Source organism: Mesorhizobium sp. CA10 (assembly GCF_020165285.1).
Lineage (GTDB): Bacteria > Pseudomonadota > Alphaproteobacteria > Rhizobiales > Rhizobiaceae > Mesorhizobium.
In genome coordinates this window covers 227,192-418,903 of the sequence record NZ_JAIUHV010000005.1, presented here as the reverse complement: position 1 = coordinate 418,903, position 191,712 = coordinate 227,192, and the positions used below count along the sequence as shown (strand labels likewise).

The window sequence follows — 191,712 nt, the reverse complement described above, 5'->3', positions numbered from 1 at the left end:
GAGTAGGGGAGTAGGGGAGTAGAGGAGTAGAGGAGTAAGGCAGTAGGGGAGTAGGGGAGTAGGGCAGTAGGGCAGCTATACGGGTGACAATTTACGGATCAGAAGCCGCAAGAGTGTTCCCACGCTCTCACTACGTATCATCAATTGTTGGGCTGCTTCGCTCGAAGTGATTCCGACGCGCTGCGCGATCAGTAAGTGAGTTTCCAACTCTTTGAGTGACCCTTGGGCAACTCTAAGAAACTGTTGATAGGAAGCCCGGCTTTCTCGTCCATAGCCTTCTGCAATGTTAGCCGGCACGGAAGCGGCTGCCTTGCGTAGCTGAGTTGTCAATCCATAGACCTCTTCTTTCGGCCACGCCCTTGTCGTTTCATAAATCGAAACTGCGAGGTCCATAGCCTGCTGCCAGACGACCAAATCTCTGTACGACTCGATCTTCGCCATCGTCCCCTACTGCCCTACTGCCCTACTCCCCTACTCCCCTACTGCCTTACTCCCCTACTCCCCTAAACATTCAGCAACAAATACTCCCGCTCCCACGGGCTGATCACTTCCATGAAGGTTTCGAACTCGGCCCGCTTGATCGCTGCGTAAGTGGCGGCGAAGGATGTGCCGAGGATAATGCCGAGCTCCTTGTCGGCCTCGAACAAATCGACCGCTTCCAGCAAGCTGCGCGGCAGGTCGATCTCGTCGGCATTGGCCGTGGTCAGAACCGGCGGTTCAGCTTTGATCTTTCTGGTCATGCCGATCAGCCCGCAGGCAAGCGACGCGGCAAGCGCCAGATAAGGGTTAGCGTCGGAAGACGGGATCCGGTTTTCGACGCGCCGCGCTGCCGGATCGGAGCGCGGCACGCGGAAGGCGGTGGTCCGGTTGTCGTAGCCCCATTTGTTGTTGACCGGAGCCGAGGCCTGCTGCGTCAGCCGGCGGTAGGAATTGACGTAGGGCGCGAACATCACCAGCGCGTTCGGCACGTGCTTCTGCATGCCGCCGATGAAATGGAAGAAGGCGTCCGTCTCGGAGCCGTCCTCGGCCGAGAAGATGTTCTTGCCGGTCTTCTTGTCGATGACCGACTGGTGGATGTGCATGGCCGAGCCCGGCTGCCCCTGGATCGGCTTGGCCATGAAGGTGGCGTAGATCTCGTGCTTAAGCGCCGCCTCGCGAATGGTGCGCTTGAACATGAAGACCTGGTCGGCAAGCTCGATCGGGTTGCCGTGTCGCAGATTGATCTCGAGTTGGCCGGCGCCTTCCTCATGGATCAGCGTGTCGATCTCCAGGCCCTGACGTTCCGAGAAATGGTAGATGTCGTCGATCAGTTCGTCGAATTCGTTGACGCCGGCGATCGAATAGCCGGCGCCGCCGCCGATCGGTCGGCCCGAGCGCCCGACCGGCGGCGTCAGCGGATAGTCCGGGTCGGGATTCTTGCGCACCAGATAGAATTCGATCTCGGGAGCCACCACCGGCTTCAGGCCGCGCTCGTCATAGGCGGCAAGCACGCGCTTCAGCACGTTGCGCGGCGTGAACTCGACCGAGCGGCCGTCCTGGTGGACGAGGTCGCAAATCACTGCCGCCGTGGGATCCTCTTCCCAGGGCACAGCCGTCAGCGTTGAGAGATCGGGCAAAAGCTTCAGGTCGCCATCGTCCTCGGGATAATGGAAGCCGTTGCCGTCCTCGGGATAGCCGCCCGAGATCGTCGTCATGAACACGGCCGAAGGCAGCGCCAGCGAGGTGTTGGAGGTGAATTTCTTCGACGGCATCATCTTGCCGCGGGCGACGCCCGCCTGGTCGGGCGTGATGCACTCGATGTCCTCGATGCCGCGCCATTCGAGCCAGGCGCTGGCTTCCTTCCAGTTCTTCACGCCGCGTTCGTTTTTCAGGAATGCAGGCGTGCGGGCGCGTCCCCCCCGGCTTGACGGACGGACTTCCTTTTTTTCAGGCGGCATCATTCACCAGATTGTGTTGCGGATTTCGAACTATAGCCGGGCGCAGCGGGGAAAGGGAAGGGGAGGCGCCGGGCGCACGTCCGTCTTCAGGCTGGCGGCAGGCCGTAACAACGGCTAAACCGGCCGTCCATGAAGAACGGTGTCCGCATATGCCCGCCTCTCATCTGACCACGATAGGTTTCGATGCCGACGACACGTTGTGGCAGAACGAGCAGTTCTTCCGCATGACTGAGAAGCGCTTTGCCGCAATGCTGGCGGAGCACGGAGACCACGACCAAATCGCGGCAGGACTGCTCGAGGCGGAAAGGCGCAATCTCGCCCTCTACGGCTTCGGCATCAAGGGCTTTACCTTGTCGATGATCGAGACAGCGGTCGAGGTCACCGGCGGGGAGGTGCCTGGTTCGATCATCGGCGAGATACTGGCTGCCGGCCGCGAGATGCTCAGCCACCCGATCGAGCCGCTGCCGCACGCACGCGAGACGATCGAGAAGCTGGCGGGTTCCTACCATCTGGTGCTGATCACCAAGGGCGACCTCTTCGATCAGGAGCGCAAGCTTGCGCAATCGGGAATGGGTGACCTCTTCGACGCAGTTGAGATCGTCAGCGACAAGAGCACCGCCACCTATGCCCGCATCTTCAGCCGCCATGGCCGTGGTCCGCAGAACAGCATGATGGTTGGCAATTCCCTCAAGTCCGACGTGATTCCCGCCATCGAGGCCGGCAGTTGGGGCATCCATGTGCCGCACGAATTGACCTGGGCGATCGAACAGGCCGAGGCGCCTGTCGCGGCGCCGCGCTTCCGCCAGATTGCAGATCTTGGCGAGTTGCCGAGCCTTGTCGAGGCTATCGCAAAGGCCGAGTGAACGCTCGAGCCTAGCCGCGCCCAACCAGGCGATCGACCACCGGTTGCAGCCGCTCGGGCGTGATCGGCTTGGCAACCACCGCATCGACCACGCTTGACAGGCCGAGGCTTTCCGGTGTGCCATTCCTGGTTGAAAGCAGGATCACCGCGGGCAGCGGCTTGCCGGAGGCGCGCCGCAGCGCGTCGATGGCCGACATCAGCCGGTCGCAATCCATGTTGTCCGGTCCGCCGTCCAGGATGACGGCGCCGGGCAGTTGACCGGTCAGTGTCTTCTCGGCGATCTCGGGCGGCTCCGAAATCGGCTTCAGTCCCGATTTCTCGACGATTTTCGACACTACAACCCGGTTGATCGACGATTTTCCGACGACGAGCACCTTTGAAAAGTCAGCCGTGATCGCGCCGGTCCGGGCCGCCGACTTCAGGTGCTTTTCGGAGTCGTCACGATTGGCGGGACACATCGGCGGGCTGGGCACTCTGGTTCAATGCAGGGTTGAAACCTGAGGCACAATTGGGTGAGATCGCGGCCGCTGTCAAGCTGAAACGATCGAGGTCGAAAATATAGCAAGAAATTCTGGAATTCAGCGCAAGTCGTACGCCCGGCGACGAAGGCAAATCGAAAAAATGCGGTAGTCTCCCGAGCGTATAGCGCGCGGGAGACTATCGCCGAGACTGTTGACGTTACGTCAAGTGTGACTCTGCTGGGTAACGATCACCGGGATCAAAAGGTCTCCCCAGTTGCCGTCGCCGCCATGGTGCCTGGCCGAACGCACCAGCTCCACCGAGACGCCGGCCTCGACTGCCTTCATGACCGATTGGTTGAGCCTGTGCAGATCGTTGGCGAGCATGCGGATCGTCGCCTGCTGGTCGACGCTCATCGCGCTCGATTGCTCTTCTGCCCTCTCCTTGACGCGGCTTATCGATGCCATTGGTCTTCTCCTCGCTGTAGATGCCCTGCGGGCGTTGCCTCTGGTTGTTATCGTTACTCGGCCGCCGGCCTGAACTGGGCGTGCTCGGTCGATTCATGCATGGCGGTGGTCGAAGACTGGCCGCCGCTGATCGCCATCGACACGGCGTCGAAATAGCCGGTGCCGACCTCGCGCTGGTGCTTGGTCGCGGTATAGCCGCGGGCCTCGGCCGCGAACTCGGCCTCCTGCAGTTCCGAATAGGCGGCCATCTGACGGTCCCTGTAGCCGCGCGCCAGTTCGAACATGCCGAAGTTCAACTGGTGGAAGCCGGCGAGCGTGATGAACTGGAACTTGTAGCCCATCGCGCCGAGCTCCTTCTGGAACTTCGCGATAGTCGCGTCGTCGAGGTTCTTCTTCCAGTTGAAGGACGGCGAGCAATTGTAGGCGAGCAGCTTGCCCGGATGGTGCCTGTGCACGCCCTCGGCGAATTTCCTGGCCTGCGCCAGATCCGGCTTCGAGGTCTCGCACCAGATCAGGTCGGCATGCGGCGCATAGGCCACGGCGCGCGCGATGCAAGGCTCGATGCCGTTCCTGACATTGTAGAAGCCCTCGACCGTTCGGCCGGCGTCGTAGTCGACGAAAGGTCTGTCGCGCTCGTCGATATCGGAGGTCAAAAGCTTCGCCGCCTCTGCGTCCGTGCGCGCCACGACCAGCGTCGGCGTGCCCATCACGTCGGCCGCAAGGCGCGCCGCGTTGAGGTTGCGGATATGCGCCGCGGTCGGGATCAGAACCTTGCCGCCGAGATGGCCGCACTTCTTTTCCGACGCCAGCTGGTCCTCGTAGTGGACGCCCGCGGCGCCGGCCTCGATGAACGCCTTCATGATCTCGAAGGCGTTGAGCGGGCCGCCGAAGCCGGCTTCCGCGTCGGCCACGATCGGCGCGAACCAGGTCTCGACCGACAGCCCCTTGCCCTCGGACGTCTCGATCTGGTCGGCGCGCTGCAAAGTGCGATTGATGCGCTTGACCAGTTCCGGCGCCGCATTGGCCGGGTAAAGCGACTGGTCTGGGTACATCGCCGAGGCGGTGTTGGCATCGGCCGCCACCTGCCAGCCCGAGAGATAGATCGCCTTCAGGCCGGCCCGAACCTGCTGCATGGCCTGGTTGCCCGACATCGCGCCCAGCGCATTGACGAAATCCTCCTCGTGGATGAGCTTCCACAGCCGGTTCGCACCCATCTCGGCCAGCGTCTGGCGAATCTGCACGGAGCCGCGCAACCGCTTCACATCCTCCGGCGAGTAGGGGCGCTCGATGCCGTCGAAACGGCCTTCCGGCGCGGAAGGGACGAGGTTGTAAAAATCGGTCATTGGTCACTCCGGGTCGTTTTAAGAACTGCGTCAGCGCTGCATCGCAAAGGCATATCTTGCGACCTCTGCGTATGACATTCTTTACATTGCAGCGCGAAAGGCACCTAGAAAAACCGCAAGATGCCTCGGCAAATAAAGGAAAAGCTGTGTTGCCATTGACAAGTCAGCTCTGTAAATTTGTCACGATTGTAAAAGCGGCGAAGCGAGCGCTGGACTCGATGTTAATGTAAATTATTGTCAAGGAATGGCAGGGATGGCCGACCAGAAGATCTTCGCCGGGCCGCGGCTGCGCCGGCTGCGCAACGCCAGGAGCCTGACCCAGACGGCGATGGCCGAAGGGCTGGGCATCTCGCCTTCCTATCTCAACCTGATCGAGCGCAACCAGCGGCCGCTGACGGTGCAGCTCATTCTCAAGCTGGCCTCCGTCTACAAGGTCGATCCGCATGAATTGCAGGGAGAGACAAAAGGCTCGATCGCGGCCTTGCGCGAAGCCTTCAGCGATCCGCTTCTTGCCGGCGAACTGCCCGGCGATCAGGAACTGATCGACCTCGCCGAAACAGCGCCGAACGCTTCGGCGGCGATGGTGAAACTCTTTCGCGCCTATCGCGAGCAGGCCGAGCGCCTGTCCGATCTCAACCAGCTTCTGGCGAAGGAGGGCAGGGCAACCGCGCTGTCCGGCACCCGCATGCCTTCCGACGAAGTCCATGACGTGTTTGAGCGCCGGCCGAACCACTTCGCTTCGCTGGAAGAGGAGGCGGAGGCTTTCACATCGGTCCTCGACCCCGGTGATGATCTGTTCGGCGCGCTCAAAGCCTGGCTGAGGCGCGAGCACGGCATCGTCGTCAAGGTGCTGCCGGTCGCCACCATGCCCAACTGGCGCCGCCGCTACGATCGCCATTCGCAGCGTCTCTTCCTGTCCGAGCGGCTGTCGCCTTTCGACCAATTGCGCGAAGTCGCGATGGAGGCGAGCCTCATACGCATGTCGGTAGCCATCGCGGCTGAGATCCAGGCGCTGAAGCTCGGTACCGACGAGGCCCGCCGGCTCGCTCGCTTCGAGCTCGGCCGCTATGCCGCGCATGCGCTGATGATGCCCTATCAGGCTTTCCATGCCGCCGCCGTTCGCGGCCGTTACGACATCGACGTCCTGCGTTCCCGTTTCGGCGTTTCCTTCGAGCAGGCGGCCAATCGACTGACCATGCTGCAGCGGCCGGGCGCGGCGGGCGTGCCGTTCTTCATGCTGGAAGTCGACAATGCCGGCAACCGCTTCCGCAAGGCCGGCAGCCAGGGCTATCCGCAGAGCCGCTTCGGCGGCGGCTGCCCCAAGCTTCCCGTCCATGCGGCGTTCTCGCAGCCCGGCCAGATCCTCGTCGAAGCGGTCGAGATGCCGGACGGCGCCGAATTCCTCTGCATCGCCCGCACGCTGGAAGGTCCGCAGGGCGCCTTCTCCGAACGGCCGCGCCGCACCGCGCTCCTGCTCGGCTGCGATATCGGCTTTCGCGACGATATCGTCTATGGCGCGGCGCTGCCGGCCGCAGCCGCCGGCAAGCCCGGTCAAGGCTTCGCTACGCCGGTAGGCCCCGCCTGCAGGCTTTGCGAGCGCGTCGGCTGCCTGGCGCGCGCCGAGCCGCCGGTGACACGCCCGCTCGGCCTCGACGAGATGGTGACGGGCCTCAGCGCCTTCGATTTTCAAGGATGACATCGGCGGATGTGTCCTAAGTCTCGCCGGGTGCTGGATCACGCCGGGCCGGCGTCTTTGCGCTACGCGATTGAGGCATAATTCTTTCTGGGGCACAGTTCTGTCGCCTAAAACACAAGTCTTGTTGTCCTTGCTGCATCGAACGCAACCCGCTGACAGTCATGTCCATGACCGATACCGCCTCGCCCCGCGCCGCCTTGCCAGCCGTCTCGCCGCGCGAGGAGCGGATCGGCATGCTCCTGGTCTTCCTTTCGGCGCTTATGTGGAGCTTCGGCGGCGCCATCGCCCGTTTCATCCAGGTCGGCGACAGCTGGACCGTGGTGTTCTGGCGTTCGCTGTGGGCCGTGGCCTTTTTGATCGCCTTCATGCTGTGGCGTGACGGCTGGCGCGGCACCCTGAAGCTCTTTCGACACATGGGACTGCCCGGCCTTGGCGTCGCCTTCTGCTTCGCCACCGCTTCGACCAGCTTCGTGGTGGCGCTTGCCTACACCACGGTCGCCAACATCCTCCTGATGCAGGCCGGCGTGCCGCTGCTTGCGGCGCTCCTTGCCTGGCTGCTGTTTCGTGAACGGGTCGCTCCGGCCACCTGGATCGCGATCGCCGCCGTCATCGCCGGCGTCGCCATCATGGTTTCCGAATCCCTGGGCGGCGCCGTCTCGCCGATCGGCGACGGCCTGGCGCTGCTGATCGCGGTGATGTTTTCGCTCGCGACCGTGATCACCCGGCGCTTTGCCCATGTGCGCATGGTGCCGGCCACGTGTCTCGGCGCGTTGCTCGCCGGTGCGTTCGCCGCTTCCCAGGCCTCGGCATTCGCGGTGTCGGGGCGCGACATGGGCTTCCTCTTTGCCTTTGGCGTCATCAACCTTGGCGTCGGCCTCGCCTTTTTCGCCATGGGCGCGCGGCTGGTGCCGGCGGCGATCGCGGCGCTGCTCGGCACCTTCGAGCCGATCCTTGGGCCGATCTGGGTCTGGCTTGTCCATTCCGAAGTGCCGTCGGTGCGCACCATCATCGGCGGCGCGGTCGTCGTCACGGCACTGCTCGTCCACATCGGTCTGGAGTTCAAGCGACAGGCGCGGCCTGCACGTCCCGGCGTAACCGGCCTGCCGTCGCCCAATTGACGTTAATGCATGTCGCCCAAAAGTGCGCAGCGGTTTTGGGAGAGCGACATGCATCAAAACAAAGACTTAAAGCGCTTCGCCTAAATCCCTTTCAGCGTGACGCGCTTTAGGCAGCCTCCCCCATTGACAACCCAGTTGCCGGGCGGGCAGGCTGCGATCACGGCAACAACAACACAGGCGTATCTTGCCAAGTGACTCCGCCGGCCTGCTCGGGACCGGACTGCATCGTCATAGCTCTGCTTACGCCACGGTGAATGCCGTTGACGCCGCCCGGGTGCCTCGCCTGGGAGGGTGGGGCGCCTCGAACCTCGATGCCTTGATCGACCTTGGCGTGGGCAGTTCACGCTTGTCGCTCTCCGGAAAGCTCAATAGTCTGAAACTAACGCCGCGCCGCCATATCGCGACGAGCCGGCGAGGGAACACTCACCAAAGGAGAACACCATGATCCGCAAAGCGCTTTGGCTTTCGGCGACGTCGGCATTTCTGATGCTTTTCACAATAAGCGGCCACGCCGAAGACCGTGTCGTCAACGTCTACAATTGGTCGGACTATATCGATAGCTCGATCATCGACGACTTCACCAAGAAGACCGGCATCAAGGTCGTCTACGACACCTTCGATTCCAACGAGATCCTGGAGACGAAACTGCTTGCCGGCGGCAGCGGTTATGACGTCGTCGTGCCGAGCGCCCATTTCCTGGCGCGTCAGATCCAGGCAGGCGTGTTCCAGAAGCTCGACAAGTCGAAGCTGCCCAACATCTCCAACATGTGGGATGTCGTTTCCGAGCGTACCGCCAAATACGATCCGGGCAACGAATATTCGGTCAACTACATGTGGGGCACAGTCGGCCTCGGCTACAACGTCAAGAAGGTTGAGGCCGCGCTCGGCACCGACAAGATCGACAGCTGGGACGTCTTTTTCAATCCCGACAAGCTGGCCAAGCTGAAGGATTGCGGCGTCTATGTGCTGGACTCTCCCACCGACGTCATTCCGGCGGCGCTGAAATATCTCGGCCTCGACCCCAACAGCACCTCGCCCGATGACATTGCCAAGGCCGAGGAGGCCTTGCTGAAGGTCCGGCCCTATGTCCGCAAGTTCCATTCGTCCGAATACATCAACGCCTTGGCCAATGGCGACATCTGTCTGGCGATCGGCTGGTCGGGCGACGTCTTCCAGGCGCGCAACCGCGCCGAGGAAGCCAAGCAGGGCGTCGAAATTGCCTATTCTGTGCCCAAGGAAGGCGCCCAGATGTGGTTCGACCAGATGGCGATCCCCGCTGACGCCCCGCATGTCGCCGAGGGGCTCGAGTTCATCAACTACATGATGACGCCCGAAGTCATCGCCAAATCGTCGAATTACGTGCTCTACGCCAACGGCAACAAGGCTTCGCAGCAATTCATCGACAAGGCGATCCTGGAGGATCCTGCGGTCTATCCGGACGAAGAGACGATGAAGAAGCTGTACACGGTTGCGCCATACGATCCCAAGACACAGCGCATCATCACGCGCACCTGGACCAAGATCGTCACCGGCCAGTAAGCATAGAGACACGACCCCGGCAGCCAACTGCCGGGGTCGTATTCTTTTGGGGAATTTAAGAAAGTAACGGAGTGGGGACCATGAAATCGCTTGGCAGCATCCGCAGGGATTTCTCGCCTTGGAACGACCCGAACGCCAAGCCTTATATCCAGTTTGACAAGGTGACCAAGAAGTTCGGCGATTTCACTGCCGTCAACAACCTGTCGCTGACCATCTTCGAGCGCGAATTCTTCGCCCTGCTCGGCGCTTCGGGCTGCGGCAAGTCGACCCTACTCAGGATGCTCGCCGGCTTCGAGGAGCCGTCGGCGGGCCGCATCCTCCTCGACGGACAGGATTTGCGCGGCATCCCGCCCTACAAGCGGCCGGTCAACATGATGTTCCAGTCCTATGCGCTGTTCCCGCATATGACGGTGGAAAAGAACATCGCCTTCGGCCTCAAGCAGGAGGGCATGCCTGGACCCGATATCGAAAAGCGCGTGGCCGAGATGCTGAAGCTCGTCAAGCTCGAGCAGTTCGCCAAGCGCAAGCCGCACCAGCTCTCGGGCGGCCAGCGCCAGCGCGTGGCGCTTGCCCGCTCGGTCGCCAAGCGCCCGAAGGTTCTGCTCCTCGACGAGCCGCTCGGCGCTTTGGACAAGAAGCTGCGCGAGGAAACGCAGTTCGAGCTGATGGACCTGCAGCAGGAGCTCGGCCTCACCTTCGTCGTCGTCACCCACGACCAGGAGGAGGCCATGACCATGGCCGACCGCATCGCCATCATGGACAAGGGCGAGGTGATGCAGGTCGCGACGCCTGCCGAGATCTACGAGGCGCCGGCCTCGCGCTTCGTTGCGCATTTCGTCGGCAATGTGAACATGTTCGAAGGCAAGGTTGCTGAACATATGACAAGCACCACGCGCATCACCGGCGCGACAGGAGCGCAGATCGTCGTCGACAATGGCAGCAACGCCGCTGCCGGCTCCGACATCGTCTTCGCGATCCGGCCGGAGAAGATCAAGGTCTCCTCGAAAAAGCCGGCCGATGCCGTCAACGCGCTCGAAGGCGAGGTCTACGACGTCGCCTATCTCGGCGACATGACCGTCTATCATATCAAGCTTGACGACGGCCAGATGGTGCGGGCAAGCGCGTTGAACGCCTCGCGCATCACCGAGGATCCGCTCACCTGGAACGATCGCGCCTGGGTCTCCTTCCGGCCCGATGCCGGCGTCGTGTTGACCAGGTAGGAGGCTGAGATGACGGATATCGCAGCGACCGCCGCCCGATCAACCGAAACCGCAACACTGCCGGCGAGGCTGACAACAGGCTTCGTCAACCGCCTGGTCATCATCGTCCCCTATCTCTGGCTGCTGTTCTTCTTCCTTGTTCCCTTCGTCATCGTGTTCAAGATCTCGCTGTCGCAAACGGCGATTTCAATGCCCCCCTATACTCCGGTGTTCGGCTTCAAGGACGGCGTTTCGGGATTTTTCGCCGCCGTCCGCGAGCTCAACTTCGATAACTACACCTGGCTCACCCAGGACGCGCTCTATTTCAAAGCCTATGTGACGAGCCTGGTCATCGCGGGGATCTCGACGATACTTACCCTGATCGTCGGCTACCCGATCGCTTATGGCATGGCGCGAGCGCCGGCCACGATCCGCCCGACCTTGCTGATGCTGGTGATCCTGCCCTTCTGGACCTCATTCCTGATCCGCGTCTATGCCTGGATCGGCATCCTGAAACCCGAGGGCCTGCTCAATCAGGTTCTGCTCGCCACCGGCCTGATCAGCCAGCCGCTGGTGATCCTCAACACCTACACCGCTATCTTCATCGGCATCGTCTATTCCTACCTGCCCTTCATGGTGCTGCCGCTCTATTCCTCGCTGGAGAAGATGGACTATTCGCTGATCGAGGCGGCGCAGGACCTCGGCTGTCCACCGACCGGCGCCTTCTGGAAGATCACCTTCCCGCTGTCGCTGCCAGGCGTTGTCGCCGGCTGCCTGCTGGTGTTCATCCCGGCCGTCGGCGAGTTCGTCATCCCCGACCTTCTCGGCGGCTCGCAGACGCTGATGATCGGCAAGACGCTCTGGAACGAGTTCTTCTCCAACCGTGATTGGCCGGTCTCGTCGGCGGTGGCCGTCATCCTGCTCCTGGTGCTGACCATTCCGATCATGTTCTTCCAGCAGGCTCAGGCCAAGGCACAGGAGCAGGGCAGATGAACTCGACCTGGAGCCGCTTCAACATCGCCTCGATCGTGCTGGGCTTTGCCTTCCTCTATCTGCCGATCGTGCTTCTGATCGTCTTTTCCTTCAATGAATCCAAGCTCGTCACCGTCTGGGGCGGCTTTTCGACCAAATGGTACGTGTCGCTGTTCCACAATCAGGGCCTGATGGACGCCACCTGGGTGACCGCGCGCGTCGGCGTCATCTCCGCAACCGTCGCCACCGTGCTCGGCACGCTCGCCGCCATCACGCTGACGCGCTACACGCGCTTCAACGGGCGTGTGCTCTTCTCGGGCATGGTCTTCGCGCCGCTGGTCATGCCTGAAGTGATCACCGGCCTTTCGCTGCTCTTGCTCTTCGTCGCCGTCGGGCTCGACCGCGGTTTCGTCACGGTGACGCTCGCCCACATCACCTTCACCATGTGCTTCGTCGCCGTCGTCGTGCAGTCGCGGCTGGTCACGTTCGACCGTTCGCTGGAGGAGGCGGCGATGGATCTCGGCGCGCCGCCGGTGAAGACCTTCTTCCAGATCACCTTGCCGGTCATCCTGCCGGCGATCATCTCCGGCTGGATGCTGGCGTTCACGCTCTCGCTGGACGATCTGGTCATCGCGAGCTTCACCTCGGGTCCCGGCGCCACCACGCTGCCGATGAAGATCTACAGCCAGGTGCGCCTCGGCGTGACGCCCGAGATCAACGCCGCCTGCACCATCCTGATCGCGGTGGTGGCGGTCGGCGTCATCATCGCCTCGATCGCCAACAAACGGCGCGAGATCCAGCGCCAGCTCGACGAGCAGGCCGCGCAGCGCGGTTGAGCGTGACGAGAAGCGGGGACGCTTTGCGTCCCTCGCATTTACTGGCCTGAAACGCCGGGAGCGATCGGCGATATGAACGGCGCGCTCCAGTTGCCGCCGACGAAGAACAGCGGCTGGCTCGGCGGCGCGGGAGCCGGGCTGGCCGCCTGACTGTTGGCCTGCTGGGGCTGCTGCGCGGGCTGTCCGTTGGGCACCACTCCGCCCGAGAGCGCCAGCCCGCGTCCGACATAGGAGGCGATGCCGGACAGCCAGATCTTGTATTTCTGCGAATTGATCTCGGCCTTGTCCAGGCGCGCCACGCCCTTCGAAATGCTTGCTTTGATCTCGGCGCCGTCGATCGGCAGCGATCCATTGGCGACGTCGTCGAGCGCGAAGAAACCGCCTTGCTGGTTGCGCTTGAGGAAGGCCGGCAGGTCGAGCCCGTTGATAGTGCCCGGACCGAACGTCGCCGAGAACGATCCGTCGGCATTCTCAAAGATGGAATTCCAGGCCTTGCCCGGTCCCTTGAGGATGACCGATACGGTCCCGGTGCTGGCCGGCACCAGCCGCGTCATTCCCGCCGCCGTGGCAAAGGCTCCCGTATCCACGTCCGATGCCAGGAGCCGCATCTCGACCTGCGTGCCTTCCGGCTTGCGGTCGAAGCGCAGGCTGCTCTGGATGTTGCCGTTGAAGGCCGACGCGTCGGATATGTCGAAGACGGCAAGACCGTTCTTGACCTGCGCGGTCGCCGCCACGTCGGCGAGCTGGACCGGCCCCGCCATGGCATGCGCCGCCGACAGCCTGAGGTCGAGATTGATGCGGTCGGCGAAACTGGTGTCGATATCGCCGGGGCCGGCCTCGCCGGTCGGCGCGATAGGCGTGAAAGCCGACAGGAAAGATCTGAGATCCAGCGTGTCGAAGGCGAGCGTGCCGGCAATCACCGGGCTCCCCTCGGCGACGGAGAAATCCAGCGCGCCCATGCCCGGGTTGTTGTTGAACGTGACCGTGGTGTTCTCGAATTTCGCGCGCCCCGCCGAGGCGTTCACCTTGCTGGCGATCGAGACCGCGCCGATCGCAGCACCCGGCGCGATGCCTGCCTGCGACCACTCCAGCACGCGCCGCAGCGACGGCGCGGCGAACTTCGCCTGGCCGTCCAGATAGGCGTTGTCGGACATCGAGGCCGTTCCGTCGAAGGAGAATGTCGCGGGCGCGGCCTTGAAGGAGAGGGTGACGGGTGCCGCCCCTCCGCCAAACAGCACCAGCGGTTTCGCCGAGGAGAAATCGAGCTGCATGCTTTCGCCGCGCCAGATTCCGCTCGCGGTCAGCGACGCCTCGCTGTTCATCGCTTCCCAGTTCACCTGGCCGCTCAGGCTGCTCAGGATTTCGATGTCCTTGCCGTCGACCGAAGTCACCACGCGACCATCGCGGAATTCGACGGTGCCGAACGGATCGGATGGCAATTTGCCGAGATCCGGCTTCTGCGGGTTGGCGATGACCACGCCGCGCGCGGTGTCGATCGAGCGCGTGATGCGCCCCCCGGTCGGAAGCGGCGGCAGATAGAAGCCGCTCGTCGTGCGCTGCACCCTGATAGTCGGGCGCACCAGCCTTGCAGTCGAGAAGGCGACGTTGCCCCGCAAGGCCGCCATGGCGGAGAGATCGACTTCCACGCGGTCGGCCTCAACCACGGGCGGCGTTTCGGTCTCGGTCCACTGCGACAGCGTCACGTCGCTGAGGATCGCCCTGAATTTCGGCCACACCTCGATGCGCGGCGAGCCGTCGATCGTGACCCTGAAGCCGCTCCAGGCACTCAATTCCCAGGCGATGCGGTCGCGCACGATGCGGGTCGAGGCAATCAGCGGCAGCGCCGCGACCGCGAGCGCGATGACGAGCACGGCAACGCCGATCGCCCACACCCCGCGCCGGATCAGAGATGATCGCATTTCGCCCCGTATGCCTTCGTTGCCGACAAATCGCCCGACGGGTGTAACCGAGCGCCGACGCTTTTCAAGTCTTTATGGCCTTGCGATGGCATTTGCACAGCGGCCGCCATGGGCCGCCCGAACAAAATCTTGCTCTGCTGCGCCGCAATATGCATAAGCGGTCTGCACGATCCCGATCCGCAATCGCACGCCGTTTCTGGGACGATGGCATGTGCGACGTTGGGCTTAACTGGCTCGAACGCGACGCTTTGGGAGGAGCGATCATGGCCGCCGACACACCTTTGTGGACCCCGACGCAGGAGCGGATCGACGCAGCGCCGATGACCGCGTTCATGAAGGCCGCGGAGGCAAAGACAGCGCGTTCTTTCTCCGGCTATGCCGAACTGCATCGCTGGTCGGTCGACGACCGCGAAGCCTTCTGGGACCTGGTCTGGGATTTCTGCGCGCTTGTCGGCGACAAGGGCGAACGGCGCCTCGTCGACGGCGAGCGGATGCCCGGCGCCTCGTTCTTCCCCGACGCCAGGCTGAATTTCGCCGAGAACCTTTTGCAGAAGACCGGCGCCGGCGAGGCGATCGTCTTTCGCGGCGAGGACAAGGTCGAGCGGCGGCTCTCCTGGAACGAGCTCCACGCGCTGACCTCGCGCCTGCAGCAGCTCTTCCTGTCGCTCGGCGTCAAGGCCGGCGACCGCGTCGCCGCCATGATGCCGAATATGCCCGAGACCATCGCCGCGATGCTGGCGGCAAGCTCGATCGGCGCGGTCTGGTCGTCATGCTCTCCCGATTTCGGCGAGCAGGGCGTGCTCGACCGCTTCGGCCAGATCGAGCCGGTCGTCTTCATCGCGCCGGACGGCTATTGGTACAACGGCAAGGCGATCGAGGTGGCCGACAAGATCCGCGCTGTCGCCGACAAGCTGGCAAGCCTGAGCAAGGTGCTGATCGTCGACTATCTCGGCACCTCGAGCGACGTCGCCGCAACCATCGACAAGGCAGCCGCGCTCGAAGACGCGCTCTCGCCCTTTGCCGCAAAGCCCGTGAGCTTCGAGCGGCTGCCCTTCGCGCATCCGCTCTACATCCTGTTTTCCTCGGGCACGACCGGCATTCCGAAATGCATCGTGCATTCGGCCGGCGGCACGCTGATCCAGCACGTCAAGGAGCACCGGCTGCATGCCGGCCTACTCGACGGCGATCGCCTGTTCTATTTCACCACCTGCGGCTGGATGATGTGGAACTGGCTGGTCTCGGGCCTCGCCTCCGGCGCGACGCTGCTGCTCTATGACGGCTCGCCTTTCTACCCGGACGGCAATGCGCTGTTCGATTTCGCCGATGCCGAGAAGATGACCTATTTCGGCACTTCGGCCAAATTCATCGATTCGGTTCGCAAGGCCGGTCTGAAGCCGATCGCGAGCCACGATCTGTCGAGCGTGCGCACCATCTCCTCCACCGGCTCGCCGCTGTCGCCGGAGGATTTCCGCTTCGTCTATGACGGCATCAAGAAGGACGTGCACCTGGCCTCGATCTCGGGCGGCACCGACATCGTCTCCTGCTTCGTGCTCGGCGTGCCGACCGAGCCGGTCTGGAGCGGGGAGATCCAGGGTCCTGGCCTCGGCCTGGCGGTCGACGTCTGGGACGACGACGGCAAGCCTGTCCGGCAGGAGAAGGGCGAGCTGGTCTGCACCAAGGCCTTCCCGTCGATGCCGATCGGCTTCTGGAACGACCCCGAAGGCATGAAATATCACGCGGCCTATTTCGAGCGTTTCGATAATGTCTGGTGCCATGGCGACTTCGCCGAATGGACGGAACATGGCGGCATGATCATCCACGGCCGCTCCGATGCCACGCTCAATCCGGGCGGGGTCCGGATCGGCACGGCCGAGATCTACAACCAGGTCGAGCAGATGCCGGAAATCCTCGAGGCGCTCTGCATTGGCCAGGATTTCGACAATGATGTCCGTGTCGTGCTGTTCGTGCGGCTCGCCCCCGGCGTGACCCTGGACGAGGATCTGGAAAAGCGCATTCGCGCCAGGATCCGCACCGGCGCCAGCCCGCGCCACGTGCCGGCCAGGATCGTCGCCGTCGCCGACATCCCGCGCACCAAGTCCGGCAAGATCACCGAGCTCGCCGTACGCGACGTGGTCCACGGCCGTGCCGTGAAGAACAAGGAAGCGCTCGCCAATCCCGAGGCGCTGGAGCTGTTCCGCGACCTGCCGCAGCTGGCAAGCTGACCGATGTGGTTAACGAAATCTGTCCGGCGAATTTACCTAGATTTCACGGGTGGTACACATTCGTAAATTTTTTCGCGGCCAGGTAAGGACTTGTTAAGAGACGACGCTGATAGTCGCGTGTAACTTGAGGGAGAAATCCCGTTCCTCGTCCCCTGAGGTTCTGCTCAAGCCGTTGTGACAGCATCCCATTTCTCAAGGCGTCCTCTTGGACGCCTTTTTCTTTGGCCGTCGCTGTCGCGTGCAATGTTATTCGGCGAGCACGCGCGTGGAGGGGAAGCCGACCTCGACTAGGGTTCCTTCGCCTGGCGTCGAGGTGATGGCGAAGCGGGCGCGGTTCGCCTCCACCATGGCCTTGGTGAGGGGCAGGCCGAGGCCGGTGCCGTCGCCGCGTCCGCGCTTCAGCGCATTGATCTGCTTGAACGGTTTCAGCGCCTGCTCGATCTCGGCCTGGGTCATGCCGATGCCGGTGTCGCGCACGCGCATGACGACGTCGCCCGAGGCTTCGTAGGCGGTCGAGACGATCACCTGGCCGCCGGCCTGGGTGTAGCGAATGGCGTTGGACAGGATGTTGAGGGCGATCTGGCGTACGCTTCTCAGATCCGCCACCACTTCCGGCAGCCGCGAGGCGAAGCTGGAGCGGATGATGACCCGTTCGCGATTGGCCTGCGGCTGCATCATCGCCACCGTCTCGGCCAGCGTGTCGTTGAGCGACACCGCCTCGTAATCCATCTCCTGCTGGCCTGCCTCGATCTTGGAGATGTCGAGCAGGTCGTTGACGAGGTCGAGCACATGGTTGCCCGAGCGGTTGATGTCGCGCAGGTAGTCGCGATAGCGGTCGTTGGTGATCGGACCGAATTTCTCGTCTACCATCAGTTCGGAAAAGCCGATGATGGCATTGAGCGGAGTGCGGATCTCGTGGCTGATGCGGGCCAGGAAATCCGTCTTCTGCGAGGAGGCGCGCTCGGCCACTGCGCGTGCCTGCGTCAGGTCTTCCTCGGCCCGCTTCCATTGCGTGATGTCGCGCACGACGGCGCAGAAGCCGCTGTCGTTGGGCAGCCTGCCGATGGTCATGAACAGCGGGATGAAACGCCCCTGCGCCTCGCGGCCGATGACCTCGCGGCCGTCATTCAAGACGCTCGCGACACCCGGCTCCGAAAGCCCGGCCAGATAGTCGCGCGCCGCGCGCTGGCTTTCTATGGCAAACAGCGAGGCAAAGGGCTTGCCCGCGACCTCGTCGCTGTCGAAACCGAACAGCGCTTCCGCCGGCCGGCTGATCGAGCGGATGTTGCCGTCGCGGCCGATCAGCACGACGCCGTCCGTAGCGGTATCGATGATGGTGCGCATCTCCGCAATGCGCGATTTCAGTTCCGGCACGTCCGGCTGCAGCGCCGGCTCGTCATTCGCGGCGGTGAAGTGCGCCGCATCGTCCTCGCCGGAACGCCGCACCACCAGCATCAGCGCCTTGCCGCCGCGCCACGGCACCGAGCGCAGCAGCGCGTCGATCGGGAATTCCAGGCCCTGGCGGGTCCTGAGCTTCAGCGAGTGGTCGCTTTCCTCCGCCGCGGTGTCCTCGGCGTAAGGGTCGGCGAAGAGCGCGCCCAGGCCGCCTGCATCCGCGAGGTCGTCCAGCGCATCATAGCCGGTGAGTTCGAGGAAGGCGTCATTCGCATAATGCAGCATGTCGCCCGAATGGATGAGCAGCGGCACCGGCAGCCTGGCGAGGATGGACGTGTCGGGGGCCTTGACTTCCTCTCCGGTCGAAAACGCGGACGGCACAAAACCGGAAAGTTTAAGCGGCGGCACGTCGAGGCGTCGCCGCGTCGCGGCTGTCGCGTCCAGTTCTTCCGGCTGTTCTTCCGCGGCCTTGGCGGCATCCGCATCGGAGCCTGCCCAGTCCTCATTGTCCTGCGCATCGCGGAAGTCGTCGGCGGTCATGCTGTCGTCGGCCGTCGCATCGGAGGCGGGCTGCCCGGCCGCGACCGGCTGCGCCGCAGGCTCTTCGACGGGCCGCTGCGGCTTCGCGGCAGCAGGTTCGGCGTCCTCCCGGGCGCCCTCTGCTTGCTCGTTCTGGGAAACCGGCGCGACGCCGGCGTCTTCCGTGGGTTTCTCGCCATCGGCAAAGTTGAGCAGCGAGCCGGAAACAGCCGAGGTCTCGGCCAGGCCGGCGTCGTCTACCTCGGCGGCGCCATCGATGCCGTCGAGCCGCGCCAGATCTTCCTGGTCTTCCGCCTCGGTCTCCGCTTCCGCGGCCTTTGCGTCGTCGGCTTCCGAGGTTTCCGGCGCGGACAAGGTCGCGCCCTGGGCGGAATCGTCGTGCTCCGCCGCAACGGGTGGAAGCGGCTGGCTTGCGGCGGCCCTTGTTTCGCTGGCCGCTTCCTTCACCGTTGCCGCGTCCTCGCTGGCAACAGCGGCATCGGGCCGCTTGTCGGCTTCGGGGGCGCGTTCCTCGGCAGGGGCGGAACTGTCCTTGCGCAGCCGCTCGCCGATCTCGCGGAAGGCGCTGCGCTCGAGGATCGACAGGCCCTTGTGATTTGCCGGCGCGTCGCTTCCCGGTTGCTTGTCGTTGGCCGGCTGGCGATGCTCGGCCAGCCTTATCACCTTGTCGGCAAAGCGTCGCTCCGGCTTCGGCACGATGGTCAGCGCCGGCACTTCGCCCCGGAAGGGGTCTTCGGGCCTTGGCTTTTCCAGAGGCGTCTGCTCTGCCGGCTGATCGCCCGACGCGTCGGCCCCGCCGGAGGTGGCCCCGGCAGGAGCGGCATTCGGCACCAGAGCCATGCCAAGCGCTTCCGGATCGACCACGGCGTCGGCGCTGCGCGCGACGCCAAAGCCGCGAAAACCCTCGAAGGCGCGGCTGCGGCCATAGACGGGCAGGGCCGCCAGATCGACGGGGATCTTCAGACCCGTTCCGGCCACCGGCCACAGCACCGAGCGGCCGGACCAGGTATCGCGCCGGTCGAGCAGGCCGGCGATCTCGCCCGAGGCGTCGAGGCCGAAAGTGGCGGCGACATCCTTGAAGCGGCGACCGATCACATCGGCGGCAGGCTGGCCGACGATGTCGGCGAATTCGGGCGACAGCGCGCTGAACCGACCTTCGGCGTCGGTGCGCCAGACGAAGCGCAATGGGGCCGCCGACCGGTCGATGCCGCGCGGCAGGCCCGGCTGGACTGATTTGGTAGTTTCGCGTGCAGCGGCTTCGCCAGCATCTTGGCCTTCAGCTGCGGCGGCACCTTCCGGCTCGTCCTTCGCCGGCGCTGCCGGTTGAGCATGCCCGGCGCCATCGTCGCCGGCATTGAAATACCAATGGTCGTGCTGGCCGGCGCCGGCGGCATCGGCCTGATGGTCTGTCCGGGTAGGCCGCTGGCCGGCCAAGGTCCGGCTCTCCGCGTCGGGCTGTGCGTCGCCGTCGGGAGCCTCTGGCGCCGGCTCGTCCTCTTTGCCAGCCGCCACGGTAGGCACTGGGTTGTCCTGGGCAGGCTGAGACTCGGGCTCGATTGCCGCGCTTTCACCTTGCGGCGGGGCGCTGACCGCCTCTGGCGCCGCAACTCCCTGATCGCCGGTCCGATCGTCTTGGCCGGCGGCCGCCCGATCGTCCTGGCCGCTATCGGAGTCCTCGAGCTGCGCCTCGTCGATCACCACCAGCAGATGCCGCGTATCGGTGAGCCGCGCAAAACCGGCCGGGTAGGCGGTGTCGGTGCCCGGCACGAGGCGTTTGACGATGCGGTCGCCGCTGCTCGCCACATCCGCAACCAGGGCAGCCAACGTCCGCGGCTCGATGCCGAGCGCCGCAAAGCCGTCCGAGGCTGCCTCGACCTCGCCTTTCGCGTCGACAAAGGCAATGAAATGCCCGGCCTCGGTAAAGCCACCGATGGCGCGGCTGGCGATCTCGCCGGCGCTGCGCGAAGTGGTCTGCGCCGCCGGCACCGCCAGCATGATTGCCGCCTCGCCGTCCGGCATCGTCACTGCGCTGGCCAGAAAGCCGACGGCGCGGCTTTCCATGCCGGTGGCCAGCCTCACCGTGACGGCGCGGTCGCTGCCGATGTCGGGAAAACCGCTGGTCGCCATGATCTGCCGGCGGGCGATCAGCGGCAGCCGCGCCGAGGCGCCGATGATGGCCTCGATATCCGGATAGCCGAAGGCCGACGCCCCCGGACCGTTCGCCCAGATTACCTGTTCGAGGTCGACGGCCAAAATGACCAAAGCATCGCCCGCGGCAAAGCGCTGGCGCACCGCGTCGAGCACGGCAACGTCGAGGAAGGAGTAGTTTTCAGGCGGCATGCGCTGGCCAACCCTCCGGAGCGGGCATTTTCAGTTAACGCTTTGTTAATAAAAGCCCGCGGCCCGGAGGTCCACAAGCCTAAGCTTGCATCGGTCGAAATCTCTGGGCTCTTGGTTAACGGCTCTCGTGGCTGACGCAGGGGAAAGATTTTATGGTGCGATGCAGCAAAGATATTGCAATGCACAAAAAAGTCCTTTATATTGCCATCATACATGAACGAGACGGCTTTCTGTCAAAGCCGCTGCCGCGAAAGGTTGGAAAATGTCCAAGACCACTGCCAAATCCGCCGAGACCATCGAAAACGTCGAATTCCCGAGCTTTGATGCTTCCAAGGCCACCGACCAGATCCGCGCCTTCGCCGAGAAGGGCGTCGAGCAGTCGAAGGAAGCCTATGCCAAGCTGAAGACCGGCGCCGAGGAGACCCAGAAGGTTCTGGAGTCGACCTACGAGACCGCCAAGATCGTTTCCAGCGACGTTTCGCTGAAGACCATCGCCGCGCTGCGCGCCAATGCCGAGGCCAGCTTCTCGCACCTCGAAGCCCTGGTCGGCGCGAAGACCCTTTCGGAAGTCGTCGAGCTGCAGACCTCCTTCCTGCGCAAGCGCGTCGAAATGGCCGTTGAGCAGGCCAAGGAGTTCCAGACCGTTGCCACCAAGGCGGTCGAGGACGTCTCCAAGCCGGTCAAGAGCGCCTTCGAGAAGGCGATGAAGGACGTCAAGGCCGCCTGATTTCAGCGCACAACCTTGCGATGCATCAAAACGTCGCATTTCGTCAGACAAATAGTCGTGCGATAGGTTGAGCAATCAGATACCCGGAAATGGAACCTCCTCCCTCCATTCCGGGGTGACCAGCCAGCACCTCCTCCCGCTGGCTCGTAACAGGAAAAGGCCGGCACCTCCTCCCGCCGGCCTTTTCTTTTGCCTTGACGAAAGGCGAATGAGGAAACCAATCGTTTACCTTATCAAGGCCCTTGAATTAGAATCCGATAGCCCGTATTTGACGCATCGCCGAACGACAGAGCGGATCACGGAGAATGAAGCTTTCACCTCGATCCAGCTCAGGCAGGCAGGCCGTTGTAGCTCAGCTGGTTAGAGCGCCGGATTGTGGATCCGGAGGTCGCTGGTTCGATCCCAGCCAACGGTACCATCACTCTCGATGATCTGAACGTGCACCTTGAACCCTTCCATTCCTTCGGCTCCGCGGACCATGGGCAAGCTCTCTTGTCTCTAGGGCGAGATATATTGTCCCATGGACAAGGTGTCTTGCCGGTCGAGGCCGACTCGGCTCGAATGGAGCATGCATCCTTTGCAGGGATGCGGACGTTCATGACGACCAACCGGCTTTGCCGCTAGGGAAAAAAGCAGTATGAGTGAACATGCGATCGAGTTCTTGCGCGGATGGATTGGCGAGAAAGTCCAATGCCAGCATTTGCCGATCAAGATCGACAAGCAGGCCGAGACCCTTGCGAAGGAATGCTGCGCCAAGGCCGCCGAGGCAGGCATTCTGCTGGAGGACATCCAGGAAGAGGTCGGCGACATCCAGGAATTGATCGCGTCGCGCCTCGAGGAAGCCGTTGAAGAGGGCAGCAGCGAAGTCAACCCGGACAAACCGGAATAAACCCCGGCCCGCCACGGGCCGGCGGCGCCGTTTCTCAGCCGAATTTTTCCTCCAGCCATTCCTTCGGCAGCGCCGGCACGAAATTGCCGTCGCGCCCCGTCATATCCGCATTGGCAACCAATGCGTTGAGGATCGCTTCCTCCACGCCTTGCACGACCGCGTCGAAGAACGGGTCGATGTCGACGTCCGGGATGAATTCCGCGCGGGCGATGCGGCCTGAAGGCGCAAGCGCGGCCTCGGCATTGGCGGTCGAGAAGGCGAGAAAAATATCGCCAGAACTGTGATAGCCATAGCCCCCGGTCACGGCAATGCCGAGCGGCACGCGCCGGGCGAGCCGCTTCATCTGATGCGGCAGCAACGGCGCGTCGGTGGCGATGACGGCAATGATGGAACCCTTTTCGGCGCGCGGCGTGCCCTCGCGGATGGCCGGTTGGGCCAATTCCGGGCCGACACGCCGGCCGCGAATGGTGAAATTGTGCCTTTTGCCGAAATTCGCCTGCACGAAGACACCAAGCGTGTAGCGCCGGTCCCGCCATCCGACGATGCGCGAGGCGGTGCCGGATCCGGCCTTGAAGCCGAAGCTTATCATGCCGGTTCCGCCACCGACGCTGCCTTCCTCGATGGCGCCGCCGCTGGCGCTGTCGAGTGCCGTGGTCACATGGTCGACGCTCACATGATGGCCGTTGATGTCGTTGAGGAAGCCGTCATAGGTCTCTGCCGCCACCGGCAGGCCCCAGCCGCTATCGAGCGCAGCCGGCAAGACGCGATGCATCCAGCGCAAGGTGGCATCGCGGGTCACGCCGCAGGAATGCGTGTTGGTGATGGTGACCGGGAAATTGAAGGCGCCGGTTTCCTCGATGATATGCGTTCCGGTCAACTCGCCATTACCGTTCTGGCTGAACACGCCGGCGAACACCGGCGTCGCAAGTTCCCGAACCGGCCTTGGCAGGATCGCGGTCACGCCGGTGCGCACCGGACCGTTTCCGACCTGCAGCGGGCCGTCGCCTGAAATGAGCGTCGTGTAGCCCACCGACACGCCCGGCACGTCGGTGATGGCGTTGAAAAGGCCCGGCGTGCCGTCGAGCGCGATGCCGAACGAGCGCAGGCGCTGCTTGCCCGACGGGGTGCGAAGATGCGGGTCGTGGTTGCTCATTCAGACCTCAGAACAACGAACCCTGATTGCCCGGCTCCTTGGCCTTGGCGGGCGATTTTCCGGCCAGCTTCGGCCGCGCCCCGCCGGAGGTTGCGATGGCCTCGGCAGTGCCGTCCGCGAATTCAAGCTGCAGCGCCGCGCCCGGCGCCAGCTCCGCGACCCCTTTGACGACGGCGCCTTCGGCGTCCTTGACCAGCGCGAAGCCGCGCGCCAGCACGGCCTTGTGAGACAGCGTCGACAAGAGCCGGTCGGCCTGGGTCAGCGCCGCGCGCAGCCGATCGAGACGCCGCGCCAATGCCTGGTCCCGTCTGCGGCCCAGCCCGGTCAGCGTATCGGCCTGCAGCTTCTGCCGCCGGACGATCGGCGCCGGCGACAGGCGCATCGAATTGCGCTGGAAGCGTGCGCGCCGCTCGCGCACGATGGCGAAGAACGCGGCTCGCGCCCGGGCAATATCGCGGCCTGTCAGCGTGCGCGCTTCATTGAGACGCCGCGACAGGGTTGCCGGTGTCAGCCTTTGCCGCTCCAGCGTCGCCCGCTTGCGCTCGATGTTCACCGTCAGCCCTCGGCCGAGGCGGCTGGTCGCATCGTCGAAACGGCGGCGCGGCAGCGCCAGCAACTGGTCGGGCGAGGGGAGCGCGCGCGCCGCGGCGCGCACCGCCTGGCGCTTGCGTTCCAGATGCCGCGAGGCGCAGGCGTTGAGCCGCGCGGCAAGGCTGGCCAGGGTAGCCTCCAGGTCAGCCCTGACCGGCACGGCGATCTCGGCCGCGCCCGTCGGTGTCGGCGCGCGCATGTCGGCGACGAAGTCGATCAGCGTCGTATCGGTCTCGTGCCCGACGGCCGAGATCAGCGGGATGGCGGATGCCGCCACCGCCCGCGCCAGCCCTTCGTCGTTGAAGCCCCAGAGGTCCTCGAGGCTGCCGCCGCCGCGTGCCACGATCAACAGATCGGGTTGGCGGATGGGTCCGTCCCATGTCAGCGCATTGAAGCCGTTGACGGCCGCGGTCACCTCCTTGGCCGTCGTGTCGCCCTGGACCCTCACCGGCCACACCAGCACATGAAGCGGAAACCGGTCCTTGATGCGGTGGATGATGTCGCGGATCACCGAGCCCGTCGGCGAGGTGACGACGCCGATGACCTGAGGCATGAAGGGCAGCCGCCGCTTGCGGCCGGCATCGAACAGGCCCTCGGCCTGCAGCCGGCGCTTGCGCTCTTCGAGCAGCGCCATCAGCGCGCCGGCGCCCGCCGGCTCCAGATTGTCGATGACGATCTGGTAGTTGGATTTGCCGGGGTAGGTGGTCAGCTTGCCGCTGGCGATCACCTCCATGCCTTCCTCTGGGCGGAACTTCAGCCGCGCCATGGTGGTCTTCCAGACAACAGCATCGATCCGCGCGCGGTCGTCCTTCAACGCGAAGTAAGCATGGCCGGACGAATGCGGGCCGCGATAGCCGGAAATCTCGCCACGCACCCGCACATTGCCGAAGGCGTCCTCGACAGTGCGCTTCAGCGCGCCGGAAATCTCGCTCACCGTGTATTCGGTGGCGTTGCTGCGTGATTCGGTTGCTGTTTCACTCATTGCGCGATTGGGGAACGCTTATCGGCCCGCGTCAAGCGCGGCGAAACCGCGCTAATATCATAACGCGATCTTAAGCCCGATTTGCTTTGACAGGCCCAGAAGAGCGGCCGGGGACCTGATGAGCGCACGCCAAAACAGCAGCCCGTTGACCCGTCAGGTCACGCTGACCGTGCTGACGCTCGCCACTTTCGCTTTAGCCATTGTCGTGGGCTTCGGCTTCTACGCGGCCAGCCAGGCCGATGATGCCTCGCTCGTACGACAAAAGATGTTCATCGCCGATGGTTTGAAGGACCAGATTGCGTCTGTTCAGCGGGAGCAGGAAAGCGTTTCGGTCTGGGATGACGCGATCATCAATGTGAGGGCAGGCAACCAGACCTGGATCGAAGAGAATCTCAGTGTCTGGATGTACACCTATTATGGTCACAACCGGGTCTATATTCTCGACGCCGCCAATCATGCGATCCACGCCATGCGCGAGGGCAAGGTGGTCGACGCTTCCGCCTATGGCGAGGACCAGCCCACGCTTCTTCCAATCATCGAAAAACTGCGTCGCATGCTGGCTGGGCCGCCGCAGACCGATGCGTACGGCCAGCCTCCGAAGATGGTGGCCGAGGATCTGGTGTCCCTCGATGGCGCGCCAGCGATCGTCAGCGTCGCGCCGCTCCTGCCGAGCTCGGACAGGATCAGCCAGGCGCAAGGCGCCGAATATCTGCATGTGTCGGTCGAATTCATCAATAACGCGGTGATCGGCAAGATCGCCGGAAAGTACCTGCTTGATGGCGCGCGGCTGGTGCCTTTGTCACAGCCGGCTGGCCCAGCCGCCGTGCCGCTGGTTGATTCGCGCGGCGTCATCCTCGGCTATATCGGCTGGGACCAGCTACGGCCCGGCCTTGCTCTGGTGCGCGAGATCGCTCCTGCCTTGGCGATCGCGCTGCTGTTGGCGGGCGGCATGCTGGTATTCCTGTTGAGCAGGTTGCGTCGGGCCTCGACGGCGCTGCAGACCAGCCAGGACCAGGCGCAATATCTTGCCTTCCACGACACGCTCACCGGCCTCCCCAACCGGGCGCTGTTCGAGGACCGTTTGCGGCGCACGCTGCTGTTCGCCAGCAGGGACAAGACACGCGTCGCGCTGCTTTACCTCGACCTCGACCGCTTCAAGCATATCAACGACACGCTCGGCCATCCGGCCGGTGACGAGCTCGTGCGCCAGACGGCGGCGCGGCTCAAGCATACGATCCGCGAAGTCGATACCGTCGCGCGGCTCGGCGGTGACGAATTCGCCGTCATCCTGCTTGACGTTCCCGACGTCGGAAGCGCCGAGGACATCGCCGAAAGGCTGCTCTTGAAGCTGCGTGAGCCGTTCCGGCTGATCGACGACCAGGTCTTCGTCAGCGCGAGCGTCGGCATCGCGCTGTCGTCTGGATCGGACATCGACGCGGACGAGCTGTTGCGCAAGGCCGACATCGCGCTTTACGAGGCCAAGAAGAACGGTCGTGGCCGTTACGAGCTGTTTGCCGGCGACATGGACGATCTCTTGTTGCGCAAGCGCAAGGTCGAATCGGAACTCCGCAAGGCGCTTGAGGGCGAAGGTGGCATCAAGCTCGCCTATCAGCCGGTTTTCGCGGCCGACGGCCGCGCGATACTGGGGGCTGAAGCGCTGATCCGCTGGGGCCATGAAGTGCACGGCGCTTTGCCGGCGGCGCAATTCATCGCCATCGCCGAAGAGCGCGGCCTCATCGGCGATTTGGGCAAATGGGCGCTGGGCGAAGCCTGCCGCTTTGCCGCCGGGACCGAATTGCCCTGGATCGCGGTCAACATCTCGCCGATGCAGCTGCGTGACATCGGCTTTGCCGGGCAGGTCGCCGATATCCTGAGCGAAACCGGGCTCGATCCCTGTCGCCTGCAGCTTGAGACCACCGAAAGCGTGCTGCTCGAGCACAATGATACGATCGGCACGGTGATTGCCGCGCTGCGCCAATCCGGCATCTGCATCGTGCTCGACGATTTCGGCACCGGCTATTCCTCGCTGAGCTATCTTCGCCGCCAGGCGATCGACAAGTTGAAGATCGACCGCTCCTTCGTGCATCTGCTCGACGAGGACGAAAGCGCGCGCGCAATCGTCAAGACACTGATCGAGCTGGCGCAGGCGCTCAAGGTCGAGGTAACCGCGGAAGGCGTTGAGACCGATGCACAAAAGGCCTTGCTGGTCGGCATGGGCTGCCGCCAGTTGCAGGGCTATCTGCTGTCGCCACCGCTGGAGCCCGGCCAATTGCTTGCGCTGCCGGGTGTTTCACCTGCCGACCGGGAACGTTCCGCCGCTCGCGCCTGACTCTACCAGCCAGGCATGATCTGGTTCGCCTTGACCCGCTTCATCTTGGCGAAGGCGAGGGCGGCGAAGTCGAAGCTTCCCGCCTCCTCGCCGAGCGGCACGGAAATGTTGTCGAGGCTTTCGGCGATGTGGCGGGCCAAAGCGTCGACGATCTCCGGCTGCGAGGTCTGGCCGCGCATGATGCCGATGCGGCAGTCCGGCAACTGGCCGAAGCCGTCGGCCTCGCCGAGCACGCGCATGCCTGGCCGCAGCGCGCATTCCGGCAGCACCGAGACCGCCAGGCCGGAAAGCACGGCCGCGGTGATCACCGTGGCCGAGAAGCTGGAGAACAGCACGCGGTACTCGCGGTTCTGCCGGTCGAGCACGTCGACCGCCGCGCGCCGCCAGATGCAGTTCGGCCGGCCGAACGCCATCGGCAGGGTTTCCTGTTCGTGAGTGGCATGGTTGGCGGACGTCACCCACAAAAGCGGCTCGCGCCGTACCACTTCCGATTGGCCGCGCGTATCGTTATGCGTCACCAGCGCCAGGTCGAGATTGCCGCGCTTGATGTGCTCGACCAGCCCCGGCGTCGGCTCGCAGACGACCGTCAGTTCGACGCGCGGGTTGGAGCGCGAGAAACGCGCCATGATCTCGGGCAGGAAGCGGTCGGCATAATCGTCCGGCGTGCCGATGCGGATCGTGCCTTCCAGCCGCTGGTCGTCGAAGGCGGCCAAAGTCTCGCGGTTGAGATGGATCAGCCGCCGCGCGTAGGCAAGCAGCCTTTCGCCCTCCTCGGTCAGCTTGTTGGTGCGGCCGTCCTTTTCGAACAACGGCTTGCCGATCCGCTCCTCCAGCCGCCGCATCTGCATCGACACTGCCGACTGTGTCCGGTGCACCTCCTCGGCCGCGCGGGTGAAGCTGCCGGTGTCGGCGATCGAGATGAAGGTTTGCAACTGATCGAGGTCGAGCGGCGCTTTCATCGGTCCAACCTATCATTGATGTTGATGCTAGAGATTAAAAACATTCGTTGGATTAATCAATCGCGCGATGGCAAATTGGCATCGTTCACATGAAAGCAGTGCATGTCGCCCAGAAGTCGGTTCCCGGTTCAGGGACGACGACATGCATCACGTCAATGAATGGAGACTGGAACGGCGCTTCTCCCAAGGCGCCGTTTGCCCGGTTTCGTCCGCTCGACTCCTGAAGGAGAGACTGACATGACCACGATTGAACTCGCTTCCGAGACCCCGCGCATCACCACGCGTCCGGCCGTTGCGACGCGCGTGCTCAATGCTCTCGCCAACGCCTATGTCGCCTGGAAAAACCGCCGCGCCTTCTATCGCCTGGGCGACATGTCGGACGCCGAGCTTGCCGATATCGGCCTGACCCGCGCCGACCTTCATGTCGCCGTCGCCGTGCCCTTCGGCCGCGATCCGACAGTGAAGCTGCGCGCCATCGCCAGCGAGCGCGCCGACACGATCGAGGATCTTGCTCGTCAGGTAGCCTGAACGGCCGCATCGCCTGGATTTCCGGTCGCGTTGAACCTTTTCACGGCCACGCGCGACCAAAGCTCCATGCAGGCTCCCACACTCCCTGCCGGTTCCCCGCCGGCCAGCCTGCACACTGCCCGGTTCTCCTCCAGGACCGGGCATCTTTCTTTTTGGCTAGAACTGGTCGATGAATTCAGCCAGCCGTGCACCGGCGAAGACCAGAATGCCGAAACTCAGAAAGCACAGAGCTAATATCCCATAGCCGGCGCGATTGCTTTCATCGACGCTCTTCCATTGCGATGGCAATGGTTTGCCATGCTTCAAGGCGTCGCGGATATCGCTGTACCCGGGGGCATTCCGTGGATTGACGAGGTCGTAACGAAAAAGGGCAAAGGCAGCGCCTATCGTTGTCGCCGCCATTAGGCCTTCAACGATCACTTCGCCCAGGGTCATTTGGATACCCACCGCATTGTGCGACCTACCGCCGGTCCATGTCGCGCTTGAACTGGTCGAAGATCGTCCCGACGCTCTTCTCATATTCGTCGCGCTGCTGGGCACCGGTCTCGAACATCTTGCCGAAGATATCGTCGAACGGGTTTCGCGGCCGGCCGCTCGGATTGGTTTGCGGCTGTTGCGGCGCGCTCTGCTGCGGCTGCGGCGCCGGTTGTCCCCCAGGCATGCCGAAACCGCCGCCGCCCTGGCGCAGCATCTCCTCGAAGATCTTGCCGAGCGGGTTATCGCCATAGGGGCTTTGCGTCTGCTGTGGTTGAGTCTGCTGCGGCTGCTGCGTCGCGCCGCCGCCGAACATGTCCTGCAGCACCTTGCCGAGCGGGTTCTCGCCATAGGGCGCCGGCTGCGGCGCCGGCGCGAGGCCGCCTTGGCGCATCATCTGCTCGATGATCTCGCCGAGCGGATTGCCGCTGCCGCCGAAGCCGGCGGCCTGCATCTGCCCCCCACTCAATTGATTGTTGGTCTGCTTGAACAGCCCGCCCATCATCATCGAAGCCATGGCCGGCAGCATCTGCTGCAGCACCTGCTGGCTCAAGCCCGTCGCCTGCGCGGCTTGGGCTGCCACGGCACGCGACAAATCCTTCGAGCCGAACAGATGGCCGAGAATGCCGTTGCCCTCATCGATGCCTTGCGGCGAAAAGGCCCTGGTAGCATCCTCGAAGTACTTGGCGTGCTGGCCGCTCGCCATCGCCGTCATGAACGCACCCATCCCGTAAGGGTCGGCGGTGTTGCGCTGCAGCCCTTGCGAGAATGCCGGCAGCAGCGCCTGCACCGCGGCCTGCGTCTGCTGCATCGAAAGCCCGTATTGCTGTGCCAGCGCCTGCATGCCGGCGCCGTTCTGGGCCTGGGTGAAAATATCGAACAGGGAAGGCATTTGGGTTCTCCTCCGAGAACATGCTCGTGAGGAGCCTAGTTCGTTTCCATCACCGATTGAAGCGGCTTTCGGTGGCCAACTCCTCGGCGCATGCCGGACGGTTAATACGCATATTCCATGAACACCGGCTCGATCGAGCCGCCCCAGCGCGTGTGGTAGGCCGACAGCATCTCCTCGGCGCTGGTGGTGCCGCGCGCGACCACTTCGTCGAGCGTGTTGAGGAACGACGTCTCGTCATAGCCGTCGCGGTTCTTCTTGGCCCGGTTCTTCAGGCCCATGCGCGAGATGGCGAGCACGTCGCGGGTGACGTCGCGCAAGGTGGCGTTGCGGAACGGCGCGGCAATGCCTTGCTCCGGCACGGCGTTGCGCATCGCCAGCGCTTCTTCATAGGTCCAGCTCGAAGTCAGCGCTTCGGCGGCGTCAAGCGCCTGCTCGTCGTAAAGCAGCCCGACCCAGAAAGCGGGCAGGGCGCAGATGCGCCGCCACGGTCCACCGTCGGCGCCGCGCATTTCGAGGAAACGCTTCAGGCGCACGTCGGGGAACAGGGTCGAGAGATGATTTGCCCAGTCGCCCATCGTCGGCAGGCCGTCAGGGAGTTCATTGCGGGCGGCGCCCGCCATGAACTGTCGGAACGTATAGCGCGTCATGTCGTGATAGTGGCCGTCGCGGATGACGAAATACATCGGCACGTCGAGTGCCCATTCGACATAGTCGGCGAAGCCGAAATCGGGCGAGAAGCAGAATTCGAGCATGCCGGAGCGCTGGTTGTCGGTGTCGCGCCAGATGTCGCCGCGCCAGCTCTGCAGGCCGTTCGGCCTGCTCTCGGTGAACGGCGAGTTGGCAAACAGCGCCGTCGACAGCGGCTGCAGCTTCAGCGACACCTGCATCTTGCGGCGCATGTCGGCTTCGCTCTCGAAGTCGAGATTCACCTGGATCGTGCAGGTGCGGTACATCATGTCGAGGCCCTTGGTGCCGACCTTCGGCATGTAGCGCGTCATGATCTCGTAGCGCGACTTCGGCATTTTCGGCGTATCGGCCAGCGACCATTTCGGGCTGCCGCCGAGGCCGAGGAAGCGGATGCCGAGCGGCTCGGCGATCTCGCGCACCTGCGCCAGATGCGCATTGCCCTCGCGGCAGGTCTGGTGGATCGATTCCAACGGCGCACCGGAAAGCTCGAACTGGCCGCCGGGCTCCAGCGAGATCGCGCCCTGGCCAGTCGGCTCGACCAGGCCGATGATGCGGCCGGCATCCATGATCGGATCCCAGCCGAGTTTTTCGCGCATTCCCTCGAGGATGGCGCGGATGCCGCGCTCGCCGCCATAAGGCACCGGCGCGTTGCCGTCGACATAGAAGGGGAACTTCTCATGCTCGGTGCCGATGCGCCATTTATCGCGCGGCTTGTTGCCGTCGGCCAGATAGCCGACAAGTTCGTCGACGCCTTCGATGAGCTGGGTATCGGTTGTGTCGCGCGCCATTAGAAAGCCCTCCGCAGCCATCAACTGGCCGCCGGGCGCTAGATGGACGAAATGTCAGTAGCCGATCAAGCGAAAAATCCTGAGCCACAGCTCAACTGGATTTGATCTGCATGGCTTACCTTCCCTTCTCCCCCTTGTGGGAGAAGGTGGATCGGCGCGTAGCGCCGAGACGGATGAGGGGTGTTCCAGCGGAGTGAGAGGCGGGTGTCTTCTGGAACACCCCTCATCAGTCGCCTTCGGCGACACCTTGCATAAGGGAAGAATGAAAAATCCTACCAGTCGCCGATCGTCGCCTGGATCACAGCCAATGCCGCCACTGCCGCGGTGTCGGCGCGCAGGATGCGCGGCCCGAGCGGGATGGCGGTGACGAAAGGCAGGGCCCTCAGCATCTTGCGCTCGTCCTCGGAAAATCCGCCCTCAGGTCCGACCAGAAGCGCAAGTTTCTTCTCGTTTACCGCCTGCAGGGCCGGCAGCGGATTATTGGTCGACGCATCCTCGTCGCAGAAGATCAGCCGTCGCTCCTTGTCCCAATTGGCAAGCAGCCGTTCCAGCTTCTCCGCTTCGCGCACCTCAGGCACTGCCAGGATGCCACATTGCTCGGCCGCCTCGACGACATTGGCGCGCAGCCGTTCGATGCCGGGCTTCGCCATCTGCGTGTGCTGGGTGATGACAGGCTGCAGGATGCCTGCGCCCATCTCGACCGCTTTTTGCACAAGGTAATCGAGCCGGCCCTGCTTCAGGGGCGCGAAGCAATAGACGAGGTCCGGCAGCGGCGGCTGCGGCCGCTGCAGTTCCAGCACCTTCAGCCGGACCCCCTTCTTGGACTTCGCGGTGACCGACGCCGACCATTCGCCGTCGCGGCCGTTGAAAAGCAGCACCTCGGCGCCTTCGCCGAGCCGCAGCACATGGGCGAGATAATGGCTCTGCTGCTGTCCGGCGTCGAATTCGAGGCCGGGTCCGAGATCGTCGGGCACGAACAGCCGCTGCATTTTGTAGTTGGCGCGCATGGCCCAAGCAGGTTCCGCAAAAGTGTCTCGCGGTTTTGCGATCAGAACCTTCGAAAAACAAGGGAATCTAAGCAGATATTCGTGGGACATCCCACGATATCTGCTTTGGAATGAGCGAGGCCGGCTGCGGCATCAAATATCGGCGGTCGGATGCCAGACAGGCGCAAAGCCTTGCCGCAGTACCGCAATGGTGGTCGCCGGCGTCAGCAGGCGCAGCGACCCACCGGTGAGGCGATCGAAGGCGATGGGACTCGAATAACCCGCGAACGACCATTTGCGCGCCTTGCCGCCGCGCAGCGCATAAGCAGCGTCGCCCTGCGCTATCACCGTTCCATCCGGCAAGCCGCCAAGCTCCGGCGCGGTCACGAGAGGCGGCCGTCCGCCGGAAGCTAGCCGCTCGTTGTGCAGCCGTTTGTCGACCATCGGCGCGCGCGGTTCTTCAATCCCGAACGCCTTGCCGAAACGGCTGATGAAGTCGGTTGCCCGTTCACGCCGGCAGAAGAAACAGGGCCGATGGCCGGCGGCCAGCGCCGTCACCTCGTCTAGGAAGAATAATTCGGTCCAACCGGCCTTTCCTCCTGGCCTGTTGCGGCCCATCGGCTCGCGCCGCACGTTGCGCAACTGGCAAACGCAGATGATCCAGGCCGGCAAGGCCCAGCGCTTCCTCAGCAGCGTCTTCGTCTCGGGATCGTGGATGATGCCGCGATTGCCGGTGAACAGGCCGCGTTCCGGCACGGCATGGATGGCGCCGAAAGGGTCGACCCGGTTCTGCAGTGGCATAGCTTTCTCTCCGGCACGCATCTTGGCTGAAACACGGGCCGCATGATATCGCTCGCCCCGGCGTTTTCATGTCAGCAGGTTTTCGATGCGGGTTTTGGTCGTCCAGAATTTCGACAATGAGGGCCTTGGTCAGATCGGCGCTGCCCTTGTGGAAGCCGGCGCCGATATCGACCTGCGCAAGCCCTATCGCGGCGATAAGCTGCCCGGCGACGGCACCGGGCACGATGCCATCGTGGTGCTTGGCGGCGCCCAGAACGCGCTCGACGACGAGATCTGTCCCTATTTCCCCGCATTGCTCGACCTGGCACGCGATTTCGCCGACAAGGATCGCTCGGTTCTCGGCATCTGCCTCGGCGGTCAGCTTCTGGCGCGGGCTTTCGGCGGCACCAACCAGATCGGCGGGGCCACCGAGTTCGGCTGGCATAAGGTGTCGCTGACGCCGGCCGCCAAATCGGATCCGGTCATGGCGGCGCTGCCCGAGAAATTCCCGATCTTCGAATGGCATGACGATACGTTCGGCCTGCCGGAAAACGCCGTGCGGCTCGCCGGCAGCGCGGTCGCCGAAAACCAGGCCTTCCGCCTCGGCCGCGCCGTCTATGGCTTCCAGTTCCACTTCGAGGCGGATACGCCGATGGTGCGCGACTGGAGCACCTCCTTCGCCGCTATGATCGCCGAGCGTCATCCCGACTGGAACGATCGTCTCGACGACGAACTGGCCCGCAATGGCGCCGACGCCGATAGCGCCGGTCTGGCGATAGCCCGCGCCTGGGTTGCAACGATCTGAACATCCACCCCGATCGGGCGAAGCGTGGCATAATTGGCACGCCTCAGCGCTTCCGTCTGGGGACAACATTCTTCTTTCTTGGTTTGTGTCCGGCCGCTCTTCTAAGAGGGCGCGCTTTGTATCGTCGATGCAACCGCCATGAACCTTTTGTGTGATCCAGCCGACACACCGGCGAAACAGAATCTGCTTAGAAGCGCGAAATCGTCGAAACATTGACACGCATTTTATCGTTTCAACGCATTGGTAACCGCCTCGTGCCCAGATGCAGAAAGCTTAACCAGAGATGACGTCCGTGAAAGCAGCTCTCCTGTCTTTTGTCATGCTGTCTGCCATCGTGCTTTGCGGCCTGGGCATTTATGCCGCCGACGCAGCGACCAACCACCGCGCCGTCGACGGCTATGGCGTCACCGCCTCGCTGAACTAGGCCCAGTCAAAAATCGCAAGCAGGCCTGCGCCGGGATCGCGCCTAAAACGCTTTCCCCTGCATGGCGAGGATGCGTTTGTCGCCGCCATTGACGGCCAGCGCGCTTAGCGTTCCGGATTTCCAGGCGAGCGTGTCGACATTGACGCGGTTGGCCTTCACCTCGGCTTCCGGGACGGGCGTGTGTCCGTGCACGATCACCTTGGAAAAAAGCCCTGGATGGTCATGGAAGGCGTCACGGATCCAGATCAGGTCCTGCTGGTTCTGACGGTCGAGCGGCACACCCGGTCTTATCCCGGCGTGGCAGAAGAAGAAGTCGCCGAAGGTCGCCGAAAACGTCAGCGATTGCAGGAAATCGATGTGGCTGTGCGGCACCGCTTTCACCAGGGCCATATGTCCCCGGGCGATCGCTTGCGCCTTGCCGTACCAGTGGCCGTCGTGAAGAAGGTCGACGCCATAGGACTGCGCCGTCTGCACGCCGCCGTAATTCATGAACAGGCCGTCCGGCTCTGCCTCGGCTAGGAATTCGAGCATGCCGATGTCGTGGTTGCCGGCGAGCATGATGTTGCGCGGATCGCGCTTGCGCGTCTCGATCAGGAAATCGATGACGCTTCTGGAATCCGGTCCGCGGTCGACATAGTCGCCGAGATGGATGATGCGCCAGTCCGACCCGGGCGCATATTCCAGTTCGCTCTCGATGTGGCGATGCATGGCGGCGAGCAGGTCGTGGCGTCCGTGCACGTCGCCGATCGCGTAAAGCCGCATGCCGTCCGGCCCGCGCGCGTCGAGATAATGGATGCCAGATTCGGTCAAGGCGTACGTCTTTCCCGTGAGGTTCACCACGGGAAACTAGGGCGGATCGGTGAATAAGGCCTAGCGCCGCAACTGGTCCTTGCCCATGTCGGTTACCAAACGCTTACCGCACAGCGCCAGCGTGATGTCCATTTCCTTGCGGATGATTTCGAGCGCCTTGGTGACGCCGTCCTTGCCCATCGCACCGAGGCCGTAGAGGAAGGGTCGGCCGATATAGGTGCCCTTGGCGCCGAGGCAGAGCGCCTTGAGCACGTCCTGGCCGGAGCGGATGCCGCCATCCATATGGACTTCGATCCTGTCGCCGACCGCATCGGCGATTTCTTCCAGCACCGAGATCGAGGACGGTGCGCCGTCGAGCTGCCGTCCGCCGTGATTGGAGACCACGATCGCATCGGCGCCAGTCTCAGCCGCCATCAGCGCGTCCTCCTTGTCGAGGATGCCTTTCAGGATGAGCTTGCCGCCCCAACGGTCCTTGATCCAGGCGACGTCCTTCCACGACAGATGCGGATCGAACTGCTCGTTCGTCCAGGACGACAGCGAAGAGACGTCGCCGACACCCTTGGCGTGGCCGACGATGTTGCGGAAGGTGCGGCGCTTGGTACCCGCGATCCCCAGACACCAGCGCGGCTTCAGCGCAAGGTCGACGATGTTGGCGAGCGTCATCTTGGGTGGTGCCGAGAGACCGTTGCGCACATCCTTGTGGCGCTGGCCCAGGACCTGCAGGTCGAGCGTCAGCACCAGCGCCGAGCATTTCGCCGCCTTGGCCCTGTCGATCAGGTTGAGCACGAAGTCCTTGTCGCGGAGCACATAGAGCTGGAACCAGAACGGCTTTTTGGTCACTGAGGCGACATCTTCGATCGAGCAGATGCTCATGGTGGACAGCGTGAACGGCACGCCGAACGCTTCCGCCGCCTGCGCCGCCAGCATCTCGCCGTCGGCATGCTGCATGCCGGTCAGCCCGGTCGGAGCGAGCGCCACCGGCATCGCCACCTTTTCACCGATCATCGTCGATTCCAGCGAGCGGTTGCTCATGTCGACCAGCACGCGCTGCCGGAACTTTATCTTGCCGAAGTCCTCTTCGTTGGCCCGGTAGGTGCTTTCCGTCCAGGCGCCGGAATCGGCGTAGTCGAAGAACATCTTCGGCACCTTGCGGCGTGCCAGGTCCTTGAGGTCGGCGATGGTGAGGATTTCGCTCATGGTTGTTTCCGCTAAATCAGTGCTTAGGAGCGTTTGCGTGTAGGTTCGATGTCGCCGGCGTCGGAGCGCTGTCTGAGGCGTAGCCTGGATACGCGCTGCCAGTCGCCGCTGCGCTCGGCTTCAGCCATCGAGCGCTCGACATAGGTGATGTGGTCCATCGCAGCCTTGCGCGCCGCGATTGGGTCTGCCGCTTTGATCGCGGCGTGGATCCCCCTGTGCTGCTCGAGCAACGCCTCGCGCGCGCCGGGCACGCCGAACACCAGAAGCCTGTTCTGGAACACGCCTTCCGACAGCAGCCGGTAGCAGGAACGCAGCGTGTGCAAAAGGATGATGTTGTGCGCGCATTCGCAGACGGCATGGTGGAACTCGACGTCGATTTCCGCCTCATCGTCGAAATCGCCGGTCCGGTGCGCCTCGTCCATGCGTGCCATGATGCGGTCGAGCAGGGCGAGGTCCTCCGGCGTGGCGCGGCGCGCCGCGTATTCGGCCGCCACAGCCTCGATCTCGCGCCGGTATTCCAGATAGTCGGTCACCGCCTTGCGGTGCGTGGAAATGAGATCGGTCACCGGCTTGGTGAAGAGCTGGCCGATGACGTCGGCGACATGCGTGCCGCCGCCGGCTTTGGTCGTCAGCAGCCCGCGGCCTTCCAGCGCCTTCAGCGCGTCGCGCAGGATCGGCCGCGACACGTCGAACTGGCGCGCCAGCTCGCGCTCGCCGGGCAACCGGTCGCCGGTGCGCAGCACGCCTTCGAGGATCAGGCTCTCGATCTGCTGCACCACCTCGTCGGCGGTGCGCGAATGCTCGATCCTGGAGAAGATGTCGCTCAACGGAAGGGTGCCTGGGAAGCGGGACGGATGTGGCGCAGATTAAAGCCTCTATCGCCAACTGGTCAAATTATTTATCCAATTCGTCCAGCCCGTCGCATTGCCGGCCGCGTGCTAACCGGCCTGGACGCAGATATTTGCTGTTTACGCGTCCCGCCGATTGCCGCAAGACGGCAGGGTTTGCACGAAGGTCGAAACCAGGGGGACCAACCGTGTCCGACGAGATGTCCAGTCTCGAATTCCAACCGCGCGCCCAAGGCAGCGTGATGGGCTTTCCGGCGCATGAGGGACGGCCCGGCGCGCTGGGCGAGGTCCATGCCCGCCCGCATCCGCTGATCGAGAAACCGCGCGTGCTGGTCCAGCTCTCCTTCATGACCGAGGGCGGCACCGCGGTCGATCATGCCGTGCTGTCGGAACTGTCGCGGCGGCTGGGCATCGCCGCGCCCGAGCGCACTGCCCGCCATCATGCGATGAAATGGGGCAAGGGCACGCTGCGCTGGGAGCGCCATACGGAATTCTCGACCTATCTCTGGGAAGGGCCGCTGGCCGAAAACGGCCGGGGGCAAGAGGATTCGCCCTTCGGCAATGGCTTCTCGCCGCCCGGCACCGTGATTTCCGGCATCCGTCTGGAAATCCGCAAATGGACGCAGGCGAGCGAAAGGCTGATCGCCGGCTTCGACCCGACCAGCCTGTGCTATTCGCTGGTCGAGCGGGGCGCTGCCGCCATCGTCACCGATTTCCGCCAGGACGGCGACGGCCTGACCCGCATGCTGGTGCTCGATCGCGGCCTGACGCCGGCCAGCACCGGCGCCCTGTCGCAGCGGCTGATCGACATCGAGACCTATCGGACGTTGGCCATGCTTGGCCTGCCGATGGCATTGACGCTGTCAGGCCGCGCCCGTCGCATCGAGGACCGCCTGGCGCAGACCACACTGGAAATGAAGGCGGTCGAGACCCGCGACAGCCAGACCTTGCTCGCCGACCTCACCGAACTCGCCGCCGAGCTCGAAGCCGACGCCGCGTCCAGCCTCTATCGCTTCGGCGCCAGCCGCGCCTATGACGGCATCGTCACCGCGAGGCTGGAAGCTCTGGATGAAGAGCCGGTGCAAGGCTACGACACCTGGGCGGGCTTCCTCTTGCGGCGCATGGCGCCCGCCATGCGTACCTGCCGCTCGGTCGAGGAGCGCCAGGCCAACCTGTCGCGAAAACTCACCCGCGCCACGACGCTGCTGCGCACCTGGGTCGATGTCGATGTGGAGAAGCAGAACCGTGACCTGCTGGCCTCGATGAACAACCGCGCCCGGCTGCAACTACGTCTGCAGCAGACCGTCGAAGGCCTGTCGGTCGCCGCCGTGTCCTATTATGTCGTCGGCCTCATCGGCTATGTGGCCAAGGGCGCCTCGGTCTTCGGTCACGCTTTCGCGCCCGAAGTGGTCACCGCGGCCTCCGTGCCGGTCGCCATCCTGCTCGTCTGGTGGGGCGTGCGCCGCGTGCGGAAGATGCATTCCGAGCCGGCAAAGCATCCGGGCGAGTAGCGGACAACCATCTTCATGCGCGGGTCTGTCCGCAGCGGCAGATTGCCGCTGCGGAAGCTTGGCGTCACGCTCGCCGCCGAATGCAAGCAAAGCAGCATTTGCAACAAAACTGTCGGGCTGGTAAAAGATTTTGACCAGTCAAGAGCGGATGAGGCTGCCCGATGTCCGGCTTAGCCATGCCCAAGCCAGATGCCGAAACGATGCGCCGGCGCGCCGAGATCGTCGCCGACATGCGCATCATCGTGCCGGGCGAGGGCGTCGTCGACGCGGCCAATGAAATGCGCGCCTTCGAGAGCGACGGCCTGACCGCCTACCGGCAGCTGCCGCTGGTCGTGGTGTTGCCGCAAACGGTCGCCCAGGTCTCACGCGTGCTGAAATACTGCAACGAGCGCAACATCCGCGTCGTGCCGCGCGGCTCAGGCACCTCGCTGTCCGGCGGCGCACTGCCGCTCGAGGATGCGGTGCTGCTGGTTATGAGCCGCTTCAACCGCATTCTTCAGATCGATTATCCCAATCGCGTTGTCGTGGCCCAACCGGGCGTCACCAATCTCGGCATCACCACCGCCGTCGAGCAGGAGGGCTTTTATTACGCCCCCGATCCATCCTCCCAGATCGCCTGCTCGATCGGCGGCAATGTCGCCGAGAATTCCGGCGGCGTGCACTGCCTGAAATACGGGCTCACCGCCAACAATGTGCTGGCCATCGAGACGGTGCTGATGAACGGCGAGGTGGTGCGCCTCGGCGGCAGCCATCTCGATCAGGAAGGCTATGATCTGCTCGGCGTCATGACCGGTTCCGAGGGCCTGCTCGGCGTCGTCACCGAGGTGACGGTGCGCATCCTGAAGAAGCCGGAGACGGCGCGCGCACTCTTGATCGGCTTCCCGACCAGCGAACAGGGCGGCCAGTGCGTCGCCGACATCATCGGCGCCGGCATCATCCCCGGCGGCATGGAGATGATGGACCGTCCGGCGATCCACGCGGCCGAGGATTTTGTCCAGGCCGGCTATCCGCTCGATGTCGAGGCGCTGCTCATCGTCGAGCTCGACGGGCCGAGTGTCGAGGTCGACCACCTGATCGGCCTCGTCGAGGCGATCGCCTACAGGAACGGCTCGACCACCTGCCGCATCTCGCAATCCGAGCAGGAGCGGCTGACCTTCTGGGCCGGCCGCAAGGCGGCCTTTCCGGCGGTCGGCCGTATCTCGCCGGATTATTACTGCATGGACGGCACCATCCCGCGCAAGGAACTGCCGCGCGTGCTTGCCGGCATGCGTGATCTCTCCGAGAAATACGGCCTCGGCGTCGCCAATGTCTTCCACGCCGGCGACGGCAACCTGCACCCGTTGATCCTCTACGACGCCAACGTGCCGGGCGAGCTGGACAAGGCCGAGAGCTTCGGCGCCGACATCCTGCGCCTTTGCGTCGAGGTCGGCGGCGTCCTGACCGGCGAGCACGGCGTCGGCGTCGAGAAGCGCGACCTGATGCCGGAAATGTTCAACCAGGTCGACCTCGACCAGCAGATGCGGGTGAAGTGCGCGTTTGATCCCAACCACCTGCTCAACCCCGGCAAGGTGTTTCCGCAGCTGCGCCGCTGCGCGGAGCTGGGAAGAATGCATGTGCATCGCGGGCAGGTGGCGTTTCCGGATATTCCGAGGTTTTGATGAAGAGTCAGGATCAAAGTTCCTCGCCCCCGCAAAGCGGGGGAGAGGTGGCTCGGGCGAAGCCCGAGACGGAGAGGGGGGCGGCCCATCAGCCAAGCCGCCGCTCGCCCGAGAAAATTGCCCGCGCCCGCGCGCTTCGTAGCGGCGACAACCATGCGGAAGCGATCCTCTGGAACGAACTGAAGGCAAGAAGGCTAGGCGGATACAAATTCGTTCGCCAGATGCCCATCGGTCCGTATTTCGCGGATTTTGCGTGCAGGAGCGAAAAGCTGATTGTGGAACTGGATGGCAGCCAGCACGCGGACAGTTCGTACGACAGGCGGCGGGATGAATTCATGCGGGGCGAGGGCTTCTCGGTTTTGCGGTTTTGGAGCTTCGATGTCTTGAAGAACAAGAGGAGCGTTTGCGAGACGATCTTTGCGGCGTTGGAAGGACGGCTTGCCGAAGACGTAGTTGCTGCCGACCTCAGGTTTATTTTCGCAGCCAGGAAGACGGGAGATAGCGCTCTATGATGGCCCCCTCTCCGTCTCGGGCTGCGCCCGAGCCACCTCTCCCCCGCGTTGCGGGGGCGAGGAACCCAAGCTTTCCAAGGTCGCAACGTCGGCGGTCGGTGTTTCCTCGCCCCCATGAAATGGGAGAGAGGTGTCCGCGTAGCGGACGGAGAGGGGGCAGCGCTGCCATATGCGATTGCCCTGGCCTCGCTGGGGCGAGGAAAGGCGCCCGCTCATGACCACCTTCACCCCCTCCACTGCCGCCGAAACCCTCTCCACCATCCAATGGGCAGCCGCCGAGGAAACGCCGCTCGAGATCCTCGGCCATGGCTCGAAGCGCGGCATCGGCCGCCCATTACAAACCGAACACACACTCGACTTGTCGCACCTCATCGGCGTAACCCTCTACGAACCGGCCGAGCTCGTGCTGTCGGCCAGGGCCGGCACGCCGCTCGCCGAGATCGAAAAATTGCTTGCCGAAAACGGCCAGCAATTCGCGTTTGAGCCGATGGACTACGGCCCGTTGCTCGGCGGCGAGCCGGGCCAAGGGGACAGGAACGGCACCATCGGCGGCGTGCTGGCTTCGAACCTGTCCGGCCCGCGCCGCCTCAAGGCAGGTGCGGCGCGCGACCACATCCTCGGCGTCGCCGCCGTCTCCGGCCGCGGCGAAGCCTTCAAGTCCGGCGGGCGCGTGGTCAAGAACGTCACCGGCTACGACCTCTCCAAGCTGATGGCGAACAGCTGGGGCACGCTGGCCGTGCTCACCGACGTCACCTTCAAGGTCCTGCCGGCCGCGGAAACGGAAGTGACCTTGGCCATACGCGGCCTGCTCGACGATGCCGCCGTCGCCGCCATGGCGCTGGCGCTCGGCTCCAGCGCCGAGGTTTCGAGCGCCGCGCATCTGCCGGAGCGGATCGCCGCGAGGGTTGCCGGCGGCAAGCATGGCAGCGATGCTGCCACGCTGTTGCGCGTCGAGGGATTTGGCCCGTCGGTCGTCTATCGCATCGAGGCGCTGAAGCGGCTGCTCGGCAAGGCCGGGCCGCTCGAGGAGATCGCCGGCGAGGCCTCGAAGGCGATCTGGCGCGACATCCGCGATTGCCGGCCCTTCGTCGATGGCGGCGCGCGGCCGGTTTGGCGTGTCTCGATGGCCCCGTCCGAGGCGCATCATATGGTGATGGCGCTGCGCATGCAGGCGGCGGCCGACGCCTTCTATGACTGGCAGGGCGGTCTGGTGTGGCTGTCGATGCGCGAGGACGATCCGGAAGCCGGGCTGCTGCGCGGACTGATCCGCCAGCATGGCGGCGGCCATGCGACGTTGGTGCGCGCCGCCGCACCGCATCGCGCGGCGCTGCCGGTGTTCGAGCCGCAGCCGCCGCATCTGGCCGCGCTTTCGGCGCGGCTCAAGGCCGAGTTCGACCCGAAGCAGATTCTCAACCTCGGCCGCATGGCCTAAAGCAATTCCAGGAAAAGTGTGAAACGGTTTTCCGTCCGGAATTGCGTCTAACAGAGACGGCGATATGCAGACCAATTTCTCCGCCGCGCAGCTTGCCGACCCGCATGTCGCGGAATCGGAAAAGATCCTGCGCAAATGCGTGCATTGCGGCTTCTGCACCGCCACCTGCCCGACCTATGTGACGCTGGGCAACGAGCTCGATTCGCCGCGCGGCCGCATCTATCTCATCAAGGACATGCTGGAGAACGGCCGGCCGGCCGACAAGGAGATCGTCACCCATATCGACCGCTGCCTGTCCTGCCTTGCCTGCATGACGACCTGCCCCTCGGGCGTGAACTACATGCATCTGGTCGACCATGCCCGCGCTCATATCCAGGAAACCTACAAGCGCCCGCTGCTCGACCGGCTGACGCGCGCCATGCTAGCCTTCGTGCTGCCTTACCCGAACCGCTTCCGCGCCGCGCTGAAGCTCGCCGGGTTCGGCCGGCCGTTCATCGGCCTGTTCGAGAAACTGCCGGCGCTGAGGCCGGTGGCGGCCATGCTGAAGCTCGCGCCATCGGCGATCCCGCCGGCATCGCCGACGGCGAAGCCGGCCGCGCATGCCGGGAAAGGCACAAGGCGCGGCCGCGTCGCGATCCTCACCGGCTGCGCGCAGTCCGTGCTCGATCCGGCGATCAACGAGGCGACCATCTCTTTGCTGACCAGGCTCGGCGTCGAGGTCGTGGTGCCGCAGGGCGAGGGCTGCTGCGGCGCGCTCGTCCATCACATGGGCCGCGAGCATCAGGCCCTTGCCTCGGCCAGACAGAATGTCGACGCCTGGATGCGCGCCATTGAGCAGGGCGGGCTCGACGCTATTATCATCACCGCGTCCGGCTGCGGCACGACGATCAAGGATTATGGCTTCATGCTCCGCCTCGATTCCGCCTATGCCGAAAAGGCGGCGCGCGTCTCGGCATTGGCCAAAGACATCACCGAATACCTCGCCGCGCTCGACCTTCCCGAGCCGGCGCGCAGGCCGGGCACGGTCGTCGCGTATCACTCCGCATGCTCGATGCAGCATGGCCAGAAGATCACGCGCCAGCCGAAGGAGCTGCTGGCCAAGGCCGGCTTCGTTGTGCGCGAGCCGCGCGAGGGGCATCTGTGCTGCGGCTCGGCCGGCACCTACAACATCCTGCAGCCCGACATTTCGGCTAGATTGCGCGACCGCAAGGTCAAAAACATCGAAGCGACGGGCGCTTCAGTCGTCGCCACCGGCAACATCGGCTGCATCACCCAGATCGCGTCCGCCGCGAAGTTGCCGGTCGTGCACACGATCAAGCTGCTCGACTGGGCCTATGGCGGTTCGAAGCCGGAAGGTGTTTCTGACAGCGGTTTGATCGCTGCCGAATAATTACTCCGCCGCGAGCTGGTCCGGCACGCCATAGGTCGCCCGGTAAAGCGCGCGCTGGCGGTTGAGCGCCACCATGGTGTTGCGCAACAGGATCGCGACCGTGAGCGGGCCGACGCCGCCCGGCACCGGCGTGATCCAGGAAGCCACTTCCTTGACGCTGTCGGTGTCGACGTCGCCGACAATACGGGTTTCGCCGTCGGGCCCGACCTCGGAATTGATGCCGATGTCGATGACGGCGGCACCCGGTTTCACCATGTCGGCCTTGATCAGCCGCGGCTTGCCGACGGCGACGAACAACGCATCGGCGCGCCGCGCATGGGCGGCCAGCGAGCGCGTCATGTGGTGGCACACCGTCACCGTCGCGCCCTCGCTCATCAACAGGAAGGCGATCGGCTTGCCGACGATCTCGGAATGGCCGACAACGACAACTTCCAGCCCCTTGAGTTCGAGGCCGGTCTCCTTGAGCAGTTCGACCGAGGCCGCCGCTGTGCAGGGCGCCAGGTCGAGCTGGTTGTAGACGATGTTGCCGATCGAGGCCGGGTGCATGCCTTCGACGTCCTTCAGCGGATGCACCGCCGCCTGCAGCGTCTTGATCGGGATATGCGCTGGCACCGGCCGCTGGATGATGATGCCGGTGACGCGCGGATCGGCATTGAGGCCGTGGATCGCCGCTTCCAGCTCGCCAGCGGTGATGTCGGCGGAAAAGCGCCGCTCCTCGAAGGAAATGCCGGCAAGGGCTGCCTTGGCGCGCTGGTTGCGCACATAGACATCGACCGCTGCGGTATCGCCGACGGTGATCGAGACCAGCTTCGGCGGGAAACCTTCGGCCGTGGCGATCGCTGCATCGTCGCGCACCGAAGCGATGATGCGCTGGGCAACCGGGCCGCCTTTCAGGTAGCGGCTGTCGTCGGTCCGGGTCATGGCTGGCACCTCTGCCTTCTGAGGCAATTCAAGGAAGGGCGCACTGCCGTCCGGAATTGCGTGACTATCAAGATTTGTGCACTGCAATAGCAGAGGAGCGCCGGGAAATCAGCCCCGGAAACGAAATGCCCTGCTTTCGGGGCGACTTGCCACCTCATGCATGGAAAAAAACAAAAAACGAAAAAGGCAGCGCGGTTTCCCTGCGCTGCCTTTTCGCGACTGGCCGTATCCCCACACGGCCCGTCCCCCGTAAACCCCTTCGCTGGTTAAAGCACATCCCGCAGGATGGCACTATGACTTGGCTGCAACAGCATCAGACAAAAAGTACTGCGCCGTCTAACCAGCTGATTCGCTGCGATTATATCACCTCGACCGTCGTTCCGACATTCACGCGCTCGTAAAGGTCGACGACATCTTCGTTGCGCATGCGGATGCAGCCGGAAGACACCGCGCCGCCGATCGTCCAGGGCTGGTTGGTGCCGTGGATGCGGTATTCGGTGGTGCCGAGATAGAGCGCGCGCGCGCCGAGCGGGTTCTCGATGCCGCCGGCAAGATAGGTCGGCAGGTAGCGGCCCTTGGCCGCCTCGCGCTTGATCATCTCCGCGGGCGGGCGCCAGTCCGGCCAGACCTTCTTGTCGGTGATCTTGTGGGTGCCCGACCATTCGAAGCCGGGCTTGCCGGTGCCGACGCCGTAGCGGCGCGCCTTGCCGTTCTTCTCGATCAGGAAGAGGAAATTCTGGTGCGTATCGATGACGATGGTGCCCGGCTTCGCAGGGCCGTCATAGGCGACTTCCTGCGGCAGGTAGACCGGATTGATCTGCGGCCGCATCACCATGCGCTTGGCCGGCTGCTGCACGGCCGCCGTCTTCTGCCGGTCGGGCTGCGCCTGGAACAGGCGCCTCAGCGACTGCTGCGTTGCCTGCCGCGTCGGGCGCACGATGCCCGGCGCGTGGCCAAGCTGCAGCACCCAAGGCGCCGAAAGATCGGGGCTTACCATCACCGGCGGCACATCGGCATAGCGGTCATTGGCAAGGGAAGTCGTGGCGCCGGCGGCAAGAATGGCCACCGCGCCGAGCAGGGAACAAAACGCTGTCTTCATGGGAACGCACCTTGATCGAACTCATCCGGGGCGGCGAGGGCGCCCTCGGTTTCGCGATCCTTGGCGCGGAGCGGCAAGCAAAACATGAATCGGAATGCGTAAAATGCCGCTTTGTCAGTAAACCTTTTGGTGTGGTTACCGGCCGGTTCAGGAATCTGGTAAAGCCACGGTAAAAGCGGCGCTGAAGCGCATTAACAAATGGATCTGCTGACGATGGCGACTGAAAATGCCGGTATTCTCGATGGCCCCGACGGCAAGGCACGCTGCTTTTGGCACGGCAATTTGCCGGACTATCTTCATTACCACGATCACGAATGGGGCCGGCCAGTGACGGATGATCGCCGGCTGTTCGAAAAGATCTGCCTCGAAGGCTTCCAATCGGGCTTGTCGTGGCTGACCATCCTGCGCAAGCGCGAGAATTTCCGCGAGGCCTTCGCCGGTTTCGACTTCGACAAGGTGGCGGCGTTCACCGACGCGGATGTCGAGCGCCTGCTCGGCAATGCCGGCATCATCCGCCACCGCGGCAAGATCGTTTCGACCATCAACAACGCCAAACGCGCCCGCGAGATGGTCGACGAGTTCGGCTCGCTTGCCGCCTGGTTCTGGAAGTTCGAGCCGGGTCCGGCCGAGCGGCCCGAAATCGTCGACCTGGCGCATCTGCGCGCTAACCCGACGACGGCGGTGTCGGTCAGGATATCGAAGGAATTGAAGAGGCGCGGCTGGAGCTTTGTCGGCCCGACCACGGTCTATGCCTTCATGCAGGCGATGGGCCTGGTCAACGACCATCTCGAAGGCTGCTACTGCCGGGCAGAGGTGGAGAAAGAGCGCAAGAAGCTGAAGCGGCCGAAGTAGGGGTGCTTTCTTCCTTCTCCCCTTGCGGGAGAAGGTGGCCGCGAAGCGGCCGGATGAGGGGTGTTCCAGGGAATGCCAGCGTCTCACTCCGCCGGAAGAGACGGCAAGATTGCCAGCGTCTCACTTCGTTGGAACACCCCTCATCCGTCTCGGCGCTAACGCGCCGATCCACCTTCTCCCACAGGGAGAGAAGGAGAAGAGGCTACTTCTCGAACCTGCCCTTATGGCCGCTGCCGTTGATGTCCCAGACCAGACTGGAGCCGGACACCGTCAGCACCAGTCCGCTGAAGCCGCTGTCGTCGGGCGTATGATGCGTGGAGGCGGAGCTGCGGCCTGCCGGGATGACCTCGACAGTCGAGCCCTTCCGCACCCAGCAGCCTTTGCCGTACTGGTCGTTGGCGCCATAGGCGAGCGCGAATTCAAAGCTGCCGTCTTTCTTCAACAGCAGTTCTGAACCGACCTCCATGACGCCGTTCAGGTAATATGGCCGGCAAGACGGGCATCGCCCGGCTGGCAGGCGTTGGCCGCGCTCGTCGCGCCAACAGCTAGCGCGCCGGCAAGCGCGTACGCGAATTGCAGATGCATGATGATCCCCGATCGTTGAGTGAAAGTCAGACGCTGCCGGCGCCGGCCAGGAACAGTCCGGCAATGATCGCCGCCACCGCCGCGAAGGCCGGATAGATCACCAGCAGGCCAGTCACCAGCGCGTCGCGCACGGTCGGCTTGCGCGCCTCGGCCGCGACCTCGAACGGCCCGGCCGGCTGCTGGGCCGGCTTGAGCATAAAGCCGCCGGCCGGCCGCAGCCTGGCCGATGTGCCGCTCTCGATAATGTCGTTAGCCGTCGTCATGGTCCCCGAACCCTTGTTTTGACGCGCTTTATGGTCGCCGATTGTGTCGGCAGCATGCCGCGCCGACGGCGGAATTGTTTCGTTTTTCGCGTGGTTTGTTTCAGTTTTTCCTTCTTCCCTTGTGGGAGAAGGTGGCGCGAAGCGGCCGGATGAGGGGTGCTCTAGGGAATGCCGACGTCTCGCTCGGCTGGAACACCCCTCATCCGTCTCGGCGCTATCGCGCCGATCCACCTTTTCCCGCAAGGCGAAGGAGAGGCGCTAACCCTTGCCGCTCCAAGCGGCATCGTTTAGGAAACGCGCGCCCATTGACCAGAAAGACCGATCCCATGGCCGACAAATCGGAAAAGACGAAAGCGCGGCTGCCGCGCGGATTTGCCGACCGCAGCGCCGAGGATATTCGTGCCGTCGAGAAGATGATGGCGACCATCCGCTCGGTCTATGAACTCTACGGTTTCGAGCCGGCCGACCAGCCGATGATCGAATACACCGATGCTCTCGGCAAATTCCTGCCCGATCAGGACCGGCCGAACGAAGGCGTGTTCTCCTTCCAGGATGATGACGACCAGTGGCTGTCGCTGCGTTACGACCTGACCGCGCCGACGGCGCGTTTCGTCGCCGAGAATTACGACAGGTTGCCAAAACCCTATCGCAGCTACCGCTCCGGCTGGGTGTTCCGCAACGAGAAGCCTGGTCCCGGCCGCTTCCGCCAGTTCATGCAGTTCGACGCCGACACCATCGGTACGCCGGGCGTCGCCGCCGACGCCGAGATGGCGATGATGATGGCCGATGTCATGGAAGCGCTCGGCATCAAGCGCGGCGAGTATGTCATCCGCGTCAACAACCGCAAAGTGCTGGATGGGGTGCTGGAGGCGATCGGGCTTGGCGGCGACCAGAATGCCGGCCGCCGGCTGACCGTGCTGCGCGCCATCGACAAGCTCGACAAGCTCGGGCCGGAAGGCGTCAGACTCCTGCTTGGTCCCGGCCGTTGGGATGGCGGCAAGGAAGGCGAGGGCGACTTCGCCAAGGGCGCCGGATTGAACGACACGCAAGGTGAGGCGGTTCTTCTGGCAACGGCAAGGAACGGGCAGGCCGCCCAGGATGCAAGCGTCAATGCCAACGCTGTCTATCAGGAAGGCGTCGGCGAACTGGCAACGATCGAGGCGCTGGTTAGAGCCGCTGGCTATGGCGAAGACCGCATTGTGATGGATCGCTCCGTCGTGCGCGGCCTCGAATACTACACCGGCCCGGTCTTCGAGGCCGAGTTGCTGGCCGAGATCCCCAATGACGAAGGCCAAATCGTGCGCTTCGGCTCGGTCGGCGGGGGCGGGCGCTATGACGGGCTGGTCTCGCGCTTCCGCGGCGAGCCGGTGCCGGCGACCGGCTTCTCCATCGGCGTTTCGCGGCTAATGACGGCGCTGAAGAACCTCGGCAAGCTCGACGCCTCCGATGTTATCGCGCCGGTCGTGGTGCTGGTCATGGACAAGGACACCGAAAGCCTCGGCCGCTACCAGAAGATGGTTGCCGACCTGCGCGCCGCCGGCATCCGCTCCGAAATGTATCTCGGCGGCGCCGGCATGAAGGCGCAGCTGAAATATGCCGACCGTCGCGGCAGCCCGGTCGCCATCATCCAGGGTGGCGACGAGCGCGCCAAAGGCGAGGTGCAGATCAAGGACCTGATCGAAGGCGCGCGCCTGTCGGCCGAGATCGCCGACAATGCCGAATGGCGCGCGGCAAGGCCGGCGCAGGTGACGGTGGCGGAGAGCGAACTGGTTGGCGAGGTGAAGAAGATACTCGCGGCGCAGGCTGAGGAGCGGGCGAAGTGACGGGCACTGCGCTGTCCTTTCCTTCTCCCCTTGTGGGAGAAGGTGGATCGGCGCGGAGCGCCGAGACGGATGAGGGGTGTTCCAGGGTACGCCAACGTCTCACTCCGCTGGAGCACCCCTCATCCGTCGCCTTCGGCGACACCTTCCCCCGCAAGGGGGGAAGGGGAGGTGGCGCTTTATGACCACCCGCCCCGCCATCGCCGGCGACATCGTCGAACTATTCGCCACCCGCGAAACCCACGCCGTGGAAGTCGCCGTGCTGCAGCCTGCCGACCCGTTCCTCGACATGGCCGGTGAAGACCTGCGCCGCCGCATCTTCCTGACCGAAAGCGAGACCGGCAAGACGCTGTGCCTGCGGCCCGAATTCACCATTCCGGTCTGCCTCGATCATATCGCCAGCCAGGCTGGCACGCCGCGCCGCTATTCTTATCTCGGCGAAGTGTTCCGCCAGCGCCGCGACGGCGACAACGAGTTCTTCCAGGCCGGCATCGAGGATCTCGGCGACCGCGACACGGCCGCCGCCGATGCCCGCTCGCTGGCCGACGCGCATGCGCTGCTGTCGCTAGTGCTGCCCGGCCGGAAGCTCGCCGTCACGCTCGGCGACCAGACCTTGTTTGAGGCGGTGCTGGCCGCGCTCGGCCTGCCGCGCGGCTGGCGCATGCGCCTGGCGCGCGCCTTCGGCTCGGCGCCGATGCTGGAGGCCGCCCTTGCCGATCTCGCCAATCCGCCGCGCAACAGTCAGCTTTCCGGTCCGGTGGCGCTCCTGGTGCTCGACGGCGATGCGGAAGGCCTTGCCGCGCATATTGCCGACGGCATGGAGGAAGCCGGGCTGTCGGCGTCATCCGGCCGCGCGCCTGCCGACATCGCGCGCCGGCTGATCGAGAAAGCGCAGTTGCGCAGCGTGCGGCTGTCCGACGAGGCGTTCTCGGCGTTGAAAGGCTTTCTCGAGATCGACGTCGCGCTCAGCGACGCGACCGCGGCGCTGGAAAAATTCGCCGCCGATGCCGGCCTGTCGCTGGGACCGGCGCTGGAGAATTTCGCCGCCCGCGCCAAGGCGATCGAGGCGCATGGGCTGTCGGCGGCAGAAATCCGCTATGACGCCGCCTTCGGCCGCCCGCTGGATTACTACACCGGCCTTGTCTTCGAGATCGCGGTCCAGGATGGCGATCGCCCGCTGGTCGGCGGCGGCCGCTACGACCGGCTGCTGACGCTGCTGGGAGCAAAAAAGCCGATTCCAGGGGTCGGCTTCTCGGTTTGGCTCGATCGCATCGAAACCTTGCGGGAGAGCGCCAAATGATCACGCTGGCGATCCCCTCGAAGGGCCGTCTCAAGGAGCAGTCGCTCGAAGTGCTGGCCAGGGCCGGCCTGGCCGTGAGCCTGCCTGAAGACGACCGCAAGTATCGCGCCCGCATCGACGGTCTCGACAATGTCGAGGTGGCCTTCCTGTCCGCGTCCGAGATCGCCGGCGAGATCGGCCAGGGCGCGGTCGATCTCGGCATCACCGGCGAGGACCTTTTGCGCGAGAACCTCGCCGACTGGGAGGCGCGCGCCGAGATCGTCGCGAGCCTCGGCTTCGGACATGCCGATGTCGTGGTGGCGGTGCCGGACATCTGGCTCGACGTCGACAACATGGCCGACCTCGATGACGTCGCCGCCGATTTTCGCCAGCGCCATGGCCGGCGCTTGCGCATCGCCACCAAATACTGGCGGCTGACGCAGCAGTTCTTTTCGCTCAAGCACGGTATTCAGGTCTACCGCATCGTCGAAAGCCTCGGCGCCACCGAAGGCGCGCCGGCGGCGGGGCTGGCCGACGTCATCGTCGACATCACCACCACCGGCTCGACCCTGCGCGCCAACCACCTCAAAGTGCTGGGCGACGGTGTGATCCTGAAGTCGCGGGCCTGTCTGGTTGCTTCGAAGAAGCAGCGCGATGCGGCCGACGAAGCGGTCTTGCGCGACATCGCCGCGAAGATGAGCGTCCTGCCTCCTCCCTGAGCGCCCTCAAGCAGAGGGGGGACCATTGACGGATTTCCACCGTCCCCATCGGCTGATAGGCTGGCTTATCCCGGGAGGAGAACGGCGATGGCGATCAAACTCGACGAGCTCATGAACGCCACCAATCTGCGCAAGACGCGCAACAGCTTCATTGCTCCGGTTGGCGGCAAGGCGCATGTGTCGGGCGACCGCTCGGTGCCTCTGCTCGACAAGACCATTCCGGAATTGTTTTCCGATACGGTGAGCAGATACGCGACGCTCGACGCCGCCGTTTTCGTCGGCCAGGACAAGCGTTTCACCTGGAGCGAGCTGTCGGATGCGGTCGACGCCTTGGCCGCCGGTTTCCTGGCGCTTGGCCTCGAAAAAGGCGACCGCGTCGGCATCTGGTCGCCGAACCGCTGGGAATGGCTGGTGACGCAGTTCGCCACCGCCCGCATCGGCCTGATTCTGGTCAACATCAACCCGGCCTACCGGCTGACCGAGCTCGAATACGCGCTGAACAAAGTCAGCTGCAAGGCATTGGTCACCGCCGCGCAGTTCAAGACCTCCGACTATCTCGGCATGATCGAGACATTGGCGCCGGAGATCGCCAAGGCGGAGCCCGGCAAGCTCAAGGCTAAGAAACTGCCGGCGCTGGAAATAGTCATCCGGATGGGCGACGACAACTCGCCCGGCATGTTCAATTTCGGCGACGTGCTCGCGATGGCCGGTCGCGACGAGCATGACAGCCTCGACCGCATCTCCGAAGGGCTGAAGCCCGGCGAGGCCATCAACATCCAGTTCACCTCAGGCACGACCGGCGCGCCGAAAGGCGCGACGCTGACGCATTCCAACATCGTCAACAACGGCAATTTCGTCACCTCGGCCATAAAACTCACCACCGAAGACCGGCTCTGCATTCCGGTTCCGCTCTATCACTGCTTCGGCATGTCGATGGGCACGATGGGCTGCGTGTCGAAAGGCGCGACAATGGTCTTCCCGGGCGAAGGCTTCGATGCCGGCGTGACGCTGAAAGCGGTGGCGCAGGAGCGCTGCACCGGTCTCTATGGCGTGCCGACCATGTTCGTCGCCATGCTCGACCATGCGGATTTTTCGAGCTTCGATCTCTCCAGCCTGCGCACCGGCATCATGGCCGGCTCGCCTTGCCCGATCGAGGTGATGAAGAAGGTGGTGTCGCTGATGCATATGAGCCAGGTGACCATCGCCTATGGCATGACGGAGACCAGTCCCGTCTCCTTCCAGAGCAGCGTAGACGATCCGCTGGAAAAGCGTGTCTCAACCGTCGGCCGCATCCACCCCCATGTCGAGGTCAAGGCGATCGGCGCCGACGGCGGCACCGTCGCGGTCGGCGAGCCGGGCGAGCTCTGCACGCGCGGCTATTCGGTGATGAAGGGCTATTGGGACGACGCCGAAAAGACCCGTGAGGCGATCGACGTCGACGGCTGGATGCACACAGGCGACCTCGCCACGATCGACGCCGAGGGCTATTGCAACATCGTCGGCCGGGTGAAGGACATGGTCATCCGCGGCGGCGAGAACGTCTACCCTCGCGAGGTCGAGGAATTCCTCTACCGCCATCCGAAAATAAAGGAAGTGCAGGTCTTCGGCATCCCGGACGACAAATATGGCGAGGAGCTCTGCGCTTGGATCGTGCTGAAGCCCGATCAGATCGCCACCGCCGAGGAGATCAAGGCCTTCTGCGCCGGCCAGATCGCGCATTACAAGGTGCCGCGCTACATCCGCTTCCGCGCCGAGCTGCCGATGACGGTGACCGGCAAGCCGCAGAAGTTCCTGATGCGCGAGGCGATGGTGGAGGAGCTCGGGCTGGTGGCGCAGAAGACGGCGTGAAACGGCATCTATGGACAACGAGTTTCCAAATTTCGCGGCGCTGAGAGCCGCCAAAATTGAAAACGTGGATTATCGCATCGTCGTCCGGCGGGGCGCGCGAACCGGAAGTGCCATCGTCATGGCCCCGCATGGCGGTAAGATCGAGCCTCGCACCTCCCTGATCACCGAGACGATAGCAGGGGCCGATCTCGATATGTATTGCTTTGAAGGGCTCATGCCGGAAAGCAACCGGGAGCTGCACATAACGTCCAGGAACTTTGACGAGGCAACCGCGCTCGAACTGTTGCGGACGAAGTCCACCGTCGTCGCTATCCACGGCCGTCAGGATCGCGACGATTTTTCGACAGTCTATCTGGGCGGCAAGGACGCCGCGTTGGTTTCAGAGATAGCCGGGCGTCTGCAGGAGGCCGGTTTCCAGACAAAAAGAGACAATCATCCCTTTCCCGGTATCCAGGATTCGAACATCGTGAATCGCGGGCTGACGGGGAAGGGAGCGCAGCTGGAAGTGCCTTTCTCGCTGCGCCACCGACTGGGCAACGAGCCGGAACTTCTGGAAAAATTCTGTGGGGCGGTTCGCAACGCCATCGAGACATTCGACGCCATGAACGGCGCCCGGTCTCCAATCATGTTTTGAATGCTGCAAGGATGCCCGTGAGAGGTGCTCCCCACGCGCTTTTCCGCTAAGTTCGCGCAAACGCCTGGCATTCGGGGGCTTCGATGACTGGCTACGGGCGATCGGTGATTTCCTACACGATGCCGTTGGCGGCGCTGGCTATGGCTTTCGCGGTCAGGGGCAGCGGCCTTTCGGTCGACGAAGGGTCACTGAACGCCAGGATACTCGTTGGGGTGCTGTCGAGCGCCATCATGTTCACCACCATTTTCGTCGTGCTCGACCACGCCGAGGCAGTCGCCTTGCGCGTGGGCGAGCCCTATGGAACTTTGGTGCTGACATTTGCGGTGACGGCAATCGAAGTATCGATCATCGTCTCCATGATGCTGCATGGAGAAAACAACCCGACGCTGGCGCGCGAGTCCGTTTTCTCGACGGTGATGATCACCTCCACCGGCGTCGTCGGCATCTGTCTCACGCTTGGCGGCTGGCGCTACCGCAAGCAGGCGATCCTGCGGCAAGGCACCAGCGCATACCTATCGGTTCTGATCGCGCTGACCGTGATGACGCTTATTCTTCCGACCTACACCCAGGCCACGGATCCCGGCACGTTCTCGGCGGCTCAGCTTGGTTTCGTAAGCGTTCTCTCTGTGCTGCTCTATGCGAGCTTCGTATTCGCCCAGACCGTCCGGCACCGGGAGGACTTCGTCCAGGGACAGGCGCACGACGCTCCGACGCGAACTGCAACCCAAGGAAGCATTTTGATCAGCACCCTGCTGCTGCTGAGCGGGCTCGTCGGCATTGTCCTGCTCGCCGAGCAGGTCGCCGCGAGCGTGGAGGATGCGCTCGCTGCCTACAAGGTGACCCAGGCCGACAGCATTGTGGGGGCAATGATCGCGGCGCTGGTTTTGATGCCGGAGGCGATCTCGGCGATCCGCGCCTCCTTCAAGAATGAGCTGCAGCGCAGCCTCAACGTCGCGATGGGCTCGGCCTGCGCCACGATCGGCTTGACGATACCGGCAGTCGCCGCCGCTAGCCTGCTGACGGGCAGGGGGTTGACCTTGGGGCTCCCGGCGTCCGATGCCGTGCTTCTGGTGCTGGCGCTTTTCATATGCAGCGTGAGCTTCAGCACCGAAAGAACGACGTTCCTGACCGGCATGGTGCATGTCGTGGTGTTTTTCACCTATGTGTTTCTGATCTTTGTGCCGTGAAGGCTGCTAACCCACACCGGTTGCCGAGCAATCGGCAGGCCGCGGAATTTTCTGATGCACAAGGCGGTGTTCGAGGAATTGGGATTGGTGGCGCAGAAGACGGCGTGAAGGAGCGGAGTTCTCACTTCGTGCCAACGGCGGATGTCGCACGATGGAAACATGCGTCCGCTTCACAACGCAGGAAAAACCGTCGTTATGTTAACGGTCGCAGTTTCTGATTCGTGTGCGACCATTTGCAGAAAGGCATGTTCCTATTTTGTTCCGAATGTTGTATGAGGGATAGATGAGCAATGGGGAAGATCTAGACACAACAGAACCGAAACGGCGCCGAGCCACGAAGGCCGACGCCGTTACGCCCGCCATGGCCAAGCCGAAAGGGAAGAGCCGCCAAACCCATGGTCGCAATTCGAAAGTTTACGTACCTGTCATCTTGAAACTCTTTCAGGATCGTTGGCGGCCGGGCGCGGCAACCGTGGTGTTTTCGCTTGACGATGTTCGCACGGCCGTCGAAGCCGTCCGAGCTGTCTCTAATACTCCCAACGCTATATCCTCCCGCAATCCGGCCGATGTGGTTTATCGTATGCGGTCGCGGACCGTTCTTCCAAAAGAGATTCTCGATAAAGGTTTTCATGTGCTGCGCGCCGTGGGGCGCGGACGCTATCAATTCGAAAAGGCATCGAGCGGGATCATCGACACCCCGATCAACGAACTAACGCCAGCGATCGATCAGACTCCGATGCCGGTACGGCGATTGCTGCCGGAAACCATGGCCGAAATGGACGAACAGGCGCTGCTGTCCGTCGTCGGCTATTGCAATTTGCTCGATCATTTCACAGGCATGAAGATATACCGCCTGCGCTCGCACGTTCGGAAAAGTGTACCTGGCGTGGGGCAAGCCGAACTTGACGCGATTGATGTAGGCATAGCAGCAGGCGAAGATGAAGTCCCCGTCATCTTTCCGATTGAGGCGAAGGCGGTTTCTGATGAACTCAATCGCGTGCAGATTTTCAACATGATCCAGTACGCCGCGCACTATTATCCTGGCCTTAAAGTTCGGCCATTGGCGCTCAAGGTAGACTACCAATCAGCTGTTCATCTTATCGAATTCAATGTTGCGACCCGGCCAGGCGAACTTCGTATCGTCCGATCGGCTAGTTACGCCATCAATACGTCGGAGGCTCAAATCGCCATGATTCGCGCAACCGGTGTACCGAAGCAATGACGACGATGCCGACAGGAATTGAATTGTTCGCTGGATGTGGTGGGCTGTCGACGGGATTTCTCGACGCGGGCCTTCGTGTCGCGGCGGGTTATGAACTCGATACGCGAGCAGTTGACGTATATAACTACAACCACGTGTATCGAGGCAGTCGAGGCTTCGTTGCTGACCTTAACGTTGCGTCCGGGACCGAGCTGCTGAAGCGCGCGGCGATCGAACGCGCCGATTTCATCATCGGCGGCCCACCCTGTCAGCCGTTTTCTATTGCAGGCAAGCGGCAGGGCAAGCGAGACATTCGCGCCGATCTTGTTGGGCACTTCATTCGGATTGTGGATGAACTGAAGCCTTCGGCGTTCATGCTTGAAAACGTGCCGAATCTTGTCGCGATTTCGGGCGGCGAGTTTCTGGACCAAGTGGAGGCTGAACTGCGTGCACTTGGCTATATGGTCGATCACCGTGTCATCTCTGCTGCCGATTACGGTGTGCCGCAAAATCGCAAACGCTTGGTGATTCTTGGCTTAAAGGGGAAGCAACAAGTACGTTTCCCGAGACCTACGCATGGAACGCCTCAGCGACCCTACCGCTCGGCTGCGGAAGCGATTGGCGATTTGCCCGATGCAGGAGAATTCGGCGAAACAGGAATCTTTAATCATGAACCGACAGCGCACTCGACGGACATGATCGAGCGGCTGAGCGTGTTAGAACCGGGCAAGCGCGAGCGCGGCTCGTTCCATGATCGGTTGCACCCGAGCCGCCCGTCCTACACATTGCGCGCAGGGTCGGGGAATTTCAGCCCCCTGAGGCCTGTCCACTACAAATATCACCGCGTCATAACGGTGCGCGAAAGCGCGCGTTTGCAAGGCTTCTCCGATGACTTCTTGTGGCCCGATCGCATCCCACGCTTGCAGCAATATCGCCAAGTCGGGAACGCCGTACCGCCGCCGATGGCGCGTGCTTTCGCCGAATGCTTAGCCGATCAAATGGGCTGGGAACTCGATGCGGCGGCACTTGCCGGCGATCCTTCTAGGCGAGAAGCTGCCAACAAGCTTAGTGACGCGGAACGGAAGGCCCTTCGGACTGCTAGGAAGCGGGGGGCATCTTTGGGCAAAGCGGCCCTGGGGATGCTGAATTTGTGAGATCGTGTGAGGCTCAGGGCTTCGTATAACGTCCGATCGTTTCCGCCAATCGTTGTCGTAACCGCGCTTTGTCCCTCGTCTCGCACTGCCAAACGACTTCGACGCGCCAGCCTGCTGTTGTCAACTCCGCATAGACACGCTCATCGCGCTCACGATTGGCAGCAAATTTTTCACGCCAGTAATCTTGGTGCGTCTTGGGGAGAGAAGCCTTGCTGCATCCCGGATGTCGATGCCAAAAGCAGCCGTGGACGAAGACCGCAAGTCTGTGGCGGGCCAGGACCAAATCCGGCTTTCCGGGGAGATCGCGTTTGTGCAAGCGGAATCTATACCCGAGTGCATGGATTGTTCGGCGAACGATCAACTCCGGCCTTGTGTCCTTTGAATGGACACTCGCCATAATAGCGCTCCGACGCACCGAGTCTACGTGATCGACCATACTCTGTAATCCGGTTAGCAGTTGTTCAATGTAATGTCGCATTTCAGCGATTGCGGCTATTTAGCGGATCTCGACTGAAGTTCTAGTTCGGGTCAAAAAGCTGACCATGACCAACGTGCGACTTCACACCCCCAGCACCGCCCGGTCCAGCCCGCGTATGATCCGCGCCAGCTCCACGCATTCGTCCTGGCGCACCTTGTTCTTCCGCCAGGCCATGCAGATCATGCGCTGCGGCATCGGCTCCTGGAACGGCACGATCTTCAGATCCGGCATGACGCCGGCCGCACTTGCCGCCATTTCCGGCACCAGCGTGACGCCGAGCCCATGCGCCACCATCTGCAGGAGCGTTGTCAGGCTTGTCGCGCCGTAGCTTGCCATCGCCACCGGCCGCACATTGCCGCAGACGGCCAAGGCCTGCTCGCGCAGGCAGTGGCCTTCCTCCAGGAGCATCAGCCGCTCCAGCGCCGGGCTTTCGGGCGGCACCGGCGGTGAGGCGAAGGCCGGATCGCCGGCGGGAACGGCAAGGAAGAAGCGGTCTGGAAAAAGCGCTTCGGTGACGATCGCCGGCTGCTCGAGCGGCAACGCCGCGATGAAGGCGTCGAGCCGGCCGGACGTCGCATGCTCGACCAGGGAGGCGGTCACCGCTTCGCGCAGTTCGAGCTGAAGGGAAGGGTAATGCTTCTTCAACTCCGGCAACACATGCGGCAGGAGATAGGGCGCGACCGTCGGAATGATGCCCAGCCGGAAGCGTCCTTGCATGGTAGGCCGGCCGCGCCGGGCAGTCGTCTCGACGTCACGTATGTCGGCCAGAATGCGCTCGATACGCGGCTGCAGGGCAAGCGCCTCGTCGGTCATGCGCACCGCCTTGCCGCCGCGCTCGAACAACAGGCAGTTCAGCCGCTCTTCCATCTCTGCGATCTGCGCGGAAAGGGCCGGCTGGCTGACGCCGGCAAGCTTCGCCGCGCGGCCGAAATGCAGCGTCTGCGCCAGCGCGTCGAAATATTGCATTTGCCGGACGGTGAGGCCAATCATAAGAAAACCCTATCAAACGAAACAGGAAAGGCAATTTGTCTTTATCGGCAGGCCGGCCTAGTCTGGAATCGTTCCAGGTTGGCGCGGCCAGCGGCTGCCCCCGAAATTTCGGGAAAAATCAACCTCGGCAAAATTCAACCACGGCAAAACCTCGGCAGAATCGGGAGACTAAGATGGACGCGAAAACCGACGACAACAGCGCTGGCAAATGCCCGGTGGCGCATGGATCCGCACGGACCAACCGCGACTGGTGGCCGAACCAGCTCGACCTTTCCGTTCTCCACCAGCAGTCGAACCTCTCGGACCCGATGGATGAAGATTTCGACTACGCCAAGGAGTTCGCAAGCCTCGACCTTGATGCGGTGATCGCAGACCTGCACAAGGTCATGACGGATTCGCAGGACTGGTGGCCAGCGGACTTCGGCCATTACGGCCCGCTCTTCATCCGCATGGCTTGGCACAGCGCCGGCACATATCGCATCGGCGACGGCCGCGGCGGCGCCGGCGCCGGTCAGCAGCGTTTCGCGCCGCTGAACAGCTGGCCGGACAACGCCAATCTCGACAAGGCGCGCCGGCTGCTGTGGCCGGTCAAACAGAAATACGGCCGCAAGATTTCCTGGGCCGACCTTCTGATCCTCACCGGCAACGTCGCGCTGGAATCGATGGGCTTCAAGACCTTCGGCTTCGCCGGCGGCCGCGCCGACGTGTGGGAGCCGGAGCAGGACGTGGACTGGGGCTCCGAAACCAAGTGGCTTGGCGACGAGCGCTATTCGGGCGACCGTGAGCTTCGCGGCCATCTCGGCGCCGTGCAGATGGGCCTCATCTACGTCAACCCGGAAGGCCCGAACGGCAAGCCGGATCCGGTTGCGGCGGCGCGCGACATCCGCGAGACCTTCGGCCGCATGGCGATGAACGACGAGGAAACCGTGGCGCTGATCGCCGGCGGCCACAGCTTCGGCAAGACGCACGGCGCCGGCGACGCCTCGCTGGTGGGCGCCGAGCCGGAGGGCGCCGGCATCGAGGCGCAAGGCCTCGGCTGGTCGAGCAAATATGCCTCCGGCATTGCCGGCGACGCCATCACCTCGGGCCTCGAGGTCACCTGGACGACGACGCCGACCAAATGGAGCAACAATTTCTTCGACAACCTGTTCAATTACGAATGGGAGCTGACGAAGAGCCCGGCCGGCGCGCATCAGTGGACGCCGAAAGGCGGCGCCGGCGCCGGCACCGTTCCGGACGCGCACAATCCCTCCAAGCGTCACGCGCCGGCCATGCTCACCACCGACCTCGCGCTGCGTTTCGATCCGGCCTATGAGAAGATCTCGCGCCGCTTCCACCAGAACCCGGACCAGTTTGCCGACGCCTTCGCCCGCGCCTGGTTCAAACTTACCCACCGCGACATGGGCCCGGTGGTGCGCTATCTCGGTCCGCTCGTGCCGAAGGAAGAGCTGATCTGGCAGGATCCGATCCCGGCCATCGACCACGAGCTGGTGAGCGAGGCCGACATCGCTTCGCTCAAGGCCAAGATCCTGGCCTCCGGCCTGTCGGTCTCCGAGTTGGTCTCGACCGCCTGGGCCTCGGCCTCGACCTTCCGCGGCTCGGACAAGCGCGGCGGCGCCAATGGCGCCCGCATCCGTCTGGCGCCGCAGAAGGACTGGGACGTCAACGAGCCGGCTCAGCTCGCCAAGGTGCTGGCCAAGCTGGAAGCCATCCAGAAGGAGTTCAACACCGCGCAGGTCGGCGGCAAGAAGGTCTCGCTCGCCGATCTCATCGTGCTTGGCGGCGTCGCCGCGGTCGAGAAGGCGGCGAAGGACGGCGGCACCGAGGTGAAAGTACCCTTCACGCCGGGCCGCATGGACGCTTCGCAGGAGCAGACGGACGTCGCCTCCTTCGCCGCGCTGGAGCCGAAGGTAGACGGCTTCCGCAACTATGCCCGCGGCAGGTTGCCGATGTCGGTCGAAGCGATGCTGGTCGACCGCGCCCAGTTGCTGACGCTGACCGCGCCGGAGATGACGGTACTTGTCGGCGGCTTGCGCGTGCTCGGTGCCAATGCCGGCGGTTCCAAGCATGGCGTCTTCACCGACAGGCCTGGCCAGCTCACCAACGACTTCTTCGTCAACCTGCTCTCGATGGCGACCGTCTGGGATCCGGCGGCCGGGTCAGAGCCGGGCTCGGACGAGGTTTACGAAGCGCGCGACCGCAAGACCAAGGAGGTCAAGTGGACCGGCACCCGCGCCGACCTGATCTTCGGCTCGCACGCGCAGCTGCGTGCGCTCTCCGAAGTCTACGCCTCGGCCGACGCCAAGGCCAAGTTCGTCAAGGATTTCGTCAAGGCGTGGACGAAGGTGATGAACGCCGACCGCTTCGACATCGCGAGATAAGGTCGTACCTCCCAAGCAAAAAAGGCGCGGGTCATGCCCGCGCCTTTTACTTTATCGAACTGCGGTCAGTCTTTTTCGAAGACGCCGGCCTTGGCGACGACGCCGGCAATCGCGCCGCCGACCAGCGGCGCGACGATGAACAGCCAGAGCTGGCTGAGCGCAGCGCCGCCCGAAAACAGCGCCGGGCCGATCGAGCGCGCCGGATTGACCGAGGTGCCGGTCACCGGGATCATGGCGAAGTGGATGCCCGCCAGCGTCAGTCCGATGGCCAGGCCGGCAAAGACGGTGGTGTGCTTGGCGTTGGTGACGCCGAGGATCACGGTGACGAAGGTGAAGGTGCCGATCAGCTCCCACAGGAAGGCTGAGCTCATGCCCCATTTCGTTTCGTCCCAGCCATTCGCGCCGAAGCCGCCGGTGTGGCCGCCGACCTGGCCGGAAACGATGATCCACAGCGCCAGCGAGGCGATGATGGCGCCGATGATCTGCGCGATCCAGTAGGGGACGACGTCCTTGGCCGGCATCCGCCCCGCCAGGAACACGCCGAGCGTCACCGCCGGATTGAGATGCGCGCCCGAGATCGGGCCGATCGCATAGGCCGCGGCGATCAGGCCGATGCCGAACGCTAGGCCGATGCCTTCCTGTCCGAGCGGCAGCGCGCCGCCGAAGCCGCCCGTGACCACGGAGGCGGTGCCGATGAACACCAACAAAAACGTGCCGAGAACTTCTGCCAGATAAGTCTTCATTGTCCTCTCCTCATAGGATCCGTCGAAACCGCGTTTCCTGCGTCGCGAATCACTACCGGAAGAGTATTCCTGCCGGAAACACTTGAAAAGCTTGGAGGTTAAGCCGGTTTGCTTTCTTGCAGGCGTCAATCAAAAACATTAGAAGTCTTTCATGTTCTGATCGATTGTTCTTGTTTCCTGACTCGGGCTCCCACCAACGGAAAAATCGTTCGGCCAAATGGGCCGGTCTTGAAACGCCATTTCATCGGCAAACCGAACGGAACTGTTTCAATCCTGGCCGGAAAGGCTTTATGAGCGGGCTGGAACCGATTTGTAACAGCTACGGAAAACGGGATGCGACTGGGCGGAAGGCTGGCGGCGGCCATAGAGGTTCTTGAAGACATCGGCCGGCGCCACCGGCCGGTGGCCGACGCCCTGCGCGACTGGGGCCTGTCGCATCGCTTCGCCGGCGGCGGCGATCGCGCCGCGATCGGCAACATCGTTTATGATGCGCTGCGCCGCAAACGCTCAGCCGGCTGGCTGTTCGGCGAGGACACGCCGCGCGCCATCGGCTTCGGCGCGCTTCTGTTGGAGTGGGGGCAGACGGCGCAGTCGCTCAACGACGCGCTGGACGGCGACAAATTCGCGCCGCCGCTGCTCAGCGCGTCCGAGCTGAAGGCAGCCGCCAGCCGTAGTCTGGCCGACGCGCCCGATGCTGTGCGGGCCGATATCCCGGACTGGTGCGCGCCGTTGCTCGATCAAGCCTATGGCGACGCCTGGGTCGAAGAAGGCGCCGCTCTGGCGCAGCGCCCGCCGCTGGATCTCAGGGTCAACACGCTCCAGGCCGATCGCGCCAAGGTGCTGGCCGAGCTCCAGGGCACTGGTGCCGCGCCAACGGCGATCGCGCCGCACGGCATCCGCATCCCGCCGATCGACGGCGACGGCCGGCATCCGAACGTCCAGGCCGAGCCTGCCTTCCAGAAAGGCTGGTTCGAAGTGCAGGACGAGGGTTCGCAGCTTGCCGCCGCGCTTGCCGGCGCCGCGCCCGGCATGCAGGTGCTCGATTATTGCGCCGGCGCCGGCGGCAAGACGCTGGCGCTGTCGGCCGAGATGGACAATCGGGGCCAGCTCTTCGCCCATGACGCGGAGAAGGTGCGGCTGGCGCCGATCTTCGAGCGCATCCGCCGCTCACACAACCGCAACGTCCAGGTCGTCAGCAAGCCCGCGGAGCTTGCGCCGCTCACCAACCATATGGACATCGTGCTGATCGACGCGCCCTGCACCGGCAGCGGTACCTGGCGGCGGCGGCCCGACGCCAAATGGCGTTTGACGGAAAGGCAGCTCGATGCCCGCAAGGCAGAGCAGCAGGCGATCCTCGACACCGCGCAAGCCTTCGTCAAGCCGGGCGGCCTGCTGGTCTACATCACCTGTTCGGTGTTCGACGCCGAGAACGGCGAGCAGGTCGCCGCGTTCCGCGCACGCCATGAAGGCTTCGCGCCGGTCGATCATCGCCAGCTCTGGGACAGCCGCTTCCCGGACCATGAAGGGGCCGCGCGCATTGCCGATAGCGGCGGCATCTCGCTGTCGCCGGCGCTCAGCGGCACCGATGGGTTCTATCTCCACGCCTTGCGCAGGACTGCTTCTTGAAGACAGCCGGCTTTTGTTGCGCTGCAGCATAAAAGATTGCCTGTCTTGCCTGGCTCTGCAATAAACTTCGCCAGCAATGTGAGGCAAAAGCGCCATGGCGGCAGCCAAGATCGTACCCGCTCCGGATTTCGAGGAACGCGTCAGGGCGTCCTTTGCCCGCCAGGAGGCGATGGCGACGATCGGCGCCGAACTGACGCTGGTGACGCCCGGCATCATCGAGATCGAGATGCCGTATTCCGCCTCGCTGACCCAGCAGCACGGTTTCCTGCATGCCGGCGTCATCTCCACCGCGTTGGACTCCGCCTGCGGTTACGCGGCCTTTTCGCTGATGCCGGAGAATTCGGGCGTGCTGACCATCGAGTTCAAGGTGAACCTGCTCGCGCCGGGCAGGGGCGAGCGGTTCCTGTTCCGCGGCTCCGTGACCAAACCCGGTCGCACCATCATCGTCGCCGACGGCCAGGCCTACGCCTTCGCCGCCGACGGCGAGGCCAAGCTGATCGCCACCATGACCGGCACGATGATGACGGTGGTCGGCCGCGACGGGATAGAGGGGTGAGGAGCGGTCCACGCAGCGGTCGAAAAGCCCCCAAATGGGCTTTTCGAGCGACGAACGCCCGGAGCCATAGTGAAGGGCAGGCGGCGAGAGCACGGTGTCCCTTTCGCGTCGTCGTAGCAAATAGGGGTAAAGCTTCATGACTGTCGAAGTGTCACGCCTGTCGCAAAAATCCGTTCTCTTCGTCATGGCGGCTGAGGCCGAATACGGCCCACACCTGAAAAACCTGTTCACGCCGCTGATGACCGGGGTCGGTCCGGTCGAGGCCGGGGTCAGGCTGGGCGCCGAGCTCGCGGCGTTGAAGGCTGAAGGCGCGCTTCCGGACCTGGTCGTCTCGCTGGGCTCGGCCGGCAGCCGCAGGCTGGAGCAGACCGAGATCTACCAGGCCGTGTCGGTGAGCTATCGCGACATGGATGCTTCGCCGCTCGGCTTCGAGAAGGGCACGACGCCTTTCCTCGAACTGCCGGTGTCGGTGCCGCTGCCCTTCGTCATTCCAGGCATCAAGACCGCCACGCTCTCGACCGGCGGCGCGATCGTCTCCGGCGTTGCCTATGACACCATCGAGGCCGACATGGTCGACATGGAGACCTTTGCCTGCCTGCGTGCCTGCCAGCTGTTCGGTTTGCCGCTGATTGGGCTCCGCGGCATTTCCGACGGCGCGGCCGATCTCAGGCACGTCAACGACTGGACGGAATATCTGCACGTCATCGACGAGAAGCTCGCCGCGGCCGTCGCCCTGCTGGAACAGGCGATCGGCGGCGGCCTGCTTGGTGGCTGACTGCCGGTTGGATCAGGCAGCAAGGCGTTGCGGATCGCCGAAATCGATGCGTGAAATGCGTCCACGGGAGGCGCCTGTCGCATCGATATAGTCGATTGCCCCCGCTGTATGATCGAGTTTCCACGCGCCGGCGGGGCCGTTTTTCCATTCGACCTTGTAGCCGTCGTCAAGCAGCGTCCAGGTCCCGTGAAAGCGCGTGCCATCCGGCAGGAGCATGTGCGCCCGATCGTCGGTTTCATAGTGGATGAAGGCGTTCTTGCCGCCCATGTCGATGACATGCGTGGTTCCGACCATGATAATGGCCAGCGTGTCCCTGTTCAGTATCGTCATTGTTCCTGTCCGCGGGGTTTGCGTTTCTCGAATGGCCTCGACGCCAAGAATATCGTCAAGTATCTTGACTATACGGAGTTCGAACTAAATGGTCAAGGAGCTTGACGAAAAAACTGACGGGTTGCCCAATCACGTCGGTTGGCGGCTGTGGCAGGCGAGCCGTGCCTGGCAGGCGGAATTCGCCGCTGCCATGCGGGCCGCCGGCCACGCTTGGTTCAGCGAAGCGCGCGCCGGCCTGCTTGGACACATCCCGCGCAACGGCACGCGCCAGTCGGCATTGATCGAGCGCGCGGCGACCTCCAAGCAAGCGGTTCAGCAATTGCTCGACGGGCTCGAGGCGGAAGGCGTGCTGGAGCGATTGCCCGATCCACGGGACGGGCGCGGCAAGCTCGTGCGCTATACGCGCAAAGGCCTGGATGCCTTGCGCGACGGCGATCGCATCAAGCTTCAGATCGAACGCAGCTATATCGATCGCATCGGCGAGCAGCGGTTCGCGGCGCTGATGGACGCCTTGCGCTCACTTGACGCCGGGCAGGGCGATGCATCGGGAGAAGCACCAGCATCGAAGTGAACGGCGCGACCGCGCCAACCCATTGCGCCGACTCGTTTCTTTCTCTAAAGGCTCGCCATGACGACGACAGCCAATCATCCCGACACCGTTCTGATTGTCGATTTCGGCAGCCAGTTCACGCAACTCATCGCCCGCCGCATCCGCGAGGCCGGCGTCTTTTCCGAGATCGTGCCGTTCCAATCGGCCGAAGCGGCCTTCAAGCGCATCAAGCCCAAAGCGGTGATCCTGTCGGGCGGCCCGGCCTCGACCACCGATATCGGCAGCCCGCGTGCGCCGCAGATCGTCTTCGACGCCGGCGTGCCGGTGCTCGGCATCTGCTACGGCCAGATGGCGCTCTGCGTGCAGATGGGCGGCGTCGCCGAAAGCTCAAACCACCGCGAATTCGGCCGCGCCTTCGTCGAGATCGAGAAGGAGAGCCCGCTGTTCGAAGGCCTGTGGGCGCCTGGCCAGCGCCACCAGGTGTGGATGAGTCACGGCGACCGGGTCATCGAGTTGCCGCCGGGCTTCAAGGTGCTCGGAAAATCGGAAAGCTCGCCCTTCGCCATCTTCGGCGATATCGAGCGCAAGATGTACGGCATCATGTTCCACCCGGAAGTGGTGCACACGCCGGACGGCGCCAGGCTACTCCGGAACTTCGTCCACAACATCGCCGGCATCGAGGGCGACTGGACGATGCGCGCCTATCGCGAGCACGCGGTCGAGACGATCCGCAAGCAGGTCGGCAAGGGCAAGGTCATCTGCGCGCTTTCGGGCGGCGTCGACTCCTCCGTCGCGGCGCTTCTCATCCACGAGGCGGTCGGCGACCAGCTGACCTGCATCCTCGTCGACCACGGTCTGATGCGCAAGGACGAGGCCAAGGGCGTCGTGGAGATGTTCCGCCAGCATTACAACCTGCCGCTGATCCTGGTGGACGCGTCCGACCGCTTCATTTCGGCGCTGGAAGGCGAGGCCGACCCCGAAAAGAAGCGCAAGACCATCGGCCGGCTGTTCATCGAGGTGTTCGAGGAAGAGGCGAAGAAGCTCGGCGGCGCCGATTTCCTGGCCCAGGGCACGCTGTATCCCGATGTCATCGAAAGCGTCTCCTTCTCCGGCGGTCCGTCGGTGACGATCAAGTCGCACCACAATGTCGGCGGCTTGCCCGAGCGCATGAACATGCAGCTGGTCGAGCCGCTGCGCGAATTGTTCAAGGATGAGGTGAGGGCGCTCGGCAAGGAGCTCGGCCTCCCCGAAAGCTTCATCGGCCGCCATCCCTTCCCCGGCCCAGGTCTTGCCATCCGTTGCCCGGGCGGCATCACGCGCGAAAAACTGGAGATCTTGCGCGAGGCCGACGCCATCTATCTCGACGAGATCCGCAAGGCCGGCCTCTACGACGCCATCTGGCAGGCCTTCGCGGTGCTGCTCCCGGTGCAGACGGTCGGCGTGATGGGCGACGGCCGCACCTATGAATTCGTCTGCGCATTGCGCGCCGTCACCTCGGTCGACGGCATGACGGCCGATTTCTACCACTACGACATGAACTTCCTCGCCGCCGCCGCCACCCGCATCATCAACGAGGTGCGCGGCATCAACCGCGTCGTCTACGACGTGACGTCGAAGCCGCCCGGGACGATCGAGTGGGAGTGAAGGGGATCGCCATGAAGTAGGCATGGGATAGGAGGATGTATAAGCAATTGGAGACCAGCGACAGATAGAAATCGAGCGACGCTGCTCCGCAGGCGGTAGAAGCCCAGGTCGTGTCCTCATCAGCCGACTGGCGGACTGTTGGCCGTGATCGCCAAGGAACCACATTCCTATCGGCCAGTTCACTTTCTTTGGTGAAAGGAGCACGGGCCATGGCATCCATCCGATACATTGTGACAGACGTTGACAGTTCGGTCGCGTTTTATCGCGATAACCTCGAGTTCGAGGTTGACATGCACAACCCTGGCAAGTTCGCAGCGCTCATTCGCGATGATCTCACGCTTTACCTTAGCGCTCCGGGGGCAGGCAGTGGAGGAACTGCTGGCGGCAAACCAGAACCTGGCGGGTGGAACCGATTTATGATCGTCACGGAGGACATAGATGTCGTCGTCGGCCGGTTCAACGATGCAGGCGTCAAATTCAAAGGAGAAATCAGCGAGGCGGGAGCTGGTCGCGCCAGACTTCTGGAAGATCCGTCGGGCAATCTGGTTGAGCTGTTTGAGTTCAAGAAGAAATGAGTGCGCGCAGATCGTCAACAACGACGTTCATGTTCATGCGCTTCGCAAGTCCGAGCGAATGTAGCTAAGGGATCTGCCCGGCTGGCATTGAAGTGCGTGACCGCCTTGATGCCACAGTCGCTGAAACCAAGCAGACAAGCAATCCGAGCCCTCGCGCTGCGCGACCGCTCATAGCGCCACGAGATCCGCTCGCGGCCGGTGATCCTAGAGCAATTCCAGGAAAAGTGTGAGCGGTTTTCCGTTCGGAATTGCGTAAAAAACAAAGAGATAGGGCGTTTCGCCGTTTCCGTGAAACGGTGAAGCGCACTAGCGACCGGCCCATTCGCGCCCGCCCTCAGAATCGGAAGGCGCAGTCGAGGAACATTCTTCTCCCCGCGCTATTCGGGAGAAGTTTCTCGGGACAACGACATGTCGATACTGGGCTGGATTCTCGGCCGGCGCCTGGCAAATCAGGAACAGTCGCAACGCAAGATCGGCGTGTTCGAGGGCGTGCCGGCAATGGGCCTCGATGGGCTGGGTTCGTCGGCCTATGGGCCAGAAGCGGCGCTCACGATCCTGATCCCGCTCGGCGCGGCGGGTCTCGGCTATATCGGTCCGATCATGGGCGCCATAGTCGGTTTGCTCGCGGTCCTTTATCTTTCCTACCGCCAGACCATCGCCGCTTACCCCGGCAATGGCGGCGCTTATATCGTCTCGCGCGAAAATCTTGGCCGCAATGCCAGCCTGCTTGCCGCCGCCGCGCTGATGGTCGACTACGTGCTCAATGTCGCCGTAGGCATCTCTGCCGGCGTCGGCGCGCTGGTGTCGGCGCTGCCTTCGCTGCATGCCTACACGCTTTGGATCTGCCTCGGGATCCTGCTTTTGGTAACCGTCGTCAACCTGCGCGGCACGCTCGATGCCGGCCGGTTGTTTGCCCTGCCGACCTATCTGTTCGTTGCGAGCTTCCTGGCGATCCTGGCGATCGGCGTCTCGAACACGCTTGCCTCCGGCGGTCAGCCGGTGCCGGCAATTCCACCGCCGCCCCTGCAGCAGCCGTCCGAAACGGTAAGCCTGCTCCTCTTGATGCACGCCTTTGCCAGCGGCTGCACGGCGATGACCGGCGTAGAGGCGGTCAGCAACGGCATGACCGCATTCAAGGATCCGCCCGTCAGGCACGGCCGGCGCACGCTGGCGGCGATCTGTCTGACCCTTGGACTGCTCCTCGGCGGCATCGCCTTCCTGTCGGCACGCTACCGCATCGGTGCGATGGATCAGGAGAAGGACGGCTATCAGAGCGTGCTGTCGCAGCTTGCGCATGCCGTCGTTGGCGACGGGGTCTTCTACTATGTCGCCATCGGTAGCCTGCTTTGCGTGCTGGCGCTTTCGGCCAATACAAGCTTCGTCGATTTCCCCCGCCTTTGCCGCATGGTGGCGGAAGACGGATATCTTCCCAAGCCCTTCGCCATGGTTGGCCGCCGGCTCGTTTTCTCCATCGGCATCCTTTACCTCGCCTCGTCGACGGGACTGCTGCTGGTCGTGTTCGGCGGCATCACCGACCATCTGATCCCGCTTTTCGCCATCGGCGCCTTTCTGACCTTCACGCTGTCGCAGACCGGGATGGTGATGCACTGGGTAAGGGCGCTTCGCACAAGCAAAGACACGAGCCGGACGGGCAACCGGATGCATCTGGCGATCAACGCGTTCGGCGGCATAGTCACCGCGCTGGCGCTCATCGTGATCGTCGTCGCCAAATTCAGGGAGGGCGCCTGGATCACGGTGATCGTCATCCCGGTTGTGATCCTCCTGCTGCGGCTGGTGAGGCGCTATTACGACCAGCTCGAGGCAAGTCTGCGCGAGCCCGGGAAAGTCGATTTGAGCAGCACCGAGCCTCCTGTCGTTCTTGTCGTGACCCAGCAATGGAACAGGATGGCGGACAAGGCGCTCAGCTTTGCCTTTCACCTGTCCGAAGATGTCATCGCCGTCCATGTGGCGCGGCTGTCGGGTGAAGAGAGCGACGAAGAGCGCGCAATTCGCGGGAGGTGGTCGCAGGATGTGGAAGCGCCGGCGAGGGCGGCTGGCCTGCGCCCGCCACGCCTGCTTCTCCTCAATGCCGACTACCGGCTGATGTACGAGCCGTTATTGAAGGAGATCAAGGCGCTGCGCGGCGAGTTCGACGGCCGCACCATTGCAGTGCTGCTCCCAGAGGTCGTGCCCCCTAATTGGTGGCAATATATGCTGCATACGCAGCGCGCTCGCCGATTGCACGCCAAACTGCTCGAGTTCGGCGGATCGGACATCGTGATCATTTCCATGCCTTGGTATATCGAGGAACCGAAGATCGAGGCGGCCCGTTGAATGTTGCCGCTCCCTTCGATCACGCCACCTCACCAAAAGTTTGGCCGAGCGATGGAAAACAGGAACGTTCCGATTTCTCAAACATTCTCCCTAGTCTGCACTGCGTAATTCCTACTTGCTGGGGCCGGAACATTGTCATTCAGAGAGCATAATCTGCCGAACCCCAGCACCGAGGAGATCTCCATCGTCAACCTCATTCCTGCCTTGCGGGCTTTTGCGCGAACCTTCTGTCGCGTGCCCGACGATGCCGACGATCTTGTGCAGGAAACGTTGACCAAGGGGCTCTCCAACCTGGACAAATTCGAGCCCGGCACGCGCCTGAAGTCCTGGCTCTTCACAATCATGCGCAACACGCACTACACGCGTGTCAAAGCGGCGGCCAGGGAGGCCCCCGGGCTGCTCGACTGCGCCTCCAGCCGGCCGATTTCGGAACCGTCCCAGGATTGGTCCGTGCAAAGCAGGGAAGTGCATCAAGCCATCCAGAAGCTGCCGTCCCATCAGCGTGAGGTCTTGATGCTGATCGGCGTACTGGGCGTAAGCTACGAAGAAACCGCGCAAATATGCGGTTGCGCTGTCGGCACCGTCAAAAGCCGCCTCAACCGCGCCCGTGCCGGCGTTCTGGAATTCCTCGGAGAAAGCTCGCCGCAAGCGCTGATCGAGCCACGACGTCAACTTTCGGACAACCATTGGGATACAGAGGGCGCGAGGCGCTAAGCCCGGCCAAATCCTACCGGCGCTGGGCTGCCGTCATGACTTTGGCCTCTCTCATCAACGAGGCCCAATTCAGGCCGAGCAGAGAAACAAGTTCAAGCGCTTGCGCTTCGGTGATGCCCGTCTGCGCGACCAGACGCCGAACGAGTTCGTCCACTTCCGGAGTTCTGCCAGCCATCGGGATGATCCCCAATCGGCTACAACGACTAACTTATGTTAAGGTTCCACCGATCACGCGACGGCGGGCGATATCGATGCCTTCCCGACTCCAAGGAATGCCGCATCCTTGCTGGTGACATCTTCAACCGCGCTCACCCGTTATGTCGCCTTTGCGCTTTTCGATCAGAGCGTTCTGCAGTTCGAGTGCAAGCCTTGTCAGCCGGTCAGGGACCTCCTCCCGCTCGATAGCGTTCAGCAGCGATGCGATCTCCTGGTCCAAGCTCTGGATTACCTGGGCGCAAAGGTCGCGCTGACTCCTGTGAGACATGGCATTCTCTTAACAAACAGAGGCCCCTTCAAATCTCACAGAGGCATAGCCGACCGGCCTATGCAAGGCGCTTGCCGCAGGCTGTGGGGTTTCCGGTCCGTTGTCCCCGGATTTTGCGGCAAGAGGTGATCTGGAAACATCAGCTCAATCCTTGGGAAGGCGGTTCGCAGCGTGATCCTGATACTGATCGGATTTGATCCGGTTGCCGTCCAGACCTCGTTGCTCGGTGTGCTGCTTCTTGTCCCGGTTGGACAGCACGTCGTTCTCGCCGACCATGTCCTTTGCAAGCGTCGTCTTGGCTCCGGTTCCGGAACCCTTGCCCTGGCTGCCGCGGCCCATCTGTTTCTTACCGCCGGATGCCATCTGCTTCTCCCTGTTCTGCTGGCCTGGAACTGTTCGGTGACCGAACTGCCGCCGGTGCGTTATGTTCCGCCGTCACGACGGACAAGAAAGACCATGCCGTCCCAACTGCCGAACGGCATTTCGCCGTCGACCACGAGGTCCATGCCGCATGCATGAGAAAGACGGCTGATGTCGCCGGAATCGATGCCCGGCGATGTCCGATAGGAATAGTTGAGGATCGCTGCCATTCCTCCCCGCCGCAGCACGCGCGCGATCTCGATGAAATGCCGCTCGGCAACCCCGGCGAGCACCAGGTAAGGAAAACTGTCCAGGGCCAGCACGCCATCAAAGCTTGCATCGGCGAAATCACCGAGATCAAGGCCTGAGGTCAGGTGAAATTCCACATTGGCAAGGCCGGCGCATCGCCGGCGCGCGATTTCGATCATTCGCGACGAGATATCGATGCCGACGACATATCCTGCGTGGGTGCCGAGCGCATGTTCGAGACGCCCGATGCCGCAGCCGATGTCGAGTATGTGCTTATGGGCACCAACGAAGCCCTGCTGTTCCAGCCATGCTACAATCTCGGCGGTGGTAGTCGACAGCCTGTGCTCGTCGCCAAGCGAGGACAACTGGACGCTGGCCGCGGGAGATATGGCGGCCGCCCGATCGAAGCTGCCGGCCAGCCTTTTGACGGTTATGGCGGTCGGTTCGCTATCCGGCCGGTCATGCGACACGCAGGCAGCCGCTCTGCGGACCTTGTCGAAGGCGTCCGCCTTGCCACGAAGCATCGTGGCGACCTCCTCCAGCCAGCATCGCCGGAGAGCATGGCTTGGACGCATGTCCAGCGCGATATCCGCCAGTTGCGCCGCGCTGGTCGTCTTCTCGGTATAAACGGCCAATCTGGCCAGCGCGTTGTCGACGGAAAGGCCGTCCGTCATGCAATCCTCGAGCAGGCGCCTGGCAATCGCGCCGGGTTGGCTCGCGATGTTCACGGCGAGGCGCTCCTGGTCCAGACCTTCCGCGCCGTCCAGCGGTCCTTCGCGCCCCAGCCATATTTGTAACCTTCCCTGCCGCGCAGGAAATCGAACTCGAGCGCGCCCTCGCTGGCGGCTCCGGTGATGGCATGCCCGATCAGAATCGCGCCGGGGCTTTCGTCGGCATAGGCCGGATCGAAACCGCCAAGATAGGCATAGGCCCGGTCGCGGTGATGAAAACCGTAATAGGCGCCGACGACGGCATCGTCGATCTGGATCGTCAAGCATCGCGCCATGCCGTTATCGGCAAGCCGCGGCAGGGCCTGGCGATGAAATTCCACAGCCGTGTCGGACAGGACGCCACCGCCATGGCCGGTCCAGCGCGCGCCATGCAGTCGGATGAGCCTGTCGAGAAATGTCTGCGGATCGGATTCGCCGCGGCTGACAATGACGGCTCCTCTTCGCCGGGCAGCTCTCTCGGCGCGGCGCAACTGACGCCTCCGTCTCGCGGGAACCGAGCGGGCCAGAGTCCGATCGCCGTCGAGCAACAGCACAGGACAGGCCGCGTGCGCCATCGACCGGCGCTCTTCGGCATTCGGCAGCTCAAGGCTCAGCGATATGGCGTCGGCCGAGAGATCGGGCAGGATCCACTGCGACCATTCCAGCGACAGCGCCGCTTCGGCTATGGCGGCCTCGGTCTCCGCCTCCAGTTCCGGCGCGCACAAAATGTCGAGATAGTCGCTCAGCGAAATTCCGATGGGGAGCAGGCGCTGACCGCCATCATGCCTTTCGATATAGAGCGGCGCCAGTCCGGCGAGTTTGTCTCCGCTCCACACGGCAATTGCCGTGAGATCGCCCGGCGCGAATGTACGCCACCAGGGGATGAGCCAGGCAGGAGACTGGAACGGCGTGGCCGAGATGCTCCGCCCCCAGAGTTGCCACCAGCACGGCTCGAGGTCCTCGAGCGTCCCTGGATCGCGAATGATCTCGGTGCGCAGACCGCCCATCAGGCGATTCCCAGCAAGGTGCGGCGGGTGCCAAGCTTGGCCAGCGCTTCGTAAGCATCCATGTAGGATGTGACCATGCGTTCAAGCGAGAAGCGGCGGCGCGCCTCTGCCCGGCAGGTCTCATGGTCCAGCGCTCCAGAATGGACGATGGCCTTAGCCATCTCCTCGATTTCATTGACCAGAAATCCGGTTCTGCCATGCTGGACGACGTCGGGAAGGGCGCCATTCGGGAAAGCGACGACCGGCGTGCCGCAGGCAAGCGCCTCCATCGCGACAAGCGAGCTTGTTTCGGCGGCAAGGCTGGGGACGACCAGGCAGCGGGCGGCGTTGAGCAGCCGCCGTTTGGCGCGGAACCCCAGCGGCCCGAGGAAACGCCGCTGCCGATCGAGGCGAGGACGGACCTCGTCGGCGAAATAGCGCAAATGGGTCTCATAGGGATAGACCTGGCCGGCGATCGCCAGGGGAGTGCCGGCGCGCTTGGCCGCCTCGATCGCGAGATGGATGCCCTTTTCGGGACAGATGCGGCTGAGCACCAAAGCGAAATTGCGCCGCAACCGGGGCTCGTTCAGCGCATCGATATCGACGCCGTTTGGAATAGGCTTCGCAAGCCTAGACCCTGCCGGCGCCGTCCTGTGCTGCGCCTCTGAGACCGCGTGCAGCCACAGCTCCTCGCGCGCCGGAGCAAGCACTTCGGAAGGATACCAGCCCAGCGGCAGGTGCAACGTCACCAAGGTTGGGCCGTCGGTAGGCAGATAGGCGTCGAAGTCGATACCGTGGAGGTGAACGACGTCGATAGGCCAGCGCGCCCGGGCGGCCGCGATCGCGTCGCGATGCGCCTGCTGGGCCCGGTCCTTCGCCGCCTTGTCGAGCACGCCTGCTTCGGCCGGTGTTTCGACCAGGACGCCGGCCGTCTTTGACCCATGGCAGGCGACGACAACCGACCGGTGGCCTTTCTCAACCAGCGCCCGGTCCAGCGCCGACAGCACCTGCTCGGCGCCGCCGACCGCATCCGGCCCGACAGGCGCGAGGGGGTAGGCGACGTTGAGGACAGTCAGTGTCATCGCCGATCGAGCCGGAATTCACCATGCCGCCGACACGCGCCGCGTTCGTGTCATGTCGTCGCTGATCGCAGGAGCGTAGCGGCGGATCATCGCGGCGCAGAATTCGGCGAATTCCTCGGGCACCTGCGGCGGACTTGTGTGGTGGGGCTGGAGACCGCGATGTTCGGGCGTGAAGCAGAAGGTCACCGTGACGTTGAAGTCGGCGAGCGCTTCCATCTGGCGATCGAACCAGTCCAGCGCGTTCGGCCGGAAGCTGTCCGCCCAAGACAGGCCAGTGCGCAGGTGCGTCACGCCCAGTCGGTGCATCCAGGCTACGGCATCATCCAGCCGATGGTCCTCGAAATGGAACCACTGTACCAAGCCCATTTGCGGGGTGTGGCGCACGAACTCCTCGAGCGCCGGCTTGGGCGTGCCGTCCTCGCGCAGCAGGCCCATGTAGAAGTGCCTGTAATAGGACGAGCCTTCCGCCTCGCGATGGCGCGTCGTCGCCTCCCATGAACGCGGCAGATCATAGAGGCTGTACCACTGCACCTGCGGCGCGATATCGAGCAGCAGCTCGGCAGTGCGGCGCAGGCCCCAGAGCTGGATCTCCTCGGCGCCGAAAGTCGAGACGCCGACTTCGCTGACCCAGATCGGCAGATCGGTGACAGCGGCAATCTCGCCGAGCTTCTGCGGCCACTCATGAATCTGCCAAAGGTTCCAATCGAGCGGGAAGCCATGCACCGCGACGGCGTCGACATGGTCGAGCACGCCGAAATCCTTCATGCGCGTCATGAAGCCGGCATCGATCGGCGAAATACCGCCCAGCACCTTTGTGACGGCCGGGTTTTCCCGGTCGATCGCATCGGCGGCCAGGATTGCCATCGAGGCAAAACGGCTCCAGTCCGGATCGAGCTCGGGATCCCAATGCGATTTGTTGTTGGGCTCGTTCCAGATCATCGCGGCTTCAATCATCGGCCTCTCCTTTCGCGGGATAGACGGCGGCGCCGTCGGCCGGATTGCCGGCCGCACGGCAGAAATAGACCTCGTCCTCGGGGTGGAGCACGATTTCGAAGCCGGCGCTGCGCAGCATCGCTTCGGTGCAGGCGCGGTTTGGAATCCACCAGTTGGTCGGGTCGTCCGCATAGCGATGTTCGATGAAGTGCAGTTTCGGAAATTCAGGTTGATCGAAGAGGTCGCGTGTCCAGAAATGGTAGTTCTGTTCGAGCGGCAGGACGTCCCCGCTGCCCCTCTGCATCGACTGGAAGATCATCAGGTCGCCTGCGACATGCGCGCGGATCAGGTCGAGCGCCAGCAGCGGATGGCGCAGGTGGTAGAGCACACCCATGAACAGCACGATGTCGAAGCGCTCGCCAAGCGCCCCGACGTCGTAGACGGACATTTCCCGGAATTCGATATCGCAGTCGGCGATCTCGGCGGCGAAGCGCGCCTGGGCGAGGTAGGCCTGGTCGAAATCGATGCCGAGCACGCGATCGGCGCCGCGCTTCTTCATCTCGATCGAATAGAAACCGGCGTTGCAGCCGATATCGAGCACGGACATTCCCGAAAGGTCAGCCGGAATGGCATCCGCGAATTTGCGCCATTTGATCAGCGGATAGTTGCCGAGGAAATGATCCGGCGCGGTTTCCACGCCCGCAAGCTCCATATTGTGGAACCACGGTCCCAGTGCGTCGATGCGGCGGCGTATTTCCGTGCTGGAATGCAGCATGGCTAAGCTCCTTCGCCTGGAAGGGTTGGCACCGTTGAGAGATCTTGCGATGCGAGCATCGGCGGGGTCTCATCTTCAACGACATCGTTGCTTTCGAGCAGCCTGAGCGCCGTGCGATATCCATCGAAAGTGCCGACATCGACATAGGCCGTTCCGGCCTTGACGCCGTAAGCCTCGCCTCCGGCTGCGAGATAGGCGTTGATCAGCGTGCCGAAATACTCGTCGAAGCCGTCGCGCTGGCGCCACAATGCCGCGAGCTGGTGGAAGATACGGCCAGGCATCTTGAAGGCGCCCCAGACCCAGTTTGTTGCGGCATCAGCTTGCTTGACCTGGATTCGCTCGACACGTCCGCTCTGATCCAGGACGACGGCGTCGAACAGTTCCGGGCGATCGACCGGAAACATCAGAAAGGACAGCCGGTCGTCGGCCAGCCGGCAGAAGCCGTCCTCGGGGAACCAGATCGTGTCCGGCAGGCCGATCAGGACCGTTTCTTCCGGCGTGACCAGCGGCTCGGCACGGAAGATCGCATCGCACAGTCCGATCGGGGAGGGCTGCGCGACGAAGATTGCTGCGGCGGTGTCATAGCCCGCGGCATAATATTCGAGAATGTCCGACTTGCCGGAACCGATGATGAAGCAGATGCGGTCGACGCCGTTTCGGACCATCCGCCGCACCAGATATTCGCTCACCGCGCAGGGGCGCTCGGTCTGCCCGTCCAGCCGGCTGCCGACCGGCAGCAGCTCCTTGGAAAAACCCAGCGGCTGAATGCGGCTGCCGCGGCCCGCGGCAGGCACGATCCCCAACATCAGACGGCTTCCTCCATTGCTCCACCTGCCATGGACGCGGCGGCGTTCAAGATGCGATCGAGTTCGGCGGCGCGGTGCGCGGACGTGTGCTCGTCGAGGACGCGTTCACGGGCGCGGCGGCCAAGCGTCTCGATTTCGTTGTCCGACAGGCCAAGCGCGGCGACGACATCGCCGGTAGTGTGTGCCAACAGAATCTCGCTGCCGGGCGTGAAGAAGCTGTCGAGGCCGGCCCAATCGTCGGAGATGATCGCGGCGCCGCAGGCGGCTGCCTCGAACAGCCGGCCTGACGGGCACCAGCCCTTGCGCGCCATCGCCTCGCGGGTGACGTTCAGCGTCAGGCGCGAGGAGGAAAAGAAGGCGGGGTGATCCGCCGGCGGCAGGTGCCTGACGAAGAAGATATTGCCGCTCCATGGAAAGTCCGCTGGATATTGTGCGCCGCCGATGATGAAGCGGCGGTTCGGCAGTTGGGCCGCTGGAGCTACGAGCAGTCTTTCCACGGCCGCCTGCCGGTCCTCGGCATAGGTTCCGAGATAGGAGAGATCGCCGGCGAACTCGGACCGCGGCCGGGCCGGCTGGTGCCGGTTGGGGTCGACATGTCCGTATAGCGGCAGGACATGGCGCACGCCGAGAATACCCTTCAGCGCATCGATCGCCGATCCTCCGGTATAGCTCAGGATCAGGTCGAAATCGCGCAGGCCATCCGGCTCGAAATAGGCAGGATAGTCACCTTGCTCGATTCTCGCCAGCGTTACCGGTGTATCGAGATCGTAGAACACCTTCAGCCCGCGGCAGCTCTCGTTGGCGAGCCGCGAGGCCCTCACGGCGTCCGGACAATAAGAGGTGACTATGACCACGTCGGCCTGCCGTATCGCGGCCTCAGCCTCATGGCGGATACTCTCCCAGTCCGGGTAGAGAATGATGTTGCAAGCATCGAGCCGGTCGAGGTCCCTGGCACCGGCGTAATAGGGCGTGTCGCGCTCGAAGAAGCTGATCGACCAGCCAAATGGGGCCAGAGCGCCTATCAGCCCGCGCCAGAGCGTGGCATGGCCGTTGCCCCATGAGGACGTGACGGTGAGACCGAATATGACCATGCGCATCGCCGGCCGCTCCGTCAGGGGAGTTCGTTGAGGCGGATGAGCTTGGAACCCCAGTCGCCATGAACGACTGTGGTGACCGAGGCCGGCGCGATATCGAAGCGGAAGCAGTCGCCGAGCTGCAGGCCGAGAATCGCGCAGACGGCCGCCTTGATGACGTCGGCGTGGCTGATAAGGGCGATGCACTGACCCTGCCCATTCTCGCGCAACGCGTCCATCAGGCCGACGATCCTGTGTTGGACGTCCAGCATCGTCTCGCCGCTCGGCGTGCGGGCGCTCTGGCGCTGGTCGTTCCAAAGCCGCCAGCTTGCGTCGCCGTTCAGTTCTTCGAAGGTCTTGCCGGACCACTCGCCGAAGTCGATCTCATCCAGTTCTTTGCAGATCGCGATCTTCTCGACCTCGCAGGCGATCGCGATCGGCTTCGCGGTCTCCAGCGTGCGTTCGCGCGGACTGCTCAAGATGGCGGCGAGCGGCTCGCGCGCCATGCGGCGCGCGAGATGCAGCGCCTGCGCCTGTCCGGCCTCGCCCAGGCGAACGCCATCGAGCCGCCCGGCCAGGTAGCACCCGACATGATCATGAGCCGCGTGGCGGATGAGAAAGAAAGTCGTGGTCATTCGGCGGCATCGAGCAACGGCTCGTCCCCGCCGGCGATGAAGGCCAATGTGCGCAGGCGCGCCTCGGCGTCGGTGAACTGCTGGGGCGGCGACTTCATGAAGTAGCTGCTGGGGCCTGTGAGCGCGCCGGCAATGCCACGGTCGAGGGCCAGCTTTGCGCAGCGGACGGCGTCTATGACCACGCCCGCGGAATTGGGCGAATCCCAGACCTCCAGCTTGAGCTCGGCATTGAGCGGCACGCCGCCGAAGGTGGTGCCTTCGACCCGTATATAGGCCCATTTGCGGTCAGTCAGCCACGGGACATGGTCACTGGGGCCGACATGGATGTTGCCGGCCTCGAGCGGGACATCGATCTGGCTGGTGACGGATTGCGTCTTGGAAATCTTTTTCGATTCCAACCGCTCGCGCTCAAGCATGTTGAGGAAGTCGGTGTTGCCGCCGAAGTTGAGCTGATAGGTGCGATCGATGCGCACGCCGCGCTCCCGGAAGAGATTGGCGAGCAGCCGGTGCACGATTGTTGCGCCGACCTGGCTCTTGATATCGTCGCCGACGAGGGGAAGACCGCGCTCCTCGAAGCGCTGGCGCCATTCCGGCCGCGAGGCGATGAAGACAGGAATGCAATTGACGAAGGCGCAGCCGGCCTCAAGCGCGCATTCGGCATAGAAGCGCGTCGCCTGTTCGGAGCCGACCGGAAGATAGGATATCAGCACCTCGACCCCGCTCCCCCGCAGCCGGCCGGTTACGTCTGCGACCGGTTCATCCGACTCTTCGATCTCGTCCCGGAGATATTTGCCGATGCCGTCGAGTGTTGGGCCGCGCTCCACACGGACGCCGGTCGGCGCGACATCAGCAAAACGGAAGGTGTTGTTGGGCGCGGTGTAGATCGCTTCCGCCACATCGCGCCCAACCTTGTTTTTCGCGACATCGAAGGCGCAGACGACCTCAATGTCGTCGACATGATAGCCGCCGAGGTCGGCATGCATCAGCCCGGGGATCGGCTCGTTGCCGTTGGCGTGGCGATAGTAGGAGAGACCTTGCACAAGAGATGACGCGCAATTGCCCACGCCAACGATGCCGATGCGAACTTTCTTCGATGTCACGAAACCGCTGCCTCTTTGCTGAAGGTAAGTTCCTCGCGCCGAACCGGGAGCGACCTCGAATGTTCCTTCGCGCCGCGAAAAATTGCTGAGCCGGATCTCGGATCAAAGAGGCGCCGCTTCGCGTTGGCGGCCAGACAGCGGGATAGGAGCCGCATGATCGTCTTCGGCGACCACAAGCGAACGCGCAGCGCACAACAGCTGAGGGAAGCTGCCTTGGCCGCAGCGGCAGCACTCGGCGATCTGCCCGCCGGTATCGAACGTCACGCCGCCGTGGTCGATCTTTTCGTCAGCGCCTCCGAACTTGTGCAAGGCCTTGCCGATGCGGAATTCGACACCAGGGGTGCCGATTGCCATTCGTCGACACAGAAGCTGGGGTCGGAAATTCTCGTCGAGTTGTCGGGGGAAGTGCTGCGATCCTGGCGACAAGGATTTGTCCGGAGCGGAGCGCTCGACCCGTTGCTGCTTGCGAAGCTTGCCACCATCGATTGTAGCAGCGAAATTGTTACCGGCCCGGCCGAAGGCTACGCGCTTTATGCGCTATATCCGGAAACCTATCTGCTTGCGGCGCTGCAGTCGGGTCTCGACGCAAACACCTGCGTCATCGGGATCCGCGGCATCGGTCTCGGCCTCGCGGCGATGGTCGCCGCCGCGCTGCATGCGCCGCCGCCCGTCAGTGTGCGGCCGATCGGGCACCCGTTTAGCCGCCACATATGCGCCGCGCCCGAACTCCTCGGCGGCTGGCGCGACAGACCTCATGCCAAATTTGCCATCGTTGATGAAGGTCCGGGCCTCTCCGGCAGTTCCTTTCATGCTGTCGTTGCCTGGCTGCGCCGGCAGGGCATCGACCAGGAGCGCATTCATCTGTTCCCGAGCCACCGCGGCGGGCCGGGCGTGCAAGCTTCGGCAGACATGCAGGCTATTTGGAGCCACTGCTCGCGCCATGTCGCGGATTTCGAAGCGGCCTTCGATGGATGCGTCGCGCCGAACCTTCGCCACTGGGTGGCGAACCTGCTCGGCAAGGCCGATGTCGAACTCTGCGAGATTTCCGGCGGCGAATGGCGCAAGCATATTTCCACGCCACCGGAGCATTGGCCTCCGGTGTTTGCCGGCTTTGAGCGGCGAAAATTCATGGCACGGGCGGGCACGGAGCGTTGGTTGGTCAAGTTCGCCGGTCTCGGCGGGACCGGCCAGCACAAGCTGCACACGGCGAGGTCGGTGCACAGGGCCGGTTTTGGAACGCAGCCCGCCGGACTCTGCCACGGCTTCCTGATCGAGCGTTGGACAGAGGCGGACAGGCTGGATCGGACAGAGCTGGCCAGGGACCTGCTGGTCGAATGGCTTGGACGCTATCTCGGCTGGCGCGCTGCCGCGTTGCAGACCGAAGAGGCCGGCGCGTTGCTGGAGAGGCTTGCAGACATGGCCGTGCAAAACTGCAGGGAAGCCTTGGGGGAAGGGCCGGCCGAAGCATTAAAGGGTTGGTTCGCCCGCCACTCCTCACATCCCTTCCTGCGGAGGATCGAGATCGACGGACGCCTGCACCCGTGGGAATTTCTGGTTAGGCCGGACGGAACCCTGCTCAAGACGGACGCCGTCGACCATTGCCGCTCGCACGACATTGTCGGCTGTCAGGACATAGCCTGGGACATTGCAGGCGCGACGGTGGAATATGAGCTTTCCGCCGCCGAGCTTTCGCGGCTCATCCAAGGCATTGAGGCACAAATGTCGCGTGCCGTCGATCTTTCTTTGGTGGACTACATGGAGCCCTGCTATCTCGCCTTTCAGCTTGGGCTATGGACGATGGCCGGACAGTCGACACATGGCGATGAGCGGGTAAGGGCCACGCGCGCCGCCGACCGCTACGAAACCGGGCTTTCGCGTTTTATCGAGCGCGCGAGGACCTGATCAGTCCAGCCTGCGCAGCATGTCCGCTTCCTGTTCCAGAATTGTGGCCACTTCCTCGCGCTGCAGATGTGTCATCATGAGGCTGACGCAACATTCGAGATAGGTGATGGAGGCTCGCCGCAGGAACGCGGCGGTTTCGGCGGCCGCCATCTGGTCGATGTCCTTGATTGGTCGCTTCGGCTGCACAGTTCTTCTCCATGACGGTTGTCATGTCCAACCGCAATCCCGGTCGGTTGTTCCGCTACGGCGAAAGAAGCCACCGCCTCAGAGCTGAAGGTTCCGAACTTTTCCGGCCTCAGTCCTGTTGACCGGAGCGATGGGCTCCATCGCGAGGTCGTCGAGGCTCGAGAAAAAGGCTATGGTTTGCAGCAGGCCTTGCCTGAGAGGCACCTTGGGCGACCAGCCGAGAAGCGCCCTTGCGCGGCCTATGTCGGGCCGCCGGCGGCGCGGGTCGTCCTGCGGCAAGGGCAGGAATTTCACGGGCGATTTGGTGCCGGTCAGTTCCCGAACCAGCCTTGCCAGTTCGAGGATCGAAAACTCGCCGGGATTGCCCAGATTGACCGGCTGTCGCGGATTGGGATCGACATCCATAAGGCGCCGCAATCCTTCGATCATGTCGCTGACATAGCAGAATGACCGGGTTTGCCGGCCGTCGCCGAATATCGTCAGCGGCCGTTTCTCGATCGCTTGCATGACCAGGTTGGACACGATGCGGCCGTCGGCCGGGTCCATTCTGGGACCATAGGTGTTGAAGATGCGGGCGATGCGAATATCGGCCATCTCGGCCCGCAGATAATCGAAGCAGAGCGTCTCCGCGGTGCGCTTGCCTTCATCATAACAGGCGCGCGGCCCTGTGCAGTTGACGTGGCCGACATAGTCCTCGCGCTGTGGGTGCTGTTCCGGATCGCCGTAGACTTCGCTGGTCGACGCCTGCAGGAAGCGGGCGCCGTTGCTTGCGGCGAGCTCGAGCAGATTGAGCGTTCCGATCACACAGGTGCGCGTGGTGTGGACCGGATCGGCCTGGTAGCGGGGCGGCGATGCCGCGCAGGCCAAGTTGAAAACGCGGTCGACAGTCTCGCCGAGCTCCAGCGGGACGCAAACGTCCTGCTCGATCAGCCGGAACCGGGCTTGGCCGATCAGCGAGCTGACATTCTCCATTCGGCCGGTAAGAAAGTTGTCGACGCATATGACGCGATACCCTTCGTGAAGCAAGGCCTCGCATAAATGCGAACCGAGGAAACCGGCACCGCCGGCGACAAGCGCCGTCTGTGTCTGCTGAACCCTTCTTGATCGCCGCATCTGCAAAGTCTCCTGTCTGCTATTCATGCTGCACTTTCCACGTTCAGATCGATCGCCGCGCGCGCATGGACAGACTGAGTCAAAGCCTGAACGAATTCACGCGCCCGAGCGCCGCCGGTGTGGCTTGCAAGCACCGCCTCGCGTGCCGAACGGGCCATATCGAGTCTGGCCCGCTCCGATTTGGCTGTGAGGATTTCCTGCACGTCGCCGGCACTGGCTGCGGTCTCGATCGTCGATTCCGGGAAGAAGCTATCGAGACCGGGCCAGCGGTCGCTGATGATCGGTGTGCCGCAGGCAGCGGCCTCGAAGAGCCGCACGCTGGGCGACCATCCTGCCGCGATCATCGACGCGCGCGTAAGGTTCAGCGTGTAACGCTGGCGGCTGTAGAAGGCGGCATGTTCGGTGGGCGGCAGGTGCTCGATCCGCTCGACATTGTCCGGCCAGGCGATATCGGACGGATATTGCGAGCCGGCGACGACGAAGCGGCGCTCCGGCAGGCGGCGCGCCGGCTCCAGCAGTAGCGCTTCGAGGGCGAGCTGCCGGTCGGCGCTGTATGTTCCAAGATAGCCGAGATCCCATTCGATCGCGTCTCTGGTGCGATGGTGTCGCTTTGGATCGACCGAGCAGTAGAGCGGCTCCGTTCGGCGGGCGCCGAACTCCGATCTGAGGCGCTGCAACGTCGGTCCGCCGGTGAAGGAGAAGTAGACGTCGAAATAGGGGATCTGCCTACGGGCAAGGTAATCGCAATCGTCCTCGGCAACCCGCGCCAGCGTCACTGGCGTGTCGATGTCGTAAAAGCAGAACTGTCCAGTGCACAGCGAAGCGAGGTCGTCGATGATGGCCCTGCCTTCCGGCACGAAGGAGCCTATCACCACCGCGTCGGCCCGCTGCAACTCCTGCCCATGATTGCGGGGCAGCTCCGAGACTGTCTGGTAGTAGCGCAAGTCGCAGAAATCGGGGTCGCGCAGGTCCCGGTGATGCGCGTACCAGGGCACGTCGCGTTCGAGGAAGGTGACGCGATGGCCGAGCTCGTTGAGCGCGCGCAGCAGTCCCCGGAAAGTCGTCGCGTGGCCGTTGCCCCAGGATGAGGATAACGAAAGTCCGAGGAAAACGATGTCGAGCGGTTTCGTCATTCCGCGGCCTCCATTGCCCGGCGCTCGAAATGCGCCTTGAAGATGTCGTCCACCAGGCGGGCTCTTAGCGTGTAGGTATGCTCGGCCAGAACGCGCCGCAGCGCTGCGGCGCCGATCGCCTTCGCCCGTTTCGGGGTCAGCGTGCGCACGATCTCGGCGACGTCGGCACCGTCCCGCGCGACCAGGATCTCTTCGCCTGGGGTCAGGAACAACTCGACGCCGAGCCACGCATCGGTGATTAGGCATGCGCCCGCGCCCGCCGCTTCGAAGACACGTGTCGCGGGCGAGAACCCGTTGGCCGCCATGCTGTCGCGGCTGATGTTGAGCACCGCCTTCGGCGTCACGTTGAAGGCGTTGTGATCGCGCGTACCGACATGGCCGAGCCACGAAACGTTCGCCGGCAAGGGCTTGTCGCCCCAGCCGGATCCGCCGAGCAGGAAGCGTTGGCTGCCAAGCACACGGGCCGGATCGAGGAAGAAGGCATCGACGCGCGCCTCGCGGTCGGGCAGCCGGTTGCCGAGGAAAGCCAGGTCGCAGGCAAAGCGCGGATTCGCGGCGACCGGATGATGTGTCTCAGGATCGAGCGCGTTGTAGATCGGCACGCATTCCGCGGCGCCGAGCGCGCGATAGTCCCAAACCACGGGATCGCCGCCGCCATAGGTCAGCACAAGGCCGATCCTCTTCAACGCCTCATGCAGCGGGTGCTCGGCATGATTGCGCAACTCGCTTAGGGTCGCCGGCGCGTCGACGTCCCAAAATACGGTCAGCGCATCCGGGCGAGCGTTGTCGAGAACCGCATGCAGCAGCGCCTCGTCCTCGAAACCGACGCCGCTTGCCTTGACCACGACGTCTGCCTGCGCGGCGCGCGAGGCGACCTGCATCAGCGCATGCGCTGTCGGCTCATAGACGACGACGCTGCACCAGTCCGGCGCCTCGATATCGCGATGCTTCTGGCGATCGTAGACATCGGGCTCATAGAAGACGATGTCATAGCCGCGCTTCGACAACGCCTTGAGCAAGCCCCGGTAATAGGTGGCCGCGCCGTTCCAGTAGGACGACAGAAGGCTCGATCCGTAAAAGGCGATCTTCATGCGACGGCCTCCCTTGCAGGTTTGGTTTCAGCGACCCCGCGATTGCCGCATGCGGCGAGGATGTCGAACAACTCGTCGACGCGGTGCCGGCATGTGTGGCGCGCAAGGATGGTTTCCCGACCGGACGCGGCCAGCGCCTCCGCACGCTGACTGTCGTTCAGCACGTCGCGAAGGTGACCCCGCATCTCGGCGCCGTCCCGGGCGAACAGGAAATCCGTGCCGGCACGGAACAGTCCTTCGACATCCGACCATGGCGCCGAGACCAGCGGAATGCCGCAGGCCATCGCCTCGAACATGCGTATGGTCGGAATGCCGGGCAGGCTCTCCCGATAAGGCCGGCGGGGGATGTGCATGGTGACGCGATGCCGGGCGAAGCTCTTCGGCACGTCGGCATTGGCAATCCAGCCATCATAGCGCAGCCCTGCCTCGGCAAGCGCGGCTCGGGCGTCGGTCGGATAGCGCACGCCGTGCACGGTTCCCGACAGCGCGAGAGCGCTCGCCGGCTCGATCAGGAACTCGGCGATCTCGGCGCTGCGTTCGTCGTCGCCCCAATTGCCGATCCAGACGAGGTCGGAGACGGGCTCGACATCCGGGCACGGCTTGAACAGCCGGTCGTCCGCCGCCTCATGCCAGGTGAAGACCCGTTTGCCCCAGCCGGCGCGAAGATAGCTCTCGCGCAGCACCTCGCCGAAGACCAGCACTCCGTCATAATGCTCGAGCTGAAGTGCCGCTATCGCCTGCGTCGCCGATACGGCGCGGTGATGAGTGTCGTGGAACAGGAGCGTGAAATTGCCATAGGCTCGCGCCTGTCCGATGCGCGCGACAAGATCCTTGTCCGTCCATTCGTGGACAATCACGACATCCGCGCCGGCGAGCCAGGCTTCGTGTGCGAAGCCGGGGCCATAGGTCAGCGCCATCAGCTCCGGGAAATCCTTGCGGAAGCGCTCGACAGCGAAAGGGCCTTGCTCGGCGAGCAGATTCGATCGGCTCCAGCCGTCGGCGGGTTCCAGCGCGACCGCCTCATGTCCGCGCGCGACGAGCTCGCGCATGATGCCGCGCTGGAAATGCGCGTTGCCGTGATTCCAGTCGGAAACGGCGGAGTGGGTGTAAAACAGGAAGCGCATGGTCAAAGCCCTGCCATGGCCGTCGCCGCCCGATCGTAGACCTCTCGCATCCGCGCCGTCTGGGCGCTGAGCGAGAATTTACGCGCCCGTCGGGCGGCGCGCTGACCGAAATGGCGCCGCAAGCTTTCGTCACGTGAGAGCATGGCGATGCAGCCGGCAAGCGCGTGGGGATCGCGCGCGTCGAAGAACGTCGCTGCTCCGTCCCAAATCTCGCGGTAGGTGGCGATGTCCGCCAACACCAGGGGGGTGCCCGCAGAGGCTGCCTCCAGGGCGGCCAGCCCGAAAGGCTCGTAGATGGACGGCGAGACAAACATGCTGGCCCGCGCCATCAATTGCCGAACCTCTGAATGGCTGATCGAGCCGAGCGAGATGCAATTGTCGAAGAACAGGCGCTGTCCGTCCGGGCCTTCCGTTTCGCCTGCGGCGAAAACGGGAGGGCCACACAAGGCAGCCGCGGCATCGAGCGCCAACCCGTTTTTACCCTCATCCCACCAGCGGGCGGCAGCGAGAACGAAGGACTCGCGATGCGCGCCTGCCGGGCCGGGGAGCGCGCCATTGTGGACGACGCTCAAGCCCGCGATCGGGCCGTAGCAGGCTCCGAGCATGGCGGCATGGCTTCGGCTCGGCGCGACAATGGCTTCGGCGCGGTCGAATCCCGCCCGGTTGCGCTCTCGTTGCCAAGCCCAATCACCCTCGGGCATTTGCGCCCGCACTGCGTGCAGCCATGTGACCACGCAGGAATGCGATACCGCGACGATCGGACAAGTCAGTTCGAGACCGGCTGCCTGCGCCGGCGCATTGAGGTGTATGAGATTGATTGCATAGTCCGACGCAAGCTCCTGCAATTCGCTGGGCAACCGGTCGAGATCTTTCGTGTCGCGCGTCATCCAGTCCGGCGGGCATTTCAGCCAAACCAGCGTGGCGAAGGACCGCGCCTCCCGGGCCTGTTCGGGGGAAGGTTCGGGTCCCAGCCCGGCAAGCACGATGCTGTCGCCGCTGGCCGCCAGCTCTCGCGCCAGATCGAGCGAATAGCGCCAGACTCCGCCGACGGCGTCGGTCGTCATCAGAATGCGCCGCGGACGATGGATCAGTGATTGCAGCATGAGGACTCCAACTCAGCCAGCGCATGCGGACGCTGGTCCTGGATGTCGCTGAAGGATCGGAAGGAGGCGAGGTAGTGCTCATGCGCTCGCTCCCAGGCAATATCGTCGGGTTCGCCCCAGAGTTCGCGGTAGCTGGGCGAGCTCGGATAGGGATAGAGCGGCACGGGCTCGTTCGCCCAAACGCCGTGATCGATGAGGTGCTTGCGCCAATGGTCCACCAGCGCCGGGTCGTCCTCGACCACGCCGATCAGATTGGCCTGAACGAAAGGCACATGGCGACGGGCATCGACCAAAAGCGCGGCCAGATCCTCGGTGTCGAGCCGGCATCGCTTGGCGAGCATCGCACGGCCCTCGACGGTCAGGCTTTCAAGGCCGGCTTCGATCGAGACGCAGCCGGCCTCGCCGAGCAACTTGAGCAGGGCCGGCTTCCACAGGTCGATGCGGGTCTGGACACCGAACTGGATATCGCGGTCGACCAGCGCTTCCAGCAACGCCTTCTGCGGCAGGAAGATTTCATCGATGAAATAGATGTAGCCGACCCCTTGAGCGATCAAACCGTCGATCTCGGCTATGACGGCGTCGTGCTTCCTACGCCGGTACGCATCGCGGAAATCGATCTTGGCGCAGAAGCTGCAATTATAGGGGCAGCCGCGCGACGCTTCCACCTCGGCGCCGGCGCCCTTCTGGTGGGCATCGAACCTGTGGTGGTGGTGGCCATGCGCGGCGATCCAGTCGGACGGCCAGGCGAGCGCAGGATGATCGACGAACGGGCTGGCATGCACCCCGCCATTGCACACTGGAAAGTCGTCCTGGAGCCGGGCCGTATGCGCAACCTTGCTCCAGTCGCTCTGCCGTGCAAGCTCCGTCACGACCTCCTCGCATTCACCGCGCACGACGACATCGACGCCGAGCTTGCGCAGGGTCGGCGCCGGCGTCGCCGAGCCATGCGGTCCGACCGCCACCGTGCGTCCGCCGCGCCCGGCGAGATGATTGAGGAATTCTGCCGGCACGCGCAGCTCGGGCGGCGCGCAGCGCCAGAACAGATAGGTCGGCGCGGTTGTCACGACGGTCATGTCCGGTGCGAAAGCCGCAACGCTTTCCGCAAGCGCGGCGTTGTCCAGCCCTTGCAGCAAGCCGTCCAGCATCAGCACGTCGTGCCCTTCGGCTTCCAGCATCGCCTTCGAGTAGCCAAGCTCCAGCGGTAGATGCGGCTGGCGGCAGCCGAAATAGATGCTGTGCTCGTATGTCCAATGAGGATTGACCAGCGCTACCTTCATGCGACGTACCTCGTGGCTTCGGGGTGCGGTTGGAGCCGATGCCGCAGCAGCCAGCTGGCGAGATCGCTGACGCCTTCGCGCCATGGGACACGCGCCTGCCAGCCGATCGCTGCTTGCAGCTTGCGCGTGTCGGCGACGAAGAAGGGTTGGTCGCCAACGCGCTCGCGGTCGTGGCGAAGCGCGACATCGCTGCCTGTCATGTCGGCGATCTCCGCCAGCAGCACGCGCAGGCTGACCGCATTGCTCGGGCCGCCGCCCAGGTTGAACGCCTGGCCCTTGAGGGCCTCAATCCTGGCCAACACGCCGCGATAGGCGGCTACGGCATCGGACACATGCAGGATGTCGCGCACCTGCCTGCCGTCGCCGTAAACGGTAATCGGCCGGCCGGACAAGACGCTGAGAAGAAAATGCGCGACCCAGCCCTGGTCCTCGGTGCCGAATTGGCGCGGCCCGTAGATGCAGCTCATGCGCAGCACCGCTGTCGGCAGCCCGTAGGATTTGGAATAGTCGAGCACATACTGATCGGCCGCGCCCTTCGAGCAGCCATAGGGCGTGCAGAAATCAAGGCCTACCTTCTCATCGACCCCGCTCGCACGCACCTTCTCGTCGAGCGGCTCGTAGTGATCGTCCGTTTGCCGCACCGCGATCTGGGGCAGGCTGCCATAGACCTTGTTGGTGCTGGCGAAGACTACCGGGGCGCCGGTGCTGCGAGCGGTCTCCAGCACGTTGAACGTGCCTTTGAGGTTGATGTCGAAATCCTGCGCGGGATCGGTCAGGCTGGTCGTCACGGCGGTCTGGGCGGCGAGGTGAAAGATCGCCTTTGCCGGCGCCAGCGCCGCTGCCAGTGCGCCGGCATCGCGTATGTCGACGATTTTGGCGCTCAGCCTGTCGCCGTGCTTTTGCGCCAGCCAGTCGAGATTCTGCTCGACGCCGGGGCGGCTGAGATTGTCGACGACCAGCACGGGCTCGCCGTCGGATAGCAGGCTGTCGGCCAGGTTGGAGCCGATGAAGCCGCTGCCGCCAATGACGGCTATCGGTGCCTTGCGCGGATGCCGGTGGCCCTGGGTCATGAGACCAATCCCCGCTCTTCCAGCTCGCGCCGCATGTCCGCGCCGCGGTCGATAACGACGCTGTTGCGAACCCATGCCGCGAATTCGCCGAGCGAATCTTCCAGTCGATGCTTCGGCTCAAAGCCGAGCAATTCGCGCGCCTTGGAAATGTCGGCGAAGCAGTTGCGTATATCGCCGGAGCGCGCCTTGCCGAGAATTTCGGCGGGGCGCTTCGGAACGCCCATGGCCTTGGCAAGCAGCCGGGCCACCTCGCTGATCGAATAGGCGCGGCCGCTGCCGATGTTGATGGCGTGGCCGGCTGCCTGGCGTTGCTCCAGCGCCAGGCGGAACGCGGTGGCGACATCGCGCACATGGACGAAATCGCGCTTCTGCTCGCCGTCCTCGAAGATCGTCGGCTGTTTGCCGTTGGCGAGGCGCGAAGCGAAATTGGCGAGGACCCCGGTATAGGGATTGGAAAGCGCCTGTCCGGCGCCGAATACGTTGAACAGGCGCAGTGCAACGGCATCGACGCCGTAGGCCTGGCCGAAGATCAGCACCGCGCGTTCCTGCGCATATTTGGTCAGCGCGTAGATCGAGGCGAGATCGGGCCGCTTCTCCTCGTCCGTCGGAAGAGGCGACAGTGCTTGGCCGGTCGCCGATACCAAATCCCAGCGGCCCTCCTTTATATCGGCAGGCTTTCGGCGCGCATTGTCGATCCGCTCGCCGTCCGGAGTCTGATAGAGGCCTTCGCCATAGATGCTCATGGAAGACGCCACGACGATCCGCTCGACCGGATGCTTGATCAATGTCTCCAGCAGCACCGCGGTGCCGAGATCGTTCGCGCCGACATAGCGGGCGATCTCGTACATGGACTGGCCGACGCCAACCTCGGCCGCCAGATGGATCACGGCATCGGCGTCGGAAACCGCTTCGGCGACAGTGTCGCGGTCGCGCACGTCGCCCTTGATCAGGTCGGCCCCCGCAGGGAGGTTGATGGCTTCGGCGCCGTGCACCTGATCGACAAGCGCATCGAGCAGGCGCACCTGATAACCATGGTCGGTGAGTTCCTGGGCGACGTGGCGGCCGATGAAGCCGCAACCTCCCGTAACCAATACACGTTTCACGATGACTCCCTTGCGGACTTTGCTTCGGCGCCCCGAACTGCGCGGCAAAAGGTTTGTTCCCTGCTTCAACAAAGTTCCCGTCGCAGGAGGCGCCGCAGCTTCGACAGGGAGCCATTCCACCATCTGGAACATTGCCTGTTGGCTGCCGTTAGGACCGCTCATCGGTCCCCGCTGCAGAAAGGAAAGTCCATGTCCGAGGCCAAGACGACCACCAACCACGACGAAATCCGCAAGTGGGTAGAAGAACGGAATGGCCAGCCGGCTGTCGTTCGCACGAAAGGCAAGGGCGGCATTCTGCGCATCGACTTCGGCGAGCCCGAAGACACGCTCGAGCCAATCGAATGGGACGAATTCTTCCGCATCTTCGACGAGAACGATCTCGCCTTCCTGCATCAGGATAAAGCCGGCAGCGGTGGAACGAGCCGCTTCAACAAATTCGTCGAGCGCAGCCAGAAAGGTTGAGAGGCCGAAAACCTGGCGCCGTTGGAGGGGAGGAGGCCCTATAATGGCGCGCGGCAGGCGGGGTCAGGCTGCCGCATATATTCCGCTGAGCTCAATCGAGCGACTGGCCGTCGGCCTGGGCGTCGCTCCAAGATCTTAGCCATCCCCGGCGCGTGGTTCCCGAATGGCGTCGGCAGTGGGAACCGCGTGGGCGCTCCGGCTGTTGGATCAGCAAGGAGCAATGACCATGGGACTCTTTTCCGACCTGAACAAGAAGCTGACCGAAAACCTGTACGCCCATGGCAGTTATCTGAGCGATCCGAGCGCCGACCTGCCGCGGCGGGTGGAGGAGACGGTCGACCTTCTGATGCCCTTCGTGCGGCCGGAGGCCCGCGAAACGGTAAAGCTGCAGATCCTCGGCATCATCCACGAGCATATCTATGACGAGGACTGACTGCGGCGACCGCTCGATCCGCCGGAGACGCTAGAGCAATTACAGGAAAAGTGTGAGCGGTTTTCCGTCCGGAATTGCTTAAAAAACAAAGAGATAGGGCGTTTCGCCGTTTCCGTGAAACGGTGAAACGCACTAGCCGAGGGACGCTTTCAGCCATTATCCCGAACGCCGGGATCTGCCTTGCTTTTCGGCTTCGCGGAGCAGCCGCACGATGGCGTCCACCGGAGACGGGTTCGTGGTCGGCTGCGCTTTCCAGCGCCATAGATGACGAAACAAACTTCTCAAGCGCGGCATCACAATTACCTCCTTGCGCTATCAAACCTGGGACGGGGAACGATGTTCCTTTCATACCTGGCGGAAGATCGCGGCGAGCAGAAACCCAACCGCGGCCAGGACGACCAGCGCCACGATCACCAGCACCGGGCCGTTCCTGCGCGGCTGCAGGCCGGGCGCGTTCTCTGGCGGCCGCATCGCGTTGGCAAAGCTTGCCTGGTTGGTGAAGCTCGGTTCGCGCAGCCCTGCCGGCTTGGCGGAAGTCGGGACATCGCCGGCCTCGGCATCCGTCTCCTGCGGCGCCGCCGCAGGGTCGAACCCAGGGGTCTTGTCCTGCGTCCTGCCGGCCTGGATTTCGCCGCGGGCTTCGGCGGGCGTGCGTTGGTTGGGTGACATTCGGCGCCTCCTTTATTTCCAAACCTGCTTCCGGCCCCGCTGTTCCAACCGCGCCTTTAAGACGGATATCGAACAGGGCGCTGCCTTCGAGTTCATCGCTAGCGTTGCGGGATGTCGGGCGCTGCTATCCAAGTCGATTCGTGAACTCCGGCGGAACTTTCAGGAGCAGGGGAGCTTTGTATCCTCGACAGGAAGACGAAGAGGCAGGAATGCAAGTTCTCGACACAGCGATACATGCCGGTCCTGGAAACGTGACGGTCGAATTTCTCGGCGAGGGCGGGGAAAAGATCGCTGTCACCATGGTTGTGTCCGACCCGTTGCCCGGCGATGCCGCGCTTGTCCATCGCGCCAAAGAGTTGATGATTCAGTGCGCTGCGTTCGGCGGCCGGTCTGCGCAAGGCAGCCAGGACGGGTCCGTGGATGCCGTCCGGCCCGCCGTCGAGAGGCCAACCGACGTGGGCCAGGATCTCTACACATTCGAATATCGCGACGGTGGCAGTTTGAGGCGGCTTGAAGGGGTGGAATTGCCCAACCTCGAAGCTGTTCACGATGAAGCGCTGCGCTCGGCGATCGATCTTCTCGACGATCCGGCTGCCGAAGCTCGGCGGGAGGGCTGGGCGGTTCGGGTTCGCGGCGGCGACGGCGATGTAATCTTGTCGGTCGATTTCGATGAGGCAAGGCGGGAAAAGGCCGCCGCATTGTGATGGAGGCAAGTAAGTGAAGGATCGGACGATAAAGACCTTTATGCCCCTGCACGCGATTGCCGCCGCCCGGGGCGATGGGCTGAGGCCGGAATTTCTTCGCCTGTTCGAGGCCCGCGCGGCCTTGTCAGACCTCGACGTGATTCAATTCGGCCGGAGCGAGGACGCAGGCTTGGACCAAGCCGGCCCGAATCCTATCGGCAGCCGCGCAGCCGTTTGCGGGCGAAACCTCGTGCGCTTCCCGGGCCGGCGGAGTACAACAAGCCGTTTGCCAGGAGGAGGTAAGCGTGCCAGAGGAGATCGTCATGCAAGCGCCCCTGGCACTGATCATTGAAGACGAATATCTGATCGCTTGCGATGTGGCGGATGGCTTAAGGGCGCTCGGTTACGAGGTGGCCTGCGTGGCCTCGGAACGGGCAGCCGCGACTTGGCTGGATGACAACCAGCCCGATCTGGCCATCATCGACATCCAATTGCTCGACGGCCAAAGGGGGACCGCCGCCGCTCGCCTCAAGGAGGCGGGTGTGCCTTTCGTCGTGCATTCGGGCTACGATCCGGCCTTCCAGTCGCCTGTCTTCCATGGCGCGCCTTTTCTGCTGAAGCCTGCGCCGATCCAGCATCTGGTCGAGCTTGCGAGCCGGTTGATAGGCGATCGCACCATGTCGTAGGTGAGGCTTTCTCAGTCCGGCGCATCGCTCTTGCGGAACCGCGACACCGCTTCGATCAACAGGTTGTAATCGACTGGCTTCGACAGCTTGGGCTTGTCGCGAAACCGGTCGGGAAAGACGGTGACGCTGTCGTAGCCGGTGAGGAAAATGAAAGGGACACCGCCGAGCGTGAGATGCTCGGCCAGGGGAAAGCTTTGCTCGCCTCGAAGATTCACATCCAGCACGGCTCCGTCCAGAGCAACGCCCTCGATTTGTGCAAGCGCCTGTCTGACCGTGGGTGCCGGGCCGATCACTGTGCATCCTGCTTGGGTCAACTGGTCGGCGAGGTCCTCCGCAAGCACAAATACGTCCTCGACCACAAGGACATTCAGGCCGGACAAGAGCATGTTGTGTCCACTCCTCATTGCTCAGCGGCAAATGTCAGCGACCTGTGCCTGACGCCAGCGGAATTTCTATGTCGCATTCCAGTCCGGAGCGTTCGAACCTCAGATCGACCTTCCCTCCCAGCTCGTACTCCAAACTTTGCTGGATGAAGCTCGTTCCGAAATTCCGCTTTGGCGGCTCTTCGACGACAGGTCCGTCGATTTCCCTCCAGCGGATTGACAGAATGCCCGGTTTGTCGGTGTTCCAGGCTACTTCGACGCGAGCGTCCTCTGTCGATAGGGCTCCGTATTTCGCGGCATTGCTGGCAAGTTCGAAGAACACCATGCCGAGTGTTGCGGCCGCGCTCGCGCCCAGCTGCAAAGGGCTTCCGAGGATGATGATATTCTGGCGCTCCTTGCTGCTGTAGGGCGACAGCACTGCCCGCAGCAACTGCTCGAGATCGGCATCTGTCCAGTTGTAGGAAGACAGCACGTCGTGCGTTCGACCCATTGCCTGCAGCCGCTGCTGGAAGGATGTGGAAAAATCGCTCATCGAACTGGATGTGCGAACCATGCGGGACGTCAGCGCGGTGACCGTGGCCAGGATATTCTTCACGCGGTGCTGCAATTCATGCAGCAGCCTTTCCTGGCTGCGCTCGGCCTCCTTGTGGCTGGATATGTCGACCAGCGCCGCGATGGCGCCGCGGACCTTGCCCTTTTCGTCGAACAGCGGGTTGGCCGACATCATGACGTCGATTGCGGTACCGTCTTCATGCTGGATACTCGCTTCATAGCCGGGAATTGCCTTGCCGGTGCGCATTGTCTTGAGCAGCGGCTGGTCGTCGGTGCCGACCTTGGTTCCATTGAGCGTCAGCGGCAGGATTGCGGGCACGGATATCAGCTTGGTGCCGGTAGCGGGCCGACCCAACAGCTCCGCCGCGCGCCGGTTGGCGCGGATCTCCACGCCGGCGCCATCCTCGGCGATGAAGATGCCGATCGGCACGAGATCGAGCAGGGTTCCGAGGCTTTCGCCGCGGTTGCGCAGGTCATGCGAGAGTGCGCCGATCCTTTTCTCGGCCTGCGTGATCTGGGTGACGTCGACGAAGGTGACGACGACGCCGGCTATGATATTGTCGACTGTCCGGTAGGGCAGCACCCTCATGATATAGCTTTGGCCGTTGTCCATGCCATCGACCTGCCGCTCGATCGTGCCAAGCCTTTGCAGCACCTGTTCCATGTCGGCCTGCAGGCCGTCGGCCGCGAAGCGCGGACGGACATGCGCCAGCGGCCGTCCGACATCGCTTTCCACCAGCCGGAACAGGTCGCGCGCGGTCGGTGTGAAGTTCTTGATGCAGAGGTCGCGGTCGAGGAAGATGGTGGCGATTTGCGTACTTTCGAGCAGGTTCGCCATGTCGTTGTTGGCGCGGGTGAGCTCATCGACGCGCAGACTGAGCTCGGCATTGACGGTGTGCAACTCCTCGTTGATCGACTGGAGTTCCTCCTTCGAGGTTTCCAGTTCCTCGTTGGACGACTGCAGCTCCTCGTTGATCGAGGAAAGCTCCTCGTTCGAGGATTTCAGCTCCTCATTGGAGGATTCGAGCTCCTCCGTCGTAATCTGCAGACGCTCCTTGGTTTCCCTCAGCTCCCTTTCGAGCTGACTGACATTGGCGCTTTCGACATCGTCGGTTGTGTGGACGGCCTCGTCCTCGGCTTCCGGCTTGATCCCGCCGACATCCCGGAAGACCAGCATAAAGAGGGGGTCGGAAGAACCATCGCCCGGCAGCGGCTGCACAGCCAGGCTGATCGTCTGACGCCCGCCATTGGTGCCGATGCTGATCTTATTCTGGACCGCCACCTGTCCGGTGCTTACAGCCTTGTGGAGAGCGGCCCTCAGATCCATGCGCAACCCGCGACGCGCCATGGAAAAAACGTTGTGGCTGGGGGCGCCGGCAGCAAGCTCCAGATATTTGCCCGTGCCGCCTGAGCTGTGCATCATCTCGCCGGCGGCATTCACGATCACATAGGCCGGCGAATAGCGCTCGACGAGCAAACGCTCCGCGATTTCCTGCAGGGTTCCGGCCGTTGCCCGCCGGCGCGCACTTGGATCCGTCGATCTCGCCGCTGTAACAAGCGGGAATTCCGGCAACCGATGTGCGGTGGCCCCGTTGCGCCTCTGGAAGATGCGGCTTGTCTTATCCACCGTCGAGAACAGCTGTGGATGGCGCGTGACGTTCTCCGAGGAACCGAGAAGGAGATAGCCGTTGTTGCGCAAGGCGTAGTGAAAGATCGGGACGATCTTTTCCTGCAGTTCCGGGCCCATATAGATCAAAAGGTTGCGGCACGCGATCAGGTCGAGCTTCGAAAAGGGCGGATCGCGCAAGAGATTGTGCACCGAAAACAGGCAGATCTCCCGCAGGTCGGCGGAAATTCGGTATGTGCCGTCCTCGCGCGAGAAGAACTCCTTCAGCCGCTTCGGCGTTATGTCCGGCGCGATCGTCGCCGAGTAGCGGCCGGCGCGCGCTACTTCCAGCGCGCGCTCGTCGATGTCGGTGGCGAAGATCTGTAGGTTAGGCGAGGCGGCGCCGCGCGGCGCGTTCTCCTTCAAGAGCATGGCGATCGAATAGGCTTCCTCGCCTGTGGCGCAGCCCGGCACCCATACCCTGATCGTCTCGCTGGGTTTGCGGTTCTCGAACAGCCGGGGAATGACCACACGCTCGAGAGCGTCGAAAGCCTGCGGGTCGCGGAAGAAGCTGGTGACGCCGATCAGCAGGTCCTGGAACAAAAGATCGACCTGCTGCGGGTCCTCGCGTAGCCGCTGGTAGAAGACGGTGGGATCGTCGATCTGCAGCACCAGCATGCGGCGCTGGATGCGCCGCAAAATGGTGTTGTCCTTATAGCCGCTGAAATCATGTCCTGTGCGCGAGCGAAGCAGGGCGGCGATGCGCGAAAGCTGTTCGGTCACTTCGCGCTTGCGCCGGTCCCGCTCGGTTTCGGTGCGGCTCGCGTGGGTGAAATAGCTGACCAGCTTGCCGGCCATCTCCTCAGCCGGAACCACCATGTCGACCAAGCCGCTCTGGACGGCGCTGCGCATCATGCCGTCATATTCGGCGCTCTCTTGCGCAAGCGTCAGTCCGCCGCGCTCCTTGATGGCCCTCAAGCCGACGGTGCCGTCACTGCCGGTTCCGGAAAGAATGATCCCGGCGGCGTTCTCGGCCTGCTCCTGCGCAAGCGAGATGAAGAAATCGTCGATCGGCGCCCGTCTGTCGCGCGCGGCCGCGATCTTGACCAAGTGAAAGCGCCGCTCTTCAATCCTCACCGAAACACCTGGCGGGATCACATAGATGTTGTCGGGTTTGACCTCTACGCTTTCGGCAACTGTTTGCGTTGCGATCGCGGTTGAGCGCTGGATGATGCTGGCAAGCGCACTTTCATGCTCGGCGTCGAGATGCTGGATGACGACATAGGCGAAGCCGCTGTCGGCGGGCACTTCGGGAAAAAAGCTCCGCAATGCAGCGATGCCACCCGCCGATGCGCCGATGCCGACAATGGGGAAGGACGCCGGCTGTTTTTCGTCGTCGCCCGAACTAACCCTTGCCTTGTGAGTACTTGCCTTCCGCGCTGACTTCGCCATTGCCCCTTACCTGAACCCGCCTGCTTTCGAGGATGCGTTCGATCACAGCGGCATCCGCCTCATATTCCTTCGCCCGCCTGCCCATTTCGGCGGCGAGTCCGGAGCGGCGCTTCGCCCGCTCCCGCTCTGCCATACGCTTGGCAAACTCTGCCCGCTGCTGATGCGAGCGGAGCAGGCTCCACAGGATCTCTTCGGCCTCCACCGCCTGCATCTCCATCACCGCGTCGGTGGTGAAGGCATGCCCGGTATGGCACCGATAGCGCAGCATGTCACCGTCTTCGATCTCCCACAACGGCCCGTGACATTCCGGGCATGTAAACACCGACAATTCGCCAAGTCGATCCGCTTCCTGCATCGTCGAATGCTCCTGCGCGGCAATGGCCGCTTCCAATCTAACCGCCGGCGGGGGAGGAAAGGATACTCCGGCCGGCTCGACCGCAAGTTTTGCCAGCAAAGGGCCGAGTTCGGCAGCGGGCAGGCAGTGGTCGACCTCGACATAGCGCAGCGCGCTTTCAATCATTGCCGGCACCAGCGCGTCCTTGGGGTGCTGGACGACTGCCAGCCCGCCGACTGATTTGACGGCCCTCAACCCGGCGGTGCCGTCGGAAAGCGCGCCCGACAGCAGAACCCCGATGACGCTCGCGCCGTAGCTCAGCGCCGCCGAGCGGAACAAGGGGTCGATGGCCGGCCGGGCAAGATTCTCGCGCGGGCCGCGCCGCAGCATCATATGATCATCGTGAAGGAGAAGATGGAACCCGGGCGGCGCGACATAGATGCAGCCGGTCCTGAACTCTTCGCCGTTCGTTGCCGGCTGCGTTTTGAGCGTGCCCGCGCGGTCCAGGATCTCCGGCAGGCAGCTGACCTGGCCGATATGCAACACGACAAAGATGGCCGCCGGCAGATCGGCCGGAAGGTTGGCGACGATCTGCTTCAACGGCTCGATTCCGCCGGCCGACGCGCCGATGACGATGATGTTATGGTTGGATTCTTTGGAACGGGCCATTCCGCTACGAGCCTCCAAACTGGGCTGTAAGAAGTGTTCCGTTGGGGTGACGGCATCATCGCGGTTCAGCGACAGGTCAGATGTTTAACCCTGCAACCTGCACGAAGTTCCGTTCGCTGCCGGCCAGGCTCGTCGCGAAGGATGGCGGGAACATAGGGGATGACTGGCAGTTGGGGTTCGCCTCAGACGCCATGCCAGGCGTTTGTCGAAGATCGGTGGGCAACACCTGATCGGTCTGCGCCTGTCTCTTGCAAGCGCGGGCTTCAGGCCCGGCAGGCCTGCCGCGCCGCTGTACAGATGTCGCCGCCAAAACCACAGGAGACAGCAATGAAGCATCAAACCTCATATGAACTTCAATCGGTGGCGGTCGTCGACCGGCTTGGATTGATCCCCCTTGCCACGAGAACGCAGCGGATCGAGCGGTGGGCGGAACTGCTGGACCGCAATCCGCTTCGGTGTCTCTCCGCGCTGACGGGCACCGAATATGTCGATCCCGAGGTTCGCGAACAGGTGCGGGCGGACGGATCGCCGCTCGCGGTTGCTTTCGATGATCCGTTGCTGCGCGCGGCCGGTTTGCAGTCCGACACCTACGGCGAGGCGAAGCGCTTTTTCGAATTGTCCGATTGGCAATTGCATGACGTCGTGTGCAGTTGCCATACCGGCGCGACGATGCAGGCCAGCTGGGCTGCCGCGCGGGTCCGTCGGATCATAAAAGGCAACCGGATCCTTGCCTGGCTCAGAAGCCGCCTGACGCATTGAGAATGCTGGTCGCCAGGCGAGCGCAGGTCGCCGGCGGCTCGGCTGCCTGCGATTAGTGCAGCAGACAAGCTCCGCGCAGCCGCGCTATCTTGCGCATGATGGTGTTCAGCCAGTCGGCGATCGATGACCCGGCGGGCCTTTTGTCGATATCTTCAAGCGCCTGCTCCAAAGTGTGCTCGACAAGGCGGTCGGAAGCGCCGGCATCGTCCAGCAGCAGACGCGCGGTGAGCCGGAGCTTGGGGAGCAGCGCAACGACGTCCTCCGCCGGGGGCGTCGGCTGCGCGACGGTCACCGGCTCCGCAAAGGGTTCCGGCGGGAACAGCGCATCGACCACGACGGCGCCGTTCGAGGACTTGCTCAGGCTGCTCGCGAAACGCAAACGCTCGGGGATGGCGATCTCGTCATAACCGCTGAAGAAGACGAAGGGCACGTTGCGCCGCATCAATTCGTCCGCGACCGGGAAGACGAGGCGACCATGCAGGTTGACATCCAGAATCGCTGCGTCCGCCGCTTTTGCATGTCGCCCGGCCTGCTCCACTGTCGCTGCCGGTCCGAGGATGATAGCGCCCATCCCAGCGAAGAAGGTCGCCAGATCGCTGGCCAGCAGCCACTCGTCCTCCGCGATCAAGAGGTGAAGTCCCCTGAGGTTTCGCACACGAAGCTCCTTAGTTCATATTCTGACGTTGGTGAGACCTCAGTCGCGGGGCATGTCGCGTCGATACCGGCGCGTGTATCCATGAGGTCACAGGGAAGCCAACTGGTAGAACGCGGCGATGGGTGAACCGTTCCGGCGGTTCGCTGCGCCGGATCTGACAGCTCTGGAACCATTCCGCAGACCGGCGGTTCGATACCAGGCGGGAGTCGGCCGGGAACGATGACCCATGACGCCGCAGGGCGAAGCTTCCAGGGGAAGACAGCGAGCGCCAAGATACCGACCGTATCCGCGACCTTGCCGAAAGAACGAGAATTCCAAGCGGGTTGGCGCTGGCGCTGATCCTGAATACGGCAACGAGCCGAACGTGCTCGATCGCGAGGCTGCAAAGTTCAAGCGCGACGCGAACGGCGGCAGGCAGGGAGCTGCGGCGTGCTGGCCGATCCCATGGTCCTCATCCTGATGTATTTCATCCTGCCGGTCTGGCTGGTTGCGGGCTTTGCCGACTGGCTCTGCCATCGCGCCACCCACATCGAATCGACGACCGGTGCGAAGGAATCGCTCATTCACTTGCTGATGTTCGCCGAGGTTGGAATCCCGCTGCTTGCGGCAATGTTCCTGGAGGTGAACGCCCTGGTCATCGCCGTGATGATCGTCACCTTCTTCATTCACGAAGCGACGGCGATATGGGACGTGCGCTATGCGACCACGGCCCGCACGGTGAGCCCCGTCGAGCAGCACGTGCACAGCTTTCTGGAAATGATTCCGCTGATGGGGCTGGTCATCGTGGTGGCGCTGCATTGGGGCCAATTCCTGGCGCTGTTCGGCGCCGGAACGGAAAGGGCGCGCTTCGACTTGACCTGGAAAGAACAGCAACTGCCGGTGATATACATTGCCGCCGTGATGACCGTGATCGTGCTGTTCGAGCTGCTGCCCTATGTGGAGGAGTTCTTCAGAGGCCTGCGCGCCAACTCGGGCCGGTTGGTGCCTGACAAGGCGAGGCGGCATGAGCCCGGCGACACGGCGACGCGCTGAGGCTGGCTGTCCTCTCAGCCGTTCTGGTCGATAGCGTGCGGCGAGGGTTGCTGGGCGCCGCCGCTCGGGCGCCTGCCGTTTTGGTCAGCCCAGACCCAAACGGCGACCAGAACGATCACCAGAATGCCGAGAGCAATTAGGATACGACGCATCCCCGGGCCGACCTGCTTCAGCCGCCTGGCCTGTTGGCGGCCGGATCAGAGCCGGCGCCAACCGCGGGATCGGGTGCCACCGGACCGCGCTCGACTTCCGAACCTTCCGACTCGATCTCCTGGACGGCTTCATCCCAGTGTTCCTGCTGACGGCCCTCGGGGCGGCCTTCACGCTCCCAGATCTCATGAGCGCGTTGCCTGATGCGTTCTTCCCTGTCCATGCCTGGCTCCTCTCGCACGGCTGAACTGCATTGTCTGCGCCTAATCGAATGCCTGGAGGTTTGTTCCACCGGACTTGAAACGGACTGCCCGGCAGTTGGGAACGCCGCTCCCGCGCCGGTGTTATCTTTCATCCAACCGGAGACAGAGTCATGAAGAACAGTCAGAACCGTCGCGAGACCGGCGCCACGAAATATCCCGCCAACACCGATCCGGATCCGAGCGACGAATTTTCCCAGGACGCCGCCGGCAATGAAAGGCCCCATGTCGATCCGGGCCTCAGCCGCAAGCAGGGCGAGGTCGAGGACAAGACCCGTCAATCTGAGGGCCGCAATCCGCCGCGACAGCCGACGCCAAGCACGGCGACGGAAAAGAGCTCAGGGGCCGGTCCCGCTGTCGCGGAGCATTCCAAGGACGCCAAGGCGCCCAGGAGCGGCCGTCAGCCCGGCGCGTATGTAAAGAAATGAACGGCGGCGCGCCCCCTGGAACATAGCTTTGAATTCTAAGTTCGGTAGCAATCGTCTCCGCCGGTTCCGGCATTGAGGCGGCGAGTAGCCAGGCTCCGAGACCATCCGGTTGCTGTAAAACGGCGGACCGACGATGAACAGAAAAGCCCCCAGCATGCATTTCCGGAAACGAGCGGGCGCGATGACGTGTCGCCCGCCCGTTCAGCGCCGAACGACGGCTTGGCTGGTTTTGCCGGCAAGCCTCTTGGCAGGTTCTCTTTGTGCCCCGGCATCGGCGCACCAGGCGCCGGCGGGCTGGCAGTACGATCCTTCCTGCTGCGCCGGAGTGGATTGCTATCAGGCTCCACCTTCGGACGTGAAAGAGACGAAATACGGCTACCAACTCTCGACCGGCGAGCTGATCCCCTACAGCGACCACCGCATCAAGCGATCACGCGACGAATATTTTCACGAGTGCAAGCCCGGGGGCGACACCAGTTCCCAGCACTCCTTCTGCCTTTATGTTCCGGACCGCGGGATGTGAGGCGCAGCGGTTAGTATCCCAAATCGTGACCAAGAAGGCCCGTCCTCGACACAGGCGGACCTCCTCGGTGTGCGAAAGCTACAGGCGCGAAACGCCTACTTGTTGCAATTCTGCATGTTGGATGTTGTGTTGCCGCTAGCGGTATTGTTGTCGATATCGTTGCCAGCCGCGTCCTTGCACCGGTCGCCCATGCCGCCGGACGGTGCTGTGGTCGTGCTGTTTGTGGCGTTTGGATCGACCGTGCCGCCATTGCCGTTGTTGTTCATGCCGTTGGTTCCGGTCGTGGTGCCTGTTCCAGACCCGTTGCCACTGGTTCCAGAGCCGCTGGATTGGGCCATTGCGGATGTAGCCAGGACAATTGCGACAGCCGAAGCCGAGAGAAGTCTAATCATGGGGAAGTCTCCTGTTTGATCGCCAGATTGCGATATGTCTCAAACAAGAAATCCCTGTCGATGTTCCAGAGTGGCAGGCGCTATCCATAACTTCTTGTCGATTACACCTGAAACCAACAATGCTGCCATATCGAATGCGCGTCATAGAACAACTAGGCTTATTTGTTGTTCGAACTTTCTGCCTCGGGTCGATGCCGGCCGCGATGTTGGAGTCGTTTCACATCGCCTTCGACCGTGTCCCGCCATGGCTCCTTGAAAGTGCCCTTAGAGGTGCCGATGCGGGATCGTTCTCCCATATCAGCGTCGCTCGGATTTTTGGCTTTCGGGCGCTGGTTTCCCTGACGACCATTCCTCGTAGCCCGGTCCATCAAGACTTCACGCGGAATCTGCCGCATCGCCGCCAGGATTTCCCGATCCGGGGTGCCGCCGCCGCCGAGATGAACATCGACCATTCGACGGCGCTGGCGGGAAAGGTCGAGGGTCAGAATTCCCGCCTATTCGCCGGCCTCCATCATCGTCTTGGCTGGCTCCTGCGCGACGTTTTCCTCGATCTGGTCGCGGCCCGGAGTCCGAGGCAGCGCCTTGCGGAAGTTCTTGGCGTAATCGGGCGGCATTTTCGGCGGCATCATCGGCTCATAGGCGTCGACGAGCGCTTCTATGATCACCGGCCCGCTGGCGGCGAAAGCCTGGTCGAGCACGCGCTCGACCTCCTCCGCCCGCTCGATGCTGAACCCTTTTCCACCCATCGCCTCGGCGGCCTTGGCAAAATCGATCGGCTGCAGCTCGCAGCCGAATTGGGGATTGCCGAGGAACATCATCTGCTCCCAGGCGATCTGGTTCAGCATGTTGTTCTTGATGACCAGGAGTTTCAGCGGAATGCCATAGCGCACGGCCGTCGAAAACTCGCCCAGTTGCATGGCGAGCCCGCCATCGCCGACGATCGCCGCGATAGGGCGGCCGGGAAAGGCTATGCCGGCGGCAATCGCATAGCTGAGGCCGCAGGACATGGAGGCAAGCGCACCGGAAACGCCAAAGGCTTGCCCCGCGCGGAGATCGACATGACGGGCGGCAAGCTCCGTGTTCTGGCCGGAATCGGTGGCCAGAATCGCATTCTCCGCAAGACGTTCGCCGAAGGCGCGCGCGACGCGTTGCGGCTTGAGAGGATGAGCCAAGTCGTCTTCCGACTGGCGCATCATCTCGCGCCATTTGCGCATCGAGCCTTGCGCCGTCGCCAGGAACTCGCCGTCAGCTTTCTGCTTCAGCCGCTTGTTGAGGGCGCGCAAGGTCTCCGCCGCATCGCCGACCAGACCGGCTTCGACCGGAAAGCGCAGGCCGATGCGCTGCGCATCGCAATCGATCTGGACGCCACGCGCCTTGCCCGGCCGCGGGTAATACTCGATGTAGGGAAAGGTCGAGCCGACAATGAGGACGGCGTCGCATGTTTCCATCGCCTCCTGCGATGGCAAGGTGCCCAGAATGCCGATGCCGCCAGTGGTGTAAGGATGGTCGTCCGGCAGCACCGCCTTGCCCAGCAGCGCCTTGACGACCGGCGCCTGCAACAGCCGCGCCGATTCTTCAAGCTCGGCTGCTGCGCCGATCGCTCCGCGCCCCGCAAGGATCGCCACGCGCGCTGCGTCGTTGAGAATGGCCGCGGCCTTGTCCAACTCCCCGTCTTGCGCGACGCAGTGAGGAGCGAACATGCCCTGCGGCGTGTGCGCCGGCCGGTTGCGCTTGGATCGCTTGGCCGCGTCGGCGGGCTGTTCCTGGATATCGCTGGCGATTGAAAGATGGGCGACGCCCTTGCGGGCGAGCGCGGTGCGGCAGGCGAGGCTTGCCACATTCTCCATATGCGCCGCGTCCGAGACCTGGACGTTGTAGACGCTGACGTCGTTGAAGACGCGGGTGAGATCGACATCCTGTTGCGTGAATGTCTCGATCAGGTCATGAAACTGCATGCCGGTAATTGCCAGCACCGGCGCCTGGTCGAGCTTGGCGTCGTAGAGGCCGGTGAGAAGGTGAGTACCGCCGGGCCCCGACGTTGCGAGGCACACGCCAAGCTTGCCTGTCCATTTGGCGTAGGCGCAAGCCATGAAAGCGGCCGATTCCTCATGCCGCACCTGGACGAAGGATATCCTGTCCCGGTTTTTGCGCAGCGCCTCCATGACGCCATTGATGCCGTCGCCGGGCAGGCCGAACACGACTTCGACGTTCCAGGCAATCAGGGTGTCGACGAGGATTTCGGCTGCGTTGGGCATGGCGAGGCTCCGCTGTTGGCTTCCGAACCGGCAAGACCACCGTTGGTTCCCTCGTCGGATCGGGCCGGGCCGGCGGTCACAAGGAACAAACCCGATTGCAAAGGGTTGTGGCGGCCACTGCCATGTGCTGCTCTGAGGAGGGTCTGTGGAAGAGCCTGTTTTCTGCGACACGCCGCTGCTGCGGGTCGCCTATGTGAGCGGCGGATCCGAGGACGGAGCGCCTGTGCTGCTCCTTCATGGCTGGCCCGATGATGCGACCACTTTTGCAGACGTGTCGCCATTTCTTCATGCCGCGGGCTTTCGCACCTTCGCGCCATGGCTGCGCGGGTTTGGAGGGACTGTGTTCCACTCCGGCGAAACGATGCGCTCAGGCGAGATCGCCGCCATGGCGCAGGACGCGCTCGACTTTGCCGATGCCATCGGCCTCGAACGGTTCGCGGTTGTCGGCCACGACTGGGGGGCACGCATCGCCTACCTGCTCGCCTCGGTGTTTCCGCAGAGGATAAGATGTTGCGCGGCGCTTTCGCTGGGATGGCAACCCGGCTCGCTTCCGACGCCATCTTTGGAGCAGACGAGGGCCTTCTGGTACCAGTGGTTCATGGCGACCGAGCGCGGCGAGGAGTTCGTGCGACAGCACGGCCACTCCTTCGCGCGATTCCAGTGGGGCAGCTGGAGCCCGCCAGGCTGGTTTGACGACGCGCTGTTTGAACGTGTGGCGAAGTCCTTCAAAAATCCGGACTGGCCGGACGTGACGCTGCATTCCTATCGCGTGCGCTGGGGGGAGGCGGATCCCGATCCGCGCTACGCTGAACTCGCGCGCAAGCAGGTTGAGGCGGAGGTCATCTCGGTGCCGACACTGGTCCTTCATGGCGATGACGACCGCGTCGTTCTGCCGAGTTCGTCCGAAGGCAAGGAGGAATATTTCTCGGCAAGCTACGAACGTGAGCTTCTGCCGGGCGTCGGCCACTTTCCGACCCGCGAGGCGCCTGAGCAGACCCGAGAGGCGCTGGAGAGCTTCCTGATAAGCTTCGGCAGGCAATAGGCTGCGCCGACGATATTCGGGACAGCTGCCCCGAGAGGAAGTTCGTCGGTCCAGCAGACTGGCGAGACAGGAACCTTTTTCCTGTCAGTGGGTTAGTGGGCAGGCATTAACCCATGTTAGGGGAGCGGCCGTGACACGCAAGCTTCGTCAAGTGCTCGGATCGGAGGAGGAGCCCTCCAAGATCACGACGCCGGAGCGCGAGACGAGCGTCGCGTTGGAGGCGCTGAGATGCGAGAATGCACCGTCTCGAATGTTGGCACTGGCGCGTAAGCTCGACGCCGCGATAGCGTTGCGGACGCGCAAAACCCGCCCGAATTGATTGTCAACTGGGACGTTCCGATCGCGACGATGCGGAACAATCATGGCCGGCAGTTGTTCGTCTCGAAACCTTCCATGAGGCGATCGGATGAAGGGCATAATTCAAAGCCTGATTGCCGAGTTTCTGCCGCGATGGTGGCGCCGAAAATCTCGCGCCCCGGCACCGAGGCAAGCGCCGGTTCGTGCGTTCTCGCGGCTAAAATCGGACAGTTCCCAAGCGACCGGGGCAGGGGAAGAATCGGATGAAGGTCCAAGATAGCGCAAGCTAGGGCATGCCCGCTCCGCCGGCTGAAACATTCATCCCGATTGCCGTTCGGCAACATCATTTCAGCGGGCGCGAGGCGACACCGAAAATGCCGAAGAAAGTTTTCCCAGTACCCGACGCGCTAGAAACGTGAAACTTTCTCCGGAACATTTCTGTCGCCTGCCGGTTCGAAAGCCGATCGCCCTCCCTCTAGCGATCCAGGGTCCCATCAGGCCCAAGGCCCGTTGCCGCATGCAGGCAGCGGGCCTTCTTCGTCTGGATCGCCGCGTGGCTCCCGAACCGGACGCAAGGGGAACAAGCGGGATATCTTCGGGTTCCTCTGAGATAGCGGGGACTGTCAACCGGGAGGCCGCAATGAGCGAGGCTATGACGACCTCAAATCACGAAGTGATCCGAGCTTGGATCGAGGCGCGCGAGGGCAGGCCTGCCGTCGTCGCCGGGCCGGGGAAGGGCGCGATCCTGCGGGTCGATTTCGGCGCAGGCGACGAAGATCTGAGACCGATCGAATGGGAAGACTTCTTCAAAGTGCTGGACGACGACAATTTGGCGTTCGTCCACCAGGACATGACCGCGGAGGGTACCATCAGCCGCTTCAACAAATTCATCGCGCGCGAGTAGGCCTCCAGGAAAGAGCGGATATCGCGCTCGAACTGTCACTGAACCCCCGGCATCTTGCTGGCATCCTGTGGATTCTTCGTGATGCCGGCGGCCGGCGAGGTATCCTGCGGCGCGTTCCCGCCCTGGTTTTGCTCGGGCGTCCGTTTGACGGGCGCTGTTTGCCAGCCTGTGCCGACATAGACGAAGGCCCAATAACAGAGCACCAGGACCACCGCAGCCAATATCAGTGGCAGAAGCACCCGTCTCATGTCGAACTCCTGGCTGGCTTTGCGTCTGTTGTGGCCGCCGACGGCGAGGTTAGGTCGCCCTTCGGCGCGCCGCTTCCCGCTCGACATCCTCAGCCGAGTAATCGCCGGCAGCCGGATCGAAGGCTGCCCACCCGTCCGCTTCATATTCGCTGCGGCGGTCGGCGATGTTGACCGACGCGGAGCTGTGAAGGACTTCCCGGGCTTCCGAAGCGAGGTCGTCCTCGACGCGAGCCGTCACCAGCGTGCCGCCGCGGCGGACGCCTTCGGCATAGACATGCGCGTCTTCCTCCGGCACGCCGGCATCGGTCAGGCTGCCGATAATGCCGCCGGCCGCGCCGCCCACAATCGCTCCGGCGACGGCGCCCGCGGCTGTCGACGCCAGCCAGCCGGCCGCGACGACCGGCCCGACGCCCGGTATTGCCATGGCGCCCAGACCTGTTGCCAAGCCTCCGGCGCCGCCCACGACCGCGCCGATACCGGCGCCGCTGGCGGCATCCTCGGCGGCCGGCGATTGCGTGTTTCGATACCAGCCGCGGGCATTGTTGGCCATGATGCTGATGTCGGATGACGGGACGCCAATGGATTCCAGCTCGCCTACCGCGTCAGCGGCGCCGTCATAGTCGTCGAACAGCGCGGTGATCGTTTGCATGTCGGTTCTCCTGTCTATTGTTGGCCGGCGAAGACGTTGCCCTGATAATCGAGTGCAACGGAGGTGCCCTTGCCGTCCTTCGTCGCCTGGCCACGCCAGATGCCCTGCTCGTCCTTGGCGAGCGCTGACACGTCCGCATAACCGGCATCCTGGATGCGCTTCTTCGCCTGCGCCTCGGTGAAGCTGTTTGCGCCGGGAACCGGAGCGGGTGGTTTGGGTGTCGATGCCGATTTGACCGCCGGCATGCTCGCGCTGGCGCGGGCGATCTTCTCGATCATGTCCTGATGCATTTTCAGTGTCGGCAGGGTTTCCGCCGCGAAAGACTTGAGCGCGGGATTGTCTCCGTCCTTGGCGTAGGCCTCGAACAGGCCGACCGCGTCCGCATGTGCCTTGCGCTGCATCTCCACGTAAGGCTGATCCAGCGAGGCCGTCGTGCTCTGCAACCGTTCCAGATCGCTCTTATGCTCCGCATCGGATCCCGTCGGTACCTGCAATTTCTGCTCGGCGGCGATCTTCTGCAGTTTGGCGTTCGCCGCGCCGTGGTCGGTGATCATCCGCTTGGCGAAATCCTTGATCTGCTGATCCTTCGCATTGTCTTGCGCGATCTTGCTGGAATCCACTTCGAACATCCCGCCGATGGCGGCCTTGTCGACGAAGGTCTGCGCGTCGTCGGCCGCGAAGGCCGGAAGGGCAAGCATCAACGCGACGGCCGTCGATGGAACGAGCAACATACGCAAGCTCATGGCTGAAGGCTCCTTGCTGTTTGATGGGGCCCGAACCGCTATTCCCGGCCTTTGTTCCGCGACAGACTTGTGGCGTTTCAAAAGGCCAAAATGGAATCCGCCAGCTCTGGCCGGGCGGGTTTCTGATCGATCGACCATGGCGAAGCCCGGTCAGCGGGCAAGAGAGGAGCCGGTGAATTCGTCGACGAGGATCGGCCCCCTTTTTATACAACGGGGACAGGCCTTTGCCTCAATCAAGCGCTCGGAGTCGAGGCGAAACCGGCCTTTGTCTCAGAGCTCTGCTCGCGGGTGGAACGAAAGCCGAATCCGGGAATTACCTACAAGCACTGAAGATTACTTGCAGGAGGAAGAAATGGGACGAGGTATTCTACTCTGGCTGCTCGGCGTTCCGATTCCGATCATCATCCTTTTGATGCTTTTCGCGCGGTAGGAGCGGACAATGACCAATGTCTTTTCCGCGGTCGACGAAGCCGCGATCGAAACATCTTCGTCTGCCGTCAATTGGGGACCTATCGTGGCGGGCGCTTTCGCCGCGGCCACTCTGACGCTCGTCCTCATGCTCGTCGGTTCCGGGCTTGGTCTGACGATGATGTCGCCCTGGGGCAGCGCTTCGCTGACGACATTCGCCGTGTCGACCGCGGTCTGGCTGGTCATAGTGCAATGGCTGTCATCCGCGCTTGGCGGCTATATTGCCGGACGGCTTCGCACCAAGTGGGTCAACGTTCATACCGATGAGGTGTATTTCCGCGATACCGCGCACGGATTCCTGGCCTGGGCGCTTGCCACCTTGCTGGTGGCCACCGTCCTTGGTACGGCGATCTCGGGAATTGTCGGCACAGGCGCCCAGGCGACGACCGGCTTGTTGAGCGGCGCCGCAGCCGGTGCAGCTTCGCAGGCCTCGTCGGCGCAGTCGCCATCCGCCAGTGATTTGGCTGGATATTTCGTCGACGCGTTGTTCCGGCCGGCCGATAACGCAGCCGCTGCGACACCACCGGCCGGCACGCCTCAGAACAATGCCGATGCCGCTGGGCAGGCAACACGCATACTGGCAATCAGCGCTGCGAACGGGGAAATGAGCGCGAATGACAAGGCATATCTCGCCCGCCTGGTGGCATCGCGGACGGGCCTGCCACAGGCCGATGCGCAGAAGCGGGTGGACGAGGTCCTGGCTAGCGTCGAGGATGCCAAGAACAAAGCCAAGGCGGCCGCCGACAAGGCCCGCAAGGCAAGCGCCACCACTGCTCTGGTTGGCGCTTTGTCGCTGGTGATCGGCGCCTTCATCGCGGCCGTTGCGGGAGTGCTTGGCGGCCGGCAAAGGGACGAGGACGAGGCTCGCTTTTTGAGAAGCAGCTGACGGTCATCGCGCCTAGTCCGGATGAGGGCGGCAACCATGTCGCCGACGGCGGTGGTCGTGCTACTGGCCGCCGATGGCCTCAAGCGGGATGGCAGCCGTGAAATTGAGCCCGCTCGGAGCCAGCCGCAAGTCCACCGTCGCTCCGAGCTCGTATGGCAAGGTGCCCTCCAGAACCTCCAAGCCGAAGCCGCGCCGCTCGACGGGTTTGAAATCGTGGGATCCGCTCTCCATCCATTTGAAATGGAGCAGGTCCTCTTCCAGCTGCCATTGGATGTCGATGCGGCCTGCGCGGCTAGACAGTGCTCCGTATTTCAGGGCGTTGGTCGCTAACTCGTGGATGGCCAGCCCTATTGTCTCGGCGGCCTTGGGCGCAAGCGTCACGGGCGGACCGTCGATCGTCAGGTTCTCGCCTTCCCGGCCGCCCGCAGCACGCAATTCTTCCGCCACGATCAATGCCAGACTGATACCGATCGACGGACGGCGTGTGATGGCCGCCTGGACCCGGGCGAAGGCGTTGATGCGGCCTTCCAGATGGGCCGCGGCTTCGTCCAGGGATTCGCTTCTCTCCATCGTGCGCCGCACGATCGAGCGGATGACGGCCAGCGTGTTGCGCACGTGATGCTGCAATTCGGCGAAGCGGGCCCGGTGTTGTTCCTCGCATTCCTTCTGATGCGTGATGTCGTAACCGATGCCCCCGATCTGGGCGACCTTTCCCGCTTCATCGCGCATCGGAAAATCGGCGTTGCGCAGCCAGCGTATCTCATTGTCGGCCGGCCGGCATATACGGTATTCGAAGGTGACGCTTTTGCCGTCGCGAATGCGCTCGATCTGGGCCAGCACATGCTCGCGGTCTTCAGGCAGGACAAGGTCGATCCAGCTGGCGAAGTTGTCGCCAGCCAGGGCCTTTTCACGGCTCATGCCGTAAATGGCGTCGAAAGCCGGGCTCAGATATTCCCACTGCAGCGTCTCGGCGTTGCGAATCCAAAGCACGTCCGAGGCGGCCTCTCCGAAATCCTGCAGGTTCTCCTCGCTTGCGCGCAGCCCGGCTTCGGCACTCGCGTGCTCGTGCAGGGCCGCCTGAACCTCGGCCAGGCTGCGTTCAAGCGGCTCTTTGGGCGGACCGTTTGACATCACTCTTCATTGGCATCGAGATGCCTGCCTTCGCGATCGAGATGCAGATAATTGGGATTGAACAGCGCGACGTCCTGCAATGCCTTAAGGTTGGGAATGGTCAGAGTCCTGTCCTTCAGCACGATGAGGTTCGAGGCGCGCAGCTCCTGCAGTGTGCGATTCACATGAACCGTCGACATGCCCAGCGTCTCGCCCAGTTCCGTCTGCGTCAACGGGAACTCGCAACTGCTGTTGCTCGTGCAGCCCGCGGCCTCCAGCCGGATGAACAGCTCGCATAATAAATGCGCCATGCGCTCCAGTGCATCGCGCTGCCCGAGGTTGACCGTCCACTCGCGCTGTATCGCCGCTGCGACGAGCGATTCCCACCACAGTGCCTGGGTGATGCGCGGATGCCCGATCATCATTTCGTCGAAGGCCGTGCGCGAGATTTCCGACACCACGACCGGCGTGATGGCGCCGATAGAGTGGTCCATTTCCTTCAGGACGAAGACATTCAGATCGCACAGGTCCCCAGGCAGGAAAAATGCGATGATCTGCCTGCGGCCGTCTTCGAGGGTCTTGTAGCGGCAGGCCCAGCCCTCGCTGATCAGATTGATGAATTCGGGCTTCTCGCCCTCGTGGATGATATCCTCGCGCGCGGCGAAACGTCGAACCCGTTGCGCCGCTATTCTGAGCAGCATGTCCTTGTCGGCCTGCGAGAGCCGCGTGAACTTCTCGAGCTTCCGGATCAGAGGCCGCCTCATCCTTATCCTTCTTGTCGGTGATACACAGAACGATCGGGCAACGACCTTACCTATGTTAACGTCCGTTTGCCGCGGACGACTGCGCGCAGGAAGCGCATATGGACGAGAAAGTCGTCGATGCTCGTGCACCGTCCTGGACGCGTATTTTCCTGAGCAGGATATCACAGCCGCGATTTTCGCGCTCGGTTTCACGGCTATTGATCCCGTTGCGGCCAGCCAAGAGGTCAAGATCGCGTCGAAATGGACATGACCGATCTCGACGGCCGGAGCCGCCGATTGACCATGCGTCGTGAGCCAAGCGCTGAGAAGCGGCTGCCGCGCGTGTCCGCCAACGGCTACGATGCAGCCGCGTTCCTCTCGTATTGTCGAGATCGCGGGCTTGACAAGCCCACTGCCGACCGATCCGGCGCGCCACCGTTGGACATGACGCGCCGGCCTTGCGGCCCCTTGACAGATCCTCGCCGGATTAGACCGACATCAAGTCGAAGCTGACGGCGTGTCCGTGCTTGACGGCCGACCGCGCGATCATGTTGCTCAATTGAGGAGACTCTATTGAGCAGTCCGGCATGACAGTCAGGATGGCCCGCGTGGCCGCGGCCACCGACACCGGCGAGCGGTGCGAGGAACGCGTTTCCATATAGTGCTCGATGAGTTCGTTCAGCCGGACAGGATGATATTTGATCACGCCGCACCTCCCTAAGCCGCGCTTATTCTCTTGCAGCCAACGAATGCTCCCGGTCTCGCGGTCGCGCATTAACCCATGAGAGAGAGTCGGGAAAATTCTTTGAAGCTTCGACGGTGCAACGACACGTCTGGAGACGTTGGCGCTTCGATCAATCACACTGGCTTTGCGCGCGCATTCCCTTCGCCTGCGGCTTCAGCCAGACGCATCCGCGCCAGGTCATTCCGGGCTAACGGGAACCGAGCGCCTTGGCTTCGCGCTCAAGCGTCGCGCGGTCATTGCCGTGTTTGCGAATAAGCTCCCGAGCTTCGGGCATCGTCAGCTGGAATTTCCGCGCGAAATACGCGACCTCATATTCCTCATCGCCCGATACGCGGTCGCGGTCGCGGAAATCGCGCTTGTTCTTGTCGTCGGCCATCACCGTTCCTCCTGGTTGAAGAACAACGTCCGCCGGTAAACGTTCCGTCGGCCGCTGCACGGAACATGCGGCTCGGTGCGGTTCGGAAGTCCCCCCTCGCACCCGCCGGCGTACCGAGCGCCTGATCGGAGAAACGGCATGGCCATCGCGGGGAGCCGCCTTTTTGCTGGAACGATCCCGCTGGGCTGCTGGCTCAGATCGGGGCGGGCAAATCTCGGCTCGCCCATGGCGGACCCGCCGGGATGCGTCTGATCTCAGCTCTGGTCGCCAAGCAATATTCTGGCGTCCTCGGCAGCAGCGATGAAAGCCTGGCGTGCGACCCTTGGCGGCTCCTGATTGCGCAACACCGCAAGGCAGGCCTGGATCGCGCGGCGCCGTGTCCTCAAATGAGGCTTGGGCCAATCGTGCAAAAGCACGTCAGCCGCATCCAGCACCGACACGACGACGCGGTCACGGTCGATGCGACCTGGCTGCACCACGACCGGTTTGCGAAAACGTTTGCTGCGATAGCGCATGGCCGCTTTGCCGCTGAAACGGTGATCGGACACGGCATCATCCTTCAATCGGCGTTTGCGACAACAACCTATGTTAAGGCGGCGCGACCGATCGTGGCGCAGACTGCGGCGGCCTTAGTTCCCTCACCGAGGCAGGCCCGGTCTGCGCTCCTGTGTCACCAACGAGGATAAGCAGACCGGGCTTTCAATGGCTCCGCAATGCCTGCGGAAGGCCTTTAGCGATCCCATTCTCCATGGAAAGCGCGCTTCTTCAGTAAACATGGACGCGACCGCTACGTTCCGTCTCGTCGAGCATGGGGGCCGCCGTGAAGCGAGATCGGCTTAACTGTCGCCTCGCAGGGACGGTGGGCGGAACATTTGGCCGCCAACTCGGTTAGCCGGACGACCGACCGCCTCCAACCGGGAAGGAAAAGCCATGCTCGGTATCGATCTGTGGGCCTTCGTCGTGATCGGCGGGCCGATTATTCTCCTGTTTGTGCTCGTTTATGCTCTTTTGACCCGCCGGCATCGAGGACCGGCCGAACGCCGCGAGAGCGATCGTGCAACCGAGCGCCTATACCGCAACCAAGGGGACTGAGGTGAGGCTCACCCACAGTCGCCGGCAACGGAACCAGCCGGTCAGGTTGCTGTTTACATCCCGGATGAAGATTTGAGCTCGGAGCAACGGTCGATGGCCGATGACGAGTTGCCGGGCGTGCTGGCGACGCTGCCTGTGATCGACGCTAAGGCGGAGCCGACGCTGAAGAGCGCGGAGGCGGAAGCTTTCTACACCCACGCGATCCGCGAGCTCGCCGCCACCGACATTCCTTTTCTCGTTGCCGGAACATATGCGGTGAGTGCCTATACCGGCGTCGTGCGCCAGACCAAGGACCTCGATATCTTCTGCAAGGCAGGCGATTGTCCGCGCATCCTCGCCCATTTCAAGGATATCGGCTACGCCGTCGTGATCGAGGACGATCGCTGGCTGGGGAAGGTCTTCGAAGGTCCGCATTTCTTCGACGTGATCTTTGCTTCCGCCAACGGCACCATGCAGGTCGAGGACCAATGGCTGGAGCATGCGCGGCAGGTCGAGCTGCTGGGCAGCCGGGTCAGGATCATCGGACCTACGGAACTTATCTGGTCTAAATGCTTCATCCAGGACAGGGGACGGCACGACGGTGCCGATATCGCCCATACCATCCTCAAGGCACATGAGCAGATCGACTGGCAAAGGCTGCTGTCTTATCTCGACATCCACTGGGAGGTGCTGCTGATGCAGTTGCTGAATTTCCGCTGGATCTATCCCAGCGAACGCGACCGCATTCCCGACTGGTTGCTTGACGATCTGCTCGACCGGCTCGCCAGGCAGCGGCAATTGCCTTCACCGAGGATGAAGATCTGCCGCGGCCGACTGCTGTCGCAGGTCGACTATGAGATTGATGTCAAGGAATGGGGCTTTGCCGGTGTCGGCGGCGTTGGAGAATTTCACGATGGCTGAACAAAGCAGGGCAAGCAAAACGAGCGGAAACGGCAAAATCAAAGTCGCCGCGGTGGGCGATCTGCATGTTCAGGAAGATGCCCAGACCTCCCATCGCGACCTGTTCGGCGAGGTTTCGCGCGAAGCCGACGTCCTGGTGCTTACCGGGGACCTCACCAATCTCGGCAAGCCGAAGGAGGCCGAGCTTTTGGCGGAGGATCTCCGGGCCTGCTCGATTCCCGTGGTCGCGGTGCTCGGCAACCACGACTACGAATCCGGTTGCGCCGAGCAGATAGCGGCGACACTTCGCCAGGCCGGCGTTCACCTCCTCGACGGACAGGCGACAGAACTGATGGAAGTCGGCTTTGTCGGCGTCAAAGGTTTTGTTGGCGGGTTCGGCTCGAGGATGCTCGGGTCCTTCGGTGAGCCGGCAATCAAGGCCATGGTGGCCGAGAGCGTCAGCGAGGCGATGCGGCTGGAAAATGCCATGCGGCAAGTCCGCGCCAAGCGGACACTTGTTGTGCTTCACTACGCCCCGATCGCGGAAACGGTCGCTGGCGAGCCGCCTGAAATCTTCCCGTTCCTCGGCTCTTCCCGGCTGGCCGAAACGATCGACCGGTTCAAGGTGAGCGCCGTCGTGCACGGTCACGCGCATCGAGGCACCTTCGAAGGTCAAACTCCCGGCGGCGCGAAAGTCTACAATGTCGCCATGCACGTCGCGAAGCCGACGGGCCGGCCCTATGCGCTGCTCGAGATCTGAGCCGGCCAGCGACGTGGTGACCGGGCTAGACCTCGTCGAACTGGCTGCTTTCCTTGGAAGGGCCCGCGGTGTGGACAGTCCCCAAGGAGCGGATGAAGCGCTCGAAGGAGCACAATGTTTCTCTGTCGCGCCAAGCGTGCCGGCAACCGACCTGCACATGTACGGAACGCTCTGGCTTCTCAGGGGGAGTCCCGCAAGACGAAGCGCGTGCGGCTCTTCACCGAGGTCTTATCCCGCAGGCTTGCCGCGCACGCGCCGCTTCTCGCCGGGCTGTCCATATCGCGCGACTGACGCGCGGCAGGTCGCCGGAGACGCTTGCGCATCTGACGGTTCGGGCGACGGCAGCCTTCAAGGCGGGGAACTTTTTGAGCGGCTACGGTCTCTTACGGTTTGACGCTTTTGTCGCCATAGCCGCCCCATGGAGCCGGCGCGCTTGCGGCCTGCGCCGCTTGAGCGGGATTGAGCGCAGCATTCCACTTCGCAGGCCAGCGGCCCGGTATCTGGATAGGGCTCTATGTGGCGATGAGCTTGGCCAGACGATCCGATGCCTCGGTTCCATTCACTCCAAGGTCGCGAACGCTGCTCATGTGATTGGCACCGGAGAGGGCGGTTTGAGAGACTGCCAGCCCTTGTTTTCGCAGATGCTTCGCAAATGCCTCGGCCTGGCTGTGGAACGGCGGCGTTTCCTCGGCTCCAACAGCAATCTCGACCTCTACGGCGGGATCGAAGCGATGTGTCAGCGGCGACAGGCTGGCGGCCTCCTCGTCCGTTATGGCGATCTCGGCGGCAAGGAAGGAGGTCTGCAGAGGCTTCAGCTCGTACAAGCCGCCAAGCAGCAGCGCGCCCTTGACGCTTGATGATCGGCCGTCATCGTTGAACAGCATCGTCGCCAGATGGGCACCGGCGGAGTGCCCGCTGACCGTCAGGCGGCCGCAATCACCGCCATGCTCGGCGATGTGCTCAAGCACCCAACGCTTGGCTCGGCGCACCTGCTCGACGATGGCGGCCATCCTCACCGAGGGCATCAGTGAATAGTCGACGATGATCGCGATCGCGCCCGCCCGCGTCACCGTGTCCGCGACATAGGAATAATCGCGCTTGGAGAACATGCGCCAGTAGCCGCCGTGGATGAACATGTGCACCGGCAGGCGATCGCGTTTTCCCAGGGGAAAGAACAGATCGACGGTTTCGGCGGCGTCCGGTCCGTAGGCGACATCGGCGACGATCGGGATTTTCGCCCGGGTCTCCGCGCTGCGGCGAACGATCTCGGCGACGATATCGTCGAACTCCGCAACGTGGTCGCGGATGCGAAAGGGATCCCTGGTCACGCCTGCACCCTCACATCGTCACGGCGATATACTTGGCTTCCAGGAACTCGCTGATGCCGTGCTTTTGCCCGCCTTCGCGTCCCAGGCCGCTCTGCTTGACGCCGCCGAAGGGAGCCGCAGGGTCGGACATCAGGCCCCGATTCAGCGCGATCATACCCGACTCGATCCTTGATGCCACGCGCATGCCCTTGGCCAGATCGCGCGTGTAGATGTAGGCCGCCAACCCGTATTCGGTGTCGTTGGCGCGTGCGATGACTTCGGCCTCATCGTCGAAGCGCATGATTGGAGCGACGGGACCGAATATTTCCTCGTGCGCCATCTCCGCATCCAGGGCAACGTCGCAAAGAACCGTCGGCGGGTAGAAATAGCCCTTGTCATCCGAGGCTGCGCCTCCGCACAGCACCTTTGCACCGCGACGAACCGCGTCTTTGACGAGCCGGTCGATTTTCTCGATGGCTTTGCGAGTGATCATCGGGCCGCATTCGGTCTCGACGTCCGTGCCGGGGCCTACCTTGAGGGCGGCCATGCGCTTGCGCAGTCCCTCCGCGAACGCATCATGTATACCCGCCTGGACATAAAGCCGGTTGGCGGCGGTGCATGCTTCGCCGGCGTTGCGCATCTTGGCAATCATCGCTCCGTCGAGCGCTGCCTCCAGGTCGGCGTCGTCGAACACGACAAAGGGAGCGTTGCCGCCAAGCTCCATCGAACAGGAGATGACGTGCCTGGCGGCTTCGGCCAGAAGAACGCGCCCAACGCCTGTGGAGCCGGTGAACGAGAGTTTGCGCACTCGCGGGTCGGCCAGCATGGCAGCGGTCAGTGGTCCCGGATTGGACGTGGTGAGAACGTTCACGACACCGGGCGGGACGCCGGCGTCCTCATACAGCGCGGCAAGCGCATAGGCAGTCAGCGGCGTTTCGCTGGCGGGCTTCAGGATCACGGTACAGCCGGCTGCGAGCGCCGGCGCGATCTTGCGTGTGGCCATGGCAGCTGGAAAATTCCATGGCGTGATCAGCACACATATGCCTATCGGCTGGTAGTCGATGACGATGCGGTTTGCGCCGGAAGGTGCAAGGCCGAACTCGCCGCTGATGCGAACCGCTTCCTCGGCGTTCCACCGAAAGAACTCGGCCGCATAAGCGACTTCGCCGCGTGCATCGCGCAGCGCCTTGCCGTTCTCCAGCGAAATCAGCACGGCCAACGTTTCCGCCCGCTCGGTCATCAGTTCGAAGCAACGTCTCAGGATCTCCGACCGTTTGCGTGGGGCGGTTTCGCGCCAAGCAGCCGCCGCCTTGGCCGCGGCGTCGACGGCGGCGGCGGCGTCAGCCAGCGTAGCATCGGGAACAGCCGCGATGACGGATTCCGTCGATGGATCGACCACCTCGATAACGCGCCCGTCCGACGAGGGCCGCCATTGCCCGCCAATATAGAGCCCGTGTGAGAACGTGGCATATTCGGAGACGTCCTCCTCATCCAAAAGCCCTGGAGAAGCGTTCATCAGGTGTCTCCTGTTTCACATCAGGCTGGCCGGCATATCGCCGTCATAGGCCGCTTGCACCAGCCGTCGCATCGCGGCGGCGTCGAAAGGGCGGGGGTTGTTCTTGATCAGGCGGTCGATGCCAAGCGCCTGCTCGGCGGTCCACTCGATCTTGCCGGCAGGCAAACCCAGTTCGGCCAGCGTCCGTGTGATGCCGATCGCGCCGAAAAGCCGTGAGACCTCTGCGATGGTCGCGGAAGCCCTGTCCTTGAGTTCAATGTCGGCATGGGGAAGACCGAGCGCGGCACCAACCTCGGCAAACTCGCCGGCGGCGGCGGGCAGGTTGTAGTTCATCACGTAGGGAAGCATGGTCGCCACCCCCAATCCATGCGGCGTGTGGGTAAGCGCGCCAACCGGATATTGCACGGCATGGGCGGCGGCCGTCCCGGCCGTGCCGAAGGCGCAGCCGGCCGCCAAGGCGCCCATCATCACATCGGCGCGCGCATCCTCGTCCGCACCGTCCCGGTAGGCCCTTTCCAGGCTGCGGCCAAGAAGCTTGACGGCCAATAGCGCGAAATGGTCGGTGAGAGCGCTCTTGCCCACAAAGACGTGCTGCTGCGGCAGTGTCGGATCGGTTCCGCGTCTCGCCGCCGTAAAGGCTTCGATGGCGTGCGTCAGGGCATCGGCGCCGGCAATTGCCGTGAGCGCGGGCGGGCAGGTCGCGGTCAGCTCCGGGTCGCACAGCGCGACGGCGGCGATGAGGTGGGGACTTGAAATGCCGACCTTCAGCAGGCGCTCCGGATCGGAAATGACGGCTACGGGCGTCACCTCCGAGCCGGTGCCGGCGGTGGTCGGCACGGCAATCAGCGGCAGTGCTGGGCCCGGGACCTTGAACTCACCATAATAGTCCTGAAGCCTGCCGCCATGACTGATCAGCAGCGCCGCGCATTTGGCCATGTCGAGGCAGCTTCCACCACCGATCCCAACGACCATGTCGGGTTTGAAATCCTTCGCCTCGGCAACACAGACCGCGACGCTGTCCCGGGGCACGTCCGGCAGCGTGCGGTCATGGACAAGGATTTCAACCGAGGCATTGCTCAGCGCGGCCATCATCTCGCCGAATATGGCCGTTGCCGCGAAGCGCTCGTCGGTGCAGACGAGCGCGCGCTTGCCATGCCTGGATGCGACCTGCGGCAGCACCTGGCGCTGGCCTTTGCCGAACAAGATCTCACGCGGCAATCGCGCTGCGGCGAACAAGGTCATCGAGTGAGCCCTTCCAGTATGGATCGGCGATCCATCGCTCCTATTTAGGCGTATCCGCTATAAAATCGTATAGGATATAGGATTGAATTGGCCGGAGCATCGTGTTAGTGGTCCCTCCTGTCAAGAGGCAAAAAGATGCAGAACCCTGATGTGAAGCTTGATGACGACGCGCGGCCGACAGGCAGAATTCAGCGCGCAAACAGCCTCGCGGGAGACGTCTACGAGGCGATCTTCCAGCAACTCATGTCGCTCAAGATCGCGCCGGGGTCGCGCATAACCGTGGACAATCTCGTCCGGGAACTGGATGTCTCGCATACGCCGATCCGCGAGGCTCTCGGGCGCCTGGAAGGCGAAGGCCTGGTGATCAAGACCCATCTGATCGGCTATCGCGCCGCACCGCAGATCACACGCCGACGTTTTGACGAGCTTTACGAGTTGCGCCTTTTGCTTGAGCCTGCCGCCGCGGCCAAGGCAGCGGTCAGCCTCGACGCTGCCCGGCTGGCGGCCCTGCAAGAGGCGGCGGGGGTCATGACCCGCCGCGACGGCAGGGACGAGCGCCTTCGCTATTCCAACTTCGCCCGCCAGGATGCGATCTTCCATGACAAGATCATGGAGTTCGCGCAGAACGAGATCATCCGCGAGACGCTGAACCACCAGCACACGCATTTTCACATTTTCCGGCTCATGTACCACTCGCGCGTAACCGAGGAGGCGCTCGACGAGCACGAAGCCATTCTCTCGGCTTTCGCAGCCGGCGATGCGAACGCGGCGCGAAGGGCGATGCGGGTGCACATCGAGAACTCGCGCGACAGGCTCCTGCCTGCGTTCGAATAGGCAGCCGGACGCTCCAGGCGGGTGAAAACATGCCCTTTGCTGACATCCACAATCCGATGCCCAAAACCCAAGGCGCGCCTTGCACTGCCACGCAACCGAGAGGAAGACCATGCCAGCCAAAAAAATACTGATGCTGACCGGAGAGTTCACCGAGGAATACGAAATCTTCGTCTATCAGCAGGCGATGGAGGCCGTAGGCCACACCATCCACGTCGTGTGCCCCGACAAGAACGCCGGCGACCGGATCAAGACCTCGCTGCACGATTTTGAGGGCGACCAGACCTATACCGAGAAGCCCGGACACTACGCGCTGATCAACAAGACGTTTTCCGAGGCGGAAAGGCAGATCGACCAGTATGATGCGGTCTACTGCGCCGGCGGCCGCGGGCCGGAATACATCCGCACCGACAAGCGCGTTCAGGCCATGGTCCGCCACTTCCACGAGACCGGGAAGCCGATCTTCACGATCTGTCATGGCGTGCAGATTCTGATAGCGGTGGACGGTGTCGTGCGCGGCAAGAAGGTCGGTGCGCTGGCGGCCTGCGAGCCGGAGGTCACCCTTGCGGGCGGCACCTATGTCGACCTCTCGCCCACCGACGCCTATGTAGACGGCACGATGGTTTCGGCCAAAGGATGGACTGCACTTGCCGCCTTCATTCGTGAGTGTCTGAAGGTGCTGGGCACGGAAATCCACCATAACTAGCCACTGCCGGCCGCTGCGCTTGAGAAGGCGGGCGACCTGGCACAAATGCAGCGGCGGTCCCGGTTCGTGTCGGACCGCCGCGAGTTTCCCGCGGCCTTGCCAAGGCCGCGACGTCCTTCGATTTAAGTGCGAAGCGCGCCGTGCATCGCTTCTGCTACCAGCACACGAAGCCGCCATCCACGATAAGATCGATGCCGGTAACGAAAGACGCGGCTCGACTGGCCAGAAACACCGCCGGGCCTATCATCTCCTCGGGTGCCGCGAGGCGACCCATGGGCGTATCGCGCTCGAAGTTCTTCACTTGCTCGGCCACTTCCGGCCTCCGGTTCATCGGGGTCAGCGTGTATCCGGGGCTGAGCACGTTGAGCCGCAGTCCGCGGTCCGACCACTCCATCGCCAGGCTCTTGGTCATGTGAATGACCGCTGCCTTCGACGAGTTGTAGTGCGTCTGGAGGAGACCACGGTTGACGATCGAGCCGGACATGGAGGCCACGTTGATGATCGATCCCTTGCGGCGCGGCAGCATCACTCGAGCCTCGGCCTGGCAGGACAAGAACACACCGCCGACATTGATGCCGTAAAGTTCTTCCCACGTGGCCAGCGGCAATGTCTCGGCTGCATGCGCGCCGCCTATACCCGCATTGTTGACGGCAACCGTAAGCGCGCCGAGCTCCCTTTCGATACGCTCGACCGCGGTGGCGAGATCGGTTTCCGACGTCACCGAGCCGGTTATCGCAAGCGCCTTGCGGCCGAGCGCGGTGATCCTTTGGGCCGTCGCCTCGAGCCCTCCCTTCGAGGCGTGACCGAAGCACGCGACGTCGGCACCGGCCTGAGCAAGGCCGACCGCTATCGCCTGACCGATGCCACTGCCGGCGCCGGTGACCAGCGCGACGTCGCCGTCCAGTTTGAACAAGTCCATTGGGTAGTTCCTTCCTAATTCCTTGATCGCAATCGGGCGAACATACAGGAGTCTTGGTCTCGGCTGCGGTTTTTGTCGCACCCCATCCTTGCTGGTCGCTCAAATGCTGCTGCTGAACGTGGCGGCGATCGATCGACGCCTCGAGCGCGAACTCTGAAGTCACAGAATAGATCCTCGGGTCTGCGCGCGTCGCTTCGCTTCTTGCGCCGCCCGTGGATGACGATGGCGATGCGCGTTTCGGCCAATCTCCAACGCTTGCCAACCGCCAGCGCAAACATAGCCCACCGCACAAATTTCGATGTCGAGGAACTCACCGGCCGCAAGCGGGAAACGGGAACTTTTGTTCCGCTGGCGATTTTGGCTATGCTGCAGATCCGAATTGCCGGAAGGTCGCTGCCATGACGAAATATTTTGCAATCGCCGCGCTCATGCTTGCCGCAGCAGCCATGATGGCGGGCCCGGCCGCCGCTGGCGAACAGCATCGCTACCGCGTCGTCAATCGGGAGCGTTATGTTCCAGCCAGTGACGACATCATCGAGACGCTGTTCGGCGGTCCGCGTTACTACGACCGGCAGATGCCCACCACGTCGGCGGGCGCCTGCGCATATCACCGCGTCGGGCCGGATGCGGACGCGGTCAATGACATCAACGACCACTATTGCGGGAAGTAAGATCCCCGGGCCGGCGTTCCTCGGGATCAGTGTTCGACGAGCCTCGACCCTCTTTGCGTTCATGGTCCCTGCGAACGTATCGCCGGTGTGGCTGTGGCTGGCCGGACGCGGCGGTTGAATGCCGATCCCGTCACGGGTCCACGGTCATCGCGCACACTCTACCCGGACATTGTATACAATAATTGAGAAATATGTTGACAATCGATCTCGGCCGGTTTCCCTTACACTATACGCGCAGCTTATGAGCAAAACACAAAGCGCGATAACCAAGGGGAACTGAAGCTATGATCAACCGTCGCTCGACTCTGAAATCAATGGCGCTCGGCGCCGTCTCGACCCTGGCTCTTGCCGCTCTCGGCGTTTCGTCCGCGCAGGCTGAAAACAAGGAACTGAAGATCGGCTTCGTCGGCGTTACCAGCGGGCCCGCCGCCGCCTGGGGCACCTCGAACGTGCGCTCGATGCAGACCCGCGCCGCCTGGATCAACGAAACCAGTGGCGTCAAGATCGGCAACGACACCTACAACATCAACATTGTCACCTTCGACGACCAGAAGGATCCCAAGCGCGCCATCGCCGGCATGGAAAAGATGGCGCAGGAAGGCGTGCACTATGTCGTCGGGCCGAATGTCGATGATGGCGCCGCCGCGGTGCGCCCGGTCGCCGAGGCCAACGGCATCATTTATTTCCCCTACGCCTTCCCCAAGGCGCTCTACCAGAAGCCGGCCTCGAATGCGGTGCTCGGCATGATCGCCAACTACCAGTCCGGTCCGGCGATCTACAAATATCTCAAGGAAAACAAAGGCGTGAAAAAGATCGCCTTTGTCGCGGCCAATGAATCCGACCCGCTCAGCCAGCGCGACAGCGGCGTCGAGGCGGCGAAGGCACTTGGACTGGAAGTCGTCGCCCAGAACGACACCTACCAGAATGACACCCGCGACTTCACGCCAGTGCTGACGCCGATCGTCGCCTTGAAGCCCGACCTGCTCGTCCTGTCCGGCGTGGCCCCGGCCAACGCGCCGCTGCTCATCCGCGCCGCCCGCGAGCTCGGCTATGAAGGCCTGATCTCGACGGAAACCGCGCAGGACGCCAAGGTCCTGGAGGAGGGCGCCGGCGAATACGCCAACGGCTTCATCTCCGTCGGCGGCGCCTCCACGCCGGAGATCGCCTCGGACGCGATGAAGGAATTCGTCGCCCGCTACACCAAGATGTTCGGCGAATACAACGACGAGTCAAACACCAAGGTCTATGCGCTCGAATACATCATCGAGACCTTGAAGGCCAATCCGGCGGCCATCAACAACGTCGAGGAATTCAAGAAGACCATGGACACTTTCTCGGCGCCCAATCCCTTCCTGAAGGGCGACGCGAAGCTCAGCTATGTCGGCATGACCTCCTTCGGCCAGAAGCGCCAGCTTTCGGTGCCGATGGTGGTCAACGAATATAAGGACGGCGCTTTCCAGACCTTGTTCGTCGGTTCCGTCGACTAGCGCCACCTTCGAGCGTCATTCCTCCAGCTTGCCGCGGGGTCCGATAGGCCGGACCCCGCGGAACATCGAAGGTATCCATGGAACAGGTCATCGCCAACGGATTGTATCTCGGTGCCCAATACGCGCTGATCGCGCTGGGCTTGACCCTGATCTTCGCCCTGATGAACGTGCTCAATTTTGCTCACGGGCAGATGTATGTGCTGGGCGGGTTCATCGCCTACACTGTCTACGGCCAGCTCGGCCTGCCTTTCGTGGTCGCGCTGCTCGCCTCTGGCGTCACGCTCGCCATCATCGGCGCGCTGATGGAGAAATTCCTCTTCCGCACCGTCATCAGGCGAAGTCACCGCGAGGAGAGCACCATGCTGCTCGCTGCCGCGACGGCCTTTTTCTTTGACGCCGTCATCCTGCTTCTGTTCGGCGAAAAGCAGCGCGGCGTTCCCAAGATAGTCAAGGGCGTCTTCAACGATGCCGGCATCATCATGCCTTATGATCGTATCGTCGTCGGCGTGCTGGCGATCGTCTTCATCGCCGCCTTCGTGCTCTATATGCAGTACAGCCGGGTTGGGCGGGCCATGCGCGCGCTTGCCCAGGATCGCGTCGCGGCCCAGCTGATGGGCGTCCGCGTCGATCGCTATTCGATGATCGGCTTTGCCATGGGCGCCATGCTCGCGGGCGTCGTCGGCGGGCTGCTGGTTACCATCACCGGCGTCAATTCGGGCATTGGCGGGCCGATCTCGATCAAGGCCTTCCTGATGGTGATGATCGGCGGCGCCGGCGTCGTCGGCGGCGCGATTGCTGGCGGCTTCATCCTGGGCATGATGGAGTCGGTCGGGCTCACCGTGCTGCGCGAATATGGCGACGTGACCTACCTTGTCATATTCGCTGCCCTGATGGTGTTCCTGTCGGTCCGTCCCAACGGGCTGATGGGCAAGCCGTGGGGTTGATGGCGCCATGACCCGCAACCGCAACATGAAAATCGCATCGGTCGTGGCCTTTGTGGCGATCGTCTTCATCGCCGTGCCGGCCGCGATCTCGGCAAGCGGCCGTTTTGATCTCTACTACACGTTGACCTCGGTGGCGCTGCTCAGCATCGCCAGCGCAGGTGTCTGGCTCACCTTCTATATCGGCCGCATCAACATCGGCCAGGGTGCCTATGCGCTGATGGGCGGCTACGTCTCGGCCATACTGGTGATGAACCATAGCTGGTCGTTCTGGCTGACGCTTCCTGTCGCGGGCCTGTTCTGCGCCGCCGCCAGCGTGCTGATCGGCCTGCCGATTCTGCGCCTGCGCGGCGTCTACTTCGCCATGGTCACGCTGGTGCTGACCGAGGTGGCGCGGTTGCTCGCTTTGGCGCTGCCGATCACCAACGGCGCCAAGGGCATCGTCAGCATCCCGCTGCCCGGCGCACTGTCGGTCTTCGGCATCACGCTGATCCCTGATTTCGCCACGCTGCAGAATTCGCGGCTCGCCTTCTATCTGCTGGCGGTCACGCTGATGGTGGTCTGCTTCGGGGTCATGTACCGGCTGGTCAATTCGCGCATCGGCAAGCTGTGCCAGTCGCTGCAGCAGAATGAGGAGCTTGCGTCCTCGATCGGCGTCAACATCGCCTATCTGCGCGTCATTGCCTATGCCGTCTCGTCCTTCTTCGGCGGCGTTTCCGGCGCCATCTTTGCCGCCATCTCGCAATCGATCTATCCGTCGAGCTTCACCGTCACCGATTCCGTCAACTTCATGCTGAACTGCTTCCTCGGCGGCCTCGGCTATGTGTTCGGTCCGATGCTCGGCACGCTCGTGCTCTATTTCGGCTGGGACCTCCTGTTCCAGACCGGCCGATTCCAATTGCTCATCTATTCCGGCCTGATGATCGTCCTGATGCTGGTGCTGCCCAATGGTCTGCTCAGCCTCGCCGAAACGACCCGGAAGAAGGGTTGAGCCATGGCCGAAATGCTCGAAGTCTCAGGCATCACCAAGCGCTTCGGCGGTCTCGTCGCGGTCAACAACGTCTCCTTCTCGGTGCGCGAGAAGGAGATCCTGTCCGTCATTGGCCCCAACGGCGCCGGCAAGTCGACTTTGTTCAAGCTGATCTCGTCATTCCTCAAGCCCACGACGGGCGAGGTGCGCCTGAAGGGCGAACGCATCTCCGGTCTCGCTCCGCATATCGCCGCGCGCAGGGGCGTGGTGCGCACCTTCCAGGAGACGACGATCTTCAAGAACATGAGCGTGCGCGACAACGTCATCATCGCCCATCATTTGCGCTCCAGGGCGAGCCTCTTCGGCTTCTTCCTCGGCACCGGTGCGGCGAGGGCGGACGAAGCGGCCTTCGGCGCCTCCGCCGACGAAATCCTGGCGCTGCTCGGCCTCTCCTCGCTCGCCAATGAGACCGCCCGCAACCTGCCGCACGGCCATTTGCGCGCGCTGGGTGTCGCCATCGGCCTTGCGACCAATCCTTCGATCCTGCTGCTCGACGAACCCTTCGCCGGCATGAACCATGACGAGACGATGCGCATGGTGGAGATGGTGCGACGCCTGCGCGATCTCGGCCTCACCATCTTGCTTGTCGAGCACGACATGCCGGCCGTGATGAAGATTTCCGACCGCGTCGTCGTGCTCAATTTCGGGCAAAAGATCGCCGAGGGAACCCCGTCGGAGATCCAAGCCAATGAGAAGGTGATCGAGGCCTATCTGGGCAGCGAAGACGAGGCGATCGGCCTATGAACCGGATCCTGAACTTCGCCAATGTCGAGCTCTACTACGACCATGTCTACGCGCTGAAAGGCGTGTCGCTCGAGGTCAATGAAGGCGAGACCGTCGCGCTGATCGGCGCCAACGGCGCTGGCAAGTCGTCGATCCTTCGCGCCATCACCGGCTTGCGCAAGATCAGGTCCGGCGAGATCCATTACGGCGGCAAGCGCATCGACGCCGCCGCCCCCGACGAGATCGTCAAGATGGGCATTGCCATGGTGCCGGAAGGGCGCCGCGTCTTCCCCTTCATGTCGGTCAGGGACAACCTCCTGATGGGCGCCTTCACCCGCACCAGCAAATCCGAGATCGCCGCGTCGATGGAGATGGTGTTGGGGCGCTTTCCGCGGCTGAAGGAGCGCTTCTCGCAGGCCGCCGGCACGATGAGCGGCGGCGAACAGCAGATGCTTGTCATCGGCCGCGCGCTGATGGCCAAGCCGAAGCTCTTGCTGCTCGACGAGCCGTCGCTCGGCGTCGCGCCAAAACTCGTCCAGGACATCGCCCGCTCCATCGTCGCCATTAATCGCGACGAGAAGGTCAGTGTGCTCCTGGTTGAGCAGAATTCGCGCATGGCGCTGCGCATCTCGCAGCGCGCTTATGCGCTGACCACCGGCAGTGTCGCGCTGAGCGGCAACTCCGCCGAATTGCTGACCGACGACCGGGTCAAGCGTCTTTATCTCGGTGGTGAGATCTGAGGCTGATTCAATGCGCATTCTCGTCATCAATCCCAACACGACCGCCTCGATGACCGCCAAGATCTGCGAGGCGGCGCAAAGCGTCGCCTCCGCGGGAACCGAAATCATGGCGGTCAATCCGGCCGACGGTCCGCCAAGCATCGAAGGCTACTTCGACGAGGTCTTCGCCGTGCCGGGCATCATTGCCGAGATGCGCAAGGCGCCGGCGGCCGATGCCTATGTGATTGCCTGCTTCGACGACACCGGGCTCGACGCGGCGCGCTGTGCCAGCGGAGCTCCCGTCATCGGCATCGGCGAGGCCGCGTTCCATATGGCGAGCCTGATCGCCGGCAAGTTCAGCGTCGTCACGACGCTTGCCTGCTCGGTGCCCGCGATCGAGCACAATCTGGCGAAATACGGTCTCGCCTCGCGCTGCGCCAAGGTACGCTCGTCGGAGGTCCCCGTGCTCGAGCTCGAACATCCGGGCTCGAATGCAAGGCACAGGATATCGCAGGAGATCGCGCGCGCCATAAGCGAGGATCACGCCGAGGCCATCGTGCTCGGCTGCGCCGGCATGGCCGACCTTGCCAACAGCCTGTCGGAAGAACATGGCGTTCCCGTGCTCGATGGCGTCGTCTGCGCCGTCACGCTGGCCGAGAGCCTGTGCAAGGTGGGCTTGAGGACATCGAAGATCGGTGGCTATGCCGCGCCGCGCGGCAAACAGTTCGCCGGCATGTTTGCACCGCTGTCGCCCACGGAAATCGAGATCGTCTAGCCGGCTTCATGCTGCCGGACGACCGGCCGGCGCCCGGACAGGTGGGATTGACCGCCGCGCGAGCGATACTAGATTGGACGGGCTGCCGGCGATTTGGGGGGCAGATCAGGCCATTTCGGGCCCGCGCATTGAAAGTATGTTGACGGTACTCAAGGAAGAAGATCGCGACGACAAGCCGGCCGCGCGCTGGTCGCCGATCTATTATGGGCTGAGGGACGCCATCGTCAGCCATCGTCTCGCGCCGGGTACCAAATTGCCGGAGGACGAGCTGGCCTCGATCTATTCGGTGAGCCGCACGGTAGTTCGGTCCGCGCTGCAGGCCCTTGCCCATGACCGGCTGGCGCGGCTGGAGCCCAATCGCGGCGCCTTTGTCGCGCAGCCGTCGAAGATCGAGGCGCGCGAAGTGTTCGAGGCGAGGGCGCTGATCGAACCCAAGGTGGCCGCGCTCGCCGCCAGGACGGCGGTGCCGCCCGATATCGCGCAATTGCGGTCACACCTGGAGAAGGAGCACGACGCGCTGCACGCCGGCCGCGACAGTGACGCCATCATGCTGTCGGCGCGCTTCCACGTCGGCATCGCCGAGATCGCCGCGCATTCGGTGTTCACCAATTTCGTGCGCGACCTCGTCTCGCACTCCTCGCTGATCATCGCGCTCTACTGGAAGCGCCGCGACGCCACCTGCGAGAAGCACGCCCATCACGCGCTGGTCGACGCGATCGAGGCCGGCGACAGTGCCGACGCCGCGGCCTTGATGAACAGCCATCTGGTCGACTTGCTGTCCGGACTCGACCTTACCGACAAGGTGGAGAAGTCCGACAGCTTGGCGGATCTGCTTCGAGCTTAGAGCGAACGGCGGTTCAGCCGGGTCGCTGAACCGCCGGACGACCAGGCTAGGCTGCGGCCGCCTGCTTGTAATCCATTCGCTCGAGATCGGCGATGAGGCCGGGTCCGGTAGGCTGCCAGCCGAGATGCGCGCGCGTCCATTCGCTCGACGCTTGCATGTCGAGGCTGGCGAACATGGCAAGCCATCCGAAATGGTCGGCAGCCTCTTCCTGCGACAGCGAGACTACCGGCACGTTGAGACCGGCACCGATCACTTCCGCGATCTCGCGCACCGGGATGCCTTCCTCGGCGACGGCGTTGTAGCGAACGCCGGCTTCCTGCTTATCCAGCGCCAGACGGTATAGCTTCGCGACATCCAGCACATGCGCCGCCGACCACCGGTTGCGGCCTTCGCCAAGATAGGCGGACACGCCCTTGGCGTGCGTCTGCGCGATCAGCGGTGTGATCAGGCCCTGCTTCACCGTGTCATGCACCTGCGGCAACCGCACCACCGACACCTTGACGCCCTTCTCGGCCATCGCCGCGCCGGTGAGCTCCGACAGGATACGCGGATTGGGATGGTCGGTATTGAACACGTCTTCTCTCGCCGGCTGTCCGTGCTCGGCGGAACCCATGCCCACACCGGACGTGATGATAAGCAACCGGTCCGAGCCGGCCAGCGCGCCGCCCAGCGCTTCGATGGCGCGCTTGTCCTTCTCGCAATTGGCCACGAAATTCGAGAAATTGTGGTCGAAGGCGGTGTGGATCACCGCATCCGATTTCGCCGCGCCGTCGCGCAGGCTGTCGAGGTCTTCGAGGTCGCCGCGATGCGGCTCGGCGCCTGCGGCGACAAGCGACCGCGCGCCTGCATCGGAGCGAGTCAGGCCAAGCACCTTATGCCCGGCGGCAAGAAGTTCGGGCACGATCCTGGAACCGATGAAGCCGGTCGCGCCGGTAAGGAATACACGCATGGGAGGTCTCCTGTCGTTGTTCGGAGGCCTTATTTGCGCTATAACTCATTCTGTTAAAGTAGTGGCTTTATCATGGTATAATAGTCAATAGGATGGCAATGCCCCAAGGGACCGCCAGCAAAGAGACGACCAACAGGCTTGGCACCTTTCTTCGCGATCGCCGCATGCGCCTCGATCCCGCCGCCTTCGGTTTCGCCACGGGGCGGCGGCGCACGCAAAGGCTGCGCCGCGAAGAGGTGGCGCAGCGCGCCAATATCAGCCCGACTTGGTACACTTGGCTGGAGCAGGGGCGGGGCGGCGCGCCGTCCGCCGACGTGCTGAACCGCATCGCGACCGGGCTGATGCTGACCGAGCCCGAGCGCGAGCATTTGTTCATGCTGGGTCTCGGGCGGCCTCCGGAAGTTCGCTACAAAAGCGTGGACAGCGTGACGCCGCGACTCCAGCGTGTCCTCGACGCTTTGGACCCGAGCCCGGCGATCATCAAGACCGCGACCTGGGACGTGGTTGCCTGGAACCGTGCGGCGGCCGCGATGCTGACGGACTATTCCAAGCTGCCGCGCGAGCAGCGCAACATCCTGCGCCTGATGTTCGGCAATTCGCGCGTGCGTGACGCGCAGGACGACTGGCAGAGCGTCGCGCGTTTCGTGGTCGGATCCTTCAGAGCCGACGCCGTCCGCGCCGGCGCCGGCGCGGAGGTCACGGAACTGGTCGAGGAGCTTTCCAGGATCAGCCCCGAGTTCGCGGCACTGTGGCGCGACAATGACGTCGTTGCGGCGCATGGCGAGGGCGTGAAGCGTCTGCGGCATCCCGAGATCGGACTGATCGAGCTGGAGTTCTCGGTCTTCGCGGTCGACGGCCGCCCGGAACTCGGCATGATCGTCTACAATCCCGTCACGCAGTCGGATGCGGAACGTATTCGATCACTGATCGCATCTCGCGCCGCAGAATGATGGCCGCCATGCGCGGTGTTCCGCCAAGGTGCGGCGAAGCGGAAAACAGGTCACAAAGGCGACCCGGTTAGGATAATATCCACCGCCCGACTCCTTCGTGGAAGATGTCCTATGACCTTGAATGAGCTTAGTTGGTCGCCCTCTGAAAAGAAAGTTGCCCGCGCCGCATATGACAAGGCCCTTGAGAGGGCACTGGCCAGCATCATGACCGAATTCAAAAGACGGGCGAACGCCGCGACCACACCCTCCGAGATGTGGGAGGTCGAGGACTATCTGAAGGAGCAACGTCGCGATTTGGATCGGACGTTCGACTATCGCTATTCGCAACTGACCGTCGTTTTCGCAACTCTCATCCGGCAAGGATATCTGGACGAGGACTTACTCTCGGGTCTGTCGCAAGAAAAACGCGAGGAGATCCGCAGAATGCTTGCGTGGCACAAGGGATAAGGGTTTAGAAGCGTTACCTTCGCGCCCCTGCACGCCGGATCGCTTGTGGTGGTTGGCCGAAGCTCCTCATGAAGGCGCGGCGCATGCGGCCGGCATCGCCGAAGCCGCTCTGTTCGGTCGAGCGGATTATTGCCTGACTTAACCGCCTTCACGGGCCTTCGAAGCGTCAGCTTTGCCCCGCCTGCCTGATCGCTTCGGGGCGGCGTCAGCGCCGCCCGGCTGCCTGATGTGGTCGATGAAAGCGCGCAGCTTGGGCAACACCTGGTGCCTTTCCGGATAATACAGGAAAACGCCCGGCGTGGTTACCGCGAAGCGGCCGAGCAGCGCCTGCAGTCGCCCGTCGGCGATCGGCGCTTCGGCGATCGGGCTCGGCACCTGGGCCAGCCCGATGCCTTGGATCGCCGCCCCGAGCAGCGACGGGTAGTCGTGCGCGATGAGTGGTCCCGACACGATTGCCTCGACGGCTTTGTTGCCGTCGACAAAGGACCAGGGCGCGACCGAACCATTCGAGCGGCGCAGGCGCAGGCAGGCATGGTCGCGCAGGTCCTCGATGCGCTCGGGCACCCCGCGCTGGCGCAAGTAATCCGGGCTGCCGACGACCGCCATCGGAAAGGAGGGCGTCAGGCGGACCGCGACCATGTCGGGCGCGATCAAGTCGCCCATCCGGATGCCGGCGTCGAATCCCTCGGCGGCGAGATCGGCGAGCTCGCCGCTGGCGACGATCTCCAGCTCGATCTCGGGATAGGCCTGGCAGAAGGAGGCGACCATCGGCTCCAGCAGCATCGGCACCACGGCCGGCGGTACCGAGAGGCGCAAGAGCCCCGCCGGCCGCTGGCCCATCCCGCGCGCGATCTCGCTCGCGGCGATCAATTCCTCGAAGGCGGGCCGCGCGCGGGCGAAGAAGCGCTCGCCGGCTTCGGTAAGGCCGACGCTGCGCGTCGTGCGGATGAAGAGCGCGGCACCGATGCGCGCCTCGAGCGTGCGTATCGCCTGGCTGATCGCTGATGGCGTGACGGCGAGCTCGGCCGCCGCCTTACGGAAATTGCGATGCCTTGCTACGCTCAGGAATGCTTCGACGCCGTCGAGCGCGCCGTGCCTGACTGTGAAGTTCTGCTTCATGACCCATCGACATTATCGTGGATAGCGGTTCTCGGAAAGCGGCCGTATTTCTTCCATGACTTTGGAAGCCTGAAGGGAAACGGCAATGACCGATGAACTCGATCGCGTGCGCGATCACTATCGCGCGACCGGCTTGACCGATCGATTGAAGAACGCACTGGCGGTGTTTGGGCCTGAGCAACAGCGGCTGAAGCCCGAACAACTGGCGACGCTCGACCAGTTCCATACCCGCGGGCTGGCCGCGACGGCGGAACTCGCCAGTCTGGCCGCCATCACCGCCGACATGTCCGTGCTCGACGTCGGATCCGGCGTCGGCGGGCCGGCGCGGTTTCTTGCCGAGACCTATGGCTGCGCGGTGACCGGCGTCGATCTCAGCGAACCCTTCGTCGAAGCCGCGCGCTATCTGACCACGCGCACCGGCCAAGACGACAAAGTGTCGTTCGAAGCCGGCAGCGCGCTGGCGCTGCCTTTCGAAGACAGCCGTTTCGATGCCGCGCTCTTGCAGCATGTGGCGATGAACATCGCCGACCGGCCGTTGCTCTACCGCGAGATCAGGCGCGTGCTGAGACCGGGTGGAAAATTCGCGACCTTCGACGTCGTGCTGAATGGCGGCGATCCGCACTATCCGGTGCCCTGGGCGAAGACGCCGGGCGAAAGCTTCCTGCTGACGGCCGAGGCGACCTGCGAGGCCATCGAAGCCGCTGGCTTCGGCACGCTCGTCCGCCGCGACGACACGGCTGCCGCCAAGGCCTGGTTCGCCGAACTCCGTGCCTCCGGCCCGCCGCCTTCGCTCAATCTCGGCGTCATCATGGGCCAGGGTTTCGCCGACTTCGCCACCAATCTCGGGCGCAATCTCATGGAGGGACGGCTGGGCATTCTGACGGCAGTGTTCGAGGCCGTTCCGGCCAAGGCTTGATAGGGGGCGAAGATGTCACCTGCGATGATCTTCAACATCCATCTCGTGCTCGGCTATGTGCCCTGGCTGCTTTGCTTCATCGCCTATATCTGGCCAAGGCTGAGGTCGATGGAGCCGATAGAGGCGCAGCGCGCCATCGCAACGCTGCACAGCTTCCGCTTCTTCGGGCTCGTCTTCCTCATCCCGGGCGTCGTCGGCCCCGACCTTGCTCCTGCCTTCGCAAGCTTCGCCGCCTATGGCGACTTCGCCACCGGCCTGCTCGCCATGCTGGCGCTATTCACCGTCGCGAGGCCTGTGATCTTCTGGCCGCTGGTCGTCGCCTTTAACCTCGTAGGCGTGGTGGACATTGTCGTCGACTACTATCACGGCGTCGTGCTCGACCTTCCGGGGCAGGCCGGACAGTTGGGCGCGGCTTACGCGATCCCGATCCTCTACGTGCCGCTTTTGATGATCACGCATGTCGCGGCGTTTTACCTGCTGGCGCGTTCCACGCGCCGCCAGCTCATGGCGACTTAATAAACCGGCGTCGCCATATGCTTGGGCGCCGGCCATTCGCTGGTGATCTCGGGCTGCACCGGGCGCTCGAGATAGGTCGAAAGCACGACATAGCTGCGCGTCGAGGTGACGCCGGGCGTGTCGTAGAGACGGGCCAGCAGGCCTTCCAGCGCGCGGGTGCCCTCGGTGCGCACCTTGAGCAGCATGCAGGTGTCGCCAGCGACCGTGTGGATCTCCTCGACCTCCGGATATTTCGAAACCGCCATCAGCTCCGGCGTCTTGCCCCAGCCCCTTGTGTCGATATGCACGAAGGCAAGCAGCGGCTTCTTCACCGCCCTCGGATCGATGATCGCCGATGTGGCGCGGATGGCGCCGCTGCGCTTCAGCCGCTTGACCCGCTCATGCGCCGCCGGCGCCGACAGGCCGACGCGCTCACCGAGCTCGGCATAGCTGATGGTCGCGTCCTCGACCAGGACGCCTAATATCTTTCGGTCGATCGGGTCGACTTCGCGGGTCGGATGCTTGTTCCGCTGAATGTCATCTGTTTCTGCGTCCATATGGAGATTCTCCATTGATGCGGAATTCAATTCGGCCATTATGATGATATGTCGAACAGCAATCAATCAGCAATTATAACCGAGGCGCCCCGCGCGCCGATCCCTGCAGCCGCCTATCTGCTGACCGGCTGCATCGCCGTCATCGGCTCCAATTCGCTGGTTCTGGGACCGATCGCGCCCGCCGTCGCGGCGTCATTCGGCGCCAGCGTGCCGGCGGTGATGACGGCTGCCGCCGCCTTCGGCCTCGGCACGTCGGCCAGCGCGCTCTTCCTTGCCCGCTACATCGACCGGATCGGCGCGCGCCGCATGCTTCAAGGCGCATTGCTGTTGCTGGCCATCGCGCTGGTCGCCAGCGCCTTGGCGCCGACAGTGGCGATGCTGGTGGCCGCCCAGCTCGTTGCCGGCATCGCCGCCGGTATCGCCATGCCGGCGATCTATGCCAGCTCGGCCGCGATCGCGCCGCCCGGCCGCGAGAGCGGCACCATCGGCGTGGTGCTGACCGGCTGGACGCTTTCCATGGTCGCTGGCGTCTCGCTGTCGGCGGTGCTGGCCGATCTCATCCATTGGCGTGCCGTCTTCGCGGCCGTTGCAATGCTCGCAGGAGCGGCCGTTGCCGGTCTGGCGATGAGCTCGCTGCACGATACCAGGAAAAGCGGCCCCGCGCCGTCGCCGCTTGGCGCGCTCGCCGTTCCCGGCATCCTGCCGCTGCTCATTGCCTGCGGCGCCTTCATGACCGCCTTCTATGGCGTCTATGGCTATCTCGGCGATCATCTCCACCAAGCCCTCGGCGAGCCGGTCAGTGCCAACGGCCTGGCGGCGGTCGCCTACGGCCTTGGCTTCGGCGCGGCCGCTCTGCTCGACAGCGTCATCGACCGCCTCGGCGCCCGCCGCGTCATGCCTTTCGCCTATCTGCTCGTCGCCGCCGTCTATGTCGCGATCGCGCTGGCGAGCGGCGGCTTCGGTCTGCTGATCGCGACGATCGCCGTATGGGGCCTCGCCAACCATTTCGGGCTGAACGTGCTGGTCATGCGCCTCACCGCGCTCGACCCGTCGCGGCGCGGCACCATCATGGGCTTGAACAGCGCGGTCACCTATCTCGCCGTCACCGTCGGCACGGCAGGCTTCGGCCCGCTCTACACGAGCCTCGGCTTCGCCAATTGCGCGCTGATCGCGGCGGCACTGATGCTGGTGGCGGCGGGCGCAGCGGCGTGGCGGTCAGTCGGTCCTCGGTAACAGGCCTCAGTCTTCGCTTGCGGCCGGAATACTGTTTCGCACTTTTCCTGGAATTGCTCTAAGGCTGGCTTGCGAACCGGAGTCGCAGCCGATGAAGACGAGTCTCGAGATCACCGCCGAACCCTCGCCGCAGGACCTCGCTTTCCTGGGCGGAAGCCTTACCGCTTTCAACGATGCCGACGTCGGAGCGTCAGGCCGAAAGTCGCTCGCGGTTTTCGGGCGCGGCGAAACCGGCGCCCTCGTTGCCGGTATTTCCGGCTACACCGCCTGGGGCTGGCTCTACGTGCAGTGGCTGTGGGTCGACGAAAAACTGCGCGGAAAAGGCATTGCCGCGGACATGCTCGACGCCGCCGAACGGGAGGCGATCGCGCGCGGTTGCCACGGCGCCTGGCTCGACACCTTCAACCCGATCGCCGAAAGGGTCTATCGGCGTCAGGGCTACCAGCCGTTCGGCACGCTGCCTGACTTCCCCATCGGCCGCAGTCGCATCTTCCTGCAGAAGAAGCTGCCGTCCTGATCAGCCAGCGAGCTTTCCGCCGCGCATCGGCGCGGGCGCGCCGGTGGTGCTTGGAAAGCTGATCGGCAGGCCGCGCAGCACGCGCACGGCGAGGAAAGCAAAACATTCCGCCTCCACCGCGTCGCCCTTCCATCCCAGCGCCTCGGCCTGCACCACTTCGACGCCGGCGCGGCTTTCGAGCATTGCCATCATCGTCGGATTGTGGCGGCCGCCGCCGCTGACCGCGAGCCGCTTCGGGCGACGCGGCAACAGGTCGAGCGCCTTGCCGACGGCCGAGACGGTGAAGGCCGTCAGCGTCGCCGCGCCATCCTCCGCGCCAAGCCCCTCAGCCATCGCCGCGGTAAAGTCGAAGCGGTCGAGCGATTTCGGATAGGGCTTCGTCAGGTACGGATGCCGCAGGAGCCTGGCGAGCCGTTCCTCGTCGACCTTGCCGGCGGCAGCCAGCCTGCCGTCCCGGTCCATCTCGCCGAGGCCCTTCGCCTTGATGAAATCGTTCACCGGCGCATTGGCCGGCCCCGTGTCGAAGGCGACGATATTGTCCTTGCCGTCCCACCACGTGATGTTGCCGACACCGCCGAGATTGAGCACGGCGGTGTCGCCGCTGGCGTCCGCCTCTTTAAGCAACGCGGCATGATAGGCGGCGGCCAACGGGGCGCCTTGCCCGCCGGCCGCGACATCGGCCGAGCGGAAATCATAGGCGACCTTGGCGCCGAGCAGCGAGACCATCAGCTCGCCATCGCCAAGCTGGCGTGTGCGGCCGATGCGTCCCGGCTGCGGGGCGCGATGCAGCACGGTCTGGCCGTGGAAGCCGACGACGCCGATATCGGCCATGCTCATCCCCAGGCTCTCGACCAGATCCTTGACCGCCGCCGATTGCGCGCGCGTCAGCGCCTCCTCGGCTTCGCGGAAGATCTCCGGCTCCGGTCCCTCGAAATTCCAGGCGCGCGCCTCGCGCAGCGTTTCCTCGAGCAGGGCGCGGATCGATTGCGGGTAGGGGGCCAGCGTGTAGGTGCCGGTGTCGGCGATGCGCTCGCCGTCGGTCTTGATCAGCGCCACGTCGATATTGCCGTCGAGCACCGTGCCGGTCATCAGGCCGACGGCCCAGATTGGTTCCATGGTCGTTCCTCGAATCGCCCTTCATTCACGTGTCGGACGGATCGGCCCGGCAGGCAAGTGTCTCGCTACACCCGAGCAGGCCGGCGCATAGACCGACGGCTTTTTGCATCGAATGGTGAAAGCGGAGCAACGCCGTTCTTGCCTCTCGGCGAAGAAGGCGCGAGGCTGCGAACAAGACCATCGGCCGGGCGACTGCCCGGATGGACTATCGCAAGGAGAAAACGCCATGGCAGCCAACGTCGCAGTGATCGCGGGCGCCGGTTCTGGATTAAGCGCCTCACTGGCGCGGCTTCTCGCCAAGCAGGGTTTCCGTGTCGTCCTTGCCGCCCGCAACGTCGACAAACTGGCCGCGCTGGTCAAGGAAACCGGCGCGCTGGCCCTCGAAACAGACGTATCGGACGCAGCCTCCGTGGAGCGCCTCTTCGAGACGGCCGACAAGGCAGGTCCCCTCGAAATTGCCGTCTTCAACGCCAGCGGCCGCACGCGCGGCCCAATCGCCGAACTCGACGCGCAAGCGGTCAAGCAAGCCCTGCTCGTCGGCGCCTATGGCGGCTTCCTTGTCGGCCAGCAGGCGGCGCGCCGGCTTCTTGCACGTGGTTCCGGCTCGATCCTGTTCACCGGCGCCAGCGCAAGCCTGAAAGGGTTCTCCGGCTCCGCCGGTTTCGCCATGCCGAAATTCGGCCTGCGCGGGCTGGCGCAATCGATGGCGCGCGAGCTTTCCCCGAAGAACATCCACGTCGCGCATTTCATCATCGACGGTCAGATCGAGCCGGCCGGGCAGGCGCCCGAGTCCGACCGGCCGGATCGTCGCCTCTCGCCCGATGCGATCGCCGAGACCTATCTCGTCGTCCATCGCCAGCATCGCAGCGCGTGGAGCTTCGAGGTCGAGCTGAGGCCCTGGGTCGAGACGTTCTGACGATCCCTCGCACGAACCGGACAACAACACGCCCCGTCGCGGACTCGTTTATTTTAGAAAGTCTGCATGTCTCCTGATGCCATTTCGGCCGTCTGCAATGTAAAAAAGCGCAAAACAAAAGATACCTTTACTTAACTTCGGCGTGCATACTGCGCATCGGTCAGAATTGTTGTCCGGCTCTCCTGCACGATAGAGAAATGCGCATGCCGCTCACACGTCGCACGCTGTTTGCAGCCGGAGGCGGAGGGCTGCTGCTCGCGCAGGCGCAGGCGCTGGCCACGCCGGCCCAGGCGCAAGACGCTCCCAAACCCATCGTCAGCGACAACAAGCTACGCATCGCCATGCCGGCTTTCGCTTCCGACCCCTTCTTCCCGGCCGACGGCTCTGGGGAGAGCGGCATCGATATGGACCTGGCGCGTGGCATAGCCGCGGAACTCGGCGTCGAACCGGTGTTCGACCGATCAGCCGGGACCTTCGACGCCATGGTGCAGCAGCTGACGTCCGGCCAGGCGGACCTGGCGATCGGCAAGCTGAGCCGCACCCTCCGGCGCGGCCGCTCGATCCTCTATTCGCGGCCTTACGCCATGCTGCACCAGGGGCTGCTGGCGAACCGCGTCAACCTGGCGCGCATCACGCAGGGCAAGCCGGCTGAACAGATCATCCGTGATTTCTCCGGCGATCTCGGCGTGATCGAAGGCTCGTCCTTCGCCACCTACGCGGCCGCCACGTTTCCGCACGCCACGATCCAGCGCTTCGCAGGCTGGAACACGGTCATCGATGCGATCCGCAACGGCACGATCGACCTCGCCTATCGCGACGATTTCGAGATCAAGAAGCTGATGGTCGACGATCCGTCGATGACGGTGGTCGCACGCTCGATCACGCTGACCGACAAGGTCGACACGATCGCCGTCGGGATCAGCCCGGCCAACCCGCATCTGGCGGCCTTCGTCGATCTCTATCTCGATCTCGCGCGAGGCAGCAGGTCCTCAACACCGACGAGATCATCGCGCGTTATCGCCAGGGGAGCAAAGCCTGACAATGGCCGTCTCGGATGTAGCCGCAGCCATGCCTTTCGATTGGCGCCTGGCGGCAAAGCGCATCCTGCGCTCGCCGGCGACGACGATCATCATGATCCTGGCCGGGATCCTGTGCGGCCTCTATTACCCGGCCTTCGCCCATGCGATCAGCCCTGTCGCGCAGGTCTACCTGAATTTCCTCAAGATGGTCGTCCTGCCCTATCTGGTCTCGTCGGTGATCTTCTCCATCACCGCCATGGTCCAGGACCCGAAATCGGTCCGCTATCTCGGCAAGGTCGGCATAGCGGTACTGGTCGTGTCGTTCCTCGCCGTGCTGGTCAGCGGCACATATTCGCTGATCCTCAAGCCCGGCCAGATCGAGAACCCGCAGTCGCGCATCGAGCTCGGCGAGTTCATCAATTCGCAAGGCAGCGTCTCCACCGATCTCGCATTCCCCTTCCAGCCGCCGCCGACCGGGAATCCGAACAGCGGACATTCGATCTTCCTGGATCTGGTGCCGAACAACGTCTTCAGCGCGCTGGCCTCGGGCCAGACTATCCAGGTCCTGTTGTTCTGCCTGCTTTTCGGGCTTGCAATGGGCAGGATTCCCCAGCCCTCGTCGCTCAGCCTCTCACAGGCGCTCAACGCGGTGTACAAGGCCTGCACGGTGCTGACCAACTGGTTCGTCTGGGGATTGCCCTTCGCGACCTTCATCCTGATCGCCGACCAGACCGCGTCGACCGGCATCAAGCCGCTGATGCTGATGGGCGGCTACCTGCTGGTGATGGGCCTTTCCTGCGTGACATTCCTCGCCGGCGCGTTTGCCGTCATCGCCATACGCTCGCGGCGGAGCTACTGGGCCACGATCAAGACCCTTCAGCCGCTTCTGATGGTGGCCATCACAACGCGCTCCACGGTCGCCTCGCTGCCTTGGGTCATCAACCTTTTGACAGAGCGCCTGAGGTTCAACCTGGTGGTTGTCGAGCTGCTCGTGCCCCTCCAGGCTGCGCTTCTGCGGACCGGCCCGGCGCTGGTCTACACCTCGGGCGTCCTGTTCATCGCCCAGCTCTACGGCCATCCCCTGGCGATACCGGACCTCTTGCTTGTCGGCGTCGTCTCCGCGCTTCTGGCGCTGACGACAGGCGGCATGGGCAGCCTGCTCATCCTGTCGCAGATGTCCATTGTCTGCGGCTATCTGAAGCTTCCCTTCGAGGCGGCGTTCGTCCTGTTCGTCGCGGTGGACGCGGCCGTGGACACGCTGATGACGCTGTCCAGCGTCTCCACCGTGGCCGCAAGCACGGCAATGATCGCGCCCAGCCACCGGGAAGCGGCGCAGGCCGCTGAAACAGTCGCACAAGAGCTCGAAGCCGAGCCCGCCCGATGATCGACGACGGCATCCGTCCGCAGCTCGGCATCATCGGCGGTCTTGGGCCGCTCGCATCGGTCGACTTCTACTTTAAGCTGACCCGGATGACCGGGGCGCTGCGCGACAACGAGCATGTGCCTTCCGTCATCCTCAGCGTGCCGCAACTGCCTGACAGGACCGAAGCGATCCTGGCTGGTCATGACGGGCCGCTGGCGCCGCTGCAAGCTGCGGTCTCGACGCTCAACGCGCTCGGCGTTTCCTGTATCGCTATGCCCTGCAACACCGCCCATCATTGGTACGAAAAGCTGGCGGCGAACTCGCCAGCCGAGATCATCCACATCGGCGACGCGGTGGTGGCGGAGATCCGCCGGAGCCTGGACCGGGGCAGAGTTGCGAACCTCGCAACCCGGGGCACGCTTGCCTCCGGCTTTTATCAGGACAGGATTTCGCCGGCGGGGTTCGAGGTCTGCGTTCCGGCAGACGCGGAATTCCAGGAACGCGTCGACAGCGCGATCAATCTCGTAAAGGCAGGCTCGATTGCGGAAGCCGCGGCTGAGACTGAGCGCGCGCTCGATCTCGCGCAAATGGCCGGCGCCGATGTGGCACTTCTCGGCTGCACCGAACTGTCCGTGGTGGCCGCCAGCCTCAACGATCCGGCCGGAGTATTGGTCATCGACAGCAACGCGGCCCTGGCGCGGGCCTGCCTGACCCGATTGGGCTTTGCCACGCAGGAGGCGCGCGGCTTGCCGTCCGTCTCGTCGCTGCCCGGAGGCGACCGATTGCCCTTGCGCCTTGCCCGGCGCGCTTCATAGGCGCTGCCGCCTTTACGATATCGAACATCCGCTCACCGGGCGTGCTCCAAGTCATCAAATCTTTGAGAGAATATTTCCCGCGCTCCGCTTCAGAGGAAATGCGCTTCTTTGCCCGATGAGGCAGCATTGATGATCCTGAGAACAAGGCTTCGCATTCCGCCAGGCCGAACTGATTTCAGGATTGCAAGGAACGCATCATGTCCGACGCTTCAAATTCTCTCGTAACGTCAGTCACCAGGCGCGCCGGACTTGGCGTGCTTCTCGCCACGACATTGGCCGTCATCGGCCTTGGTGCGCCGTCGCCATCCTTCGGCGAGGACAAGAAGTCGATCAAGGTCGGCATCATCAGCGGCGAGGATGAGGATGTCTGGCGCGTCGTCACGGCCGAGGCGGCCAAGAAAGGGCTGACCATCGAGACCGTCGTCTTCAACGATTACACCCAGCCCAACGAGGCGCTGGAGCGCGGCGAGATCGACGCCAATGCCTTCCAGCACAAGCCCTACCTCGACAACCAGATCAAGATGCAAGGCTACCACATCGTGCCGGTCGGCTATACCGGCGTCTGGCCGATCGGCCTTTATTCGAAGAAGCATGCCAAGGTCGCCGATTTGCCCGAAGGCGCGGTGATCGGCCTGCCGAACGACCCGTCCAACGAAGGGCGCGCACTGCATGTCCTGGAGCATGAAGGCCTGATCAAGCTCAAGGACGGCACCGGCATCCTGGCGACGACCGCTGACATTGCCGACAACCCGAAGAAACTCGAGATCAAGGAACTCGACGCCGGCATCGTCGGCCGCTCGGTGGACGATCTCGACGCCGCCGTCGTCAACACCGACTGGGCGCTGAAGAGCGGCCTCGGCCCGGAAAACCGCATCGCGCAGGAGCCGGTGGCAGACAATCCCTATCGCAACTTCATCGCTGTCAAAGCGGGCAGCGAGAACGAGCCGTGGGTGAAGACGCTGGTCGCTTCCTACCAGAACGAAACGGTGAAGGCCGAGTTCGACAAGGTCTACAAGGGCACCGGGATCAGCGCCTATTGATCGGGGCCTGGCTGGCAACAATAGGCGGCCCGCTGCTGAGCGGGCCGCCGTCGCGTTTGCGCAGCACAGAAACGGACATAGAAATGAACCAGCATGTCACTGCCGAACGCGCCGACCCGATCCACATCCAGCCGACCGGGCGGGAAGACGTTGTCCGCCTCGTCGGCCTGAAGCGCCGCTTCGGCGCGACGCCGGCGCTCGACGGCGTCTCGCTCACGGTGCGCAAGGGCGAGATCCTCGGCATCATCGGCCGCAGCGGCGCCGGCAAGTCGACGCTGATCCGCTGCCTGAACGGGCTGGAGCGGCCCGATTCCGGCGAGGTCTTCATCGAGGGCCGCGAAATCGGCCGCCTGAGCGAACGCGAGTTGCAGCCGCTGCGCCGCCGCATCGGCATGGTTTTCCAGCACTTCAACCTTCTGTCGGCCAAGACCGTCGAGGAGAATGTCGCGCTGCCGCTCAAGATCGAGGGCCGCCCGCGCGCCGAGCGTATGGCGCGCGCGGCCGAGCTGCTGCAATTGGTCGGCCTCTCGGAGAAGGCGAAGGCCTATCCGGCGTCGCTGTCGGGCGGACAGAAGCAGCGTGTCGGCATCGCCAGGGCGCTCGCCGCGCGGCCGGCGCTGCTTCTGTCGGACGAGGCGACCTCGGCGCTCGACCCGGAGACGACGCGCTCCATCCTTGCTCTGCTGAAAGACATCAATGCGAGGCTCGGTCTCACAATCCTGCTCATCACCCACGAGATGGAGGTGATCCGTTCGATCGCCGACCGCGTGGCGGTGATCGATGCCGGCCGGATCGTCGAGGAGGGGGCCGTCTGGCAGGTCTTCGCCAATCCGAAATCGGAGATCACCCGCAGCCTGCTCGGCAGCATCCGGCCGCAATTGCCGCCCGAGATCGCCAGCCGGCTGGCTCCGGGCGAAGGCGCGGAAACGATTCTCCGGATCGATGCGGCCGGCGAGGCAGCGCGCGGTGCTTTGCTTTCCGATCTTGCCGCAGCGGTGCCAGGCCAATTCCGCCTGGTGCAGGGCGGCGTCGATCATGTCCAAGGTCAGCCTGTCGGCACGCTGTTCCTGGCCGTTGCCGGCGCTGAAGCCGCGCATCTTGCGCGGGTGACGACATTCCTGAAGGACCGCGGCGCGCGGGTGGAGGTGCTTGGCCATGTCGCCGGTCCTGTTTGAACTCCTGCTTCGCTCGATCTGGGAAACGGTGCTGATGACCGGCGCGTCCGGTATCATATCGCTCGTCTTCGGCCTGCCGCTCGGCCTTGCCTTGGTCGCCACCGATCGCGGCGGCATCGCCGAGAGCCTTTGGGTCAACCGTACTCTCGGCGCCGTCATCAACGGCTTCCGGTCGGTTCCTTTCATCATTTTGCTGGTGGCGCTGATCCCGGTGACGCGGCTGATCGTCGGCACCTCGATCGGCACCTGGGCGGCGATCGTGCCGCTGTCGATCGCCGCCACGCCCTATTACGCCCGCATCGCCGAAGTCTCGCTGCGCGAGGTCGACCACGGGCTGATCGAGGCGGCGCGCGCCATGGGTGGTAATCGCTGGACGATCATCCGCGAGGTGCTGGTGCCGGAGGCGCTGCCGGGCATTGTGGCGGGCTTCACCGTGACGCTCGTGACGCTGGTCGGCGCGTCGGCCATGGCCGGCGCCATCGGTGCCGGCGGTCTCGGCGACCTGGCCATCCGCTACGGCTACCAACGCTTCGAGACCAGCGTCATGGTCGCCGTGGTCGTCGTTCTCATCGTGCTGGTCTGCGGCATCCAGTGGATCGGCGACCGGCTCGTCGCGCGGCTGGATCATCGCTGACCAGGGGCGCCGGCGCGAACGCAATTTGCCGCAAAAGACGGGAATTGAGCGCCGGCTTGCTCCGTTTGCAACGAGATTGGGCGGTGCGTTTCTTCACCCGTGATGATGCTGATGTCATCGTGCCAAGGGTCGCTAGAGCAATTCCAGGAAAAGTGTGTAGCGGTTTTCCGTTCGGAATTTCGCCAAAACTAAAGAGAGCAATTCCAGGAAAAGTGCGCAGCAGTTTTCCGTCCGGGATTGCGAAAACGGAAAGAGTTACCGCCAAGAGGAGCCTGTCCATGGCCAGAATAATCCCGGTGCTCGATCTCGACCGCCTGGAGCAGGGCGCATCGGAACTGCGGACATTTCTGTTCGATCTGCGTACCGCCGCTCGCGATGTCGGCTTCTTCTATCTGAGCGGCCACGGCATCACCCAGCCGGAGATCGATGCAGTGCTGGGCGCCGCGCGCCGCTTCTTCGCCTTGCCGGAAGCAGACAAGCTCGACATCGAGATGGTCAAGTCGCCGCAGTTCCGCGGCTATACGCGCGCCGGCGGCGAGCTGACCAAAGGCAAGGCCGACTGGCGCGAGCAGCTCGACATCGGCGTCGAGCGCACGACGATTGCGCAAGGGCCGGGCGTGCCGGCCTGGACGCGGCTGCAGGGTCCGAACCAGTGGCCTGCCGCGCTTCCCGATCTGAAGCCCGCGCTGCTTGCCTGGCAGGCCAAGGCGACCGATGTGGCGATACGGCTGCTCAAGGCCTTCGCGCTGTCGCTCGACCAGCCGGAGGATGCTTTCGATCCGATCTATCGCGATGAGCCCAACCATCGCATGAAGATCGTGCGCTATCCCGGCCGCAATGCCACCGGCGACGAGCAGGGCGTCGGCGCGCACAAGGATGGCGGCTTTCTCACGCTTCTGCTGCAGGATGAGAACAAGGGCCTGCAGGTCGAATATGACGGCAGCTGGGTCGATGTCGACCCGATCCCGCGAACGCTCGTCGTCAACATCGGCGAGTTGCTGGAGCTCGCCTCGAACGGCTATCTCAGGGCGACCGTGCATCGCGTCGTCACGCCGCCGGCCGGCGTCGAACGCATTTCGGTACCGTTCTTCTTCAGCGCCCGGCTCGATGCCACGATCCCGCTGCTCGACCTGCCGGAGGAGCTCGCTGCCGAAGCGCGCGGCCCGGCCAGCGATCCCGACAATCCGCTCTTCCGCAACGTCGGAACCAATGTGCTGAAAGGCCGCCTGCGGTCGCATCCCGACGTAGCGCGGCGTCACTATGCCGACCTTCTGGAAAAAGCAGCGGCCATCGGCTGACGATTTCGTTGGATTTGAGCGAGATTTTTTCGCGTTTCCCGTCTTTTTTGGAATTCCGTTCGTGGAAAATATGCCGCTTCAGGCCCACATAGGAACCATCGCTCGGTGTTTTCCTCCCATTGCGCCGGGCGACGTTCCCCTCTGAAGGTTATGACCTTCATACTTTGGCCGGGCCGCTTTCGCGCCCGGCCTTTTTCTTATCTGCGTCGGGAATCCGCCGATCAGACCGGCGAGGCGCTCGCCCTGCATTTGGATGTCGATCCCTTCACCGGCTCCGGTCCCGGTCGGCCGCCGCCGCTCGAATATTTCGCGCTCGAGCCTCAAGCGCGTTTTCCTCGCTATTCCATCCTGACATGAATGCGCGAACCGTTGTGTTACGGTGTTGGTGATGTTCACGGCATCCGCTCGGGCCTGCCGTGAAGTGAAGAGGAGAGTTCGCCACGTCCAGGATCAGCCGCCGCGCCTTGCTCTTTCACTCCGGCTGCGCGGTCGTCGCCTCGACCGTCGCAGCAAACGGTCACAGCACGAAGGCGCTGAGGCGTGACCGGCAACCATCCAATGACCTGTTCGCCCTGATTGAGGCGCACAAGGCAGCGTACGCAGCGTTCGGCAAGGCCGTCCACAAAAAGGGCAGCCATAGCCGTGACCACATCGAGGCCGGGCGAGAGGAGGAGAGGGCGCTGCTGGCCATCTGCGCCTATCGGGCGGTCAAGCAAGGCGACCGCCTGGCCAAGGCCCGATACCTTTTGGAGATCGAGGCGCGCGGCGAGCTCGACCTGCCAGAACACATGCAGGCCCTTCTGCGCTCGACAATGTGGAAGACGTGAGACTTCCGGCCGCATAGGCGGTCGAACCCGGAATGTCCGCGATGATGCAGGGTTCGGAGCTGATCATTCTGGCGATGCTGTTCCTGTCGGGTGCGGCGGGCGGGTGAAGGTCGTGGCCTATGACGCCGCCACGGCGGAGGTCAACGCGTTCAAGAACGGGACCTACAAGCCCTTATCGCCCAGACCCAAGCAGGAGGGCGATGGGTGCGGTCTCAATCCAAATCAGACTTAGTCTGCAGAGCTAGCATCGAGCGTCGGGAAAAGGTCTCGCCAAACATGCGCAGGTATCGGCAAGCGGTAGGTTCGGCAGGCCGTGAGTAGAATCGGCCAATGGCCAAACTCATTGACCGACAACGCGTCATAGTGACCGTTTACATTGACCTCATCGAATATGTAGTTCAGCGTGTCCCTCGTGCCCTCGGTCACTGGAATCTCTGTTAAAGCAGCTCCGTGGTCTATGCGGCCAAGATAGAGCATTGCCTCGCTATCCTGATCCGGGAGCCAAGTCTGGAAGGTACAGTGACTGAGTTCAGCTGCTTTGAAGGCCGCAATTTCGTCGATCACTTTCTGATTGCCGCGAGCTGCGGCCCACAACGCCAGCAGCGGATAAAGAATGCTGCCTTCTGTCGATTGACGGCGGTGCTCTACGCCACGCTTGGTGGAATGCTCAACGAGATCCCAATACGATCGACTGGTTGTGGGATACGCGCCGTCCGCCAGAAATGCGAAGATAGTGTGACTAGTTAGCTCTTGAATCCATTGATCTATCGCCGGGTGGAATCTCCTTCGCGCTGCCAACAACGTCAACGCAATCGAAATATCAATTGCCTGCCAATCAGCAATCGGCGACAAAAGTGCACGATTATTAGAGATGATCCCAACTAGCTGATCGCATAAAGCATCGATTTGCTTGACTAAAGCCTTGTTAACGTCGGCAAGCGCAGATGGTTGGCCTGCTAGCGAATAGTCAGTGATTTCCACTGGCTGCTGGCCTGGCGACAACTGCCAAACCATCCAGAGCCCCCGGAGTGCAAGTCGGCCAACCAATTCGAACAATTTTAGATTAATATCGATTGACGTATGGGAGTTGACTGCTGTGGATAAAGCGTGGCGCGTATGCGCGAACGGCAAGATTTTTTTTGTAAATAGCTCATCCCATATGACGAAATGAAGTTCTATGATTTCGTTCAAAACGAGGCTTGCTTGTTCGGCCGTTCGCCCTGTTCGGGCGATATCGATGCGAAGTAAATGCCAAACAAAAAGCAGGGCACGCTCGCTTGCGCGGTAAGGCGCTTCCACATTGTCAGCCTCACGCGCCCAGACGAACATGATCCACAAACAGATGTTGATTAGACGTGCCTGGGAGAGCCGCGCCGCCGCGCGATCTCTCGCTCTGGCAATCAGCGCGTGTAGCAGCTGCTCGAAATGCTTCATCGCGATGTCGGGTTCCTCGACCATCGCAACAGCCTTACGCAGGTGACTCCGCAATGTTTTTGGCAGTAAATCCTCACGGAGGATGCCGTCGAGGATCACCTGCGCTAAAAAGTCACCGCTCCATTCCTCGAAGCTAATTTTCTCAGTCGTATTCCGGCGAATGTAACCCGTTACCTCGGCGCGCACCTGCTCATCTATCGCACCACCAAAGCAGAGGCAGATTGCGATGGGCAGATCAGCTAATTCGGGCGGTATACGGCTGTTCACATAGACATCAAGAATCTCGTCAAGCGATGGCCGCAAGCTCTGCGGGGACGCAGTATTCCATTCTGTGCGATCAAGATCGCCGGACTTAACTGAAAACAGATGGACACGTCGGATCCCATCACGCCCGTTACCGACGGCAGCCACATCGACCCCATACTGACGAGTACCCCGACCAGGTCGTGAATAAACGGTAAAGCCAAGTTCCGAGAGCAGATCAGGAAGGATAGCGTCTAACTCGCCGCGTTCACGTAGTGACGAAAGATATTCAAGGATCACCAGCTTCATGGGGCGATCTTCATGGCTCGGAAAACTCGCAGGGTGTAGTCGAGCTCAAATGGCTCAATTATGTCGAGTCGAGGCGCTTCGATATTGTGGCTAAAACTATGCAACTGCATCTCGTTACGATGTTTTTTCCCGCTTGGATCGATGAAATAGCTGATCGACCGAGTGCCGTAGATTAATACTGACCGTGTCACTATAGACATGAGGACCGATTTCTTCTCCGCCTCTTTGTGCGCCTTATTCATCAGTTCATGCTGTCTATGGCGATCGATCATCCGCTCGCGCTCAGATGGATGCAATTCGTTGATCCGGCCCACTTGTCGGAGGCCATCGAGATAACGATCGAGGCGGCTTAGAAGGCGTTCAATCAGAGGACGCGCAGGATCGCTGATATCGCCAGCCTTTGTTTTCAACCACTCCGACAGATCGCCTGAAAAATTTATAAGTAGTGGCTCAAAAAGAATTTCTTCGATTGCTTGTTGCGCCTTGCCTGAGGCCTTTCGAGCTAACGACAAGGCGATCGAGGCAGCGGCGATCGGATGCAAAAAAAGATAACCGATCGACCTATGAGCCAGAACGATTGCTTCATCGTCTGTAAGAGTAAACACAGCTGCATCGAACTCAAGGACTAGCGCGTCGCCATGATGATAGCCGAGGAGATTGCGAGCTGCCTCGCCAAGATTTCGCTCGAGGCTGATCAGCCAAATGACAATGATGCGGGCCAAGCCCTCATTCTCAAGCTCTAGAAGACCATGCGCAAAGGTATCGAGTTGTTCAAGAGAGGTTAACTCCTCATGCGCGGAAACAATAGGAACGATTAGTGCGAGTGCCTCGTCGACTAAGCCGTCGCGGAGTAGTCTTGCGGCCGCGCTGTCGAGACGCTCAAGCGTCCCCTTGTTTTCGATGCGTATTTTACGCGCGATTTTTGTTAGTGCTGTTAAGATCGCAGGAGGTAAATCACCGCCTTCAAACATCAACGTTGACACGGCGCGGTGAATCGTATGGTCGCCCGCGTTCTCAGCGATTGCATAAATCAACTGAAGCGCCGAAGGAACTTCTGTAGGCACTTTGCGTGCGATCTCCGCGGCCGTGGCAACAATCTGACCAAGTAAGTCATCGCTGGTTGCAACTTTGCGGGCGGCTTCGAGGGCGTCAAAGGCGCGCATTCGCTCCTCCGCTGGACCAATTGGAATGCCGCCGATCGCCTTCGTCGCTCCCAACTGCGCTGGAAGGTCATGTCCAGAAAGAAAGGCAATAGCTTGGTCTAGCGCGGCTTGAGGCTCGGTTTTAGCCAGTGCCGTCAATGCCAGAAAGACATAGGCGCCGTCCTCTGGATCGGAGGGATCCACTAATGTGACTACCTCGCGCGCTCGACCACCGCTTTCTGCCCAGGTTCGAAAAGCGCTATTGGGCCAGCCTGCGGCTAAATCTTCGCCACCGCGTCTAACCAGCGCTTTTACTGCCGCCAGCATCGCTGGCGCAGTGTCCACTATCTGGGGGATGATTTCACTGTAGACGCTTTGAACTAGAAAAAAATCTTGCTGCGAAATTGGCGATACTACGATCTCACGTGCGGGCTGGAGCACGTCAATCATACCGGTGTTGTGCAGCTCTATTAGTGCTGAGCGAAACGCCGCACCAATTTCGTCGCTACGGTGACCACGAATCTGCTCAACGAATAGCTGTAGAAGATCACCTGTAGCGTACTGCGCTATTATCTTGTCCTTAAGTATCAAATAGCTATGCCCCAACCGATGAAATTGAGTCCCATATATGTTCTTAAATAGATGGCATTGCTCGGCATTTCCATCTTCTGTCTGAGGTTTCCCCCGGAATAAAATTATCCTGTGTTACGCACCATCTTCGGCAATCCCGCCGCCGGCGTGTCGACAGTCCGCCGCAGCCTCAACGGCAGATGCGGCGCCTGCCGGCCCATCGACGCCTAGGCGCTCCTTACGCGGTGAGGTAGCAATGATTTTCGCAGTGTCTGTTTGGGTGCGATCGGCCTCAAGTATCCGCTTGGCAAGCGGTGCTGCGCCGGGCCAAACTGGCCGTTCCGCATGCCTGCCTCAAGGAGACTTCGAAGATGACCGCCAATGTTTTTTCCGGCTGCATGCCGGCGCTGATGACGCCTTGCACCGATGACCGACTTCCCGACTTCGACGCGCTGGTGCGCAAGGGGCGCGAGCTGATCGCCGCCGGCATGTCGGCCGTCGTCTATTGCGGCTCCATGGGCGACTGGCCGCTGCTGACCGACGCGCAGCGCATGGAAGGCGTCGAGCGCCTGGTGAAGGCCGGCGTCCCGGTGATCGTCGGCACCGGCGCGGTCAACACCGCCAGCGCCGTGGCGCACGCCGCCCACGCGCAAAAGGTCGGCGCGCGGGGCCTGATGGTGATACCGCGCGTGCTCTCGCGCGGGCCGTCGGTGACGGCGCAGCGCCATCATTTCAAGGCGATCCTTGCCGCCGCGCCCGACCTGCCGGCCGTCATCTACAACAGTCCCTATTACGGCTTTGCCACGCGCGCCGACCTGTTCTTCGCGCTGCGCGCCGAGCATCCCAACCTGGTCGGCTTCAAGGAGTTCGGCGGCCCGGCGGATTTACGCTACGCGGCGGAAAACATAACCAGCCGCGACGATGACGTTGCGCTGATGATCGGCGTCGACACCGCCGTCTTCCACGGCTTCGTCAATTGCGGCGCTTCGGGAGCCATCACCGGCATCGGCAATGTCCTGCCCAAGGAAGTGCTGCATCTCGTGGGCCTCAGCCAGGCGGCGGCGAAGGGCGATGCCGAAGCGCGCCGGCTGGCGCAGGAACTGGACGCGGCGCTGGCCGTGCTGTCCTCTTTCGACGAGGGACCGGACCTCGTGCTCTATTTCAAGCACATGATGGTGCTGAAGGGTAATCCCGAATACAGGTTGCACTTCAACGAGACGGACGCGCTGAGCGACAGCCAGCGCGGTTATGCCGAGCAGCAGCTCAAGCTCTTCGACACCTGGTATGCGCAGTGGTCGAGGCAGCCCGTCATGGCAAGATACGCTGCCTGAGCCGATCGGTCCGGCGCAAAGTCTCCGGCGATCCAGGGCCTGTTTGACAGCTGCACCCCGTTCGGCCAAAGCCTCAATAGGCCGTGGCCGAGCCGGGTACGGCTTGAAGACGCTCGATGTCCTGACGGGGCGGGGCGCCGAACAGGCGCCGATATTCGCGGCTGAACTGGGACGGGCTGTCATAGCCGACCGCGAAACCGGCCGTGCCGGCGTTGGCCCCGTCGGCCAGCATCAGCCTTCGCGCTTCCTGCAGGCGTAGCTGCTTTTGATATTCCAGCGGAGTCATGCGCGTGATCGCCTTGAAGTGAGCATGAAGCGACGACGCGCTCATGCCTGACGCCGCGGCAATCTCGTCGATCCGCAATTGCGCCTGGAAGCCGTTCCGAATGGTGGCGATCGCGCGGCTCACCTGGTTCAGGTGGCTGTCCACGGTTCCCATTTGACGAAGCGTTGCGCCATGCGGACCGGTAAGCAGACGGTAGAGGATTTCGCGCTCTATCAGCGGGGCCAGAACATCGACGGTTTCGGGGCGATCGAGCAGCTTCACCAATCGGCCCGCGGCATCGATCAGGTCCGGGTCGCTTGGATAGACAGCAAGCACAGGCAAGTCCTTTTCGCCAGAAGCCCGCCGCTCCGTCACCAGCAGATCGGCAAGTGCCGCGAGGTCGAAGTCGATCTTGCAGCATAGATATGGTGCGGCCGGACTGGCCTCGAGAACATGGCCGACCAGAGGCAGGTCGACCGAAACAAGAAGATAGCTCGATGCATCATAGACCACGCTCTGGTCTGCCAGCGAGACGCGCTTCGACCCTTGGGCTATTATGCAAAGCGAGGCTTCATAGACCGCCGGCACCGGCGCGCTGGGCCGGTCGGCACGAATGAGCGTCAGCCGGGGGATCGCGGTGCTTGAAATGCCGGGACCCCTGGCATGCCGGGCAATCAGCCCGGCCAGTTCGGTGATTTTTTCCATGCCGCATAAATCTGCATGACGCGGAATGTTGCAAGGCTTGTCCGCCTCGTTTGGAGGATTGTGCAAGCTCTTTGGACGATCACGCTACCGGTCTTCGCCTGTGCGGCGCCATTTTCCATCCCGTCACCGCAAGCCAAAAAGGAACGATCATGACGGGACTGAAAGACAAGGTTGTACTCATCACCGGCGCATCCAGCGGCATCGGCGAAGCGACGGTGCGAGAGCTTGCCGCGGCCGGCGCCAGACTGTTCATCGGAGCCCGACGCGCCGAGCGTCTGAAGGCGCTGGCCGAGGAAATCGGTGAACGCGTCGCCTGGCGCGAGCTCGACGTAACGGATGCCGAGAGCTTCGACGCTTTCGTCGATGCCGCTCATGCCCAATTCGGACGGATCGATGCGCTGGTCAACAATGCCGGCGTCATGCCGCTGTCGCCGCTTGCCGCGCTGAAGCGCGATGAGTGGGCGCGCATGATAAACGTCAACATCTTCGGCGTGCTGAACGGGATCGCTTCGGTGCTGCCGCGCTTCGTCGCGCAGAAAAACGGGCACGTCGTCAACGTGGCGTCCGTCGGCGCGCATCTCGTGCTGCCCACCGCGGCGGTCTACTGTGGCACGAAATATGCGGTGTGGGCGATCACCGAAGGCCTGCGGCAGGAGCACGACGACATCCGCGCCACGATCATCTCCCCCGGGGTGACAGCGACCGAGTTGGGCGACGACATCAGCGACCCGCAGGTGGCAGCGGCTTTGAAAGAGTGGCGGCAAAAGTCGCTGAAGCCGGACGCCATTGCCCGCGCGATCCGCTTCGCGCTCGAACAGCCCGACGGCGTGGACGTCAACGAAGTGATCGTGCGCCCGACCGCCGCCAACATGTGAGTGAACGGCAGGGACTGGCAATGAACAGGCCGGAGCTTGTTGCCGGCCTGTTCGCGCCCACGGTCAGGCGGCCTTGACCTTCAGGTCTTCCTCGCCGCGCACCATCCTGGTCACGCCGGCGAAGTCGAGCTTGCCGGAACCGAGCACCGGCACTTTCGCCACGACACGCACTTCGGCCGGCACCATCAGGTCCATGGCGCCGTTCGCCTTGGCGAAGGCCAGGAAGTCCGCGCGGGTGGCGTTGGGCGCTTCCGTGATCAGGATCAGCTTCTCGCCCTTGCGCGCGTCCGGCATCGTGGCGACGGCCGACAGCGAGCCTTTCCAGAGTTCGCCCGCCAGCGCCTCGACCGCCGCAAGCGAGACCATCTCGCCGCCGATCTTGGCGAAGCGCTTGGCGCGGCCGCGGATCGAGATGAAGCCCGCGTCGTCGACGGTCACGACGTCGCCGGTGTCGTGCCAGCCATCGGCGAGCGGCTCGATCACGCCCGGATTCTCGGTGCGCAGATAGCCGGCCATGACGTTCGGGCCGCGCACGAAGAGCCGGCCGCCTTCGTCGACTCCGGGCACCGGCTCGAGGCGGTACTCCATGCCGGGCATGATTTTACCGACGCTGCCCGACTTGTTGTACATCGGCGTGTTGATGGCGATCACCGGCGCGGTTTCGGTCACGCCATAGCCTTCCAGGATGCGCAGGCCGAATTTCTCCATATAGGTCGTGCGCGTGGCGGCCTTGACCGGCTCGGCGCCCGCGAAGCAGTAGCGCACCGAACGGAAGTCGTAAGGATGCGCCGTGCGGGCATAGCCCGACAGGAAGGTGTCGGTGCCGAAGATGATCGTGGCGTTCGAGGCATAGATCAGTTCCGGCACGATGCGGTAGTGCAGCGGCGAGGGGTAGAAATAGACCGGCACGCCGGAGATCAGCGGCAGCACCGTGCCCGCCGTCATGCCGAAGGAGTGGAAGATCGGCAGCACGTTGAACACCTTGTCGCCCGAATGGAAGTCGATGCGCGAGGCGGCCTGGGCGGCATTGGCCAGGATGTTGCGGTGGGTGAGCACCACGCCCTTGGGCGTGCCTTCCGAGCCCGAGGTGAACAGGATCGCGGCCGGATCGTCCGCCTTGCGCGCCACCCGCGGGGTCGCCTTGCGGAGCAGGCCGAGCAGCTTGTCCTTGAGGCCGATCGTGGCCCGCAGGTCGTCGAGCCAGACGATGTCGACCGAACGGCCGATCTCCTCCACCACCGGCCCGAGCTTTGCCTGTTCGACGAAGGCGCGGGAGGTGAGCACGGTGCGCACCTCGGCCGCCTTGCAGGCCGACAGGATGTTCGCTGCACCGGCGGTGAAGTTGATCATCGCCGGAACCTTGCCGGCCGACATCACGCCGAGAAGTGCCGCGCAGGCACCGTTGGCGTTGGGCAGCATGATGCCCAATGTCTGCTGGCCGGCATAGAGATGCTCAAACTTCTCGCCGAGCACGGCGGCGGCCGTCAGCAGCTTGCCGTAGCTCAGCGACCCGGTAACCGGATCCTGCACGGCGAGCTCCTTCATGCCGCGCTCGTTGGCGGTCTCGATGATCTTCTCCAGCACCGTCTTGCCGATATCCTGGGTGCGGAAGACCAGGTCCGACATCACCTGGTAGAGCGCGGAGCCGGCCGCGGCGCGACGCTGGCGGCCCTTCAGTTCCTGCGCGACTTCGAGCTTCACCGGCTCCAGTATGGTCACCTTGACCTTCGGGAACAGGCGGCGGCGCACATGCTGCGAGGTCAGTCGCGAGAAGTAGCTCTTCTCCAGCCCCTCGATGCGCACCGGCACCACCATCGAGCTGGTCTTGTCGGCCACCATGGCCGCGCCGTCATAGACCTTCATCAGGCCGCCGGTGACAGTGATGCGGCCTTCCGGGAAGATGACCAGCGGGTCGCCGCCCTGCACGATCTTGATCAGTGTGCGGGTCGACATAGGTTTCGCGGGATTGAGCGGCAGCGCGCGAGCAAGCTTCATGAACGGCTTCATCCACCAAGCCTGTGCGATCGTATAGTCGATGGCGAAGACTGGTTCCTCGTCGGTCAGGGTCAGGGCCAGCGGACCGTCAAGGAAGCTGACATGGTTGAGCGCCAGGATCGGCGCCTTGCCGGCCGCCTTGAGGTTTTCGATGCCCTCGATCTCCAGGCGCAGGAAGGCGCGGAAGAGGATAGAGACGAAGTCGCGGAAGGGGTTGGTCGGCAGATATTTCAGCATCAGCCAGGCGGCGATGGCATTGGCCGCGACAAGGCCGAACAGGATGCCGGCGATCGAGACGCCCGCAGCCTGGATGGCCGCGACGAGAATGCCGCCGACGGTCATGAAGCCCGCATTGACGATGCTGACGGCGGCGACGACGCGGGCGCGGCGCGCTTCCGGCGACCAGGCCTGCACGGCGGCGAAGGTCGGCACCACCAGGAAGGCGGCGGCGATGGCCATGCCGGCGAGGTCGATGGCGACGCGGATGGTGTTCGGGCCGGCGAAGAAGGCGGCAAGCGTCTCGGCCTTGGGCGAAGGCTGCATGCTGCCGATGGTCCAGGCCAGATGCAGGCCGAACAGCGCCAGCAGCGCCGTGCCGACCGGCGCCGGCAGCAGCACCATTCGTCCTTGCGACATCCAGGCGGCGATGGCCGAGCCGATGGCGATCGAGACGGCGAACACGGCAAGATAGGCGGTGACCGCGATCTCGTTGCCGCCGAGCGAGTCCTTGATCAGCGTCGGCAGGATCGAAAGCACGATCGCGCCGACCAGCCAGAACCAGGAGGTCATCAGGCCGGCACGCCAGATGCGCGTGTCGGTGCGCAAGTCGGCGACCTGCCGCCAGGTCGAGCGGAAGATGTTCTTGTCGATGGCAAGGTTGGGCGCGGCCGAACCGGTGGACGGTATATAGCGGCTGACGAACCAGCAGCCGACGGCCAGCGCCATCATGATCGGTCCGAACACCCAAACGCCGATGCCATCGGCGGAGACGACGCCGCCGGCGATGGTGCCGCCGAGGATCGCTGCGAACGTGGCCGACTCGATCCAGGCATTGGCCTTTGGCAGTTCCTTGCGCTCGAGATGATCCGGCAGGATGCCGTATTTGATCGGCCCGAACAGCGCCGAGATGGTGCCGAACATCAACAGCGCCGTCATCAGCACCGGGATCGACGACAGCGCGATGCCGGCGACGGCGACGGCGGCGGCGGCGATCTCGGTGAACTTCAGCCGCCGCGCGATCAGCGCCTTGTCGAAGCGGTCGGCGATCTCGCCGCCAAGCGCCGAAAGCAGTAGGAAGGGCGCCATGAAGACAGCCCCCGCCAGCGTCACCAGCGACGCGGCCTGGTCCTTGGCAAGCGTGAAGAGAATGAGGAACACCAGCGTGTTCTTCAGGAAATTGTCATTGAAGGCTGAGAGGAATTGCGTCCAGAAGAGAGGCGCGAAGCGCCGCGACATCATCAGATGGGTGTTCATGGCAATTTCCATTGGGCAAGTCCGGCTGGCAATCCGATTGGACTGAGCGGACACTTGCGCGGTTTGAGCCTTGTTTATCGGGAAGCCGTTAAACTTCGTTACTGCGATTCAATCCAAACCATTTGTTTCTTGTTCTTGGCGCCTGGAATCTCTCGTTCATGATCGGCCTCCAGGCCTTCCAGGCGCTTGACTGTTTGCGGGCTTGGCTGTCGGCGAGCATCGATATGATCCTTTCGTTTCAGCGTTAAGCCGGATCGGCGCCGGTCTGTTTCAGGCCGGATACATCGCCTTGAACGCTGTTCACAAATGCATCATAGCACATCGTGAACGACGTTCAACAGAAAAATGAACGATGTTCACAAATGGCCTGGCCGGCACTCTCAGGAGAGCAACGGAACGTTAGACAGGTTCTCAAATTTTACGGCGGCTGGAGCTACACCGGCGCGCCGCAAACGGCTATCAATCGTTCCGACGTCATTGCTTCGGGGTGGTGAGAGGCACGCGGCTTGCAGCTGGATTTGAAGACAATCGAGGCATTGGCCCCCGATCAGGCTTCGCTTGGCGCCGCGGCCAAGCTGACCAGGCGGTCGAACTGGCCTAGGCTTGAAGCACATGAACAGCTTCCGCTCATCTGGGGCGAATGCCAGGGCTCAGGATCCAACCCGTACCGGGTCGCATTCGACACCTCGGATCACGGCTATAAATGCACCTGTCCGTCGCGAAAATTTCCGTGCAAGCACATACTGGCGTTGGCGTGGATCGGTGCCACGGCGCCCGACAGCTTCGCGCGTGTCGACCAGACGTCCGACTGGGTGAACGACTGGCTCGACCGGCGCCGCAAGCCAGGACAGCCGCCGGCGCAAGCGCCCGCGCGCGCGGAAGGCAAAAGCATCGACGAGGCATCGCGGCCGGAAGAGACCGCTCCTGTTGAGGACGCTGCTGCCGCCGAACGCCGCGAGGCCGCGCAGCGCAAGCGGGCCGAGGACACGCGCAGCGCGGTTTCTGCGGCGCTCGATGAGCTCGACCAATGGATCGCCGACCAGCTTCGGCTCGGTCTCGCCGGTTTTGTCAACGCCAGCAGTGAACGCTGCCGCCGCATCGCGGCGCGTCTTGTCGATCTGAAGGCGACAACGCTCGCCGGGCGCATCGACGAGTTGCCGGCGCGGCTGATGGCGCTGCGCGGCGAGGAGCGCCCGGACGCCGCGATCCGCGAGCTCGGCAAGCTGGTGCTGCTCGCCAAGGCCTGGCGTGCCGCGCCCGATGATGCCGAATTGAAGCGCCTGGTCTCGACGTCGGAGACGCGCGACCAGATCCTCGCCAACCCCGATGCCGTACAGGTCGAGAGCGACTGGGAGGTGCTTGGCGAAAAGATCGAGGCGCGCCGCGACGGCCTTGTGAGCCACGCCACCTGGTTGCTCGATCTCAGGAGTCCAACTGCACGATTTGCGCTCCTGCTCGATTTCTTCCCGGCATCGGCGGGGCGGCGCTCCGGCGCTTTTGCCGCCGGAGACCGCTTCAAGGCGAGGCTGGTGTTCTACCCATCCCGCAATCCGCTCAGGGCGCTGGTCGCGGAGCGGCTGGGCGACGCGTCGCCTGGCGCATGGCCGGCGTTCGCCGGCGGCGCCGAAGCCGATCCGCTCGCCGCTTATTCCGTGTTCCAGGACAAAACGCCTTGGCTGTCCGATTGCCCGCTCATCCTGCCGGCCGGCGTGATCGCGCTGGACGAACGGGACGGCGCCTGGTGGCAGGCGGCGAACGATCCGCATGGCATCGCCTTGCCTGTCGCGGGTTCGGTCGATCAAACCTTGCTCGGTCTCGACCTCGCGGCGACGGCCGCGCTCTGGAATGGCGCGAGGCTCGAGCTTCTGGCTTCGCAAAGCAGCATGGGGAGGCTCGACCTGTCGTGAACGAGCTCGATCAGGCAGGGCTGGCGAGGCTCCTCGACGGCTGGATTTCCGGCGGCGCTGCTTTCGAATTCGCTCCCGCCGAATGGAAGGAAGTCGCGGCGGCGGCCAACCCGGACGAGCAGGAGCGGCGGCTGCTGGCCATTGCCGCGCAGGCGCTGGATGTCGCGCTTCGCCCGGCGGCGCCGAAAACCTTGAAACGTCGTCCGCCACTGCCGGTGCTGGCCTTGCCGATGCTTCCTGAACGGCTGCGGCCGTCGCTGCGTGCCGCACTGAAATATGCAGTCGATGCGAGGCTCAAGACCCGCGTGGCCACGCTCGTCGCCAGCCGAGGCTTCGTGCTGCATCCGATGGACTGGATGCCCGCTGTGACGGATCAGGAAAGCCCTGATGTCTATGCGCCGTGGGTCGACTGGCAGGCAGGCGCCGAAGGCGAAAAACGGTCCGGCCGCGAGCAACTGACGGCCGAAACCTGGGACGACTTCTATCCAGCCGCCCGCCGTATTGCCTTGATTGATTTACGGCGCACCAGGCCCGCCTTGGCGCGGACTCTCATCGAGACCAAAGGGGTAAGCGAACCGGCGGAGGTCAGGCTTCCACTTGTCGAACTCATGCGTTTCGGCCTTGGTACCGATGACGTTCCGTTTCTGAAGAGCTTGTCTGCCGATCGCTCCGGCAAAGTGCGCGAAATGGCCGGCCGGCTCCTGGCAAGGTTGGGCGAACGTGGCAATCCAACTGATGGCGGGCCGGAGAATCCGATAGCCGAGCTCGCCGCTTTCATCGAGGAAGGCAAATCCGGCTTCATCCGGCGCCGCACCACCTATACGCCGATAAAAATCAAGTCGCCCGCGCAACAGGCACGTCGCGCCGAGTTGTTCGCGTCCTGTTATTTCGGCGATCTCGTCGCTCACTTCGGCAAGACGGAGTCCGATTTCATCGGAGCATGGCAGTTTGGCGTCGATGACAATGCCGACCTCTTTCTCGTTCGAATGGTCTCGGCGTCCGGCGGCGATGCGGCGGTGGCTTGTTTGGCGGACCTGCTCGTCGCCGCCGGCGGCAGGTTGGCGCTTCTCGTCCTCCAGCTCATGTTGCGTTTGGACGGCGGCAGGAAACGTCTCCTGATCAGGCAGATCCTGAATGACGCGCAAAATCTGGCCGCGCTCACCCTAGTCGAAGGCGCGGAAGCAGGCTGGCTGGAATGGGGCGACCTCACAAGCGGCAAGACGCTTTCGGCGCTGCGTGCCGCCGTCTCGGGTGACAACGACATCATGAAACGAAGCGCCGAGCAGTATCTCGAAACTATGGGTTTTCTCGCCACGGCGGCGACGGCGGAAAAATTAATCGGCGAGGTCGTTGCCGCAGGCTTGCCGCCCGCATCCCCATCGCTCGGTCTGCTGCGGCTCAACGCGGCGCTTGCCCAGAACCAATCCCACAGATGATCAAACTGGAGACGATCGCATGAACGCAGCCATCCGCCTTCCGGTCGAAGAAATCTATGCGTCGGAACTGCAGGCGCTGGCGCGCGGCGACGACCGTCAGAAGCCTGCCGGCTGGAGCCTCTCGCCCAAAGCAGTGCTCACCTATCTGATGGGCGGCAAGGCCAGCGACGGCACGGTGATTTCGCCGAAATATGTCGGCCGCCGGCAATTGATGGAAACGGCGGTCGCCACTTTGGCTACCGACCGGGCGCTGCTTCTGCTCGGCGTTCCCGGGACGGCGAAATCCTGGGTGTCGGAACATCTCGCCGGCGCCATCATGGGAAACTCGACGCTGGTCGTGCAATGCACCGCCGGTACCGACGAGAACCAGATCCGCTATGGCTGGAACTATGCCCAGCTGCTGGCCAAGGGCCCGAGCCAGGAGGCGCTGGTGCCGACCCCGCTCTACCGCGCCATGCAGGACGGCAAGCTCTGTCGCCTGGAAGAGTTGACGCGCATGGGCTCCGACGTCCAGGACACGCTGATCACCGTGCTCTCGGAAAAGATGATGCCGGTGCCGGAATTGAACACTTCGATCTATGCGCAGCGCGGCTTCAACATCATCGCCACGGCCAACAACCGCGACAAGGGCGTCAACGAGCTCTCTTCGGCGCTGAAGCGTCGCTTCAATGTCGTGGTGCTGCCCTTGCCTGAGGACATGAACGAGGAAGTCTCCATCGTCTCCCGGCGCGTCGGCGAGATGGCCGGCGGGCTTGACCTGCCGGTGCCGAAGAATGTCGGCGAGGAGATCGCCCGCGTGCTCACCATCTTCCGTGAGCTGCGCTCGGGCGCCACCGCCGACGGCAAGGTGACGCTGAAGACGCCGTCGGGCTCGCTGTCCACCGCCGAGGCGATCGCCACGATGGTCGGCGGCCTCAGTCAGGCGGCCTGGTTCGACGACGGCAAGCTTCATGCCGCGGGCCTTGCCTCGAGCCTCGTCGGCGCCATCGTCAAGGATCCGGTGCAAGACAAGGTGGTGCTGGAGGAATATCTGGAGACGGTGCTCAAGAAGCGGCCGGACTATGCCGGCTATTACGCGGCGCTCAACGCGGCCATCTGAGCGATGACTGAGGACGGCATCAGCTATTTCGGCATTCGCCATCACGGGCCGGGCTCCGCCGAGAGCCTGGTCAAGGCGTTGCAGGAATTGCGGCCCGTCGCCGTGCTGATCGAGGGGCCGGTGGATGCCACGCCGCTGCTGCCGCTGCTCGCCAGCCCCGACATGAAGCCGCCGGTGGCGCTGCTCTGCTATCCCGAGGATGATCCCGCGGCAACGAGCTTTTGGCCCTTTGCCGAATTCTCGCCCGAGTACCAGGCGGCGTTGTGGGCCGTCGCCAACAAAGCGGCGCTTCGCTTCATCGACCTGCCGTCGGCGGTGCGGCTGGCCGAGAAGGCGGCTGAAAGTGCGACGGACGCCGATGGGGCCGAAGCGGAGGCGACGGAAGAGCAGGGCGAGGAGGCCGAACGCATCCGAGATCCGATCGGCACCTTGGCGCGCGCCGCCGGCTACGAGGACGGCGAGAGCTGGTGGTCGGATATCATCGAGCAGAATCCTGCACCCGGCCCGATCTTCGCGGCCATTGCCGACGCGATGACGACACTGCGCGACGGCGAGGGCGCGATCAGCAGCTTTGAGGCGATGCGCGAGGCCCATATGCGTCTCGAGATCGCCGCTGCGCGAAAGGAATTCGACGGACCGTTGGCCGTCGTCTGCGGCGCATGGCACGTGCCGGCCCTTCGGGCGGCGCACACGCAAAAGAGCGACCAGGCGCTGCTCAAGGGCATCGGCCGACGCAAGACCACGATGACCTTCGCGCCATGGACCGGACCGCGCCTGGCGCTGGGCTATGGCTATGGCGCCGGCGTCGTCGCTCCCGGCTGGTGCAAGCATCTGTGGGCGACGCGCGGGCGCGATGACGCCTCGGTCCTTTGGCTGGCGCGGATCGCCGCGGTGCTCCGGGGTAAGGGCCATATGGTTTCCACGGCCTCTCTGATCGAGGCAGAGCGCCTCGCTTGCGCGCTCGCCGCTATCCGCGAGCGGCCGAAGCCCGGCTTCGAGGAATTGCGCGACGCCTCGGTCTCAGCGCTCTTCAACGGCGAGGCTTTGCTGTGGAAGATGGTCGAGGCCGAGCTGCTGCTCGGCGCCGATGTCGGCGAGATTCCGCCAGACACGCCGCTTGCCCCACTGATCGATGATCTGCAGCGCAACCAGAAGGCGGCCCGGCTGAAGCCCGAGGCCCTTGAGCGGGAACTTTCCGTAGACCTGCGCAGCGAGAGCGGGCTCTTCCGCTCGACATTGCTGCACCGGCTGAATGTGCTTGGCGTCAACTGGGGCAGGCTGACGGATGTCGGCCGCAGTCGCGGCACGTTCCGCGAGCGCTGGATGCTGGCCTGGCAACCGGAATATGCGGTTCGCCTGGTCGAGAACCTGGTCTATGGGCCGACCATCGAGAAGGCCGCCAATGGCCGCCTGATCCAGATGATCGGCGCGGCCGCGACACTGGATACGCTTGCCACACTCGTGCAAAACGCGATCACGGCGGGGCTGAGCGAGGCGTCCGCCGCCGGGCTCGCGGCGCTGGAGGAAAAGGCGGCGCACAGCAGCGAGTGCCTGGAGCTGCTGGCCTCGGTACCGCCGCTGGCCGACATCATCCGCTACGGCGAGGCGCGCAAGACCGAGACCGAACGCCTCGCCGGCCTCTTGGAACGGCTGATCATCGAAGGATCGATCGCGCTGCCTTATGCCGCGCGCGACCTCGACGCGCAGGCCGCCGCGGCATTGATGGCTGCGTTGCGCAAGGCCGACGAGGCGATCAGGCTGGTCGAGCCGGACGAGCATGTCCTGGACGCCTGGCGCAACGGTCTGGCTGCCGTGCTCGATTCATCGCGCTCGACGGCGCTCGTCGCCGGTTGCGCCGCGCATCTGCTCTACGAGCACGGCCGGCTCTCCGCCGAAGCGACCGCTAATCTGCTCGCAAAGCGTCTGTCGCCGGGGACGCCCGTTGCCGATGCCGCGGCATTCTTCGAAGGCTTTTTCAGCGGCGCCGGCCAGAGGCTGATCTACGACGAGGGGTTGCGCGGCGCCGTCGATGCCTGGTTGGCCTCGCTCGAAGAGGAAGCTTTCGTGGCGCATCTGCCGCTGCTGCGCCGCGTCTTTTCCAACCTCGACAGCATGGAACGCCGGCGCCTGATCGGGGCCGTGCTTGGCAAGAGAGCGAGCCTGCCCACGGGGCTGACGCCGGCACCGGACGGCGGCGAGGCTTGGCGCCGGCATTTTGCCCTTCTTGGAAAGCTGCTCGCAGGGGAGCCCCGCCATGGCTGACGAAGCGACTGGGCCGGAGCTCGATCAGAGGCTGGACAATCGGGAGCGTCGCTGGCGGCTGGCGATCGGCGCCGACGAGGAGACATCGTCGGCGCTCTCGGCCGAGGATCGGCGGCTGTCTACGGCGCTCGACGCGCTCTATGGCGACGGCAGCGGCGACACCGCCGGCGATCCGCGTAAGCGGCGTGGCGGGCTTGGCCGCTCGGCGCCGCGCGTCGCTCAATGGATGGGCGACATCCGCTCCTTCTTCCCCGAGCAGGTCGTGCAGGTCGTGCAGAAGGACGCCTTCGAGCGGCTGAACCTCAAGCAGATGCTGATGGAGCCGGAATTCCTCAAGGCGATCGAGGCCGACGTCAATCTCGTCGCCGACCTGATCTCGCTGCGCTCGGCAATGCCGGACAAGACCAAGGACATCGCGCGCTCGATCATTACCGATATTGTCGCGAAGCTGATGCAACGTCTGGAGCAGAAGACCGCGGAGGCGATCCGTGGCGCGCTCGATAAGTCGCGGCGCACCAACCGCCCGCGCCAGCGCGACATCGACTGGCCGCGCACCATTACGGCGAACCTTCGCCACTACCAGCCGGACCACAAGACCGTCGTGCCGGAAAAGCTGGTCGGCTTCATGCGCCGCCAGCGGCGGCTGGTCGATCTCGACGAGGTGACGCTCTGCGTCGACCAGTCCGGCTCGATGGCAAGCTCGGTCATCTACGCCTCGATTTTTGCCGCCGTGATGGCGTCACTGCCAGTCGTGCGCACCAAGCTCGTATGTTTCGACACCGCGATCGTCGATCTGACGGAAGAGCTCAGCGATCCGGTCGAGGTGCTGTTCGGCGTCCAGCTCGGCGGCGGCACCGATATCAACCAAGCCGTCGCCTATTGCGCCGAGCGCATCGAGCGGCCGACCAAAGCGCATTTCATCTTGATCACCGATCTCTACGAGGGCGGCAACGGCAAGGAGCTTCTGCAAAGGCTGGCGACGCTGGTGCGGTCGGGCGTCAACGTGGTCGTGCTGCTCGCGCTTACCGACCAGGGCCGCCCCGGCTACGAACCTTCCACGGCCGGCTCGGTCGCGGCGCTGGGCATTCCGGTCTTTGCCTGCACGCCGGATCACTTCCCCGACATGATGGCGGCGGCGCTGCGCCGCGAGGACATCGGCGCCTGGGCGGCAGGGGCCGACATCAAGCTCGTTCGCGCCGACGCGGAAGAGCCAAAAACGGATGCGTGAGGCACGCGCCTGGCTTTAGACTCTATTTGTTCGTGCGCATTTTTTGCCGCGGATTGATTCCGCCACTGGCCGTTGTGTCGTTCTCGACGTCGCCTTCGGTCGTGTTCTCGCCGAGCTCGAGATCATCGCCTTCCTTGATGCTGCCCTTTGACGTTCCGATGCCTGGATTGTTTTCCAGATCGGCGTCGCTCGGTTTGCGCGATTTGAGATGTTTGGTGCTCATGGCAGGCTCCTTCCAAGATTGCTGGATGAGGAACTGATTGGCCGAAGCGAATGTTCCGAGCGCGTTTGGCCGCCGCGCCGTTCCGAAACTCCGACTTCGTCAAAGTCCGAACGGATAGGTTTCCGGTACACCGGTCCTGGCATGCTCCGGCCCAAGCGGCGTCACCGCTTTCGTCTTGTCGAACCAGACGAAGGCGTCGAACTGCCTCGGCAGCGAGGCATCGGCATAGTGGCTGCGCAGTTCGGTTTCCGGCCTGTAGATCACGCCGATGAAGCGCTCCAGCCGCCGCTCCAGCAGGCGATGTCTCAGTGCGGCGTCGCGGTCCATATCGAGCAGGAACCGCGACACCCCGCTGTCGTGGCAGAGCCGTTCGTAGCTGTCCACATGCGAAGGGCGCACCCGCATGACCTGCATCGGATCGTCCCAATCGGAAGCCGCGGCCACGGTTCCGGAATGGGTGCCGAAGCCGATCAGCGCCACTTGGTCGCCGAAGCGCTCGCGGCAGAGCTGGCCGATGTTCAACTCCTGCCTGATCGTTCCCATCTCGGTGAAGCGGGCATCGCCGATATGCGAGTTGTGGGCCCAGACGACGGCCTTTGACTCCGAGCCGCGCGCCTCGAGTAGATGCTCTAGCGTCTCGAACATATGCGTGTCGCGGAGATTCCAGGATTCCGCCCCGCCGTAATACATGATGCGATAGTAGCGTTCAGCGGCTGCGATCAGCCTTGCGTTCTGCGTGGCATCGAGAAAGTCGGCGCCGTCCTGTCGAGCGTAGTCGAGCTGCCTTGCAAGCAGCTCCTGACATTGCTCCAGCACGGCTTGTTCGCATTTGCGATAGCCGGCGGTGAGCACGGCGCGCCCGTATGTGGAAGGCTCTTTCTGCCACGGCGTCAGGCAGCCATAGCGTTGCCGCGCAGCGGCGGCGGCATCCGGATCGACCTGATCGAGATAGCGCAGGACGGCCGCAATCGACGCGCTCATATTGTAGATGTCGAGACCGTAAAAGCCGGCCTGGCGGTTTACATCGTCGAGGCCTCCATTGTAATCCCGCATCCAGCCGACGAATGCGTCGACATCGGTGTTGCGCCACATCCATGTGGGAAAGCGCTGGAACGGCGGCTCTGTGGCCGCGCGCGGCGGCCGATGGCGGACATGGCGGTCAATGGCCGCAGCATCCGGCCAGTCCGCCTCAACCGCGACGATGCTGAAGCCATGCTTTTCGATGAGCCGGCGCGTGATCGCGCCGCGCGCCCTGTAGAATTCGGAGGTGCCGTGACTGGCCTCGCCGAGAAGGACAACACGCCGGTCCGCGAAGCGGTCGAACAGATCGCCGAAGGCCGGGTCTTCGAAATCCGGCAGCGGCTCGGCGGCGGCCGCGATCATCTCCGGCAGGCTTCTTTCGCGCGGTTGCGGCGTGACCACAGCCGGTCGATCGGCTCCATATCGAGGCCGTTCCGCCCAGCCTTGTTCGCCGATGAGCGGAACGAACTGCACGCCACCGAGGTCTTCCTCCTCGTAGGTCGTTGCGCCGGTTCGGGTGACCTTCAGCAGCCGCTGGTCGTCGACCTCCTTGCCGACGGGGATCACCAGACGGCCACCGACATCGAGCTGTTCCTGAAGCGCCAGCGGCGCGCCGGGACCGGCTGCGGCCACCAATATGGCATCGAACGGAGCGGCGTCGCTCCATCCCTTGGTGCCGTCGCCGGCGCGAACCTCGATATTGTCGTAACCGAGGCGTTCGAACCGCTGCCGGGCGATTTCGGCGAGCATCGCATGGCGCTCTATCGTGTAGACGCTGGCCGCAACACGACTCATCACCGCCGCCGCGTAGCCCGAGCCCGTCCCAACCTCGAGAACGCGGTCGCCAGGATCGATCTCAGCGGCTTCGATCATGTAGGCGACCATGAAGGGTTGCGAGATCGTCTGACCCTTGCCGATCGGCAGAGGGGTGTCCTCATAGGCGAATTCCTCGAAATCGGGGTCGACAAAGACCTCGCGTGGAACCTCCCGCATGGCCTCCAGGACCCGGCGGTCATGAATTCCACGCTGGGCGATCTGGACATCGACCATCCGGCCACGCGTCAGAGAAAGTTCGGCCATCAATGCCTACCGATCATGGACAAATACCATCTTGCCCAGAACCATCTGCGGGCGGGAAAGTTTCATGTCCGGGACGATTTCAAGCATCCTCCGTTACGACACTAGAACGGCTTCTCACTGATCACCTCGAAGCGCTCGACCGCGCAATGCTCGCCGACAAGCGTCAGCACGTCGGTCGAAGGTGGATTAGCGTCGGGCTGCTTCCACAGAATATTGAAGGAATAAACAAAGCGCTCACGGTCTGCGTCGTGCTCCATGCCGACGAAGCGGGCACTGTAGCCAAGCGGCCGCACCATTTCCTGGAGGTCGGGCGGCGCGTTTTTCGGCCAGGAGACCGAAAGGATTGCCTTGTGATCGCGCCGGATCTTGAGGTCGACCCATTTCAGCGCCTGCAGTGTCACCAGCGTCAGCACGGTTGCGATCGCGCCGAGGCCGTACTGGCCGCCGCCGAAGGCAAGGCCGATCATGGTCATGATCCACATCGTGGCGGCGGTGGTGACGCCGGTGACCAGATCGCCGCGCCGCAAGATAGCGCCGCCGCCGATGAAGCCGACACCGGTGAGCACGCCGAGGGCAAGACGCATCACATCCATGCGCACGAAGGAGTCTGGTCCTTTGCCCGAGACACCGAGCAGCATGTTGGCCTGGACCATTGCGACGCAGGCCGCAAGGCCGACCAGGATGGTCGTCCGCAACCCGGCGGAATGACCGCGGGCCTCGCGGTTCAGGCCAATGAGGAAGCCTGCAAGCACCGTGACCAGCAGCCGCGCGACGAGGTCCGGCCAGGTCGGATGAAGCGGCATGTCGCAGCAAAGCGGCGTGAGCATGGTCCGTCGGGGCAGCCTAAGCGCGCCCTCCGTTGCGTCTGGAATGCTCAACTAGGCTTGGCCGCGGATGGTTCCCTGGCCGCTAGGCTATCATGCGCGAAACGCCGTCACCGGACGGCAATGCTCAGCACCAGCGCCAGCACGACGATGCCGACCAGTCCGGCGATGAAGATGATGCGACGGGTGCGCGTGCGCAGGATGATTTCGCCCTGTCGCGCGTCCTGCCCGGAAAACACCGGACCTTCGCTGTCGCGGTCCTTGCTCATGGTTGTCTCCCTCCCTGTGAGCGGGCACTGGAGGCGTCAGAGCAGGAACCGGTTTGGCCGGCATGAAGTTGCGCCGCGCGGATGCTGAGGCGGGGCAGGGCCGGCTACCGCGACCGGCCGAAAACCGGCCGCGGGAAAGTTGGCTCAGCCGAATTTCGGGTCGAGGCTGCCCGACTTGTAGCGCTTGGCCATGTCGGCCAGCGGGATCGGCTTGATCTTCGGCGCGTTGCCGGCGGTGCCGAACTGCTCGAAGCGCTCCTTGCAGAGCTTCTTCATCGCCGCCATCGCCGGCGTCAGATATTTGCGCGGATCGAACTCGCTGGGGTTCTCGGTCAGCACCTTGCGGATCGCGCCGGTCAGCGCCATGCGGTTGTCGGTGTCGATGTTGATCTTGCGCACGCCATGCTTGATGCCGCGCTGGATCTCCTCCACCGGCACGCCCCAGGTCGGCTTCATCTGGCCGCCATATTTGTTGATGATCTCCTGCAGTTCCTCCGGCACCGACGACGAGCCGTGCATGACCAGATGCATGTTGGGCAGGCGGCGATGGATCTCCTCGATCACGTTCATCGCCAGCACCGCGCCGTCCGGCTTGCGCGAGAATTTATAGGCGCCGTGGCTGGTGCCCATGGCGACGGCCAGCGCGTCGACATGCGTGTCGCGCACGAACTGCTCGGCCTGCACCGGATCGGTCAGCAACTGGTCGTGGCTGATCGCGCCCTCGACACCGTGGCCGTCTTCCTGCTCGCCGCCGCCGCTCTCCAGCGAACCCAGCACGCCGATCTCGCCTTCCACCGAGACGCCACCCCAATGCGCCATGTCGACGACGCGCCGCGTGATGCCGGAATTATAGGCGTAGTCGGCCGGCGACTTGCCGTCCTCCTTGAGCGAGCCGTCCATCATCACCGAGGTGAAGCCGTACTGGATCGCGGTGACACAGGTCGCTTCGTTGTTGCCGTGGTCGAGATGCATGCAGACCGGGATGTCGGGATGGATCTCGACCAGCGCATCGATCAGCTTGGCCAGCACCACGTCATTGGCATAGGCGCGCGCGCCGCGGCTGGCCTGCAGGATGACCGGCGATTTGGTCTCCTCCGCCGCCTCCATGATGGCGAGGCCCTGTTCCATATTGTTCATGTTGAAGGCAGGCACGCCATAGCCATGTTCGGCGGCATGGTCGAGCAATTGTCTCAGTGTGATGCGAGCCAACGAATAGTCTCCCGTATCTGGTTCGAGCCCGTGTTTGAAAAGGCCGCCCGGGCGTCGGGCGGCCCCGTTGCTTCTGGCCGGATTTCGGAGCTACCGCAACCTTTCGGAGCCTTTTCGGCCGCAATTCTTGTTGCAGGGCTGAAATCCGGCCGCGGCCGGGCCTAAAGCGCGTCGCGCTGAAAAGGATTCAGGCTCCACGCTTTAGGTTTTTGCTTTCATGCGGCGATGCGTGAGCGCGCGGCGAGGATCTCGACGCAGGCCTTCGCCGCTTCCTTGCCCTTCACGGTAAAATGCTCGTGGAAGAAGCGATGGTGCTCGGCGCTGTCATGGTAGTTGTGCGGCGTCAGCACCGCCGACAGCACCGGCACGCCCGTCGCAAGCTGCACGTTCATCATGCCGTCAATGACGGCGCTCGCCACGAAGTCGTGCCGGTAGATGCCGCCATTGACGACGAAAGCGGTGCCGAGGATCGCGGCGTAACGGCCGGTCGCGGCAAGCGTCTTGGCGTGCAGCGGGATCTCATAGGCGCCCGGCACGTCGAAGACCTCGACGGCAAAGCCGCCGAGCGCGGCAAGCTCCGTCTCGAACGCCGTCACGCATTGGTCGACGATATCGGCATGCCAGCGCGCCCGGATGACGGCGACACGACGGGCAGTATGGTCTTTGGGGAAATGCTGATTCATGGGTCCTTCCTTCCGTTTCGAACCAGAATCAGGACGCACGACGCAAAAACCCGGCCCGCGCCAGCGGACCGTCTTCTGCGTGCGTTCTCTTCCATCCGGACTTTAACCGTCGGCTCCGGAATCACACCGGATCTGCTGACCCTTCCGTTTACGCGGAAGGCGCTCGCGGGCTTGAGCGATCGAAATCGCCCTTACCGCCGGTGGGGACTTTCACCCCGCCCTGAGAACATTAACGCAGGTTTTATGAGAGAGCAGGGTGGCGCTGTCAATTGGCGACTAGCTAATCTCCCCCCTCGAGGCGGAGATGCCCGGCAGGGCAGAGGGGGCGCGAAAGATCGCGGCGGGACAGGACCAAGGTTCCTCGCCCCACGAATGTGGGGAGAGGTGGCTCGGCGAAGCCGAGACGGAGAGGGGAGCGCCCTACGAAGGCCCCTCTCCGTCCGCTTCGCGGCCACCTCTCCCCGCCTTTGGCGGGGCGAGGAACCCAAGCATAGATACGTCGGCGGACAGTGCCCCCACCTGTCCTGCCGGACATCTGCCCACGAGGGAAAAGATTAGCTAATCACCCCCGTTCCGGAAACATCGCCTTCAGCCCCTCGCGCGAGGCCTTGGCCACGCCGCGCTCGGTGATCAGCCCTGTCACCAGCCGCGCCGGCGTCACGTCGAATGCCGGATTGGCCGCCGGTGTCGCATCCGGTGAGACCCGCACCTGCGCGACCTTTCCGTCGGCCGTCTTTCCCCAGACCAGCGATACCTCGTCGCCCGAGCGCTGCTCGATCGGGATTTCGGCGAGCCCGTCGGCCACTGTCCAGTCGATGGTGGGCGAGGGGAGCGCGACATAGAAGGGCACGTCGTTGTCGGCGGCCGCGAGTGCCTTGAGATAGGTGCCGATCTTGTTGCAGACGTCGCCATCGGCCGTGGTGCGGTCGGTGCCGACGATCACCATGTCGATGTCGCCGCGCTGCATCAGGTGGCCTCCGGCATTGTCGACGATCAGCGTGTGCGGTACGCCGTGTCCCGCCATTTCCCAGGCGGTGAGCTGGGCGCCCTGGTTGCGCGGCCTCGTCTCGTCGACATAGACATGCACCGGAATGCCGGCCTCGGTCGCCAGGTAGATCGGCGCGGTGGCGGTGCCGTAATCGACCGTCGCCAGCCAGCCGGCATTGCAATGGGTGAGGATGTTGACGCTCTCGCCCGGCTGCTTGCGTGCCGCGATCTGCCTGATGATCGCAAGCCCGTTTTCGCCGATGGCGCGGTTCAGCCCGACATCCTCATCGGCGATCTCGGCGGCCCGGCTGTAGGCCGCTTCGGCACGCTCTGCAGACGCGAGCGGCTTTAGGTGCCGGCGCATCTCGTCCAACGCCCAGCGCAGATTGATCGCCGTCGGCCGCGTCTTATGCAGCGTCTCCCAGACGGCGTCGAGCGCTTCGTCCGACGGATCGTCTTTCATCTGGATGGCGACGCCATAGGCCGCGGTGACGCCGATCAGCGGCGCGCCGCGCACCCACATGTCGCGGATCGCGGTGGCGATGCCGGCGACGCTTCCGATCTTTTCGATGCGGAATTCATGCGGCAGCCAGCGCTGGTCGATGATCTCGACCGAGCGCTTATCGTCGCTGAGCCAGATGGTGCGGTAGTGGCGTTTGCCGACGTTCAAAGGCTCTTCTCCTGTTCGATCAGCGCGGCCAGATTGTTGACCTCGTCGATGCTGTGGATCTGGCGCCGGTTGACGGCGATGTGGCGGCCGAAGCGCAAAGCCTTGGCCTCACATCTGGCGCGCAGGTCTTGATCGGCAATGGTCTCGAAATCGGCATTGTGGGCGAGGCCGAGAATACGCCGGTGCACCTCGATGCCGGCGAAGCCGAGCAGGTCGGTCCAGATGGAATGCAGCACGTGGTCGAGCGCCTGTTCGGCGCCGAGCTGGTCGCCCTGATCCTCGAACAGGCTCTTCTGATAGAGGATGCCGGTGCGCTCGGTGCGCCACAGATGCGCGAACTCGGCGCGGAAGGTGGCCCAGGTCTCGGCCGTGACACCGAGCAGATAGGCGCGCATCGAGTCCCTGCCGCCTTTCTCCTCATGGCCGCGCTGCGAGAAGAAGGCCATCCAGAAATTGGCGAGCAGCATGCCGACATCGAAGGCGATCGGGCCGTAGAAGGCGAATTCCGGATCGATCATCCGGGTCTCGCTGTCGGTCACCATGATCGAGCCGGAATGCAGGTCGCCATGCAGCAGCGTCTCGGCATTGGCGGCGAACAGATGCTTCAGCCGCTGCGCCTCGACCTTGAGGTCGCGGTCGGCGCGCAGCTCGGCGACCAGGCCGTCGAGCTGCGGCGAGGTATGCCGGTTCATCTTGGCGTCGAAATAGGGGTCGGAGAACACCAGGTTCTCGGTGATGTCGCACAGCTCGACATTGTCGGCGAACAGCGCAAGATCGGCCTTGCGCTCCTTGGCTGCCATCGACAGATCGGAGCCGCGGAACAGCGTGCGCGCCATGAACAGGCCGATGTCGCGTGCGATGTTCGGCAGTTCGCGGCCGTCGATCAGCGCCCGCCTGAGGATGATGTGCGGCGGCGCCAGATACTCCATCACGATCAGCGCCTGGGTCTCGTCGAAATGGTAGATCGCCGGTACCGAGCCGGGCGCACGGCGCTCCTGCCTGGTCAGCGCATGATATTCGAAGAAGGAGCGTTTGAGCGGCAACGGCCAGCTGTCGCCGACCAGCCGCACATAGGGCAGCGCCTGCTTGACCACCGCGGCACCCTTGTCGCCTTCGACGATGAAAACGAGGTTGAGATTGCCGTCGCCGACCTCCTGTACCTTCCAGCGACTGGTGTCCTTGCCGATGCGCTCCGTCAGCGCCGCGGTCTCGCCAAGGCGCTTCGGCAGCGTTTCCGCCGACAATGCTTCGAAGTTCCCGGTCATGCTCTCCCTCCTGCGCGTGGTTTCCGACGATAGCGGAGCCACAGCGGCGGGGCCAAGCTAGGAAGCGCTCTGGCAAATGTCAATCGTGTTGACAATTGCCGAATGAGCCCATAGCGTCACGATCCGGGAGGAATGGATGGGCGCAGATGCCGTGTTCCATGTGGAGGGCCTGAGGAAATCCTTCGGCCAGAACGAGGTGCTTGGTGGCATCTCGCTCGACCTCTTTGCGGGCGAGGTGACCGTGCTCATGGGCGCCAACGGCGCCGGCAAATCCACCCTGGTCAAGATCATCAGCGGCGTCTACGAACATGGCGCAGGCTCGATGCGGCTTGCCGGCAAGGCCTTCGACCCGCAGACGCCCGCCGAAGCCATTCGCGCCGGTGTCGTCACCGTGCACCAGAACATCAACGACGGCGTCGTCGCCGACCTCGACGTCGCCACCAATCTGACGCTCGACCGGCTAAGCGGCAAAGGCGCGTCGTTGCTTTTCAAGCCTGCCGATGTCCGCGCCGAGGCGAGAGCCGTCGCCGACCGCATGGGACTTGCCATCGACCTCAAGGCGCGCGTCAGCGACTTGTCGTTGGCGGATCGGCAGATGGTGGCCATCGCCCGCGCCATGGCGCATCGGCCTAAGGTCCTGATCCTCGACGAGCCGACCTCTTCGCTATCGAGCGCCGAGGCCGATCGGCTGTTTTCGCTCATTGATCGGCTGCGCGGCCAGGGCGTCGCCATCCTCTATATCTCGCACCGGATGTCCGACATCAGGCGACTGGCCGACCGCATCGTGTCGATGCGCGACGGCGTGGTCTCCGGCATTTTCGACCGGAAGCCGCTCGACTATGAGGGCGCGGTCAACGCCATGCTCGGCCGCAAGATCCATCTCGACAGGGTGGTTGCCAGAAGCTCGGCCCGAGCCGTCTTCTCCGCCGAAGGGTTGCGGCTGGCGCAAGGTTCGCGGCCGATCTCGATGACGCTCGGCGCCGGCGAGGTGGTGGCGATCACCGGCCTTGTCGGCGTCGGCAAGACGGCGCTGGCGGAAACGCTGTTCGGCGTGCGCCGGCCGCTCGCCGGCACCATGCATATGGACGGCAAGCCCTACGCGCCGGGCTCGGCGCGCGAGGCGATCGCCGCCGGCGTCTTCCTGGTCGCCAAGGACCGCGCCGCGAGCGGCATCGTCGGCGGCTTCAACATCGAACGCAACATCAGCCTGCCGTTCCTCAAACGCATGTCGGGCCTCGGCGTCATGAAGAAGCGCGCCGAGCGCATCGCCGCCCGCCGCCAGATCGACGAGCTAGGTATCGTCTGCCGCTCGGAGAGGGACGAACTCTCTGCGCTGTCCGGGGGCAACCAGCAGAAGGTGATGGTGGCGCGCTGGATGTCGCAGGCCTCGCGCCTCTTCATCCTCGACGAGCCTTTCCAGGGTGTCGACATTTCAGCGCGTCGCGACATCGCCGCCAAGCTGAGGGCAAGCGCCGACGGCCGCGCGACGCTGATCTTCGTTACCGAGCTCGACGAGGCGCTGGAGACCGCCGACCGCATCCTGGTGATGTCGGAACACACGATCGTCGGCGAGCACCGCAACGATGACATCGATCTCGACCGGCTGCTGGCGGAAGTGGCCGGCGGACCGCTTCACAGCGCAGCGTGAGATCGCAGATGACGAGACCCGGAGTGCAGGCATGAGTTCCAGTTTGGCGGGCAAGGCAACGGCGCGGGAGCGTTCGATGACACTGCGCGATTACGCCATCCGCTACGGCTTCATCGTCTTGCTGGTCGGGCTGATTGCCTATTTCGCAGTTGCCGCTGATGGTTTTGCATCGCCGCAGAGCGCCGTCTTCATCTTCCAGTCGGTGGCCATCACCGGCGTGCTGGCGCTCGGCGTCACCGCGACGCTCGTCGTCGGCGGCTTCGATCTGTCGATCGGCTCGGTCGCCACCAGCGCCATGATGGCGGCATCCTATGCCATGGTCGTGCTGGAGCAGAACGCGATCGTCGCCGTCATGGCTTGCCTTGTCATCGGCGTCATCGTCGGCCTGATCAATGGCTGGCTGATCGTCTATATGCGGGTGCCCGACCTGCTGGCCACGCTCGGCATGATGTTCCTGCTGCTCGGCCTGCAGCGCATTCCGACGGAAGGCCGCTCGATCGCCACCGGCATGACCATGCCCGACGGTTCGGTCGCCAACGGCAAGTTCTCGGAGGCTTTCCTGGCGCTCGGCCGTCACCGCATCGACTTCTTCATGCCGAACCTGATCCCGGTCTCGGTGGTGGTCCTGGTCGTGCTTGCGGCGCTGATCTGGTTCTTCCTCGAATACACCCGCTTCGGCCGCATGATGTATGCCGTTGGCAGCAATGAGAGGGCGGCTGAGCTCGCCGGCGCGCCTGTCAAGGCATACAAAATCTGGGCTTATGTCATTTCGGGAGTTTTTGCCTCGATCGGCGGGATTTTGCTCGCCGCCCGGCTTGGACGCGGCGACATCGCCTCGGGTAATAATCTCTTGCTCGACGCAGTCGCGGCGGCGCTCATCGGCTACGCTGTGCTTGGCGCCGCCAAGCCCAACGCCTTCGGCACCGCCGTCGGCGCGGTGTTCGTCGGCGTCCTGCTGCAAGGCCTGACGATGATGAACGCGCCTTACTATACGCAGGATTTCGTCAAGGGCGCGGTGCTTGTCGTCGCCCTTGTCTTCACCTTCGCCCTTTCCGGCAGGGGCAAGAGATAGTTTCGACCGGGGCATAACAAATGGAGGAAAACGAAGTGAGCATTACAAGAAGACTTTTGGGGAAGGCGGCACTCGGCCTCGCCAGCGCGGCGCTGCTGATGCAGGGAACGGCGCTTGCCGCGGACCGTCCGGCGCCGTTCGACAAGCCCGGCGTCAAGATCGCGCTGGTGCGCTATCTGTCGACCGGCGACTTCTTCCAGGCCTATCTCTCCGGCGTCGAGGCGCAAGCCAAGGCGCTCGGCGTCGACCTGCGCGTGCTGGACAGCCGCCAGGACGCAGCACTCCAGGCCGACATGGTCGACCAGGCGATCGCGCTCGGCGTGCAAGGCATCATCATCCAGCACGGCCTGACGGAATCGATGAAGGACGCCGCCCAGCGCGCGGTCGATGCCGGCATCAAGGTCGTCGCCTTCGACGTCAATGTCGAGAACCCGAAGATCCCGCAGGTCGAGCAGTCCGACCGCGACCTGGCGAAGCTCGCGCTCGAGCAGGCGGTAAAGGACAATGGCGAGAGCTGGAAGGCCGGCTATGTCTATGTCGCCGGCATCGCCCCGCTCGACCGCCGCAACGAGACCTGGGTCGACGTGAAGAAGAAGTATTCGGGCATCAGCGAGGTCGCCATGTTCGGCACGCTCGACAATCCGATCGCCAACTCCGTCGCCAACCAGGCACGCTCGGTGCTGCAGGCGCATCCCGACATCAAGGTGATGTTCGCGCCCTATGACGAGTTCGCCAAGGGGGTGAAGATCGCCGTCGACGAGGCGGGCCTGAACAAGGCCATCAAGATCTATTCGGCCGACATCTCGACCTCGGACATCGCCGCGATGCGCGAACCGGACAGCGCCTGGGCGGCAACCGCCGCCACCAACCCCGCCGTCGTCGGCCAGGTCTCGGTGCGCGCGCTGGCGCAACTGCTTGCCGGCGAAGATCCCGGCCACAACGTCATCGTGCCGCCGACGCTGATCACCCAGAAGGAGCTGATCGACAAGGACATCAAGAACATGGAGGACCTGTCGGCCAAGCTGCCGCAGTTCGCCCATGCCGATGTCGCGATGCCGGCCTGGATGCCGAACCCGAACGCCAAGTAAGGTTCGGACGGTCGCAAATGAAGAGAGCGGTCCAACGGGCCGCTCTCTGCCCTTCGGCCCGCCCAAGGCGGTTTTATCGCTGCCAGAAGGGCAGCTTGGCGATCTCCGCCTCGACCTCTTTTCTCGTCAGGCCGATGTCGTCGATCAGATGCGGATTGTCCGTCGCCATGCGCTTGAGCTCGAAGCGGAAATAGGCCTGCTTGCGCCGCTCGGCGATAAGGCTGCGCAAGGCCGCCAGGCTGAAGCGCCCGCGCCTTGAGTGCATTGCCGGTGCCGCCGCCAGACACGTAGAGGGCGTGAAGCTATCGTTCATGGCAACCTCCATCGAATGAGGGTTTTGAACCCTCGACCTGATTGAGATTGCAGTGTGCCGCAGGCGGCCGGCGGCGTAATTAAGCCGTCCCAAATAGTTCTCAAAACTTCCAAATCGGCTATAGATCGCCGCATGCAGGGATCGCGCTTTGCTTTCGGACCGTTCGTGCTTGATCCAGGCGCGGGAACGCTGCTCCGGGGCGATGTTCCCGTCGCCGCCAGCCATCGCGGGCTGAAGCTGCTGGAAGCGCTCGTCGTGCGCCCGGGCGAAATCCTGGCCAAGGCCGAGCTGATGGATGCGGCCTGGCCTGGCATGGCAGTCGAGGAAGGCAATCTCACCGTCCAGATCGCGCAGCTCAGGAAACTGCTTGGTCCGGCGACCGGTGGCGGTGAATGGATCGCCACAGTGCCGCGCGTCGGCTATCGCTTCACCGGCACCGTCGAACGGCCCGACGCCACACGCAAACCTTTGCCGCTGCCCGACAAGCCGTCGATCGCCGTGCTGCCCTTCGTCAATCTGAGCAGCGATCCCGAGCAGGACTCTTTCGCCGACGGCCTGACCGAAGACCTGATCACCGATCTCTCCCGGATACCGGGCCTCTTCGTCATCGCGCGCAACTCGGTCTTTGCCTACAAGGGCAAGGCCATGGACGTGCGCGCCATCGCCGGGGAGCTCGGCGTGCGCTACCTGCTGGAAGGCAGCGCCAGGCGCGCCGCGGGGCGGGTGCGCATCAATGCCCAGCTGATCGACGCGCTGAGCGGCGAGCATCTCTGGGCGGAGCGTTTCGATCGCAGTCTTGAGGACATTTTCGCCGTTCAGGACGAGGCGACGGCCAAGATCGTCGAGGCGCTGCTCGGGCGGCTGCGCGCGCTGCCGGAGCGCAACCGGCCGAAGAGTCTCGAAGCCTATGATCTCGTCGTGCGGGCGCGAAAACTGTTCGACGAGTCGCCGCAAATGGCGCGCGAAGCGCATCTGATGCTGACGCGCGCGGTTTCGCTCGACCCGGACTACGCGGAGGCCTATCGCTGGCTGGCCATGAACCATTGGATGGGCTGGGTGCATTGGGGCGAGCCGTTCGAGCCTGCCCGCAGCACGGCCCTGGAACTGGCGCGCAAGGCTGTGGCGATCGATCCCAACGATGCCGGTTGCCGCTGGGTTCTGGCGAACCTTCTTGCCTATGAACGCGATTTCGAACGGTCCGAGGCGGAATTCGCCAAGGCGATCGAGCTCGACCCGAACGAGGCGGATATCTGGGCGACATTGTCCGATATCGACGTGCTGGGCGGGCGGATAAGCGAGGGCCTGGAGCACATCCGCAAGGCCTTCCGGCTCAACCCCTTTCCGCCGAGCTGGTACTATCTGACGCTCGGCCAGGCACAGTATGCGGCCTGTGACTACGAAGCCGCCGTCGAAACGCTGCGCCGCGACGAGACCTACCGCACAAGCTCGCGCCGCTTTCTGGCGGCAAGCCTGGCGCAGCTCGGCCGTCTCGACGAGGCGCGCACCGAGGTCGCGCTGTTCCTCGTCGGCAATCCGCATTTCTCCACGCAGCGCTGGGTCGAGACGGAGCCGTTCCGCGACGACGCGATGCTTGAGCATTTCGTCGACGGCTTCCGCAAGGCCGGCCTGCCGGAGTGATGCGGCGACGCGGCCAACCGGCCGCTGCCGAGATTTCGAATCCTCAGGGTCTTTTTCACCGGCCGGCGCGCGCCAGCCCATGCGCCACCAGACGGTCGATGACCTCCGGATAGCTGACGCCGCTCGCCGCCATGGCCTTGGCGTACATGCTGATGTTGGTGAAGCCGGGAATGGTGTTGAGTTCGTTGATCAGGAAGTTCATGTCCGGCATCAAGAAGAAGTCGACGCGGGCCATGCCGTCGCAGCCGAGCGCCCTGAACGCCCTTGCAGCCGCGTCGCGCATGGCATCCTCGACCTTCTGCGGCAGCTCGGCTGGCACGATGAGTGCCGCGCCGTTCTCGTCGATATATTTGGCGTTGTAGTTGTAGAAACCGTGGCTCTCCGCAGGCACGATCTCGCCCGGCCGTGAGACGAAGAGTTCGCCCGCGGGGCTCTCCAGCACGCTGTATTCGATCTCTCGGCCACGGACGAATTCCTCCGCCAGCAGCTTGCGGTCATGTTGGAATGCTTCCGCCAGCGCGTGGTCCAATTCCTGGCTGGCATTGACCTTCGCGACGCCGACCGACGAGCCCTGCCGCGCCGGCTTGATGAACAGCGGCAGGCCGAGCTGGTCTTCCAGTTCGGCGAGCGGAGGCGCGGCACCTTCATTGATCGTCACCGAGCGCGCCACAGGCAGTCCGGCCGCCTTCAGCAGCCGCTTGGCGATGTCCTTGTCGAGCGCCGTGGCGGAGCCGAGGATGCCGCAGCCGGCGAGCGGCACGCGCGCCACCTCGGCCACGCCCTGCACCGCGCCGTCCTCGCCATGCAGGCCGTGCAGGACCGGAAACAGGATATCGATGGGAGGCAGGTCGTGGGGCACACCGCCGGCAGGGATCGCCAGCACCCGTCCATGGCCGCCCGGCACCAGGCAGAGCTGCGTGCCGGCCGACGGCGTCGCCAGCGCGCCGTCCTCAAAGCGGCTCAGCAGCCATTGCCCTTCGCGGGTGACGAAGATCGGAACGGCATCGTATTTCGCCGGGTCCAAGGCAGCCATGACGTTGGTTGCTGAAAGCAGCGATACTTCATGCTCGGCGGAGCGCCCGCCAAAGAGCACGCCAATACGAAGTCTTTTCGCCGCCATCTGGAGCTCCACCAATGATCAGGGTTGGAGCCCCGCATGCGAACACGAGGCGCCCTTAAACTGGCTGAGCAATACGCGAAGGATTGGTGTGGATTTTGACGGGTTCGAGCAGTTCTTCAGCAGAAGCGCCAAAGGCCTTCGGTTCAAACTGCGTCAAGACAATGGGACATGGAGCGGCTCGTCGTTTCGCGAAAACGATGAACCGCTCCAGTGCCTGCCTTTACATCATCAGCGCAGCGCAGCCGCGATGTTGCCGCCGTCCACCGTTGTCACATTCGCCGTGGTGCGCTCGGCCAGCGCCTGGTGCAGGAAGGCCTGCGCGACGTCGTCGGCCGTCACTTCCTGTCCCAGCAGATTGCCGGACATGTACTCCTTCTCCGAGACGCCGCGCGCGCCGGAACGGCTGGCGATCATCGCGTCGGTCAAGAGACCCGAGCGGATGCGGTCGGCGTTGACCGCGTTGGAGCGGATGCCATAGGCGCCGTAGTCAAGCGCATATTGCCGCGACAGGAACAATGTCGCGGCTTTCGGAATGCCGTAGGCGCCGAATTTCGGGCCGGGATTGATCGCCTGCTTGGAGGTGTTGAAGAGGAGCACGCCGCCCGTACCCTGTTCCAGCATGATGCGCACCGCATTCTGCGCCGCCGACTGGTGGGCGAAGAAATTGAGCTCGAAGCTTTTGCGCAGCGTCGCGTCGTCCAATTCGCCGATGCGGCCTTCCCAGGCTGCACCCGCATTCGAGACCAGGATGTCGACGCCACCATAGATGGCGACCGCCTTGTCGAAAGCGGCGCGCATCTCGGCCGGCTTGGTGATGTCGGCGCCGACGCCGATCGAGTTGTTGCCGGCCGCCTTCGCTGCTTCCGCTGCCTTGGCTGGGTCGAGATCGACGATCACGGCATGCGCGCCATTGGCCGCGAACAGTTTTGCCGTCGCGGCGCCGATGGCGCCGGCGCCGCCGGTGATCAGCACCACCTGGCCGGTCAGCGGCTTCGGCTTGTTCGAAGCGAGCTTGGCCTGCTCGAGAGACCAGTATTCGAGCGGGAAGAGGTCGGCCTTGGAGAGTGGATGGAAATTGCCGATCGCTTCCGCGCCGCGCACCGCCTCGATCCACATCTCGCCGACATCCGACGCGATCTTGGCATCCTTCAGCGTGCGGCCATGGCCGAACATGCCGAGGCCCGGCACCAGAGTCAGGCGCGGCATCGGGTCGAGCATAGTGCGCTTGACATCGTCCAGCGCGTCATTGGTCTCGAAATAGGCGGTGTAGTCCTTGACGAAGGCATCGACATGGCTGCGGACGGCGGCCTTGTAGTCGCCGAGCTTGTCGGCGTCGGGCGCCGGTACCGCCATCGGTCCGGTCTTGATGCGGATCGACAGGTCCGGGGTCGATACCCCGCGCCCGGCCAACTCGGCGATCTTGGCGGAATTGATGAAGTCGACGATCGCGTCCGAGGTGCGGAAGTCGCTGATCATGCGGTCGAAGCGGCCTTCGCCGCGCGCCACGGCAATTGCGCCGCGCAGCGTCGGCGCGATGTCGCTGGGCTCGGCGAGCTTTGCCGGCAATGCTGCCTTGGCCGTCTGCGGCTTGCCGTTCTTGGCCACATAATCCTCGGCCATGGTCACATAGTGGATCATGCGGTCATAGGCCTGTTTGGCATCGTCGCCGAAGGTGAAGATGCCATGCTTGTCGAGGATCAGGCCCTCGACTTTTCGGTCGGCGTCGAAGATTTCCGCCGCAGCCTTGGCGAGGTCGAAGCCTGGCTTGATATAGGGCACGTAACCCATCTTGTCGCCGAACACCTTTTTCACCAATGCCTTGCTATCTTCCTGGTCTACGATGGCGAGGATCGCTGTCGAATGCGTGTGGTCGACGAACTTGTGCGGCAGGAAGGCATGAAGCAGCGTTTCGACCGACGGGTTGGGCGAGGACGGATCGATGAGGTTGGAGCGCTGCAGCGCCACCATGTCCTCGTCGGAGAGCTTGTCCAGGGAGCGCGCCTTGAGCAGCGCGCCCATTTTCACCGCCGGCAGGCCTTGCGGCTCGATGACCGCCATGTCCCAGCCGCTGCCCTTGACGCAGAGCACGTCCCATTCGTCGCCGACGAGATCGGTGGCTTTGGTCTTGCAGGAGGTGTTGCCGCCGCCATGCAGCACCAGGCGCGGCTCGCCGCCGAGAAGTCGGGTCGTGTAGACGCGCAGCGCAAGGTCGCGGCCGACGCCCTTCCTGGCATAGTCGGCAACCATCTTTTCCGCGTCGGCGTCATTCCAAAGGTTCTGCATGTCGATCCGTCCGATTCCGTCTTTTCTTGTTCATGAACAGAAGGCCGCGACGTCGTGATGACAGAAGCGGCGAGGGTGATTTTCTACGAGGCCTTTTTCGTTGCCGCGCCGGCGTGCTGAAGCAGGCGCTCGGCCATATGCGCGCCGACCACCAGATGCGTGCACAGCCCGCCGGCGATGGCCGCAAGCAGCGGCTCGAACTTGGTATCTTCCTGCACCACCATCAGCCGCTTCTCGATGGCGCGCAGCGAGGCGAGCTCGGCGGAGATGACGCGCCTATTGTAGCTGCAGTCGAGCACCTCGCCGCCGGCGTCGATGATCTGTCCGGCGATGACGCCGGCCGCACCCTGGCGCCGCAACGTTTCCATCTCGGCCGCCGACAGCGCGCCGCATTTCACCAGATGGCTGTCGGCGTCGACCGCGCCGACGGAATAGAGCGCCAGATCGCAATCGGCGATGCCGGCCAGCTGGTCGCGGATCACCGGCTCGGCACGCAAACCTTGCGCCAGGCCTTCTGTCGACAGAACCAGCGGCGCGTAGAAGTTGAGGCCCTTGGCATTCAGCCGTCGCGCGATCTCCATCGTGCACTGGTCGGGCCGGTAGGAATAGGGCGCGCCGAGATTGCCGCAGAGCTGCACCACGGTGACGTCCTGCAGGTCGGCATAGGACATGATGTCGGCGATGGTGTAGACGGTGCGGCCCCAGGCGACGCCGATGCGGTCGCCTTTTTTCACCAGCTCGAGAAAGACGCTCGCCGCCAGCACGGCGATATCGGTCGAGGGATCGGCAAGGTAGGCATTTTCCGGCGCGATCCAGACGGCGTCGAGATCGAACGCATCTTCCAGCCGTCGCGCCATGACGTCGTCGGTGAAGAGCTGGGTCGAGGTCGAGATGTTGACGATGCCGGTCTCGCGCGCCTTGCGCAGATACATGGCGACCGAGGCGCGAGAAATGTTGAGCTGGCTCGCCACTTCGTCCTGACGCAGGCCATGCGCATAGTAAAGCCAGGCGGCCTTGTGGATGAGCTGTTCTGCCGGTCTGATAGCCATGCCGCCTCCTCGGCTGACATTAGTCACGGCTCTCGACAAAAGTCAAATTTGCCTGCGCGAGCTGCGATCGTCTCGCGGCGCGGTCCAATCCGGATCGCCATTTCACCAAGCCGGCGCAGCATAGCATTTTCAGCCGCGGAAGGGGGATAGCGTGACGGCGGGCCTAAGGTTAGAAAGCTCGAAAAGAACATCGGGGAGAACGGGATGGCCAATCCTTACGAACAGGATCTCGACAGGAACGCTGCCAACCACCAGCCGCTGACGCCGCTCACCTATCTTGAGCGCGCGGCCAAGACCTATCCCGACCACATCGCCATCATTCATGGCAACCAGCGCATCACCTATCGCGATTTCTGGCGCCGGTCGCTGAAGCTTGCCTCGGCGCTCGCGAAGCACGGCGTCGGCAAGGGCGATACGGTGACGGTGATGTTGTCCAACACGCCGCCGATGCTGGAAGCCCATTTCGGCGTGCCGATGGTGAAGGCGGTGCTGCATTCGCTGAACACCCGCCTCGACGCCGCCGTCATCGCGTTCCAGCTCGACCATGCCGACAGCAAGGTGCTGATCGTCGACCGCGAGTTCTCGGGCGTCGTCAAGGACGCGCTGGCCTTGGCCAAGGTGAAGCCATTGGTCATCGACTATGACGATCCGGACTATGCCGCCGACGCACCCTATCCGAAGGGCGAACGGATCGGCTCAGCTGATTACGAGGAGTTCGTCGCGGCCGGCGACGAGACCTTTATCTGGTCGATGCCCGATGACGAGTGGGACGCTATCTCGCTCAACTACACCTCCGGCACCACGGGCAATCCGAAGGGCGTCGTCTATCACCATCGCGGCGCGGCGCTGATGGCCTACACCAACACCATCCATGCCGGCATGGCCAAGCACGCGGTTTATCTCTGGACGCTGCCGATGTTCCACTGCAACGGCTGGTGCTTCCCCTGGACCTTGGCCGTGCAGGCCGGCACCCATGTCTGCCTGCGCTGGGTGCGGGCAAAGCCGATATACGACGCCATCGCCGACCACGGTGTCACCCATTTGTGCGGCGCCCCGATCGTCATGTCGGTGCTGATCAACGCGAAGGATGAGGACAAGCGGCAGTTCGCGCAGACCGTCACCTTCAACACCGCCGCAGCGCCCCCGCCGGAGGCCGTGCTGTCCGGCATGGCCGATGCCGGCTTTGCCGTCACCCATCTCTACGGCCTGACCGAGACCTACGGCCCGGCCGTCGTCAACGAGTGGCACAATGAGTGGGACGCGCTGGAGAAGGGACGGAGGACGCAGAAGAAGGCGCGCCAGGGCGTGCGCTATGCAGCGCTCGAAGGTCTGACGGTGATGGATCCCGGGACGATGATGGAGACGCCGGCCGACGGCGAGACCATCGGCGAGGTCATGTTCCGCGGCAACATCGTCATGAAGGGCTATCTGAAGAACCGCAAGGCCACCGACGAAGCCTTCGCCGGCGGCTGGTTCCATTCCGGCGATCTCGGCGTCATGCATACGGACGGCTATATCCAGTTGAAGGATCGCTCCAAGGACATCATCATCTCGGGCGGCGAGAACATCTCGTCCATCGAGGTCGAGGACGCTCTCTACAGGCATCCGTCGGTTGCCTCGTGCGGTGTGGTTGCCCGCGCGGATGACAAATGGGGCGAGGTGCCGGTCGCCTATGTCGAGCTGAAGCCCGGCAAGAGCGCGACCGAGGCCGAGATCATCGAGCACTGCCGAGGGCTGCTGGCGCGTTTCAAGGTGCCGAAGGCGGTGGTGTTTGCCGAAATCCCGAAGACCTCGACGGGGAAGATCCAGAAGTTCAGGCTGCGGGAGATGGCGAAGGGGGTGTAGTTCGCTCCTCCCAACATGACGTCGACAATTTGCGGCAGCGCCCGCGACGTCGTCATCCTAGGGTGGAGCAGTCGCGAAGCGACGTTGCGGAAACCCTAGGATCCATGCCGCTACTTTGCGGCCGCGCTCCGGCGGTTGAGAATGGCCGCAGCGGACGGAAAGTGCTGACCGGCGTAACATCTTGATCTGCTTCGTTCTTCGACCGGCGTCACGGAATGGATCCTCGGGTCTGCGCGCGTCGCTTCGCTCCTTGCTCCGCCCGTGGATGACGACGTCGCAGCGCCAATGGCTAATCGTCAACGTACTCACCGCAGACCTAGCAACTGTCACCATCTGTCACCAAATTATACGCGTACGTCGATTTCGCGTTGACTCCTCGCCGCTTTCGTTTTACGACTGATGAAAATTGAAATTCGTCACTCATCAAACGAAAGCGCTATGTCAGAAGCCGCCAACATCGTGGCAGACCCCGCCAGACAGGAGAATGTGACCCGCATTCTCGACTGCGCCGAGCGCCTGTTCCGCCACTATGGCTACGGTAAGACCAATGTTGCCGACATCGCTCGCGAGCTCGGCATGTCGCCCGCCAACATCTACCGCTTCTTTGCCTCCAAGGTCGAAATCCACCAGGCCGTCTGCGGCCGCATGCTCGGCGCCAGCTACAACATGGCCTATGAGATCATGCACCTCCCGATCAGCGCCGAGGAGCGACTGAGCCGCTATATTCATGCCCAGTACAAGATGACGCTCGAGACCATGCTGGACGAGCAGAAGGTGCATGAGATGGTTATCGTCGCGCTGGAGCGCGACTGGTCCGTCATCGACAAGCATGTCAACAGTATCCACGACCTGTTCGCCGAGGTGATCCGCGAGGGCATCGAGGCAGGCGAGTTCAGGCAGCAGGATCCTGAAACCGCCGCGCGCTGCTTCGGCGCCGCCACCGTCATTCTGTGCCACCCGCAGATGGTGGCGCAGTGCCTTGCCAAGACCAACCGGGCAATGCCCGACGAACTTATCGACTACGCCATCAGAGCCTTGAAATAGAAGCCGTCCGCCGCGTGCGGTCGGCAGATCATCTCCAGTTCGGGAGTGCTAAAGTGTCTTTGCCCAGTTCCATCCTCCGCAGGCTGCCGGCCGCCGGCCTTCCCGCCATCGGCGTCGTCGTCGCCGCGCTCGCCCTTGCCGGCTGCAGCCAGGAAAAGGCCGAGGTCGTTCAGGAAGTCGTCCGGCCGGTCAAGGTGGTCGAGATCGGCGAGGCGCGGACCACTCGCCAGCTCGACTATTCCGGTTCGGTGCGCGCCCGCATCGAGATGAATCTCGGCTTCCGCATCGCCGGAAAGGTCACTGAGCGTCTGGTCGATATCGGCCAGCACGTGAATGAGGGCGATGTGCTCGCCCGCGTCGATCCTGCCGATTACGAGCTGTCGGTCAAGAGCGCTACGGCCAGCCTCGACGCCGCCGAGCGCCAGGTCGAGACCGTCGACCTCGCCAGGAAGCGCGCCGAGCAGCTCTATGCCAAGAACTTCGCGCCGAAGTCGCAGCTCGATCAGGCGCGGCTGGCCTACGACCAGGCCGTGGCGACGCGCGATGCCGCCCGCTCGACGCTGGCCCAGGCGCAGAACCAGGTCCATTACACCGATCTCAAGGCCAGCCAGGCCGGCATCGTCACCGCCATCTCCGCCGATGTCGGCCAGGTGGTCGGCGCCGGCACGCCGGTCATGACGGTCGCGGTGGACGGCGAGAAGGAAGTTTCGATCGCGGTGCCGGAGATGGATATTGCAGGGTTCAAGCCCGGCAAGGAAGTCAAGGCGAGCTTCTGGTCGGACGAAGGGCTGACGCTTGACGGCAGGGTCCGCGAGGTTGCCGGCAGCGCCGATCCGCAGTCGCGTACCTTCGCTGTCCGGGTTTCGCTGCCCAACGATCCGCGCGTGCTGCTCGGCATGACGGCCAATGTCGAGGCAACCGTCGGCAGCAAGGCGCAGCTCGTGTCGATCCCGCTGACCGCGATGACCGAGAAGGATGGCAAGCAGATCGTCTGGACGGTCGACCGCGCCTCCGAAACAGTCCATCCGCGCCCGATCAAGGTCGCCAACTTCACTGCCGACGGTGTCGCCGTGGCGGACGGCCTCAAACAGGGCGACGTCGTGGTGGCGGCCGGCACACAGTTCATGACCGAGAATCTGAAGGTCAAGCTTGCAAGCGACGCCCAGCAATCCGCCTCGGCGCAGGACGACGTCGCGACCACCAGCAGCCTGCACTGATGCTTGTCGCCCAAAAGTGCGAAGCGGTTTTGGGACAACGACATGCATCGAACTAGAACCTGAAGTCAGGCGTAACGAACGCCTTTCCCGCTCTCGCTGCTTGCGCCGCGGGCCGGGGAAAGCATGGGTTCCGGGCGGCGAACGCCCCGATCGTGAGATGCCGGCATGTTGGCTCCCCCGCAGCAGTGCCGCGTCGAGCGCGATTTGCGAGCTCTCTCCGCTTGAGGGGTCTCGCCGCCCGGAAGCCCACCGAACTGGAAGCGGCATGCCAAGCGAGCGTGCCTTGCCGATCAATTGGACTGGACGTGTGCCATGACCACCAGCGACAGCAGCACTGAAAAGCGGCCCTTCAATCTTTCGCGTTGGGCCATCGGACATCCGAGCATCGCGCGCTTCCTGTTCGGGCTGATCATCCTTGCCGGCGCGCTCGGCCTGATGCGCATGGGCCAGAAGGAAGACCCCGACTTCACCTTCCGCGTCATGGTGGTGCAGGCGATCTGGCCCGGCGCCTCGATCCAGGACATGGAGGATCAGGTCGTCAACAAGATCGAGCGCAAGCTGCAGGAAACGCCGCACCTCGATTTCGTCCGTTCCTACACCCGCGCCGGCAGCGCCATCATCACCTTGCAGGTCAAGGGCGACACCAACACCGAGGAAGTGAAGGACGCCTTCTACCAGGTGCGCAAGAAGGTCGGCGACATCTCCAATGAATTGCCCCAGGGCCTGCTAGGCCCCTATTTCAACGACGAGTTCGGCGACACCTTCATCACGCTCCATTCGATCAGCGGCGACGGCTTCACCTATCCGGAGCTGAAGAAGTTCGCCATCCAGGCGCGCGACATGCTGTTGACGACGCCGGGCGTCGAGAAGGCCGTCATCATCGGCGACCAGCCTGAGAAGATCTATATCGATGTCTCGTCCAAGGCGTTGGCCGAGCGCGGCCTGACCATCCTTGACCTGCAAAACGCCGTGAAAGGGCAGAACGCCGTCGATCCGGCGGGCTCGGTCGACACCGGCCTGCGCTCGGTGCGCATCTCGGTCGAGGGCGATGTCACCAAGGCCGCGGATATTCGCGAGCTCAGGCTGCGCTCGGGCAACCAGGTGACGCGCCTCGGCAACATCGCCACGGTCTCTTCCGGCCTCCAGGATCCTTACGACAACAAATACCTCTTCAACGGCCATCAGAGCGTCCAGCTCGGCGTCGTCATGGCCAAGGGTTTTAACGTCAGGGATGTCGGCAAGGATGTCGAGGCGACCTATCAGCGTTTCGAGGCAGGGCTGCCCTATGGCGTGTCGGTCGATCAGATCTCCAACCAGCCCCAGGTCGTCAAGGACGCGGTGAGCGAGTTCATGGAAGCGCTCGGCGAGGCGCTGCTGATCGTGCTTGCAGTCTCGCTGCTGTCGATCGGTTGGCGCTCGGGCCTGGTGATCGCCATAGCCATCCCGCTCGTCTTGGCCGCCACCTTCGCCATCATGTACGAGATCGGCATCGACCTGCAGCGCATCTCGCTCGGCGCGCTCATCATTGCGCTCGGCCTTTTGGTCGACGACGCCATGATCGTCGTCGAGATGATGGAGCGAAAGCTCGAGGAGGGGCTGGTCAAGATCGAGGCGGCGAGCTTCGCCTACACCTCGACCGCTTTCCCGATGCTGACCGGCACGCTGATCACCACGGCTGGCTTCATCCCGGTCGGCTTCGCCGCCTCCACCGCCGGCGAATATGTGCGCACGCTGTTCTATGTCGTCGGCATCGCGCTGGTCGTGTCGTGGTTCGTCGCGGTCTATTTCACGCCGTGGCTGGGCTACATGATCCTCAAGCAGCGCAAGCATGCCGGCACTCATCACGATGTCTTCGATACCGGCTTCTATCGCCGGCTGCGCGCGACGGTCACCTGGGCCGTGCGCCACCGCATCATCGTTTTGGTGATGACGCTGGTTACTTTTGCCACCAGCCTGTGGGCCTTCCAGTTCATCCCGCAGAACTTCTTTCCGCAATCCTCGCGCCCGGAAATCCTGGTCGACCTGTGGCTGCCGGAAGGCACCTCGATCAAGGATGTCGAAAACCAGGCCAAGTCGTTTGAAAGCAAGATGGCGGACGATCCGGACAAGCGCTTCATCGCCACCTATATCGGCGAAGGCGCGCCGCGCTTCTTCCTGCCGCTCGATCAGCAGCTCCGTAACCCGAACTTCGCCCAACTCCTGGTGATGGCCAAGGACGAGCCGGCGCGCGAGCGGCTGATCGTCAAGATGCGCAAGATCCTGGCGCAGGACTTCCCCTCGATCCGCGGCAAGGTCGACCGCCTCTTCCTCGGTCCGCCGACCGGCTGGCCGGTGCAGATGCGCGTCATGGGCCCGGACCGCAAGGAGGTGCGCCGTATCGCCGACGAGGTGAAAGCGAGGTTCCAGGCCAATCCGCTGCTCGGCGCCATCCACGACGACTGGCTGGAACCGGTGCCGGCGATGAAGCTGGTGATCGACCAGGATCGTGCCCGAGCCCTCGGAGTCACCTCGCAGCGCATCCGCCAGATGCTGCAGGCCACCATGTCCGGCGCGCCGCTAGACGACTTCCGCGACGGCGAGGAGACCGTCTCGATCGTCGCCCGCGAGCCGGAGGCGACCCGTCACCTGCTCTCTTCGGTCGACTCGGTCTATATCCCGACCGACTTCGGCGGCTCGGTGCCGCTCTCGCAAGTGGCCAAGGTCGTGCCGGTGATGGAGCA

Annotated in this window: 181 protein-coding genes, 1 tRNA gene, 2 pseudogenes and 1 riboswitch (1 of these 185 running past the window's edge); of the genes and pseudogenes, 96 read left to right on the top strand and 88 right to left on the bottom strand. The window is 63.5% G+C overall.

Annotated features, from left to right (window positions below):
* Positions 1-75: 75 nt before the first annotated feature.
* Positions 76-441, bottom strand: coding sequence for a four helix bundle protein (locus LB535_RS14365; protein WP_224632660.1), 366 nt, complete (start codon positions 439-441; stop codon positions 76-78).
* Positions 442-503: 62 nt separating this feature from the next.
* Entirely contained in the window at positions 504-1,940 is a 1,437-nt protein-coding gene (locus tag LB535_RS14360; RefSeq protein ID WP_411965913.1) for a glutamine synthetase family protein, read from the bottom strand.
* A gap of 146 nt (positions 1,941-2,086) precedes the next feature.
* Here LB535_RS14360 and LB535_RS14355 point away from each other — a divergent pair, with 146 nt between their 5' ends.
* Positions 2,087-2,800 carry an HAD family hydrolase gene (locus LB535_RS14355; protein WP_224632659.1) on the top strand — a complete coding sequence of 238 codons (714 nt, stop codon included), beginning with the start codon at positions 2,087-2,089 and terminating at the stop codon, positions 2,798-2,800.
* A 10-nt stretch (positions 2,801-2,810) separates the two neighbouring features.
* Here LB535_RS14355 and LB535_RS14350 read toward each other — a convergent pair whose 3' ends face one another.
* From LB535_RS14350 to aceA, 3 genes are all read right to left on the bottom strand, one after another.
* Complete coding sequence (locus tag LB535_RS14350) at positions 2,811-3,257, bottom strand: response regulator (protein ID WP_224632658.1); 447 nt, start codon at positions 3,255-3,257, stop codon at positions 2,811-2,813.
* 225 nt (positions 3,258-3,482) lie between these two features.
* Positions 3,483-3,725, bottom strand: coding sequence for a hypothetical protein (locus LB535_RS14345; protein ID WP_027168360.1), 243 nt, complete (start codon positions 3,723-3,725; stop codon positions 3,483-3,485).
* Between the two features lie 53 nt (positions 3,726-3,778).
* The gene (aceA, locus tag LB535_RS14340) at positions 3,779-5,068 is read right to left on the bottom strand and encodes an isocitrate lyase (protein WP_224632657.1); all 1,290 of its coding nucleotides are present in this window, start codon (positions 5,066-5,068) and stop codon (positions 3,779-3,781) included.
* A gap of 253 nt (positions 5,069-5,321) precedes the next feature.
* Between aceA and LB535_RS14335 the strand changes: the two genes are divergently transcribed.
* The 6 genes from LB535_RS14335 to LB535_RS14310 all read left to right on the top strand — a co-directional run bounded on the left by LB535_RS14335 (position 5,322) and on the right by LB535_RS14310 (position 12,428).
* Entirely contained in the window at positions 5,322-6,764 is a 1,443-nt protein-coding gene (locus LB535_RS14335; RefSeq protein ID WP_224632656.1) for a short-chain fatty acyl-CoA regulator family protein, read from the top strand.
* Between the two features lie 167 nt (positions 6,765-6,931).
* Positions 6,932-7,882 carry a DMT family transporter gene (locus LB535_RS14330; RefSeq protein WP_224632672.1) on the top strand — a complete coding sequence of 317 codons (951 nt, stop codon included), beginning with the start codon at positions 6,932-6,934 and terminating at the stop codon, positions 7,880-7,882.
* Positions 7,883-8,323: 441 nt separating this feature from the next.
* The gene (locus tag LB535_RS14325; RefSeq protein ID WP_224632655.1) at positions 8,324-9,421 is read left to right on the top strand and encodes a polyamine ABC transporter substrate-binding protein; all 1,098 of its coding nucleotides are present in this window, start codon (positions 8,324-8,326) and stop codon (positions 9,419-9,421) included.
* Positions 9,422-9,501: 80 nt separating this feature from the next.
* Positions 9,502-10,641: an ABC transporter ATP-binding protein gene (locus tag LB535_RS14320; RefSeq protein WP_095769945.1), complete on the top strand. Its 1,140-nt coding sequence runs from the start codon at positions 9,502-9,504 to the stop codon at positions 10,639-10,641.
* Positions 10,642-10,650: 9 nt separating this feature from the next.
* Entirely contained in the window at positions 10,651-11,613 is a 963-nt protein-coding gene (locus tag LB535_RS14315) for an ABC transporter permease subunit (protein WP_224632654.1), read from the top strand.
* Positions 11,610-12,428: an ABC transporter permease gene (locus LB535_RS14310; RefSeq protein WP_224632653.1), complete on the top strand. Its 819-nt coding sequence runs from the start codon at positions 11,610-11,612 to the stop codon at positions 12,426-12,428. Before LB535_RS14315 ends, LB535_RS14310 begins: the two co-directional genes overlap by 4 nt.
* 38 nt (positions 12,429-12,466) lie before the next feature.
* On the opposite strand, the gene LB535_RS14305 is transcribed toward LB535_RS14310, so the two are convergent.
* Positions 12,467-14,347 carry an AsmA-like C-terminal region-containing protein gene (locus LB535_RS14305; RefSeq protein ID WP_224632652.1) on the bottom strand — a complete coding sequence of 627 codons (1,881 nt, stop codon included), beginning with the start codon at positions 14,345-14,347 and terminating at the stop codon, positions 12,467-12,469.
* A 263-nt stretch (positions 14,348-14,610) separates the two neighbouring features.
* Here LB535_RS14305 and LB535_RS14300 point away from each other — a divergent pair, with 263 nt between their 5' ends.
* Positions 14,611-16,569 (top strand): acetoacetate--CoA ligase, encoded by a 1,959-nt coding sequence (locus LB535_RS14300; protein WP_224632651.1) that lies wholly within the window; start codon positions 14,611-14,613, stop codon positions 16,567-16,569.
* Between the two features lie 246 nt (positions 16,570-16,815).
* Here LB535_RS14300 and LB535_RS14295 read toward each other — a convergent pair whose 3' ends face one another.
* Positions 16,816-20,844 (bottom strand): PAS domain S-box protein, encoded by a 4,029-nt coding sequence (locus LB535_RS14295; RefSeq protein ID WP_224632650.1) that lies wholly within the window; start codon positions 20,842-20,844, stop codon positions 16,816-16,818.
* Positions 20,845-21,106: 262 nt separating this feature from the next.
* On the opposite strand from LB535_RS14295, the gene LB535_RS14290 reads away from it, so the two are divergent.
* From LB535_RS14290 to LB535_RS14280, 3 genes are all read left to right on the top strand, one after another.
* Positions 21,107-21,571, top strand: a complete 465-nt coding sequence (locus LB535_RS14290; RefSeq protein WP_224632649.1) for a phasin — start codon at positions 21,107-21,109, stop codon at positions 21,569-21,571.
* 341 nt (positions 21,572-21,912) lie between these two features.
* Positions 21,913-21,989: transfer RNA gene (locus LB535_RS14285), tRNA-His, on the top strand.
* 219 nt (positions 21,990-22,208) lie between these two features.
* Positions 22,209-22,460: a DUF768 domain-containing protein gene (locus LB535_RS14280; RefSeq protein WP_095769952.1), complete on the top strand. Its 252-nt coding sequence runs from the start codon at positions 22,209-22,211 to the stop codon at positions 22,458-22,460.
* A 34-nt stretch (positions 22,461-22,494) separates the two neighbouring features.
* Here LB535_RS14280 and LB535_RS14275 read toward each other — a convergent pair whose 3' ends face one another.
* Both LB535_RS14275 and xseA read right to left on the bottom strand, forming a co-directional pair.
* Entirely contained in the window at positions 22,495-23,613 is a 1,119-nt protein-coding gene (locus tag LB535_RS14275; protein ID WP_224632648.1) for a P1 family peptidase, read from the bottom strand.
* 7 nt (positions 23,614-23,620) lie between these two features.
* Positions 23,621-25,186 carry an exodeoxyribonuclease VII large subunit gene (xseA, locus tag LB535_RS14270; protein WP_224632647.1) on the bottom strand — a complete coding sequence of 522 codons (1,566 nt, stop codon included), beginning with the start codon at positions 25,184-25,186 and terminating at the stop codon, positions 23,621-23,623.
* Positions 25,187-25,304: 118 nt separating this feature from the next.
* On the opposite strand from xseA, the gene LB535_RS14265 reads away from it, so the two are divergent.
* Complete coding sequence (locus LB535_RS14265; protein WP_224632646.1) at positions 25,305-27,515, top strand: EAL domain-containing protein; 2,211 nt, start codon at positions 25,305-25,307, stop codon at positions 27,513-27,515.
* 2 nt (positions 27,516-27,517) lie between these two features.
* Here the strand turns inward: LB535_RS14265 and LB535_RS14260 are convergent, their stop codons facing one another.
* Complete coding sequence (locus tag LB535_RS14260) at positions 27,518-28,474, bottom strand: LysR substrate-binding domain-containing protein (RefSeq protein WP_140839452.1); 957 nt, start codon at positions 28,472-28,474, stop codon at positions 27,518-27,520.
* A 237-nt stretch (positions 28,475-28,711) separates the two neighbouring features.
* On the opposite strand from LB535_RS14260, the gene LB535_RS14255 reads away from it, so the two are divergent.
* Complete coding sequence (locus LB535_RS14255) at positions 28,712-29,002, top strand: DUF1127 domain-containing protein (protein WP_224632645.1); 291 nt, start codon at positions 28,712-28,714, stop codon at positions 29,000-29,002.
* Between the two features lie 156 nt (positions 29,003-29,158).
* Here LB535_RS14255 and LB535_RS14250 read toward each other — a convergent pair whose 3' ends face one another.
* From LB535_RS14250 to LB535_RS14230, 5 genes are all read right to left on the bottom strand, one after another.
* Positions 29,159-29,437, bottom strand: coding sequence for a hypothetical protein (locus LB535_RS14250; protein ID WP_224632644.1), 279 nt, complete (start codon positions 29,435-29,437; stop codon positions 29,159-29,161).
* A 25-nt stretch (positions 29,438-29,462) separates the two neighbouring features.
* Positions 29,463-30,368, bottom strand: a complete 906-nt coding sequence (locus LB535_RS14245; RefSeq protein ID WP_224632643.1) for a DUF937 domain-containing protein — start codon at positions 30,366-30,368, stop codon at positions 29,463-29,465.
* A gap of 101 nt (positions 30,369-30,469) precedes the next feature.
* Positions 30,470-31,843, bottom strand: a complete 1,374-nt coding sequence (locus tag LB535_RS14240; RefSeq protein WP_224632642.1) for a glutamate--cysteine ligase — start codon at positions 31,841-31,843, stop codon at positions 30,470-30,472.
* A gap of 272 nt (positions 31,844-32,115) precedes the next feature.
* A complete protein-coding gene (locus tag LB535_RS14235; RefSeq protein ID WP_224632641.1) occupies positions 32,116-32,850 on the bottom strand; it encodes a 16S rRNA (uracil(1498)-N(3))-methyltransferase in 735 nt (244 codons plus the stop codon).
* 132 nt (positions 32,851-32,982) lie between these two features.
* The gene (locus LB535_RS14230; protein ID WP_224632640.1) at positions 32,983-33,630 is read right to left on the bottom strand and encodes a hypothetical protein; all 648 of its coding nucleotides are present in this window, start codon (positions 33,628-33,630) and stop codon (positions 32,983-32,985) included.
* Between the two features lie 85 nt (positions 33,631-33,715).
* Here LB535_RS14230 and LB535_RS14225 point away from each other — a divergent pair, with 85 nt between their 5' ends.
* Both LB535_RS14225 and LB535_RS28830 read left to right on the top strand, forming a co-directional pair.
* Positions 33,716-34,414, top strand: a complete 699-nt coding sequence (locus LB535_RS14225) for a type 1 glutamine amidotransferase (protein ID WP_224632639.1) — start codon at positions 33,716-33,718, stop codon at positions 34,412-34,414.
* A 292-nt stretch (positions 34,415-34,706) separates the two neighbouring features.
* The gene (locus LB535_RS28830) at positions 34,707-34,838 is read left to right on the top strand and encodes a hypothetical protein (protein ID WP_263481599.1); all 132 of its coding nucleotides are present in this window, start codon (positions 34,707-34,709) and stop codon (positions 34,836-34,838) included.
* Positions 34,839-34,880: 42 nt separating this feature from the next.
* Here the strand turns inward: LB535_RS28830 and LB535_RS14220 are convergent, their stop codons facing one another.
* From LB535_RS14220 to LB535_RS14210, 3 genes are read right to left on the bottom strand one after another with little or no spacing between them, the layout of a single operon-like run.
* On the bottom strand, positions 34,881-35,648 hold the full coding sequence (locus LB535_RS14220; protein WP_224632638.1) for a metallophosphoesterase: 768 nt from the start codon (positions 35,646-35,648) through the stop codon (positions 34,881-34,883).
* 60 nt (positions 35,649-35,708) lie between these two features.
* Positions 35,709-36,845, bottom strand: coding sequence for an alpha-hydroxy acid oxidase (locus LB535_RS14215; protein ID WP_224632637.1), 1,137 nt, complete (start codon positions 36,843-36,845; stop codon positions 35,709-35,711).
* 23 nt (positions 36,846-36,868) lie between these two features.
* Complete coding sequence (locus LB535_RS14210) at positions 36,869-37,672, bottom strand: FCD domain-containing protein (RefSeq protein ID WP_224632636.1); 804 nt, start codon at positions 37,670-37,672, stop codon at positions 36,869-36,871.
* A 209-nt stretch (positions 37,673-37,881) separates the two neighbouring features.
* Between LB535_RS14210 and LB535_RS14205 the strand changes: the two genes are divergently transcribed.
* From LB535_RS14205 to glcF, 5 genes are all read left to right on the top strand, one after another.
* On the top strand, positions 37,882-39,204 hold the full coding sequence (locus LB535_RS14205; protein WP_224632635.1) for a DUF3422 family protein: 1,323 nt from the start codon (positions 37,882-37,884) through the stop codon (positions 39,202-39,204).
* A 161-nt stretch (positions 39,205-39,365) separates the two neighbouring features.
* Positions 39,366-40,862: an FAD-linked oxidase C-terminal domain-containing protein gene (locus tag LB535_RS14200; protein WP_224632634.1), complete on the top strand. Its 1,497-nt coding sequence runs from the start codon at positions 39,366-39,368 to the stop codon at positions 40,860-40,862.
* A complete protein-coding gene (locus tag LB535_RS14195; RefSeq protein ID WP_224632633.1) occupies positions 40,862-41,374 on the top strand; it encodes an endonuclease domain-containing protein in 513 nt (170 codons plus the stop codon). Before LB535_RS14200 ends, LB535_RS14195 begins: the two co-directional genes overlap by 1 nt.
* Before the next feature lie 214 nt (positions 41,375-41,588).
* Positions 41,589-42,806: an FAD-binding protein gene (locus tag LB535_RS14190; RefSeq protein ID WP_224632632.1), complete on the top strand. Its 1,218-nt coding sequence runs from the start codon at positions 41,589-41,591 to the stop codon at positions 42,804-42,806.
* A 64-nt stretch (positions 42,807-42,870) separates the two neighbouring features.
* The gene (gene glcF, locus LB535_RS14185; RefSeq protein ID WP_224632631.1) at positions 42,871-44,196 is read left to right on the top strand and encodes a glycolate oxidase subunit GlcF; all 1,326 of its coding nucleotides are present in this window, start codon (positions 42,871-42,873) and stop codon (positions 44,194-44,196) included.
* Here glcF and LB535_RS14180 read toward each other — a convergent pair whose 3' ends face one another.
* The gene (locus LB535_RS14180) at positions 44,197-45,117 is read right to left on the bottom strand and encodes a bifunctional 5,10-methylenetetrahydrofolate dehydrogenase/5,10-methenyltetrahydrofolate cyclohydrolase (RefSeq protein WP_224632630.1); all 921 of its coding nucleotides are present in this window, start codon (positions 45,115-45,117) and stop codon (positions 44,197-44,199) included.
* A gap of 358 nt (positions 45,118-45,475) precedes the next feature.
* Positions 45,476-46,216: a L,D-transpeptidase gene (locus LB535_RS14175; protein ID WP_224632629.1), complete on the bottom strand. Its 741-nt coding sequence runs from the start codon at positions 46,214-46,216 to the stop codon at positions 45,476-45,478.
* Positions 46,217-46,429: 213 nt separating this feature from the next.
* Between LB535_RS14175 and LB535_RS14170 the strand changes: the two genes are divergently transcribed.
* Complete coding sequence (locus tag LB535_RS14170; RefSeq protein WP_224632628.1) at positions 46,430-47,068, top strand: DNA-3-methyladenine glycosylase I; 639 nt, start codon at positions 46,430-46,432, stop codon at positions 47,066-47,068.
* 202 nt (positions 47,069-47,270) lie between these two features.
* Here LB535_RS14170 and LB535_RS14165 read toward each other — a convergent pair whose 3' ends face one another.
* Positions 47,271-47,534, bottom strand: coding sequence for a hypothetical protein (locus tag LB535_RS14165; protein ID WP_224632627.1), 264 nt, complete (start codon positions 47,532-47,534; stop codon positions 47,271-47,273).
* A 145-nt stretch (positions 47,535-47,679) separates the two neighbouring features.
* A complete protein-coding gene (locus LB535_RS14160) occupies positions 47,680-47,916 on the bottom strand; it encodes a hypothetical protein (RefSeq protein WP_095769977.1) in 237 nt (78 codons plus the stop codon).
* Positions 47,917-48,242: 326 nt separating this feature from the next.
* Between LB535_RS14160 and hisS the strand changes: the two genes are divergently transcribed.
* The 8 genes from hisS (at position 48,243) to LB535_RS14120 (ending at position 57,758) form a co-directional block, all read left to right on the top strand.
* Positions 48,243-49,739, top strand: a complete 1,497-nt coding sequence (gene hisS, locus LB535_RS14155) for a histidine--tRNA ligase (protein ID WP_224632671.1) — start codon at positions 48,243-48,245, stop codon at positions 49,737-49,739.
* A gap of 178 nt (positions 49,740-49,917) precedes the next feature.
* Complete coding sequence (locus tag LB535_RS14150; protein ID WP_224632626.1) at positions 49,918-51,036, top strand: ATP phosphoribosyltransferase regulatory subunit; 1,119 nt, start codon at positions 49,918-49,920, stop codon at positions 51,034-51,036.
* Entirely contained in the window at positions 51,033-51,734 is a 702-nt protein-coding gene (gene hisG, locus LB535_RS14145) for an ATP phosphoribosyltransferase (RefSeq protein WP_224632625.1), read from the top strand. Before LB535_RS14150 ends, hisG begins: the two co-directional genes overlap by 4 nt.
* Positions 51,735-51,821: 87 nt before the next feature.
* Entirely contained in the window at positions 51,822-53,582 is a 1,761-nt protein-coding gene (locus LB535_RS14140; RefSeq protein WP_224632624.1) for an AMP-binding protein, read from the top strand.
* A gap of 10 nt (positions 53,583-53,592) precedes the next feature.
* On the top strand, positions 53,593-54,216 hold the full coding sequence (locus tag LB535_RS14135; RefSeq protein WP_224632623.1) for a poly-gamma-glutamate hydrolase family protein: 624 nt from the start codon (positions 53,593-53,595) through the stop codon (positions 54,214-54,216).
* A gap of 140 nt (positions 54,217-54,356) precedes the next feature.
* Complete coding sequence (locus LB535_RS14130; RefSeq protein ID WP_224632622.1) at positions 54,357-55,403, top strand: calcium:proton antiporter; 1,047 nt, start codon at positions 54,357-54,359, stop codon at positions 55,401-55,403.
* A gap of 283 nt (positions 55,404-55,686) precedes the next feature.
* Positions 55,687-56,625, top strand: a complete 939-nt coding sequence (locus LB535_RS14125) for a hypothetical protein (protein ID WP_224632621.1) — start codon at positions 55,687-55,689, stop codon at positions 56,623-56,625.
* A complete protein-coding gene (locus tag LB535_RS14120) occupies positions 56,622-57,758 on the top strand; it encodes a DNA cytosine methyltransferase (protein ID WP_224632620.1) in 1,137 nt (378 codons plus the stop codon). Before LB535_RS14125 ends, LB535_RS14120 begins: the two co-directional genes overlap by 4 nt.
* 13 nt (positions 57,759-57,771) lie before the next feature.
* On the opposite strand, the gene LB535_RS14115 is transcribed toward LB535_RS14120, so the two are convergent.
* Complete coding sequence (locus tag LB535_RS14115; protein WP_224632619.1) at positions 57,772-58,194, bottom strand: very short patch repair endonuclease; 423 nt, start codon at positions 58,192-58,194, stop codon at positions 57,772-57,774.
* A gap of 123 nt (positions 58,195-58,317) precedes the next feature.
* Positions 58,318-59,226, bottom strand: coding sequence for a hydrogen peroxide-inducible genes activator (locus LB535_RS14110; protein ID WP_224632618.1), 909 nt, complete (start codon positions 59,224-59,226; stop codon positions 58,318-58,320).
* 173 nt (positions 59,227-59,399) lie between these two features.
* On the opposite strand from LB535_RS14110, the gene katG reads away from it, so the two are divergent.
* Positions 59,400-61,607 (top strand): catalase/peroxidase HPI, encoded by a 2,208-nt coding sequence (katG, locus tag LB535_RS14105; RefSeq protein WP_224632617.1) that lies wholly within the window; start codon positions 59,400-59,402, stop codon positions 61,605-61,607.
* 65 nt (positions 61,608-61,672) lie between these two features.
* Here the strand turns inward: katG and LB535_RS14100 are convergent, their stop codons facing one another.
* On the bottom strand, positions 61,673-62,350 hold the full coding sequence (locus tag LB535_RS14100) for an MIP family channel protein (RefSeq protein WP_224632616.1): 678 nt from the start codon (positions 62,348-62,350) through the stop codon (positions 61,673-61,675).
* Between the two features lie 333 nt (positions 62,351-62,683).
* Between LB535_RS14100 and LB535_RS14095 the strand changes: the two genes are divergently transcribed.
* From LB535_RS14095 to LB535_RS14085, 3 genes are all read left to right on the top strand, one after another.
* Positions 62,684-63,976: an RsmB/NOP family class I SAM-dependent RNA methyltransferase gene (locus tag LB535_RS14095; RefSeq protein WP_224632615.1), complete on the top strand. Its 1,293-nt coding sequence runs from the start codon at positions 62,684-62,686 to the stop codon at positions 63,974-63,976.
* Between the two features lie 94 nt (positions 63,977-64,070).
* Positions 64,071-64,532, top strand: coding sequence for a PaaI family thioesterase (locus LB535_RS14090; protein WP_140635058.1), 462 nt, complete (start codon positions 64,071-64,073; stop codon positions 64,530-64,532).
* Positions 64,533-64,668: 136 nt separating this feature from the next.
* Entirely contained in the window at positions 64,669-65,307 is a 639-nt protein-coding gene (locus LB535_RS14085; protein WP_224632614.1) for a 5'-methylthioadenosine/S-adenosylhomocysteine nucleosidase, read from the top strand.
* A 12-nt stretch (positions 65,308-65,319) separates the two neighbouring features.
* Here LB535_RS14085 and LB535_RS14080 read toward each other — a convergent pair whose 3' ends face one another.
* Positions 65,320-65,637: a hypothetical protein gene (locus LB535_RS14080; RefSeq protein ID WP_224527552.1), complete on the bottom strand. Its 318-nt coding sequence runs from the start codon at positions 65,635-65,637 to the stop codon at positions 65,320-65,322.
* 190 nt (positions 65,638-65,827) lie between these two features.
* Between LB535_RS14080 and LB535_RS14075 the strand changes: the two genes are divergently transcribed.
* The 5 genes from LB535_RS14075 (at position 65,828) to LB535_RS14055 (ending at position 71,454) form a co-directional block, all read left to right on the top strand.
* The gene (locus tag LB535_RS14075) at positions 65,828-66,208 is read left to right on the top strand and encodes a MarR family winged helix-turn-helix transcriptional regulator (RefSeq protein WP_224632613.1); all 381 of its coding nucleotides are present in this window, start codon (positions 65,828-65,830) and stop codon (positions 66,206-66,208) included.
* A gap of 57 nt (positions 66,209-66,265) precedes the next feature.
* Positions 66,266-67,831, top strand: coding sequence for a glutamine-hydrolyzing GMP synthase (guaA, locus tag LB535_RS14070; RefSeq protein WP_224632612.1), 1,566 nt, complete (start codon positions 66,266-66,268; stop codon positions 67,829-67,831).
* Positions 67,832-68,040: 209 nt separating this feature from the next.
* Complete coding sequence (locus LB535_RS14065) at positions 68,041-68,406, top strand: VOC family protein (RefSeq protein WP_224632611.1); 366 nt, start codon at positions 68,041-68,043, stop codon at positions 68,404-68,406.
* 408 nt (positions 68,407-68,814) lie between these two features.
* Positions 68,815-70,740 (top strand): APC family permease, encoded by a 1,926-nt coding sequence (locus LB535_RS14060; protein WP_224632610.1) that lies wholly within the window; start codon positions 68,815-68,817, stop codon positions 70,738-70,740.
* 132 nt (positions 70,741-70,872) lie between these two features.
* Positions 70,873-71,454, top strand: coding sequence for a sigma-70 family RNA polymerase sigma factor (locus tag LB535_RS14055; protein ID WP_224527665.1), 582 nt, complete (start codon positions 70,873-70,875; stop codon positions 71,452-71,454).
* Positions 71,455-71,467: 13 nt separating this feature from the next.
* Here the strand turns inward: LB535_RS14055 and LB535_RS14050 are convergent, their stop codons facing one another.
* The 12 genes from LB535_RS14050 to LB535_RS13995 all read right to left on the bottom strand — a co-directional run bounded on the left by LB535_RS14050 (position 71,468) and on the right by LB535_RS13995 (position 80,647).
* The gene (locus LB535_RS14050) at positions 71,468-71,629 is read right to left on the bottom strand and encodes a hypothetical protein (protein ID WP_176477115.1); all 162 of its coding nucleotides are present in this window, start codon (positions 71,627-71,629) and stop codon (positions 71,468-71,470) included.
* 123 nt (positions 71,630-71,752) lie between these two features.
* Positions 71,753-71,890: a hypothetical protein gene (locus LB535_RS14045; protein ID WP_224629510.1), complete on the bottom strand. Its 138-nt coding sequence runs from the start codon at positions 71,888-71,890 to the stop codon at positions 71,753-71,755.
* Positions 71,891-72,082: 192 nt separating this feature from the next.
* Entirely contained in the window at positions 72,083-72,301 is a 219-nt protein-coding gene (locus LB535_RS14040) for a hypothetical protein (RefSeq protein ID WP_095768881.1), read from the bottom strand.
* Between the two features lie 59 nt (positions 72,302-72,360).
* On the bottom strand, positions 72,361-73,275 hold the full coding sequence (locus LB535_RS14035; RefSeq protein ID WP_224632609.1) for a class I SAM-dependent methyltransferase: 915 nt from the start codon (positions 73,273-73,275) through the stop codon (positions 72,361-72,363).
* On the bottom strand, positions 73,272-74,264 hold the full coding sequence (locus LB535_RS14030; RefSeq protein WP_224632608.1) for a GNAT family N-acetyltransferase: 993 nt from the start codon (positions 74,262-74,264) through the stop codon (positions 73,272-73,274). Before LB535_RS14030 ends, LB535_RS14035 begins: the two co-directional genes overlap by 4 nt.
* Complete coding sequence (locus LB535_RS14025) at positions 74,264-75,325, bottom strand: glycosyltransferase family 4 protein (protein ID WP_224632607.1); 1,062 nt, start codon at positions 75,323-75,325, stop codon at positions 74,264-74,266. The genes LB535_RS14030 and LB535_RS14025 overlap by 1 nt, the downstream gene beginning before the upstream one ends.
* Before the next feature lie 18 nt (positions 75,326-75,343).
* On the bottom strand, positions 75,344-76,279 hold the full coding sequence (locus tag LB535_RS14020) for a beta-xylosidase (RefSeq protein ID WP_224605658.1): 936 nt from the start codon (positions 76,277-76,279) through the stop codon (positions 75,344-75,346).
* The gene (locus LB535_RS14015; protein ID WP_224632606.1) at positions 76,272-77,033 is read right to left on the bottom strand and encodes a TIGR04290 family methyltransferase; all 762 of its coding nucleotides are present in this window, start codon (positions 77,031-77,033) and stop codon (positions 76,272-76,274) included. Before LB535_RS14015 ends, LB535_RS14020 begins: the two co-directional genes overlap by 8 nt.
* 2 nt (positions 77,034-77,035) lie before the next feature.
* Complete coding sequence (locus LB535_RS14010) at positions 77,036-77,839, bottom strand: nucleotidyltransferase family protein (protein ID WP_224632605.1); 804 nt, start codon at positions 77,837-77,839, stop codon at positions 77,036-77,038.
* The gene (locus LB535_RS14005; protein WP_224632604.1) at positions 77,839-78,936 is read right to left on the bottom strand and encodes a glycosyltransferase; all 1,098 of its coding nucleotides are present in this window, start codon (positions 78,934-78,936) and stop codon (positions 77,839-77,841) included. The genes LB535_RS14010 and LB535_RS14005 overlap by 1 nt, the downstream gene beginning before the upstream one ends.
* A 14-nt stretch (positions 78,937-78,950) precedes the next feature.
* Positions 78,951-79,547 carry a histidine phosphatase family protein gene (locus LB535_RS14000; protein WP_224632603.1) on the bottom strand — a complete coding sequence of 199 codons (597 nt, stop codon included), beginning with the start codon at positions 79,545-79,547 and terminating at the stop codon, positions 78,951-78,953.
* Positions 79,544-80,647 carry an inositol-3-phosphate synthase gene (locus LB535_RS13995; protein ID WP_140844510.1) on the bottom strand — a complete coding sequence of 368 codons (1,104 nt, stop codon included), beginning with the start codon at positions 80,645-80,647 and terminating at the stop codon, positions 79,544-79,546. The genes LB535_RS14000 and LB535_RS13995 overlap by 4 nt, the downstream gene beginning before the upstream one ends.
* Positions 80,648-80,800: 153 nt before the next feature.
* Here LB535_RS13995 and LB535_RS13990 point away from each other — a divergent pair, with 153 nt between their 5' ends.
* On the top strand, positions 80,801-82,549 hold the full coding sequence (locus LB535_RS13990; RefSeq protein ID WP_224632602.1) for a hypothetical protein: 1,749 nt from the start codon (positions 80,801-80,803) through the stop codon (positions 82,547-82,549).
* On the opposite strand, the gene LB535_RS13985 is transcribed toward LB535_RS13990, so the two are convergent.
* The 9 genes from LB535_RS13985 to LB535_RS13945 all read right to left on the bottom strand — a co-directional run bounded on the left by LB535_RS13985 (position 82,550) and on the right by LB535_RS13945 (position 91,749).
* Positions 82,550-82,699 (bottom strand): hypothetical protein, encoded by a 150-nt coding sequence (locus LB535_RS13985; protein WP_224544254.1) that lies wholly within the window; start codon positions 82,697-82,699, stop codon positions 82,550-82,552. It lies immediately after the preceding gene.
* A 114-nt stretch (positions 82,700-82,813) separates the two neighbouring features.
* A complete protein-coding gene (locus LB535_RS13980; RefSeq protein WP_140844590.1) occupies positions 82,814-83,848 on the bottom strand; it encodes a UDP-glucuronic acid decarboxylase family protein in 1,035 nt (344 codons plus the stop codon).
* Between the two features lie 23 nt (positions 83,849-83,871).
* Positions 83,872-84,981 (bottom strand): glycosyltransferase, encoded by a 1,110-nt coding sequence (locus tag LB535_RS13975; protein WP_224632601.1) that lies wholly within the window; start codon positions 84,979-84,981, stop codon positions 83,872-83,874.
* Positions 84,978-86,072: a glycosyltransferase gene (locus tag LB535_RS13970; protein WP_224551593.1), complete on the bottom strand. Its 1,095-nt coding sequence runs from the start codon at positions 86,070-86,072 to the stop codon at positions 84,978-84,980. The genes LB535_RS13975 and LB535_RS13970 overlap by 4 nt, the downstream gene beginning before the upstream one ends.
* The gene (locus LB535_RS13965) at positions 86,069-87,196 is read right to left on the bottom strand and encodes a glycosyltransferase (protein ID WP_224632600.1); all 1,128 of its coding nucleotides are present in this window, start codon (positions 87,194-87,196) and stop codon (positions 86,069-86,071) included. Before LB535_RS13965 ends, LB535_RS13970 begins: the two co-directional genes overlap by 4 nt.
* Positions 87,197-87,198: 2 nt before the next feature.
* Positions 87,199-88,260, bottom strand: coding sequence for a glycosyltransferase family 4 protein (locus tag LB535_RS13960; protein WP_224632599.1), 1,062 nt, complete (start codon positions 88,258-88,260; stop codon positions 87,199-87,201).
* 23 nt (positions 88,261-88,283) lie between these two features.
* Entirely contained in the window at positions 88,284-89,576 is a 1,293-nt protein-coding gene (locus tag LB535_RS13955) for a TIGR04295 family B12-binding domain-containing radical SAM protein (RefSeq protein ID WP_224632598.1), read from the bottom strand.
* Positions 89,573-90,646: an NAD-dependent epimerase/dehydratase family protein gene (locus LB535_RS13950; RefSeq protein ID WP_224632597.1), complete on the bottom strand. Its 1,074-nt coding sequence runs from the start codon at positions 90,644-90,646 to the stop codon at positions 89,573-89,575. The genes LB535_RS13955 and LB535_RS13950 overlap by 4 nt, the downstream gene beginning before the upstream one ends.
* Positions 90,643-91,749 (bottom strand): NAD-dependent epimerase/dehydratase family protein, encoded by a 1,107-nt coding sequence (locus LB535_RS13945; RefSeq protein WP_224527699.1) that lies wholly within the window; start codon positions 91,747-91,749, stop codon positions 90,643-90,645. The genes LB535_RS13950 and LB535_RS13945 overlap by 4 nt, the downstream gene beginning before the upstream one ends.
* Positions 91,750-91,938: 189 nt before the next feature.
* Here LB535_RS13945 and LB535_RS13940 point away from each other — a divergent pair, with 189 nt between their 5' ends.
* Complete coding sequence (locus LB535_RS13940; protein WP_140833344.1) at positions 91,939-92,211, top strand: hypothetical protein; 273 nt, start codon at positions 91,939-91,941, stop codon at positions 92,209-92,211.
* Between the two features lie 226 nt (positions 92,212-92,437).
* Positions 92,438-92,644, top strand: a complete 207-nt coding sequence (locus LB535_RS13935) for a hypothetical protein (RefSeq protein ID WP_140542319.1) — start codon at positions 92,438-92,440, stop codon at positions 92,642-92,644.
* Positions 92,645-92,989: 345 nt separating this feature from the next.
* Here the strand turns inward: LB535_RS13935 and LB535_RS13930 are convergent, their stop codons facing one another.
* Complete coding sequence (locus LB535_RS13930) at positions 92,990-93,313, bottom strand: hypothetical protein (protein WP_224632596.1); 324 nt, start codon at positions 93,311-93,313, stop codon at positions 92,990-92,992.
* A gap of 209 nt (positions 93,314-93,522) precedes the next feature.
* Here LB535_RS13930 and LB535_RS13925 point away from each other — a divergent pair, with 209 nt between their 5' ends.
* Positions 93,523-94,017, top strand: coding sequence for a DUF6894 family protein (locus tag LB535_RS13925; RefSeq protein ID WP_224632595.1), 495 nt, complete (start codon positions 93,523-93,525; stop codon positions 94,015-94,017).
* 302 nt (positions 94,018-94,319) lie between these two features.
* Positions 94,320-94,682, top strand: a complete 363-nt coding sequence (locus LB535_RS13920) for a response regulator (RefSeq protein ID WP_224632594.1) — start codon at positions 94,320-94,322, stop codon at positions 94,680-94,682.
* Between the two features lie 11 nt (positions 94,683-94,693).
* Here the strand turns inward: LB535_RS13920 and LB535_RS13915 are convergent, their stop codons facing one another.
* Genes LB535_RS13915 through LB535_RS13905 form a run of 3 tightly spaced genes read right to left on the bottom strand, consistent with a single transcriptional unit; the run spans position 94,694 to position 99,678 of the window.
* On the bottom strand, positions 94,694-95,068 hold the full coding sequence (locus LB535_RS13915) for a response regulator (protein WP_224601089.1): 375 nt from the start codon (positions 95,066-95,068) through the stop codon (positions 94,694-94,696).
* Between the two features lie 34 nt (positions 95,069-95,102).
* Positions 95,103-98,675: a CheR family methyltransferase gene (locus LB535_RS13910; protein ID WP_224632593.1), complete on the bottom strand. Its 3,573-nt coding sequence runs from the start codon at positions 98,673-98,675 to the stop codon at positions 95,103-95,105.
* The gene (locus tag LB535_RS13905; protein WP_224632592.1) at positions 98,629-99,678 is read right to left on the bottom strand and encodes a chemotaxis protein CheB; all 1,050 of its coding nucleotides are present in this window, start codon (positions 99,676-99,678) and stop codon (positions 98,629-98,631) included. Before LB535_RS13905 ends, LB535_RS13910 begins: the two co-directional genes overlap by 47 nt.
* A gap of 327 nt (positions 99,679-100,005) precedes the next feature.
* Between LB535_RS13905 and LB535_RS13900 the strand changes: the two genes are divergently transcribed.
* Positions 100,006-100,437 (top strand): hypothetical protein, encoded by a 432-nt coding sequence (locus LB535_RS13900; protein WP_224632591.1) that lies wholly within the window; start codon positions 100,006-100,008, stop codon positions 100,435-100,437.
* A 52-nt stretch (positions 100,438-100,489) separates the two neighbouring features.
* On the opposite strand, the gene LB535_RS13895 is transcribed toward LB535_RS13900, so the two are convergent.
* Positions 100,490-101,065: a response regulator gene (locus tag LB535_RS13895; protein ID WP_224632590.1), complete on the bottom strand. Its 576-nt coding sequence runs from the start codon at positions 101,063-101,065 to the stop codon at positions 100,490-100,492.
* Between the two features lie 456 nt (positions 101,066-101,521).
* Here LB535_RS13895 and LB535_RS13890 point away from each other — a divergent pair, with 456 nt between their 5' ends.
* A complete protein-coding gene (locus LB535_RS13890) occupies positions 101,522-102,124 on the top strand; it encodes a diguanylate cyclase (RefSeq protein WP_224632589.1) in 603 nt (200 codons plus the stop codon).
* A gap of 169 nt (positions 102,125-102,293) precedes the next feature.
* On the opposite strand, the gene LB535_RS13885 is transcribed toward LB535_RS13890, so the two are convergent.
* Complete coding sequence (locus tag LB535_RS13885) at positions 102,294-102,497, bottom strand: DUF2934 domain-containing protein (RefSeq protein ID WP_224632588.1); 204 nt, start codon at positions 102,495-102,497, stop codon at positions 102,294-102,296.
* Between the two features lie 150 nt (positions 102,498-102,647).
* On the opposite strand from LB535_RS13885, the gene LB535_RS13880 reads away from it, so the two are divergent.
* The gene (locus LB535_RS13880) at positions 102,648-102,962 is read left to right on the top strand and encodes a hypothetical protein (protein ID WP_224632587.1); all 315 of its coding nucleotides are present in this window, start codon (positions 102,648-102,650) and stop codon (positions 102,960-102,962) included.
* Positions 102,963-103,095: 133 nt separating this feature from the next.
* The gene (locus tag LB535_RS13875) at positions 103,096-103,485 is read left to right on the top strand and encodes a hypothetical protein (protein ID WP_224632586.1); all 390 of its coding nucleotides are present in this window, start codon (positions 103,096-103,098) and stop codon (positions 103,483-103,485) included.
* 95 nt (positions 103,486-103,580) lie between these two features.
* Here LB535_RS13875 and LB535_RS13870 read toward each other — a convergent pair whose 3' ends face one another.
* The 3 genes from LB535_RS13870 to LB535_RS13860 form a co-directional block, all read right to left on the bottom strand.
* Entirely contained in the window at positions 103,581-103,751 is a 171-nt protein-coding gene (locus tag LB535_RS13870; RefSeq protein ID WP_224605617.1) for a hypothetical protein, read from the bottom strand.
* Between the two features lie 284 nt (positions 103,752-104,035).
* The gene (locus LB535_RS13865; protein WP_224632585.1) at positions 104,036-104,329 is read right to left on the bottom strand and encodes a hypothetical protein; all 294 of its coding nucleotides are present in this window, start codon (positions 104,327-104,329) and stop codon (positions 104,036-104,038) included.
* Positions 104,330-104,371: 42 nt separating this feature from the next.
* Complete coding sequence (locus tag LB535_RS13860) at positions 104,372-106,132, bottom strand: thiamine pyrophosphate-dependent enzyme (protein WP_224632584.1); 1,761 nt, start codon at positions 106,130-106,132, stop codon at positions 104,372-104,374.
* Positions 106,133-106,277: 145 nt separating this feature from the next.
* Between LB535_RS13860 and LB535_RS13855 the strand changes: the two genes are divergently transcribed.
* Together LB535_RS13855 and LB535_RS13850 are read left to right on the top strand one after the other, a co-directional pair.
* A complete protein-coding gene (locus LB535_RS13855) occupies positions 106,278-107,174 on the top strand; it encodes an alpha/beta fold hydrolase (protein WP_224632583.1) in 897 nt (298 codons plus the stop codon).
* 937 nt (positions 107,175-108,111) lie between these two features.
* The gene (locus LB535_RS13850) at positions 108,112-108,375 is read left to right on the top strand and encodes a hypothetical protein (protein ID WP_140542264.1); all 264 of its coding nucleotides are present in this window, start codon (positions 108,112-108,114) and stop codon (positions 108,373-108,375) included.
* Between the two features lie 35 nt (positions 108,376-108,410).
* On the opposite strand, the gene LB535_RS13845 is transcribed toward LB535_RS13850, so the two are convergent.
* The 3 genes from LB535_RS13845 to LB535_RS13835 are packed head-to-tail and all read right to left on the bottom strand — an operon-like array spanning position 108,411 to position 110,015.
* A complete protein-coding gene (locus LB535_RS13845) occupies positions 108,411-108,623 on the bottom strand; it encodes a hypothetical protein (RefSeq protein WP_140696544.1) in 213 nt (70 codons plus the stop codon).
* A gap of 49 nt (positions 108,624-108,672) precedes the next feature.
* Positions 108,673-109,272, bottom strand: coding sequence for a hypothetical protein (locus LB535_RS13840; RefSeq protein WP_224632582.1), 600 nt, complete (start codon positions 109,270-109,272; stop codon positions 108,673-108,675).
* A gap of 14 nt (positions 109,273-109,286) precedes the next feature.
* Complete coding sequence (locus LB535_RS13835; RefSeq protein WP_224544398.1) at positions 109,287-110,015, bottom strand: DUF4142 domain-containing protein; 729 nt, start codon at positions 110,013-110,015, stop codon at positions 109,287-109,289.
* A 439-nt stretch (positions 110,016-110,454) separates the two neighbouring features.
* Between LB535_RS13835 and LB535_RS13830 the strand changes: the two genes are divergently transcribed.
* Positions 110,455-111,369 (top strand): hypothetical protein, encoded by a 915-nt coding sequence (locus LB535_RS13830; RefSeq protein WP_224632581.1) that lies wholly within the window; start codon positions 110,455-110,457, stop codon positions 111,367-111,369.
* Between the two features lie 60 nt (positions 111,370-111,429).
* On the opposite strand, the gene LB535_RS13825 is transcribed toward LB535_RS13830, so the two are convergent.
* The 5 genes from LB535_RS13825 to LB535_RS13805 form a co-directional block, all read right to left on the bottom strand.
* Positions 111,430-112,500 (bottom strand): sensor histidine kinase, encoded by a 1,071-nt coding sequence (locus LB535_RS13825; RefSeq protein WP_224632580.1) that lies wholly within the window; start codon positions 112,498-112,500, stop codon positions 111,430-111,432.
* Positions 112,500-113,243, bottom strand: a complete 744-nt coding sequence (locus tag LB535_RS13820; protein ID WP_224629454.1) for a Crp/Fnr family transcriptional regulator — start codon at positions 113,241-113,243, stop codon at positions 112,500-112,502. The genes LB535_RS13825 and LB535_RS13820 overlap by 1 nt, the downstream gene beginning before the upstream one ends.
* 466 nt (positions 113,244-113,709) lie before the next feature.
* On the bottom strand, positions 113,710-113,928 hold the full coding sequence (locus LB535_RS13815; RefSeq protein ID WP_140844354.1) for a hypothetical protein: 219 nt from the start codon (positions 113,926-113,928) through the stop codon (positions 113,710-113,712).
* A 226-nt stretch (positions 113,929-114,154) separates the two neighbouring features.
* On the bottom strand, positions 114,155-114,343 hold the full coding sequence (locus tag LB535_RS13810) for a DUF3606 domain-containing protein (RefSeq protein ID WP_095768840.1): 189 nt from the start codon (positions 114,341-114,343) through the stop codon (positions 114,155-114,157).
* Positions 114,344-114,597: 254 nt separating this feature from the next.
* Positions 114,598-114,906, bottom strand: coding sequence for a DUF982 domain-containing protein (locus tag LB535_RS13805; protein WP_224632579.1), 309 nt, complete (start codon positions 114,904-114,906; stop codon positions 114,598-114,600).
* Positions 114,907-115,273: 367 nt separating this feature from the next.
* On the opposite strand from LB535_RS13805, the gene LB535_RS13800 reads away from it, so the two are divergent.
* The 4 genes and pseudogenes from LB535_RS13800 to LB535_RS13785 form a co-directional block, all read left to right on the top strand.
* Positions 115,274-115,435, top strand: coding sequence for a hypothetical protein (locus tag LB535_RS13800; protein WP_224632578.1), 162 nt, complete (start codon positions 115,274-115,276; stop codon positions 115,433-115,435).
* A gap of 93 nt (positions 115,436-115,528) precedes the next feature.
* The gene (locus tag LB535_RS13795) at positions 115,529-116,335 is read left to right on the top strand and encodes a hypothetical protein (protein ID WP_095768838.1); all 807 of its coding nucleotides are present in this window, start codon (positions 115,529-115,531) and stop codon (positions 116,333-116,335) included.
* Positions 116,328-117,074, top strand: coding sequence for a metallophosphoesterase (locus LB535_RS13790; RefSeq protein ID WP_224632577.1), 747 nt, complete (start codon positions 116,328-116,330; stop codon positions 117,072-117,074). Before LB535_RS13795 ends, LB535_RS13790 begins: the two co-directional genes overlap by 8 nt.
* A 136-nt stretch (positions 117,075-117,210) precedes the next feature.
* A pseudogene (locus tag LB535_RS13785) lies at positions 117,211-117,365 on the top strand (LysR family transcriptional regulator); the annotation flags it as partial.
* Between the two features lie 221 nt (positions 117,366-117,586).
* Here the strand turns inward: LB535_RS13785 and LB535_RS13780 are convergent.
* The 3 genes from LB535_RS13780 to LB535_RS13770 are packed head-to-tail and all read right to left on the bottom strand — an operon-like array spanning position 117,587 to position 121,139.
* The gene (locus tag LB535_RS13780; RefSeq protein WP_224632576.1) at positions 117,587-118,402 is read right to left on the bottom strand and encodes an alpha/beta hydrolase; all 816 of its coding nucleotides are present in this window, start codon (positions 118,400-118,402) and stop codon (positions 117,587-117,589) included.
* A 10-nt stretch (positions 118,403-118,412) separates the two neighbouring features.
* Positions 118,413-119,876 carry an NAD-dependent succinate-semialdehyde dehydrogenase gene (locus LB535_RS13775; protein ID WP_411969565.1) on the bottom strand — a complete coding sequence of 488 codons (1,464 nt, stop codon included), beginning with the start codon at positions 119,874-119,876 and terminating at the stop codon, positions 118,413-118,415.
* A gap of 36 nt (positions 119,877-119,912) precedes the next feature.
* A complete protein-coding gene (locus LB535_RS13770) occupies positions 119,913-121,139 on the bottom strand; it encodes an iron-containing alcohol dehydrogenase (RefSeq protein ID WP_224632574.1) in 1,227 nt (408 codons plus the stop codon).
* Between the two features lie 135 nt (positions 121,140-121,274).
* Between LB535_RS13770 and LB535_RS13765 the strand changes: the two genes are divergently transcribed.
* Both LB535_RS13765 and LB535_RS13760 read left to right on the top strand, forming a co-directional pair.
* Positions 121,275-121,973 (top strand): GntR family transcriptional regulator, encoded by a 699-nt coding sequence (locus tag LB535_RS13765; protein ID WP_224632573.1) that lies wholly within the window; start codon positions 121,275-121,277, stop codon positions 121,971-121,973.
* Positions 121,974-122,082: 109 nt separating this feature from the next.
* On the top strand, positions 122,083-122,676 hold the full coding sequence (locus LB535_RS13760) for a DJ-1/PfpI family protein (protein ID WP_224632572.1): 594 nt from the start codon (positions 122,083-122,085) through the stop codon (positions 122,674-122,676).
* Between the two features lie 154 nt (positions 122,677-122,830).
* On the opposite strand, the gene LB535_RS13755 is transcribed toward LB535_RS13760, so the two are convergent.
* The gene (locus tag LB535_RS13755; RefSeq protein ID WP_224632571.1) at positions 122,831-123,595 is read right to left on the bottom strand and encodes an SDR family oxidoreductase; all 765 of its coding nucleotides are present in this window, start codon (positions 123,593-123,595) and stop codon (positions 122,831-122,833) included.
* A gap of 222 nt (positions 123,596-123,817) precedes the next feature.
* Here LB535_RS13755 and LB535_RS13750 point away from each other — a divergent pair, with 222 nt between their 5' ends.
* From LB535_RS13750 to LB535_RS13710, 9 genes are all read left to right on the top strand, one after another.
* Positions 123,818-123,997 (top strand): hypothetical protein, encoded by a 180-nt coding sequence (locus tag LB535_RS13750; RefSeq protein WP_224632570.1) that lies wholly within the window; start codon positions 123,818-123,820, stop codon positions 123,995-123,997.
* Positions 123,994-124,266, top strand: a complete 273-nt coding sequence (locus tag LB535_RS13745) for a hypothetical protein (RefSeq protein WP_224632569.1) — start codon at positions 123,994-123,996, stop codon at positions 124,264-124,266. The genes LB535_RS13750 and LB535_RS13745 overlap by 4 nt, the downstream gene beginning before the upstream one ends.
* 284 nt (positions 124,267-124,550) lie before the next feature.
* A complete protein-coding gene (locus LB535_RS13740) occupies positions 124,551-125,753 on the top strand; it encodes an ABC transporter substrate-binding protein (protein ID WP_224632568.1) in 1,203 nt (400 codons plus the stop codon).
* Positions 125,754-125,830: 77 nt separating this feature from the next.
* Positions 125,831-126,697 carry a branched-chain amino acid ABC transporter permease gene (locus LB535_RS13735; protein WP_224632567.1) on the top strand — a complete coding sequence of 289 codons (867 nt, stop codon included), beginning with the start codon at positions 125,831-125,833 and terminating at the stop codon, positions 126,695-126,697.
* A gap of 7 nt (positions 126,698-126,704) precedes the next feature.
* On the top strand, positions 126,705-127,685 hold the full coding sequence (locus tag LB535_RS13730; RefSeq protein WP_224632566.1) for a branched-chain amino acid ABC transporter permease: 981 nt from the start codon (positions 126,705-126,707) through the stop codon (positions 127,683-127,685).
* A 3-nt stretch (positions 127,686-127,688) separates the two neighbouring features.
* Positions 127,689-128,468 (top strand): ABC transporter ATP-binding protein, encoded by a 780-nt coding sequence (locus tag LB535_RS13725; protein ID WP_224632565.1) that lies wholly within the window; start codon positions 127,689-127,691, stop codon positions 128,466-128,468.
* The gene (locus tag LB535_RS13720) at positions 128,465-129,187 is read left to right on the top strand and encodes an ABC transporter ATP-binding protein (protein WP_224632564.1); all 723 of its coding nucleotides are present in this window, start codon (positions 128,465-128,467) and stop codon (positions 129,185-129,187) included. Before LB535_RS13725 ends, LB535_RS13720 begins: the two co-directional genes overlap by 4 nt.
* Positions 129,188-129,197: 10 nt before the next feature.
* Positions 129,198-129,941 (top strand): aspartate/glutamate racemase family protein, encoded by a 744-nt coding sequence (locus tag LB535_RS13715; protein WP_224632563.1) that lies wholly within the window; start codon positions 129,198-129,200, stop codon positions 129,939-129,941.
* Between the two features lie 136 nt (positions 129,942-130,077).
* Positions 130,078-130,785, top strand: coding sequence for a GntR family transcriptional regulator (locus tag LB535_RS13710; RefSeq protein WP_224632562.1), 708 nt, complete (start codon positions 130,078-130,080; stop codon positions 130,783-130,785).
* A gap of 46 nt (positions 130,786-130,831) precedes the next feature.
* Here LB535_RS13710 and LB535_RS13705 read toward each other — a convergent pair whose 3' ends face one another.
* On the bottom strand, positions 130,832-131,734 hold the full coding sequence (locus tag LB535_RS13705; protein ID WP_224632561.1) for an SDR family oxidoreductase: 903 nt from the start codon (positions 131,732-131,734) through the stop codon (positions 130,832-130,834).
* A 98-nt stretch (positions 131,735-131,832) separates the two neighbouring features.
* Here LB535_RS13705 and LB535_RS13700 point away from each other — a divergent pair, with 98 nt between their 5' ends.
* Together LB535_RS13700 and LB535_RS13695 are read left to right on the top strand one after the other, a co-directional pair.
* Positions 131,833-132,684: a helix-turn-helix transcriptional regulator gene (locus LB535_RS13700; protein ID WP_224632560.1), complete on the top strand. Its 852-nt coding sequence runs from the start codon at positions 131,833-131,835 to the stop codon at positions 132,682-132,684.
* 111 nt (positions 132,685-132,795) lie between these two features.
* On the top strand, positions 132,796-133,131 hold the full coding sequence (locus tag LB535_RS13695) for a hypothetical protein (RefSeq protein WP_176477114.1): 336 nt from the start codon (positions 132,796-132,798) through the stop codon (positions 133,129-133,131).
* A 138-nt stretch (positions 133,132-133,269) separates the two neighbouring features.
* Here the strand turns inward: LB535_RS13695 and LB535_RS13685 are convergent, their stop codons facing one another.
* Positions 133,270-134,250: a LysR family transcriptional regulator gene (locus LB535_RS13685; protein ID WP_224632559.1), complete on the bottom strand. Its 981-nt coding sequence runs from the start codon at positions 134,248-134,250 to the stop codon at positions 133,270-133,272.
* Between the two features lie 85 nt (positions 134,251-134,335).
* On the opposite strand from LB535_RS13685, the gene LB535_RS13680 reads away from it, so the two are divergent.
* On the top strand, positions 134,336-135,166 hold the full coding sequence (locus LB535_RS13680; protein ID WP_224632558.1) for a class I SAM-dependent methyltransferase: 831 nt from the start codon (positions 134,336-134,338) through the stop codon (positions 135,164-135,166).
* Positions 135,167-135,178: 12 nt separating this feature from the next.
* Positions 135,179-135,682, top strand: coding sequence for a hypothetical protein (locus LB535_RS13675; RefSeq protein ID WP_224632557.1), 504 nt, complete (start codon positions 135,179-135,181; stop codon positions 135,680-135,682).
* Here LB535_RS13675 and LB535_RS13670 read toward each other — a convergent pair.
* Positions 135,679-136,218: an Lrp/AsnC family transcriptional regulator gene (locus LB535_RS13670; protein WP_224632556.1), complete on the bottom strand. Its 540-nt coding sequence runs from the start codon at positions 136,216-136,218 to the stop codon at positions 135,679-135,681. The two genes, LB535_RS13675 and LB535_RS13670, sit on opposite strands and share 4 nt — an antisense overlap.
* Before the next feature lie 48 nt (positions 136,219-136,266).
* On the opposite strand from LB535_RS13670, the gene LB535_RS13665 reads away from it, so the two are divergent.
* Positions 136,267-137,451 (top strand): MFS transporter, encoded by a 1,185-nt coding sequence (locus LB535_RS13665; RefSeq protein WP_224632555.1) that lies wholly within the window; start codon positions 136,267-136,269, stop codon positions 137,449-137,451.
* A 91-nt stretch (positions 137,452-137,542) separates the two neighbouring features.
* Complete coding sequence (locus LB535_RS13660; protein WP_224632554.1) at positions 137,543-137,968, top strand: GNAT family N-acetyltransferase; 426 nt, start codon at positions 137,543-137,545, stop codon at positions 137,966-137,968.
* Here LB535_RS13660 and LB535_RS13655 read toward each other — a convergent pair whose 3' ends face one another.
* Positions 137,969-139,084 carry an anhydro-N-acetylmuramic acid kinase gene (locus LB535_RS13655; RefSeq protein WP_224632553.1) on the bottom strand — a complete coding sequence of 372 codons (1,116 nt, stop codon included), beginning with the start codon at positions 139,082-139,084 and terminating at the stop codon, positions 137,969-137,971.
* A 226-nt stretch (positions 139,085-139,310) separates the two neighbouring features.
* Between LB535_RS13655 and LB535_RS13650 the strand changes: the two genes are divergently transcribed.
* From LB535_RS13650 to LB535_RS13605, 10 genes and pseudogenes are all read left to right on the top strand, one after another.
* Positions 139,311-140,000 carry an SDR family NAD(P)-dependent oxidoreductase gene (locus tag LB535_RS13650; protein ID WP_224632552.1) on the top strand — a complete coding sequence of 230 codons (690 nt, stop codon included), beginning with the start codon at positions 139,311-139,313 and terminating at the stop codon, positions 139,998-140,000.
* A 197-nt stretch (positions 140,001-140,197) separates the two neighbouring features.
* Positions 140,198-140,671: pseudogene (locus tag LB535_RS13645) on the top strand (transporter substrate-binding domain-containing protein); the annotation flags it as partial.
* 370 nt (positions 140,672-141,041) lie between these two features.
* On the top strand, positions 141,042-142,403 hold the full coding sequence (locus LB535_RS13640; protein WP_224632551.1) for a dicarboxylate/amino acid:cation symporter: 1,362 nt from the start codon (positions 141,042-141,044) through the stop codon (positions 142,401-142,403).
* Positions 142,400-143,197 carry an aspartate/glutamate racemase family protein gene (locus LB535_RS13635; RefSeq protein WP_224632550.1) on the top strand — a complete coding sequence of 266 codons (798 nt, stop codon included), beginning with the start codon at positions 142,400-142,402 and terminating at the stop codon, positions 143,195-143,197. The genes LB535_RS13640 and LB535_RS13635 overlap by 4 nt, the downstream gene beginning before the upstream one ends.
* Positions 143,198-143,394: 197 nt before the next feature.
* Positions 143,395-144,237 carry a MetQ/NlpA family ABC transporter substrate-binding protein gene (locus LB535_RS13630; protein ID WP_224632549.1) on the top strand — a complete coding sequence of 281 codons (843 nt, stop codon included), beginning with the start codon at positions 143,395-143,397 and terminating at the stop codon, positions 144,235-144,237.
* Between the two features lie 83 nt (positions 144,238-144,320).
* Complete coding sequence (locus tag LB535_RS13625; protein WP_224632548.1) at positions 144,321-145,412, top strand: methionine ABC transporter ATP-binding protein; 1,092 nt, start codon at positions 144,321-144,323, stop codon at positions 145,410-145,412.
* Positions 145,393-146,046, top strand: a complete 654-nt coding sequence (locus LB535_RS13620) for a methionine ABC transporter permease (protein ID WP_140844297.1) — start codon at positions 145,393-145,395, stop codon at positions 146,044-146,046. Before LB535_RS13625 ends, LB535_RS13620 begins: the two co-directional genes overlap by 20 nt.
* Positions 146,047-146,324: 278 nt before the next feature.
* Positions 146,325-147,344, top strand: a complete 1,020-nt coding sequence (locus LB535_RS13615) for an isopenicillin N synthase family dioxygenase (protein ID WP_224632547.1) — start codon at positions 146,325-146,327, stop codon at positions 147,342-147,344.
* Positions 147,345-147,449: 105 nt separating this feature from the next.
* The gene (locus LB535_RS13610; protein ID WP_224632546.1) at positions 147,450-147,701 is read left to right on the top strand and encodes a hypothetical protein; all 252 of its coding nucleotides are present in this window, start codon (positions 147,450-147,452) and stop codon (positions 147,699-147,701) included.
* Between the two features lie 107 nt (positions 147,702-147,808).
* Entirely contained in the window at positions 147,809-148,171 is a 363-nt protein-coding gene (locus tag LB535_RS13605) for a hypothetical protein (protein ID WP_224632545.1), read from the top strand.
* Positions 148,172-148,399: 228 nt separating this feature from the next.
* On the opposite strand, the gene LB535_RS13600 is transcribed toward LB535_RS13605, so the two are convergent.
* Complete coding sequence (locus tag LB535_RS13600) at positions 148,400-150,157, bottom strand: hypothetical protein (RefSeq protein ID WP_224632544.1); 1,758 nt, start codon at positions 150,155-150,157, stop codon at positions 148,400-148,402.
* A complete protein-coding gene (locus LB535_RS13595; RefSeq protein ID WP_224632543.1) occupies positions 150,154-151,890 on the bottom strand; it encodes a hypothetical protein in 1,737 nt (578 codons plus the stop codon). Before LB535_RS13595 ends, LB535_RS13600 begins: the two co-directional genes overlap by 4 nt.
* A 350-nt stretch (positions 151,891-152,240) precedes the next feature.
* Between LB535_RS13595 and LB535_RS13590 the strand changes: the two genes are divergently transcribed.
* The gene (locus LB535_RS13590) at positions 152,241-153,200 is read left to right on the top strand and encodes a dihydrodipicolinate synthase family protein (protein WP_224632542.1); all 960 of its coding nucleotides are present in this window, start codon (positions 152,241-152,243) and stop codon (positions 153,198-153,200) included.
* A 73-nt stretch (positions 153,201-153,273) separates the two neighbouring features.
* Here LB535_RS13590 and LB535_RS13585 read toward each other — a convergent pair whose 3' ends face one another.
* Positions 153,274-154,170: an AraC family transcriptional regulator gene (locus LB535_RS13585; RefSeq protein WP_224632541.1), complete on the bottom strand. Its 897-nt coding sequence runs from the start codon at positions 154,168-154,170 to the stop codon at positions 153,274-153,276.
* Positions 154,171-154,319: 149 nt separating this feature from the next.
* Here LB535_RS13585 and LB535_RS13580 point away from each other — a divergent pair, with 149 nt between their 5' ends.
* The gene (locus LB535_RS13580) at positions 154,320-155,045 is read left to right on the top strand and encodes an SDR family oxidoreductase (RefSeq protein WP_224632540.1); all 726 of its coding nucleotides are present in this window, start codon (positions 154,320-154,322) and stop codon (positions 155,043-155,045) included.
* Positions 155,046-155,108: 63 nt separating this feature from the next.
* On the opposite strand, the gene LB535_RS13575 is transcribed toward LB535_RS13580, so the two are convergent.
* Positions 155,109-158,513 carry an acyl-[ACP]--phospholipid O-acyltransferase gene (locus tag LB535_RS13575; protein ID WP_224632539.1) on the bottom strand — a complete coding sequence of 1,135 codons (3,405 nt, stop codon included), beginning with the start codon at positions 158,511-158,513 and terminating at the stop codon, positions 155,109-155,111.
* Positions 158,514-159,019: 506 nt separating this feature from the next.
* Here LB535_RS13575 and LB535_RS13570 point away from each other — a divergent pair.
* Genes LB535_RS13570 through LB535_RS13550 form a run of 5 tightly spaced genes read left to right on the top strand, consistent with a single transcriptional unit; the run spans position 159,020 to position 166,445 of the window.
* Positions 159,020-160,420 (top strand): SWIM zinc finger family protein, encoded by a 1,401-nt coding sequence (locus LB535_RS13570; RefSeq protein ID WP_224632538.1) that lies wholly within the window; start codon positions 159,020-159,022, stop codon positions 160,418-160,420.
* Positions 160,417-161,856, top strand: coding sequence for a DUF5691 domain-containing protein (locus LB535_RS13565; protein ID WP_224632537.1), 1,440 nt, complete (start codon positions 160,417-160,419; stop codon positions 161,854-161,856). The genes LB535_RS13570 and LB535_RS13565 overlap by 4 nt, the downstream gene beginning before the upstream one ends.
* Positions 161,857-161,875: 19 nt before the next feature.
* Positions 161,876-162,955, top strand: coding sequence for an ATP-binding protein (locus LB535_RS13560; protein WP_140844275.1), 1,080 nt, complete (start codon positions 161,876-161,878; stop codon positions 162,953-162,955).
* A 3-nt stretch (positions 162,956-162,958) separates the two neighbouring features.
* The gene (locus LB535_RS13555) at positions 162,959-165,217 is read left to right on the top strand and encodes a DUF5682 family protein (protein ID WP_224632536.1); all 2,259 of its coding nucleotides are present in this window, start codon (positions 162,959-162,961) and stop codon (positions 165,215-165,217) included.
* Complete coding sequence (locus LB535_RS13550; RefSeq protein WP_224632535.1) at positions 165,210-166,445, top strand: VWA domain-containing protein; 1,236 nt, start codon at positions 165,210-165,212, stop codon at positions 166,443-166,445. The genes LB535_RS13555 and LB535_RS13550 overlap by 8 nt, the downstream gene beginning before the upstream one ends.
* A 22-nt stretch (positions 166,446-166,467) precedes the next feature.
* On the opposite strand, the gene LB535_RS13545 is transcribed toward LB535_RS13550, so the two are convergent.
* From LB535_RS13545 to mtnK, 8 genes are all read right to left on the bottom strand, one after another.
* Positions 166,468-166,668, bottom strand: coding sequence for a hypothetical protein (locus LB535_RS13545; RefSeq protein ID WP_095768799.1), 201 nt, complete (start codon positions 166,666-166,668; stop codon positions 166,468-166,470).
* A 99-nt stretch (positions 166,669-166,767) separates the two neighbouring features.
* Positions 166,768-168,768 carry a protein-L-isoaspartate(D-aspartate) O-methyltransferase gene (locus LB535_RS13540; RefSeq protein ID WP_224632534.1) on the bottom strand — a complete coding sequence of 667 codons (2,001 nt, stop codon included), beginning with the start codon at positions 168,766-168,768 and terminating at the stop codon, positions 166,768-166,770.
* Positions 168,769-168,869: 101 nt separating this feature from the next.
* A complete protein-coding gene (locus LB535_RS13535; protein ID WP_224632533.1) occupies positions 168,870-169,595 on the bottom strand; it encodes an MgtC/SapB family protein in 726 nt (241 codons plus the stop codon).
* A gap of 107 nt (positions 169,596-169,702) precedes the next feature.
* Positions 169,703-169,861, bottom strand: a complete 159-nt coding sequence (locus LB535_RS13530) for a peptide ABC transporter permease (RefSeq protein WP_140634712.1) — start codon at positions 169,859-169,861, stop codon at positions 169,703-169,705.
* 144 nt (positions 169,862-170,005) lie between these two features.
* On the bottom strand, positions 170,006-171,070 hold the full coding sequence (fba, locus tag LB535_RS13525; protein ID WP_041005077.1) for a class II fructose-bisphosphate aldolase: 1,065 nt from the start codon (positions 171,068-171,070) through the stop codon (positions 170,006-170,008).
* A gap of 215 nt (positions 171,071-171,285) precedes the next feature.
* Positions 171,286-171,753, bottom strand: coding sequence for a 6,7-dimethyl-8-ribityllumazine synthase (locus LB535_RS13520; RefSeq protein ID WP_224632532.1), 468 nt, complete (start codon positions 171,751-171,753; stop codon positions 171,286-171,288).
* A 79-nt stretch (positions 171,754-171,832) separates the two neighbouring features.
* Positions 171,833-171,985, bottom strand: a riboswitch (FMN riboswitch).
* Between the two features lie 330 nt (positions 171,986-172,315).
* Positions 172,316-173,410 carry an S-methyl-5-thioribose-1-phosphate isomerase gene (gene mtnA / locus LB535_RS13515; RefSeq protein ID WP_224632531.1) on the bottom strand — a complete coding sequence of 365 codons (1,095 nt, stop codon included), beginning with the start codon at positions 173,408-173,410 and terminating at the stop codon, positions 172,316-172,318.
* The gene (gene mtnK / locus LB535_RS13510; RefSeq protein WP_224632530.1) at positions 173,407-174,675 is read right to left on the bottom strand and encodes an S-methyl-5-thioribose kinase; all 1,269 of its coding nucleotides are present in this window, start codon (positions 174,673-174,675) and stop codon (positions 173,407-173,409) included. The genes mtnA and mtnK overlap by 4 nt, the downstream gene beginning before the upstream one ends.
* 136 nt (positions 174,676-174,811) lie before the next feature.
* Between mtnK and LB535_RS13505 the strand changes: the two genes are divergently transcribed.
* From LB535_RS13505 to LB535_RS13495, 3 genes are all read left to right on the top strand, one after another.
* Complete coding sequence (locus tag LB535_RS13505) at positions 174,812-176,323, top strand: sugar ABC transporter ATP-binding protein (RefSeq protein WP_224632529.1); 1,512 nt, start codon at positions 174,812-174,814, stop codon at positions 176,321-176,323.
* Between the two features lie 76 nt (positions 176,324-176,399).
* Positions 176,400-177,395: an ABC transporter permease gene (locus LB535_RS13500; RefSeq protein WP_224632670.1), complete on the top strand. Its 996-nt coding sequence runs from the start codon at positions 176,400-176,402 to the stop codon at positions 177,393-177,395.
* A gap of 35 nt (positions 177,396-177,430) precedes the next feature.
* Positions 177,431-178,483, top strand: a complete 1,053-nt coding sequence (locus LB535_RS13495; RefSeq protein ID WP_224632528.1) for a substrate-binding domain-containing protein — start codon at positions 177,431-177,433, stop codon at positions 178,481-178,483.
* A 73-nt stretch (positions 178,484-178,556) separates the two neighbouring features.
* On the opposite strand, the gene LB535_RS13490 is transcribed toward LB535_RS13495, so the two are convergent.
* Positions 178,557-178,796, bottom strand: coding sequence for a DUF1127 domain-containing protein (locus tag LB535_RS13490; RefSeq protein WP_411908991.1), 240 nt, complete (start codon positions 178,794-178,796; stop codon positions 178,557-178,559).
* A gap of 132 nt (positions 178,797-178,928) precedes the next feature.
* Between LB535_RS13490 and LB535_RS13485 the strand changes: the two genes are divergently transcribed.
* Entirely contained in the window at positions 178,929-180,434 is a 1,506-nt protein-coding gene (locus LB535_RS13485; RefSeq protein ID WP_224632527.1) for a winged helix-turn-helix domain-containing tetratricopeptide repeat protein, read from the top strand.
* A 55-nt stretch (positions 180,435-180,489) separates the two neighbouring features.
* Here the strand turns inward: LB535_RS13485 and LB535_RS13480 are convergent, their stop codons facing one another.
* From LB535_RS13480 to LB535_RS13470, 3 genes are all read right to left on the bottom strand, one after another.
* Complete coding sequence (locus LB535_RS13480; protein WP_224632526.1) at positions 180,490-181,554, bottom strand: D-alanine--D-alanine ligase family protein; 1,065 nt, start codon at positions 181,552-181,554, stop codon at positions 180,490-180,492.
* 228 nt (positions 181,555-181,782) lie between these two features.
* Positions 181,783-183,837 (bottom strand): bifunctional aldolase/short-chain dehydrogenase, encoded by a 2,055-nt coding sequence (locus LB535_RS13475; protein WP_224632525.1) that lies wholly within the window; start codon positions 183,835-183,837, stop codon positions 181,783-181,785.
* Positions 183,838-183,920: 83 nt separating this feature from the next.
* The gene (locus LB535_RS13470) at positions 183,921-184,886 is read right to left on the bottom strand and encodes a sugar-binding transcriptional regulator (protein ID WP_224629368.1); all 966 of its coding nucleotides are present in this window, start codon (positions 184,884-184,886) and stop codon (positions 183,921-183,923) included.
* 204 nt (positions 184,887-185,090) lie between these two features.
* Between LB535_RS13470 and LB535_RS13465 the strand changes: the two genes are divergently transcribed.
* The 4 genes from LB535_RS13465 to LB535_RS13450 form a co-directional block, all read left to right on the top strand.
* A complete protein-coding gene (locus tag LB535_RS13465) occupies positions 185,091-186,731 on the top strand; it encodes an acyl-CoA synthetase (RefSeq protein ID WP_224632524.1) in 1,641 nt (546 codons plus the stop codon).
* A gap of 438 nt (positions 186,732-187,169) precedes the next feature.
* The gene (locus LB535_RS13460) at positions 187,170-187,775 is read left to right on the top strand and encodes a TetR family transcriptional regulator (protein WP_140543365.1); all 606 of its coding nucleotides are present in this window, start codon (positions 187,170-187,172) and stop codon (positions 187,773-187,775) included.
* A gap of 83 nt (positions 187,776-187,858) precedes the next feature.
* Positions 187,859-188,992, top strand: a complete 1,134-nt coding sequence (locus LB535_RS13455; protein WP_411969570.1) for an efflux RND transporter periplasmic adaptor subunit — start codon at positions 187,859-187,861, stop codon at positions 188,990-188,992.
* Between the two features lie 312 nt (positions 188,993-189,304).
* Positions 189,305-191,712 carry the 5' portion of an efflux RND transporter permease subunit gene (locus LB535_RS13450; RefSeq protein ID WP_224632522.1) on the top strand. Its footprint extends 745 nt past the window's final position, so only the first 2,408 of its 3,153 coding nucleotides appear in the window; its start codon is at positions 189,305-189,307; its stop codon lies beyond the right edge, outside the window.

Excerpts from the sequence above, each read along its gene's own strand:
- LB535_RS13920 (WP_224632594.1), top strand. The coding sequence starts at position 94,320 with ATGCAAGCGCCCCTGGCACTGATCATTGAAGACGAATATCTGATCGCT.
- LB535_RS13990 (WP_224632602.1), top strand. The coding sequence starts at position 80,801 with ATGATCGTCTTCGGCGACCACAAGCGAACGCGCAGCGCACAACAGCTG.
- mtnK (WP_224632530.1), bottom strand. The coding sequence starts at position 174,675 with ATGACCGGGAACTTCGAAGCATTGTCGGCGGAAACGCTGCCGAAGCGC.
- LB535_RS13640 (WP_224632551.1), top strand. The coding sequence starts at position 141,042 with ATGGCCGTCTCGGATGTAGCCGCAGCCATGCCTTTCGATTGGCGCCTG.
- LB535_RS13685 (WP_224632559.1), bottom strand. The coding sequence starts at position 134,250 with ATGAAGCAGAACTTCACAGTCAGGCACGGCGCGCTCGACGGCGTCGAA.
- katG (WP_224632617.1), top strand. The coding sequence starts at position 59,400 with ATGGACGCGAAAACCGACGACAACAGCGCTGGCAAATGCCCGGTGGCG.
- LB535_RS14115 (WP_224632619.1), bottom strand. The coding sequence starts at position 58,194 with ATGGTCGATCACGTAGACTCGGTGCGTCGGAGCGCTATTATGGCGAGT.
- LB535_RS13560 (WP_140844275.1), top strand. The coding sequence starts at position 161,876 with ATGAACGCAGCCATCCGCCTTCCGGTCGAAGAAATCTATGCGTCGGAA.
- LB535_RS14090 (WP_140635058.1), top strand. The coding sequence starts at position 64,071 with ATGGCGGCAGCCAAGATCGTACCCGCTCCGGATTTCGAGGAACGCGTC.
- LB535_RS13730 (WP_224632566.1), top strand. The coding sequence starts at position 126,705 with ATGACCCGCAACCGCAACATGAAAATCGCATCGGTCGTGGCCTTTGTG.
- LB535_RS14110 (WP_224632618.1), bottom strand. The coding sequence starts at position 59,226 with ATGATTGGCCTCACCGTCCGGCAAATGCAATATTTCGACGCGCTGGCG.
- LB535_RS13750 (WP_224632570.1), top strand. The coding sequence starts at position 123,818 with ATGGCGATGCGCGTTTCGGCCAATCTCCAACGCTTGCCAACCGCCAGC.
- LB535_RS13885 (WP_224632588.1), bottom strand. The coding sequence starts at position 102,497 with ATGGACAGGGAAGAACGCATCAGGCAACGCGCTCATGAGATCTGGGAG.
- LB535_RS13765 (WP_224632573.1), top strand. The coding sequence starts at position 121,275 with ATGCAGAACCCTGATGTGAAGCTTGATGACGACGCGCGGCCGACAGGC.
- glcF (WP_224632631.1), top strand. The coding sequence starts at position 42,871 with ATGCAGACCAATTTCTCCGCCGCGCAGCTTGCCGACCCGCATGTCGCG.
- LB535_RS14295 (WP_224632650.1), bottom strand. The coding sequence starts at position 20,844 with ATGCCGCCTGAAAACTACTCCTTCCTCGACGTTGCCGTGCTCGACGCG.
- LB535_RS13520 (WP_224632532.1), bottom strand. The coding sequence starts at position 171,753 with ATGAATCAGCATTTCCCCAAAGACCATACTGCCCGTCGTGTCGCCGTC.
- LB535_RS14280 (WP_095769952.1), top strand. The coding sequence starts at position 22,209 with ATGAGTGAACATGCGATCGAGTTCTTGCGCGGATGGATTGGCGAGAAA.
- LB535_RS14005 (WP_224632604.1), bottom strand. The coding sequence starts at position 78,936 with ATGCGCATGGTCATATTCGGTCTCACCGTCACGTCCTCATGGGGCAAC.
- LB535_RS14215 (WP_224632637.1), bottom strand. The coding sequence starts at position 36,845 with ATGAGCGAAATCCTCACCATCGCCGACCTCAAGGACCTGGCACGCCGC.
- LB535_RS13725 (WP_224632565.1), top strand. The coding sequence starts at position 127,689 with ATGGCCGAAATGCTCGAAGTCTCAGGCATCACCAAGCGCTTCGGCGGT.
- LB535_RS13850 (WP_140542264.1), top strand. The coding sequence starts at position 108,112 with ATGAGCGAGGCTATGACGACCTCAAATCACGAAGTGATCCGAGCTTGG.
- LB535_RS13545 (WP_095768799.1), bottom strand. The coding sequence starts at position 166,668 with ATGAGCACCAAACATCTCAAATCGCGCAAACCGAGCGACGCCGATCTG.
- LB535_RS14025 (WP_224632607.1), bottom strand. The coding sequence starts at position 75,325 with ATGACACTGACTGTCCTCAACGTCGCCTACCCCCTCGCGCCTGTCGGG.
- LB535_RS13575 (WP_224632539.1), bottom strand. The coding sequence starts at position 158,513 with ATGAACACCCATCTGATGATGTCGCGGCGCTTCGCGCCTCTCTTCTGG.
- LB535_RS13670 (WP_224632556.1), bottom strand. The coding sequence starts at position 136,218 with ATGGACGCAGAAACAGATGACATTCAGCGGAACAAGCATCCGACCCGC.
- hisG (WP_224632625.1), top strand. The coding sequence starts at position 51,033 with ATGATCACGCTGGCGATCCCCTCGAAGGGCCGTCTCAAGGAGCAGTCG.
- xseA (WP_224632647.1), bottom strand. The coding sequence starts at position 25,186 with ATGAGTGAAACAGCAACCGAATCACGCAGCAACGCCACCGAATACACG.
- aceA (WP_224632657.1), bottom strand. The coding sequence starts at position 5,068 with ATGACCGATTTTTACAACCTCGTCCCTTCCGCGCCGGAAGGCCGTTTC.
- LB535_RS13630 (WP_224632549.1), top strand. The coding sequence starts at position 143,395 with ATGTCCGACGCTTCAAATTCTCTCGTAACGTCAGTCACCAGGCGCGCC.
- LB535_RS14015 (WP_224632606.1), bottom strand. The coding sequence starts at position 77,033 with ATGCTGCATTCCAGCACGGAAATACGCCGCCGCATCGACGCACTGGGA.
- LB535_RS13870 (WP_224605617.1), bottom strand. The coding sequence starts at position 103,751 with ATGAACAACAACGGCAATGGCGGCACGGTCGATCCAAACGCCACAAAC.
- LB535_RS13740 (WP_224632568.1), top strand. The coding sequence starts at position 124,551 with ATGATCAACCGTCGCTCGACTCTGAAATCAATGGCGCTCGGCGCCGTC.
- LB535_RS14335 (WP_224632656.1), top strand. The coding sequence starts at position 5,322 with ATGGCCGACCAGAAGATCTTCGCCGGGCCGCGGCTGCGCCGGCTGCGC.
- LB535_RS13715 (WP_224632563.1), top strand. The coding sequence starts at position 129,198 with ATGCGCATTCTCGTCATCAATCCCAACACGACCGCCTCGATGACCGCC.
- LB535_RS14020 (WP_224605658.1), bottom strand. The coding sequence starts at position 76,279 with ATGATTGAAGCCGCGATGATCTGGAACGAGCCCAACAACAAATCGCAT.
- LB535_RS14190 (WP_224632632.1), top strand. The coding sequence starts at position 41,589 with ATGACCACCTTCACCCCCTCCACTGCCGCCGAAACCCTCTCCACCATC.
- LB535_RS13845 (WP_140696544.1), bottom strand. The coding sequence starts at position 108,623 with ATGAGACGGGTGCTTCTGCCACTGATATTGGCTGCGGTGGTCCTGGTG.
- LB535_RS14360 (WP_411965913.1), bottom strand. The coding sequence starts at position 1,940 with ATGATGCCGCCTGAAAAAAAGGAAGTCCGTCCGTCAAGCCGGGGGGGA.
- LB535_RS14305 (WP_224632652.1), bottom strand. The coding sequence starts at position 14,347 with ATGCGATCATCTCTGATCCGGCGCGGGGTGTGGGCGATCGGCGTTGCC.
- LB535_RS13625 (WP_224632548.1), top strand. The coding sequence starts at position 144,321 with ATGAACCAGCATGTCACTGCCGAACGCGCCGACCCGATCCACATCCAG.
- LB535_RS13865 (WP_224632585.1), bottom strand. The coding sequence starts at position 104,329 with ATGGTCGATGTTCATCTCGGCGGCGGCGGCACCCCGGATCGGGAAATC.
- LB535_RS13475 (WP_224632525.1), bottom strand. The coding sequence starts at position 183,837 with ATGCAGAACCTTTGGAATGACGCCGACGCGGAAAAGATGGTTGCCGAC.
- LB535_RS13970 (WP_224551593.1), bottom strand. The coding sequence starts at position 86,072 with ATGAAGATCGCCTTTTACGGATCGAGCCTTCTGTCGTCCTACTGGAAC.
- LB535_RS13795 (WP_095768838.1), top strand. The coding sequence starts at position 115,529 with ATGGCCGATGACGAGTTGCCGGGCGTGCTGGCGACGCTGCCTGTGATC.
- LB535_RS13950 (WP_224632597.1), bottom strand. The coding sequence starts at position 90,646 with ATGACCCAGGGCCACCGGCATCCGCGCAAGGCACCGATAGCCGTCATT.
- LB535_RS14010 (WP_224632605.1), bottom strand. The coding sequence starts at position 77,839 with ATGTTGGGGATCGTGCCTGCCGCGGGCCGCGGCAGCCGCATTCAGCCG.
- LB535_RS13470 (WP_224629368.1), bottom strand. The coding sequence starts at position 184,886 with ATGGCTATCAGACCGGCAGAACAGCTCATCCACAAGGCCGCCTGGCTT.
- LB535_RS14275 (WP_224632648.1), bottom strand. The coding sequence starts at position 23,613 with ATGAGCAACCACGACCCGCATCTTCGCACCCCGTCGGGCAAGCAGCGC.
- LB535_RS14135 (WP_224632623.1), top strand. The coding sequence starts at position 53,593 with ATGGACAACGAGTTTCCAAATTTCGCGGCGCTGAGAGCCGCCAAAATT.
- LB535_RS13615 (WP_224632547.1), top strand. The coding sequence starts at position 146,325 with ATGGCCAGAATAATCCCGGTGCTCGATCTCGACCGCCTGGAGCAGGGC.
- LB535_RS13635 (WP_224632550.1), top strand. The coding sequence starts at position 142,400 with ATGATCGACGACGGCATCCGTCCGCAGCTCGGCATCATCGGCGGTCTT.
- LB535_RS14060 (WP_224632610.1), top strand. The coding sequence starts at position 68,815 with ATGTCGATACTGGGCTGGATTCTCGGCCGGCGCCTGGCAAATCAGGAA.
- LB535_RS13465 (WP_224632524.1), top strand. The coding sequence starts at position 185,091 with ATGGCCAATCCTTACGAACAGGATCTCGACAGGAACGCTGCCAACCAC.
- LB535_RS13980 (WP_140844590.1), bottom strand. The coding sequence starts at position 83,848 with ATGCGGCGATCAAGAAGGGTTCAGCAGACACAGACGGCGCTTGTCGCC.
- LB535_RS14065 (WP_224632611.1), top strand. The coding sequence starts at position 68,041 with ATGGCATCCATCCGATACATTGTGACAGACGTTGACAGTTCGGTCGCG.
- LB535_RS14165 (WP_224632627.1), bottom strand. The coding sequence starts at position 47,534 with ATGGAGGTCGGTTCAGAACTGCTGTTGAAGAAAGACGGCAGCTTTGAA.
- LB535_RS13835 (WP_224544398.1), bottom strand. The coding sequence starts at position 110,015 with ATGAGCTTGCGTATGTTGCTCGTTCCATCGACGGCCGTCGCGTTGATG.
- LB535_RS13925 (WP_224632595.1), top strand. The coding sequence starts at position 93,523 with ATGCAAGTTCTCGACACAGCGATACATGCCGGTCCTGGAAACGTGACG.
- LB535_RS13860 (WP_224632584.1), bottom strand. The coding sequence starts at position 106,132 with ATGCCCAACGCAGCCGAAATCCTCGTCGACACCCTGATTGCCTGGAAC.
- LB535_RS14120 (WP_224632620.1), top strand. The coding sequence starts at position 56,622 with ATGACGACGATGCCGACAGGAATTGAATTGTTCGCTGGATGTGGTGGG.
- LB535_RS13905 (WP_224632592.1), bottom strand. The coding sequence starts at position 99,678 with ATGGCCCGTTCCAAAGAATCCAACCATAACATCATCGTCATCGGCGCG.
- LB535_RS13915 (WP_224601089.1), bottom strand. The coding sequence starts at position 95,068 with ATGCTCTTGTCCGGCCTGAATGTCCTTGTGGTCGAGGACGTATTTGTG.
- LB535_RS13505 (WP_224632529.1), top strand. The coding sequence starts at position 174,812 with ATGGGCGCAGATGCCGTGTTCCATGTGGAGGGCCTGAGGAAATCCTTC.
- LB535_RS14170 (WP_224632628.1), top strand. The coding sequence starts at position 46,430 with ATGGCGACTGAAAATGCCGGTATTCTCGATGGCCCCGACGGCAAGGCA.
- LB535_RS13880 (WP_224632587.1), top strand. The coding sequence starts at position 102,648 with ATGAAGAACAGTCAGAACCGTCGCGAGACCGGCGCCACGAAATATCCC.
- LB535_RS13830 (WP_224632581.1), top strand. The coding sequence starts at position 110,455 with ATGACCAATGTCTTTTCCGCGGTCGACGAAGCCGCGATCGAAACATCT.
- LB535_RS13700 (WP_224632560.1), top strand. The coding sequence starts at position 131,833 with ATGCCCCAAGGGACCGCCAGCAAAGAGACGACCAACAGGCTTGGCACC.
- LB535_RS13675 (WP_224632557.1), top strand. The coding sequence starts at position 135,179 with ATGTCACCTGCGATGATCTTCAACATCCATCTCGTGCTCGGCTATGTG.
- LB535_RS14140 (WP_224632624.1), top strand. The coding sequence starts at position 51,822 with ATGGCGATCAAACTCGACGAGCTCATGAACGCCACCAATCTGCGCAAG.
- LB535_RS14095 (WP_224632615.1), top strand. The coding sequence starts at position 62,684 with ATGCGACTGGGCGGAAGGCTGGCGGCGGCCATAGAGGTTCTTGAAGAC.
- LB535_RS14315 (WP_224632654.1), top strand. The coding sequence starts at position 10,651 with ATGACGGATATCGCAGCGACCGCCGCCCGATCAACCGAAACCGCAACA.
- LB535_RS14235 (WP_224632641.1), bottom strand. The coding sequence starts at position 32,850 with ATGCGCGCCAACTACAAAATGCAGCGGCTGTTCGTGCCCGACGATCTC.
- LB535_RS14195 (WP_224632633.1), top strand. The coding sequence starts at position 40,862 with ATGAAGAGTCAGGATCAAAGTTCCTCGCCCCCGCAAAGCGGGGGAGAG.
- LB535_RS13720 (WP_224632564.1), top strand. The coding sequence starts at position 128,465 with ATGAACCGGATCCTGAACTTCGCCAATGTCGAGCTCTACTACGACCAT.
- LB535_RS13755 (WP_224632571.1), bottom strand. The coding sequence starts at position 123,595 with ATGGACTTGTTCAAACTGGACGGCGACGTCGCGCTGGTCACCGGCGCC.
- LB535_RS13745 (WP_224632569.1), top strand. The coding sequence starts at position 123,994 with ATGACGAAATATTTTGCAATCGCCGCGCTCATGCTTGCCGCAGCAGCC.
- LB535_RS14320 (WP_095769945.1), top strand. The coding sequence starts at position 9,502 with ATGAAATCGCTTGGCAGCATCCGCAGGGATTTCTCGCCTTGGAACGAC.
- LB535_RS13985 (WP_224544254.1), bottom strand. The coding sequence starts at position 82,699 with ATGGCGGCCGCCGAAACCGCCGCGTTCCTGCGGCGAGCCTCCATCACC.
- LB535_RS14130 (WP_224632622.1), top strand. The coding sequence starts at position 54,357 with ATGGCTTTCGCGGTCAGGGGCAGCGGCCTTTCGGTCGACGAAGGGTCA.
- LB535_RS14160 (WP_095769977.1), bottom strand. The coding sequence starts at position 47,916 with ATGACGACGGCTAACGACATTATCGAGAGCGGCACATCGGCCAGGCTG.
- LB535_RS13555 (WP_224632536.1), top strand. The coding sequence starts at position 162,959 with ATGACTGAGGACGGCATCAGCTATTTCGGCATTCGCCATCACGGGCCG.
- LB535_RS13550 (WP_224632535.1), top strand. The coding sequence starts at position 165,210 with ATGGCTGACGAAGCGACTGGGCCGGAGCTCGATCAGAGGCTGGACAAT.
- LB535_RS13790 (WP_224632577.1), top strand. The coding sequence starts at position 116,328 with ATGGCTGAACAAAGCAGGGCAAGCAAAACGAGCGGAAACGGCAAAATC.
- LB535_RS13735 (WP_224632567.1), top strand. The coding sequence starts at position 125,831 with ATGGAACAGGTCATCGCCAACGGATTGTATCTCGGTGCCCAATACGCG.
- LB535_RS14125 (WP_224632621.1), top strand. The coding sequence starts at position 55,687 with ATGAGCAATGGGGAAGATCTAGACACAACAGAACCGAAACGGCGCCGA.
- LB535_RS13965 (WP_224632600.1), bottom strand. The coding sequence starts at position 87,196 with ATGCGCTTCCTGTTTTACACCCACTCCGCCGTTTCCGACTGGAATCAC.
- LB535_RS14265 (WP_224632646.1), top strand. The coding sequence starts at position 25,305 with ATGAGCGCACGCCAAAACAGCAGCCCGTTGACCCGTCAGGTCACGCTG.
- LB535_RS13490 (WP_411908991.1), bottom strand. The coding sequence starts at position 178,796 with ATGAACGATAGCTTCACGCCCTCTACGTGTCTGGCGGCGGCACCGGCA.
- LB535_RS13540 (WP_224632534.1), bottom strand. The coding sequence starts at position 168,768 with ATGGCCGAACTTTCTCTGACGCGTGGCCGGATGGTCGATGTCCAGATC.
- LB535_RS13710 (WP_224632562.1), top strand. The coding sequence starts at position 130,078 with ATGTTGACGGTACTCAAGGAAGAAGATCGCGACGACAAGCCGGCCGCG.
- LB535_RS13500 (WP_224632670.1), top strand. The coding sequence starts at position 176,400 with ATGACACTGCGCGATTACGCCATCCGCTACGGCTTCATCGTCTTGCTG.
- LB535_RS14260 (WP_140839452.1), bottom strand. The coding sequence starts at position 28,474 with ATGAAAGCGCCGCTCGACCTCGATCAGTTGCAAACCTTCATCTCGATC.
- LB535_RS14310 (WP_224632653.1), top strand. The coding sequence starts at position 11,610 with ATGAACTCGACCTGGAGCCGCTTCAACATCGCCTCGATCGTGCTGGGC.
- LB535_RS14350 (WP_224632658.1), bottom strand. The coding sequence starts at position 3,257 with ATGTGTCCCGCCAATCGTGACGACTCCGAAAAGCACCTGAAGTCGGCG.
- LB535_RS13935 (WP_140542319.1), top strand. The coding sequence starts at position 92,438 with ATGGGACTCTTTTCCGACCTGAACAAGAAGCTGACCGAAAACCTGTAC.
- LB535_RS14290 (WP_224632649.1), top strand. The coding sequence starts at position 21,107 with ATGTCCAAGACCACTGCCAAATCCGCCGAGACCATCGAAAACGTCGAA.
- LB535_RS14085 (WP_224632614.1), top strand. The coding sequence starts at position 64,669 with ATGACTGTCGAAGTGTCACGCCTGTCGCAAAAATCCGTTCTCTTCGTC.
- LB535_RS14330 (WP_224632672.1), top strand. The coding sequence starts at position 6,932 with ATGACCGATACCGCCTCGCCCCGCGCCGCCTTGCCAGCCGTCTCGCCG.
- LB535_RS14080 (WP_224527552.1), bottom strand. The coding sequence starts at position 65,637 with ATGACGATACTGAACAGGGACACGCTGGCCATTATCATGGTCGGAACC.
- LB535_RS13620 (WP_140844297.1), top strand. The coding sequence starts at position 145,393 with ATGTCGCCGGTCCTGTTTGAACTCCTGCTTCGCTCGATCTGGGAAACG.
- LB535_RS13770 (WP_224632574.1), bottom strand. The coding sequence starts at position 121,139 with ATGACCTTGTTCGCCGCAGCGCGATTGCCGCGTGAGATCTTGTTCGGC.
- LB535_RS13485 (WP_224632527.1), top strand. The coding sequence starts at position 178,929 with ATGCAGGGATCGCGCTTTGCTTTCGGACCGTTCGTGCTTGATCCAGGC.
- LB535_RS13930 (WP_224632596.1), bottom strand. The coding sequence starts at position 93,313 with ATGTCACCCAACCAACGCACGCCCGCCGAAGCCCGCGGCGAAATCCAG.
- LB535_RS13760 (WP_224632572.1), top strand. The coding sequence starts at position 122,083 with ATGCCAGCCAAAAAAATACTGATGCTGACCGGAGAGTTCACCGAGGAA.
- LB535_RS14030 (WP_224632608.1), bottom strand. The coding sequence starts at position 74,264 with ATGGGCGGTCTGCGCACCGAGATCATTCGCGATCCAGGGACGCTCGAG.
- LB535_RS14200 (WP_224632634.1), top strand. The coding sequence starts at position 39,366 with ATGTCCGGCTTAGCCATGCCCAAGCCAGATGCCGAAACGATGCGCCGG.
- LB535_RS14345 (WP_027168360.1), bottom strand. The coding sequence starts at position 3,725 with ATGGCATCGATAAGCCGCGTCAAGGAGAGGGCAGAAGAGCAATCGAGC.
- guaA (WP_224632612.1), top strand. The coding sequence starts at position 66,266 with ATGACGACGACAGCCAATCATCCCGACACCGTTCTGATTGTCGATTTC.
- LB535_RS14245 (WP_224632643.1), bottom strand. The coding sequence starts at position 30,368 with ATGCCTTCCCTGTTCGATATTTTCACCCAGGCCCAGAACGGCGCCGGC.
- LB535_RS13825 (WP_224632580.1), bottom strand. The coding sequence starts at position 112,500 with ATGTCAAACGGTCCGCCCAAAGAGCCGCTTGAACGCAGCCTGGCCGAG.
- LB535_RS14325 (WP_224632655.1), top strand. The coding sequence starts at position 8,324 with ATGATCCGCAAAGCGCTTTGGCTTTCGGCGACGTCGGCATTTCTGATG.
- LB535_RS13680 (WP_224632558.1), top strand. The coding sequence starts at position 134,336 with ATGACCGATGAACTCGATCGCGTGCGCGATCACTATCGCGCGACCGGC.
- LB535_RS13810 (WP_095768840.1), bottom strand. The coding sequence starts at position 114,343 with ATGGCCGACGACAAGAACAAGCGCGATTTCCGCGACCGCGACCGCGTA.
- LB535_RS13600 (WP_224632544.1), bottom strand. The coding sequence starts at position 150,157 with ATGAAGCTGGTGATCCTTGAATATCTTTCGTCACTACGTGAACGCGGC.
- LB535_RS14225 (WP_224632639.1), top strand. The coding sequence starts at position 33,716 with ATGCGGGTTTTGGTCGTCCAGAATTTCGACAATGAGGGCCTTGGTCAG.
- LB535_RS13840 (WP_224632582.1), bottom strand. The coding sequence starts at position 109,272 with ATGCAAACGATCACCGCGCTGTTCGACGACTATGACGGCGCCGCTGAC.
- LB535_RS14255 (WP_224632645.1), top strand. The coding sequence starts at position 28,712 with ATGACCACGATTGAACTCGCTTCCGAGACCCCGCGCATCACCACGCGT.
- LB535_RS13650 (WP_224632552.1), top strand. The coding sequence starts at position 139,311 with ATGGCAGCCAACGTCGCAGTGATCGCGGGCGCCGGTTCTGGATTAAGC.
- LB535_RS13655 (WP_224632553.1), bottom strand. The coding sequence starts at position 139,084 with ATGGAACCAATCTGGGCCGTCGGCCTGATGACCGGCACGGTGCTCGAC.
- LB535_RS13975 (WP_224632601.1), bottom strand. The coding sequence starts at position 84,981 with ATGACGAAACCGCTCGACATCGTTTTCCTCGGACTTTCGTTATCCTCA.
- LB535_RS13940 (WP_140833344.1), top strand. The coding sequence starts at position 91,939 with ATGTCCGAGGCCAAGACGACCACCAACCACGACGAAATCCGCAAGTGG.
- LB535_RS13530 (WP_140634712.1), bottom strand. The coding sequence starts at position 169,861 with ATGAGCAAGGACCGCGACAGCGAAGGTCCGGTGTTTTCCGGGCAGGAC.
- LB535_RS13695 (WP_176477114.1), top strand. The coding sequence starts at position 132,796 with ATGACCTTGAATGAGCTTAGTTGGTCGCCCTCTGAAAAGAAAGTTGCC.
- LB535_RS14250 (WP_224632644.1), bottom strand. The coding sequence starts at position 29,437 with ATGACCCTGGGCGAAGTGATCGTTGAAGGCCTAATGGCGGCGACAACG.
- LB535_RS14000 (WP_224632603.1), bottom strand. The coding sequence starts at position 79,547 with ATGACCACGACTTTCTTTCTCATCCGCCACGCGGCTCATGATCATGTC.
- LB535_RS14150 (WP_224632626.1), top strand. The coding sequence starts at position 49,918 with ATGACCACCCGCCCCGCCATCGCCGGCGACATCGTCGAACTATTCGCC.
- LB535_RS13875 (WP_224632586.1), top strand. The coding sequence starts at position 103,096 with ATGAACAGAAAAGCCCCCAGCATGCATTTCCGGAAACGAGCGGGCGCG.
- LB535_RS13820 (WP_224629454.1), bottom strand. The coding sequence starts at position 113,243 with ATGAGGCGGCCTCTGATCCGGAAGCTCGAGAAGTTCACGCGGCTCTCG.
- LB535_RS13955 (WP_224632598.1), bottom strand. The coding sequence starts at position 89,576 with ATGAAGGTAGCGCTGGTCAATCCTCATTGGACATACGAGCACAGCATC.
- LB535_RS13480 (WP_224632526.1), bottom strand. The coding sequence starts at position 181,554 with ATGGCGGCGAAAAGACTTCGTATTGGCGTGCTCTTTGGCGGGCGCTCC.
- LB535_RS14240 (WP_224632642.1), bottom strand. The coding sequence starts at position 31,843 with ATGGCGCGCGACACAACCGATACCCAGCTCATCGAAGGCGTCGACGAA.
- LB535_RS14230 (WP_224632640.1), bottom strand. The coding sequence starts at position 33,630 with ATGCCACTGCAGAACCGGGTCGACCCTTTCGGCGCCATCCATGCCGTG.
- LB535_RS13910 (WP_224632593.1), bottom strand. The coding sequence starts at position 98,675 with ATGGCGAAGTCAGCGCGGAAGGCAAGTACTCACAAGGCAAGGGTTAGT.
- LB535_RS13535 (WP_224632533.1), bottom strand. The coding sequence starts at position 169,595 with ATGCTCACGCCGCTTTGCTGCGACATGCCGCTTCATCCGACCTGGCCG.
- LB535_RS13960 (WP_224632599.1), bottom strand. The coding sequence starts at position 88,260 with ATGACGACCGACGCCGTCGGCGGAGTCTGGCGCTATTCGCTCGATCTG.
- LB535_RS14300 (WP_224632651.1), top strand. The coding sequence starts at position 14,611 with ATGGCCGCCGACACACCTTTGTGGACCCCGACGCAGGAGCGGATCGAC.
- LB535_RS13705 (WP_224632561.1), bottom strand. The coding sequence starts at position 131,734 with ATGCGTGTATTCCTTACCGGCGCGACCGGCTTCATCGGTTCCAGGATC.
- LB535_RS14040 (WP_095768881.1), bottom strand. The coding sequence starts at position 72,301 with ATGGCATCCGGCGGTAAGAAACAGATGGGCCGCGGCAGCCAGGGCAAG.
- LB535_RS13460 (WP_140543365.1), top strand. The coding sequence starts at position 187,170 with ATGTCAGAAGCCGCCAACATCGTGGCAGACCCCGCCAGACAGGAGAAT.
- LB535_RS14075 (WP_224632613.1), top strand. The coding sequence starts at position 65,828 with ATGCGGGCCGCCGGCCACGCTTGGTTCAGCGAAGCGCGCGCCGGCCTG.
- LB535_RS14175 (WP_224632629.1), bottom strand. The coding sequence starts at position 46,216 with ATGAAGACAGCGTTTTGTTCCCTGCTCGGCGCGGTGGCCATTCTTGCC.
- LB535_RS14365 (WP_224632660.1), bottom strand. The coding sequence starts at position 441 with ATGGCGAAGATCGAGTCGTACAGAGATTTGGTCGTCTGGCAGCAGGCT.
- LB535_RS14180 (WP_224632630.1), bottom strand. The coding sequence starts at position 45,117 with ATGACCCGGACCGACGACAGCCGCTACCTGAAAGGCGGCCCGGTTGCC.
- LB535_RS13660 (WP_224632554.1), top strand. The coding sequence starts at position 137,543 with ATGAAGACGAGTCTCGAGATCACCGCCGAACCCTCGCCGCAGGACCTC.
- LB535_RS14100 (WP_224632616.1), bottom strand. The coding sequence starts at position 62,350 with ATGAAGACTTATCTGGCAGAAGTTCTCGGCACGTTTTTGTTGGTGTTC.
- LB535_RS13585 (WP_224632541.1), bottom strand. The coding sequence starts at position 154,170 with ATGGAAAAAATCACCGAACTGGCCGGGCTGATTGCCCGGCATGCCAGG.
- LB535_RS13800 (WP_224632578.1), top strand. The coding sequence starts at position 115,274 with ATGCTCGGTATCGATCTGTGGGCCTTCGTCGTGATCGGCGGGCCGATT.
- LB535_RS13590 (WP_224632542.1), top strand. The coding sequence starts at position 152,241 with ATGACCGCCAATGTTTTTTCCGGCTGCATGCCGGCGCTGATGACGCCT.
- LB535_RS14355 (WP_224632659.1), top strand. The coding sequence starts at position 2,087 with ATGCCCGCCTCTCATCTGACCACGATAGGTTTCGATGCCGACGACACG.
- hisS (WP_224632671.1), top strand. The coding sequence starts at position 48,243 with ATGGCCGACAAATCGGAAAAGACGAAAGCGCGGCTGCCGCGCGGATTT.
- LB535_RS14050 (WP_176477115.1), bottom strand. The coding sequence starts at position 71,629 with ATGGCTGGCAGAACTCCGGAAGTGGACGAACTCGTTCGGCGTCTGGTC.
- LB535_RS13665 (WP_224632555.1), top strand. The coding sequence starts at position 136,267 with ATGTCGAACAGCAATCAATCAGCAATTATAACCGAGGCGCCCCGCGCG.
- LB535_RS13900 (WP_224632591.1), top strand. The coding sequence starts at position 100,006 with ATGAAGCATCAAACCTCATATGAACTTCAATCGGTGGCGGTCGTCGAC.
- LB535_RS13580 (WP_224632540.1), top strand. The coding sequence starts at position 154,320 with ATGACGGGACTGAAAGACAAGGTTGTACTCATCACCGGCGCATCCAGC.